The 230,686-nt window shown below is 36.2% G+C and carries 230 protein-coding genes, 2 tRNA genes, 1 other RNA gene, 1 riboswitch and 5 other annotated features (2 of these 239 only partly in view); of the genes, 194 read left to right on the top strand and 39 right to left on the bottom strand.

Annotated features, from left to right (window positions below):
* Both BLS02_RS07060 and BLS02_RS07065 read left to right on the top strand, forming a co-directional pair.
* Positions 1-481, top strand: partial view of an acetate kinase gene (locus tag BLS02_RS07060; RefSeq protein WP_092492307.1) — the end only. Its footprint begins 704 nt before the window's first position; only the last 481 of its 1,185 coding nucleotides appear in the window; its start codon lies off the left edge, out of view; its stop codon occupies positions 479-481.
* Between the two features lie 12 nt (positions 482-493).
* A complete protein-coding gene (locus tag BLS02_RS07065; RefSeq protein WP_092492308.1) occupies positions 494-1,030 on the top strand; it encodes a MogA/MoaB family molybdenum cofactor biosynthesis protein in 537 nt (178 codons plus the stop codon).
* A 13-nt stretch (positions 1,031-1,043) separates the two neighbouring features.
* Here BLS02_RS07065 and BLS02_RS07070 read toward each other — a convergent pair whose 3' ends face one another.
* On the bottom strand, positions 1,044-1,478 hold the full coding sequence (locus BLS02_RS07070) for a universal stress protein (protein WP_092492309.1): 435 nt from the start codon (positions 1,476-1,478) through the stop codon (positions 1,044-1,046).
* Positions 1,479-1,614: 136 nt separating this feature from the next.
* Here BLS02_RS07070 and BLS02_RS18930 point away from each other — a divergent pair, with 136 nt between their 5' ends.
* The 3 genes from BLS02_RS18930 (at position 1,615) to ald (ending at position 3,852) form a co-directional block, all read left to right on the top strand.
* Entirely contained in the window at positions 1,615-1,767 is a 153-nt protein-coding gene (locus BLS02_RS18930; RefSeq protein WP_175559457.1) for a hypothetical protein, read from the top strand.
* Positions 1,768-1,875: 108 nt separating this feature from the next.
* Positions 1,876-2,634: an SDR family oxidoreductase gene (locus tag BLS02_RS07075; protein WP_092492310.1), complete on the top strand. Its 759-nt coding sequence runs from the start codon at positions 1,876-1,878 to the stop codon at positions 2,632-2,634.
* A 99-nt stretch (positions 2,635-2,733) separates the two neighbouring features.
* Positions 2,734-3,852 (top strand): alanine dehydrogenase, encoded by a 1,119-nt coding sequence (gene ald, locus BLS02_RS07080; protein WP_092492311.1) that lies wholly within the window; start codon positions 2,734-2,736, stop codon positions 3,850-3,852.
* A 48-nt stretch (positions 3,853-3,900) separates the two neighbouring features.
* On the opposite strand, the gene BLS02_RS07085 is transcribed toward ald, so the two are convergent.
* Positions 3,901-4,998 (bottom strand): M24 family metallopeptidase, encoded by a 1,098-nt coding sequence (locus tag BLS02_RS07085; protein ID WP_092492312.1) that lies wholly within the window; start codon positions 4,996-4,998, stop codon positions 3,901-3,903.
* Between the two features lie 157 nt (positions 4,999-5,155).
* On the opposite strand from BLS02_RS07085, the gene BLS02_RS07090 reads away from it, so the two are divergent.
* The 6 genes from BLS02_RS07090 to BLS02_RS07115 all read left to right on the top strand — a co-directional run bounded on the left by BLS02_RS07090 (position 5,156) and on the right by BLS02_RS07115 (position 10,025).
* Complete coding sequence (locus BLS02_RS07090) at positions 5,156-5,668, top strand: DUF4178 domain-containing protein (protein WP_092492313.1); 513 nt, start codon at positions 5,156-5,158, stop codon at positions 5,666-5,668.
* A gap of 12 nt (positions 5,669-5,680) precedes the next feature.
* The gene (locus BLS02_RS07095) at positions 5,681-6,352 is read left to right on the top strand and encodes a PspA/IM30 family protein (protein WP_092492314.1); all 672 of its coding nucleotides are present in this window, start codon (positions 5,681-5,683) and stop codon (positions 6,350-6,352) included.
* 258 nt (positions 6,353-6,610) lie between these two features.
* On the top strand, positions 6,611-7,255 hold the full coding sequence (locus BLS02_RS07100) for a DUF4247 domain-containing protein (protein ID WP_245736056.1): 645 nt from the start codon (positions 6,611-6,613) through the stop codon (positions 7,253-7,255).
* Between the two features lie 15 nt (positions 7,256-7,270).
* Positions 7,271-7,666: a DUF350 domain-containing protein gene (locus BLS02_RS07105; protein WP_092492316.1), complete on the top strand. Its 396-nt coding sequence runs from the start codon at positions 7,271-7,273 to the stop codon at positions 7,664-7,666.
* A gap of 56 nt (positions 7,667-7,722) precedes the next feature.
* Positions 7,723-9,273, top strand: coding sequence for a polyamine aminopropyltransferase (locus BLS02_RS07110; RefSeq protein ID WP_092492317.1), 1,551 nt, complete (start codon positions 7,723-7,725; stop codon positions 9,271-9,273).
* Between the two features lie 71 nt (positions 9,274-9,344).
* The gene (locus BLS02_RS07115) at positions 9,345-10,025 is read left to right on the top strand and encodes a metal-dependent hydrolase (RefSeq protein ID WP_092492318.1); all 681 of its coding nucleotides are present in this window, start codon (positions 9,345-9,347) and stop codon (positions 10,023-10,025) included.
* Between the two features lie 97 nt (positions 10,026-10,122).
* On the opposite strand, the gene BLS02_RS07120 is transcribed toward BLS02_RS07115, so the two are convergent.
* Complete coding sequence (locus BLS02_RS07120) at positions 10,123-10,914, bottom strand: PulJ/GspJ family protein (protein ID WP_092492319.1); 792 nt, start codon at positions 10,912-10,914, stop codon at positions 10,123-10,125.
* A gap of 60 nt (positions 10,915-10,974) precedes the next feature.
* Between BLS02_RS07120 and BLS02_RS07125 the strand changes: the two genes are divergently transcribed.
* The 12 genes from BLS02_RS07125 (at position 10,975) to BLS02_RS07180 (ending at position 20,959) form a co-directional block, all read left to right on the top strand.
* Positions 10,975-11,397, top strand: coding sequence for a type II secretion system protein (locus BLS02_RS07125; protein ID WP_175559458.1), 423 nt, complete (start codon positions 10,975-10,977; stop codon positions 11,395-11,397).
* On the top strand, positions 11,394-11,828 hold the full coding sequence (locus tag BLS02_RS07130) for a hypothetical protein (RefSeq protein WP_092492321.1): 435 nt from the start codon (positions 11,394-11,396) through the stop codon (positions 11,826-11,828). Before BLS02_RS07125 ends, BLS02_RS07130 begins: the two co-directional genes overlap by 4 nt.
* On the top strand, positions 11,825-13,459 hold the full coding sequence (locus tag BLS02_RS07135; protein ID WP_175559459.1) for a GspE/PulE family protein: 1,635 nt from the start codon (positions 11,825-11,827) through the stop codon (positions 13,457-13,459). Before BLS02_RS07130 ends, BLS02_RS07135 begins: the two co-directional genes overlap by 4 nt.
* Positions 13,460-13,471: 12 nt before the next feature.
* A complete protein-coding gene (locus BLS02_RS07140) occupies positions 13,472-14,512 on the top strand; it encodes a type IV pilus twitching motility protein PilT (protein ID WP_092492323.1) in 1,041 nt (346 codons plus the stop codon).
* Between the two features lie 3 nt (positions 14,513-14,515).
* On the top strand, positions 14,516-15,712 hold the full coding sequence (locus BLS02_RS07145) for a type II secretion system F family protein (RefSeq protein ID WP_092492324.1): 1,197 nt from the start codon (positions 14,516-14,518) through the stop codon (positions 15,710-15,712).
* A 46-nt stretch (positions 15,713-15,758) separates the two neighbouring features.
* Positions 15,759-15,843, top strand: a riboswitch (cyclic di-GMP riboswitch).
* A gap of 44 nt (positions 15,844-15,887) precedes the next feature.
* Entirely contained in the window at positions 15,888-16,262 is a 375-nt protein-coding gene (locus BLS02_RS07150; protein ID WP_092492325.1) for a prepilin-type N-terminal cleavage/methylation domain-containing protein, read from the top strand.
* Positions 16,263-16,378: 116 nt separating this feature from the next.
* On the top strand, positions 16,379-17,134 hold the full coding sequence (locus tag BLS02_RS07155) for a prepilin peptidase (protein WP_092492326.1): 756 nt from the start codon (positions 16,379-16,381) through the stop codon (positions 17,132-17,134).
* Positions 17,135-17,155: 21 nt separating this feature from the next.
* Entirely contained in the window at positions 17,156-18,055 is a 900-nt protein-coding gene (gene pilM / locus BLS02_RS07160) for a type IV pilus biogenesis protein PilM (protein WP_254788760.1), read from the top strand.
* 9 nt (positions 18,056-18,064) lie between these two features.
* A complete protein-coding gene (locus BLS02_RS07165; protein ID WP_175559460.1) occupies positions 18,065-18,610 on the top strand; it encodes a hypothetical protein in 546 nt (181 codons plus the stop codon).
* Positions 18,603-19,136: a hypothetical protein gene (locus tag BLS02_RS07170; RefSeq protein ID WP_092492329.1), complete on the top strand. Its 534-nt coding sequence runs from the start codon at positions 18,603-18,605 to the stop codon at positions 19,134-19,136. The genes BLS02_RS07165 and BLS02_RS07170 overlap by 8 nt, the downstream gene beginning before the upstream one ends.
* Before the next feature lie 215 nt (positions 19,137-19,351).
* Complete coding sequence (locus BLS02_RS07175; RefSeq protein WP_092492330.1) at positions 19,352-19,579, top strand: hypothetical protein; 228 nt, start codon at positions 19,352-19,354, stop codon at positions 19,577-19,579.
* Positions 19,580-19,651: 72 nt separating this feature from the next.
* The gene (locus tag BLS02_RS07180) at positions 19,652-20,959 is read left to right on the top strand and encodes a DRTGG domain-containing protein (protein WP_092492331.1); all 1,308 of its coding nucleotides are present in this window, start codon (positions 19,652-19,654) and stop codon (positions 20,957-20,959) included.
* Positions 20,960-21,391: 432 nt separating this feature from the next.
* On the opposite strand, the gene BLS02_RS07185 is transcribed toward BLS02_RS07180, so the two are convergent.
* Positions 21,392-21,682, bottom strand: a complete 291-nt coding sequence (locus tag BLS02_RS07185) for a YtpI family protein (protein ID WP_092492332.1) — start codon at positions 21,680-21,682, stop codon at positions 21,392-21,394.
* Between the two features lie 194 nt (positions 21,683-21,876).
* Between BLS02_RS07185 and BLS02_RS07190 the strand changes: the two genes are divergently transcribed.
* Complete coding sequence (locus BLS02_RS07190; protein ID WP_092492333.1) at positions 21,877-22,824, top strand: DHH family phosphoesterase; 948 nt, start codon at positions 21,877-21,879, stop codon at positions 22,822-22,824.
* Positions 22,825-22,855: 31 nt separating this feature from the next.
* On the opposite strand, the gene BLS02_RS07195 is transcribed toward BLS02_RS07190, so the two are convergent.
* The 3 genes from BLS02_RS07195 to BLS02_RS07205 all read right to left on the bottom strand — a co-directional run bounded on the left by BLS02_RS07195 (position 22,856) and on the right by BLS02_RS07205 (position 24,025).
* Positions 22,856-23,044 carry a YtzJ family protein gene (locus tag BLS02_RS07195; protein WP_342728793.1) on the bottom strand — a complete coding sequence of 63 codons (189 nt, stop codon included), beginning with the start codon at positions 23,042-23,044 and terminating at the stop codon, positions 22,856-22,858.
* A gap of 145 nt (positions 23,045-23,189) precedes the next feature.
* The gene (gene ytrI / locus BLS02_RS07200; RefSeq protein ID WP_092492335.1) at positions 23,190-23,693 is read right to left on the bottom strand and encodes a sporulation membrane protein YtrI; all 504 of its coding nucleotides are present in this window, start codon (positions 23,691-23,693) and stop codon (positions 23,190-23,192) included.
* The gene (locus tag BLS02_RS07205) at positions 23,693-24,025 is read right to left on the bottom strand and encodes a sporulation membrane protein YtrH (protein ID WP_092492336.1); all 333 of its coding nucleotides are present in this window, start codon (positions 24,023-24,025) and stop codon (positions 23,693-23,695) included. The genes ytrI and BLS02_RS07205 overlap by 1 nt, the downstream gene beginning before the upstream one ends.
* Positions 24,026-24,168: 143 nt before the next feature.
* Here BLS02_RS07205 and dnaE point away from each other — a divergent pair, with 143 nt between their 5' ends.
* From dnaE to BLS02_RS07245, 8 genes are all read left to right on the top strand, one after another.
* The gene (gene dnaE, locus BLS02_RS07210; protein ID WP_092492337.1) at positions 24,169-27,540 is read left to right on the top strand and encodes a DNA polymerase III subunit alpha; all 3,372 of its coding nucleotides are present in this window, start codon (positions 24,169-24,171) and stop codon (positions 27,538-27,540) included.
* A gap of 137 nt (positions 27,541-27,677) precedes the next feature.
* On the top strand, positions 27,678-28,916 hold the full coding sequence (locus tag BLS02_RS07215) for an NADP-dependent malic enzyme (RefSeq protein ID WP_302846739.1): 1,239 nt from the start codon (positions 27,678-27,680) through the stop codon (positions 28,914-28,916).
* Positions 28,917-28,940: 24 nt separating this feature from the next.
* Positions 28,941-29,567 carry a FadR/GntR family transcriptional regulator gene (locus tag BLS02_RS07220; protein WP_245736057.1) on the top strand — a complete coding sequence of 209 codons (627 nt, stop codon included), beginning with the start codon at positions 28,941-28,943 and terminating at the stop codon, positions 29,565-29,567.
* Between the two features lie 120 nt (positions 29,568-29,687).
* On the top strand, positions 29,688-30,551 hold the full coding sequence (gene accD / locus BLS02_RS07225) for an acetyl-CoA carboxylase, carboxyltransferase subunit beta (RefSeq protein WP_092492338.1): 864 nt from the start codon (positions 29,688-29,690) through the stop codon (positions 30,549-30,551).
* The gene (accA, locus tag BLS02_RS07230) at positions 30,548-31,504 is read left to right on the top strand and encodes an acetyl-CoA carboxylase carboxyl transferase subunit alpha (RefSeq protein WP_092492339.1); all 957 of its coding nucleotides are present in this window, start codon (positions 30,548-30,550) and stop codon (positions 31,502-31,504) included. The genes accD and accA overlap by 4 nt, the downstream gene beginning before the upstream one ends.
* A gap of 627 nt (positions 31,505-32,131) precedes the next feature.
* On the top strand, positions 32,132-33,091 hold the full coding sequence (gene pfkA, locus BLS02_RS07235) for a 6-phosphofructokinase (protein ID WP_092492340.1): 960 nt from the start codon (positions 32,132-32,134) through the stop codon (positions 33,089-33,091).
* Between the two features lie 22 nt (positions 33,092-33,113).
* Positions 33,114-34,874: a pyruvate kinase gene (gene pyk, locus BLS02_RS07240; RefSeq protein WP_092492341.1), complete on the top strand. Its 1,761-nt coding sequence runs from the start codon at positions 33,114-33,116 to the stop codon at positions 34,872-34,874.
* Between the two features lie 375 nt (positions 34,875-35,249).
* Positions 35,250-35,639, top strand: a complete 390-nt coding sequence (locus BLS02_RS07245; protein WP_092492342.1) for an FxsA family protein — start codon at positions 35,250-35,252, stop codon at positions 35,637-35,639.
* Positions 35,640-35,645: 6 nt separating this feature from the next.
* Here the strand turns inward: BLS02_RS07245 and ytvI are convergent, their stop codons facing one another.
* Entirely contained in the window at positions 35,646-36,755 is a 1,110-nt protein-coding gene (gene ytvI / locus BLS02_RS07250) for a sporulation integral membrane protein YtvI (RefSeq protein WP_092492343.1), read from the bottom strand.
* Between the two features lie 299 nt (positions 36,756-37,054).
* Here ytvI and citZ point away from each other — a divergent pair, with 299 nt between their 5' ends.
* The 23 genes from citZ (at position 37,055) to BLS02_RS07360 (ending at position 59,735) form a co-directional block, all read left to right on the top strand.
* Positions 37,055-38,170 carry a citrate synthase gene (citZ, locus tag BLS02_RS07255; RefSeq protein ID WP_092492344.1) on the top strand — a complete coding sequence of 372 codons (1,116 nt, stop codon included), beginning with the start codon at positions 37,055-37,057 and terminating at the stop codon, positions 38,168-38,170.
* Positions 38,171-38,315: 145 nt separating this feature from the next.
* Entirely contained in the window at positions 38,316-39,587 is a 1,272-nt protein-coding gene (gene icd, locus BLS02_RS07260; protein ID WP_092492345.1) for an NADP-dependent isocitrate dehydrogenase, read from the top strand.
* A gap of 157 nt (positions 39,588-39,744) precedes the next feature.
* A complete protein-coding gene (gene mdh, locus BLS02_RS07265) occupies positions 39,745-40,683 on the top strand; it encodes a malate dehydrogenase (RefSeq protein WP_092492346.1) in 939 nt (312 codons plus the stop codon).
* A 259-nt stretch (positions 40,684-40,942) separates the two neighbouring features.
* Positions 40,943-41,419 (top strand): MaoC/PaaZ C-terminal domain-containing protein, encoded by a 477-nt coding sequence (locus BLS02_RS07270; RefSeq protein WP_092492347.1) that lies wholly within the window; start codon positions 40,943-40,945, stop codon positions 41,417-41,419.
* A gap of 380 nt (positions 41,420-41,799) precedes the next feature.
* Positions 41,800-42,492, top strand: a complete 693-nt coding sequence (locus tag BLS02_RS07275) for a response regulator transcription factor (RefSeq protein WP_092492348.1) — start codon at positions 41,800-41,802, stop codon at positions 42,490-42,492.
* A complete protein-coding gene (gene pnpS / locus BLS02_RS07280; RefSeq protein WP_092492349.1) occupies positions 42,492-43,856 on the top strand; it encodes a two-component system histidine kinase PnpS in 1,365 nt (454 codons plus the stop codon). The genes BLS02_RS07275 and pnpS overlap by 1 nt, the downstream gene beginning before the upstream one ends.
* A gap of 98 nt (positions 43,857-43,954) precedes the next feature.
* Entirely contained in the window at positions 43,955-44,080 is a 126-nt protein-coding gene (locus BLS02_RS19320; protein WP_281243667.1) for a hypothetical protein, read from the top strand.
* Positions 44,081-44,149: 69 nt separating this feature from the next.
* Positions 44,150-46,792 (top strand): DNA polymerase I, encoded by a 2,643-nt coding sequence (polA, locus tag BLS02_RS07285; RefSeq protein WP_092492350.1) that lies wholly within the window; start codon positions 44,150-44,152, stop codon positions 46,790-46,792.
* A gap of 14 nt (positions 46,793-46,806) precedes the next feature.
* Complete coding sequence (gene mutM / locus BLS02_RS07290; RefSeq protein ID WP_092492351.1) at positions 46,807-47,637, top strand: DNA-formamidopyrimidine glycosylase; 831 nt, start codon at positions 46,807-46,809, stop codon at positions 47,635-47,637.
* A 9-nt stretch (positions 47,638-47,646) separates the two neighbouring features.
* A complete protein-coding gene (gene coaE, locus BLS02_RS07295; RefSeq protein WP_092492352.1) occupies positions 47,647-48,261 on the top strand; it encodes a dephospho-CoA kinase in 615 nt (204 codons plus the stop codon).
* Between the two features lie 111 nt (positions 48,262-48,372).
* Complete coding sequence (locus tag BLS02_RS07300; protein WP_092492353.1) at positions 48,373-49,404, top strand: glyceraldehyde-3-phosphate dehydrogenase; 1,032 nt, start codon at positions 48,373-48,375, stop codon at positions 49,402-49,404.
* 162 nt (positions 49,405-49,566) lie between these two features.
* Positions 49,567-49,947 (top strand): adenosylmethionine decarboxylase, encoded by a 381-nt coding sequence (gene speD / locus BLS02_RS07305; RefSeq protein ID WP_092492354.1) that lies wholly within the window; start codon positions 49,567-49,569, stop codon positions 49,945-49,947.
* Between the two features lie 236 nt (positions 49,948-50,183).
* The gene (locus tag BLS02_RS07310) at positions 50,184-50,579 is read left to right on the top strand and encodes a cytosolic protein (protein ID WP_092492355.1); all 396 of its coding nucleotides are present in this window, start codon (positions 50,184-50,186) and stop codon (positions 50,577-50,579) included.
* Positions 50,580-50,603: 24 nt separating this feature from the next.
* Positions 50,604-51,071 (top strand): transcriptional regulator NrdR, encoded by a 468-nt coding sequence (gene nrdR, locus BLS02_RS07315; protein ID WP_092492356.1) that lies wholly within the window; start codon positions 50,604-50,606, stop codon positions 51,069-51,071.
* A gap of 46 nt (positions 51,072-51,117) precedes the next feature.
* The gene (locus BLS02_RS07320; RefSeq protein WP_092492357.1) at positions 51,118-52,458 is read left to right on the top strand and encodes a replication initiation and membrane attachment family protein; all 1,341 of its coding nucleotides are present in this window, start codon (positions 51,118-51,120) and stop codon (positions 52,456-52,458) included.
* A gap of 11 nt (positions 52,459-52,469) precedes the next feature.
* Positions 52,470-53,402 carry a primosomal protein DnaI gene (gene dnaI / locus BLS02_RS07325; protein WP_092492358.1) on the top strand — a complete coding sequence of 311 codons (933 nt, stop codon included), beginning with the start codon at positions 52,470-52,472 and terminating at the stop codon, positions 53,400-53,402.
* A gap of 493 nt (positions 53,403-53,895) precedes the next feature.
* Positions 53,896-54,744, top strand: a complete 849-nt coding sequence (ytxC, locus tag BLS02_RS07330; protein ID WP_092492359.1) for a putative sporulation protein YtxC — start codon at positions 53,896-53,898, stop codon at positions 54,742-54,744.
* A 582-nt stretch (positions 54,745-55,326) separates the two neighbouring features.
* Positions 55,327-57,273, top strand: a complete 1,947-nt coding sequence (gene thrS, locus BLS02_RS07335; RefSeq protein ID WP_092492360.1) for a threonine--tRNA ligase — start codon at positions 55,327-55,329, stop codon at positions 57,271-57,273.
* A 133-nt stretch (positions 57,274-57,406) separates the two neighbouring features.
* Positions 57,407-57,533 (top strand) — a sequence feature (ribosomal protein L20 leader region).
* Positions 57,534-57,596: 63 nt separating this feature from the next.
* A complete protein-coding gene (gene infC, locus BLS02_RS07340; protein WP_139180779.1) occupies positions 57,597-58,100 on the top strand; it encodes a translation initiation factor IF-3 in 504 nt (167 codons plus the stop codon).
* 21 nt (positions 58,101-58,121) lie between these two features.
* Complete coding sequence (rpmI, locus tag BLS02_RS07345; RefSeq protein ID WP_092492362.1) at positions 58,122-58,319, top strand: 50S ribosomal protein L35; 198 nt, start codon at positions 58,122-58,124, stop codon at positions 58,317-58,319.
* 66 nt (positions 58,320-58,385) lie between these two features.
* Positions 58,386-58,742, top strand: coding sequence for a 50S ribosomal protein L20 (gene rplT, locus BLS02_RS07350; protein WP_092492363.1), 357 nt, complete (start codon positions 58,386-58,388; stop codon positions 58,740-58,742).
* Positions 58,743-58,809: 67 nt separating this feature from the next.
* The gene (locus tag BLS02_RS07355; protein ID WP_092492364.1) at positions 58,810-59,079 is read left to right on the top strand and encodes a DUF1294 domain-containing protein; all 270 of its coding nucleotides are present in this window, start codon (positions 58,810-58,812) and stop codon (positions 59,077-59,079) included.
* 80 nt (positions 59,080-59,159) lie between these two features.
* A complete protein-coding gene (locus BLS02_RS07360; RefSeq protein ID WP_092492365.1) occupies positions 59,160-59,735 on the top strand; it encodes a TVP38/TMEM64 family protein in 576 nt (191 codons plus the stop codon).
* Between the two features lie 91 nt (positions 59,736-59,826).
* Here BLS02_RS07360 and BLS02_RS07365 read toward each other — a convergent pair whose 3' ends face one another.
* Together BLS02_RS07365 and BLS02_RS07370 are read right to left on the bottom strand one after the other, a co-directional pair.
* The gene (locus tag BLS02_RS07365) at positions 59,827-60,222 is read right to left on the bottom strand and encodes a TIGR02328 family protein (RefSeq protein ID WP_092492366.1); all 396 of its coding nucleotides are present in this window, start codon (positions 60,220-60,222) and stop codon (positions 59,827-59,829) included.
* Positions 60,223-60,238: 16 nt separating this feature from the next.
* Positions 60,239-60,631 carry a sigma-w pathway protein ysdB gene (locus tag BLS02_RS07370; RefSeq protein ID WP_092492367.1) on the bottom strand — a complete coding sequence of 131 codons (393 nt, stop codon included), beginning with the start codon at positions 60,629-60,631 and terminating at the stop codon, positions 60,239-60,241.
* A gap of 116 nt (positions 60,632-60,747) precedes the next feature.
* Between BLS02_RS07370 and BLS02_RS07375 the strand changes: the two genes are divergently transcribed.
* Both BLS02_RS07375 and BLS02_RS07380 read left to right on the top strand, forming a co-directional pair.
* Positions 60,748-61,233, top strand: a complete 486-nt coding sequence (locus BLS02_RS07375; protein WP_092492368.1) for a dUTP diphosphatase — start codon at positions 60,748-60,750, stop codon at positions 61,231-61,233.
* Between the two features lie 75 nt (positions 61,234-61,308).
* On the top strand, positions 61,309-62,394 hold the full coding sequence (locus BLS02_RS07380) for a M42 family metallopeptidase (RefSeq protein ID WP_092492369.1): 1,086 nt from the start codon (positions 61,309-61,311) through the stop codon (positions 62,392-62,394).
* Positions 62,395-62,514: 120 nt separating this feature from the next.
* Here BLS02_RS07380 and BLS02_RS07385 read toward each other — a convergent pair whose 3' ends face one another.
* From BLS02_RS07385 to sspI, 6 genes are all read right to left on the bottom strand, one after another.
* A complete protein-coding gene (locus BLS02_RS07385) occupies positions 62,515-63,129 on the bottom strand; it encodes a lytic transglycosylase domain-containing protein (protein ID WP_092492370.1) in 615 nt (204 codons plus the stop codon).
* A gap of 74 nt (positions 63,130-63,203) precedes the next feature.
* Entirely contained in the window at positions 63,204-63,875 is a 672-nt protein-coding gene (locus BLS02_RS07390) for an ABC transporter ATP-binding protein (protein WP_092492371.1), read from the bottom strand.
* On the bottom strand, positions 63,868-64,986 hold the full coding sequence (locus BLS02_RS07395; RefSeq protein ID WP_092492372.1) for an ABC transporter permease: 1,119 nt from the start codon (positions 64,984-64,986) through the stop codon (positions 63,868-63,870). Before BLS02_RS07395 ends, BLS02_RS07390 begins: the two co-directional genes overlap by 8 nt.
* Positions 64,983-66,203 carry an ABC transporter permease gene (locus BLS02_RS07400; protein WP_092492373.1) on the bottom strand — a complete coding sequence of 407 codons (1,221 nt, stop codon included), beginning with the start codon at positions 66,201-66,203 and terminating at the stop codon, positions 64,983-64,985. Before BLS02_RS07400 ends, BLS02_RS07395 begins: the two co-directional genes overlap by 4 nt.
* Positions 66,204-66,221: 18 nt before the next feature.
* Positions 66,222-67,799: a DUF6583 family protein gene (locus BLS02_RS07405; protein WP_092492374.1), complete on the bottom strand. Its 1,578-nt coding sequence runs from the start codon at positions 67,797-67,799 to the stop codon at positions 66,222-66,224.
* Between the two features lie 222 nt (positions 67,800-68,021).
* Complete coding sequence (sspI, locus tag BLS02_RS07410) at positions 68,022-68,243, bottom strand: small acid-soluble spore protein SspI (protein ID WP_092492375.1); 222 nt, start codon at positions 68,241-68,243, stop codon at positions 68,022-68,024.
* A gap of 103 nt (positions 68,244-68,346) precedes the next feature.
* On the opposite strand from sspI, the gene BLS02_RS07415 reads away from it, so the two are divergent.
* The 3 genes from BLS02_RS07415 to pheT all read left to right on the top strand — a co-directional run bounded on the left by BLS02_RS07415 (position 68,347) and on the right by pheT (position 72,892).
* Positions 68,347-69,084: a TrmH family RNA methyltransferase gene (locus BLS02_RS07415; RefSeq protein WP_092492376.1), complete on the top strand. Its 738-nt coding sequence runs from the start codon at positions 68,347-68,349 to the stop codon at positions 69,082-69,084.
* A gap of 332 nt (positions 69,085-69,416) precedes the next feature.
* Positions 69,417-70,466, top strand: a complete 1,050-nt coding sequence (pheS, locus tag BLS02_RS07420) for a phenylalanine--tRNA ligase subunit alpha (protein ID WP_092492377.1) — start codon at positions 69,417-69,419, stop codon at positions 70,464-70,466.
* Entirely contained in the window at positions 70,466-72,892 is a 2,427-nt protein-coding gene (gene pheT / locus BLS02_RS07425; RefSeq protein WP_092492378.1) for a phenylalanine--tRNA ligase subunit beta, read from the top strand. The genes pheS and pheT overlap by 1 nt, the downstream gene beginning before the upstream one ends.
* Positions 72,893-73,401: 509 nt before the next feature.
* Here pheT and rnhC read toward each other — a convergent pair.
* The gene (gene rnhC, locus BLS02_RS07430) at positions 73,402-74,325 is read right to left on the bottom strand and encodes a ribonuclease HIII (RefSeq protein ID WP_092492379.1); all 924 of its coding nucleotides are present in this window, start codon (positions 74,323-74,325) and stop codon (positions 73,402-73,404) included.
* Positions 74,326-74,471: 146 nt separating this feature from the next.
* On the opposite strand from rnhC, the gene zapA reads away from it, so the two are divergent.
* The 12 genes from zapA (at position 74,472) to uvrC (ending at position 87,953) form a co-directional block, all read left to right on the top strand.
* Positions 74,472-74,735: a cell division protein ZapA gene (zapA, locus tag BLS02_RS07435; RefSeq protein WP_092492380.1), complete on the top strand. Its 264-nt coding sequence runs from the start codon at positions 74,472-74,474 to the stop codon at positions 74,733-74,735.
* Positions 74,736-74,738: 3 nt separating this feature from the next.
* The gene (locus BLS02_RS07440) at positions 74,739-75,293 is read left to right on the top strand and encodes a CvpA family protein (protein WP_092492381.1); all 555 of its coding nucleotides are present in this window, start codon (positions 74,739-74,741) and stop codon (positions 75,291-75,293) included.
* Positions 75,294-75,409: 116 nt separating this feature from the next.
* The gene (gene polX / locus BLS02_RS07445; protein ID WP_092492382.1) at positions 75,410-77,128 is read left to right on the top strand and encodes a DNA polymerase/3'-5' exonuclease PolX; all 1,719 of its coding nucleotides are present in this window, start codon (positions 75,410-75,412) and stop codon (positions 77,126-77,128) included.
* A gap of 30 nt (positions 77,129-77,158) precedes the next feature.
* Positions 77,159-79,504 carry an endonuclease MutS2 gene (locus BLS02_RS07450; RefSeq protein ID WP_092492383.1) on the top strand — a complete coding sequence of 782 codons (2,346 nt, stop codon included), beginning with the start codon at positions 77,159-77,161 and terminating at the stop codon, positions 79,502-79,504.
* Positions 79,505-79,529: 25 nt separating this feature from the next.
* Positions 79,530-79,937: a DUF350 domain-containing protein gene (locus BLS02_RS07455; RefSeq protein ID WP_092492384.1), complete on the top strand. Its 408-nt coding sequence runs from the start codon at positions 79,530-79,532 to the stop codon at positions 79,935-79,937.
* Positions 79,938-80,118: 181 nt separating this feature from the next.
* The gene (locus BLS02_RS07460) at positions 80,119-81,813 is read left to right on the top strand and encodes a long-chain-fatty-acid--CoA ligase (protein ID WP_092492385.1); all 1,695 of its coding nucleotides are present in this window, start codon (positions 80,119-80,121) and stop codon (positions 81,811-81,813) included.
* Positions 81,814-81,944: 131 nt separating this feature from the next.
* Positions 81,945-82,547 carry a TetR/AcrR family transcriptional regulator gene (locus BLS02_RS07465; protein WP_092492386.1) on the top strand — a complete coding sequence of 201 codons (603 nt, stop codon included), beginning with the start codon at positions 81,945-81,947 and terminating at the stop codon, positions 82,545-82,547.
* Position 82,548: 1 nt separating this feature from the next.
* Positions 82,549-83,322, top strand: coding sequence for an enoyl-CoA hydratase (locus BLS02_RS07470; protein WP_092492387.1), 774 nt, complete (start codon positions 82,549-82,551; stop codon positions 83,320-83,322).
* 20 nt (positions 83,323-83,342) lie between these two features.
* Positions 83,343-84,116, top strand: a complete 774-nt coding sequence (locus tag BLS02_RS07475) for an electron transfer flavoprotein subunit beta/FixA family protein (protein ID WP_092492388.1) — start codon at positions 83,343-83,345, stop codon at positions 84,114-84,116.
* Between the two features lie 27 nt (positions 84,117-84,143).
* The gene (locus BLS02_RS07480) at positions 84,144-85,115 is read left to right on the top strand and encodes an electron transfer flavoprotein subunit alpha/FixB family protein (protein ID WP_092492389.1); all 972 of its coding nucleotides are present in this window, start codon (positions 84,144-84,146) and stop codon (positions 85,113-85,115) included.
* A gap of 569 nt (positions 85,116-85,684) precedes the next feature.
* A complete protein-coding gene (trxA, locus tag BLS02_RS07485) occupies positions 85,685-85,999 on the top strand; it encodes a thioredoxin (RefSeq protein ID WP_092492390.1) in 315 nt (104 codons plus the stop codon).
* A gap of 169 nt (positions 86,000-86,168) precedes the next feature.
* A complete protein-coding gene (gene uvrC / locus BLS02_RS07490; protein WP_092492391.1) occupies positions 86,169-87,953 on the top strand; it encodes an excinuclease ABC subunit UvrC in 1,785 nt (594 codons plus the stop codon).
* A 155-nt stretch (positions 87,954-88,108) separates the two neighbouring features.
* Here the strand turns inward: uvrC and BLS02_RS07495 are convergent, their stop codons facing one another.
* Positions 88,109-88,549: a DUF2507 domain-containing protein gene (locus BLS02_RS07495; protein WP_092492392.1), complete on the bottom strand. Its 441-nt coding sequence runs from the start codon at positions 88,547-88,549 to the stop codon at positions 88,109-88,111.
* A gap of 543 nt (positions 88,550-89,092) precedes the next feature.
* Between BLS02_RS07495 and BLS02_RS07500 the strand changes: the two genes are divergently transcribed.
* The 4 genes from BLS02_RS07500 to BLS02_RS07515 all read left to right on the top strand — a co-directional run bounded on the left by BLS02_RS07500 (position 89,093) and on the right by BLS02_RS07515 (position 92,900).
* Positions 89,093-89,713: a succinate dehydrogenase cytochrome b558 subunit gene (locus tag BLS02_RS07500; protein WP_092492393.1), complete on the top strand. Its 621-nt coding sequence runs from the start codon at positions 89,093-89,095 to the stop codon at positions 89,711-89,713.
* Between the two features lie 25 nt (positions 89,714-89,738).
* Positions 89,739-91,490, top strand: a complete 1,752-nt coding sequence (gene sdhA, locus BLS02_RS07505; RefSeq protein ID WP_092492394.1) for a succinate dehydrogenase flavoprotein subunit — start codon at positions 89,739-89,741, stop codon at positions 91,488-91,490.
* A 16-nt stretch (positions 91,491-91,506) separates the two neighbouring features.
* Entirely contained in the window at positions 91,507-92,271 is a 765-nt protein-coding gene (sdhB, locus tag BLS02_RS07510) for a succinate dehydrogenase iron-sulfur subunit (RefSeq protein ID WP_092492395.1), read from the top strand.
* Between the two features lie 170 nt (positions 92,272-92,441).
* Complete coding sequence (locus tag BLS02_RS07515; protein WP_092492396.1) at positions 92,442-92,900, top strand: acyl-CoA thioesterase; 459 nt, start codon at positions 92,442-92,444, stop codon at positions 92,898-92,900.
* 16 nt (positions 92,901-92,916) lie between these two features.
* On the opposite strand, the gene BLS02_RS07520 is transcribed toward BLS02_RS07515, so the two are convergent.
* The gene (locus BLS02_RS07520; protein ID WP_092492397.1) at positions 92,917-93,141 is read right to left on the bottom strand and encodes a helix-turn-helix domain-containing protein; all 225 of its coding nucleotides are present in this window, start codon (positions 93,139-93,141) and stop codon (positions 92,917-92,919) included.
* 339 nt (positions 93,142-93,480) lie between these two features.
* On the opposite strand from BLS02_RS07520, the gene BLS02_RS07525 reads away from it, so the two are divergent.
* The 17 genes from BLS02_RS07525 (at position 93,481) to BLS02_RS07605 (ending at position 110,574) form a co-directional block, all read left to right on the top strand.
* Entirely contained in the window at positions 93,481-94,962 is a 1,482-nt protein-coding gene (locus BLS02_RS07525; RefSeq protein ID WP_092492398.1) for a potassium/proton antiporter, read from the top strand.
* Between the two features lie 94 nt (positions 94,963-95,056).
* Positions 95,057-95,509, top strand: coding sequence for a MarR family winged helix-turn-helix transcriptional regulator (locus BLS02_RS07530; RefSeq protein ID WP_092492399.1), 453 nt, complete (start codon positions 95,057-95,059; stop codon positions 95,507-95,509).
* A gap of 23 nt (positions 95,510-95,532) precedes the next feature.
* On the top strand, positions 95,533-96,345 hold the full coding sequence (racE, locus tag BLS02_RS07535; RefSeq protein ID WP_092492400.1) for a glutamate racemase: 813 nt from the start codon (positions 95,533-95,535) through the stop codon (positions 96,343-96,345).
* 112 nt (positions 96,346-96,457) lie between these two features.
* A complete protein-coding gene (locus BLS02_RS07540; RefSeq protein WP_092492401.1) occupies positions 96,458-97,543 on the top strand; it encodes a GerMN domain-containing protein in 1,086 nt (361 codons plus the stop codon).
* 567 nt (positions 97,544-98,110) lie between these two features.
* Positions 98,111-98,875, top strand: a complete 765-nt coding sequence (rph, locus tag BLS02_RS07545) for a ribonuclease PH (protein ID WP_092493222.1) — start codon at positions 98,111-98,113, stop codon at positions 98,873-98,875.
* A complete protein-coding gene (locus tag BLS02_RS07550; protein ID WP_092492402.1) occupies positions 98,875-99,468 on the top strand; it encodes an XTP/dITP diphosphatase in 594 nt (197 codons plus the stop codon). The genes rph and BLS02_RS07550 overlap by 1 nt, the downstream gene beginning before the upstream one ends.
* 21 nt (positions 99,469-99,489) lie before the next feature.
* Positions 99,490-100,002 carry a YfcE family phosphodiesterase gene (locus BLS02_RS07555; RefSeq protein WP_092492403.1) on the top strand — a complete coding sequence of 171 codons (513 nt, stop codon included), beginning with the start codon at positions 99,490-99,492 and terminating at the stop codon, positions 100,000-100,002.
* Between the two features lie 254 nt (positions 100,003-100,256).
* Positions 100,257-100,330, top strand: a tRNA-Gly gene (locus BLS02_RS07560).
* Between the two features lie 3 nt (positions 100,331-100,333).
* Positions 100,334-100,407, top strand: a tRNA-Arg gene (locus tag BLS02_RS07565).
* A gap of 140 nt (positions 100,408-100,547) precedes the next feature.
* Positions 100,548-101,528 (top strand): DUF3196 family protein, encoded by a 981-nt coding sequence (locus BLS02_RS07570; protein ID WP_092492404.1) that lies wholly within the window; start codon positions 100,548-100,550, stop codon positions 101,526-101,528.
* 140 nt (positions 101,529-101,668) lie between these two features.
* A complete protein-coding gene (tig, locus tag BLS02_RS07575) occupies positions 101,669-102,955 on the top strand; it encodes a trigger factor (RefSeq protein WP_092492405.1) in 1,287 nt (428 codons plus the stop codon).
* A gap of 489 nt (positions 102,956-103,444) precedes the next feature.
* Entirely contained in the window at positions 103,445-104,722 is a 1,278-nt protein-coding gene (gene clpX / locus BLS02_RS07580) for an ATP-dependent protease ATP-binding subunit ClpX (protein ID WP_092492406.1), read from the top strand.
* A gap of 262 nt (positions 104,723-104,984) precedes the next feature.
* Entirely contained in the window at positions 104,985-107,315 is a 2,331-nt protein-coding gene (gene lon, locus BLS02_RS07585) for an endopeptidase La (protein ID WP_092492407.1), read from the top strand.
* A complete protein-coding gene (gene yihA / locus BLS02_RS07590; protein ID WP_092492408.1) occupies positions 107,302-107,889 on the top strand; it encodes a ribosome biogenesis GTP-binding protein YihA/YsxC in 588 nt (195 codons plus the stop codon). The genes lon and yihA overlap by 14 nt, the downstream gene beginning before the upstream one ends.
* Positions 107,890-108,279: 390 nt before the next feature.
* Positions 108,280-109,095, top strand: coding sequence for a transporter substrate-binding domain-containing protein (locus BLS02_RS07595; RefSeq protein ID WP_092492409.1), 816 nt, complete (start codon positions 108,280-108,282; stop codon positions 109,093-109,095).
* Between the two features lie 61 nt (positions 109,096-109,156).
* Entirely contained in the window at positions 109,157-109,819 is a 663-nt protein-coding gene (locus BLS02_RS07600; protein ID WP_092492410.1) for an amino acid ABC transporter permease, read from the top strand.
* Positions 109,820-109,833: 14 nt separating this feature from the next.
* Entirely contained in the window at positions 109,834-110,574 is a 741-nt protein-coding gene (locus BLS02_RS07605; protein WP_092492411.1) for an amino acid ABC transporter ATP-binding protein, read from the top strand.
* Between the two features lie 34 nt (positions 110,575-110,608).
* On the opposite strand, the gene BLS02_RS07610 is transcribed toward BLS02_RS07605, so the two are convergent.
* The gene (locus BLS02_RS07610) at positions 110,609-111,091 is read right to left on the bottom strand and encodes a LiaI-LiaF-like domain-containing protein (RefSeq protein WP_092492412.1); all 483 of its coding nucleotides are present in this window, start codon (positions 111,089-111,091) and stop codon (positions 110,609-110,611) included.
* Between the two features lie 212 nt (positions 111,092-111,303).
* Between BLS02_RS07610 and hemA the strand changes: the two genes are divergently transcribed.
* The 8 genes from hemA (at position 111,304) to BLS02_RS07650 (ending at position 120,122) form a co-directional block, all read left to right on the top strand.
* Positions 111,304-112,677, top strand: coding sequence for a glutamyl-tRNA reductase (gene hemA, locus BLS02_RS07615; RefSeq protein ID WP_092492413.1), 1,374 nt, complete (start codon positions 111,304-111,306; stop codon positions 112,675-112,677).
* Between the two features lie 18 nt (positions 112,678-112,695).
* Positions 112,696-113,514, top strand: a complete 819-nt coding sequence (locus BLS02_RS07620) for a cytochrome C assembly family protein (protein WP_092492414.1) — start codon at positions 112,696-112,698, stop codon at positions 113,512-113,514.
* 27 nt (positions 113,515-113,541) lie between these two features.
* The gene (gene hemC / locus BLS02_RS07625; protein WP_092492415.1) at positions 113,542-114,471 is read left to right on the top strand and encodes a hydroxymethylbilane synthase; all 930 of its coding nucleotides are present in this window, start codon (positions 113,542-113,544) and stop codon (positions 114,469-114,471) included.
* Positions 114,471-115,244 carry a uroporphyrinogen-III synthase gene (locus BLS02_RS07630; protein ID WP_092492416.1) on the top strand — a complete coding sequence of 258 codons (774 nt, stop codon included), beginning with the start codon at positions 114,471-114,473 and terminating at the stop codon, positions 115,242-115,244. The genes hemC and BLS02_RS07630 overlap by 1 nt, the downstream gene beginning before the upstream one ends.
* A 6-nt stretch (positions 115,245-115,250) precedes the next feature.
* Positions 115,251-116,231, top strand: coding sequence for a porphobilinogen synthase (gene hemB / locus BLS02_RS07635; protein WP_092492417.1), 981 nt, complete (start codon positions 115,251-115,253; stop codon positions 116,229-116,231).
* Positions 116,232-116,256: 25 nt separating this feature from the next.
* Positions 116,257-117,546: a glutamate-1-semialdehyde 2,1-aminomutase gene (gene hemL / locus BLS02_RS07640; RefSeq protein WP_092492418.1), complete on the top strand. Its 1,290-nt coding sequence runs from the start codon at positions 116,257-116,259 to the stop codon at positions 117,544-117,546.
* Between the two features lie 503 nt (positions 117,547-118,049).
* Positions 118,050-119,048 carry a LysM peptidoglycan-binding domain-containing protein gene (locus tag BLS02_RS07645; protein ID WP_092492419.1) on the top strand — a complete coding sequence of 333 codons (999 nt, stop codon included), beginning with the start codon at positions 118,050-118,052 and terminating at the stop codon, positions 119,046-119,048.
* A gap of 63 nt (positions 119,049-119,111) precedes the next feature.
* Positions 119,112-120,122, top strand: a complete 1,011-nt coding sequence (locus tag BLS02_RS07650) for a protein kinase family protein (protein WP_092492420.1) — start codon at positions 119,112-119,114, stop codon at positions 120,120-120,122.
* On the opposite strand, the gene BLS02_RS07655 is transcribed toward BLS02_RS07650, so the two are convergent.
* The gene (locus BLS02_RS07655) at positions 120,119-120,307 is read right to left on the bottom strand and encodes a hypothetical protein (protein ID WP_092492421.1); all 189 of its coding nucleotides are present in this window, start codon (positions 120,305-120,307) and stop codon (positions 120,119-120,121) included. The two genes, BLS02_RS07650 and BLS02_RS07655, sit on opposite strands and share 4 nt — an antisense overlap.
* Positions 120,308-120,424: 117 nt before the next feature.
* Positions 120,425-120,653: a binding site (T-box leader), on the top strand.
* Positions 120,654-120,710: 57 nt separating this feature from the next.
* On the opposite strand from BLS02_RS07655, the gene BLS02_RS07660 reads away from it, so the two are divergent.
* Complete coding sequence (locus BLS02_RS07660; protein WP_175559483.1) at positions 120,711-123,356, top strand: valine--tRNA ligase; 2,646 nt, start codon at positions 120,711-120,713, stop codon at positions 123,354-123,356.
* A gap of 16 nt (positions 123,357-123,372) precedes the next feature.
* Here BLS02_RS07660 and BLS02_RS07665 read toward each other — a convergent pair whose 3' ends face one another.
* Together BLS02_RS07665 and BLS02_RS07670 are read right to left on the bottom strand one after the other, a co-directional pair.
* Positions 123,373-124,239, bottom strand: coding sequence for an ATP-grasp domain-containing protein (locus BLS02_RS07665; protein ID WP_092492423.1), 867 nt, complete (start codon positions 124,237-124,239; stop codon positions 123,373-123,375).
* Positions 124,236-125,144, bottom strand: a complete 909-nt coding sequence (locus tag BLS02_RS07670; RefSeq protein WP_092492424.1) for an ATP-grasp domain-containing protein — start codon at positions 125,142-125,144, stop codon at positions 124,236-124,238. The genes BLS02_RS07665 and BLS02_RS07670 overlap by 4 nt, the downstream gene beginning before the upstream one ends.
* Positions 125,145-125,227: 83 nt before the next feature.
* On the opposite strand from BLS02_RS07670, the gene BLS02_RS07675 reads away from it, so the two are divergent.
* From BLS02_RS07675 to yajC, 28 genes are all read left to right on the top strand, one after another.
* Positions 125,228-126,511, top strand: coding sequence for a bifunctional folylpolyglutamate synthase/dihydrofolate synthase (locus BLS02_RS07675; protein WP_092492425.1), 1,284 nt, complete (start codon positions 125,228-125,230; stop codon positions 126,509-126,511).
* Positions 126,512-126,649: 138 nt separating this feature from the next.
* Positions 126,650-128,377 (top strand): sensor domain-containing diguanylate cyclase, encoded by a 1,728-nt coding sequence (locus tag BLS02_RS07680; protein ID WP_092492426.1) that lies wholly within the window; start codon positions 126,650-126,652, stop codon positions 128,375-128,377.
* A gap of 407 nt (positions 128,378-128,784) precedes the next feature.
* Positions 128,785-129,726, top strand: coding sequence for an SPOR domain-containing protein (locus BLS02_RS07685; protein WP_175559461.1), 942 nt, complete (start codon positions 128,785-128,787; stop codon positions 129,724-129,726).
* 197 nt (positions 129,727-129,923) lie between these two features.
* Positions 129,924-130,613 carry a RadC family protein gene (gene radC, locus BLS02_RS07690; protein ID WP_092492428.1) on the top strand — a complete coding sequence of 230 codons (690 nt, stop codon included), beginning with the start codon at positions 129,924-129,926 and terminating at the stop codon, positions 130,611-130,613.
* Positions 130,614-130,851: 238 nt separating this feature from the next.
* Positions 130,852-131,892, top strand: a complete 1,041-nt coding sequence (locus tag BLS02_RS07695) for a rod shape-determining protein (RefSeq protein WP_092492429.1) — start codon at positions 130,852-130,854, stop codon at positions 131,890-131,892.
* A 12-nt stretch (positions 131,893-131,904) separates the two neighbouring features.
* Positions 131,905-132,786 (top strand): rod shape-determining protein MreC, encoded by an 882-nt coding sequence (mreC, locus tag BLS02_RS07700; RefSeq protein WP_092492430.1) that lies wholly within the window; start codon positions 131,905-131,907, stop codon positions 132,784-132,786.
* Complete coding sequence (mreD, locus tag BLS02_RS07705; protein WP_092492431.1) at positions 132,786-133,325, top strand: rod shape-determining protein MreD; 540 nt, start codon at positions 132,786-132,788, stop codon at positions 133,323-133,325. Before mreC ends, mreD begins: the two co-directional genes overlap by 1 nt.
* A gap of 31 nt (positions 133,326-133,356) precedes the next feature.
* Entirely contained in the window at positions 133,357-134,043 is a 687-nt protein-coding gene (gene minC, locus BLS02_RS07710) for a septum site-determining protein MinC (protein ID WP_092492432.1), read from the top strand.
* On the top strand, positions 134,036-134,833 hold the full coding sequence (minD, locus tag BLS02_RS07715) for a septum site-determining protein MinD (protein ID WP_092492433.1): 798 nt from the start codon (positions 134,036-134,038) through the stop codon (positions 134,831-134,833). The genes minC and minD overlap by 8 nt, the downstream gene beginning before the upstream one ends.
* 207 nt (positions 134,834-135,040) lie before the next feature.
* The gene (locus tag BLS02_RS07720) at positions 135,041-135,808 is read left to right on the top strand and encodes a M23 family metallopeptidase (RefSeq protein WP_092492434.1); all 768 of its coding nucleotides are present in this window, start codon (positions 135,041-135,043) and stop codon (positions 135,806-135,808) included.
* A complete protein-coding gene (locus BLS02_RS07725; RefSeq protein ID WP_092492435.1) occupies positions 135,795-136,661 on the top strand; it encodes a site-2 protease family protein in 867 nt (288 codons plus the stop codon). The genes BLS02_RS07720 and BLS02_RS07725 overlap by 14 nt, the downstream gene beginning before the upstream one ends.
* 68 nt (positions 136,662-136,729) lie before the next feature.
* Positions 136,730-136,805 (top strand) — a sequence feature (ribosomal protein L21 leader region).
* Positions 136,806-136,819: 14 nt separating this feature from the next.
* Positions 136,820-137,128 (top strand): 50S ribosomal protein L21, encoded by a 309-nt coding sequence (gene rplU / locus BLS02_RS07730; protein ID WP_092492436.1) that lies wholly within the window; start codon positions 136,820-136,822, stop codon positions 137,126-137,128.
* Between the two features lie 12 nt (positions 137,129-137,140).
* Positions 137,141-137,470, top strand: coding sequence for a ribosomal-processing cysteine protease Prp (locus tag BLS02_RS07735; protein ID WP_092492437.1), 330 nt, complete (start codon positions 137,141-137,143; stop codon positions 137,468-137,470).
* A 14-nt stretch (positions 137,471-137,484) separates the two neighbouring features.
* Positions 137,485-137,775: a 50S ribosomal protein L27 gene (gene rpmA, locus BLS02_RS07740; protein ID WP_092492438.1), complete on the top strand. Its 291-nt coding sequence runs from the start codon at positions 137,485-137,487 to the stop codon at positions 137,773-137,775.
* A 163-nt stretch (positions 137,776-137,938) separates the two neighbouring features.
* Positions 137,939-138,466, top strand: a complete 528-nt coding sequence (locus BLS02_RS07745) for a Spo0B domain-containing protein (RefSeq protein ID WP_092492439.1) — start codon at positions 137,939-137,941, stop codon at positions 138,464-138,466.
* Between the two features lie 14 nt (positions 138,467-138,480).
* Positions 138,481-139,761 carry a GTPase ObgE gene (obgE, locus tag BLS02_RS07750; protein ID WP_092492440.1) on the top strand — a complete coding sequence of 427 codons (1,281 nt, stop codon included), beginning with the start codon at positions 138,481-138,483 and terminating at the stop codon, positions 139,759-139,761.
* A gap of 35 nt (positions 139,762-139,796) precedes the next feature.
* Positions 139,797-140,648: a prephenate dehydratase gene (gene pheA / locus BLS02_RS07755; RefSeq protein ID WP_092492441.1), complete on the top strand. Its 852-nt coding sequence runs from the start codon at positions 139,797-139,799 to the stop codon at positions 140,646-140,648.
* 626 nt (positions 140,649-141,274) lie between these two features.
* Entirely contained in the window at positions 141,275-142,381 is a 1,107-nt protein-coding gene (gene safA / locus BLS02_RS19395; protein WP_092492442.1) for a SafA/ExsA family spore coat assembly protein, read from the top strand.
* A gap of 19 nt (positions 142,382-142,400) precedes the next feature.
* Positions 142,401-143,336 carry a protein kinase family protein gene (locus BLS02_RS07765; protein WP_092492443.1) on the top strand — a complete coding sequence of 312 codons (936 nt, stop codon included), beginning with the start codon at positions 142,401-142,403 and terminating at the stop codon, positions 143,334-143,336.
* A gap of 34 nt (positions 143,337-143,370) precedes the next feature.
* Complete coding sequence (gene nadE / locus BLS02_RS07770) at positions 143,371-144,114, top strand: NAD(+) synthase (protein WP_092492444.1); 744 nt, start codon at positions 143,371-143,373, stop codon at positions 144,112-144,114.
* Positions 144,115-144,182: 68 nt separating this feature from the next.
* Positions 144,183-144,731 (top strand): YhcN/YlaJ family sporulation lipoprotein, encoded by a 549-nt coding sequence (locus tag BLS02_RS07775; RefSeq protein ID WP_092492445.1) that lies wholly within the window; start codon positions 144,183-144,185, stop codon positions 144,729-144,731.
* A gap of 645 nt (positions 144,732-145,376) precedes the next feature.
* Positions 145,377-146,108, top strand: coding sequence for a YebC/PmpR family DNA-binding transcriptional regulator (locus tag BLS02_RS07780; RefSeq protein WP_092492446.1), 732 nt, complete (start codon positions 145,377-145,379; stop codon positions 146,106-146,108).
* A 102-nt stretch (positions 146,109-146,210) separates the two neighbouring features.
* Positions 146,211-146,816 (top strand): Holliday junction branch migration protein RuvA, encoded by a 606-nt coding sequence (gene ruvA, locus BLS02_RS07785; protein ID WP_092492447.1) that lies wholly within the window; start codon positions 146,211-146,213, stop codon positions 146,814-146,816.
* Positions 146,817-146,831: 15 nt separating this feature from the next.
* On the top strand, positions 146,832-147,833 hold the full coding sequence (ruvB, locus tag BLS02_RS07790; RefSeq protein ID WP_092492448.1) for a Holliday junction branch migration DNA helicase RuvB: 1,002 nt from the start codon (positions 146,832-146,834) through the stop codon (positions 147,831-147,833).
* Positions 147,830-148,030: a DUF2905 domain-containing protein gene (locus BLS02_RS07795; protein ID WP_175559462.1), complete on the top strand. Its 201-nt coding sequence runs from the start codon at positions 147,830-147,832 to the stop codon at positions 148,028-148,030. The genes ruvB and BLS02_RS07795 overlap by 4 nt, the downstream gene beginning before the upstream one ends.
* Positions 148,031-148,049: 19 nt before the next feature.
* A complete protein-coding gene (gene queA, locus BLS02_RS07800) occupies positions 148,050-149,078 on the top strand; it encodes a tRNA preQ1(34) S-adenosylmethionine ribosyltransferase-isomerase QueA (RefSeq protein WP_092492449.1) in 1,029 nt (342 codons plus the stop codon).
* 15 nt (positions 149,079-149,093) lie between these two features.
* Positions 149,094-150,233 carry a tRNA guanosine(34) transglycosylase Tgt gene (gene tgt, locus BLS02_RS07805; protein ID WP_092492450.1) on the top strand — a complete coding sequence of 380 codons (1,140 nt, stop codon included), beginning with the start codon at positions 149,094-149,096 and terminating at the stop codon, positions 150,231-150,233.
* 18 nt (positions 150,234-150,251) lie between these two features.
* The gene (gene yajC, locus BLS02_RS07810; protein ID WP_092492451.1) at positions 150,252-150,515 is read left to right on the top strand and encodes a preprotein translocase subunit YajC; all 264 of its coding nucleotides are present in this window, start codon (positions 150,252-150,254) and stop codon (positions 150,513-150,515) included.
* A gap of 87 nt (positions 150,516-150,602) precedes the next feature.
* Here the strand turns inward: yajC and BLS02_RS07815 are convergent, their stop codons facing one another.
* Entirely contained in the window at positions 150,603-150,986 is a 384-nt protein-coding gene (locus tag BLS02_RS07815; RefSeq protein ID WP_092492452.1) for a TIGR04086 family membrane protein, read from the bottom strand.
* A 139-nt stretch (positions 150,987-151,125) separates the two neighbouring features.
* Between BLS02_RS07815 and BLS02_RS07820 the strand changes: the two genes are divergently transcribed.
* On the top strand, positions 151,126-152,427 hold the full coding sequence (locus BLS02_RS07820; protein ID WP_092492453.1) for an ArsB/NhaD family transporter: 1,302 nt from the start codon (positions 151,126-151,128) through the stop codon (positions 152,425-152,427).
* A gap of 325 nt (positions 152,428-152,752) precedes the next feature.
* Here BLS02_RS07820 and spoVB read toward each other — a convergent pair whose 3' ends face one another.
* Complete coding sequence (gene spoVB, locus BLS02_RS07825) at positions 152,753-154,306, bottom strand: stage V sporulation protein B (RefSeq protein ID WP_092492454.1); 1,554 nt, start codon at positions 154,304-154,306, stop codon at positions 152,753-152,755.
* Between the two features lie 122 nt (positions 154,307-154,428).
* On the opposite strand from spoVB, the gene BLS02_RS07830 reads away from it, so the two are divergent.
* The 7 genes from BLS02_RS07830 to dtd all read left to right on the top strand — a co-directional run bounded on the left by BLS02_RS07830 (position 154,429) and on the right by dtd (position 163,357).
* A complete protein-coding gene (locus BLS02_RS07830) occupies positions 154,429-154,731 on the top strand; it encodes a post-transcriptional regulator (protein ID WP_092492455.1) in 303 nt (100 codons plus the stop codon).
* A gap of 49 nt (positions 154,732-154,780) precedes the next feature.
* Entirely contained in the window at positions 154,781-157,057 is a 2,277-nt protein-coding gene (secDF, locus tag BLS02_RS07835) for a protein translocase subunit SecDF (RefSeq protein WP_092492456.1), read from the top strand.
* Between the two features lie 109 nt (positions 157,058-157,166).
* Positions 157,167-157,487, top strand: a complete 321-nt coding sequence (locus tag BLS02_RS07840; protein ID WP_092492457.1) for a LapA family protein — start codon at positions 157,167-157,169, stop codon at positions 157,485-157,487.
* Between the two features lie 57 nt (positions 157,488-157,544).
* Positions 157,545-159,875 carry a single-stranded-DNA-specific exonuclease RecJ gene (recJ, locus tag BLS02_RS07845; protein ID WP_092492458.1) on the top strand — a complete coding sequence of 777 codons (2,331 nt, stop codon included), beginning with the start codon at positions 157,545-157,547 and terminating at the stop codon, positions 159,873-159,875.
* Positions 159,865-160,377, top strand: a complete 513-nt coding sequence (locus BLS02_RS07850; RefSeq protein ID WP_092492459.1) for an adenine phosphoribosyltransferase — start codon at positions 159,865-159,867, stop codon at positions 160,375-160,377. The genes recJ and BLS02_RS07850 overlap by 11 nt, the downstream gene beginning before the upstream one ends.
* 193 nt (positions 160,378-160,570) lie before the next feature.
* Positions 160,571-162,772 carry a RelA/SpoT family protein gene (locus tag BLS02_RS07855; protein WP_092492460.1) on the top strand — a complete coding sequence of 734 codons (2,202 nt, stop codon included), beginning with the start codon at positions 160,571-160,573 and terminating at the stop codon, positions 162,770-162,772.
* A gap of 138 nt (positions 162,773-162,910) precedes the next feature.
* Positions 162,911-163,357, top strand: a complete 447-nt coding sequence (gene dtd, locus BLS02_RS07860) for a D-aminoacyl-tRNA deacylase (protein ID WP_092492461.1) — start codon at positions 162,911-162,913, stop codon at positions 163,355-163,357.
* A 444-nt stretch (positions 163,358-163,801) separates the two neighbouring features.
* Here the strand turns inward: dtd and BLS02_RS07865 are convergent, their stop codons facing one another.
* Positions 163,802-164,857: an N-acetylmuramoyl-L-alanine amidase family protein gene (locus tag BLS02_RS07865; RefSeq protein ID WP_092492462.1), complete on the bottom strand. Its 1,056-nt coding sequence runs from the start codon at positions 164,855-164,857 to the stop codon at positions 163,802-163,804.
* Positions 164,858-164,950: 93 nt separating this feature from the next.
* Between BLS02_RS07865 and BLS02_RS18935 the strand changes: the two genes are divergently transcribed.
* From BLS02_RS18935 to ssrS, 4 genes are all read left to right on the top strand, one after another.
* Entirely contained in the window at positions 164,951-165,124 is a 174-nt protein-coding gene (locus BLS02_RS18935; protein ID WP_175559463.1) for a hypothetical protein, read from the top strand.
* 65 nt (positions 165,125-165,189) lie between these two features.
* Positions 165,190-165,413 (top strand) — a binding site (T-box leader).
* Between the two features lie 514 nt (positions 165,414-165,927).
* A complete protein-coding gene (gene hisS / locus BLS02_RS07870) occupies positions 165,928-167,217 on the top strand; it encodes a histidine--tRNA ligase (protein WP_092492463.1) in 1,290 nt (429 codons plus the stop codon).
* Positions 167,210-168,976 (top strand): aspartate--tRNA ligase, encoded by a 1,767-nt coding sequence (gene aspS / locus BLS02_RS07875; RefSeq protein ID WP_092492464.1) that lies wholly within the window; start codon positions 167,210-167,212, stop codon positions 168,974-168,976. Before hisS ends, aspS begins: the two co-directional genes overlap by 8 nt.
* Before the next feature lie 121 nt (positions 168,977-169,097).
* Positions 169,098-169,283: non-coding RNA, 6S RNA (gene ssrS, locus BLS02_RS07880), on the top strand.
* A 141-nt stretch (positions 169,284-169,424) separates the two neighbouring features.
* Here ssrS and BLS02_RS07885 read toward each other — a convergent pair.
* Complete coding sequence (locus BLS02_RS07885; protein WP_092492465.1) at positions 169,425-170,075, bottom strand: RsfA family transcriptional regulator; 651 nt, start codon at positions 170,073-170,075, stop codon at positions 169,425-169,427.
* 212 nt (positions 170,076-170,287) lie between these two features.
* Entirely contained in the window at positions 170,288-171,556 is a 1,269-nt protein-coding gene (locus BLS02_RS07890; RefSeq protein ID WP_092492466.1) for a replication-associated recombination protein A, read from the bottom strand.
* Between the two features lie 168 nt (positions 171,557-171,724).
* On the opposite strand from BLS02_RS07890, the gene cymR reads away from it, so the two are divergent.
* The 18 genes from cymR to BLS02_RS07980 all read left to right on the top strand — a co-directional run bounded on the left by cymR (position 171,725) and on the right by BLS02_RS07980 (position 188,773).
* Positions 171,725-172,144, top strand: coding sequence for a cysteine metabolism transcriptional regulator CymR (gene cymR / locus BLS02_RS07895; protein WP_092492467.1), 420 nt, complete (start codon positions 171,725-171,727; stop codon positions 172,142-172,144).
* Positions 172,145-172,182: 38 nt separating this feature from the next.
* Complete coding sequence (locus tag BLS02_RS07900) at positions 172,183-173,328, top strand: cysteine desulfurase family protein (protein WP_092492468.1); 1,146 nt, start codon at positions 172,183-172,185, stop codon at positions 173,326-173,328.
* Between the two features lie 14 nt (positions 173,329-173,342).
* Entirely contained in the window at positions 173,343-174,452 is a 1,110-nt protein-coding gene (mnmA, locus tag BLS02_RS07905) for a tRNA 2-thiouridine(34) synthase MnmA (protein ID WP_092492469.1), read from the top strand.
* A gap of 127 nt (positions 174,453-174,579) precedes the next feature.
* The gene (locus tag BLS02_RS07910; RefSeq protein WP_092492470.1) at positions 174,580-175,248 is read left to right on the top strand and encodes a tetratricopeptide repeat protein; all 669 of its coding nucleotides are present in this window, start codon (positions 174,580-174,582) and stop codon (positions 175,246-175,248) included.
* An 18-nt stretch (positions 175,249-175,266) separates the two neighbouring features.
* On the top strand, positions 175,267-177,591 hold the full coding sequence (gene recD2, locus BLS02_RS07915) for an SF1B family DNA helicase RecD2 (RefSeq protein ID WP_092492471.1): 2,325 nt from the start codon (positions 175,267-175,269) through the stop codon (positions 177,589-177,591).
* Between the two features lie 154 nt (positions 177,592-177,745).
* A complete protein-coding gene (locus BLS02_RS07920) occupies positions 177,746-177,937 on the top strand; it encodes a hypothetical protein (RefSeq protein WP_092492472.1) in 192 nt (63 codons plus the stop codon).
* Between the two features lie 47 nt (positions 177,938-177,984).
* Complete coding sequence (locus BLS02_RS07925) at positions 177,985-179,052, top strand: AI-2E family transporter (RefSeq protein ID WP_092492473.1); 1,068 nt, start codon at positions 177,985-177,987, stop codon at positions 179,050-179,052.
* A gap of 64 nt (positions 179,053-179,116) precedes the next feature.
* Positions 179,117-179,323, top strand: a binding site (T-box leader).
* A gap of 196 nt (positions 179,324-179,519) precedes the next feature.
* Positions 179,520-182,159 carry an alanine--tRNA ligase gene (gene alaS / locus BLS02_RS07930; protein ID WP_092492474.1) on the top strand — a complete coding sequence of 880 codons (2,640 nt, stop codon included), beginning with the start codon at positions 179,520-179,522 and terminating at the stop codon, positions 182,157-182,159.
* A gap of 96 nt (positions 182,160-182,255) precedes the next feature.
* On the top strand, positions 182,256-182,525 hold the full coding sequence (locus BLS02_RS07935) for an IreB family regulatory phosphoprotein (protein WP_092492475.1): 270 nt from the start codon (positions 182,256-182,258) through the stop codon (positions 182,523-182,525).
* A complete protein-coding gene (ruvX, locus tag BLS02_RS07940) occupies positions 182,526-182,942 on the top strand; it encodes a Holliday junction resolvase RuvX (RefSeq protein WP_092492476.1) in 417 nt (138 codons plus the stop codon). It begins immediately after the preceding gene.
* 12 nt (positions 182,943-182,954) lie between these two features.
* Positions 182,955-183,242 carry a DUF1292 domain-containing protein gene (locus tag BLS02_RS07945; RefSeq protein ID WP_092492477.1) on the top strand — a complete coding sequence of 96 codons (288 nt, stop codon included), beginning with the start codon at positions 182,955-182,957 and terminating at the stop codon, positions 183,240-183,242.
* A 122-nt stretch (positions 183,243-183,364) separates the two neighbouring features.
* Positions 183,365-184,483: an endolytic transglycosylase MltG gene (mltG, locus tag BLS02_RS07950; protein WP_092492478.1), complete on the top strand. Its 1,119-nt coding sequence runs from the start codon at positions 183,365-183,367 to the stop codon at positions 184,481-184,483.
* Between the two features lie 205 nt (positions 184,484-184,688).
* A complete protein-coding gene (locus tag BLS02_RS07955) occupies positions 184,689-185,324 on the top strand; it encodes an O-methyltransferase (RefSeq protein WP_092492479.1) in 636 nt (211 codons plus the stop codon).
* Between the two features lie 21 nt (positions 185,325-185,345).
* Positions 185,346-185,984 (top strand): uridine kinase, encoded by a 639-nt coding sequence (udk, locus tag BLS02_RS07960; RefSeq protein ID WP_092492480.1) that lies wholly within the window; start codon positions 185,346-185,348, stop codon positions 185,982-185,984.
* A 144-nt stretch (positions 185,985-186,128) separates the two neighbouring features.
* Positions 186,129-186,605 (top strand): transcription elongation factor GreA, encoded by a 477-nt coding sequence (greA, locus tag BLS02_RS07965; protein ID WP_092492481.1) that lies wholly within the window; start codon positions 186,129-186,131, stop codon positions 186,603-186,605.
* A 456-nt stretch (positions 186,606-187,061) separates the two neighbouring features.
* Positions 187,062-187,745, top strand: coding sequence for a YrrS family protein (locus tag BLS02_RS07970; protein WP_092492482.1), 684 nt, complete (start codon positions 187,062-187,064; stop codon positions 187,743-187,745).
* A 26-nt stretch (positions 187,746-187,771) separates the two neighbouring features.
* Positions 187,772-188,461, top strand: coding sequence for a 5'-methylthioadenosine/S-adenosylhomocysteine nucleosidase (mtnN, locus tag BLS02_RS07975; protein ID WP_092492483.1), 690 nt, complete (start codon positions 187,772-187,774; stop codon positions 188,459-188,461).
* A gap of 72 nt (positions 188,462-188,533) precedes the next feature.
* Positions 188,534-188,773 carry a YrhC family protein gene (locus tag BLS02_RS07980; protein ID WP_092492484.1) on the top strand — a complete coding sequence of 80 codons (240 nt, stop codon included), beginning with the start codon at positions 188,534-188,536 and terminating at the stop codon, positions 188,771-188,773.
* A 153-nt stretch (positions 188,774-188,926) separates the two neighbouring features.
* On the opposite strand, the gene sigK is transcribed toward BLS02_RS07980, so the two are convergent.
* The 9 genes from sigK to BLS02_RS08025 form a co-directional block, all read right to left on the bottom strand.
* Positions 188,927-189,631: an RNA polymerase sporulation sigma factor SigK gene (gene sigK, locus BLS02_RS07985; RefSeq protein ID WP_092492485.1), complete on the bottom strand. Its 705-nt coding sequence runs from the start codon at positions 189,629-189,631 to the stop codon at positions 188,927-188,929.
* A 114-nt stretch (positions 189,632-189,745) separates the two neighbouring features.
* Entirely contained in the window at positions 189,746-191,233 is a 1,488-nt protein-coding gene (locus BLS02_RS07990) for a UDP-N-acetylmuramoyl-L-alanyl-D-glutamate--2,6-diaminopimelate ligase (RefSeq protein ID WP_092492486.1), read from the bottom strand.
* Positions 191,234-191,403: 170 nt separating this feature from the next.
* The gene (gene mnhG / locus BLS02_RS07995; RefSeq protein ID WP_092492487.1) at positions 191,404-191,775 is read right to left on the bottom strand and encodes a monovalent cation/H(+) antiporter subunit G; all 372 of its coding nucleotides are present in this window, start codon (positions 191,773-191,775) and stop codon (positions 191,404-191,406) included.
* On the bottom strand, positions 191,756-192,067 hold the full coding sequence (locus tag BLS02_RS08000; RefSeq protein WP_092492488.1) for a Na(+)/H(+) antiporter subunit F1: 312 nt from the start codon (positions 192,065-192,067) through the stop codon (positions 191,756-191,758). The genes mnhG and BLS02_RS08000 overlap by 20 nt, the downstream gene beginning before the upstream one ends.
* Complete coding sequence (locus tag BLS02_RS08005) at positions 192,064-192,540, bottom strand: Na+/H+ antiporter subunit E (protein WP_092492489.1); 477 nt, start codon at positions 192,538-192,540, stop codon at positions 192,064-192,066. The genes BLS02_RS08000 and BLS02_RS08005 overlap by 4 nt, the downstream gene beginning before the upstream one ends.
* Positions 192,541-192,546: 6 nt before the next feature.
* Positions 192,547-194,022: a Na+/H+ antiporter subunit D gene (locus BLS02_RS08010; RefSeq protein ID WP_092492490.1), complete on the bottom strand. Its 1,476-nt coding sequence runs from the start codon at positions 194,020-194,022 to the stop codon at positions 192,547-192,549.
* A complete protein-coding gene (locus tag BLS02_RS08015) occupies positions 194,015-194,353 on the bottom strand; it encodes a Na(+)/H(+) antiporter subunit C (RefSeq protein ID WP_092492491.1) in 339 nt (112 codons plus the stop codon). Before BLS02_RS08015 ends, BLS02_RS08010 begins: the two co-directional genes overlap by 8 nt.
* On the bottom strand, positions 194,353-196,689 hold the full coding sequence (locus BLS02_RS08020; RefSeq protein WP_092492492.1) for a Na+/H+ antiporter subunit A: 2,337 nt from the start codon (positions 196,687-196,689) through the stop codon (positions 194,353-194,355). The genes BLS02_RS08015 and BLS02_RS08020 overlap by 1 nt, the downstream gene beginning before the upstream one ends.
* 204 nt (positions 196,690-196,893) lie before the next feature.
* On the bottom strand, positions 196,894-197,034 hold the full coding sequence (locus tag BLS02_RS08025; protein WP_092492493.1) for a sporulation histidine kinase inhibitor Sda: 141 nt from the start codon (positions 197,032-197,034) through the stop codon (positions 196,894-196,896).
* Positions 197,035-197,522: 488 nt separating this feature from the next.
* On the opposite strand from BLS02_RS08025, the gene BLS02_RS08030 reads away from it, so the two are divergent.
* The 11 genes from BLS02_RS08030 (at position 197,523) to BLS02_RS08080 (ending at position 206,164) form a co-directional block, all read left to right on the top strand.
* The gene (locus BLS02_RS08030) at positions 197,523-198,038 is read left to right on the top strand and encodes a YqeG family HAD IIIA-type phosphatase (protein WP_092492494.1); all 516 of its coding nucleotides are present in this window, start codon (positions 197,523-197,525) and stop codon (positions 198,036-198,038) included.
* A gap of 2 nt (positions 198,039-198,040) precedes the next feature.
* A complete protein-coding gene (gene yqeH, locus BLS02_RS08035) occupies positions 198,041-199,141 on the top strand; it encodes a ribosome biogenesis GTPase YqeH (protein ID WP_092492495.1) in 1,101 nt (366 codons plus the stop codon).
* A 10-nt stretch (positions 199,142-199,151) separates the two neighbouring features.
* Positions 199,152-199,997 carry a shikimate dehydrogenase gene (gene aroE / locus BLS02_RS08040; protein WP_092492496.1) on the top strand — a complete coding sequence of 282 codons (846 nt, stop codon included), beginning with the start codon at positions 199,152-199,154 and terminating at the stop codon, positions 199,995-199,997.
* A 3-nt stretch (positions 199,998-200,000) separates the two neighbouring features.
* Entirely contained in the window at positions 200,001-200,291 is a 291-nt protein-coding gene (yhbY, locus tag BLS02_RS08045; RefSeq protein ID WP_092492497.1) for a ribosome assembly RNA-binding protein YhbY, read from the top strand.
* A gap of 11 nt (positions 200,292-200,302) precedes the next feature.
* Positions 200,303-200,881 carry a nicotinate-nucleotide adenylyltransferase gene (locus tag BLS02_RS08050; protein WP_092492498.1) on the top strand — a complete coding sequence of 193 codons (579 nt, stop codon included), beginning with the start codon at positions 200,303-200,305 and terminating at the stop codon, positions 200,879-200,881.
* Entirely contained in the window at positions 200,859-201,431 is a 573-nt protein-coding gene (gene yqeK, locus BLS02_RS08055) for a bis(5'-nucleosyl)-tetraphosphatase (symmetrical) YqeK (RefSeq protein WP_092492499.1), read from the top strand. The genes BLS02_RS08050 and yqeK overlap by 23 nt, the downstream gene beginning before the upstream one ends.
* A gap of 4 nt (positions 201,432-201,435) precedes the next feature.
* Positions 201,436-201,792 (top strand): ribosome silencing factor, encoded by a 357-nt coding sequence (gene rsfS, locus BLS02_RS08060; protein ID WP_092492500.1) that lies wholly within the window; start codon positions 201,436-201,438, stop codon positions 201,790-201,792.
* 19 nt (positions 201,793-201,811) lie between these two features.
* Complete coding sequence (locus BLS02_RS08065) at positions 201,812-202,552, top strand: class I SAM-dependent DNA methyltransferase (RefSeq protein ID WP_254788740.1); 741 nt, start codon at positions 201,812-201,814, stop codon at positions 202,550-202,552.
* 108 nt (positions 202,553-202,660) lie between these two features.
* On the top strand, positions 202,661-203,242 hold the full coding sequence (locus tag BLS02_RS08070) for a helix-hairpin-helix domain-containing protein (protein WP_092492502.1): 582 nt from the start codon (positions 202,661-202,663) through the stop codon (positions 203,240-203,242).
* 69 nt (positions 203,243-203,311) lie between these two features.
* Complete coding sequence (locus BLS02_RS08075; protein WP_092492503.1) at positions 203,312-203,875, top strand: ComE operon protein 2; 564 nt, start codon at positions 203,312-203,314, stop codon at positions 203,873-203,875.
* Positions 203,876-203,884: 9 nt separating this feature from the next.
* Positions 203,885-206,164: a DNA internalization-related competence protein ComEC/Rec2 gene (locus BLS02_RS08080; RefSeq protein WP_092492504.1), complete on the top strand. Its 2,280-nt coding sequence runs from the start codon at positions 203,885-203,887 to the stop codon at positions 206,162-206,164.
* Positions 206,165-206,309: 145 nt separating this feature from the next.
* Here BLS02_RS08080 and BLS02_RS08085 read toward each other — a convergent pair whose 3' ends face one another.
* Positions 206,310-206,444: a YqzM family protein gene (locus tag BLS02_RS08085; RefSeq protein WP_092492505.1), complete on the bottom strand. Its 135-nt coding sequence runs from the start codon at positions 206,442-206,444 to the stop codon at positions 206,310-206,312.
* A gap of 499 nt (positions 206,445-206,943) precedes the next feature.
* Between BLS02_RS08085 and holA the strand changes: the two genes are divergently transcribed.
* Positions 206,944-207,963 (top strand): DNA polymerase III subunit delta, encoded by a 1,020-nt coding sequence (gene holA, locus BLS02_RS08090; protein ID WP_092492506.1) that lies wholly within the window; start codon positions 206,944-206,946, stop codon positions 207,961-207,963.
* A gap of 66 nt (positions 207,964-208,029) precedes the next feature.
* Here the strand turns inward: holA and rpsT are convergent, their stop codons facing one another.
* Positions 208,030-208,296: a 30S ribosomal protein S20 gene (gene rpsT, locus BLS02_RS08095; RefSeq protein WP_092492507.1), complete on the bottom strand. Its 267-nt coding sequence runs from the start codon at positions 208,294-208,296 to the stop codon at positions 208,030-208,032.
* 257 nt (positions 208,297-208,553) lie between these two features.
* Between rpsT and gpr the strand changes: the two genes are divergently transcribed.
* The 22 genes from gpr to BLS02_RS08205 form a co-directional block, all read left to right on the top strand.
* Positions 208,554-209,648 carry a GPR endopeptidase gene (gpr, locus tag BLS02_RS08100; protein ID WP_092492508.1) on the top strand — a complete coding sequence of 365 codons (1,095 nt, stop codon included), beginning with the start codon at positions 208,554-208,556 and terminating at the stop codon, positions 209,646-209,648.
* Positions 209,649-209,759: 111 nt separating this feature from the next.
* Positions 209,760-210,950: a stage II sporulation protein P gene (gene spoIIP, locus BLS02_RS08105; protein WP_092492509.1), complete on the top strand. Its 1,191-nt coding sequence runs from the start codon at positions 209,760-209,762 to the stop codon at positions 210,948-210,950.
* Positions 210,951-210,962: 12 nt separating this feature from the next.
* A complete protein-coding gene (locus tag BLS02_RS08110; RefSeq protein WP_092492510.1) occupies positions 210,963-211,265 on the top strand; it encodes a hypothetical protein in 303 nt (100 codons plus the stop codon).
* 217 nt (positions 211,266-211,482) lie between these two features.
* On the top strand, positions 211,483-213,291 hold the full coding sequence (gene lepA, locus BLS02_RS08115; RefSeq protein WP_092492511.1) for a translation elongation factor 4: 1,809 nt from the start codon (positions 211,483-211,485) through the stop codon (positions 213,289-213,291).
* Positions 213,292-213,490: 199 nt separating this feature from the next.
* Positions 213,491-214,651: a radical SAM family heme chaperone HemW gene (gene hemW / locus BLS02_RS08120; RefSeq protein ID WP_092493224.1), complete on the top strand. Its 1,161-nt coding sequence runs from the start codon at positions 213,491-213,493 to the stop codon at positions 214,649-214,651.
* Positions 214,652-214,727: 76 nt separating this feature from the next.
* Positions 214,728-215,759: a heat-inducible transcriptional repressor HrcA gene (gene hrcA, locus BLS02_RS08125; RefSeq protein ID WP_092492512.1), complete on the top strand. Its 1,032-nt coding sequence runs from the start codon at positions 214,728-214,730 to the stop codon at positions 215,757-215,759.
* 128 nt (positions 215,760-215,887) lie between these two features.
* Complete coding sequence (gene grpE / locus BLS02_RS08130) at positions 215,888-216,466, top strand: nucleotide exchange factor GrpE (RefSeq protein WP_092492513.1); 579 nt, start codon at positions 215,888-215,890, stop codon at positions 216,464-216,466.
* A 30-nt stretch (positions 216,467-216,496) separates the two neighbouring features.
* The gene (gene dnaK / locus BLS02_RS08135; RefSeq protein ID WP_092492514.1) at positions 216,497-218,329 is read left to right on the top strand and encodes a molecular chaperone DnaK; all 1,833 of its coding nucleotides are present in this window, start codon (positions 216,497-216,499) and stop codon (positions 218,327-218,329) included.
* 143 nt (positions 218,330-218,472) lie between these two features.
* On the top strand, positions 218,473-219,597 hold the full coding sequence (gene dnaJ, locus BLS02_RS08140; protein ID WP_092492515.1) for a molecular chaperone DnaJ: 1,125 nt from the start codon (positions 218,473-218,475) through the stop codon (positions 219,595-219,597).
* Between the two features lie 438 nt (positions 219,598-220,035).
* Complete coding sequence (gene prmA / locus BLS02_RS08145; RefSeq protein ID WP_092492516.1) at positions 220,036-220,977, top strand: 50S ribosomal protein L11 methyltransferase; 942 nt, start codon at positions 220,036-220,038, stop codon at positions 220,975-220,977.
* 16 nt (positions 220,978-220,993) lie between these two features.
* Complete coding sequence (locus BLS02_RS08150) at positions 220,994-221,752, top strand: 16S rRNA (uracil(1498)-N(3))-methyltransferase (RefSeq protein WP_092492517.1); 759 nt, start codon at positions 220,994-220,996, stop codon at positions 221,750-221,752.
* Positions 221,752-223,104, top strand: coding sequence for a tRNA (N(6)-L-threonylcarbamoyladenosine(37)-C(2))-methylthiotransferase MtaB (gene mtaB, locus BLS02_RS08155; protein ID WP_092492518.1), 1,353 nt, complete (start codon positions 221,752-221,754; stop codon positions 223,102-223,104). Before BLS02_RS08150 ends, mtaB begins: the two co-directional genes overlap by 1 nt.
* A gap of 87 nt (positions 223,105-223,191) precedes the next feature.
* Positions 223,192-223,863 carry a deoxyribose-phosphate aldolase gene (gene deoC / locus BLS02_RS08160; protein ID WP_175476745.1) on the top strand — a complete coding sequence of 224 codons (672 nt, stop codon included), beginning with the start codon at positions 223,192-223,194 and terminating at the stop codon, positions 223,861-223,863.
* A 416-nt stretch (positions 223,864-224,279) separates the two neighbouring features.
* Positions 224,280-224,456 (top strand): 30S ribosomal protein S21, encoded by a 177-nt coding sequence (rpsU, locus tag BLS02_RS08165; RefSeq protein ID WP_092492519.1) that lies wholly within the window; start codon positions 224,280-224,282, stop codon positions 224,454-224,456.
* A gap of 15 nt (positions 224,457-224,471) precedes the next feature.
* Positions 224,472-224,918, top strand: a complete 447-nt coding sequence (locus BLS02_RS08170; RefSeq protein WP_092492520.1) for a GatB/YqeY domain-containing protein — start codon at positions 224,472-224,474, stop codon at positions 224,916-224,918.
* Positions 224,919-225,096: 178 nt separating this feature from the next.
* Positions 225,097-226,431, top strand: a complete 1,335-nt coding sequence (locus tag BLS02_RS08175) for an NfeD family protein (RefSeq protein ID WP_092492521.1) — start codon at positions 225,097-225,099, stop codon at positions 226,429-226,431.
* A 28-nt stretch (positions 226,432-226,459) separates the two neighbouring features.
* Positions 226,460-227,455 (top strand): flotillin-like protein FloA, encoded by a 996-nt coding sequence (gene floA / locus BLS02_RS08180; protein ID WP_092492522.1) that lies wholly within the window; start codon positions 226,460-226,462, stop codon positions 227,453-227,455.
* 27 nt (positions 227,456-227,482) lie between these two features.
* Entirely contained in the window at positions 227,483-227,956 is a 474-nt protein-coding gene (locus tag BLS02_RS08185) for a hypothetical protein (RefSeq protein WP_092492523.1), read from the top strand.
* A gap of 122 nt (positions 227,957-228,078) precedes the next feature.
* Positions 228,079-228,360: a sporulation protein YqfC gene (gene yqfC, locus BLS02_RS08190; RefSeq protein WP_092492524.1), complete on the top strand. Its 282-nt coding sequence runs from the start codon at positions 228,079-228,081 to the stop codon at positions 228,358-228,360.
* Positions 228,361-228,378: 18 nt separating this feature from the next.
* Positions 228,379-229,581 carry a sporulation protein YqfD gene (gene yqfD / locus BLS02_RS08195; RefSeq protein ID WP_092492525.1) on the top strand — a complete coding sequence of 401 codons (1,203 nt, stop codon included), beginning with the start codon at positions 228,379-228,381 and terminating at the stop codon, positions 229,579-229,581.
* Between the two features lie 2 nt (positions 229,582-229,583).
* A complete protein-coding gene (locus BLS02_RS08200) occupies positions 229,584-230,543 on the top strand; it encodes a PhoH family protein (RefSeq protein ID WP_092492526.1) in 960 nt (319 codons plus the stop codon).
* 105 nt (positions 230,544-230,648) lie between these two features.
* Positions 230,649-230,686 carry the 5' end (the start) of an HD family phosphohydrolase gene (locus BLS02_RS08205; RefSeq protein WP_092492527.1) on the top strand. Its footprint extends 2,107 nt past the window's final position, so the window shows 38 of its 2,145 coding nt (coding positions 1-38); the start codon lies at positions 230,649-230,651; the stop codon falls past the right edge of the window.

Here is a 230,686-nt window from a genome sequence, read left to right on the forward strand (position 1 = left end):
AATGGGTACGAGGTCCGGTAATATTGATCCTGCTCTAATCCCATATATTATGGAAAAAACAGGGAAATCTGCATTTGATGTGATTAATATTCTAAATAATAAGAGTGGAATGTTGGCGTTATCAGGGTTTTCCAGCGATTTACGAGATATTGAACTACAGGCAAACGAAAATGATCGTGCAGAACTTGCTTTGGAAGTATTTGCAGCTCGGATACATAAGTATTTGGGCTCGTATGCGGCTAGAATGTCAGGGGTAGACGCTATTATATTCACGGCTGGGGTGGGAGAAAATAGTGACACTATTCGTGAAAAGGTTTTAACAGGATTAGAGTTTATGGGTGTATATTGGGATCCTGCCTTAAATAAGATTCGTGGTAAGGAAGCATTTATAAACTATCCTCATTCTCCGGTGAAAGTTATCGTAATTCCTACTAACGAGGAAGTTATGATAGCCCGAGATACTGTTCGTCTTTCTCAATAGGAGGGAATTTGAGTGTCAGTTCATGAACACAAACAAAATAAACTATTTGTTAAATGTATGGTATTAACGATAAGTGATACAAGAACAGAGAGGACCGACAAAAGTGGTAAACTGATGGTCACTCTGTTGGAAGAGGCCGGACACCATATCGAAATAAAAGAAATTATTCAAGATGAAAGTACAGCTATTAAAGAAATTACTAGTTCCGGCCTTGAAAATCCTAATGTCGATATTATATTAATGAATGGTGGGACTGGTATTGCTTATCGTGATGTGACAATTGAAACCATTCAGCCTATGTTTGAAAAGGAAATAACAGGCTTTGGGGAACTTTTTCGAATGTTAAGTTTCCAGGAAGATATTGGGTCTTCGGCTATATTATCAAGAGCGATTGCGGGAGTAAGCAAGAATACAGCCATCTTTGCTATTCCAGGATCATCAGGTGCAGTGAAACTTGCAATGGAAAGACTAATTCTCCCTGAATTGTCACATATAGCACATGAAATTAAAAAAGATATTAAAGATAAAGATAATAACGCTCTCAAATGAATTGGGGCGTTATTTATCGTATAACAAGCACATCACAGTTGGCATATCTCGTAATACTTTCCGAGACACTGCCAATAAGGAAGCGTTCAACGGCACTCATACCTGTAGCGCCACAAATTATTAAATCAGCATTAAAATCAATAGCGATATCTTTAGCGATTTTTACTTTTGGAGATCCGTATTCAACACATCTGACTAAATTTGTTATGCCTGCATTTTTAGCGTTCTTAACATAACTATCTAGCAGTTCTCTTGCATATTCTTCTGCTCGTTCAGCTAATGTTCTGTCATAAGCCTCAGCTGTAGCAAAGGTTCTTGAATCAACAACATGTGCCAGAATAAGCCGCGCATCATTTCGCTTTGCTATATCCAATGATTTTTTAAATGCCTTTTCGGAAGCCTCAGAACCATCAACAGCAACTACAATATTTTTGTATTCGAAATCCATAAGAATCTCTCCCCTTCTTCTTATTAAGTATATACCCTCTTTACTACCTACTATAACTCTTTTTAAAACAGTTGGAAATAAAAATCTCCAGTAATGTGTCACCAAAGTGAACATACTAAAGATGGAGGTGATTTAATTGTCAAGTAAAGAAAAATTCTTAGAAGATAAAAAAGGTGTCTCAACTGTGAAAAATCAACTAATCGAAAGCTACCAAAGCGGGGTTATTGAAGACAAGGAAAAACTCTCCAACAACCGAGGAATTCACAAGTACAATAATCAAAAAAATTAGTGCTGTTTTCAATCCATCCCTTAAAAGGGATGGATTGCTTTAGTTCTTTCCAATAGTATATTATGATATAATTCCAATCATGATAAGTAGTTCAAGGAGGAACAAATGATGGGACATGCACTAATCACAGCAGGTACATCAGGATTAGGAAGAAAAGTGATCGAAGAATTTTTGAAAATGGGTCATTACGTTACAACAACATATCACAGCGGTTATGAGAAAGCACAAGAAGTTAGACAGGAACTGGTACAATATAATCATTTATTACATATTGAGCAAGCTGACGTAACCAGTAAAAAGAATATTGAAAGTCTTGTAGAAAAAGCTGTAACACGCTATGGTGGTATTGATTACCTTATTAACAATGCTGGTCCTTTTATTTTTGAGCGTAAAAAATTACTTGATTATACTGATGATGAATGGAATAAGATGATAAAAGGAAATCTTGATGCCGTTTTTAATTTATTAAAATTAACCGTCCCATATATGCGAGAACAACGCTTTGGCAGAATAATTAATTATGGCTTTCAAGGGGCTAACAGTGCATCAGGCTGGCCGTATCGCTCTGCTTTCTCAGCAGCTAAAAGTGGGTTAGTATCTTTGACTAAAACAGTTGCGTTTGAAGAAGCAGAATATCAAATCACCTCGAACATGGTCTGCCCAGGCAATATAGTTGGTGATATGAAAGAAGCAAGTATTGCAGAGAGCAGGCAGGTGCCCGATGACGCAACCCCTGTTGGCAGGTCAGGAACAGGTGAGGATATTGCACGTACAATCATGTATTTATGTGATGAAAATTCAGACATGATTACAGGGGCTATTTTCGATGTTACTGGAGGGCTTGATGTAATTCATCGATACCGTTAAAGTTGTAGTGCTTTTTTATATAGTATTTGTTACAATTAAAGTGTTTGCAATTACTATATTAATACATATTAAAGCAGTTTAATAAAGGAGGGTTTATCATTGAAAATAGGAGTACCTAGAGAACTGAAAAATAACGAGAACCGTGTAGCAATGACGCCAGCTGGAGTGTTGACGCTGGAGAAAGCTGGACATGTGGTTTATGTAGAAACAGAGGCAGGATTAGGTTCTGGTTTTACCGATGATCAATATGCTGAAGCTGGAGCGATTATTGTTCCCACGGCTAAAGAAGCTTGGGCACAGGAAATGGTCATGAAGGTGAAAGAACCCCTAGCTGAGGAATATGACTATTTTTATGAAGGTTTGATCTTGTTTACTTATTTACATTTAGCAGCCGAACCAGAATTAACAAAAGCATTAATTGATAATAAGGTTGTTGGAATTGCATATGAAACAGTACAATTGGAAAATAACTCATTGCCACTTCTAACACCGATGAGTGAAGTAGCTGGTCGAATGGCTTCGCAAATTGGTGCACAATTCTTAGAGAAATCAAAAGGTGGTAAAGGCATACTGCTAGCTGGTATTCCTGGTGTTAAACGTGGTAAAGTAACGGTGATTGGCGGTGGAGTAGTTGGAACAAATGCAGCAAAAATTGCGATGGGCTTAGGAGCTGACGTTACTATTATTGATTTAAGCCCAGAACGTTTACGCCAGTTGGATGACATTTTCGGATCATCTATAAATACGATGATGTCCAATCCATTAAATATCAGTGAGGCAATCGCAGAGTCTGACCTGGTTATTGGTGCTGTATTAATTCCTGGTGCAAAAGCGCCAAAATTAATTACAGATGGCATGGTACAGGCTATGTCAGAAGGCTCAGTTATTGTTGACGTTGCAATTGATCAAGGTGGAATTTTTGAAACAAGTGACCGTATCACAACGCATGATAACCCAACATACACAAAGCACGGCGTATTGCACTATTCTGTTGCGAATATGCCCGGAGCAGTACCTCGTACATCGACAATTGGGTTAACAAATGTTACTGTTCCATATGCACTTCAATTAGCAAAAAAAGGTTATCAAAAAGCTTGCTTAGATAACGAAGCATTATTAAAGGGAATTAATACATTAGAGGGGTATGTGACATATCAAGCTGTAGCTGAATCTCATGACCTGCACTATGATGACGTTCATACGTTATTGAACAAATAAAATGAAAAGAGGGTGCCCAATAGTTAAAGCAAGGGGCACCTTCTTATATTAGCCGATAATCTGTAATTCTTTTGGATATTTCGTTAACGTTTCAGGTCCTTTTTGGGTCATGAATATCATGTCCTCTATTCGAACGCCGCCTGTATTTGGAACATAAATTCCTGGTTCGACTGTATAACACATTCCTTCTTTTAATGGCAGCTGATTTTTACTATGCATGGAAGGATATTCATGTGTTTCAATTCCTAAACCATGACCGATTCTGTGTGTGAAATACGTGCCATATCCAGCTTGTTCAATGTGATTTCGTGCGACTAAATCAATTTCCCCAACAGATGTCCCAATTTTGGATGCTTCGATTGACTTTCTTTCAGCTTCTAACACCGTGTTATAGATTTTTTCTTGCTCTGGTGTAATTGATTTATATGCAACTGTTCGTGTTGTGTCAGAACAATAGCCTTCAAAAATAACACCAAGATCAAATAGAACCATATCTCCTTTTTCAATTTTCTTCATGGAGGGTGTTCCATGTGGTGACGCTGTTTTAGCGCCTGATAAGGCCATTGTTGAAAACGACATATGCTGAATTCCCTGTTTCTTTAACTCAAATTCTATCTTTGCAATAACTTCGAGCTCACCAGCTCCTTCGTTAATTGCTTTCACTCCTGTCTCTATTCCAAAGTCAGCCAGGGAAGCCGCTTGTTTTAAAAGTGAATATTCTTTCTTGCTTTTAATAACTCTCAAGTTTGCTAATATTTCCTGTCCATCTGAAACAACTGCTTCAGGAAGAACTTCCATTATTTGATGGTAACGATCCAAAGTAAGCTGATTATGCTCAAGACTAATTGAATGTGGAATACTATTATTTCGTTTTAGAAAATCATGAAATAGGCTCCAGGGATTTTCATGATCCTGATATCCGATTATTTCGTAACTCCAGCCAGCATTTTTTGCATCTTCTACTTCCATTGAGGGTACCATTAATAAGGGATCATGATATTGACTGACATAGACAGCAATAACACGTTCATGTGGTTCTGTATAATAGTTGCTTAAGTAGTAAAAGTTTGCCTTAGATGTGACAAGCATACTGTCAAGGTTATTCTTTTTTAGTTCATTTAATAATGTGTCTAATCTGTTCGTCATATAAGCACCTCATTTTAGTTAATACTTATATTATAACAAAAGTAAATACAGTTAAAACGTGTTACAATATAAATTAAGGTTTTTTGATGAAACTATTTTAAAATCGAATCGTATAACATAAAGAATAACCATTTTAGTTGGTATGTGAGGTGAAGCTATGGGTCTATTTTCAAAGCTTTTTTCAAAAAAGGAAAAACAACGTTCTGCACCTGAAGAGCGAACAACATTGTCCATTGCAGTCGGTGATATTGTGACATACGACTTAAGGGACTATGAAGTAGTGGGAAAAATCACTTATCGTGATGGAAGCTATGAATGGTATGGCTATCAATTATTGGAAGGAAGAGATACTCTTTGGCTTTCAGCGGAAATGGACGATGAATTAGAGTTGGGTATCTACAAAAAAATACAATATCCAATTTCTAAACCTTATCCTAAGGAATTAACCTACGATAATAAAACGTATTATCTTGAGGAAAAAGGAACTGCAAGCGTACAAGGTGAAGGGAGAAGTTCTAACCTTAAAGATACCGAAACAAATTACGCTGATTATAGTGCAGATGATGGATCCCATTTCTTAAGCTTTGAATCTTGGGGAACAGAAATTGAAGCTAGTTATGGTTATCCGATTGAATCATATGAATTAAAAATCTTAGCTGGAACAAAATAGAGGAGGATAAATATGTTTAAATTTTTTAAACGTGTAACAACTGTGGTTGGTTCGGAAATGAATGCAATGCTTGACAAAGCTGAAGATCCGGTGAAAATGCTGGAACAGTTTATGCGGGATATGGCTGAAGATATTCGAGAAGTCGAAACATCCGTTTCTAAACAAATTGCTAACGAGAAAATGCTGAAACGTAAAGCAGATGATGCTCAGGCAATGGTCGATAAGCGCCAAAAACAAGCAGAGCAAGCAATAGAATCAGGTAATGAAGACCTGGCTCGTCGTGCGCTTCAGGATAAAAGTGACCATGAAGGTCAGGCAACAATGCTTAATGAATCATGGGAACGTGCAAAAAGAGATTCTGATGCATTACGTGATAAATTAGATGAAATGAAAAAAGAATATCAAGAAATGAAATTGAAGAAAGATTCACTTAAAGCCCGTGCAGAGTCAGCCAAAACGAGAACCAAGATGAATCGGACAATGTCTTCAATTGGCAATGATGAATCCAAACAAGGATTTGAAAGAATGGAAGAGAAGGTCATGCAGTTTGAAGCGGAGGCTGAAACGAGTGAGGATCTATCTCAGGAAAGCCGTACATTGGATGATGAATTTGAAGAATTAGAAGATAAATCTAACGTTGATGACGAACTTGCAGCGCTTAAAAAGAAAATGAATAAAGAATAAATAAGAGTGGGAAAATGGGACAGACTCATTTTAGCAGTAAGAAAGTACAAATCCTTTCTTACTGCAGACGTACAACTAAAGCTTTCGCCATTAAACTTGGCGAAAAGCCAAGTTTAATAACAATAAGAGCTGTCCCAAAGATTTGTGAGCAGTTAAGAAAGTAAGTATAACTACTTCCTTACTGCATAAGTGCAACTAAGCTTTCGCCATTAAGACTTGGCGATAAGCTAAGTTTTCTAAGAAAGGGGTGAATACTTGTTGAAAAAGTGGCTCATATTTACAGGCCTAATACTAATCATGCTTATTATGACATCGTGTGCACAACTAGGGCCTTTTTCAGATAGAGGAATGCAAGAAGAAGTTATTATCACGAAAGATGATGTACCACAAGAGCCTGATAAGGAATCTATAGTTAATGAATTGAATTCGAATAAAGATAATGAAATAGATGATTTAATTGAGGCTAATTTTCCATTAATGGATGTCATATCAAATGAATCAAATAAAGCAGAGATATATGCAACTAATCAATTTGATTTAACAGAGTTATCATCTGTCTTGACCTCAGCCAAGAAACCTAAAAATGAGAGTGAAGTTAAAGATAATCAGCAAATATTGATATATGATGATTCATTTGTAACATTAAAGGAAAGTGAAGATGATAAAGATGTACTGCTTCTTGAAGTTGCAAGCGATGAATTCGTTAGACAAAATTATTCACCAAGTTTTTTAAGTACATTTTTTGCTATGAGTCTTTTAAACAACACCTTTGGTTCAAATAATTGGGGGTGTAGATCAGGAAATTGTTATGGGGGATATACTGGTAAAGGATACTACCCAAATGGTACACCAAACCGTGGAGGTTCAATTTTTCGTGGTGGTGGACCAGGTTCAGGAAAATAAAAGGAGTGTGTTAGAATGGGACCATTTATAGCAACGTTTGTCTATTTTGCAATCTCTATTGCAATTATATTGATTGGCTTAGTTCTATTTGCAAATATAACAAGAAAATATAAGGATATGGATCAGGTTAAAGAAGGTAACCAGGCGATAGCATTGTCCATTGCTGGAAAAATTATGGGTATTGGTATCATACTAGCATTTGCGATTTATAATAGTGATGTTATTTACGAAACAATAATTTGGGGTGCGTACGGTGTGGTACTTCAAATGGTTGCATATGTTTTATTTGAACTATTAACCCGTAAATTTTCAGTTGAGGATCAGCTGTTAAAAGATAACCGCGCAGTCGGTATTATCTCCATGGCTGTTTCAATAGGGCTAGGATTTGTAATTGGTGCATCCATTACATAGAATTTACTAAAGCGACCAGCATGAAGCTAGGTCGCTTTATATTTTGGGGTGGTTAAATGAACGAAAAATCCATTCGGCAAAGCAACTTTATTTACTGGGCATCTGGAATTGTATCCATTTGTGGCATAATTTTTGAGGTATTGTTTGGTGCGTTAGGGTCATACATATTGGGTGATGGTGTTAAACAATATACATTGACTATATCCTTATTCTTAACGGGTATGGGAATAGGTGCCAGTATTAGTGAAAGAGTAACGAAAAACCTAATCATATCTTTTGTCTATATCGAGTTCGGTGTAGCAATTATCGGAGGATTCTCCAGTTTTACGATGTTTGGTATTACAGCATTTGCTCCTGCGGGTACGGATGCTTTTTACTTATACTTTATTACATTGTTAGTTGGTGCATTAACGGGTGTTGAATTACCAATACTTATACGGAAGGCTAATGAGATAGGTGTTACGCTAAATAAAAGTACTGCGAGAGTATTATTTTCAGACTATGCCGGTGGTCTTGTTGGTGGTCTGTTATTTGTATTTTTGCTCCGTCCTCAATTTGGCATGGTTAAATCAGCATTTTTAGTTGGTTGTATCAATTTGGCAGTAGCTTTAATTGTATTATGGTTATTCCGTAAAGAGATACGACGTTTTGCTGTACATGCTGTTATCGGAGTGTTAATCGGTTTGTTGCTTGTTATCGGGTTGTTTTTTGGAGAAGCGATGGCGTTTAGTTTTGAACAAAAACTATACAAGGATCCCATAATATACATGGAAGAAAGCAGCTATCAAAAAATAATACTCACACAGGATCAGGGGGATACACGTTTATATTTGGATGGTTCATTACAATTTAGTTCAACTGATGAATATCGGTATCATGAAGTTCTGGTTCATCCTACTATGGAATATTTAAAAAATCCTGAAAAAGTATTAATTTTAGGTGGAGGAGATGGAATAGCCGCAAAAGAAGTGCTCAAATATGAAAGTGTTGAGGATGTTACACTTGTCGATCTTGATCCGGCAGTGACTAAGCTTGCTAATTCAAACCGGCAAATTCTTCGATTAAATGATGGCTCATTACGCAATGAAAAAGTGAATGTTATTCATGATGATGCTTTTAAATTCTTAGAGAACAATAAAGAATGGTATGACGCTATTATAGTCGACCTGCCGGATCCCAATAACGAAAGTCTGAATAAGCTTTACACAAAAGAATTCTATTCACTTATTCGCAATCATTTGCTCCCGGGTGGTGCAGCAATGATTCAGGGTACAAGCCCTGTCTTTGCAACAAAAGTATATTGGACTATTTCCAAAACTGTGGAATCAACTGGAATGGATATTGAAAATCTTCATGCTGATATCCCAAGTTTTGGAAACTGGGGATTTGTAATGGCAAGCAGAGAACCAATTAAGCTTGATACGATTACGATTAATAAATCTACGAGATTTCTGACAACTGATATGCTGACAAGTTTGGCTGAATTTGGTAAAGACGAAGACAGTCGGATAGTTGAAGAAGATGGGGAAACATTTGACTTGGAAATTAATACGTTAATTGATCCAAAATTAATTCAACTATATGAGAATGCATGGAAAAATTATTAATCGGGTAAAGGAATATGAAAAGCTCTATCGAATGTATAGGGTGTAGACTAAATGTAAAAGGAGCGATAATAGTGAAATTATCATATCATGGACATTCCGTTGTCCGAGTTGAAACAGAGGACCATACTATTTTAATTGACCCATTTATTTCGGGGAATGAAGCATGTGACTTAGAACCATCAACCGTTGAAGCAGATATTATTCTGTTGACACATGGGCACAATGATCACGTTGGTGACACGTTTGAAATTGCTAAGCGAAATGATGCATTAGTTGTCGCACCAAATGAACTGGCTGGATACCTCGGTTCTAAAGGTTTGAACACACACCCAATGCATATCGGTGGCGCCCATGTATTTGACTTTGGAAAAGTGAAATTCACTCAAGCCTTTCACGGATCATCCTATACAGAAGAGGATGGAACAATTATTTATACTGGAATGCCAGGTGGTATTTTACTTACCATCAACGGAAAAACAATCTACCATGTAGGCGATACTGGGTTATTTAGTGACCTGAAGCTGATTGGAGACATGAATGATATTGAAATTGCCTTCGTTCCAATTGGAGATAATTTTACAATGGGACCTGAAGATGCATTAATAGCAGCTGATTGGATTAATGCAAAGACGGTTGTACCGGTTCATTATAATACGTTCCCGGTAATAGAACAGGACCCAGATTCATTTGCTGCTAAAGTGAAGACAGGTAAAGGATTAGCAATGAAGATAGGAGATTCAATAAATCTGTAATGTTAAAAAACGTGAGCATTTGCTGCTAATGCTCACGTTTTTTTGTTTTCAAGAGTATAACATCTTAAATTTTTCTTTTAACCCTATTAGTCTTAGTCTAATTGCATTTAAAATCTATATCATAGTCACTTTCTGATTTGCCATCTGGAAAGTGTATTTCTCCTTTAACACAAAGATGTCCTGCTTTATCGTTTCCACCTTTCCCAACTATTCTAACGTTATCACTAATGTAAAGGTTCTTCTCTACCACTAATTTTGTTTTATTTTTCACTTCAATATCACCAGCTATCCATGCACTGCCATTAACTTTACAATCATCTATGAACATTACTTTCTTATAATCATCAGCATTTTTAAACCGAGTGTTTTGATTATAATCACAGTTAGCAAACTTTCCATCTTCAGTGAACTCGTATTTTTCATCTTCTTCATTTTTTAGCTCTATTACATATTCGTCATTATTTCTCCAAGATGTTTTAATTGTAAGGGTCTGATCAGCCTCATTTGCTGTTGTTATTTCTATCGGTAGAACTTCTTGCTTTGTTATTCCTATTATGCAATCGTTATTTACTTGTTTCGTTTGTTGTTTATCATCTAAAAAAGTAATGACTTGTTTTACATCTAATCCATCAATTTTCTGATAGCAAATATTAAATTTTTCTGCATCTTCAACTTCATCACTTTTTTCAGTATATTCGTTTCGTAATTCACTAACTAAAACATTAGTTTCCTGATTTAAAGAGATTTGTCTACTTGTATTATCTTCACTATTAATCATTTGAATAATAACAGTGGAAGAAAGGGCGATAAGAACTGCAAATAAACTAATTGAAGCTAATAGCTCAACTAAAGTCATACCCTTTTGAGTTGAAAATTGTCGAAGTTTCATGTCTACACATCCAATAAATGCTATAATAGGATAAAAGTCTCGAGTAAGGTGTGAATTCTATTGTATACTAGATTCAAAAAAATAAATAGTAGCGGATTTACCCTTGTTGAAATTATAGCATCAATTGCAATTTTAGGAATGGTTATTGCGGTTTTATTACCAATTTTCCCACAAATAATGAGCTGGACACAGAAGACGGATGAGGAATTAGTGGCTAGCAATCTATTAAGTGAAGTAGCTAACGAAACGGAAAAAGTAGAGGTTGCTAGTTTATTTGGTGAAAATATCATTGGATGTGAGAATGGTTCATCAGAAGATGTATTTTTAAAAGACTATCAATTAAATAGTGAAAATTACGAGGCAAGAATAAATATTTGTGAAGAATATGATGTGAGTTTATACCGTACTCATATTAAAATATACGCTAATGATGATAGATTGGTAAGTGAATCGTATACATATATTCTAGGGGACTTGAAATGATTAATTTTAAAAGTGAGAAAGGTGCGGCACTGATACTTACATTGGTGATCATTACTTTATTTCTTGTTTTCATCTTGACTCAATTTTACCAAATTACAAATACAACAAAACAAGTAACTACTATGGAAAAGCAAATTGATGCACGACTCATTGCCGAGATGGGGGTCGATTACTATAGGAGTTTTGTACAAAACTATATTGATGACGAAGGAATTACAGATCCAGGTGAAGTGTATATAACTGAAATTAATCTACCGCAAAATCCTGTGAAATTGGACTCAAAGGATCACAAGTTTTCTATTAATGATTCGCATATAGAAGAACGAACTGAAGAGAAAGTAACGATTAAATTTATTAGCATTGGAACTGCATTTAACAAAGAAAAAGAAATTAAGGATACCATAATCATTACATTTGAAAGTGAGGGATGACTTTGAAAACACGAAAGCGACTTGGGGACCTTTTACAAGAGGCTGGTCTTGTAACGGAAAATCATTTAAACCAGGCACTGGAAAACAAAAAAGAAGATCAAAAGCTTGGTGACGCTTTACTTGAACGAGGAGTAATTACGGAACGCCAACTGATCGAAGTTCTGGAATTTCAATTAGGTATTCCACATGTTTCGTTATATCAATACCCAATTGATCAATATGTACTAGGCTATGTATCAAAGGAAATGGCGCAGCAAAATTATATAATGCCTCTGAAAGTCCAGGACAATGCTTTGACAATAGCAATGAAGAATCCAATGGATTATTATATCATTGATGATTTAGAAATGGCAACAGGATTTAGTATATCACCAGTAATCGCAGCAAAAGACGACATTCTATTTGCCATTAATAAATATTATTTTAAAAATGACTCTAAGCTACCAATAGAGACTAATACCAAAAATGATGATGAGGCACCAGTTATTCAGCTACTTGATCAACTATTACATACAGGAATTCAGCTTAAAGCAAGTGACATCCATATAGACCCGCAAGAAAAGAATGTAAACATCCGTTATCGAATAGACGGCAGACTTCAGACCGAGAAAATAATACCACAACAAATGCAAAATGCTTTAATTGCAAGAATTAAAATATTGGCAAATCTAAATATAACGGAAACAAGGCTGCCACAGGATGGGAGGATTAAAACGAATGTTGGTGAAACGCCAGTAGATTTACGAATATCTTGCCTTCCTACAGTACATGGTGAAAAGATTGTGATTCGAATTCTAGACCTAAATAATGCGCTGATGCAATTAAGTGAGTTGAATTTTTCCGAAGATAATTATAAGAAATATAAGCAGTTAATTACACAACCATCAGGACTTGTTTTGTTAACAGGACCAACAGGATCAGGAAAAACCTCAACATTATATGCGTCAATCAATCAGCTGAATCAAGAGAATGTGAATATTATTACGGTTGAAGACCCTGTGGAGTACCAGCTGGATGGTATTAATCAAGTACAAGTTAAAAGTTCTATTGATCTTACCTTTGCAAATGGGTTGCGTTCGATATTAAGACAGGACCCGAATATTATCATGGTTGGTGAAATTCGGGATCAGGAAACAGCGGAGATTGCTATTAGGGCTTCCTTAACAGGTCATTTAGTATTCAGCACAGTCCATACAAATAGTGCAATTGACACGGTGCCACGATTAATCGATATGGGAATTGAACCGTATTTGGTAGTTTCATCCTTATCGGGTATAGTTGCACAGCGATTAGTTCGTAAAATTTGCCGGGATTGTATCACAGAACGCGAGCTGACTGAAATGGAGAAAGAGATTTTTAATCAAAATAATATGGAAGCAGATGTTGTTTATTATGGGAAAGGTTGCAGCAGCTGTCACCAGCAAGGCTATCGCAGCAGAATAGCAGTACAAGAAGTGCTAGTAGTTGATGAAAGAATTAAAAGTATGTTGCTGAATAATGAATCAATAGCAGAAATTCGTTCCTATGCCAAACAGCAAGGCATGAATTTTCTAATTCAGGATGGGTTAGAAAAAATTAAACAGGGATTGACTTCCATGGAAGAAATTATGCAAGTTTCAATCAATATATAGGGGGTTATTCGTATGAGTGAAAAATTTGAAAAATGGTTAACAGAAGCTTTTCACAGACAAGCATCCGATGTGCATTTAACGATTGGGAAAGCCCCTATATTTCGCATAAATGGTAACTTGATTGAGCAGAATGAGCCAAAGCTTAGGCCATCTGATACGCAACAAATTGTAAAGGCAATTATTCCAAATGATCTTTTGCAATGGCTGGAGGAGAAACGCGAGCTGGATTTCTCTTATGGAATTAGTGGAGTTTCAAGGTTTCGGATTAATGCATTTTATCAACGCAATCAGTTGTCATTGGCAATTCGAATTGTTCCAACTAGCATCCCATCAATTGAGGAACTACATCTCCCAAATATTACCAAGGAAATCATACACAAGCCACAGGGACTAGTGCTTGTAACAGGGCCAACCGGAAGTGGCAAGAGTACGACGCTTGCTTCCATGATTCATCATATAAACCAAACAATGCAAAAACATATTATTACTTTAGAAGATCCGATTGAATATATGCATACACACAACAAGTCAGTTATTGACCAACGAGAGATTGGTTTTGACACAAATAGCTTTGTTAATGGACTCAGAGCAAGCCTGCGACAAGATCCTGATGTAATATTAGTTGGGGAAATGCGTGACTTGGAAACAATCTCAACTGCGATTACTGCTGCAGAAACAGGGCATTTAGTTTTAGGTACCCTCCATACAACAGATGCAGTATCAACAATCGAAAGGATTATTGATGTATTTCCATCTGAGCAGCAAATGCAAATACGTATTCAATTATCATCAATTTTAAAAGCTATAATTTCTCAGCAGTTACTGGTAACAAGGGACAATACGGGGCGTCGTGCAGTAACGGAAGTTCTTATTAATACACCCGCTGTTAAAAACTTAATTCGCAATGAAAAACTTCATCAAGTTCAAAATGTACTGCAAACATCGAAAGAACAAGGGATGCATACGCTTGAAATGGATCTAAAAAGGTTACTTAAAGAAGACCAAATATCTTATGAAGCTGCGGCTCCTTTTATGCAGGAAGGGGGTTTTTAATTAATGAACTATCTATATAGCGGAAAACGCACATCTGGCCAAAAAGCAAAGGGAAAAATTGTGGCCGATTCAAAAAAAGATGCGCTATTATGGTTAGAGAAGGATGGTTTCATAGTAATTGAAATAGCTGAGACGAAATCATGGAATAAGGATTTATTTATTAATAAAAGAGTTAAAAATAAGGATTTTGTTATTTTTCTTAGGCAATATGCAACATTGATTCATGCAGGTATATCGATTTCAGAAGCCACGAAGACGATGTCCAGGCAAACTGACAATTATGCATTAAGACAAGCACTGACAGCTATTGATAAACATCTTGACCAGGGACAGGCACTTTCAAAAGCGGTTGAGCGTCACCCAAAAGTCTTTCCATCTCTACTCGTCAACATGATCCGCGCTGGGGAGGCCAGTGGCAAACTTGATGACATATTAAACCAGATGGCTGATTATTATGAGAAAGAATATCGCAATAAACAGAAGGTGGTTTCAGCTCTACTTTATCCTAGTGTTGTAGGAGTTATTACGCTTTTATTAAGTATGTTCTTACTCGTATTTATTGTTCCTCAATTTGTAGGTATGTTTAATTCTTTTGGTGAAGAGATTCCAGCGTATACCCAATTTATTTTAAACCTTAGTGATAAGGTTGTTGCTTTTTGGTGGGTGCTTATTGCCCTAGCTGTGTTAGGTATTGCTATTTATAAGTATCTGTTGAAGAATGATGCGTTTGTTTACCGTGTCGATAAGATTAAAATGAAGTTTCCTTTTTTAGGTGTGCTTGCTCATAAAGGTGTGTTGGTTCGTATGACACAAACGTTGAGTACTTTAGTTAATAGTTCTGTACCAATCTTACAATCGGTGGAAATTACCGAAAAAGTCGTTGGGAATCGTGTGATTCAAGATGTATTAAAGCAATCCCGGAAGTCGATGGAAGTAGGAGAATCGATCACTATTCCTATGAAGGGACACTGGGCATTTCCGGTTTTAGTCGTTCAAATGATCCAGATTGGTGAACAGACGGGGACTTTAGACAATATGCTGTCAAAAGCTGCAGCATTTTACGAAGAGGAAGTTGAACAATTGTCGAATCGAATCAAAACATTAATCGAGCCACTCATGATTATTGTCCTGACGGTAATTGTAGGTAGCATTATTACAGCAGTTATTATTCCAATGTTTTCTTTATTTGAAAATATCTAGTAAACGTGGTAGATTTTTGTCTGAAATTGAATTATAGTGTATATAGAAGGTAGTAGGATGCGATGATAAATTACCTGTATTTTGGGCACTTTGGTAGTTTGGAGTAAGTAGTGCAACCGGCCAGCAAAATTTAATAGACTTTATATCTTATATATTAAGAGGGGCGGGGATTTTTATGCTAGAACGCATGAAAAAATTGATAAATAAAGAAAAGGGGTTTACCCTTGTTGAACTGTTGGCGGTTATTGCAATTTTGGCAATTATTGTTGCTATAGCAGTGCCGACTATTGGGAATGTTATTGGTGAATCAGAGGAAAAGGCACATGAGGCAAATGTAGAATTGGTAAAAAACGCTGCTAAATTAGCACATATGAGTGGTGTAGATACAAATTCTAATGATAGATATACATTGGGAACTCTTGTAACTGAAGGGTTTCTTAATGAGGTGCCAGAAGATGTAGGTAATTACAGTTATACTAAAAAGCAAGTTATTACTGTTAGTGAAACTACAAATGGTGGCCTAACTATAGCTTATGATAAATTTGAATAAAGTTCATATACCCAGTATCTTAACTCTAATTTAAGTAGATTATATCGCCTTGCACATATTGCAGGGCGTTTTCTTCAATTAATGTGTTTTATAAACAACAATAAGGAGACGCACGAATGGATATTCTACTAATACTATTTTTCTTCCTCCTAGGCCTAATCTTTGGCTCATTTTTCAATGTAGTCGGGTTGCGTCTGCCAGAAAATATACCGTTCGCAAACGACCGTTCAATTTGCCCCCATTGTAAACATCAATTGTCATGGTTTGAGAATATACCGATTATTTCATTTGTTATCCAAGGGGCAAAATGTCGCCACTGTAAAAAAGAGATTTCGTTTATTTACCCTGTGATTGAATTGTTTACAGGTATTCTATTTGCATTAAGCTACTCTTTATTAGGATTAAATTTAGAAATAATCACAGCGATACTATTGATTTCAATGCTCATGATTATACTAGTGTCCGACATAACCTATATGTTAATCCCGAATAGAGTCCTCCTCTTCTTTCTGCCATTATTCATTATCATCCGTATTATCCAGCCGCTAAATCCATGGTGGTCATCCATTCTTGGTGTTATAATCGGAATTACAATCCTTGCATTGATTATAATAATAAGTCGTGGTGGAATGGGCGCGGGAGATATGAAACTTTTCGGTATCTTAGGTATTATTTTAGGAGTTGATAAGGTATTACTGGCGTTTTTCCTTTCCTGTATGATAGGTGCCATTATTGGAATGATGCTGCTTCTGTTCAGGGTAATTGAGCGAAATCAGCCAGTTCCTTTTGGTCCATATATTGTTGCAGCTACGCTCATTACATATTTTTACGGAGAACTTCTATTAAACTGGTATTTCAATTTATTCTTGTAAGCAGGTGATAGTTTGGGGATTATGAATATTGGAAGAGTAAATATTGTTATTACAAATCGTGTATTGCGTTATACATATCATAAAAGCACATCTATTGATGGGCTTGTAGAACATGGAGAAGTAGAGTTGCCAAAAGGTACAATTCAGGATGGGAAAATTAACAACAAGCCTGTTCTTTTGGGAATTATAAACCAACTTGTCCGTGAACACAATTGGAAACGTAAAAAGCTTAATTTTGCCGTTCCGGATGATACAGTTGTTATCCGCCAATTACAAATCCCAGCGTCACTAACCAAACAGGAGGCAATGGGGTATGTAGAAACGCAAATTGGTAATAGTTTCTATTTGCCATTTGCAAATCCTGCAATAGCAATTGAGTTCCTAGACGTTGATAAGGCAAATAGAAACATTCTGCTATTTGCTTATCCAAAAGAAAAATTAACATCATTTGAAGTGATTTTTGAAGAGGCGGGTCTAAAACCGACAGTTGCTGATCTTACTTCGCTGTCTGTTTATCGTTATTATTATTTGTCGAATTATAAAGAGAGAAAAGATCATGTTTTACATGTACACTGGAATCACGATGCACTTGTTTTAACTGTATTTCAAAATGACCAAGCAATCTTCACCAGGTATTTGAAAAAAGATGCTGTTGAAGAAGTAAACGAAGAATTAGCAGTGCAGATAATCAATGAGTATATTATAGAAGTTAATAGAATAATAGACTTTTATCATTATTCGATAACAAAAGGTGAGGCCCAGGTAGGTCAGATACTATTATCTGGCGATTTCCCTTTTCTATCAAAAGCATACACAAGTCTTTCTGCAGCAGTAACGATACCAATACATAGTTTTAAAGGTGAAGAGTTGCCGGTTAAATATATCGATGTTCTAGGTTTAGCGCTGAAACAAGATTCGTAAAGGGGAGTAATGATGAATACAGAAATAAACTTTCTTGAAAAACAACCTAAAAAATATATTGCTCCCCTAGTATTAGGCATTGTGTGTATTCTATTACTTGCTTGTGCAATTGCTGTATTTCTGGTTCAAAAAAATACCTATGAGAATCAAATAGAAGTTAAAAAAAATAAGGCATCGCAATTAGAAACACAATTACTTGAGCAACAAGATGAATTTGCAGAAGAACAAAAACTTCAAGAACTGCAGCAAGAAGTAGTTGCTTTAAAAGCTGAAAAGATTCCTAATGTAATTTTATATAAAGAGATGCTTGCCTTTTTGTCGTCATCTGAACAGTTACTTAGTTATGATTATACAAGCGTAAATCAGCTTATTATTGATGCGGAATTTGTAACCCTTAAAGAAGTCTCAATCTATGTGAACAAATTACTGAAACAGGATTATGTCAAAGGTACAGAATTAACTAGTGTGAGCAAAATGAAGACATCATATCAAGCAACCCTAACTATAAGTTTGGATAGTGAAATTTTAGTAAAGGAGCTTGGTGAAAATGATTAATCAATGGACAAAAAAATATACTTATACCCTAATTGGAGTTATAGTTGCTACTTTAATTATCTATGGTATTTCTTATTTTAGTATAATTAACCCGATGCAGGCAGAAATAGATACAATGGATATGAAAGTTTCCATGTATGAAAACCAAATTACAAAATCTGCAATTAGTGAAAACAAACCGAACGAAGAGTTTTCATCTGTTAGTTTACAAGTTCCAACAGAAAAATCACCAGATGATGTATTAGTAAACTTGGAGAACATTGCAAGCACTGCGAATGTAACAATTAATTATATTGGATCGAATATAAATGTATCGGAAATTCAGCAAGAGGATGAAGAAACGAAAAAACTTAGCGAAAATATTTATTCATTAGATGCTACCGCTGCAAATTTGGGTGATATTAATGTTTTTCTCTCTAAAGTGCTTGAAAGTGAGCGGTTAATGATGATAGATACAATCAATATACAGCAGGATGAAGACCAGGTGTTTTTAACAATATCATTTAAAACCTATTACACTGGATAGCCTTTTTTAAGGCTATTCTTTTCTTTCTTAGCATAAGCCTAAGGCACTCGTCATTAAGGCTTGCGCTCCAGATTATAGGGGGTTAATACAACTTCATAAGAGTCCCTTTAATGAATGCCAAGTTTTCTAACTTCCAGAACATTGTCGGACAAGTGGATTTGTAGCTGTTCTTAATAACCTAAAATTATCATAAGGTATTTTGAGGAGGGATATTTATGCGTCATTATGCGATATTACGATTATTATTAGCTGGTTTCTTTCTTTATTTTGCATGGCCTGCTATTCCAAGCGCAACATCACAGGTTGAGCTTGTTTTTTGGGGAGCGTGGTTGCTGTTTTTAGTTCTAGTGGTCGGAGCTAATTTTGCAACACTTTTACAAATTACTAAGCCACCAGTTATGGAACAGGAGAGATTAGGACATCGTCAAACGCTTAATCATTGAGGTTTTATTGTATCAACTGTATAATAATTAGTATAGTTATTGACTAGTACAGTTGAAAGTCGGTGAACGGAAATGACAACAAAACATGAACAGATTTTACAACATATATTATCATTGGAAATCGGACATAAAATCTCTGTGAGACAAATTGCCAAAACGTTGAATCTAAGTGAAGGTACAGCATATCGAGCGATAAAGGATGCTGAGAATCAAGGACTGGTTAGTACCATTGAACGTGTTGGCACAATTCGGATTGAGCGTAAGAAGAAGGAAAATATTGAACGGTTAACATTTGCTGAGGTAATCAATGTCGTTGACGGACAAGTCCTGGGTGGTCGGAAAGGGTTACACAAGACATTAAGTAAATTCGTTATTGGCGCAATGCAGCTTGATGCCATGATGCGCTATACTGAAGCAGGGTCACTATTAATAGTAGGGAACCGCGTGAAAGCGCATGAATTAGCATTAAGTGAAGGAGCGGCTGTATTAATAACTGGTGGATTTGATACGAATGATGATATCAAGCAATTAGCTGATGAAAAAGAATTGCCTATCATGTCTACTAGTTATGATACATTCACGGTTGCAGCGATGATCAACAGAGCAATTTATGATCAATTGATTAAAAAAGAAATAGTTTTCGTAGGTGATATATATACACCATCTAACCAATCCTATTATTTATATGCTAAAGATAAATTGAAGCGGTGGTATGAATTAAACGACAAGTCAACCCATACTAGATATCCAGTGGTTGATGAAAAAGAACGTGTAGCTGGAATGATAACGTCCAAAGATATAATTGGAAAGGATCAAAATATCTTAATTGAGAAAGTTATGACTAAAAATCCAATTGTCGTCCAGGACAAAACATCGCTAGCTTATGTTGCCCATATGATGGTTTGGGAAGGAATAGAAGTTGTCCCAGTTGTTGATGCATCCCAAAAACTTAAAGGTGTGGTGTCACGTCAGGATGTATTAAAGGCATTACAGCAAATTCAGCGTCAGCCACAAGTTGGCGAAACTATTGATGATGTAGTCTCAAGAAATTTACAGGCAATTGAGGGGGACGAGACAATTTTCCAGGCGCACGTCACCCCACAGATGACAAATCAACTTGGAACACTTTCAAATGGTGTTTTCACCGCATTAATGACAGAAGCGAGCAGCAGAGTGTTGCGACATATTAAAAAAGGTGACTTGGTTGTTGAGAATCTCACAGTATACTTCATTAAGCCAGTACAAATAGACAGTAATTTAATAATCAAACCTGAATTATTAGAAGCAGGTAGAATTTATGCTAAAATAGATGTAGAAGTTTATAATGGAAAGAAAATGGTTGGAAAAGGACTGTTAATGGCACAATTAATTGACCGTTAAAGAACAAAAGCGCAAGCTCGCGGTATGGACTGCGCCCACGCATCGCGGATGGGTCAACGTTGCCGCGCAAAGAGGCGATCTTAGTCGAACTTCCTTTTCCCTGAGATTAGATGAACTTGACTTATCGCCAATAATAGCGAAAGTCAAGATGAATTTTATGCTTGGAAAGCGAAAAGGGTACACGAAGAGCGTAAGCTGCCCCGCAGAACGTGTGGTAGTTCGAAGTTGCCATAGGATGTGTTGTTCTAGTCGAACTTCTTTTATTTCTTATTGTAGACACGGGGAGGGAAGTCCACTAGACGTTAGGCGCTGGCCGGTGAGTACGCCACAGGACGTGGCTGATTCGGAAATCCAGTTATCCACAGTACTTAAATTTTATAGTTTCCAAGACAATGTAAAAAGCTGACTAAGTCTTAGTCAGCTTCTCCATTATTATGCATTTATTCGTTTCCATTCTTTGCGGTAATGTTTTGTTTCTCTAAAACCTAGATTAAGCTGCAATCCGCCTAGTACTAGAAATACAATTCCGATAAACAATGAGATTTGTGTTTGATAGAATATGTATTGGTTAACACCAAAGAAGAATAGAAAACTCCCAAGACTTATACGCGATTTTGCGTTAAAATATGCTTGGGTTAACTTATCGCTAGTCTTCATTATAGCGACTTTGTAGTATACATAAAAAACAAGCGAGAGCACGATGATAATTGGAAAAATAATCATATAATCTACTCCTAATTTTAATGTCTTTATTTATTGTAGCTTGTTTTTAAGAGTTAAGAAAGTATAAACTTTCATATTTTATGTGATTAGAAAACTTGTCTTATCGCCAAGCTATAATGGCGAAAGCCTTAGTTGAACTTATGCAGTAAGAAAATAGTTATATTTTCTTAGCTGCCAAGATAGGAGCCAAATAAATGAGCCTGGAAAAAATTATTCAATCAATTAAAGAATTTGAGACAATCATCATTCATCGTCATGTGCGCCCAGACCCGGACGCATATGGTTCACAAGCAGGTTTAAAGGAAATAATTTTACAGGCATTTCCTGAGAAAGATGTTTTTATTGTTGGTGAAGAGGAGCCTTCATTAAACTTTTTGGTTAGAATGGATGGAATAAGTGATGAGACATATAATAACGCACTTGTAATTGTTTGTGATACTGCCAATGCAGCTCGTATATGTGATCAGCGATATGAACTCGGTTCAATGCTAATTAAAATTGATCATCACCCAAATGTGGATGAGTATGGAGATTTAATGTGGGTGGACACAACCTCCAGTTCCACTAGCGAAATGATCTATGATTTGTTTTTGTATGGGATAAATGAAGGACTTGAGTTAAATGATGAAGCTGCTCGTCTCTTATATGCTGGTATAGTTGGTGATACAGGAAGGTTTTTGTTTCCAAGTACATCGCAAAAAACATTTCAGCATGCAGCCGAACTAGTTACGTATAACTTTGATCGCTCAAGTCTTTATGATGGTCTCTATAGTATAAAAGACAATATTGCCAGACTGCGTGGGTATATCCTGCAACATTTTCAATTAACTTCTTCAGGTATGAGCACGATAAAACTGACAAGGGATATTCTCAATGAATTTCAAGTTGACCCCTCAGATACAGGTCAATTGGTAGGTGTTCTTGGTGAAATTGAAGGAATTAAAGCATGGGCATTTTTCATTGAAGAAACAGACCTTATTCGTGTTAGATTACGCTCAAAGGGTCCGATAATTAATGAGATTGCCGGAAAATATAATGGCGGGGGTCATCCTATGGCCGCAGGTGCATCTGTAAACAGTTGGGATGAAACGAAAAGTGTTATCGATGATTTGGAGAAAGCTTGCTTAGCTTATACAAAATAAAAACAAAAGTGCTGATATTAGCACTTTTGTTCTAACTGCTCTTACTTTCTGGCAATGGTATAAACCAGCACCCTATATTTGTTTGATCGTAATGTACATGAAGATTGTCTCGTTCAATAGAACGTTTCATTAGTCGAATAAGCTCATCAGATTCAGCATATGCAGTGCGTCCTTCTTTTAATTGGGCAATTTTCTCATCGCGAATGTGTCTAGGATTCATAATAAGCAATTTAATCCAGCTCCTTTCATTAAAGTAAGTTATTATATGAAAGTGGATTTTAAAATGACTTTACTTCTACTTTAATTGTATTTTGTTCCTGATGAAATTGCCACAAAATTTATGATATTTCATTAAATGTTCATAGTTAATTGGAAATTTTTGCCTCTACTGTTATTTTTACTGTCTGTGAAATAACTGTTTTCTGTACAACAAAATTATAAGTGAAATCATCTACTTTAAAATTCTTGTTTTGTATTGTTGCTTCTAATAGCTCGGAACTTTCGGAAACTATGGTTACGTCCTGTCCAATAATATCTTCAATCTCTTTCTTCATTAATTCTTCTAGGTCATGTATTATTAGTCTATCAAGACGAAGTTCTTCCTGGTTTGTTATATTAATTTCGATTGATTCAACTGTTAACGCTTCTTTTGATTTTTCATCCAGATCCTGTTTATCCTTTAATAAAGCTTCATTTTGATTTTCCAATTCGTTTACCTTTGATTTAAGTTCCCTGTTTTCACCTAGTAGCTGTTCATACATATACCCATGCATATAGACAAAAATAAAATAAGCGACAATTGCTCCAATGAATGTTCCGACGAGAAATCGCTGCCATCCTTTTCTTTTATGATATGGTGGAATATGCATTAGCCTACATCCTCCTGAATTAGCCATCCAATTAGAATCATAGCTGTTTTTACCCCGCCCATCGCAGATAAAATAAGTAAGACTTGTTTTACCATGTCTAGGGTGGATCCATCATAGATTCCTTTTTCAAAATTGGCGATTGCGTCGAATGTTCCGCCAATTGCGGCAACAACTGCCCAGATTCGCAAGCTTTTAGCAATACGGCTTATCGAGGTGAACGGAGCATCTCCTGTTGCAAACGAACCCATGCTACCAATAATTGCACCGCCGATAATTACGCCAAAGGCTATAAAAAAACAATGTATAAATTGAGCTATAAATCGTTCCTCCATTATTTACGCTCCTCATGAATTTACTCCTTTCATTGTATGATTGGTGTGGACAAGATATGTTATTATGCACGATGGGATACAATTGAAATTTGATGCAGATTCTGAATAGTTTAGCTATAATAATGGTAGAGAGGTGGGATAGTATGTCATTTACGCATTTACAGGTACGAAGTGGTTACAGCCTTATGAATAGTACCATAACAATTAGTAAACTGGTTGATAAAGCACGAGAACTGCAATTTGATGCACTAGCACTTACAGACGAGCATGTTTTATATGGCACTATCCCTTTTTATAAGACTTGTATAGCTAATGGAATTAAACCTATTATTGGAATGACGGTGGAAGTAGCTGCTGCCGAAGATGAAACAGAAACGTGCGTCCTTTTGGCTAAAAACAACCAAGGTTATAAGCACCTTACAAAAATTAGCACACATATACAGTTATCCAAGAAGGCAAGCATCGAAAAGTCTGATCTTGAATTATACAGCAGTAATTTGATTTGCATTTTACCAACTGTAAATAACAAGATGGAATCTCTTTTATTAACACAAACACATGATAAGGTTATGTCGTATTTAGAGGAAACTTGGAATATGTTTCACTCGGATGACTTTTATATTGGTATCCAAGACCATGGATTGGAAAAAGAAAGAAAGCTTAACAATTCACTTAAAGCTTTCCATGAAATTTACCATATTCCTGTCGTGTCCTGGAATGATGTTAGGTATTTGGATGAAAAAGATGATATTGCATATGATTGTTTACAAGCAATAAAAATGGATAGAGGATGGTCACTTCAAATAACCGACCCCACTATTAAACAACGCCATTTACGATCAGCCACTGAAATGGAACAACTTTTTAAATCGTTTTGGCCAGAAGTACTTACTACAACTGATTTAATTAAAGATAAGTGTAATGTTACGTTTGATTTCGAAAGAAGAATGTTACCATCTTATCCGGTTCCAGATCAGCTGGATACTCATACATATCTTGAGAAAATGTGTTGGATTAATGCCGAACAAAAATATGAATTTGTTACAGACAAAATTGCTGAACGTTTAAGATATGAATTAAATACTATTCAATCAATGCAGTTCAGTGATTACTTCTTAATTGTATGGGATTTTATTGCATATGCAAAAATGAATGACATTTTAGTAGGACCTGGGCGTGGATCAGCAGCTGGGTCTGTAGTTGCTTACGTACTTGGAATTACAGAAGTTGATCCAATTAAATATGATCTATTATTTGAACGGTTTCTAAACCCTGAACGTGTAACAATGCCTGATATTGATATCGACTTCTCTGATCATCGACGTGACGAAGTGATTGATTACGTGCGAAATAAATATGGTGAGGAACACGTTGCTCAGATTATAACATTTGGTACGTTTGCAGCCCGTTCATTGTTACGCGAACTGATTAAGACTATAGGAATTGACCAGCAGGATGCCTACTTTGTGTTAAAAGAAATTCCTGTTCAGGCCAAAAACACCATAGTAGAGTATGTAAAGGATTCACCTGATTTGCAGCAATACATAAAGCAATCAACTAAACTGAAGGCACTTTTTGCCATAGCAACAAAGTTGGAGGGCCTGCCAAGACATATTTCGACACATGCTGCTGGTGTCGTAATAAGCGACGAAGCATTAGTTGAAGATGTGCCGTTAACATTAGGGGCAAATGATACAAGTTTAACTCAATTTCCCATGAATGACTTGGAAGCAATTGGCCTATTAAAAATGGACTTTTTAGGGTTGCGTAATTTAACACTACTGGAACGGATCATTAAAACAATTAAATATACATCCAAGCAAACTATCCAGTTAACCGAAATACCGGATGAAGACCCTAGTACATATGCATTGTTGCAAAGAGGGAAAACGAATGGTGTCTTTCAGCTTGAATCACAGGGGATGAAGCAGGTTCTAACAAGACTTAGTCCAACATCATTTGAAGATATTGTAGCTGTAAATGCTTTATATCGACCTGGTCCAATGGAAAATATACCTGTTTACATTAATCGAAAACATGGACAGGAAAAGGTTGATTATCCACACCCCGACCTTGCTCCTATTTTAGAAAAAACGTATGGCGTATTAATTTATCAGGAGCAGATTATGCAAATCGCCCATCAGATTGCTGGGTTCTCATTAGGTAAGGCTGACATTTTACGTAGAGCTGTAAGTAAAAAACAACAAACAATTATGGAACAGCAAAGAGAGGCTTTTATTCAGGGATGTTTAAAGAATGGTTATACAGAAAATGTCGCTGATGAAATATTTAAGTGGATTGTAAAATTTTCAAATTATGGTTTTAACCGGAGCCATGCTGTTGCATATAGCAGGATTTCTTATCAGCTTGCTTATTTAAAAGCGCATTACCCTGAGAGTTTCTTTGCAGAGTTGTTAAGTTCTGTTGCCAGTCAACAGGATAAGTTACATCTATATATGAAGGAACTAAAAGAGATGGAGATAACTTTAGCACGACCTGCAATTAATAAAAGCTTTGGCAAATATGTTGTCGAGCAAGACAGTGTAAGAATGGGACTACATTCTATCAAAGGTATTGGAAATCAGGTTATTAAAGAAATTATTAGGGTTAGAAAAGAAGGGCCGTTCAAAAGTCTATTTGATTTTTGTTTACGTGTTTCTTTAAAGTTAATCAATAGAAAAACACTAGAAACGCTTATCATGGCAGGATCTTTTGATGAATTTCATTGGAATCGTGCAAGTCTCTTGGCGTCGATAGATCAGGCTATGGAGCAAGGAGAGTTATTTAAGGAATTTACTGACCAATCAAACCTATTCCAGGAAAAGCTTGACTTGGAAGCTGATTATGTCGATATAGAGGATTTTAGTTTAATGAAAAAACTGAGTGACGAAAAAGAATTGCTTGGTATTTATGTTTCCAGTCACCCTTTGAAAAAATACCGCAGTATTCTGACAGCATATGACCATGTATCTGTGACCAGGGCGCAAAAATTGGTTGGGAAGAAAAATCTGAAAAGTGTTGGTATTGTCCAGTCTATTAAAACTATCCGCACCAAACGTGGAGAATCGATGGCTTTTGTCACAATTGGTGATGAAACAGGTGATATGGAGGCGGTTATTTTTCCGGATTTATACCGAGATGTTCACCGTTGGCTTTCTGAAGAAGCAATCATTACATTTACTGGAAAAATTGAAAAAAGAAATGATAAGATACAATGTATTATATCCAGGATTGAAGCGTTTGACGAGGAAGCATGGGAACTAAATGAAAAACAAAGATTATTTATTAAACTAACTGAGCAAAATAGTGAGAATGCATTGACAACCATTAAAAAAATAGCAAATGAATACAAAGGGGGAACATCAATTATAGTCTATCATCAAATGAATAAATCAACGTATCAATTATCAAATGATTACTTGATTAATCCTAATAATCAATGTTTAGTATTGTTACGCAACCATTTTGGTGATGATAATGTAGTATTGGATGAACTGCAAGGGTATGACAGTTAACCGCGTTCTGATGGATGCTGTCACGTTTCTTTCTTCTTTACACAATTTTCCCATCTGTTATAATTAAATAGTTAAGTGGTCAGACCACCATATGAATAAACATACAACAATTTCTACTACATAAAGGAGTGATCCACGTGTCTAACTTAAGAGACGAAGCACTGCATATGCACAAAGTGAATAAAGGAAAAATATCCACGGAATCAAAGGTACCAGTTCGTAATGCAAGAGATTTAAGTTTAGCGTATTCACCAGGTGTTGCAGAGCCATGTAAAGAAATTTATGATCGTAAAGAAACAGTATACGATTATACCATGAAAGGCAATATGGTGGCTGTTGTAAGTGATGGTTCTGCTGTACTGGGTTTAGGTAACATAGGCCCAGAAGCAGCAATGCCGGTAATGGAAGGGAAGTCAGTACTTTTCAAAAGCTTTGCTGGTGTTGATTCTTTTCCAATTTGTTTGGCATCAAATAACGTAGAAGAAATTGTTCAAACTGTTAAACTAATGGAACCAACTTTCGGAGGAGTTAACTTAGAGGATATTGCTGCACCAAATTGTTTTATTATTGAAGAAAGATTAAAAAAAGAAATGAATATACCAATATTTCATGATGACCAGCATGGTACAGCGATAGTGACTGTTGCCGGTTTAATTAATGCACTTAAATTAATCGGCAAATCATTCTCTGAAATTAAAGTTGTAGCGAATGGTGCTGGAGCCGCAGGTATTGCTATTATAAAATTATTATACAACTTCGGCGTTCGTGATATGATTATGTGTGATTCCAAAGGTGCAATCTTTGAAGGTAGATCCTATGGAATGAATGATGTAAAAGATCAAGTTGCTAAAATGACTAATAAAGATAATAAAGAAGGTTCATTAGAAGAAATGTTAGAGGGTGCAGATGTCTTCATTGGTGTTTCTGTTGGTGGGTTGTTATCGCAGGACATGATTAAAAAGATGAACGATGATCCAATTATTTTTGCAATGGCGAATCCTGATCCTGAAATCATGCCCAATGAAGCAAAAGAAGCAGGTGCGAAAGTAATTGGGACAGGACGTTCCGACTTTCCAAATCAGGTAAATAATGTGCTTGCATTCCCAGGAATATTTCGTGGGGCATTAGATGTCAGAGCAACCCGCATTAATGAAAAAATGAAAGTTGCAGCTGCAGAAGCGATTGCATCTTTAATAACTGAAGAAGAGTTAAATGCTGATTATGTCATTCCAGCTCCATTTGATTCGAGGGTGGCACCTCTTGTAGCGTCCAGTGTGGCACGTGCTGCAATGGAGTCTGGTGTTGCCAGAATTCATGTTGATCCAGAAAGCGTGGCCGAAAAGACAAGAAAGCTGACACACATTAATACGAAATAATTCACATGCTTAAGGGAGTGGTTCATGGCTGTGTCCATGTCACCTAAACAAAAAGTATATCAAGGCGTTTTACAGGAAATTCGTAAGTATATTGACAGTAACGATTTAGAGCCTGGGAATAAACTCCCATCTGAACGTGAACTAACGGATAAATTACAGGCAGGTAGGTCTTCCGTTCGAGAAGCATTAAGAGCAATGGAGCTTTTAGGATTAATTGAAACGAGGCGTGGTGAAGGCACTTATTTAAGCACATATCGCCCATATCAAACAGTTGAATTGCTATCATCATTTATCTTAAAGGAGAACAACACGAAAAAGGATCTGCTGGTTGCAAAAAAGGTAATGGAAAAAGAAGTAGCCAAGATTGCATATCATCGTATTAATAACAATGATATACATCAATTACACACTTTTATTCATGATAGCGAATTAGAGCCTATTGAGAAGCATGTTTCATTTTTTAACTATTTATTTGAGAAAGCAGATAATTTGTTGCTTGCAAAGGTGTGGCAATTAATGGATGAGTTTTCTTATACTATTGCTAAACTATCTTATGAAGAAGCATTTTACCTGGAGCTTATTCAACTCTATAAAACAAGGAATTATGAGATGATAGAGGAGTTATTTGATAAATTGTCAATGAGAAAATAATTATTTTATCGACGATTTATGACACCTTTTTTAGATGTTATTCGTTATAGTATATGAAAACGACATGAAGGTTTTACTTCCTGCTTGTTGTCTGGGTTTGTTAGAAAAGGAGGAATTACCTTGCTTAAGGATTTTTTTGGTAAGAAGAAAAAAAAATACGCTTCTATCCCGAGTGAACAGGGTAAACTCGAGGTACCAGAAGGACTAATGAAGAAATGCAGTGGATGTCATAAAATATATTATCGAAAAGAAATGCAAAAAAACGTAAATGTCTGTCCTAATTGTGATTATCATCAATCATTAACAGCCTGGGAACGTATCGGAAGTCTATTTGATGAGGGTACTTTTGAAGAATGGGACAAACAATTGACAACCACTAACCCGTTAGAATTTCCAGGGTATGAGGAAAAAATAGAAAAAGACCGTATTAAAACAGGGCTTAATGAAGGTGTGGTAACTGGTAAAGGCTCAATTAACGGACAACCTACAGCTTTCAGCGTCATGGACGCTAGTTTTCGAATGGGTAGTATGGGGTCAGTAATGGGTGAAAAAATCGCTCGTGCAATTGAGAATGCTAAAGATGAGTCATTGCCTTTAATTATATTTACTGCTTCTGGTGGTGCTAGGATGCAGGAAGGTGTTCTAAGCCTTATGCAAATGACAAAAACTTCTATAGCAATTAAGCGATTTTCCGAAGCAGGAGGTTTAATGATTTCGGTAATGACACATCCAACTACTGGTGGTGTCTCCGCGAGTTTTGCTTCATTGGGTGACTATAATTTCGCAGAACCGGGAGCTTTAATAGGATTTGCCGGTCGACGAATTATTGAACAAACGATTCGTGAAAAACTTCCAGATGATTTTCAAACGGCTGAATTTTTATTAAAGCATGGCCAGCTTGATAAAGTTGTTCATCGTCATGAAGTGAAATCCCTCCTAACCACATTACTTATAATGCATGGAAAGGGTGGAGAAACCTCATGAAACAAGTGCTTGATTTTGAAAAGCCAATCGTTAATCTCAAAGAGAAGATTGCTGAGTTAAAAGGGTTTACAGAAGATAGTGAAATGGATTTAACGGAAGAAATAACTACACTTGAGAAACGCCTGGAGATATTGGAAGATGATATTTATGGTAATCTGCAGCCATGGGATCGTGTACAAATGGCAAGGCATCAGGAACGGCCAACAACGTTGGATTATATTGAAGAAATATTTACAGACTTCATAGAATTCCATGGCGATCGCTTATATGGTGATGATGCTGCCATTGTCTCTGGAATAGCACTTTATCAAGGTAATCCTGTGACCGTAATTGGTCATCAGCGTGGAAAGGGTACAAAAGAAAATATTCATCGAAATTTTGGCATGCCCCACCCTGAAGGATATCGAAAAGCGTTAAGACATATGCGTCAGGCGGAAAAGTTTAACCGTCCGATTATTAGTTTTATCGATACAAAAGGAGCATATCCTGGTAAAGCAGCGGAAGAACGTGGACAGAGTGAAGCGATTGCTCACAATTTAATGGAAATGGCTGGACTTACTGTTCCGATTGTCTGCATTGTCATTGGTGAAGGTGGAAGTGGTGGAGCGTTGGGATTAGGTGTTGGAGATCATATCCATATGCTTGAGAACTCAACATATTCGGTTATTTCACCAGAAGGAGCAGCGGCTTTATTGTGGAAGGATTCCGGTCTTGCGAAGAAAGCAGCAGAAACGATGAAAATTACTTCCTATGATTTGAAGAAACTTGGTGTTATTGATCAAATAATTGACGAGCCAAAGGGTGGTGCACATCGTGATGTGAAGCTCCAGGCTGAAAATATCAATCATGTATTAGAGAAATCCCTTAAAGAATTAAGAGTACTGCAGTCGGATGAATTACTTGAGAAGAGATGGGAAAAATATAAACAAATTGGTGAATATAAAGAGATATAGACGATTAATGAGGTTGACAATTGTCAACCTTTTAGTCATTGTTTAGGAAACTATAAAATTTAAGTGCTGTGGATAACTGGACTCCCGAATCAGCCACGTCCAGCTTCGAAGTACAGGATGTACTATTGCGGTTGACGACACAGGACGTGGCGTTCTCACTGGCCAGCGCATAGCGCCTAGTGGACTTCCCTCCCCGTGTCTACGATAAGAAATAAAGGGTGTTCGACTAAAACCACCACATCCTGTGGCAACGTCGAACTACCCCACGTCCTGTGGGGCAGCTTACGCTCTTCATGTATCCTTTTCGCTTTCCAAGCATAAGATTCATCTTGACTTTCGCCATCATTGGCGATCAGTCAAGTTCATCTAATCTCGGGGAAAGGAAGATAGACTAAGACCGCCGCTTTGCGCGCCAACGTCGAACTACCCGCAGCGCTGAGCAGGCGCTTGCGCTTTTGTTTTAATATGGCTTAAATAATTGATATTTTTCTATTTCCAATTATCTTTGGCAGATAAGAAAGTTTAAATACATTCTTACTGCATAAAGCGCAACTAAGGCACTCGCCATTATTGCTTGGCGAATACCAGGTTTTCTAAAAATAAACAAATAATATATGAGGTGAAAGAATGAAGAAAATTGGTGTATTAACGAGCGGTGGTGACGCACCTGGAATGAATGCTGCAATTCGTGCTGTTGTAAGAAAATCTATTTTTCATGATATGGAAATATACGGAGTTAAAAACGGCTTTCAAGGTCTAATAGACGGTAATATTGATAAAATGGATGTTGGATCTGTGGGAGATATAATTCAACGTGGAGGAACTGTATTGCGTTCTGCACGTTGTGAGGAGTTTAAAACTGATGAAGGCCAGCAAAAAGGTATTGAACAGCTGAGGAAGCATGATATCGAAGGGTTGATTGTAATTGGTGGTGACGGCAGTTTTCGAGGTGCTCAAAAGCTCAGTGAGAAAGGATACCCTTGTATAGGTGTTCCAGGTACAATCGATAATGATATTCCTGGAACGGATTTTACGATTGGATTTGACACGGCATTGAATACAATTATTGAAGCAATTGATAAAATACGTGATACTGCAACTTCACATGAACGTACATATGTTATTGAAGTCATGGGCAGGGATGCAGGAGATCTGGCATTATGGGCTGGACTTGCAGATGGTGCCGAAAGTATTCTTATTCCTGAAAAATCAGATGACTTTCAAGATGTAATCTTACGGCTTAATCGTGGGCATGAACGAGGGAAAAAACACAGTATCATCATATTAGCTGAAGGTGTTGGCAGCGGCTTTGCATATGGAGAACGTATCCAAGAGGAAACAAATCTGGAAACAAGAGTAACTGTTTTAGGCCATATTCAGCGTGGCGGATCCCCAACAGCCTCTGATCGAGTTTTGGCTAGCCGACTTGGTGCAATGGCAGTGGACTTACTACTATCTGGTAAAGGTGGGAGAATGGTCGGGATTCAAAACAATCAGATTGTCGATCATGATATTGTAGGAGTATTATCAGAAAAACATACAATTAATAATGATATGTACCAATTATCGAAAGAATTATCGATATAACGACAGTGAAGGAGGAAACAGAATGCGAAAAACAAAAATTGTTTGTACGATTGGACCAGCTTCTGAGTCGACAGAAATACTTGAACAATTGATAGAATCAGGAATGAACGTTGCGCGTCTGAATTTTTCCCATGGTGACTACGAAGAACATGGGCATCGTATTAGAAGTGTTAAAGAGACATCGGAAAAGCTAGGGAAAACAACTGCTGTTCTTTTAGATACAAAAGGACCGGAGATCAGAACAGGTTCTTTTGAAAATGGAGAAGCAGAGTTAATTGAGGATAAACCTGTTTATGTATCAATGGATGAAATAGTGGGTAATTCAGAGCGTTTTTCAGTTACGTACCAAGGTCTAATTGATGATGTGCATGTTGGGTCAAAAATACTTTTGGATGATGGATTAATTGAGTTGGAAGTACTCGGAATTGACTACTCAAATAAGGAAATTAAAACTAAACCATTGAATTCAGGTACGATAAAAAATAAAAAAGGTGTTAATGTTCCAAATGTAAAGGTGAACCTCCCTGGTATAACAGAAAAAGATGCAAAGGATATTGAATTTGGAATTGAGCAGGGTGTAGATTTTATTGCGGCATCATTTGTTCGTCGTCCGTCAGATATTCTAGAAATAAGAGAGTTATTGGAAAAGCATAATGCTACACAGATTCAAATAATTCCTAAAATAGAAAATCAAGAGGGTGTAGATAATATAGAATCAATCCTTGAAGTAAGTGATGGATTAATGGTTGCTCGTGGAGACTTGGGTGTGGAAATACCGCCTGAGGATGTTCCTTTAGTACAAAAGGATTTAATAAGGAAATGTAACACAGCAGGTAAACCGGTAATAACTGCTACACAAATGCTTGATTCGATGGAGCGTAATCCTAGACCTACTCGTGCGGAGGCATCTGATGTGGCCAATGCAATTTTTGATGGAACTGACGCAATCATGTTGTCTGGGGAAACTGCTGCAGGAAATTACCCAGTAGAATCTGTTCAAACAATGAGTAACATCGCTTTAAAGGCTGAGTCAGGCCTGGATCATAAAATGATACTAACTAATCGTTCAAAATCCGTTGATATGACAATAACAGATGCGATTAGTCAGTCGGTCACACACACAGCTATGAATTTGTCTGTTGGTGCAATTATTACCCCAACTGAAAGCGGCCACACTGCTCGAATGATATCAAAGTATCGTCCAAAGTCACCTATAGTTGCAGTAACTTTTTCAGAATCAGTTAACTGTCAACTTGCCTTGGTTTGGGGTGTTCATTCAATCATGGGACAAAAAGCACGCTCCACTGATGAAATGCTGGACATTGCAGTTGATAGAGGATTAAGTACTAACCTCTTTGAGCGTGGTAGCAGAGTTCTTATTACAGCAGGTGTTCCAGTTGGTGAAAGTGGCACAACTAACTTAATGAAAGTGCATGTGATAGGTGATGTTATGGCTAAAGGACAAGGAATAGGCCGTGGTAACGCATATGGTAAAGCAATAGTCGCCAAAAATTCTAAGGATGCCATAGAAAGACTGGGTGAAAATGACATACTTGTAACTTATGGAACTGACCGTGACATGATGGAAGCAATTGAAAAAGCAAGTGGAATTGTGACGCAGGAAGGTGGTTTGACTTCTCATGCTGCTGTTGTCGGGTTAAGTCTTGGAATTCCGGTAATTGTCGGTGTTAAAGATGTATTCAATCTAATTGAAGATAGTGAAGATATTACGATCGACGGCGCAAAAGGCGATATATACAAAGGACATGCAAGTGTACTGTAGTCTCAAAAGCTGAAGAGGTGAAGCGATATATGGACTGCGCCCGATCCTCGACATTGCCACGCAAAGTGGCAGTTTTAGTCGATCTCCTTTAAATCCGTATGAGACAAAGGATATGTGAGGAGCGAAATCGATTCGACGTTGAATTATCGTAAAAATTAAGAAGGAAGTCCATCAGTTGCTGTGAATCGTGAAAACGCTACGTCTTGTGGCGCAATCGGAACTAGTACGTTATGTACGTTGAAGCTGAATGGGGTTTTAATGGTTGATAATTATTTCACAGGTCTTATATATTATAGTTACATGAAATAGAGTGTAGAAAAAGAAGGGGTTACCCCTTCTTTTTCTACACATAGGATGTAAGAAAGGGTGAAATCTATGCGTTGGTTGTTACTGGCACTTCTAATCTTACCTGCGATGGAAATTGGAGTGTTTATTTGGATTGGCGGCATTATTGGTCCTTGGTGGGTTGTTGGCTTAATTTTACTTACCGGTGTTGTAGGAGTGACAATTGCTAAGAATCAAGGAATTGATACTTGGAATCGCGCACAGCAGTCAATGAGCTATGGTCAGGTACCGGCTCATGAAATAGTAGATGGTATTTGTATTTTTGTCGGAGCTGTTTTTTTATTCTCACCTGGCTTTATAACAGATGCTGTTGGATTTACGCTGGTTCTTCCGTTTACAAGAGGACCTTTTAAGTTAATGCTTCAACGATTCTTCAAGGATCGGATAAACAAAGGAAAAATCATCTACCGAAAATGGTAGAATAATTTATGGACCTTTTATAAACTGTCCTATCTGATTAAAAACGCCCGCTTGGTAAAAAGCGTTGCCAATAATTAATAGAATGGGTCCGATAAATAACCCTGAAACACCCCAAATTTGTATGCCTGCAAACAAAGCTACAAGTGCTGCAAGTGGATTTAAATCTATATTACTGGATAATATTTTTGGTTCGAAAAGTTGCCGTTGAACTACCACAATCATATATAAAATTGTTATTGAAATAGTGAGTGAGTAGTTTGCTGTTAAAAATAAATAGAGAATCCATGGAATAAATATGATTCCAGTACCAACGAGTGGGAGAATATCAGCAAGTGCAGCTATCAATGTAATTGTTAATGCATATTCAACCTTCAGAATAATCAGCCCAACAAAAATGATGAAGGCTGATATCGAGATGAGTAATAATTGTGCTTTTAAAAAACCAAACATGGCTTTTTGCAAATGATTCCAAATGTTCATGCTAGTTTCATGTACAGTTTCGGGTATCATTTTTTTAAATGATTGAACAAGATTATTCCAATCGTTTGTGATGATAAAAGTTGCAATTATAGTAAATATAAATAAAGTAAGGGATCCAGGCAATAAAGTTAATGTGACTGGAATCTGTAATAATATATTCTGCAGGAAATTTGTTCCTAATGAAGCAAGTTGATTAATAATCTGTTTCAAATTAGTACTAATGGTTTCCTGCTGGGTGGGATTTAATGTATGAAAAAATGAAGTAAGTTTATGATATAAAGGTAAGAGGTATTCATTTATTAAATCCTCCATAATAAATATAAATGTGCGAAAGTGAGTTGGAATATTCTCTGCTAAGTATGTTGTTCCTTGAATTAATTCCGTAATAATAAAAATTAGGAGTCCAATCAAAATTAAAAAGGCAACAACCATTACCATAAGAGTAGCAATTACACGTGGTATCCTTATTCTTTCTTCCAAAAATGTAACGAACGGATTCATAAATAATGATAGTACGATCGCAAGAAGGAATGGATAAAAAGATGGAACTGTTAATTGGAGGATAAAATATATAGCTACAAAGGTAAAAATCACTATGGAGAACCTTAATAACTGATAAAGTTTATGCTTGTACAATTCAAACCCTCCATATACATCATTTCATACGTTTACTATGTTACATATGATAAAGAATGGAAAAATAGACATAGAACAGTTAATTAAGGTAGTAAAACAGAATAAGGAGCTGATGTTATAGTTTGCTTATATAAAATTATTGGCGAATTTAATCGGTTTCAATTCACATTGAGTTCATAATACTTTATAATTGTTCATGGGGATGACAATGTTATATTGTAAGAATATTGTCAAATGTAATTAATAGTTAATTTATTCTAATTCAGTGAATAATTAATAGAAAAAGGAGAGGGTTTGTTATGACAACCACTAAAGGGCTTGAAGGAGTTGTCGCAACTCAGTCGTCGGTTAGTTCTATTATCGATGATCAACTAACATATGTTGGTTATAGAATTGACGATTTAGCAGAGAATTCAAGTTTTGAAGAGGTAGTTTATTTATTATGGAATCTAAAACTACCTACAAAATCAGAGCTTGATACTTTTAAAGCTGACTTAGCATCCAATATGGAGTTACCTGAAGCTGTTATCGATCATTTGCGTTCCTATGATTTGTCAACAGTTCATCCAATGGCTGCACTGCGTTCTGCAGTATCAATACTTGGATTATATGATGAAGAGTCAGATGTGATGGAGGAAGCAGCAAATAAGCGAAAAGCACTGCGTCTGCAAGCTAAAATCGCTACCATCGTTACTGCGTTTGCTCGTATCCGCCAAGGAAAAGAACCAGTTAAACCCAAAAAAGAATTAGGCTTTGCGGCTAACTTCTTGTACATGTTAAATGGTGAAGAAGCAAAAGATGTTGAAGTTGAAGCAATTAATAAAGCTTTAGTACTTCATGCTGATCATGAACTAAATGCTTCTACATTTACAGCAAGAGTATGTGTAGCAACATTATCAGATATTTATTCTGGTGTAACAGCTGCAATTGGCGCATTAAAAGGACCATTACATGGTGGTGCCAATGAGCGAGTTATGAAAATGTTAACTGATATTGGCGACGAGGAAAATGCAATTCCGCATATTAAAGAAAAAATAGCAAACAAAGAGAAAATTATGGGAATGGGACATCGAGTATATAAGAATGGTGACCCAAGAGCGAAACACTTGAAACGTATGTCAAAAGAATTAACCAAAACAAGTGGACAATCAAAATGGTATAACATGTCTGTGAAAATTGAAGACTTTATTAAAGAAGAAAAAGGTCTCCCGGCAAATGTTGATTTTTATTCAGCTTCTGTTTATCATAGCCTAGGGATTGACCATGATTTATTCACACCAATTTTTGCTACAAGCCGTGTTTCCGGATGGTTAGCTCATATTCTTGAACAGTATGATAACAACCGTTTAATTCGCCCAAGAGCTGAATATATTGGTCCAAAAACACAAGATTACAAACCGATTGAAGATCGCTAGAACTTGATAGAGATAAGGGCCTGTACGTGAACGCCCTAAGTCAGGTCTGAATCATACAGGTCGCTACTCTAATCGGCTGTTACCAAGACATAGTGTATTTATGATAAAATAATCATGTATGAAGATGACTAGGAGGTATTTTTTTATGACACAAGGAGAAAAAATTACAGTTGAGAACGGAAAGATGAGTGTTCCGAACCGTCCGATAGTTCCATTTATCGAGGGTGACGGTACTGGACCAGATATCTGGGCTGCAGCACGAAAAGTAATCGAAGCATCCGTTAAGAAGGCGTATAACGGTGAAAAAGAAATTGAGTGGACTGAAGTTTACGCTGGTCAAAAAGCTTATGATAAAACTGGTGAGTGGCTTCCACAAGACACACTTGACATGATTGATAAATATAAAATTGCAATCAAAGGCCCACTAACAACACCAATCGGCGGCGGTATTCGTTCGTTAAACGTTGCTTTGCGTCAGGAATTGGATTTATTCACTTGTTTACGTCCCGTGCGCTATTTTGACGGTGTTCCATCACCAGTTAAACGTCCTGAAGATGTTGACATGGTCATTTTCCGTGAAAATACAGAGGATATTTATGCAGGGATAGAGTGGCAAAAAGGGTCTGCAGAAGCGAAAAAAGTAATTAACTTTTTGAAAAATGAGATGGATGTTAACAATATCCGCTTTCCAGAAACTTCAGGAATTGGTGTGAAACCAGTATCTGAAGAGGGAACAAAACGTTTAGTTCGTTCAAGCATCGAGTATGCGCTAAATGAGGGACGTAAAAGTGTTACTCTAGTACATAAAGGTAACATCATGAAATATACGGAAGGTGCATTTAAGGCTTGGGGATATGAAGTTGCTGAACAAGAGTATGGTGATAAAGTATTTACTTGGGCAGAATATGACCGTATAGTTGAAAAAGATGGTAAAGATGCAGCAAACAAGGCACAGGATGAAGCCGTAGCTGCAGGAAGATTGCTTGTAAAAGATGCAATTGCTGACATTTTTCTTCAACAAATCCTAACTCGTCCTAAAGAATTTGATGTTGTTGCTACAATGAATCTTAATGGTGACTACATTTCTGATGCTTTAGCAGCACAAGTTGGCGGAATTGGAATTGCTCCAGGAGCGAATATCAACTATGATACTGGTCATGCAATTTTTGAAGCAACACATGGTACTGCACCTAAATATGCAGGAATGGATAAGGTTAATCCATCTTCAGTAATTCTTTCAGCTGTATTAATGCTTGAACATCTTGAATGGAGAGAAGCTGCAGATCTTATTACAAAAGCAATGGATAAAACAATTGGTTCTAAAGTTGTAACATATGATTTCGCCAGAATGATGGATGGTGCAAAAGAAGTTAAAACATCTGAATTCGGTGATGAACTAATCAAAAATATGGATTAATAACAATAGTTGAAGTACCCGGTCAGATATTTATTGACCGGGTACGGCTATTGTATTGTTCGCAGTTTATAGATTTTGGCAGTTGTAAAGGTAAAACTGCTGTCATACTGTATAAGTGTAACTATATTGTAAATTTCTTATTGGAAGGGGAATAACAATGGCTATCAAACGTAAAAAGATTTCTGTTATCGGCTCTGGTTTTACTGGAGCTACTACTGCTTTGATGATGGCGCAAAAGGAACTAGGGGACGTAGTATTGGTTGATATTCCGGATATGGAAGATCCAACAAAGGGTAAAGCATTGGATATGCTTGAAGCTAGTCCTGTACAGGGCTTTGATGCAAAGGTTACCGGAACTGCAAATTATGAAGAAACAAAAGACTCGGACCTTGTAATCATTACAGCAGGTATCGCCCGTAAACCTGGTATGAGCCGTGATGATTTAGTAAATACAAATGCTAAAATTATGAAATCTGTTGCCGGCGATATTGCAAAATATGCTCCAGATTCTATTATTGTTGTACTGTCAAACCCTGTAGATGCGATGACATATACGGCATTTAAAGAATCTGGTTTCCCTAAAGAACGTGTTATTGGTCAATCAGGTGTACTTGATACAGGTCGTTTTCGTACATTTGTTGCCGAGGAGCTAAACATTTCTGTAAAAGATATAACAGGGTTTGTTCTTGGTGGCCACGGAGATGACATGGTTCCATTAATCCGCTATTCCTATGCAGGCGGAATTCCATTAGAAAAATTAATTCCAAAAGAGCGTCTTGATGAAATAGTTGCACGTACTCGTAAAGGCGGCGGGGAGATTGTTGGCCTACTGGGTAATGGCAGTGCATATTATGCACCAGCTGCTTCTTTAACTGTAATGGCTGAAGCAATCCTCAAAGATCAACGTCGTGTACTCCCATCAATAGCATATTTAGAAGGTGAATATGGCTATAAAGATATTTATCTTGGCGTTCCAACGATATTAGGTGGTAGAGGAATTGAAGATATCATCGAGTTAGACCTAACAGAAGAGGAAAAATCTGCATTGAATAAATCAGCAGAATCAGTTAAAAATGTTCTTAATGTATTAGAGTAATCTCTGGTAAAAGCTTCTTTTTACGCATATATAAAGGTAAAAAGAAGTTTTTTTAGCAGTTAAGTAAGCTATAAATCCTTTCTTACTCATAAGCGCAACTAGACTTTTCGCCATTATAGCTTGGCGAGAAGCCAAGTTTTTAAGCAATTAAGGAAAGTGAAATACGCTTTTATAAATACCATGTTAAACTATAATAGTATGGCGTTAACTTCTTTTTTTTGGTATAATAGTAAACGCTTACATATATGGGGGTGATGACGTGATTGGTAAAAAGAGAAAGCTTGGCAAGAAAATTAACGATTTACAAATTGGTGATTCCTACACAGCATCACATATTATAGAAGATAGAGATTTGTTATTATATTTAGGATTAACAAATGATGCAAATCCATTATACATTCAACATGATTATGCATCACAAACAGCTTATCAACAGCCGATCGTACCATCAGTTATGTTATTTGGAGCAGTATCTTCCATTGTGTCAATGCATTTACCTGGGCCTGGGAGTCATATTACACAGCATGAAATGACATTTCCAAAACCTGTTTTTCATTACTCGGAAGTAAAAATTACGCTGGAAATAATTGCAATTGATCAGGAAAACCATCAAATAACATTATCTGTAGTCGGATATGATACTGAAGGTGATAAAATTTTACATGGCAAGCTTCATGTATGTCCGGCATACGAGCCTGAATCCATAACAGGTGCTTCTCTTGAAAACTTCTTTTAAACAGGTGAATACTATCACTATTGTAGTGGTAGTATTTTTTTGCAGTTAAAAAAGTATAAATTCTTTCTTATTGCATAAGTGCCCCCGTTTAGGCTTACACTCCAAAGTATAAGGGCTGTTCTAATAAAGCAAAATACACTTTCATAAAGAACCCATTAACAATGCTAAGTTTTCTAATTGGCTAATCTTTTCAACATGAAAAGGATTTATCAGCCAAAAAGAAACTTAATAGAGCTCCTATCCAGAAAATCAAATAGAATAACGAACCTAATGAAATACAGCTCTTTGTAAATTATTCTTTACATGCTAACATATTCACATTGTTGTCAGTTCAATGTATGATTAATTTATTATACGTTTTATAGAAATGGGGACTATTGATGAGGAAAAAAATTCTTATTGTCGATGACGAAGCATCAATCGTTACGCTTTTAAAATTTAATGTGGAACAAGCAGGCTTTGAAGTAGATGAAGCATATGATGGACTGCAGGCTATTCAAAAAGCGAAGGAATCTAGTTATGACCTCATTCTGCTGGACTTGATGCTTCCGGAAATGGACGGAATGGACGTCTGCAGACATTTACGTAATAATAAAATCGATACACCTATTCTAATGCTAACGGCAAAGGATGACGAATTTGACAAGGTTTTAGGTTTAGAATTAGGTGCAGATGATTACCTTACAAAACCATTCAGTCCTAAAGAAGTTGTAGCTCGTATCAAGGCTATCTTGAGACGATCACAAAAATCCGAAGAAACTGATTTTACTTCAATACGAATTGGAGAATTATTTATATATCCTGATCGTTATGAGGCAGAAATGAATGATACCACGTTAACATTTACCAGGAAAGAATTTGAACTTTTGTATTATCTTGCTGCACATAAAGATAAAGTTTTATCAAGAGATCAGCTGCTAAGTGCGGTGTGGAACTATGATTTTGTTGGAGATACGCGGATTGTCGATGTTCATGTAAGTCATTTACGTGAAAAGATTGAACCAGACACGAAAAAACCAGCATATATTAAAACAGTTCGGGGGCTGGGATACAAATTGGAGGAACCGAAGTAATGAAAGTTATATTTTCAAGACCTTTATTTGCATACATTATGGGGCTTCTAATACTTGTTTTTGTTTCGGGAGCTGTTTTAAGTCAACTTACAAATGAATATATTATTCTTGGTTCTATCTTAACAGTGGAATATATTATCCTATTGTTGATTATGCTTCATGTTTACGACAAATATATGAAACCAATAAAAAAGGCATCCAATACGATTGATGAACTCGTAAAAGGGAATTATCGTGCACGTATTCACCATACTTCAAGTGGAAGTGTAGCAGAACTCAGTAATAAGATTAATATATTAGCAAGAAACCTGAGTGAATTTGCCATTCAGGAGCAAATGCAGGAAAAACAATTATCCACTGTAATTGATAATACACAAAGTGGACTAGTATTACTTGATGAAAAAGGGTATATACACTTAGTTAATAGGAAATTCCTATCGATGTTCGGCGGAGTTCCCCATGATTATAATGGATTCCTGTATTATGAAGTGCTGGATAACGAAAAAATCCATCAAACCGTACAGCAAACTTTTTTGTATGAAAAAAACGTAAAGGAATCGTTTACGCAAGTAATTGAAGTAGATAAAAAATACATAGAAATTGTAGGTGCCCCGATATTTAATGAACGTAACATGTTAAAAGGTGCTGTTCTAGTGTTATATGATATAACACATTTGAAAAAGCTTGAATTGATGCGAAAAGATTTTGTTGCAAATGTATCACATGAACTTAAAACACCAATTACCTCAATTAAGGGGTTTGCTGAAACATTACTGGATGGTGCGATGAATGATAGTGAAACTCTAAAAAATTTCTTAATTATCATTAACGATGAAAGTACAAGATTGCAGGGTTTAATAGAAGACTTATTAACTTTATCACGGCTGGAAAAAGATGAATTTAAGTTAGTTAGAAGAACACTCAATATGAATGATTTAGTTGATGAAGTATTACCTATTATAAAACAATCTGCTGAACAAAAGGGTATTTCGTTAACGGCCGAAGTAGGCGATAGTATCTCACTACAGGCTGATAAAGAAAGGATTAAGCAGATAGTAATCAACCTGCTTACAAATGCTATAAGTTACACGTCAGAAGAGGGCGAAGTAAAGCTAACGGTTACAGATACGGAAGATGAAGTCCATATTCAGGTATCAGATACAGGTATTGGAATTAATCAGGAAGCTATTCCAAGGATATTCGAGCGCTTTTATCGTGTTGACAAAGCACGAAGCAGAAATACTGGTGGAACTGGATTAGGGCTTGCGATCGTTAAGCATATTGTAGAAGTGCATGAGGGGAAGATTTCGGTAGATAGTGAACCGAACAATGGTTCAACGTTTCATGTATATTTGCCAAAGTAACAGCAGTTTGAGCCTTCCTGTAAAAGTTATTTAAAGAACAATCGTGTCCCTTTTTGTTATACTATTATCATAAAGTGATTCGTGAAGGAGAATGATAATTGGACATAAGTAATATTGGCGTAATCATTATAATAGTTATTGCATACTTGCCTGTTATATATAATATGCAGAAGCGAATTCGGAAATTGGAAGATGAATTGAATGAAATGAGAAAACGGATGTAAATTTTTCATTTAAGCTTGTACCATGATAAAATGTGTTTAGTGATTTCACGGTATGATTGGAGGATTACTATGTCAAATAAACTAGTCTTAATTGATGGAAATAGCATTATATATCGTGCCTTTTTTGCATTACCATTATTAAATAATGATAAAGGTGTCTATACAAATGCTGTTTATGGATTTACAACAATGTTGCTAAAAATTCTTGAGGATGAGAAGCCAACACATATGTTAGTTGCGTTTGATGCAGGAAAGACAACGTTTCGTCATGAAACATATAAAGAATATAAAGGTGGCCGGCAAAAGACTCCACCTGAGTTATCAGAACAGTTTCCTGTATTAAAAGAAGTGTTGGATGCTTTTCAGATTCCACATTATCAGTTGGACCAATATGAAGCGGACGACATTATCGGAACACTTTCAAAACAGGGTAAGAACAATAATTGGGATGTAACGGTTATTTCCGGTGATAAGGATTTGTTACAGCTAGTATCAGATGAAGTTACTGTTAACCTTACGAAAAAGGGGCTAAGTGACGTTGAATCTTATACACCATCGTTCATGAAAGAAAAGATGGAAATAGACCCAGATCAAATTATAGATCTTAAAGCATTAATGGGTGATAGTTCAGATAATATTCCAGGTGTTCCGGGTGTTGGTCAAAAGACAGCGACAAAATTAATAAAGCAATACCACACACTTGAAAATGTTTACGAACACGTGGATGAAGTAAGTGGAAAGAAGTTAAAAGAAAAACTAGTCGACCATAAATCTGAAGCATTTATGAGTAAACAGCTCGTTACAATCAATTGTGATTCTCCGATAAAAATTTCAACGGATGATCTTACATACGAAGGGTATCAGCAATCAGATGTAAGTGCCATTTTTAAAGATTTGGGATTCCTTTCTTTGTTAACTAGACTTACTGGTGATCCTACCGAAGAAAATGATATTACCCAAGGTCTTAGTGAAATTAACTATACCATTCTTAACGAGGTAACTGAAGAGATTTTTACTGAGAAAAATGCAGCATTGGTAGTGGAAATGCTTAAGGAGAACTATCACCAAGCTCCAATTGAAGGATTTGGTCTAGTTGATGGTTCAAATGCCTATTTTATACCAACAACTGTAGCGTTAAACTCAAATGCGTTTAAAAAATGGGCGGAGGATATAACAAAATCCAAAATAGTCTTTGATGCTAAGAAAACTTTGGTTGCTTTACTGAACGAAGGTGTACATATTCAGGGGATTTCCTTTGATATGCTTTTGACATCATACTTACTCAATCCATCTGAAAATAACCATGATATCCCTGCTATTGGACATCGGACTGGTGAAACGGATGTCTCATTTGATGAAGAAGTATACGGAAAAGGTGCAAAAATGAAAGTGCCGGAACAGGATGTATTGGCAGAGCATGTTGTCCGCAAAACAAATTTACTATTTAATGTAAAAGATAAAATGGAAGAACAATTGAAAGCGAACGAGCAATTTGAACTACTTAAAGAATTAGAAATGCCGCTAGCACTAATTTTAGGTGAGATGGAGCATACTGGTGTTCAGGTTGATATAGAAAGACTTGAGGCAATGGGAGTTTCGCTTAAGGAGCGCTTGAAGAATATTGAGAATGAAGTTTATGAACTTGCGGGCGAAGAATTTAATTTAAATTCTCCTAAACAATTAGGACCTATACTATTTGAAAAACTGGAACTCCCAGTAATCAAAAAGACTAAGACTGGTTATTCTACTGCTGCAGATGTCCTGGAGCAATTGGAATCGGAACATGAAATTATCCCAAAGCTTCTTTTATATAGGCAGCTTGGTAAACTTCAATCAACCTATATTGAAGGGTTATTAAAAGTGGTGGATCGTAACAGTAATAAAATTCATACCCGGTTCAATCAAGCATTAACACAAACTGGAAGGTTGAGCTCAATTGATCCAAATCTGCAAAACATTCCGATCCGGTTGGAGGAAGGACGTAAAATTCGCCAGGCATTTATACCTGCAAAAGAGGACTGGATAATGTTTGCAGCTGACTACTCGCAAATTGAGCTACGTGTGCTTGCACATATTGCAAAAGATGAAAAGTTAGTTGCTGCATTTAAAAACGATATCGATATCCATACTCAAACTGCGATGGATGTTTTTCATGTGGAAAAGGATGACGTGACATCAAATATGCGCAGACAAGCTAAAGCAGTTAACTTTGGTATTGTCTATGGGATAAGTGATTATGGACTTTCTCAGAGTTTGGGCATTACACGTAAGGAAGCGAAACAGTTTATTGAGCGCTATTTTGAAAGTTATCCAGGTGTAAGAAAGTATATGGATGAAATTGTTCAGGAAGCAAAGCATCAGGGTTATGTTACAACATTCATGATGCGCAGAAGATATTTGCCAGAAATAACGAGCAGAAATTTTAATTTGCGATCTTTCGCTGAAAGGACGGCAATGAACACACCCATCCAGGGCAGTGCGGCGGATATTATTAAGAAAGCAATGATTGATTTACATCAAAAGCTAATGGACGAGAAATTGGAAGCACGTATAATATTACAAGTACATGATGAGTTAATTATAGAAGCACCAAAGAGCGAAATTGAAAAACTAAAAGAAATAGTCCCAGCTATAATGGAGAATACTATAGAATTGTCTGTCCCGCTGAAGGTAGATTATGAATATGGTGATAGCTGGTTTGATGCAAAATAAGGAGAATCAGGAACATGCCAGAATTACCAGAAGTCGAAACAATAAAAAAAACATTAAAACGATTTGTTATCAATAAAACCATTGCAGATGTTTCTGTTCTATGGCCAAATATTATAAAAAGACCTGATGATGCAGAACAATTCAAGCATTTATTAACTGGACAAACAATCTATGATATAAAACGTAAAGGAAAATTTTTGTTATTTCAGCTTGATGAATCTGTGCTTATCTCTCATTTACGTATGGAAGGAAAGTACAGTGTCCACTCATCTGAAGAACCAATGAAAAAGCATACACACGTTATTTTTAGCTTTACTGATGGGGAAGAGCTTCGTTACAATGATGTGCGTAAATTTGGAACTATGCATGTTTTTAATAAAGGTGACGAATTCAATCATAAACCACTGAATCAATTAGGACCTGACCCCTTTGATGAAGAATTTACACTTGATTATTTTTATAAAAAACTCAAAAAAACTGAACGCGTTATTAAAGCGGTATTATTGGACCAAAATATTGTTGCTGGCTTAGGGAATATTTATGTTGATGAAACACTGTTCAGAGCAAATATTCACCCATTGAAAAAAGCAAGCAGGTTAACGAAAAGAGAAGTGAAAGTAATACAAGAACAAGCAATAATCACACTTAGTGATGCAGTTGGCCAAGGTGGAACAACAATTCGCTCCTATGTTAATGGACAAGGCCAAATGGGAATGTTTCAACAAGAACTATTTGTTTATGGACAAGAAAATCAACCATGTAAAAATTGCGGAAAGCCAATTGTAAAAATGAAAATCGGTGGACGTGGTACACACGTTTGTATATCCTGCCAAAAATTTAAGTGAGGTATAGCAATGGCACTAGTACTCGGTTTAACGGGAAGTATAGCAAGCGGGAAAAGCACCATATCATTAATGTTCGATGATTTTAATATTCCAGTAGTTGATGCGGATAAACTATCACGTGAAGTTGTAATGCCAGGGGAGAAGGCCTATGAGCAAATCGTAGAGACATTTGGCCAAGAAATATTGCGTGATGATAAGGCACTAGATAGAAAAAAATTAGGAAATATTATCTTTAATGATGAATCAAAACGTAAACAATTAAATGGTATTGTACATCCTGCAGTCAGAGAAAAGATGCTGGTAAGAAGAGATGGCTATGTAGAATCTGGAACGGAATGTGTTGTTCTTGATATTCCATTGCTATTTGAAAGCAAATTAACTGATTTTGTCGACAAAACAGTTGTTGTATACGTGGATGAGGACGTTCAAGTGCAACGGCTAATGGAACGTGATGAATATTCAGAGGAAGAGGCATATCAACGAATTAATGCTCAGATCTCTGTTAAAGAGAAAGCAAACCTTGCCGATGCTGTTATTGACAACAATGGAACAAAGCAAGAGTCATATCGGCAGCTGGAAGACCTGCTAAAAAAATGGAATGTAAATGAAGCTAAAGAAGCCTAGGAATAATTTTTCCTAGGCTTTTATCAACTTTTGAGCACATTTTCATATAATTATGTTATACTATTTATGATAAAAAACTAAAAGAGTATAACATATATAGGAGGACTACAAATGAGTAAAACCCGAATTGCAATTAACGGATTTGGACGAATTGGACGCATGGTCTTTCGTCAAGCTATTAAAGATAATCAGATAGAGGTTGTCGCAGTAAATGCAAGTTATCCTCCAGAAACACTTGCACATTTGATAAAGTATGATAGTGTTCATGGTATTTTTGACAGAGAAGTGAAAGCGCTTCATGGAAGTTTGGAAGTTGATGGGAAGAAAATTTCTTTAACAAGTGCACGTGAACCCGAGAAATTACCGTGGAAAGAATATGATATCGATGTAGTTGTAGAAGCAACAGGAAAATTTAAAACACAAGAAGATGCTGGTTTACATTTACAGGCAGGAGCCAAGAAGGTTGTCATAACGGCACCTGGAAAACATGTTGACAAAACAATTGTAATGGGTGTGAATGAGACCACATATAATCAAGAACAGGATAACGTGATCTCCAATGCCTCATGCACGACTAATTGTCTTGCACCAGTAGTGAAGGTATTAGATGATAACTTTTCAATTATAAACGGCTTAATGACAACTGTTCATGCGTTTACGAATGATCAACAGAATTTAGATAATCCGCACAAAGATTTACGACGGGCTAGAGGTTGTACACAATCAATTATTCCTACCTCAACAGGAGCTGCTAAGGCTTTAGGTGAAGTAATACCTAACATGAATGGTAAGCTGCATGGTATGGCCCTGCGAGTACCAACACCTAATGTTTCATTAATAGACTTGGTTATTGATGTAAAAGAGTCCGTATCAATTGAAGAGGTTAATAGCGTATTCAAAAAAGCTGCTGAGAATGAGCTTGCAGGAATTATAAAATATAGTGATGAACCACTTGTTTCAATTGATTACACGTCATCGGAGTATTCTGCAATTATAGATGGACTATCAACGATGGTTATGGAAGATAACAAGATTAAGGTGTTGGCTTGGTATGATAATGAATGGGGTTACTCAAAACGAGTCATAGATCTCACCAAATATGTTGGGAATAATATCAATAAACTAGAAATGAAAATTTCTTAAAATATTGCAAGTACATTAAAATAAGTTTATAATTTCTCATGACTTCTATATTAAATGATACCTGCTTAAAGGGTTAGAATCTTATTGGACTAACTTCCCTCAGTAGCGGAATTATAGCTGCAGATAGAAGATACTCAACTTATATTAAGGTGGAATCTTTAAATGGATACAATGGGAAGACATGTTATTGCTGAATTATGGGAGTGTAGTATAGATATTTTAAATAATATTAGTCAAATCAAGCAAATTTTTGTTGATGCAGCTTTAGAGGCTGGAGCAGAAATACGCGAAGTAGCTTTCCATAAATTTTCACCACATGGGGTTAGTGGGGTAGTTATAATTGCAGAATCACATTTAACAGTCCACAGCTTTCCTGAGCATGGCTATGCAAGTATTGATGTTTATACATGCAGTAATACAATTGATCCAAATGTAGCTGTTGAATATATTATAAAGGCATTAGAGGCAAAAACATTTGAACAGGTTGAAGTTAAACGAGGTAAGGGACCTGTTAAGGTAAAACCATTTCAAAAAATGTTATAAATAGTATGGACAGAAGGGGTTGACCAGAATAATTGGTTAATCCTTTTTTCGTGGTTAAGATACTATAAATACTTTCTTAATGCATAAGTGCAACTAAGGTTTTCACCATTAAGGCTAGACGATAAGCCAAGTTTTCTATAATTAGTCGATTTACAAAAAACATGTTAAAATAAATAGATATATAGTGTACGATAAGAAGTTATACATATGTATTATTTTCGGATGGGGTGTACGAAATGTCGTTCAGACAAAAAACTGCGAAATATTTTAGTAATCATGCTGAAACTAGTGAGAATCATATTGATCCGACGCTCCAAACACATTACTATAAAACAACAAGAGACAAAGGGTTAAGTTTGTTGGAAAATCATTTTAATAATAACGAAAGCTATCACATCAATGCTATTTCCAAAGGTCACGGTGAAATTAGTGCCACTATTATCAAAGGAAAAAAAGCCTTTGTTGTTGCAACTGTGATAATGGTTAGACCTTATCAGACAGCTATTGATTTCTCAGTTACAACAGAGTCAGTATTACCGTTTGATTTAGGTTATAGTACAAAAATTATCCAGCAACTATATCAACAGGTAAATAAAGAGCTACCTATAATTAATAATACGAATAGGCGGTAGCAGAAATGAATGGGGTTGAACGACATGAGATGTTCAAATTGCCACTATAAAAGTACAAAAGTCTTGGATTCACGGCCAATTGAAGAGGCTCGTTCGATCCGCAGACGCAGAGAATGTGAAGAGTGCGGATTTCGTTTCACAACATTTGAACGGATTGAAGAGGTCCCGTTAATTGTTGTGAAGAAAGATGGTACAAGACAGGAATATAGCCGAGAAAAATTAATACGAGGATTAATAAAAGCATGTGAAAAACGTCCAGTTCCTCTTGAAAAAATTGAAGAACTTGCCATCGATGTTGAAAAGGAATTGCGTAATACTGGTGTATCAGAAATTGATAGTAAAGAAATAGGTGAAATGGTTATGGATCGACTTTCAGAAGTTGATGAAGTAGCTTATGTTCGATTTGCATCAGTTTATCGACAGTTTAAGGATTTAACTGTATTTTTGGATGAATTAAAAGACTTAATTAAAACAGATAAGAATAATACTTGAAAAACCAATTCAGTATCATGTTTGGAACAAAGAAAGGGTTAGAGTAATGAATCATATAGGAAAAATTTTGCCAGTCGAAGGCTATCGTGTTTTGTTTAAAGGAAATTTGCCAGTTGATTATGCAAAGTCGTTAACTCACTTGTACCAACCTTTAATTGGTATTCAAGCATATTCATTATATCAAACCCTAATGAACGAACTTGAATTTCAGCATGGATCATTAGTCCAAACACACCATACAATAATGAACTATATGAATTTACCATTAGATGATATTTATCGGGCAAGGTTAAAACTTGAGGGCATTGGACTGCTTAAAACATATAAGAATCAAATAGATGAACAAATTTCATATATATATGAGTTACAAAGTCCGTTTTCACCAGCAAATTTTTTTACGGATGAAATGCTGGCTCAATTACTATATCATCATATTGGTGAAAATAAATTTGAATTACTGAAGGAACACTATACCCAACATGAAAAAAGAGAAGGAGCTAACATAACTGCCTCCTTCAGTGAAGTCTTCAAAACGTTTCAACCCTATCTAGAAGGGATGGAAGTGGCTGAAGATCAACATGAATCGGTTACAGATACTGCTGCAATTGATTTCACCTGGATGGAACAAATGCTGAAACAGCGTATGATTCCAGCAAATAGAGTGTTGACTCCGGCAAACAGGAAATTAATTTCCCAAATGATGACTTTATATGATTTAGCAACATATGAAGTAGAAAAATCTGTGTTATGGGCGTTGACTGATGAAAATTCACTTAATCGTAATGAGTTTAAAGAAGCTTGTCATGACTTATTTAAGAACAAACACAATCAAATAAATATTAAGCTTACTGAAAAAGAAGCACATCCAATAAATGAACCGGTTAGTAATCCAACTACGAAAGAAGAGCAGCTTATCATCGAATTGGAAAAAATATCACCAAAACAGCTACTTGAAGATTTATCAAGTGGTGGTCAGGCATCTGCCCAGGATATGAAGGTGATTCGTGAAGTTATGACAACCCAAGGACTGCCTTCTCCAGTGATGAATGTACTTATCCACTATGTTTTGCTGCAATCAAATATGAAGCTATCAAGAGCGTATCTAGAAAAGATAGCAAGTCATTGGTCACGTGCTAATCTGAAGACAGCAAAAGAAGCTATGGCATTCGCAAAGAGTGAGAAGGACCGATATCAAAAAGGAAAAGCAAATAAACCAAACTATAAAAAGCCTCAGTCTAATGAGGTTGTTCCTGAATGGTTTAAAGAACGGAAAAAGAAGAAGCAGCAGGCAAATTCAACTCAAGATAATACAGATTCACAACAAGAATGGGAAGAAACAGCAACACTATTGCGAAAATACTCTAAAAAGAAGAATAATCATTTATAAGGATGATAAAAATGAAGCCGGTACAATCGGAATTAAAAAAATGGATGCAAGAAAATAAAAATTTTAAAGAAAACTATATACGAATCAAACAGGAAGTTTTAAATGACCCTGAAATAAAAGAATTTTTGTCATATCATCCAACATTGCCGGAAAAAGAAGTTGAAAAAAATCTGATAAAGCTATATGAATATAAATCCCAATCTAAGCAGTGTGATAAATGTAAATCCTTTGAACAATGTCAAAATATGCTACAAGGATATTCACCTGTATTACATGTTAAAGATAATGAGATTCATCTATCATATGAAAAGTGTCACCTTCGACTGGATCATGAAAAACAACAGCAACAGCAGCAGTTAATCGAGAGTTTGTATATGCCAAAGGAAATATTAAATGCAGCTATAGACGATATCGATCATGATACTGAAAGAGGTAGTGGGATTAGGCAGTTACTCCTCTTTTTAGAACAAACGAAATCAGGGCTCCCTTCAAAAGGTATTTACTTTTACGGACCGTTTGGTGTTGGAAAAACATACCTGCTTGGGGCGCTGGCAAACGCATTAAAAGAATATAATATATCATCCATGTTAATTTATATGCCAGAATTTGTTCGTGAAATAAAAAGTTCAATTAAAGATGATTCGATAAATGAAAAGATAAATTACTTTAAAAAAGCGGATGTGCTAATGCTGGATGATATTGGTGCTGAAACACAATCAGCCTGGTTTCGAGACGAGATACTAGGGTCTATTTTACAATATCGCATGATGGAAAAGCTGCCAGTGTTTTTCACATCTAATTACAGTCTGGAACATTTGGAAGAGCAGCTTGGCAGATCCAATCGTGGCGGTGTTGAAACAGTAAAAGCAGGGCGAATTATTGAGCGTATTAAACAAGTAAGTAAAGAAATTCCGCTGTCAGGAGAAAACCGCCGGGATGTTTAGAATATCATTAAACTAGCATGAAAGATTATGTTCTTTTACGCTAGTTTTTTTATTGTCTAGCGTACTATAAAATTTAGGTGCTACAGATAACTGGACTTCACCCATCAGCGCCTAGTGAACTCCCCCTCCCTGTGTCGTACCACATGACCTTCAGTGCGGCAGCAGCTTACGAATTTCTTCCTTTTCGCTTTCTGAGCATAAGATTCACTTTGACTCTCGCTATTAAGGATTGGCATTAAGCCATTTTTCTAATGAGTACTTCTTATAACCACTATCGAATCTAGACGGGCATGTGGTGTCATTAAAATAAAATATATTTTTTATAACACTTTTTAAGTTTTAGATTCGATTATAATAGTGAAGAAGAAAGGATATATTTCAGGTACTTGCTTCCAGTTGTTTACTAACTTTACTAGTTTCATGGGTTTATACATTTTTTCACATGTATGTCCATATAATGTAACAGTTTGGTTCTTGGGTGAGGGTGATGTATTTGCTGGAAGTTTATTTTGAATCGGATAAAGAAGTGATTAGTTTTTGTGAGCATTTATTTCAGTATAATAAGCAGATTGAATTGCATTGGAAAACAAGTGAGGAATGGGGGAATCATTTAATACTTGATTATCAGGTACCTGGTAATGAGACAATGGAATCCATAGCGAAATCTATGGTTGAGGTATTTGTAACACATCGACTTACAAACATGATAAACGGAATAATTAAAGACTATTATTACTATACAAACATGGATGAAATAGAACGCATATTAGATATAACTCACTGGATATTCTCAGGTGATGATGCTGACAGTGTTAATGTTAGGAAAAACAAAGATCCAAGTCAATTATTGCAGTCGTTATTTATAGCCAATATTAAAAACACTGAAACAATTCATTTTGATTCAGTTGTTAAATTTCAGTTCAAGGTATTTAAAGACCAGCTTATATACTTTGTTGGGTTGGCAATAGATGAGTTTAAACGAGAAGAAGATCATCAAGCGTTTGTTGATATGCTGCGGGAATACATTGTTAAAAGGGAACCGTCCTACAATACAGTCCATATAATGCAGGGCAACCAATTTTCTTTTTATAAAACGAACGGAAAAAGGTTTACAAAGCTCGAACTAAGAATGCTCATGCAAAAAGAGCCACTTTATATTGTGGGATTGGATGCTGACGAGTTGAATTTAGCACCATTAATAGCGATGGCACCGAAGAAAATAAAAATTTATGGCGACCATCCTTCTGAACCAAAAACATTAACTGTAATTAATGTTTTTCAGGAAAGAGTTGAATTTCAGCCAGTTAGCAGCTTCCCATTTCAATATTATTTAAAAAAATAATTATTAAAGCTTGATTTTATTGTCAGCAGAAGCTATAATACGACTTATATATAATTTTAACGAATCTAAAAGTAATGATAAGGACAAGATCATTTGGTTTTTGGATAGATAAGAGAAGGGAGTCACCGGCTGAAAACTTCCGTACCCATGCAAATGATTACCACCTTTAAACTCTGCTATTGAACTTAAGTAAATAGTGGCGTACAATCTGCGTTAAAGATTTATGAGCCGCAGAAACTGCGGGAAATAGGGTGGAACCACGATGTTACCAACGCTCGTCCCTTTGCTTAAATGCAGAGGGATGGGCGTTTTTAATTTTGGCTATTTTCTAAGAGTTTGTTGTTGATTTGAAAACTTGGCATCCACCAGGACTCCTCGCCTGTTCCAGTTGTGTGTCAGAGAAACTCACTAACTGTTACTAATTCAGCGGAGTGTATTTACAGAGCGATATCCTAGCACTTAAGCATTTTTTACATTACGTCGTATTTTATATCGAACTGCGAAGCTAAGAGCAACAAAACTTATTAAAAGAGCCTTATTTTTAGAGATATTCAAATAGAAAACACAGAAGGAGTGTTACTAATGGCTGAGATTACAATAACTTTCCCAGATGGTGCAAACAAACAATTTCCCCAAGGGACAACTGGCGAAGAAATTGCGAGTTCTATTTCGTCAGGATTAAAAAAACAAGCACTGGCGATTAAATTGGATGGAGAATTATATGATCTGCGACGTAAGCTTCAACAAGGCGGTGTGATTGAGGTTGTTACATATAAGAGTGATGATGGGATAGACATCATGCGTCACTCAACAGCACATTTATTGGCACAAGCTGTTACACGGTTATATGAAAATGTCAATTTTGGGGTAGGTCCTGTAATTGAAGAAGGGTTTTATTATGATATAGATATGGAACAATCCTTAACTCCTGAGGACCTTACAAAGATCGAAAAAGAAATGAAGCGAATTGTTGATGAAAACCTTGAAATAGAACGAGTTGAAGTTTCAAGGGATGAAGCAAAGCGAATGTTTAAGGAAATTGGCGACGACCTTAAACTTGAGTTAATTGATGCTATCCCTGAGGATGAACAAGTAACAATATACAAGCAGGGAGAGTTTTTTGATTTATGCCGAGGAATTCATGTACCATCAACAAGTAAAATAAAAGCATTTAAACTACTAAGCATCTCTGGAGCATACTGGCGCGGTGATAGCAATAATCAGCAGCTGCAGCGCATTTATGGAACAGCTTTTGAAAAGCAAGGACAGCTTGACGAGCATTTACGTATTCTGGAAGAAAGAAAAGAGCGTGACCATCGTAAACTTGGCAAAGAACTTGAAATCTTTACGGTGTCCCAAAAAGTTGGACAAGGGCTGCCATTATGGCTGCCAAAAGGAGCAACAATTCGCCGTATTATTGAGCGTTATATTGTTGATTTAGAAGAACGTTTAGGTTATGACCATGTGTATACACCAGTACTCGGAAGTGTTGATTTATATAAAACAAGCGGGCACTGGGATCACTACCAAGATGATATGTTTCCAACAATGGAAATGGACAATGAAGATTTAGTTTTGCGTCCAATGAACTGTCCACATCATATGATGGTTTATAAAAATCAATTATACAGCTATCGTAATCTGCCAGTCAGAATTGCTGAACTGGGTACGATGCACCGTCATGAAATGTCTGGTGCATTGGCCGGGCTACAGCGGGTTCGTGCAATGACACTGAATGATGCACATATCTTTGCTCGTCCAGACCAGTTAAAGGCTGAATTTATTCGTGTTGTAGAGCTTGTGCAAAAAGTATACGAAGATTTTGGAATTAATGATTATTACTTCCGCCTTTCTTACCGCGACCCTGAGGATAAAGAGAAATACATTGACAATGATGAAATGTGGGAAAAAGCACAGGCGATGCTCAAAGAAACTATGGAAGAAATGAATGTTGATTATGTTGAAGCGGAAGGAGAAGCTGCATTCTATGGTCCGAAGCTTGATGTGCAAGTAAAAACAGCTTTAGGAAAAGATGAAACACTGTCCACTGTTCAGCTTGATTATCAGTTACCTGAACGGTTCGATTTGACATATATAGGTGAGGATGGAAATGAACATCGCCCAGTTGTTATTCACCGTGGTGTTGTATCAACAATGGAAAGATTTGTTGCTTTCCTAATAGAAGAATATAAAGGAGCGTTTCCAACTTGGCTTGCACCAGTACAAGTGAAAGTCATTCCGGTCTCACCTCAGGTCCACATGGATTATGCAAAAAAAGTGGAAGAAAAGTTACGGTTCCAAGGTATCCGTGTTTCAGTTGATGAACGTGATGAAAAAATAGGCTACAAAATAAGAGAAGCACAAACACAGAAAATTCCCTTTGCCTTAGTTCTTGGAGATAATGAAATTGATGAAAATGCAGTTAATTTTCGTCGTTATGGTGAGAAACAGTCTGAGACTATTGCTTATGATAAATTTGAAATATTAATTAACGATGAAATAGCAAGCAAAGAACTGCGCAGAAAATAAGTTAATTTCCGGATACACCTAAGTATAGTAAAATTATGATAAATTATATTTAAGCTTGTAATTTCTATATTATCGATTTGACAGAGAAGAAAATACATGCTATTCTATTAAAGTTGAATAAAATTAAATGATCTGAGACAAGTAGAAGCACCCGCTTCTCACCTGTTTGACGCATTCGTGCAGTTGACTGGTTTTGAACTCTTTTAATAGACTAATGGAGACGTGTGGGTGCAATATTGTACCTACACGTTTTTTAATTCACTTGTCAATAACGGATCTGCAACACTACAATAATTTGGAGGTGGCTGGCTATTAGCAAAGATATGAACGTTAATGAAAAAATTCGTGCTAGAGAAGTACGACTTATCGACTCAAACGGTGATCAGCTTGGAGTGAAATCACGTAATGAAGCATTAGATATCGCTCAAACAAGGAATCTTGATTTGGTTCTTGTTGCACCAAATGCAAAACCACCCGTTTGTCGAATCATGGATTTTGGTAAATATCGTTTTGAACAGCAAAAGAAAGAAAAAGAAGCACGTAAAAAGCAAAAAGTTATCAATGTAAAAGAAGTGCGCTTTACACCAGGGATTGGAGAGCATGATTTTAATACAAAATTAAAAAATGCTAGAAAATTCCTTGATAAAGGCGATAAGGTAAAAGCATCCGTTCGTTTCCGCGGACGTGCGATTACACACAAGGAGCTTGGTCGGGAAGTTCTTGACCGCTTTGCAGAAGAAGTAAAAGATATTGCGACAATCGAATCCAAACCGAAAATGGAAGGTCGTAGCATGTTCATGATGCTTGCTCCAGTAACTGAAAAATAACAACTCAAGGAGGAACTCAATATGCCTAAAATGAAAACCCATAAAGGTTCTCAAAAACGTTTCAGCAAAACTGGTTCAGGAAAGCTAAAACGTTCACACGCTTATACAAGTCATATGTTCGCCCATAAATCCCAAAAGCAAAAACGTAAACTACGTAAATCTACAGTTGTTTCTGCTGGTGATTTCAGACGAATTAAAACAATGCTTCCGTACAAATAAGCATTGAGGCATCGGATCGCAAAAAGACATTACACTATTTTTTATTTGTATTAGGAGGGAATTAATATGCCACGTGTAAAAGGTGGAACAGTTACGCGCAGACGTCGTAAACGCGTACTAAAGTTAGCTAAAGGTTATTATGGTTCAAAGAGAGCTTTATTTAAAACAGCAAAACAACAAGTTATGAAATCAGGTCAATATGCATATCGTGATCGCAGACAGAAGAAACGTGACTTCCGTAAACTATGGATTACTCGTATTAATGCTGCTGCACGTATGAATGATATCTCATACAGCAAATTAATGCATGGATTGAAATTAGCTGGAATTGATGTTAACCGTAAAATGCTGTCAGATATTGCAATCAATGACGAAAAAGGTTTTGCAGAATTAGCTGAAAAAGCTAAATCAGCTACTAAGTAGCAGATAATCATAAACGCCAAATCTAGACGAACTGGATTTGGCGTTTTTATATATTAGAGGTGAAAAGATGAATGAATTAAATCTCATTATCCTATTTCTTATTGGTGTAAATGCGATGGCTTTTATTTTAATGGGAATAGATAAGCAGAAGGCAATCAGACATAAATATCGGATACCTGAACGTACGTTTTGGGGACTAGCGATTTTAGGTGGAGCAGTTGGGGCGTTTTTAGGGATGAAGCGTTATCGGCATAAAACGAAGCATCGCTTATTTACCTTAGGAATGCCATCGTTAATTGTCATTCACATTATTCTAATAGTGTATTTAACATATTAGATGTCATAAAGGCTCGTCTCTTGTCATATACATGTACTAATATGATTACCAAGTGCATGCTCTCATGAAGGAGGTTGGGTATGGAGCTGTTTGGCAATTATTTACTAGCATTCATTGAAACAGGTGGATTGTTTGCCCCTTTTTTATTTATAAGTTGCCATTTATTAAGGCCATTATTTTTTCTTCCTGTTGTATTTATATGTATATCGGGTGGAATTCTTTTTGGAGCTGTTGCAGGAACGCTTTATTCAGTTATTGGCATTACGTTGTCCAGTATCATTTTTTACGGAGTAATTCGCTGGATGCCAAAAACATTTAACAAGCTAGTAAACCTGAAACGAAAAATAATTGGCAGTAACTCCAAGTTCACTACATCCCAAATTGCCATACTACGACTCGTGCCGTTCATCCATTTTCATTTGTTATCATTATGCTTAATAGAAATATCCGCAAATTTTAAGGATTACACCAAATCATCATTATTATCAAACATTCCATTAGCATTCGTATATACATCTGTTGGCAAATGGATATCAAATTTATCCCCAATGTATATCCTCGTATTCTTAGTAACATTACTGCCACTACTCTACATTTTAAGAAGAAAAGAAATTATTATAAAATGGAACGATTTTTTTCAAGTAAGTACACAATGAGAATTATGAAATCGTTCAAGAGTTTGGTCTGTCACAGGCCAAATTAAATATAAAATAGCTCACCATTTGCAGATACTGCTACATTTGTGAGCTATTTTACATTTAATTTAATATTGATTCCTTTTTTTTGCAGATTATCAAGACATTCATTAAGATATTCTTCATTGTGTTCTGGGTATATTTTTCCTTTATCGGTTTGATCATCTTTAAATGTTATAGATTTAAGGTTAGGATGTCTCTCAGCGGATTTTCCGCGATAAGTTGGTTCTTCCCAGAGCGGCTGAACATTATACCCTCTGTGTTTCATCTCATGAATTATTTTTAAATGATATTGAAATAGCTTATATGGCGAATATTTAAAAATGTAGTTAACTGTAGAGTGTGGCTTTCCCCAGCCATTCCCTCTTAGTGCACAACATTCACGATGCTGCCCGAGTAATTGTTGACTAGGAAGGAGTGGGATGAGTTTTTCATGCCATAATCGCATAAGAATTATACACCTTCTATTCAATAATTGTTAAAAGCAATTTATTTATAGGATGCTTCCATTCAATTTTTGCATGTGGATATCGAATTAATAATTCTTTTTCAATGAAATAGAGGTCATCTCTCGTAATCCCACCTAATTCACCGGGATCACGTGCAAACACGCTAATATTCACAACTTCAAATGAATCCTCTGTTGTGCCAAGATATTTTTCGCCTTCAAATAAGCAGTTTTTATAGACAAACTGAATATTTTTCTTACTATTAGTCGGTTCATCTACAATATAGAAATCGTCCTTAGCTTTGGCAATTTGCATCTTTCGTTCCGGATTACGATAATATTGATATACCGTATAGACGAGGAGAGCGAGTGCTATGAGGATAAGTATTCGAAACAAAATAACGATCATATCAAACCGTCTCCCTATTAATTGATAGTATCTTGTACGTTTTGAGATAGTATCAGGTTTCACTATTTATAATAATTTCATGTTACAATCGACAAAAAGAGAAAAGAGGAATAGACATGGACTGGTCAGAATTATACACGATGCAAAAACAATTGGACAACTATATTGAATCACAGCATGATTTAACAGGCAAGGATATTTTTGAAGAAAAACACTTGGCTTTACTTGTTGAATTAGGAGAACTTGCCAATGAAACACGATGCTTTAAATTCTGGAGTAAAAAACCAAGAAACGAAGATGCTATAATCTTGGAAGAATACGTTGATGGAATACATTTTATTTTATCACTAGGTTTGGAAAAAGGGTATGAGTATACATCAACAAGAACTGGAAATTCCTCTGGGAGTGAAACAGAACAATTTAATCATGTTTTTAATGCATGTGTTTTATTTAAACAACAGCCTACACAAGCAAACTATGAAGTTCTTTTTGAAAAATACTTGCAGCTAGGGGAGTTACTAGGTTTTGATGAAAAAGCAGTGCAGAACGCATATTTTAAAAAGAATGAAATTAATTATGAGCGGCAGAACCAGGGTTATTAGGTTGGAATCATTTTGTTATTTCTGAAATTACAGTTATAATGAAATAGGATAACAATGAAGGAGGATTCTTTACATATGGCGAAATTAGATGAAACAAATACAATGTTAAAAGATTTAACAGATGCAAAAGGAATTCCAGGTAATGAAAAAGAAGCAAGAGAAGTGATGGAGAAGTATATTACACCATATGCTGATAAAGTTTATACTGATAATTTAGGCAGCTTGATTGCGGAGAAAACTGGTGATTCGAACGGTCCTAAAATCATGGTTGCTGGTCATTTAGACGAAGTTGGATTTATGGTTACCCGTATTGATGATAATGGCTTTGTATATTTTCAAACAGTTGGTGGCTGGTGGAGCCAGGTTATGCTTGCGCAACGTGTGACCCTTATGACATCAAAAGGTGATGTAACAGGAGTAATTGGTTCAAAGCCACCACATATCCTTTCGGCTGAAGCACGTAAGAAGCCAATTGAAATTAAGGACATGTTTATCGATATTGGAGCATCAAGTAAAGAAGAGGCGCAGAAATTTGGTGTACGTCCTGGTGATTCAGTTGTACCTTATTTCGAATTTACGCAGTTAAAAAATGATAAGATGCTGTTAGCAAAAGCATGGGATAATAGAATTGGCTGTGCAATTGCAATTGAGGTATTAAAACAATTAAAAGATGAAAAGCATCCTAATGTTGTTTATGGGGTAGGAACAATCCAGGAAGAAGTTGGTTTACGTGGTGCGCGTACATCTGCACATGCTATAAAACCGGATATTGGTTTTGGTGTCGACGTTGGTATTGCTGGGGATACACCTGGTGTTTCTGACAAAGATGCGGACAGCAAGCTTGGAGAAGGACCACAGATTCTTTTATATGATGCATCGATGATTTCTCATAAAGGTGTACGTGAATTTGTCGTTGATACAGCGGATGAAAACAACATTCCGTACCAATTTGCAACAATCGCTGGTGGGGGGACCGATTCTGGCTCTATACATTTAACAGCTAATGGAGTTCCATCCCTATCGATTACGGTGGCAACACGCTACATTCATTCACACGCTGCTATCCTACATCGTGATGATTTTGAAAATGCAGTAAAATTAATTGTTGAAACAATTAAAAAATTAGACAACGATAAAGTGAAGGAAATAGTTTTAGGTTAAGGCTGTTTTCTAGTAAACGTGGCTGTTAAAATCTACCCATGAAGATGGAAAAACAAGAAACTTTACTAAAAGAACCTGGTATACAGGAAAAAGCTGAGGAGAGACCACTCCTCAGCTTTTTTATACAATGTAGGAATTCATTACTTTTTTTACATAGTTTTGTGTTTCGTCAAACGGTGGAATACCTTGGTGTTTATCTACATTCCCCGGTCCTGCATTATAGGCGGCAAGAGCCACTTCGATATTTCCGTTGTATCGGTCAAGCATCTGACTTAAATATTTCGTTCCACCTTCGATATTCTGTTTGGGGTCATATGGATTGGTGACGCCCAGCCCTCTTGCAGTAGCGGGCATTAATTGCATTAAACCTTGCGCACCAGCACCACTTTTGGCATTTGCATTATAATTTGATTCGGCTTTTATGACGGAGTGAATCAGTTTTGGATCTATTCCATATTTTTCGGCAGTCCTGGAAATATACGAATCAAATATTACAGGTGAAGTAGCATTCTTTACTGTTAATGGGGAAGTGTTTTTAGGTGGCATTAATGGCTGAGTCTGCATGTTCCCCTGCATAAAGTTATTGTTATTGGTGGTTCCATTATTTATTTGCTGCTGCAACAACTGTTTAAACGCTAGGTCAATCATAGGGGAGTTAGTTGAGCCGTTCCTGGAAGACGTTAATACTGACATAGCCTGTTGTTGAATTAATGATTGCAAACTTCGAATATCCATAATTATATTCCCCCCAAATTAATTACATTAAGTGTACAACTTTATCCAAATTATCACAATAACACAATACCCCTTTATAACATTATCGGCTCTTTCCCATAATCCTGTAATACTTGATGATAAAAAGGGTCGTTTCCAATACAATATATTCGTTCACATAAGCTATTGATCTCGTCCATGTCATGCGATGTATAAATAATCATTTTACCGTGATTCTTTGCAAGCTCATATAAGTATGAACCGATTTCTTTGCGTGATTTCAGATCAATTCCTACGGTAGGCTCATCTAAAAGTAATAGCATTGGTTCATGTATTAAACTTATCGCTAAATTTAATTTCCGTTTCATTCCGCCTGAAAGAGTCTTAACGGCTTCATCCCATTTTTCGAGTTTCATATCTCTGCAAAGCTGTCTCAGCTCACCTTTACTTTTATTTTTCCATGATAGTTTCTCGAAGAAAACCATATTTTCTTTAACCGTGAATTCTTCCCATAATGCAATATCCTGTGCAACAAAACCGATTTTTTTACGAAGCTGCTTTTTGTTTTTGTGATAGGCTTCATTATATAATGAAATAGAACCCGAAGTTGGCTGGGATAACGTTGCCAGGATTTGCAGCATGGTTGATTTGCCTGCACCATTTTCACCTACAAGTCCAATAATTTCTCCTGGTTTAGCAGTGAATGTAACCGAATTTAGTATTTGTTTTTTTCCATATACCTTTGATAGGGACTGGACATTAAGCATTGTATTTCTCCTTTCTAACAAGCCAGACAATCGCAAAGAGAATTACCACAAGAGACCATAGACTTATAAATTCTCCGTTCAGTAACGGTAGAATTGGATTAAACAAATCGAACCCCGCCCAATTCGCGATTACTCCTGAGGGGAGAACTGCACCACTGCTAATAGTGACAAAAAGTGTTATTCCAAATGACATAGAATAATATAAAAATGTCGTTTTAAAAAGATGTGCAAGTAAAAAAGCAGCCAGACTAATTAAAATCCGGTAAATAATTAAATTAAGAATGCTAATCCACTCTCCAAATGCAAAATACAGCGTAATAACGGTGAGAAGATCGACAATAAAAAACAGGACACTATAAAGGATAAAATTCTGTAATAGATATGATTTTAATGTCCAACGAGTGAATGCAAAGCGTATTCTCGTGTTCGATTGTTTTTCTTTAATTACCCAGTCAAACAGTAGCAGCGTTGAAAGCATACTGCATATCGCCCATAATCCCCATATGGATAACAATGCTGTATCTTTACTTGTTTTTACGGGTGCCGCATTGAATGAAAAAGATGTTGTGAGAAGGTTCTCGTCCTGCTCAATTTGGTTACTTCTAGTAACAATCTCTTCATAACTCCATTCTTGCTTCCCTCCGTGCTGCTGTATAAGCTCTTTAACAACGAATGCAGCTTTTGATTTTCCGGTTTCCTGCTGTACATAGGATAAAACTATTTCCTTAACTGGTGAATAGGCAAACGACAGGTCGGACTGATAGCTGGTGATTAATTGATTACGACTATTTTCAAGAATTTTTTCCTCAAAGCCATGATGAATAATAAATACACTATCTAATTCATGCTTTCTTAATTGATAAAGTGCCTCATCTTCAGACAGTTCCTTTATTCTGGCAAAAGGTATTGTTTTAATCTCCTGTACCAATTCATTAGATGCATTTGTTTCTTCCTCCAGGACGATACCAACTGGAACTTTCGAATCTTCCTGTAAAACATCAGTAACTGTTATGATACCTATTGTTGCTACAAGTGGGAATAAAAGCCAAAATACCAGGCTTGTAAATTGTTTTTTCCAATGCATGAAGCGTGTCGCCAGGATACTGCTCATGGATTAACACGCTCCTTCCACATCGATATCCCTAACATTAGAAGCGCACTTGCTGCCGTCAGAAGTGTAAGTGGTACATAATCAGCGTAAGATCTGCCGTTTATAATTACTTCCTGAAGCCAGTGAAAGCTTTCACCGGAGAAACTGTATGGTAAAAGTGCTTGTACATATAATGGAAAGTAGAGAGTGGGTATAATTGCTCCGCTTACTAATAATGATAAAAATGAAAATAATGATTGTGTAAGCAAACGTACTTTTTGGCCACTGATTACCGTTTCCAGAATAGCTAACCCGAATAGGAATGCAATGTTATAAAGGCTTATTATGATCGATATGCGTAAATAATCTTCACCGAATAAAGTGATTTCCATTAAATTAGTCAATATGAACAATGTGATACCCGCACAGATGAATGTTACTATGAAAGTGGATAATATTTTTGCAAATACCTGTCTTATTTGAGTTACCCCATATAGTCGCATCCGATCCATAATGCGATATTCTTCATCTTTTGTGAAAAATGAGTAAAATGCCAGCAGCCAGATTGTGATAATCGTAAACCAGCCTGCAAGCCCATAATAGTGAACGGGTGAATTGGTTGCGTTATTAGTAATTTTTTCCTCATCTATGATCTTATCTTTACCTACTGTATATACTAAAAAGTTAGTAAATTGGTTAAATAGCATATCCTGGCGTGTTTCATCGTCAATGGATAACTGTTTGGCATAGTAGTTTATTGTTAGTATATTTGCCTGTGATGCACGAATGTGCCGTGCAATACTATCAAGCAATTCTTTCACAACATAACTCTCTGTTCGTTTATTTGGATTACCTGTGATATTTAATGATACTTGATTTCCATTATATAAACTTTCAGTAAAGCCTTCAGGGAAGGTTACATAGGCACTTAAGTGATTCTCAATTTGATCGGTTGCCTGCTTTTTTGTCATCTTCTTAATTTGTATGTAACTTCCTAATTGTGATGATTCATCAATCATGTCTAAAACCATTTCAGTTTCTTCTGATTTATCCAAATCGACTAATCCTACATTAATGGGTTTCTGTTCCTCAGGTGTAACAATGGAAACTGCTATGACAGCAATTAGCGATACGAGAATTATAGGAAACAGTAAAAGCAGAGGAAGTGTTAACCACTTCCTCTGCAATTGCTTAATATTATAATTGGTAAATAAAAATAGATGTTTTATGAAATACATACATCCACTTCCATTTCATTAAAAGCCATTTAGATTCCCGCCAGTTCCCATTAATCCGAAGATCCATTGCTGGAATTGAGGCGTAACTTCCATTTCGATGTATTGATCTAATTCATCCATACTCATGTTCCCGATGTTCTTAACTTCCTTTTCGCTATCTAATTCAACCGAATTAATTAGCTTTGCACTTTTTTCGATGTGGAGACCAATCATATCCGGCCCAATATTTGGCGCTTCAACCGAAAAGTCGTGTTCAGATGACATTTGATCATTGTTATAGGAAGCGTTGCCAGACCATGTTAGACTACCACTATCTCTGGCGTCACTATACGAAAATACCCGTTCAAATTCTCTGTTGCCATCTTGTAATGTTCCGGTACCATCATATGATAGTTCTGTTTCACCAAATGAAAGTTTAATAGAATCAGAAACCTTATCGCTAGTTGTCTCCAAATCTCCTGCAAGTATCATGTTGTGACTACCATCCTGATCAGTTGCTTCAAATTCGTAATCGAAGGTTTGGTTTTGGTCCTGGAGTAGTTGCGTTCCATTTACAGATAAAGTGACCAGTTCCTCGTTTGTTGGACCAAGTTTTATAGAGAAATCCCGTTTTACAATTAGTTTGTCTTTCACCCATATCGTCGATTGAATACCATCTGGAATTTTAAATTCATTTAAATTTTCCTGAGCATCCTTTATAGCTGTTTCAAACTCTCCAATAAATTGATCAATTTGTTTTTGAACAGCAGGTGTAAAGCTTGATGATGTTATACCTGCACCAAACTGTTGAACACCAATCTGCTCACTGATAATTTCTTTTAGTCTTTCATCATTTTCCATTTTTTTAAGTACTGTATTCAAAAGTTCTTTTGTTTGTTTTTCGGAAAGATGCATGGTGATTTTCTGCGTATCCATAGCATTCGAGTTAACGTTAACTGTTTCATCTGTTACTTCAAATGCCTTATCAGGCAAATTGTCATAAACCATCTCCAAGTATTCTTCCTGGATATATTTCTGGTCTTCTTTGCTAAGAACCCCAGCTGATCCTTCAAAAAAAGCATTGAAATCAAGTTTCTCGTCTCCAGTATACGTGTTTGGATCAACTTCTTTTAATAACTTACCAAAGTCATCACCATTTAACTGAACTAATTCTTCGAGAAACGGCAAACCTAACATGATCTGATCCTCTGTCAGATAAAAATTAATATCTCCAACTTCAAGTGCTCCCATGTTTGCTTTTATGTCGGATGCCATATGCTTCTTATTTTTATCAATGGCAGTAGTTATGGTAAGAGTTGCATTGTTAATAAATTGGGCTGGACCCATACCACCGAAACCACTCATTGTATTTGGATCATTATATTCACCGGAAAACTCCAGTGTTGTCTCTGTGGGATTTTCCTCACTTTGTTCATACCAGCTTAATTCCGGCTGATAACGTGCTTCTGCTTCATCTGCAAGAAATTCTGCTGAATCTTTCTCAGCTAGAAAATATTGCTGTTTGGCAGACAAATCAAGCAAAACATAAGCTGCAATACTTCCGCCAACTAAAAGAACAGCGACAATTGAAATTACTATAACTTTTTTTGAGCTCATTTATATTCTCCTCTCCCCCTATGTACAGCCTCTATTAATATATGTATTATTTTTAGCAGATAAGAATGTATAAATTCTTTCTAACTGCATAAGTGCAACTAAGGCTTATCTATATTAAGGCTTAGCGACAAGCCAAGTTTTCTAATATAAGTTTACCATAAAAACAGATAAATGTAGTTATTAACCATAAAAAAACGGATGCTTGTTTGCATCCGTTTTGATTTAACTTGTAGTTGCTTGTTGTACTCCTTGTTCGAGTGCGTCAATCATTTCTTGCTTATCTTCTTCATTCGATTGATTCCAAATCAATTCAAAAATAACCCCTAAACCTGGCAGCATTTTTTCTTCACCATCTTGAATTGCATCAACGATGGTTGCTTCTAATTGTTCTTGATTATTTGATGCAATATTGGATAATATGGCTTTTCTTAAATTCAAATCCATAGAAAACACCTCTCACAATTATTTTAACTATAGATAGTTTGACCAGTATAGTATAAAATATGTATGATAATACAGAAATATATTGGAGTGGAATTAAAAATTTATGATTACTTCGGTACAAAATGAAAAAGTAAAACAATGGAATAAATTGCATAAACGTAAAGGTCGTACTAAATCAGGAACTTTTTTTATTGAAGGGTTTCATTTGGTTGAAGAAGCCCACAAGAGTGAATGGGAAATTGTCGAGATTATCGTTCAAAAAGATACACACTATCCAGATTGGTTCGATGATTATATGGTTACCGTAGTAGGTGAAAAGGTCCTTCAGTATATTGCTCGTACGGAGACACCTCAGGGAGTATCTGCAATTATAAAAATGAAAGAACCGAAAGCAATAATGGGGAATTCTATCTTATTAATCGATTCGATTCAGGATCCAGGTAATTTAGGTACGGTAATCAGAACAGCGGATGCAGCAGGGTTCGATGCTGTGATGCTGGGTGATAATACGGTTGATATGTATAATGATAAGGTTATCCGTTCTACACAGGGTTCACTATTTCACTTGTCAATTTCACAGGTGAATATAAAAGAAAAAATACCACAGTTAAAGACAGAGGGATTTAGTGTATGGGCTTCCGCATTATCGAATGCACGCCAATTTAATAAACTTGAAGTGCCAGAAAAAACTGCCCTCATTATTGGAAATGAAGGTGCAGGAATTCAAAGTGAAATTGTTGATTTAGCTGACATCGTTGTAAAAATTCCAATATATGGAGAAGCGGAATCACTTAATGTAAGTGTTGCAGCAGGCATATTAATGTATTATATTAAGATGTAGAAGTTGCATATTTATCAGATGTTCATTATAATTAAATAAATTTTACAATAAAGCTAAGAAAGAGATCGTAATAGTTAGGAAGCAGTGAAAGGGAAGAGATGTCCTGGACTGAAAACATTTCTACTGTGGTAATTGTTACACTTCACTCTGGAGCTGGCACTCGGGACCTTGATTAATCAAGTAAAGGTGTACCGGATTAAAAATCCGTTATCAAGATTAAGTTGGATGCATTAAGTGTGTCAACAAGGGTGGTACCGCGAATCTATAGCCTCGTCCCTTTTTTAGGGATGGGGCTTTTTTGTATTTTAAGAAGTGTTAAAGGAGGAGTAAGTATGAAAGAGCAATTGGAGGCTATTCAAGCTGAAGCGTTGGATAATGTGAAAAAGGCAAATAATTTAAAAGAACTCCAGGATATTAAAGTAACTTATCTAGGTAAAAAAGGGTCTTTAACGTCTGTACTGCGTGGTATGGGAAAACTTTCTAAAGAAGAACGACCGGTTGTTGGCGAAATTGCCAACAAAGTCCGTGAAGCTATTACTAATGAAATTGAGCAAAAAAGTGAGATTCTGGAACAAGCAGCATTAGATGAAAAACTTCAGCATGAAGCAATTGATGTGACCTTACCTGGTCGACCAGTTCAAGTTGGTGGACCACACTTATTAACACAGATTGTAGAAGAGATTGAGGATTTATTTATTGGAATGGGTTTTGAGGTAAGAGAAGGACCGGAAGTTGAAACAGATTATTATAATTTCGAAGCGCTGAACCTTCCTAAAGGTCACCCAGCACGTGATATGCAGGATACCTTTTATATCACTAATGAATTATTGCTTCGAACACATACATCGCCTGTGCAAGCTCGAACAATGCGACAGTTCAACGGCAATCAAACTGTGAAAATGATTTGTCCAGGAAAAGTGTATCGTCGTGATACGGATGATGCAACTCACTCACACCAGTTCACCCAAATTGAAGGACTGTATGTGGATAAGAATGTTCGTATGAGTGATTTGAAGGGAATTTTAGATAAATTTGCTAAGAAAATGTTCGGCGATGATCGGAAAACTCGGCTGCGTCCAAGCTTCTTCCCGTTTACTGAACCATCTGTTGAAATGGATATTTCATGTAAAGTCTGTAACGGATCTGGCTGTTCTGTTTGTAAAAAGTCAGGCTGGATTGAGATTTTAGGCGGCGGCATGGTTCATCCTAGAGTGCTTGAAATGGCCGGTTATGATTCTAAAGAATATACAGGTTTCGCATTTGGAATGGGGCCAGAAAGAATAGCTATGCTGAAATATGGCGTTGATGATATCCGTAATTTCTATACAAATGATGTACGGTTTCTAAAACAATATCATCATGCAAAAGGAGGTACCTTGTAATGCTAGTATCATTAAACTGGTTAAAGAATTATGTGGATATAGAAAATATCTCACCTGAAGAACTTGCTGAAAAAATTACGAAAACTGGTATTGAAGTAGATGGTATTGAATATATTGCGGAAAAAAATCAAGGTGTAGTAGTTGGTAATGTTGAATCATGTGAAAAACATCCCAATGCTGATAAATTGAATCTTTGTCAGGTCGATGTAGGTGATGAGAAATTACAGATTATTTGCGGGGCACCAAATGTTGCGCAAGGTCAAAAAGTTGCAGTAGCTAAGCCTGGTGCAGTTCTGCCTGGAAACTTTAAAATTAAAAAGGTTAAACTTCGTGGAGTAGAATCAAATGGAATGATTTGTTCACTTCAGGAGCTTGGTATTGAGGAAAAATATGTGCCAAAAGATATTGCTGAAGGTATTTTTGTTTTTCCAAATGATGTATCGATAGGTGAAAGTGTTGATCCACTATTAAACTTAAATGATGCAGTATTAGAATTTGATTTAACACCCAACCGCGCTGATTGCCTGAGTATGTTAGGGGTTGCTTATGAGGTTGCAGCGATCCTGGACAAAGAAGTATCGTTACCAAGTGAAGAGGTTAAAACAAGTGAAGAAAAGGCGAAGGATTATGTTTCAGTTGAAGTGGCTGATCCTGAGTTAAATCCATATTACGGGGCATTTGTTGTTAAGGATGTAAAAATAGAACCATCCCCGTTATGGATGCGTAACGCGTTAATGGCAGCGGGTATTCGCCCTATTAATAACGTTGTGGATATTACCAACTATGTATTACTTGAATATGGACAGCCACTGCATGCATTTGATTATGATTTATTGAATTCCGGAAAAATTGTTGTAAGACGTGCGGAACAGAATGAAAAGCTTACTACACTAGATAAGGAAGAAAGAAGCTTATCAGATGACCACTTGGTTATTACAGATGGAAAAGATCCTGTTGCGATGGCTGGTGTCATGGGTGGAGCTAGTACAGAAATTAATAATGAAACTACAACTATTTTGCTGGAAGCAGCATATTTCGCACCTGGTTCTGTTCGAAAAGCAGTGAAAGATACAGGATTACGCAGTGATTCAAGCACCCGTTTTGAAAAGGGAGTAGACCCTAATCGAGTAAAAGAAGCAGGTCTTCGTGCATGTCATTTACTGGAGAAGTACGCTGGTGCAACGGTTCTGGATGATGTTGTTTCTTTTGATGAATTGGACCGTTCTGAGAAGGTTGTTGAAGTTAGTACGGCAGAGATCAATAAACGCCTTGGAACTCAAATTAGTACAAAAGAAATTGGTGTGATTTTAAGCAAGTTACAATTTCCATTCAAACTGGATAATGATCAACTGATTGTGACCATTCCAACCCGTCGTGGAGATATTTCGATTTTTGAAGATATGCTTGAGGAAGTTGCTCGTATTTACGCATATGATAACCTACCATTTACGTTACCAGAAGGTTCATCACAGGCAGGTGGTTTAACTAACAGACAGCAAATAAAGCGAGATGTTAAAAGTTACTTGCAGAGTGCAGGGTTGATGGAGACGATAACATATTCCTTAACAAGTGATGATCAAGTGTATAAGTTATTAGATCCGGTGCAGCAGGAACAGAATCTTACCCCTGTTCAGTTGGCGATGCCAATGAGTGAGGATCATAGATATTTAAGACTAAGTATATTGCCAGGGTTGCTTCAGACATTAGCGCACAATCATGCACGAAATCAAATGAATCTGGCGTATTTTGAATTAGGAAATGTTTTTATTTCAAATGAAGCAACACCTACAAAGCAACCAGACGAAAAGCTGCGGGTTGCAGGAGCAGTTACAGGGTTATGGCTGTCTCATCAATGGCAGCAAGAGAAGAAGCAGGCAGATTTCTATCTTGTAAAAGGAATTGTGGAAGGTCTGTTTGACTTTTTAAATATACAAGTTACCTTCGAACAGGTTAAACTCCAAGACATGCACCCAGGTCGGTGTGCAACGATTCAGGTTGATAATCATGTCGTTGGATTTATCGGTCAAGTGCATCCGAAGCTTGAGAAGTCAATGGATTTAAAAGAGACATATGTTTTTGATGTTGATATGGAATCAGTATTAGCTGTTTATAAAAACATACCAGGGTATAGTCAAATTCCAAAGTATCCATCTGTTTCCAGAGATATTGCGTTTATTGTCGATGAGAACATTCGAGCAGGTGATATCCAACAAACGATAGAAGAAACTGGCGGGCCAGTGGTTAAGAATGTTCAAGTGTTTGATGTTTACAAGGGTGAGCATTTACCAGAAGGAAAAAAATCAATTGCATACAGCCTGCTTTATCAGGATCCGGATAAAACATTGAAAGACGATGAAGTCGAACAATCCTATCAGGAAATAGTCCGTACGGTTAATAATAAATTTAATGCTTACGTAAGGTCATAAGGGCGAGAGCAAAATATCAAATCTTAAGTGGTTCAGTTTTGGAGTACAAAAACACAATTTGTACCCTTAACTGAACTGCTTTTTTACTAAGGATTTTACCACCCTAACATGGGAGGTTATGATATTATGACGCAGTTTATAGATTTATTGGCAGCTATGAAAGTATCCCATATAATGCTGGCCTCTTCATCATACCCCAATTGGTTGATATCCAGAATTTCCGGTTGATATCCCGAAATTGTGGTTGATATCCAGTGTTTCCAGTCGTATATTATATCCGTGGTCAGGGCGTTAAGTGAGCATCATCTAAATTGCTTAGCGGCATTGGCGTTGTTAATGGTAATTTGTGAGAATCCTGGATCGATGGTTCGCCAAGTCGTGTTAGACAACAGGGAGTAAGCGCTTCCTATTAAAATAAACAATACAACCTTTTCCATCAACATAAAAAGAGCATCAAATTGCTCTGCAATTTAATGCTCAATCGGTGCTGCATTCTCACTTACCTGGTGTTAGAGATAATTTTTTGCCTTTTTAGTATTGGCAAAGTGTGTTTTTGCGTATGAGTTCAATGCTTTTTCACCCTTGGATTTAATAATACTTGCGATGGTTTGATCAACTTTTTTGGAAGCTCCTTTTGGAAGTGCTATTCCAGTTTTGGCTGACAGTTTATCCATTTCACTTAGAAAGCTGGTTCGGGCAATAATTGACCCTGCAGCAACTGCGATCGAATAACTCTCGGCTTTTGTCATGAAATACGTATTATCAGCAAGTTTCTGCTGTTCCGTTGCTATATGTTTTTTATAAACAGCCGGTTCACAAAATTGATCAATCAGAATGCCATCTGCTGAGTTTGTACCTATCTTATTAAGCAGATTATTAATGGCGTGATGATGAAGCATAGCCTTCATTTTTCCCTGTGTCCATCCCTGCTTTTGCAGTTTATTGTATTTTTCATTATGTAATATTAACAAAGAATAGGGTAAATCGAGATTCATAATATCTTTGGATACTTTCCGAATCGTTGAATCTGTCAAATTTTTAGAATCCTTCACACCTAATTCTTTGAGCAGTTCAATTTGCTCTTTTTTAACAAATGCTGCTGCTACAGTGATTGGCCCAAAATAATCCCCTGTTCCTGCCTCATCCGAACCAATATGGTTGCTCGTGAATAGAGTATCTGGTGGAGAAAAAGCATTTGTTTTTTGAGCTGCCTTCTTTGTTTCTTTTGTATTTTCGTTTATCCATTTTTTGGCTTCAGCAGCTGGAGCGTTTCCTTGGAACATTACTTTACCCGATTTATATGCAGTTATGACTGCATTTGAAGTTTTGGCACGAAAAATAGCGCCTTGTGGTGTTGATTGTAGTGCATTAGCATAAAAGCGTCTCATTTCTTCTATTGTATTCTGTGGTATAACGTATACATTTTGTGGCATAGGATCCTCCAATTATATTATCTATATAACTATAGCAAATGTTGGGTATAAATGAAAAGAATGATTTCGTATGGTCAACAGTTTCCTCAATGGCAAACTTTGTGTTAATATAAAGTGGACTATTTTTGAATTAGGGGGGTATTCGTGTGACCCAAGATGACAAAACACGTATAACAGTTGAAATACATAATAAATCTTATACAGTTGTTGGCAAGGAAAATGCTGACCACGTTCGTCTAGTTGCAAGTCTAGTAGATCAAAAAATGCGTGATATTCATGGGCTAAACCAACAGCTCACCACTTCGGAACTAGCCGTTCTTACAGCTGTAAATACGATGAATGATTATATGAAATTAAAAGAAGACTACGCAACATTACTAGGGACAAAAAACAAGGAAGAGGATAAATAGCATATGGTTGATATTATCTTAATTGCACTATTAATATTTGGATTTTTTATTGGATTAAAGAGAGGTTTTATATTACAAGCATTTCATCTAATAGGATTTATTGCAGCATTTATACTGGCAGCCTTATACTATGACCAGCTGGCACCGCGACTTGCATTATGGATTCCATACCCCGAATTAGAAAATAATAGTGCATGGGCCGACTTTTTAGAGGCATTACCCATTGAAGGTGCTTTTTATAACGCAATAGCTTTTGCAATTATCTTTTTTGCTGCTAAGATAATTATGCAAATAATAGCATCGATGCTTGATTTTGTAGCAGACTTGCCAATATTAAACTCTGTAAACAAATTACTGGGTGCAGTATTGGGATTTGTTGAGATATACCTGCTGATTTTCGTGGTATTATATGTTCTGGCATTAACACCATTAACAGAAATACAATCTTGGATAAACAGCTCTTCTGTAGCATTATTTATTATTGAACACACACCAGTTTTATCAGAACAGATTAAGACATTATGGTTTGACCACGTTGATGATTTACTTAAATTTTAATTGAATAATCGAGACTGATTCAACGTATTAGGGTAGTCCTTGTATGTCATGTACAATAGATATAACCTTTCAATGAATCAGTCTTTTTTCATAGTAAAAATAGAAGGTGATATACAATGACAATTAATAAAAAAGATGTAATTAAATTACTCGAAAAAGTGGCTATATATTTAGAACTTAAAGGAGAAAACCCTTTTAAAATCTCTGCCTATCGAAAAGCAGCACAGGCTCTTGAGCGTGACGACCGCTCATTGACAGATATCGAAGACTTCAAGAAGATTAAGGGTATTGGAAAAGGGACAAGCGCGGTAATTGATGAATATATTGAAAATGAATCATCTGAAACGCTAAAACAATTAGAAAAAGAAGTACCAAACGGATTAATACCGTTACTGAACCTTCCTGGTCTTGGTGGGAAAAAGCTGGCTAAGTTTTACCAGGAGCTAGGAGTGACTGATGCGGATTCGCTTAAGGAAGCTTGTAAAAGTGGAAAAGTGGAAAGTCTGGAAGGCTTCGGAAAAAAATCAGCCGACAAAATACTTGCTGCTCTGGAGGATGCAAATACCCGTCCTGAACGTCTGCCAATAGCATTTATGCTGCCAATAGCAGAAAGAATTGAAACGTATCTAAAAGAAATCCAAGTTATACATGACTATTCTCGTGCTGGAAGTTTACGGAGAATGCGGGAAACCGTTAAAGATATAGATTTTATTATTGCATCGGAAAGTCCAGAAATTGTTCGTGATGCATTACTTGAATTGGAGAATATAAAAGAAGTTATTGCTAAAGGCGAGACAAAGGTATCCATTACCTTGGATGATGTATATGATGTGAATGTTGATTTTCGGATAGTAGCACCAAACGAATTTGCTTCAACTTTACACCATTTTACTGGGTCAAAGGATCATAATGTTGCAATGCGACAACTGGCTAAATCTAATGGTGAAAAGATAAACGAATATGGAGTTGACATTGAGGAAACAGGGGAAACCATAACATTCCAGGATGAGAAGCAATTTTTCGAGCATTTTGGATTACAGTTTATTCCACCAGAAGTACGAGAAAACACCGGCGAAGTGGAAGCGTTTCGGGAACACGTGTCATTAATTAATCTAGAGGATATCCGTGGAGACTTACACATGCATACGACATGGAGTGACGGTGCACAATCTTTAGAAGAGATGGTTAACCGTGCTCGTGAAAAAAATTATGAATATATCACAATAACGGATCACTCTAAGTTTCTGCAGGTTGCTAATGGATTAAATGAAACAAGATTGCGCAAACAGAGAGAAGAAATAAATAGGTTGAACGAAAAGTATGATGATATCCACATATTTGCAGGTGTCGAGATGGATATTTTACCTGATGGTTCATTAAATTTTGATGATACATTTTTGCAGGAAATGGACTTCGTAATCGGAGCTATTCACTCAAGTTTTAATCAGTCGCAGGAGAAAATTATGAATAGGTTATATGCGGCACTTGATAACCCTTATGTATCATTAATTGCACATCCTACGGGAAGACTTATTGGTCGTCGTACGGGATATAACGTTGATGTTGATAAGTTAATTCAACGTGCAAAAGAAACTGGAACAGCACTGGAAATCAATGCTAATCCAAACCGCTTGGATCTCTCAGCTGAATGGGCTCGAAAAGTCCAAAGTGCTGGAGTCAAAATCGCTATTAGCACGGATGCTCACAACTATAATATGCTTGATCATATGACATATGGTGTACGCACAGCACGTAAAGGTTGGATTAAAAAGGAAACCGTATTAAATACCTGGTCAAAAGAGAAACTAATAGACTTCATGAATCGTACTAAATAAATGGGAAGAAAGTAAAAGGAGCAAGTCTTTATGAATGAGCGTATTCTACACGTACTTGAATTTAATAAAATTACCGATCAATTAAGTAAACAGGCAGCAACTTCGATAGGGAAGGACTTTTGTTCCAGTTTAAAACCCTCTATAAATATAGACGAAGTAAAAGAATTGCAGGCAGAGACGGATGAAGCTAGCCAAATTTTAAGGTTAAATGCAACAATTCCATTAGGAGGAATATTTGATATACGCGCCAGTATTAAACGAAGTGTCATCGGTGGTGTTCTGCGTCCTGAAGAGTGTCTGGAAGTAGCAAACACCCTTTATGCGGGTCGCCAGGTTAAAAGCTTTATGGAAAAAATAGAAGAAGATATGCCTATTCTAAAAGATCTAGGAACAAAGATTATTTCGTTACGTGATTTGGAAACTCATATTAATAGCTGTATCGATGATAACGGACATATGATGGACAGCGCTTCGGTTAAATTACGTAGTGTACGTTCTTCCATTAGGACGTATGAAAGCAGATTACGTGATAAACTGGATGGCTACACAAAGTCGAAAAGTAATATGTTGTCAGATGCAATCATAACGATTCGAAATGATCGATATGTTTTGCCAGTAAAACAGGAGTACCGAGGGTCTGTTGGCGGAATTGTCCACGATCAATCAGCTTCAGGTGCGACATTATTTATGGAACCAAAAGCTGTAGTTGATCTCAATAACCAATTGCAGGAAGCAAAGGTTAAGGAAAAACAGGAGATCGACAGAATTTTGCGTGAGTTAAGTGATCATATCGCAAGTAATGAGGATTCTTTATATGAAAATGTAACTGTTTTAGCAAAAATTGATTTTATGGTTGCCAGGGCAAAATTAGGAATGCAAATGAAAGCAGCAATGCCAAAAATGAACGATAATGGAATTATTAAAATGAAACAAGCACGCCATCCGCTTATCTCAATGGATGAAGTTGTTGCTAATGATGTGGAATTGGGAGAAGACTATACATCAATTGTTATCACGGGACCAAATACGGGCGGTAAAACGGTAATATTGAAAATGATCGGCTTATGCACATTAATGGCTCAATCAGGACTTAGAATCCCGGCCTTTGATGGCTGTGAAATGGCTATATTTGAGGATGTTTTTGCGGATATCGGTGATGAGCAATCAATTGAGCAAAGTCTAAGTACTTTTTCTTCACACATGACCAATATTGTTTCAATTCTGAAGCATGTCAATCACAAATCATTAGTGCTATTTGATGAACTTGGTGCTGGCACAGACCCGCAGGAAGGTGCGGCATTGGCAATGTCCATATTGGATGAAGTGATTTCGCGTGGCTCACGTATCGTTGCAACAACACATTACCCGGAGTTAAAAGCATATGGGTACAACCGGGAAAATGTTGTTAATGCATCCGTGGAATTTGATGTACAAACATTAAAACCAACTTATCGATTGTTGATAGGTGTGCCAGGACGCAGTAATGCATTCGAAATTTCCAAACGACTAGGTCTCGAGGAAAGTGTTATCAATCATGCTAAGAGTCATATCGGTATTGATTCCAAAAGTGTTGAGAACATGATAGCCTCTCTTGAGAAATCACAGCGCCAAGCAGAATCAGACTATCAAGAGGCGCACGATACCTTACTTGCTAGTGAACAATTACGAAAAGATATAGAAAAAGAATGGAAACAATTTGAGGAAAAGCGTGAATCGTTGTATAAAAAAGCAGAGGAAAAAGCAGAAAAGTCGTTACAGAAAGCAAGAGAAGAAGCGGAAATGATTGTAGAAGAGTTGCGTAACATGAAATCCGCTACACAATTAAAAGAGCACGAGTGGATTGAAGCCAAAAAAATGTTTGAAGAGGCACAGCCTAATCTTTCCAGCAAAAAGGATGATGAGCTAACTAAAGAACCAATCGCAGCAAAACAGGGGTTGCAAGCCGGTGATGAAATCAAGTTATTATCGGTGAACCAGCAAGGAACCGTTCTTGAGAAAGTAAACGATAATGAATATCTCGTTCAGGTTGGAATTATGAAGGTTAAAGTGAAACGCAATGAATTACAGCTGGTAAACAAGAAAAACTCTGTTGTTGAAAGACCTATGGCCACAGTAAAGGGAGCCAGTTATCATGTGAAAACTGAGCTTGATTTACGTGGTCAGCGATTTGAGGATGCATTAGTAAGCCTGGAAAAATATATTGATGATGCGATTCTTGCTGGCTACCCCAAGGTATCAATTATCCATGGGAAAGGAACCGGTGCTCTTCGAAAGGGAGTAAAAGAATTTACTCAAAGACACCCTAGTATAACTGCTGCTAGGCCAGGGTCACAAGGTGAAGGTGGAAGCGGTGTGACAATTTTGGAGCTGAAGTAATAGGAAGAGGGGAGGAGCAATACTAGTGACTGACTTTTGGGAAATTATTTTTGTGGAAACAGCTGCCAGATACAGCGTGGTTATTCTATGTACTATCGTATTCTTAGCAGTATTTGAAATTGTAACCTCGTATCGTAATTGGGTGGAAATTAAGCGCGGAAATTTTGCTGTAGCTATGGCAACTGGTGGGAAAATATTTGGTATAGCTACAATTTTCCGCTATTCAATTGAACACAATGATACTCTTATGGAGAGTATTGGTTGGGGTATTTTTGGATTTATATTATTATTAATAGGTTATTTTATTTTTGAATTTTTAACACCGACAATCAATATAGATGAAGAAATCGGAAAAGGGAACAACTCAGTCGGATTTATCTCGATGATGATTTCTATTGGATTAGCGTTTGTCATCGGTGCAAGTATTGGATAAGGGGAGAGAACATTGGAAACACTAGCCAAAATATTAGCTGTAATTTCAGTTATTTTTGTTGTTATTGGAATCATATACTTAATTTAAGTAAGAAATTTTTGCGAAATTAATAAATAAAATTTCAAAAAATACTAATTAATCGGTATAATGAAATTAATAGATAAAAAGGAGGAGTAATATTATGGAGAATAAACGTTGGCATGACCACTATCCAGAAGAGATTCCTACCACAATAGAATACGATCAGAAGCCATTACATTCATTCCTGGCAGCAACAGCTGAATTATACCCAGAAAAGAAAGCGCTTCATTTTATGGGGAAGGAAATAACATTTGCCGAAGTTTTTTCACAAGCAAAAAAAATGGCGAAATACATGCAGTCTCTTGGTCTTGAAAAAGGTGATCGTGTTGCAGTCATGCTGCCAAATTGCCCACAAGCAGTAATAAGTTATTATGGGGCGTTAATGGCTGGAGCTGTGGTTGTTCAGACAAACCCTTTATATAAGGAGAGGGAGCTTGAATACCAACTAAACGATTCCGGTGCAACATTTATTGTTTGTCTGGACATTTTATTGCCACGCGTTACAAATGTACGGGGAAACACATCGCTTAAACATACAATTGTAACTGGTATTAAGGATTATTTACCATTTCCAAAGAATCTGATTTATCCTTTTATCCAGAAGAAGCAATATAATATGGTCGTAAAAGTCGAACAATCAGAAGACACTCATGTTTGGCAATCAATTATTGAAAATGGAGATGAGGATTACAATCCCATAGAAGTCAATCCAATAGAGGACCTTGCACTACTTCAATATACTGGTGGCACAACAGGACATCCAAAGGGAGTTATGCTCTCTCATTACAATTTGGTAGCCAATGTACAAATGAGCCAAGCCTGGCTATATAAAGCTAAGCCAGGAAAGGAAACGGTCTTAGGCGTTTTACCATTTTTTCATGTATACGGGATGACCACTGTGATGAATATGGCTATTATGTTTGGTTCTAAAATGGTGCTTCTGCCTAAATTTGATGCTGAAGAAGTACTTAAAACAATCCATAAACAAAAGCCAACTATGTTTCCGGGAGCGCCAACCATTTACGTTGGATTATTAAATCATCCCAACTTAAAAAAGTATGATTTATCATCGATTGAAGCTTGTATTAGCGGATCTGCACCATTACCAACAGAAGTACAGGAACAATTTGAAAAGGTAACCGGCGGTCGGTTAGTGGAAGGATATGGATTAACCGAATCATCCCCTGTTACACATGCTAATTTTGTCTGGGATAATCGTGTTAACGGTAGTATTGGGGTACCATGGCCTGATACAGATGCAAAGATATTTAAAGTGGAAACTATGGAAGAAGCAGATGTAGGAGAAGTTGGAGAAGTTGCTGTTAAAGGGCCACAGATTATGAAAGGGTATTGGAACAATCAGGAAGAAACAGACAATGTTTTAAAAGATGGCTGGTTGTTTACTGGTGATTTGGGCTATATGAATGAAGAAGGGTATTTCTATATAGTTGACCGCAAAAAAGATATGATAATTGCTGGTGGCTATAATATCTATCCTAGAGAAGTAGAGGAAATATTATACGAGCACGAAGCTGTCCAAGAAGCAGTTGTAGCTGGAATTCCTGATCCATATCGCGGAGAAACGGTTAAAGCATATGTCGTCCAAAAGTCCGGTTATGAAATAGAGGAAGAAGAATTGAATGCACATTGTAGGAAACACTTAGCAGCCTTTAAAGTACCAAGAATTTATGAGTTTCGTGATGAACTGCCAAAAACCGCAGTAGGTAAAATACTACGGAGGAAGTTAGTAGATGAAGAAAAAGAAAAGTTGCAGGAAAAAAGTAATACAATTTGAGCATAATGCTCTCTTTTCGTATAATAATAGTACAAGCTTTATATTGACATTATAAATGAGACTTTGTACAATTAACATGAATGACCATTCATTCAGTTTGTGAGCAAGAGGTATATGCTAAGGAGATTATCATGAGAAAAAACAGACCGAAGTACAAACAAATTATCGAGGCAGCTGTTGAGACAATTGCAGATAATGGTTATCATGCTTCACAAGTATCAAAAATTGCCAAAAAAGCAGGAGTAGCTGATGGAACAATCTATCTTTATTTTAAAAATAAGGAAGATATTCTTGTGTCTGTTTTTGAAGAGAAAATGGGACAGTTTATCGAACAGATTGCTTCCAGTATCAATGATAAACAAAATGCAGATGAAAAACTGCGAACGCTAATTGAAATGCATTTTTTGCAGCTTGCAAATGATCATCACTTAGCTATTGTTACGCAATTGGAATTGAGACAGTCAAATTCAGCTTTACGGATGAAGATAAATGAAGTATTAAAGCCGTATTTAGTTGTAATTGATGATATAATTGAAGAAGGGACCGAAGAAAAAATATTTCGGGACGATTTAAATATTCCTCTTGTTCGGCAAATGATTTTTGGTACCCTGGATGAAATAGTTACAAACTGGGTAATGAAAGAACAAAGGTATGATTTAGTTAAACAGACTTCGGATGTCCATACATTAATTATAAATGGACTATCCGTTAAAGAAATAGTAAAGGAGGATTGAATTGGGGACACTAGCGTATGAAACAAAGAAGAACGTTGCTATCTTAACTATTCAAAGCCCACCAGCCAACGCATTATCTAGCAATCTATTAAACGATTTGGATGAAAAGCTGGACGAAATTGAAAACGATAACAATATAAAAGCGATAATTTTACATGGAGAAGGAAAATTCTTCTCTGCAGGTGCAGATATTAAGGAATTCACATCCTTACAAAACGCGTCAGATTATCAAGCTTTGGCGGAAAAAGGCCAAGCGTTGTTTAATCGAATTGAACATTTTTCAATACCAGTGATTGCTGCAATACATGGTGCAGCATTAGGTGGAGGATTGGAACTTTCGATGGCCTGCCATATTCGAATAGTTTCAGAGAATGCAAAGCTAGGCTTACCTGAATTAACACTGGGTATTATTCCAGGGTTTGCTGGTACTCAGCGCTTGCCGCATTATGTTGGAACAGCGAAAGCATATGAAATGATTTTGAGTGGCCAACCTATTAGCGGGACAGAAGCTAAAGCGTTTGGTCTTGCGAATCAGGCAGTAAAAGAAGAAGAAGTCTTTGATACAGCGACTAAGCTTGCCGAAACAATTGCAGCAAAAAGCAAACCAACAATCAATAATATAATGCATTTGATTCCTTATTCAAAAACGGAACATTTTACACAAGGGGTTCATGAGGAAGCTCAAGCATTTGGTAAGATTTTTGGATCTGAGGATGCAAAAGAAGGTGTGCAGGCTTTTATAGAAAAGCGCAAACCTAACTTCCAAGATAAATAGTTTAAAGGAGGATATCACAAATGAACATATATGTGTTGTTAAAAAAGACATTTGATACAGAAGAAAAAATTGCTGTTTCAAATGGACGAATTGAAGATGATGGTGCTGAATTTATAATTAATCCATATGATGAATATGCAGTGGAAGAAGCAATTAAACAAAGAGATGCTCACGGTGGCGAAGTGACGGTTGTTACGGTAGGCGATGAAGACTCTGAAAAGCAATTACGTACTGCATTAGCTATGGGTGCAGACAAAGCAGTACTAATTAATACTGAGGATGATCTTGAAGATGGAGATCAGTTTACAACAGCGAAAATCTTACAAACTTACTTTGAAGATAAGGAAGCAGACTTAATCCTAGCTGGTAATGTTGCCATTGACGAAGCAAGTGGTCAAGTTGGACCAAGGCTTGCAGAAAGTCTGGGAATTCCTTACATTACTACGATTACTGCATTGGAAATCGATGGCGAAACAGTAAAAATCGATAAAGATGTAGAAGGTGACGTGGAGAAAATCGAGACAAGTCTTCCCGTTCTTGTAACATGTCAGCAAGGTCTAAATGACCCAAGATATCCTTCACTTCCTGGAATTATGAAAGCCAAGAAGAAGCCATTGGAAGAATTAGAAATTGATGACCTTGACTTGGAAGAAGACGATGTTGAAGCAAAAACTAATACAGTTGATATATTCATGCCACCAGAAAAAGAAGCTGGAAGAGTTCTTGAAGGTGAATTAGATGATCAAATTCAGGAACTGGTTTCCTTATTAAAAAATGACGCAAAAGTACTGTAAACCTTTACTACAGAAAGGAGAAAAGACATGAGTGATAAATTACTAGTTATTGGCGAAGCAAGAGACGGCGTGTTACGTAATGTAACATTTGAAGCAATCGCAGCAGCGAAAAAAATAAATTCCGATGGGGATATTGTTGGAGTACTGTGTGGTAATGATGACTTGAATGCCCAAGCGCAGGAAATGATTTATTATGGTGCAGATCGTGTTGTAACGGTTCAGCATGATGAATTAAAGACATATACATCGGAGGGATATGGTCAGGCAATCCTTCCAGTTATTGATGATGAGTCACCAGATGGAATAATAATGGGCCATACAGCAATTGGAAAAGATCTAACACCAAAGTTAGCAAGTAAATTAGAAAGTGGCTTAATTTCAGATGCGACGGAAATAGAGGTAGAAGGTGATAAAGCAGTATTTATTCGACCAATTTATTCTGGTAAAGCATTTGAAAAGAAAACTATCTCAAGTGGTTTAACATTTGCTACAATCCGCCCTAATAATATTCCTGCATTAGAGCGTGATGAATCCCGTTCTGGTGACGTAAGTTCAAAAGAAGTGGATATCGCTAATATTCGTACTGTAATAAAAGAGGTTATTCGCAAAGCTTCAGAAGGCGTTGACCTATCAGAAGCAAACGTTATTATTGCAGGTGGTCGTGGTGTGAAAAGTGAGGAAGGCTTTAAACCATTATATGAATTAGCTGATGTTTTAGGTGGAGCTGTTGGAGCTTCACGTGGTGCATGTGATGCGGAATATTGTGATTACGCACTTCAAATTGGTCAAACAGGGAAAGTTGTTACACCAGACTTATATATTGCTGTAGGTATTTCTGGTGCTATACAGCATTTGGCTGGTATGTCTAACTCAAAAGTAATTGTAGCTATTAATAAAGATCCTGAAGCAAATATCTTTAATGTTGCTGACTACGGTATTGTTGGAGACTTATTCGATGTAGTACCAACACTAATTGAAGAAGTTAAGAAATTAAAATAGATTGTTTAAAGACCTGATCAAAACTTGATCAGGTCTTTAACTTCGCTTACGAAGGAAGCTTTTTAATGTATGGCTGTTTTCTAAAAGATTGCTGTTTTTTCCAAACAATGAATTTAAGACACAGTTGATAGAAACTGCGACACAGTGAAAATTTTCTTTTGCACCACTCCGGTACCAATGCAACATCTGCACAAGCTAGCACTTTCGCAGTCTTACTAGTCATGGGCTCACTCATCAGGGTTATAAGAACCCGGACACTATTCAAATAGCGTGAAACGTGTCTTCATCAGGGCTATGAGAGCACAAACGCTGTTCAAATAGCGTGAAACGTGTCTTCATCAGGGTTATGAGAACCCGAACTCTGTTTAAATAGTGAGAAACGGTCACTCATATCGAAGTTATGAGCCCCGGTTGAGTATTTTTCCATGTTACTTCGCAGTTTATAGGAAAAACGAAGGTTAATAATCAGCAAATTGTACAAAAGAATATAGTGTGTATAAGCAAACTATTCGCAAGTAAATACTAACGATGATATACTTTATTTAAAGCTTGATTGAGGAGGAATGAAAATGGCAATTGTTCATGTTACAGATCAGAATTTTACTAAAGAGACATCAGAAGGCCTAGTTTTAGCTGACTTTTGGGCTCCATGGTGTGGACCTTGTAAAATGATTGCACCAGTATTGGAAGAAATTGATGGTGAAATGGAAGATAAAGTATCAATTGTAAAACTAGATGTGGACGAAAATCAAGAAACAGCTGGTAAATACGGTGTTATGAGTATCCCAACATTATTACTATTTAAAGATGGCAATGTAGTTGACCAGGTTGTTGGTTTTCAACCTAAGGAAGCACTTGTAGAACTAGTTAACAAACATGCATAAATAAATGTTAAATAGTATAATAAACAGTACTGTGAATCCCTTGTTGCTTTTTTGTAACAGGGGGTTTCTTTATAGTAAGAAATACATATATTTTAACTATCTAATTTTTAAATAAAAGCAGATGTTCAAAACGCCATTTGAACACATTTTATAAGGGATGAATTTGATTATGAATCAACAAATAAGCGAAAAGTTGGCTGTTCTTCCGTCGCAGCCTGGATGTTACTTAATGAAGGACAAGAATGATACGATTATATATGTTGGAAAATCTAAATTATTACGTAATAGAGTTAGGTCTTATTTTACTGGAGCAAATGATAAGAAGACGCAACGTCTAGTTCTTGAAATAGTGGATTTTGAGTACATCGTTACTACTTCTGAAATTGAAGCATTAATTTTAGAAATGAATCTAATAAAAAAGTATGACCCAAAATATAACGTATTATTGAAAGATGATAAATCATATCCATACTTAAAGATTACCGCTGAAAGGCACCCAAGGCTGCTAATTGTACGTAAAGTTAAAAAAGATAAAGGTAAGTATTTCGGGCCATATCCAAACGTACTTGCTGCCCGAGAAACCAAAAAACTTCTCGATCGATTATACCCATTGCGCAAATGTAATAATCCCCCGGGTCGTGTTTGCTTGTATTATCATATGGGGCAGTGCCTTGCATGTAGCGAAAGTCCAGCATCAGAGGATACTTATAAAGAAATAACTCAGAGTATAAGTACTTTTCTGCACGGGGGTCATAAAGAAATAAAAAGAGATTTGAAGACCAAAATGCACGAGGCAAGCGAAAAGCAAAACTTTGAAAGGGCTAAAGAGTTACGCGATCAGATTCAGCATATTGAAGTTGTGATGGAACAGCAAAGAATGACATTAAATGATCAAGTTGATCGCGATATTTTCGGATATAGTTATGATAAAGGATGGATGTGTATCCAAGTGTTTTTTGTGAGACAGGGGAAATTAATTGAACGAGATGTTTCGATATTCCCGTTTTTTGATGATCCGTCTGATACTTTTATTAGCTTTATAGGTAGGTTTTATTTGCATCAGCAGCATCTGAAGCCAAAACAATTATTAGTGCCAATTGGAACGGATACTACATTATTAAGTGAACTATTAGACATTGATGTACACACACCGTTTCGAGGGAGAAAGAAAGAGCTTGTTGAATTAGCCATGAAAAACGCAACGATCGCGTTAGAGGAAAAATTCTCAATCATTGAACGGAATGAAGAAAGAACCATATTAGCAGTAGAGAAATTAGGTGAAGCTCTTCAGATTGAGATGCCCCACCGTATTGAAGCATTTGATAACTCCAATATACAAGGGACGGATCCTGTTTCGGCAATGGTTGTTTTTACTGATGGTCGTCCAAACAAAAAAGAGTATCGTAAATATAAGATTAAAGATGTAAAAGGACCTGATGACTATGAAACGATGCGGGAAGTCGTTCGTCGTCGCTACAAAAGAGTCCTAAAAGAAAACCTTCCATTACCAGATTTAATTATTGTTGATGGTGGCAAAGGACAAATGAGTGCTGCACTTGATGTTTTGGAAAATGAACTCGGATTGGATATACCTTTATGTGGTTTGGCGAAAGATGACAAACATAAGACAAGTGAATTACTGTATGGTTTCCCACCGGCAGTAATACCATTGTCCAGACAGTCTCAAGAGTTTTACCTTGTACAGCGCATACAGGATGAAGTGCATCGATTTGCAATTTCTTTTCATAGACAGCTTCGTGGAAAGGGGTTATTTCAATCTGAACTTGATAAGATTCCAGGAGTGGGTGAAAAAAGAAGAAGGTTACTGTTAACGCATTTTAAATCAGTAACTGAAATTAGAAATGCTTCATTACCGGAATTAACAAAATTAGGTATACCAGCAAATATTGCTGAAATCATATTACACCATCTAAAAACGGAAAGTGAAAACTAAGAAGCGAAACAATCTATTATTGTTTCGCTTCAATTCTTGTTATAGAAATCTATTTAATTTATGTGATATGGTTACTGAACTGCCGAGTACGTCATATCCAGATCCATCACCCAAGGAAGATTGCCTAAAACTGCCGGTTTATTGATCTTTTGTCATTAAAAATCTGTATAAACGACTGAGAATTCCACTTGGTGGATTTTTTTATGTACTTCTTCTGTACATTCACATGGTACCTGTTTGATAATTTGGATTGCTTCAGCTAAAAAACCAGCTTCCAAACGAAAATCTGTCTCGAATGGTGCATTTAATCGGTATACTACAGAGTCAGACATTAGGTGGAAAATAAGTTCTTTCTTTTTTTCCTTAACAAGTTCCAATTTTCCCCAACCTAATTTATCAAACGCAAAAATGATATCAGTTATGGACTGTATTTCTAGTTTTCTAGCAATATTTTTACCCATGAAGTAGAGAAGCGTACCTGATTCAGTCCCTAATAACTCAGGTAAACCTATATACCTGAGTACGTCATACCCGGCACCAGATGTATGGAGTTCATCCAGAAGTGAAACAGACATGGCTTTGTGTTTTTTTGACATTGATGTCATCCTTTCCTATCAGTAACCAACTCACAAATACTCTGGTCACGATGTTCGAGATTATCTTGTAGTTTACTAGTTTTATTATCTATATAAATTGGTTATAGTGCAAGCATCCCAATAAAAATTCAAGGATGTTTTATAAAAGTTTTATTGCTATTAAAATAAACTGCGTTATATTGCTGAAAAATAATTTGTAACACCGTTCTGGATCTAATCTAAGCACTCAACCATCATTAGAACAAGAGAAGGTATCACAAAAGAAAATTATGATTGTGTCGCAGTTTATATCAACTACTTGTTAAGTCATTGTTCGGAAAAAATAATAATCTTTAAAAAAACTGCTAAATCTAATGTATTAATACTCAAAAAAATGAGATATATCACATATTAAAATAAAGTGCCTCCTTTTCTTGACGCTTTATACAGTTAGAAGTACAATAAATATGTCATAAATTGTACATTTTTGGACAATAAAAAAATATTGTCATAAAATCTTGTGCATTACTAAGAATATAACATAATAACTGAGGGGGGTAACACATGGCAGAACATCGTGAGTTTTTTTATCGTAGACTCCATTCCCTGTTAGGGGTAATACCAATTGGAATTTTCTTGGTTCAACACTTGGTTGTAAACCATTTTGCTGTATATGGTGAAGAAAGTTTTAATAAGGCAGCAGGATTTATGCATGACCTACCATTTAGGTTAGTATTGGAAACTTTTATTATATTCCTTCCAATTTTGTTCCATGCAATCTTAGGGGTTTATATTGTTTTTGTTACGAAAAGTAATACAAAACGATATGGTTTTTTCCGTAACTGGATGTTTTACCTGCAACGTGTAACAGGCGTAATTACATTCGTTTTTATCGCATGGCATGTGTGGGAAACACGCGTACAAATTGGTATGGGCAATGAAGAATTGAACTACAGTCTAATGGAAAATATTCTATCTAATCCTGTAATGTTTTGGTTTTACATTTTAGGAGTAATCTCTACTACATTCCATTTTGCTAATGGACTATGGAGCTTTATGGTATCATGGGGCATCGCACAGTCACCGAGGTCACAAAAGATTGTTACATATGCAACACTACTTATCTTTTTAGCTGTCAGCTACATCGGTGTCAGAGCGTTAATTCAATTTGCTTATGGAGCTTAATATAAAAGAGGAGAGAGTAATTATTATGAGTAATCGTAAAGTTGTTGTTGTAGGCGGCGGTTTGGCTGGTCTTATGGCAACTATTAAAGCAGCTGAAGCAGGTGCCAGTGTAGACCTGTTTTCTATTGTGCCTGTTAAACGTTCTCACTCAGTATGTGCCCAAGGCGGTATAAACGGTGCAGTAAATACTAAAGGTGAGGGAGACTCTCCTTGGAAACACCTTGATGATACAGTATATGGTGGAGACTTTCTTGCAAATCAGCCACCTGTAAAAGCAATGTGTGATGCAGCACCGGGTATAATAAATTTACTAGATCGTATGGGGGTAATGTTCAATCGGACTCCTGAAGGTCTTCTTGATTTCCGACGTTTTGGTGGTACAAGTGTTCACCGTACAGCATATGCTGGTGCGACAACAGGCCAACAATTATTATACGCACTGGACGAGCAGGTTCGTCGATATGAGGTTGAGGGATTAGTAAATAAATATGAAAATTGGGAGTTCCTTGGAGCTATTCTGGATGAAGATGGAGTAGGAAAAGGGATTGTCGGACAAGACATTAAGACACATGAAATAAAATCCTTCCCGTCGGATGCAACTATAATGGCTACTGGTGGTCCTGGAATAATCTTTGGTAAATCAACAAATTCAATGATAAATACAGGTTCTGCAGCGAGTACTTTATACCAGCAGGGTGCAAAGTATGCTAATGGGGAATTTATTCAAATTCATCCCACTGCGATTCCAGGAGATGATAAATTACGTTTAATGAGTGAGTCAGCACGTGGTGAAGGTGGCCGTATTTGGACATATAAAGACGGTGAACCATGGTACTTCCTGGAGGAAAAATATCCTGCCTATGGAAATCTTGTTACTCGTGACATCGCAACACGTGAGATATTTGATGTTTGTGTTAATCAAAAGCTAGGAATTAACGGAGAAAATATGGTGTACCTTGACTTATCTCATAAAGATCCGAAAGAGTTGGATGTCAAACTCGGAGGAATCATTGAAATTTATGAGAAATTTGTCGGCGAGGATCCTCGAAAAGTTCCAATGAAGATATTCCCAGCAGTACATTACTCAATGGGAGGACTTTGGGTAGATTATGATCAAATGACGAGCATCCCTGGTATTTTTGCTGCCGGAGAATGTGATTATTCACAGCATGGCGGGAACCGTTTGGGCGCTAACTCATTACTATCAGCAATTTATGGTGGCTCTGTAGCTGGACCGAATGCAATCAAGTATACTGAGGAACTTGAAACACATGTTGAAGATATGTCACCTGAGTTATTTGAGAATAAAGAAAAAGAAGAACAAGAAAAGTTTGAAAAGCTTATGAAAATGGAAGGCGAAGAAAATGCTTATCAGCTTCATAAAGAGCTTGGAGAACTAATGACAGATAACGTTACAGTTGTCCGTCATAATGAAAAGTTAAAGAATACGATTGAAAAAATCAAAGATCTCCAGAAACGATGGGAAAACATTAACATGGATGATACATCTCGTTGGAGTAACCAAGGTGTCATGTTTACTCGACAATTAAAAAATATGCTCCATTTAGCATATGTAATTGCGCTTGGTGCCTATAATCGTAATGAAAGCCGCGGAGCACATTATAAACCGGAATTCCCTGAAAGAAACGATGAAGAGTGGTTGAAAACGACGATCGCAACATTTGATGAAGCAGAAAATGCTCCGGTTATAACATATGAAGAAGTGGATACTTCTCTAATAGAACCGAGATTAAGGGACTATTCGAAAAAAAATTGAGGGGAGAAAGATACGCATGGCTGAACAAAGTACAGTTACTTTTATCATAACTCGGCAAGACAGCCCGGATTCACCTTCATATCAAGAGACATTCAATGTTCCATATAAAAAAAACATGAATGTCATTTCGGGATTAATGGAGATTCGCCAAAATCCCGTTAATGCAAATGGAGAAAAAACAGCACCAGTTTACTGGGATATGAATTGTCTTGAAGAGGTTTGTGGAGCCTGTTCTATGGTGATAAACGGGACAGCACGTCAATCATGTGCTGCATTGGTAGACAAATTGGAGCAGCCAATTCGCTTGGAGCCAATGAGCACGTTTCCAATTGTTCGGGATTTAATTGTAGATCGTGAGCAAATGTTTGATGCATTGAAACAGGTTAAGGCATGGGTTCCTATTGACGGAACCTATGATCTTGGTCCTGGACCTCGTATGCCCGAGAAGAAACGTCAGTGGGCATATGAACTTTCAAAATGTATGACTTGTGGTGTTTGCTTGGAGGCATGTCCCAATGTTAACGACAAATCCGATTTCATTGGACCGGCAGCACTTTCACAAGCAAGATTGTTTAATGCTCATCCAACGGGTGAAATGAATTCTAGTGAACGTTTAGAAGGATTAATGGAAGATGGGGGCGTATCGGGATGTGGAAACGCACAAAACTGTGTGCAGGTTTGTCCTAAGGGTATTCCGTTGACTACATCAATTGCTGCAATGAATCGCGAAACAAACATTCAATCTTTCAAAAATTTCTTTGGTAGTGACAACGCCCATTAAAATTCTATTAATCTATGAAAATACCTTGACCCTTACCTATCAATGGTAAGGGTCATTTTTCAGCAGTTTAGAAAGTATAAAAACTTTCTTACTACACAAGTGCAACAAGACTTTTGCCATTAAGTCCTGGTAATAAGTCAAGCTTTCTAAGCAGGAAGGAGAAGTTTTATTTGAAAACTGTTTCATATATAGACGATTTAACAAGATGGCAATCTGAGTTTTCATTTTACATCCCAATTAAAATCCGATTCTCGGAAACTGACATGTTTGGTCATGTCAACAACGTATCAGCATTTATATACTTTGAAGAGGCGCGTATTGAATTTTTAAAGTCAGTTGGCTTATTTCAAAATGAAGGAAGCGATGATGAAGGGGTGCCTATTGTTGCCGATTTACAATGCGATTATCATACACAAATGTATTTTAACGAGAAATTGTGGCAGTATGTAAAAGTGAATCATATCGGAAACACATCCCTTGATATTCATTACATGGCTTTAAATGATAAAGGCGAGATGTGTTTGACGGGCAGGGGAAGATTAGTGTACATAAATCCTGAATCGGGCAAACCAATTTCGATTGCGAATTCCATGAAAGAAAAATTATTAACAAAAACCGACTTCCAATAAAGAAAGTCGGTTTTTTTTAGAGCTTTAATTCCCCCATACGAAGGAGCTCTACTACAGCCTGTGATCGCCCCTTGACTCCTAGCTTTTGCATAGCATTTGAAATGTGGTTTCGGACAGTTTTTTCTGATATAAACAATTCCTGGGCAATTTCCTTTGTTGTTTTGTCTTGTACTAAGTGTTCGAATACCTCTTTTTCGCGTTTGGTTAATAATTGCTTCGGTTTGTACTCGTTGTCCTTCAAATGTTAACCCCTCCTTGCTGTCATAGAGCTGCAGGTTGAGAGGAAATTATTTAGTCACTATAGCTTATGAAACTAAGTGTAAACGGTGAGTACAATTATTTAGATTTTTATCTTAATACAATCGTCTCCCTTAGGATACTAATTCGTGGTAAGCATAGTATATATCCAAAGCGGATAATATGTCGCAGTCATATCAACTAAGAGGGTTAAAGATCAACAAAGTTTACTAAAAAATCCATATATAACCCATTATTTTGTTATAATATAAATTGACGTACGATACCCCCATAACTTTTCCTCATCAACTTTCATTCTTTTATAATTACACGGAGGCTTTCCATGTTAAATGAAATTTTAGAATCAAACCAATTCATATTACTAATGGCATTATTACTAATCATTAGTGTTCTTGTAACGAAGTTCTCTACACGATTAGGTGTACCTTCCCTTGTTCTTTTTATAGGTGTTGGTATGTTAGTGGGTAGTGATGGATTAAATATTATATACTTTGATAATGCTACAATAGCGCAATTAATAGGTATAATTGCACTTGTTGTAATTTTATTCGAAGGTGGTTTACAGACACAATGGACTAAGATTAAACCAGTCTTGCCATCAGCACTAACTATGGCAACGTCAGGTGTACTAGTTACTACAGGGATTGTTGCGGTTGCTTCTAAATACATGCTTGGTATTTCCTGGCTGGAGGGATTATTATTAGGATCTATTGTTGGATCTACTGATGCTGCTGCAGTATTTGCTGTATTGAAGGATAAAAATATCAAGGGCAATATTAAATCGATGCTTGAGGCTGAATCGGGATCAAACGATCCAATGGCAATGTTTTTAACGCTTTCTTTTATTCAGTTAATTACACAGGACCAAGCAGGAATAGGTTCATTAATTTGGTCTTTTTTCTGGCAGATGGGAATTGGGTTATTATGTGGGCTGATAATTGGAAAAGTTGGCAGTTTATCAATTAACCGTATTAACTTAGATTCCAGTGGGCTGTATCCCTTATTTGGACTTGCATTCGCATTTTCTGCCTACAGTATAACCGCATTGATGGATGCTAGCGGATTACTTGCAGTCTACACAGCTGCATTAGTTATCGGCAATTCGGAATTAACGTATCGTCATTCAATTGTTCGATTTAATGAAGGATTTGCTTGGATGGCACAGATTGTTATGTTTGTTATTCTCGGTTTATTTGTTTTTCCAGCAGAACTGTTTCAATGGAATTATTTAATCAATGGGTTGTTAGTTTCGACTGTTTTAATATTTATAGCACGGCCACTAGCAGTTTATTTGAACCTGTTAAAATCACAATATAATAATAAGGAGAAATTGTTCTTATCATGGGCTGGCTTACGTGGAGCTGTTCCGATCGTATTATCAATATTTCCTATGCTAGCTGGGGTAGAAGGTAGCCAAGTTATGTTTAATGTTGTCTTTTTCGTTGTGTTAACATCAACACTTGTTCAAGGTTCAACTATTACATTTATGTCTTCCAAATTAGGATTAGAAGGTGAAGCCAAAGAAAGATCGATGCACTCCTTAGAACTGATTTCAATTGGAAAAACCAATGTGGAGATGATTGAATATGATGTTACTAGCAAAAATAAAATCATTGGTGAAACCCTTGAGTGTATTACATTGCCAGATAATGCATTAATCAATGCAATTATACGAGATAATGAAATCATCACACCAAATGGGCAAACAGTAATTAAAGAGCATGATACACTGTACATATTGGTATCCCGAAAGAGTAAGCAAAAATTAATAAAAGTATTAGAAAAAGATACCGATACACTATAAGAAATTTGTATTTTATATTATGAAAAAATAAAAATATACTCGAATTATGTTAAAATGTTCATAGAATAAGGAAATATACTGGGGGGTTACCCATTTGGAAGATGATGTATCAACAGAAGCAATAGCTGATGTAGAGAAAAGACTTCGTTATATATCAGGTATTATCAAACAGAATGGTCGAAAAATATTAAATAATTACCCAATTACATCACCACAATTTATCGCGCTACAATGGTTGATTGAGGAAGGTGATTTAACAATTGGTGAGCTATCCAATAAAAACGGGTTAGCATTTAGTACCACAACCGATTTAGTAGACCGCATGGAGAAAAATGAGCTGGTCGAAAGAATTAGAGATATCGATGATCGTCGTGTTGTGAGAATCCACGTATTAGAAAAAGGAAATTCCATTATCCAAGAAGTAATTCGAAAACGTCAAGAATATTTGGGAGAGGTTTTAACAAACTTTTCAATAGAACAAACGGATACGTTGAACGATTTACTTTCGTTTTTATATGAACAGATGCGGTGTGTCAATGAAAAATAAACAGCATAGAAGAGGCGATTTTTTTGAATCAGGCAATTGGGGTTATTGATTCTGGAGTGGGCGGTTTAACAGTTGCAAATGAACTTATGAGGCAACTGCCAAGAGAAAATCTTATATATTTAGGTGATACATTAAGATGCCCATATGGTCCCAGGTCAAAAGAAGAAATAAGAATGTTTACGTGGGAAATGGTTGATTTCCTGCTTCAAAAAGAGATTAAAATGCTTGTCATAGCATGTAATACTGCAACAGCTTTTACGCTTACTGAACTCCAGAGTGAATTGGACATTCCAGTTATTGGTGTGATCCAGCCTGGTGCTAGAGCCGCAATTAAATTCACACATAATAGTCATGTAGGTGTAGTTGGTACAGAAGGAACAATTAGGAGTAATGCGTATACGGAGGCGTTGCAGAGCATAAAAGCAGATATCCATGTGAATGCTCTGGCATGTCCGTTGTTTGTTCCAATGGTTGAACAAGGAATTATATCTGGTACACACGCAGAACAAGTGGTGGAGGAATCGTTATACCCAATGAAAATGAATAATCATATAGATACATTGATCTTGGGGTGTACGCATTATCCGTTAATTAAAGAAACGATTCAATCTATTATAGGTGATCACGTTACCATTATATCTTCCAGTGAGGAAACAGCTCGTGAAGCAAGTACGATCTTAGAATTTCATAATCAGTTAAATAAAGATAATCATATACCGGATCATAAATTTTACTCGACCGGTGAATTGGAAATGTTCACGAAAATAGCTGAAAGTATTTTTATGAAATCAATTGATAAATTCCACTCCGTTACGATACAAAAAGCATTTATATAAAAATCAGAATCCTATTTTTTATAGGTATTCTGATTTTTTTCTGCATAGGTTGGTCTAATTTTATAATGTGCTCGTATATATAATAGTACAAACCATCGTAGGAGGGAATAACATGCAGAAGCGCAGTACATTACTTTTAATTATAACGGTGTGTCTTTCTATTATATTGACTGGATGTTTCCAAGGAGAACAATCAATTGATAATGAAGAAATGGATCCACCTAAAGACGCTGAGGCTGTAAATGATTTGGATAATGTATCAGATGAATCGGAATCAGAGGGTGTTGATGAAGAGTCTGATGGAGAAGCGGAACCAAAGACAGTTGGAAGACAATTATATTTAATTGATTCAGATGGAATGGTGGCCTCACAAACATTGCAATTACCACAGATTGAATCCAAGGAGGTAGCAATACAAGCACTCCAACACTTGGTAAAAGGAGGACCTGTAACATCCTTATTACCAAATGGATTTCAGGCAGTTTTACCAGCAGGAACACAAGTTAATAGCTTAAGTCTTGAGGAAAATGGGACGTTAATTGTAGATGTGTCTGAGGAGTTTAAAAATTATGAGGAACAAAATGAGTTAAAGGTGCTTCAGGCAATGACATATACATTAACACAATTTGAAAGCGTGGATAATATCAAACTGCGGATTAACGGAGAAGCACAAACTGAGATGCCCGTAAGTGGAACTCCTATTGGTGAGGGTTATTCGAGAGTGAACGGTATTAATCTAATTCATTCTGATAGTGTTGACCTCATGGCCAGCAAGCCTGTTACGTTGTACTATCCATCTGTACATGATGAAAATCAGTATTTTGTACCGGTAACACAGTACATTAATATTGAGAACCAGGATCTATATGGTTCAGTAATTGAAGCATTACTGGATGGCCCCGGTGTTCAGGCGAATGTACAGCATGTTTTCAACAATCAGACAGAACTTACAAGTAACCCAAGTTTAAGAGATGGTGTGCTTGAATTGGTATTCAGTGAGGAAGTGCTTCAGGACGGAGAAAAAGCCGTGATTTCTGATGAAGTAATGGAAACATTAGTACGCACCTTAACAGAAGATCCATCTGTGGAGGCTGTGCAAGTGAAAGTTGAAAATGTCGAGACGCTCTTTAATGAAAATGGAGAACCATATACGACTCCTGTTACAACACAAACATTTTCAAAAACTGAAAAATTATAATTAAAAGGCTGTGATATGCAGCCTTTTTTTTGCAGTTAAGATAGTATAAAAAACTTTCTTACTGCAATTGTACACTAAGATATTCACCATTAAGGCTTGCACTCTAGAGTATAAGGTAATCTAAAGAAAGCAAAATACGCATTCATAAGAATCCCGGTAACGAATGCCAGTTTTCTAATTGCTTAGGACACTATAAAATATAATGGATCCCGCCGAGTCTACGATAACAGTTCGAGATCGCCGAATTTCCTAAATCGCTAACACTCCTCAGTATTTTTTCGCTTTCCAGGCAATAGATTTATTTTGACTTTTGGAATTACTGGAGATAAGTCAAGATTGTATAATCTCAATGTAAAAGGAAGATCGAATAAAACCGCCGCTTTGTGCGGACCCACCCGAGCGATGCGCGCGCATTCCATACTGCGCAGAGCAGGTGCTTTCGCTTTTGTTCTCAGTCTTAGATAGTATAAGGTTTTCTACCTATCGTGTATTATCGTGTTTCTTTCGTAAAAAATATGTTAGGATAATCCTATCGTAAGTGTAGTAATAAGGAGGAATATGTTTAAAGTGAGAAATGATCAAAGAGATAATAATGAATTACGTTCAATAACAATTATACCAGATTTTGTTAAACATCCTGAGGGTTCTGTACTTATACAGGCTGGAGGCACTAAAGTTATTTGTAATGCAAGTATCGAGGACAAAGTGCCGCCGTTTATGCGGGGCCAAAAAAAAGGATGGATTACAGCTGAATATGCCATGCTCCCCCGTGCAACTAATCAACGGAACATAAGAGAGTCATCTAAAGGTAAAGTAAGTGGAAGAACGATGGAAATACAGCGATTAATTGGACGAGCATTACGCTCTGTAGTTGATTTGGATCAAATTGGTGAGCGTACAGTCTGGGTGGATTGTGATGTAATTCAGGCTGACGGCGGAACAAGAACTGCTTCTATTACAGGTGCATTTGTTGCTGTAGTACTAGCTTTTGGTAAATTAATAGCAGATAATAAAATTGAAAAAATGCCTGTGAGCGATTTTCTATCAGCAATATCTGTTGGAGTTTTATCCGATGGTACGGAAGTGTTAGACCTGAACTATGGTGAAGATTCAGAAGCACATGTTGATATGAACGTGGTAATGACAGGTGCTGGAGAATTTGTTGAAATACAAGGTACTGGAGAAGAGGCGACATTCACAAACAGCCAATTACAAGCGATGCTTGGACTGGCTAATGAAGGAATGCTGAAGATCAATACGATACAAAAAGAAATACTGGGTGAATTAGCTGATAAAATAGGAGAAACCAAAATAAGTAGGGAAGATTTATAATGAAAGAAATAATCATAGCAACTAAAAATCCTGGGAAAGCAGAGGAGTTTAAAACGTTCTTTGCAAAATTTAATATTAAAGCAGTATCCTTACTAGACTTATCTCAGTCAATTCAAGATATTGAAGAGACAGGGGTCACGTTCGAAGAAAATGCGGCATTAAAAGCAGAACAGATAGCAAAGTTATTGAATACTCCCGTATTAGCTGATGATTCTGGTTTAACAATAGATGCATTGGATGGCAGACCTGGTATATTTTCTGCCAGATATGCCGGTGAACCTAAAGATGACAAGGCAAATATCGAAAAAGTCTTAGCTGAGTTGAAGAATGCTAAGGTAACTGACCGTACAGCTCGTTTTGTATGTGTATTGGCAGTAGCCACACCAGACGCGAATACAATTTTTAAAAAAGGATATTGTGAAGGGAGAATTTCCGTTACTTCAAAAGGTTCTAATGGATTTGGTTATGATCCCATTTTTATACCAAAGAACTATACAAGAACAATGGCAGAGTTATCTTCTGATGAAAAAAATAGTATCAGTCACCGAAGTAATGCTATTAAGCAACTCGAAGATTGGCTAGAAAATTTATAGGTGATAATGTGAGGTGTTATTATGCCGAGTGTTTTAATTGTAAGTGATAGTCATGGTTCTACAAATGAACTAAAAGAAATTAAAGAACGCCATGCTTTAAAGTATATGATACATTGTGGAGATTCGGAATTGGATATGGACGCGCCAGAGATGACAGGCTTCATAAAAGTTGCCGGAAATTGTGATTTTGATTCAAGGTATCCATTAGAGCAAACAAGCTTAATCGAGGGTCTTCGCTTTTATATTGCACATGGTCACCACCATCATGTGAAATCCAATCTAATGACAATAGCCTATCGTGCTGAGGAAGAAGATGCTCAAGTAGTTTGTTATGGCCATACACACATTGCTATGGCTGAAAAGGTTGGAAATCAACTTGTGATCAATCCAGGTAGTATTTTACTTCCTAGGGTAAGGGCAGATAAAACATACGCTATCTTGAAATGGGATGATTTAGATGCAGTCCAGGTAAATTACTATACAGTGAAAGGTGACTTTATTGAAGATCTTTCTATAGATATTACTTTTACGTAACATTCTTCGCTTTTCATTGAGGAGTATAAGTCAACTTAATGAAAAGCATTTATTTTATTATACTATTGACAAATATTTTCAAAATGCATATAATGATTCTTGTTCGTTCAAATATGCGGATGTTGTGTAGTGTGGAATTATAAGTTGCGAGTAAAGATTCAACCGAATAAACTGAGAGTTGCCTCGAAGGTGATACAGCCTTAAATCAGCTTGGAGATACAGGAATGGATTGTTAAAAATTAAATACATAATATGCGGGTGTAGTTTAGTGGTAAAACTTCAGCCTTCCAAGCTGATATCGTGGGTTCGATTCCCATCACCCGCTCCATGTGTCCCAGTAGCTCAGTAGGATAGAGCAACAGCCTTCTAAGCTGTGGGTCGCAGGTTCGAATCCTGCCTGGGACATCATCCGGAGAAACCTATCAACAAATTTATAGGTTTCTCTTTTATTATCTTAATAAGGTTTATTTTTCAATTAACCGGGTATGTATATTTATTACGGGAAAAACAAAAATAAACTTGAGAAGGGAGTGAATAAATAAAAGATGCAGAGCGATAAAGAAAACGTAATTCTATTTCCAAAGTGGCGAACAACTTTAGAAGAAGAAAGTTTGAAGGCTATTAAAGAAAAAAGATATGAGGAAGCATTAACAAAACTGGATCAGTTATTAAGCTACCATATCGATAATCATGAAATTGTAATAGGCAAGCTAATTTGCCTGATGGAAATGGATCGTTATGAAGAAGCGCAAGATTTATGTGAAGCGGTATTGAAATATAAAGATGAAAATTATTATCATTACTTACATATTTACTTAACAATATTATTCCAGACTAGCCAATATGAGTTATTGATGGAACAAGTAGAATTTGAATTTGAATCAGAGGTTGTTCCTGATGTGATTCACGAACAGTTTCAGCAACTTTATGATATGAGTAAGAATATGAAAAATGAAATTAGAAATGAAAAGTCTTCCGAATACATAGATGAATTGCTAAAGGCTGTTAAACAGGAAAATCATGTGCAACAGTGGCGTTTAGTAGAACAAATGCGTAAAATAAATGCTAATCCGACAGATTCTATTAAGAATTTATTGATAGAAAATAATGTACATCCGGTTACTAAAACAGCAGTTTTTAAATGGCTGCAAGAGAGAAGTATTTCAGATGAAGTTACCGTAAGTAAACTTAATAAACAACTGACCATACCCCCGGTAAATGTACCTGAAATTAGTTCACATAAAACAATGAAGCAGACACTTTTACTAATTAATGAGCTGGAACAAAAGAATCCATCACTGTTTCAATTAGTCGAAAGGCTTTTATATCGATACGTATATGTAAGGTATCCAATCATGCCAAATGATAGAGATATCATTCATATAGCTGAAGCGTTATCGAAGATTGGTGAAGAATATTTGGATATACATATAGAAGATAGTAAACATTTGGATGAGTCTGTTAAAAAATATGTAGAAGAAATTAAAATGTGCGAAGCTTTATACTTAACAATCATTGAAGCATAGTCTTTAGAGTAGCCGTAATGCTTGAAAGCACTAGTAATTATGTTATAATGAGATGGTTGTAAACTTGATCATTATATATATTTATTTATATTGATGAACGTGAAATTTAAAAGGAATATTAGATTTTGGAGGGAATTTTTATGTCAGCAAAATGGGAAAAACAGGAAGGTAATCAAGGAGTACTAACAATAGAAGTAAGTCCAGAGGAATTTGATCGTGGTTTGGATCAAGCATTCAAAAAAGTTGTAAAAGATGTACAAATTCCAGGATTCCGTAAAGGTAAAGTACCGCGTAAAATATTTGAAAATCGCTTCGGAGTAGAATCATTATATCAGGATGCGGTTGATATTATTTTACCAGATGCTTATATGAAAGCTGTTGAAGAGACTGGTATTGAACCAATCGAACAACCTGAAGTTGATATCGAAGAAATTGAACAAGGAAAAGAACTTATTTTCACTGCAAAAGTTACAGTTAAGCCAGAAGCAACTTTAGGTGAATATAAAGGCCTGGAAGTTGAAGAACAATCAGTTGACGTTACAGATGAAGATGTAAATCATGAAATTGAACATCAGCGTGAACATCAAGCAGAACTTATTATCAAAGAAGAAGGTACAGTAGAAGAAGGCGACACGGTAGTTATGGACTTTGAAGGTTTCTTGGATGGAGAAGCATTTGAAGGTGGAAAAGGTGAAGATCATTCATTGGAAATCGGATCAGGACAGTTCATCCCTGGATTTGAGGAACAATTAGTTGGTAAAAAATCAGGTGAAGAAACAGAAATTGAAATAACATTCCCTGAAGATTATCATGCAGAACAATTAGCTGGTCAAAAAGCTGTATTTAAAGTAAAAATTCATGACGTTAAAACAAAAGAATTACCAGAACTTGATGATGAATTTGCAAAAGATGTTGACGAAGAAGTAGAAACATTAGAAGAGCTAAAAACAAAGAAAAAAGAAGAGTTGGAAGCACAAAAGAAACAAGATGCTGACAATCAGATGCGTGAATCACTAATTGAACAAGCTTCAGATAACACAGAGGTAGAGATTCCAGAATCAATGGTAAATACTGAACTTGACCGTATGCTCAAAGAGTTTGAACAACGTTTGCAACAGCAAGGTATGACAATGGATATGTATTTCCAATTTTCCGGACAGGATGAGGATGCATTGAAAGAACAAATGAAAGAAGATGCTCAAAAACGTGTGAAAACTAACTTAACATTAGAAGCTATTTTCAATGCGGAAAACCTTGAAGTAACGGATGAAGATGTGGATGCTGAGCTTACTAATATGGCTTCTATGTATGGAGCTGAAGTTGAGCAATTGAAGCAAATGTTAGGCGGAAACGCTGACGCTATTAAAGAGGATCTGAAGTTCAGAAAGGCTCTTGATTTCTTAGTTGAAAATAGTAAAACTGTATAATCACTTTGCTTATGACTAAAATGAAAATGATTATTTAGCAGATAAGATATTAAAATTACTTTCTTACTGCATAAATACAAACAAGGTTGGCGATTTGCCAAGTTTTCTAAACAAGGTGCGAATAATTCGCACCTTGTTTTAACTTTGCGATAAACACAATTTGTATCTAACGCATTGCTACGAAAAAAGTATATTTTTTATTTTTTGAAAGTCGATAAATTTTGTTATCTATCGTATTTGACTAACATACGATAAATAAGGACTGGATAATATGGTTATTATTAATTATCGATTTTAGCTAACTATGAAACATAGAGCATAAGTAGTATCATTTGACTTTTTTATAAAATTCTCCATAATAAAATGATAAATAAAGAAGAGGTTATTGTTTTGTTTTCTTATTTTGATTTGATATGATGACAGTGAAAGTTAAATTATATAAAGATGAAGTTTGAGACGAAGATTTAAACTTTTAGGAGTGAAAATGCAATGTTTAAATTTAATGAAGAAAAAGGACAATTAAAATGTTCGTTTTGTGGGAAAGGTCAAGATCAAGTTCGCAAGCTCGTTGCCGGACCTGGTGTTTATATATGTGATGAATGTATAGAACTTTGCACAGAAATAGTTGAGGAAGAACTTGGTACGGAAGAAGAAACCGAGTTTAAGGAAGTACCTAAACCAAAGGAAATTTGTGAAATTCTCAATGATTATGTTATCGGGCAGGAAAAAGCAAAAAAGAATTTATCTGTAGCGGTATATAACCATTACAAACGAATTAACACACCTAAAAATTCAGATGACGTAGAACTTGCAAAAAGTAATATCGCTATGCTTGGTCCAACAGGAAGTGGTAAAACATTGCTTGCACAGACATTGGCAAGAATTTTAAATGTTCCATTTGCTATGGCTGATGCAACATCATTAACTGAAGCTGGTTATGTTGGTGAAGATGTTGAAAATATCTTATTGAAACTCATCCAATCTGCTGATTATGATGTAGAAAAGGCTGAGAAAGGTATTATTTACATCGATGAAATTGATAAAGTTGCACGTAAATCAGAGAACCCGTCAATTACTCGTGACGTGTCTGGTGAAGGTGTGCAACAGGCACTATTAAAGATTCTTGAGGGAACTGTTGCAAGTGTTCCACCACAAGGCGGACGGAAACATCCTCATCAGGAATTCATTCAAATTGACACAACTAATGTATTATTTATAGTTGGTGGAGCTTTTGATGGGATTGATCAAATAATTAAACGTCGACTTGGTAAGACAGTTATTGGATTTGGTTCAAACGAAGAACAACAAGATCTTGAAATGGGTGAACTTCTACAAAAAGTATTGCCAGAAGACCTGTTACGTTATGGTCTTATACCAGAGTTCATCGGAAGAATTCCGGTTGTAGGAAGTCTTGAACCATTAGATGAAGATGCGTTAGTTGAAATTTTAACAAAACCTAAAAACGCACTGGTAAAACAATATGTTAAGCTATTCCAGATAGATGATGTTGAACTTGAGTTTGAAGAGGAAGCTCTAGTTGAAATAGCCAAAAGGGCGATAGAGCGGAAAACTGGAGCAAGAGGTTTACGTTCCATCATTGAGAGTATTATGCTGGACGTAATGTTTGAACTACCATCACGCGAGGACATTGAGAAGTGTATTATTACGAAAGATACTGTTCTCCAGGAAAATGGTCATCCAAAGCTAGTACTTGTTGATGGAACTGTAAAAGAAGGAAATGAAAAGCTTCCTAAAGAAAGTGCATAAACCATTTGGTAATTAAATAATATGAGACTGACTTGGCTTATGATTTCCTTCAATAATCATTTATTGAGGTTCGAACATTAGCCCAATGTCAGTCTCTTTCTTGTTAGATTTCGTGTTTAGTATTTCAACATCAGGTAATACTAATCACAGTTATCTTTCCGGGGATTTTTCGTTTACAAATGGGAAAGTTTTCTATAAACTTTAAACAATAAATAAACAAAAGTACATAATTATTTCAGTACATATTACGGAGGTACATACTATGACAAAAGATACAATTCAGCTTCCCCTCCTGCCATTACGCGGATTGCTCGTTTTCCCATCAATGGTATTACATTTAGATGTCGGACGTGATAAATCCGTTACAGCATTAGAAAAGGCAATGATGGGTGATCAAACCATCTTTTTAGCTGCTCAGAAAAAGGTGAGTTTAGATGATCCAGAGCCAAAAGACATATATAGAATTGGAACAATAGCAAAAGTAAATCAAATGTTGAAACTACCGAACGGAACAATGCGTGTGCTAGTAGAGGGGCTTCGTCGCGGAGAAATTATTCAATTTAACGAGGAAAGCGAAGAATTTAATGTTGAAATCAAAGAGATTGAGGAACAACATGATGAGAAGAACGAAGAAGAAGCTCTTATGCGTTCATTATTAGGGCAATTTGAACAATACATAAAAGTCTCACAAAAAATTACAAAAGAAACCTTAGAAACGGTTTCAGATATTGATGAACCAAGCAGGTTCGCAGACATTATTACGTCACATTTATCCTTAAAAATTAAAGATAAACAGGAGTTACTTGAAACAGTAAATGTAAAAGAACGATTACAGCAATTAATAAAATTAATTACAAATGAAAAAAAAGTACTTGATTTAGAAAAGAAAATCGGACAGCGTGTTAAAACATCCATGGAAAAAACGCAAAAGGAATATTATTTGCGTGAACAAATGAAGGCGATACAGAAGGAACTTGGTGAAAAAGATGGTAAGTCTGGTGAGGTAGGAAAGTTAAGAGAAAAGGTTGAGGAATCGGACATGCCTGAACGCATCGTTGAAGTTGCTATGAAGGAACTGGATCGTTTCGAAAAAGTACCACAGAGTTCTGCCGAAAGTTCAGTTATCCGAAATTATGTTGAATGGCTTATAGCCTTACCATGGACGGAAAAAACCAAAGATACAATTGAGATTGATAATGCACATAAAATATTAGATAGAGATCATTATGGATTGGAAAAGGTAAAAGAACGAATTCTTGAATATTTAGCCGTACAAAAACTAACTCAGTCTATCAAAGGGCCAATTCTTTGTCTTGTAGGTCCACCAGGGGTGGGGAAAACTTCATTAGCTAAATCCATTGCACGTTCGATAAATCGAAATTTTGTTCGTGCTTCATTAGGTGGCATTAGAGATGATGCTGAAATACGTGGCCATCGACGTACCTATATTGGTGCTATGCCAGGAAGAATAATTCAGGGAATGAAAAAAGCTAAAACAGTCAATCCTGTATTTTTATTAGATGAAATTGATAAAATGTCCAATGATTTTCGTGGAGACCCATCTGCAGCAATGCTGGAAGTGTTAGACCCAGAACAAAATAGTAATTTCAGTGATCATTTTATTGAAGAAACATACGACTTATCGAATGTTCTTTTTGTTGCGACTGCCAACTATGTTAACAACATCCCGGGTCCATTATTGGATCGTATGGAGCTTATTTCTATTTCTGGATATACTGAAGTTGAAAAGTTACATATTGCTAAAGAACACTTATTATCAAAGCAACTTAAGGAAAACGGTCTGACAAAAAATAATTTGCAAATACGGGATGATGCCTTATTGAAACTAATCCGTACATATACACGAGAAGCAGGTGTAAGAGGATTGGAACGTCAACTGGCAACTCTATGCCGAAAAGCAGCAAAAATTATTATTTCTAAAGAGAAAAAACGAGTAGTCGTAACGGAGAAAAGTATTGAGGAATTACTTGGAAAACCTGTTTTCCGTTATGGTGTAATGGAACAGGAAAATCAGGTTGGAGCTGCTACAGGGCTTGCATATACAGCAGCTGGTGGGGATACTCTGTCAATTGAGGTTTCTCATTACCCAGGTAAGGGAAAACTTACACTTACAGGCAAACTAGGAGATGTTATGCAGGAATCAGCACAAGCTGCCTTTAGTTATATTCGATCACGTGCGAAAGAACTAAGTATTAATCCTGATTTTTATGAAACATATGATATTCATATTCATGTTCCTGAAGGTGCGACACCAAAAGATGGTCCTTCTGCTGGTATTACAATGGCAACAGCCCTTGTTTCCGCATTGACAGGTCGAGCAGTTAAAAAAGAAGTTGGGATGACCGGAGAAATCACTTTGCGTGGTCGCGTTTTACCAATAGGTGGTTTAAAGGAAAAATCCTTAAGTGCGCATAGAGCAGGGATAACAACTATTATTATTCCTGAAGATAACGAAAAGGATATAGAGGATATTCCAGAAAGTGTACGGAGTGGTCTTACATTTATTAAGGTAAACCATCTAGATCAAGTATTAAAACATGCACTTGTGGAGGAGAAAAATGAAAGTAAGTAATGCAGAAATTGTAATTAGTGCAGTTAGTCAAAAACAATATCCAGGCGATCAGCTTCCTGAAGTTGCACTTGCTGGTCGCTCAAATGTTGGAAAGTCATCATTTATCAATAAGCTTATCCATCGTAAAAATTTAGCCCGTACTTCATCAAAACCAGGAAAAACACAAACATTGAACTTCTATAAAATAAATGAAGCATTCTATTTTGTAGATGTACCTGGGTATGGTTATGCTAAAGTCTCCAAAAAGGAAAGAAAAAAATGGGGAAGTATGATGGAAGAGTATTTTGAAACAAGGGATACCCTAAAGGCTGTATTACTAATTACAGACATTCGTCACGAACCAACTAAGGACGACGTGCAGATGTACGCTTTTTTAAAGCATTTTGATCTACCAGTAATTGTGATTGCCACAAAACTGGACAAAGTACCTAAAGGAAAACATGCTAAACATTTAAAGCGCACAAAAGAAACGTTACAAGTGGACCCAGAAGATACTGTGATTCCTTTCTCTACAGAAACTGGTCAAGGAAAAGATGAATCGTGGAGTGCCATAAGAAGCTATATTAACAATTGATTTATTAAACTGCAGTATTAAAAAACTCTTTCCTCCAGTGAGTAGGAAGAGTTTTTTTGGTAGTTACGAAAGTATAACTACTTTCTTACTGCGTAAGTGTAACAAGGCCATCGACATTAAGGCTTGGTGATAAGCAAGTTTTCTAAAGCTTATATTTTCAGAAAATTTGAAAGAATGTAAGAGTATTTAAAAGGATTATACCGTATACATAAGTATTAAAGAGATATAATTCCTATAGTATTTTAAATGTTAATATTGTTGAATATATGGAGCTTTTTGCCATTCGTTCAATTATCACAATGTTGATATAATTTATCTATCAGTATGCTTCTAATATTGATATGGGTTGATTAGTGTGAATAAAAATAGAGATGGAAGGATGTATAGTCAATGAAAAAACTGAAAATTACAGTATTTTTCGCTTTACTATTTATGCTCCTAGCCGCATGTGGTGGAGGGGATGATGGAGCTAATGGTGGTGATTCTTCTTCGGGTGAAGGTAGTGGATATAATTTGATTGAAGAAGGAAAACTTAATTTCGCTTCATCAGGTGAATTTAAACCTTTTAGTTATATGGAAGGTGGAGAGATGACCGGATATGATGTTGCAGTTGCTAATGCAATTGCTGAAAAATTAGGATTAGAAGCGGTCCCAAACAAATCAAAATTTGCTGGTATTGTCACAGGTGTTAAACAAGGACGTCACGATATTGCAGTTGCAAGTCATACGATTACTGAAGACCGATTGAAAGAAATCGATTTTTCAGAAGCTTATTATTACTCAGGTCCAGTAATTTATACTAGACCTGATAGTGATATACAGTCAGCTGATGATCTTGATGGAAAGGAAATTTCCGTTTCCAGAGGCTCAACTTACGTTGAAATGGCACAGGAATATACTGATAATATTCCACAAGTTGATAGTGATGTTGTAGCTCTTCAATCATTAGCTAAAGGACATCACGACGCTGTAATAACTGATGCAATTACGGGAAGTACAGCAATTGAAAATGGATTAGAAATAGAGGAAAAGGAACAATTAGGTGTAAGTGAGCAAGCGGTAGGCGTTGCAAAAGAAAATGATAAATTACTTGAAGATATCAATAAAGCATTAAAGGAATTGAAAGAGAGCGGAAAACTTGCAGAATTATCTAAAGAGTATATTGGAGCTGATATTACACAGGAACCAGAGAGTTTAAGTGAATAATAGAATGCAAATGTGCGCATAATCTTGCGCACATTTGTGCCTTACAAAGGAGTTGAATTTCTTGTCAGCAATTACCCATTTCTTTGAAGTTTTTACAGGTAGTTATGATTTATTTTTAAAGGGGCTTTGGCTAACATTTGAATTATCAGCAGCTTCATTACTTATTGCATTTGTGATTGGTTTATTTTTTGCAATACTTAAAATTTCAAACATAAAGATTCTACAATGGATAGCTGATGCGTATATTTGGGTTGTTCGGGGGACACCACTTATTGTACAAATCTTCGTTCTTTATTATGGTCTGGCAGAAATATTCCTGATTCCAATGTTTTGGGCTGGTGCAGCAGGACTTGCTTTTCATAGTGGTGCATATATTGCTGAAATTATCCGTGGTGCTATACAATCCATAGACAAAGGACAAAGGGAAGCTGGACGAACGCTTGGAATGACTAGTGGTCTGACAATGCGAAGAATCATATTACCTCAGGCTTTTCGTCGGGCTGTACCATCACTTGGTAATCAATTTATTATTGGTATAAAAGATTCCTCACTCGTCTCATTTATTGGTATGCAGGAATTATTTGGGGTTGCCAGTACGATGGGGTCGAACAACTTTGATTATCTTCCGTACTATCTAACCGTAGCAATATATTATTTATTCATTGTACTGATTCTAACATTGCTGGTGAATATGCTAGAGAAAAAACTGGCTCAAAGTGATTAAGCAGGAGGAGTAATATGAGTGAAAAACAAGAAATGATTAGAGTTGAAAAGTTAAATAAATCTTTCGGAGAATTACAAGTTTTAAAGGATATAGATTTAACTGTTAAAGAAAGTGATGTTGTAGTACTAATTGGTGCAAGTGGATCAGGGAAAAGTACACTGTTACGCTGTCTAAACTTTTTAGAAATGAAAAACAGTGGAATAATAACAATTGAAGGAGAGCAAATAGAAGAGAGTACACATGATTTGAACAAAGTGCGTGAACGGGTTGGTATGGTGTTTCAGCATTTCAATCTTTTCCCTCACAAGACAGTAATTGGAAATGTTATTGAGGCTCCGACTCAAGTGAAAGGAATGAAAAAGGAGCAAGCCATAAAAGAAGGAAAAGAGATGTTGGATAAAGTTGGATTAGGGGACAAATACAATGTATACCCGTCAACACTATCAGGTGGTCAGAAACAGCGTGTTGCAATAGCACGAGCATTGGCAATGAGACCAGACGTTATGCTGTTTGATGAACCAACATCAGCACTCGATCCAGAATTAGTTGGTGAAGTGTTATCGACAATTAAGGAGCTTGCTGATGAAGGAATGACTATGGTCGTTGTTACACACGAGATGGGTTTTGCGCGTGAAGTTGGTGATTGGGTGTTCTATATGCATGATGGTAAGATTGTAGAATACGGTCCACCAAATGAATTATTTGATAACCCGAAAGAAGAACGGACACAAGCATTTCTGAGTTCAATTTTATAAGTAACGAAAAAATAATCTTCCACAAAAAGGAGGATTATTTTTTCTTTTTCAGCCAATAAATACCTATGCCAATTAGTATTACTGGCCAGAACTTCTCAAGAAATGCTGTAACATCATATATCCAATTAAATGTTGGTGGTAATTTTACAGAAAACATAAAGAGAATTGACGTACCAGTAAATATTAGACCGGTTAGGAAGCCTTTTTTAGTTCTAAGGGATCGAATTATAAAAGCTATCCCAACAATCATTGGGTATACAGCCCAATGATCTATCCAGAACGCGTAGTGTTCTATTCCGTGAAAGTGGATACCCAGACCCAATACAATTGTTCCGCTGAATAAGTGCTGATAATCTTTAGATGTGTAACTATGTATAAGTAATGCGAGCCCAATTATAATAAGAAATGTTGGCCATGAGTAAAAATCAGTTATAATGGGAATTCTAAGTTCTCTTAGCAAAAAGTAAACTCCTATTCCAATTAATATATATGCTACAAACGAATTTTGTCGTTTCATTGTAGAACACCTCTTCCAGGATACGATTAAATATGCAAAATTCTTGCTTCTAATGTACTCGTATGATAGAGTACACACGAGTTATATAACAATATACGAATATCCTAACATATAGTTTCAAATTCTGTTCACATTTATCAAAAATGTGAAGAATTACCTATGTTATAATTGTAATAATTGAGAAATGTTTTAAGCTCTTGGGGGTAGTTATCGTGCACATACTTAAAGTTGGATTTAATTACAAATCAACCCCTGTCGAAACTAGGGAAAGATTAACCTTTTCTGAAGATAATATCGATCAGGCCATGCTTCTTTTAAAAGAGCAAAAAAGTATTTTGGAAAATGTAATTGTTTCCACTTGTAATCGTACCGAAATTTATGCGGTTGTTGATCAGCTTCATACAGGACGTTACTATATCAAACAATTCCTTGCTGATTGGTTTCAAATAGATAAGGAAGAATTTTCTTCTTACTTGCGGATATCAGAAAGTGATGGAGCAATAGAGCATCTATTACGTGTTTCTGCAGGACTTGATTCCATGGTTTTAGGCGAGACACAAATACTCGGGCAGGTTAAACAAGCGTTCTCAACTGCTCAGAATATGCATACTACTGGAACCGTATTTAATGAATTATTTAAACAGGTAATTACGTTTGCGAAACGGGCCCATAAGGATACAGCGATAGGACAGTATGCTGTGTCTGTTAGCTATGCAGCTGTTGAATTGGCCAAGAAAATATTTGGTGATTTAGAACAGAAGCATGTAGTTATCTTAGGTGCCGGAAAAATGGGTGAACTAGCTGCCAAAAACCTTCACGGATCTGGTGCAACAAAGATTACTGTAGTAAATCGAACCTATGAAAAAGCTGAAGCATTAGCTGAAAAGTTTCAGGCCAAGGCAGCACATACAGACCATTTACATGACCTTATTAATGATGCTGATATTTTAATCAGTTCAACAGGCTCAGATTCTGTTGTATTAACAAAAGAAGTTATTGAACCAATCCAGAAGAAACGTAAAGGCAGACCACTATTTCTAGTGGATATTGCCGTTCCAAGAGATTTAGATCCTGGAATTGGTGAATTAAATAGTGTGTTCTTATATGATATAGATGATTTACAGGGGATAGTTGATAAAAACTTAGCTGCTAGAGAAAAAGCCGCAGAGAGTATAGAAATTATGCTTGAATCTGAAATCGTTGCTTTCAAAGAGTGGTTGCAAACACTAGGCGTTGTTCCAGTAATTTCTGCGCTTCGTCAAAAGGCGTTGTCCATTCAAGCAGAAACAATGAAAAGTATTGAACGGAAAATGCCCGACTTAACCGCACGGGAGAGAAAGGTGCTTAATAAGCATACAAAGAGTATTATTAATCAGCTCCTGAAGGAACCTGTAACACAAGCAAAAGAATTGGCGGCTGATAAAAACAGAGACGAGTCTTTGGAACTTTTTGTAAATATATTTGGGATTGAAGAGGAAGTTCAAAAGGAACTATCGAAACAAACAAAAAAAAATGAAAGTTCAACAAAAATAAAACAAAATGAAGAAGTATCCTTTCCTGTTTTAGAAAGAACGTCACCACAGTAAGATGAAAGGATTTCCAATATGTTCGAAATGAAATGGCTTTATGAAATTATCCTTATTATTTACGGACTTAGTTTAATTGGGTACTTTATTGATTTTATACAACATAACCGGAGGGCAAACAGAATAGCCTTCTGGTTACTTAGTATGGTTTGGATTATTCAAACCGCTTTTTTATTCAATCAAGTTTTTATCGAAAAAAGTTTTCCAGTGTTCACATTGTATGATGGATTATACTTTTATGCATGGGTTCTCGTTTCTTTTTCACTAATCATAAATAAACTTTTTCAAATTCATTTTATTTTATTCTTCACCAATTTATTAGGTTTCTTTATATTACTGTTATACATTTCAACAAGGGCGCAGGAACATATGCAAGGTAGAGGAATTCAGCTCGTAAATGAAATACTGATTACACATGTAACACTTGCTATAGTCTCCTATGGGTTTTTTACCATCTCTTTTCTCTTTTCTATAATGTATATCACGCAGTATCGGTTTTTAAAAGAAAAGAAAGGATTGCGATGGATGTGGAGATTTGGGGATTTAAATCGGCTGGATTCTTATTCTTTTAAAGCAGTAACACTAGGAGTTCCATTATTAACAATTGCGATTATTCTTGGTGTTGTGTGGGCATATGTATCGAATGCCGAATTTTATTGGTTTGATTTGAAAACGATTGGTTCCATACTGGTTTTAGTTGTTTATGTCATTTATTTAGTGTTGCGTCTTGTAAAAGGATATCAAGGAAAAGCTATATCAATTTATAACACAGCAGCATTTCTGATTTTATTAATTAATTTCTTTTTGTTTAACATATTATCGAATTTTCATTTCTAATCGTAATATATTTAGGAGGGCGTTTAAATGCGAAAAATTGTTGTTGGGTCTAGGAAAAGTAATCTAGCATTAACCCAAACTGAATGGGTGATAGACCAATTAAAAAAAGCTGGGATCAAAAATGAATTTGAGGTAAAGAAGATTGTAACAAAAGGTGATCGAATACTTGATGTAACATTGTCAAAAGTCGGTGGAAAAGGTCTTTTTGTTAAAGAAATTGAACAAGCTATGTATGATAAAGAAATTGACCTGGCTGTACATAGCATGAAAGATATGCCTTCACAGATGCCTGAAGGACTTACAATTACTTCTGTGCCAGAAAGAGAAGACCATCGTGATGCCTATATTGCAAAAGACAATGTAGCATTAAATGATCTACCCGAAGGTGCTATTGTAGGAACGAGCAGTTTACGCAGATCTGCACAAGTTCTTGCCGAACGGCCAGACGTTGAAGTTAAATGGATTCGCGGAAATATTGAAACAAGAATTCGTAAATTGGATGAAGAAGATTATGATGCTATTATTCTTGCAGTTTCAGGACTAAAACGTGTTGGTTTAAGTGAAGAACTTATCACAGAATATTTAGAGCCTGAAGTTTGTGTACCTGCAGTTGGACAAGGTGCTTTAGCAATTGAATGCCGTGAAGATGATGATGAACTAAGAGAATTATTAGATAAAATTAATGATGAATATACAACAAAAACGGTTACTGCTGAAAGAACATTTCTGCATCTACTTGAAGGTGGCTGTCAAATTCCAATCGGAGGTTATGCTTATCTACAAGGAGATGAAATGGTCTTAACTGCATTGGTCGGAACACCTGACGGCAAAACAATTTTGAAAGAGGTTGTTCGTGGAACAGATCCTGTAGCAGTTGGCAAAGAAGCAGCCGAAAAACTGATAAACCAAGGTGCAAAGGAGATTGTCGATCAAGTAAAAGAGGAGCTTGACGACTAATGTCAATACCTTTACATGAAAAAAGAATTTTAATTACCCGTGAGGAAAATCAAGCAAAGGAATTTTCCGAAAAAGTTATACAGCATGGCGGAAAACCAATTGAAATACCTCTTTTGAAAATTTCATGTAAGGATATACCTGAAAATAAGCAACAGCTACAAAACATACATCACTATAAATGGATTTTTTTCACTAGTTCTAACGGTGTAGCCTGCTTTTTTCAACTTGCTAATCAATATAAATGGATGAGTAATGTATTCGACAAGATTAAATTTGCGACCGTTGGCCATAAGACTGCACAAACTTTGGAAGCATACGGATGCAAGTCAGATTTTATTCCTTCAATCTATAATGCTGATGCGATGGCAACTGAGTTTACTGCGAGATATACTGTAATAGATGAGCCTCTGCTTATTGTCCGGGGAAACAAATCCAGAGAAGTTCTGCCTGATTGGTTTACAAAACATAAAATCCGTTTTGACACTATAGAAGTATATGAAACAACGTATAACTTTCGTGTGAAAGACGAGTTAAATCAATTGTTAAATCAGAATAAACTGGATTTCATAACATTTACTAGTCCCTCTGCAGTAGAAGCTTTTAGTGAAATGAAAGACGGTCAAATACGTAAGAATCAAGTATTTGTTTGCATAGGAACCACTACCAAAAAACGTGCATTGGAATTAGGAATAACAAACACTTTAACACCTGAGCAATTCACGATTGATGGAATGCTCGAGCAAATCATTGACTATATAGCTAGGAAGGGGTAGATTTTGATGGTAAAAGCTTTGAATTTCAAACGACATCGTCGGTTACGTTCTTCATCCGCAATGCGATCATTGGTAAGTGAAAATCATCTGAGAATGGATGACTTTATTTATCCGCTTTTTATTGTTGAAGGAGAAAATATTAAAAATGAAGTATCCTCCATGCCAGGTGTGTTTCAGATTTCGCTAGATTTTGTAAAAGATGAGATGGAAGAATTACGTTCCCTTGGGATAAAGGCTGTTATGATGTTTGGTGTACCGAATGAAAAAGACGAACAGGGCACGGGGGCATTTATTGAAACTGGGATCGTACAGGAGGCAACTCGACGCATAAAAAAGGAAGTTCCGGAAATGCTGGTAGTTGCTGACACATGCTTGTGTGAATACACATCTCACGGACATTGTGGTGTCATCCATAACCAGGATGTTGATAATGATGAATCACTAAAACTTTTAGCTAAAACAGCTGTATCACAGGCAGAAGCAGGTGCTGATATAATAGCCCCATCCAACATGATGGATGGCTTTGTTATTGTTATCCGCCAGGCACTTGATGAGGCTGGATACACAAATATTCCTATTATGTCTTATGCAGTTAAATATTCATCTGCCTTTTATGGTCCGTTCCGTGATGCTGCTGATAGTACACCACAATTTGGAGATCGTAAATCTTATCAGATGGATCCGGCAAATCGACTTGAAGCATTACGTGAAGCAGAGTCAGATGTAGAAGAAGGTGCAGATTTCCTAATTGTTAAACCAGCATTATCATACTTGGATATTGTTCGCGATGTTAAAAATACTGTTAACACACCGGTTGTTGCCTATAATGTGAGTGGTGAGTATGCAATGGTTAAAGCAGCAGCTAAGAATGGCTGGGTTGATGAAAGAGAATTGGTACTTGAAAAGATGACTGCAATGAAACGTGCAGGAGCAGATTTGATTATATCCTATTTTGCGAAAGACGTAGCAAAATGGCTTAATGAATAAAATTTTAAAGTTGAGGTGATTAATTGTGGTTAACTTTGATAATTCGGTAGATGCATATAAAGAAGCAGTGGATCTAATGCCAGGTGGAGTAAATTCACCTGTTCGAGCATTCAAATCAGTTGGTATGTCACCGATATTTATGGAACAAGGAAAAGGTTCTAAAATAACGGATATCGATCAAAACGAGTATATTGATTATGTGTTAAGCTGGGGTCCGTTAATTTTGGGACATGCTGATGATCGGGTGGTTTCCAAATTAAAAGAGATCACAGAAAAAGGCACAAGTTTTGGTGCACCAACTATAATAGAGAACAAACTTGCACAATTGGTAATTGACCGTGTACCGTCAATTGAAATGGTACGTATGGTGAATTCAGGCACAGAAGCTACTATGAGTGCTTTGCGTATTGCAAGAGGATATACAGGTCGGGATAAAATCCTGAAATTTGAAGGGAATTATCATGGTCATGGTGATTCACTCCTAATCAAAGCCGGATCTGGTGTTGCTACACTTGGCTTGCCAGATAGTCCTGGTGTACCTGAATCGATTGCTCAAAATACAATTACAGTGCCTTATAATGATGTAGAAAGTGTGCGCTATGCATTTGAAACATTTGGTGATGAGATTGCCGCTGTTATCGTTGAGCCAGTTTCGGGTAATATGGGTGTTGTACCACCACAAGCTAGCTTTTTGCAGGAATTGAGAAGAGTAACTGACGAAAATGGCTCTGTACTCATATTTGATGAGGTTATGACAGGTTTCCGTGTCGGATACAATTGTGCACAAGGTTACTTTGGGGTCACACCTGATATGACTTGCTTGGGTAAAGTAATTGGCGGAGGACTTCCTGTTGGGGCATATGGTGGTAAACGTGAAATTATGGAAAGCGTAGCACCTACAGGGTCTATTTATCAAGCTGGCACATTATCAGGTAACCCACTTGCTATGACAGCTGGTTATGAGACACTAAGTGCTTTAGATAAATCATCCTATGATGAAATAAATGAAAAAGTGGACAAATTGGTCGAAGGTTATAAACAAGCTTCAATCGATTTTAAGATCCCACTTCAGATTAATCGCGCTGGATCAATGGTTGGCTTTTTCTTTACGTACGAACCAGTATTTAATTATGAAACAGCTCAAAATTCCAATCTTGATTATTTTGCACAATATTACCGGGCAATGATTGAAGAAGGAATCTTTTTGCCACCATCACAGTTTGAAGGATTGTTTCTATCGACTGCCCATACAGATGAAGATATCGATAAGACATTACAAGCTGTACGCAACGCTTTCTCAAAGATTGAAAAGTAAAAAGATCAACAGCACAAGCTCCTGTCTATCGATGCAAGGATTGCGCTGCACATCACTGGTGGGTCGACGTTTCCGCGCAAAGTGGCGGTTTCGTCGATTTTCTTTTTTCTGCGCGAAGTGTATTTCCGGAGCGGCATAATAGCACTCAAACTTTTTAAAAAGTATTTCGCAGTTTATATCTAATCAAAAAAATAAATCCGGACTAATTCGAATTCTATTTCAAGAATTTTGAATTATAGTTCGGATTTTACTTTGACTTAAACGCTTTTGTCCCGACCTCTTTTTTTAGCACTTAATAAATACTTTCTTATTGCATAAGTAACTTAAGCTTGCACTCCAAAGTGTAAGAGGGTTCTAAGAATGAAATTTACCCTTTATTAAAATCCTCCTTTTTCGATAAGGCAAGTTTTCTAATAGGTATAAGCATATCCTCTGTTTATATTTCATATAGTTGAAATAAGACATATAAGCATATGGAATATATGTTGAAGGGAGGAAGTCATTTGTCAAATAATCGGGAAGTATTCAGCTTTGATTTAAATGAATCGCTTTATTTTGAAGAAGGACAGGAAGTTGCAGAAATGCTGGGAATTTCATTGGACCCGGAAATTTCTATCCAGCCATTTAACGATTTTATTTCGATTCGAGGAGTAATTGAACTTCAAGGTTCATATCAAAAGGAAGTATTTTCAAACGTAGAGGCTGAAGATACATTAGATTTTGATGATTACCATTCTAGACGTTATGTTGAGAAAGTGGTAGAACTGGATAACGGCCAGTCAGAGTTTACTCACCGTTTCCCAGTTGAAATTTCTGTTCCAACATATCGTGTTGCAGACTTAAACGATGTGACGGTGAACATTGAATCCTTTGATTATGAAATACCAAATCAGAGTCAACTTAAATTAAGCTCAAGAATTGAAATACATGGGATTAGCGATCAAACCGAGGTTGCACCTGGAAAAGTAATAGAAACTGGTAATGAATTTTTACCACCACGGGAAGAGGAAACGTTTGAGTTTGATATTAAAGCAGAAAATGAAGCTTCTGAACCAGATAGCCAGTTTACACCGGAGAATGCGCCTACGTTATCCCCGGAAGTAGAAGAGAGTGTATCACCAGAAAAAGAACGCTGGAAAAGCAAGAAGTCACAGTCACTTGCTGAATTTTTCAAGAAGGAACCGGTAGAAAGTTCACCTGAAGATGAAAGTTCACAGGAATCCTCAACATTAAACTATACTGAATCTGATTATATGGAAGAAAGCTATGAAAGTCGATCAAGTGAAACCAAAGATGTTAGCTATTTAGCAGATATGTTCAGAAGCGATGATGATGATCGATATGCTAAGATGCGGTTGTGTATTGTACAGAATACAGACACGGTAGAATCAATTGCTAAACGTTATCAGATACCAGCACTTCAATTAGTGAAACAAAATAATCTAAGTGATGATAGTCTTGAAGAAGGTCAATTATTGTACATTCCTTTTAAGAAAAATTAACAGCTAATACCCCTTGCTTCGTTAAGTAAGGGGTATATATTTGAAAGGGTGGTGAAATGTAGTGTGAAAGAAGTAATTCATAAAATAGCCGAAAAATACGGGATCCATCCATATAAAATTGAACAGATATCGAAAAGGCTATTTCGTATCAGTGATGGAAAGCATTATTATGCGTTAAAGCAAAGCAATCTTACTGAAAGTAATTTGGAGGTATGGGAATATGTTTATCACCAAGCATATACACAAAACATCCAAAGTATATTGCCTGTCTATTTAACAAAGCAATCAAAATTATATGAAGTAAATAATCAATCGTTTTATTATTTAACACCTTGGTTATCATCTTATAAACTTGATCATCAGCAATTAATTAAAAATTTATATAATGCAATTGGGGAAATACATGTTAAGACAAAGCGAACACAATTTATTCAGACCGACACATTAATCAGCAAATTCACCGATTACCAGAAGTACGTCGCGGAACTATATAAAAGAGAGTTGTACTTTGTTGAGTTGTTTGAAAAATATAAATTTATGTCACCATTTGAATTATTAGTTTGTACGCATTTTCGGATTATGGACAACGTTCTCACGGTGTTAAATAATTGCATTGACTTATTTATAAGTCAAATGCAGAATGATAAAGAGTGGAATTATAGCCTATGTCATGGGAATTTAAACCTAGAGCATATACTTCATCACAATGATACGTATATACTAAATTGGGAAAAAGCAAATTATGATAATGCTATTGTGGATTTGTCGATTTTACTAAAACAACTTGTGCGCAACTATGACCAATCGTCGTCACAATTAACTGATTCATTTTCAGCATATACCAACAACAATATACTGAAAAAAAGCGAACTGTATTTACTCGCGATTTATTTATTGAATCCATACCCTTACATAAAGAAAATTCAAGATTATATTGACAATCCATCGAACGATACGATGATTAATCAAGTAAAGGAGCTGCAGTATACTTCCCGCCAGCTGTCGTTTGGCTTGAAATGGTTCGAGTTTGTGGAAAAGGAAACATCAGTTAAAGATAATAATAAAGAAATTTAAATCCATTCCAGATAGAATGCGATAAATATTCCAACTAATATGCCAAGTAGAAATACGTCAAATGAAGTTGGAAATAACATTGTCCGGATTAATTGAAATATTAGAATCGGTAAAGTTACTCGTTCAATAACAATAATGCTGTTTCTCGCCCATGGGGGCAGTTTGTATCGGTAATATCTCGCCACTCTTATCACCTCATATGTGTTTTTTTAATATAATATGTATATATAGTGTTGTTTTGTGCAATTCATATAATAATAGTTGATTTTATTTTCAGTAACCGATAAAATGAATAATAATATGTAAATGTGATGATAGGGAAGAGTACGAGATAATTACCTAATAGAGAGGGAATGTATGGTGAAAAATTCCCAGGAATATTATTTTGGAAGGTCGCCCTTGATGCAGCTTCTTTGAAATAATGCAGTAGAAGAGAGCCGGTTGTTAGCCGTTATCAACGAATCAAGTGCACAAGTTTAACTGCTTGTGAACGAAGGTGGTACCACGGAATATATCCTTTTCGTCCTTTATTGGATGGAGAGGATTTTTTTGTTTTATTTTACTAAATAAAAGAGGGAGGATTTAATGATGAGTGAAGAGGGTAAAACAACGATGTCATCGAAGTACAATCCACAGGAAATTGAAAAAGACCGGTATCATTTTTGGGTGAATGGTAAGTTCTTTGAAGCAACTGGGGATGAAGATAAGGAACCATTTACAATTGTTATTCCGCCGCCTAACGTAACTGGTAAGCTACATTTAGGTCATGCATGGGATACGACGATGCAGGATACAATTTCAAGAATGAAGCGGATGCAGGGCTTTGATGTACTATGGCTTCCAGGAATGGACCATGCAGGTATTGCAACACAGGCGAAGGTTGAGGCTAAATTGAAAGAACAGGGTAAAAATCGCTATGATTTAGGCCGCGAAAAGTTTCTTGATACTGTTTGGGATTGGAAAGAGGAATATGCTGACTTCATCCGTGCCCAATGGGAAAAGTTAGGCTTGGGACTTGATTATTCACGCGAGCGATTTACAATGGATGAAGGCTTATCAGACGCAGTACGTGAAGTGTTTGTAACGTTGTATAAAAAAAATCTTATCTATCGTGGCGAATATATTATCAATTGGGATCCTAATACCAAAACAGCACTTTCTGATATTGAAGTTATCTATGAAGAAGTTCAGGGGAAATTTTATCATATGCGTTATCCAATTAAGGATAGTGCTGAAACGATTGAAATTGCAACAACTCGACCAGAAACAATGCTTGGGGATACAGCAATAGCCGTACATCCAAGTGACAATCGATACAGTCATTTAATCGGTAAGAAGGTAGTATTGCCAATAGTTGGACGTGAAATAGAAATTGTGGCTGACGAATATGTTGACATGGAGTTAGGTTCAGGTGCTGTCAAAATAACACCTGCACATGATCCAAACGATTTTGAAATTGGGAATCGTCATGATTTAGAACGGGTACTCGTGATGCATGAAGACGGCTCAATGAATGAAAATGCTGGTAAATATGAAGGACTTGATCGCTTTGAATGTCGTAAACAAATCGTTAAAGACTTACAGGACCAGGGTGTGCTTTTTAATATTGAGGAACGCATACACCAGGTAGGCCATTCAGAACGAAGCGGCGCAGTTGTTGAACCATATTTATCAACACAATGGTTCGTAAATATGCAGCCATTGGCGGACGAAGCAATTGAACTGCAACAACGTGATGAAAAAGTTAACTTTGTTCCAAATCGATTTGAACGCACCTATCTGCACTGGATGGAGAACATTCGTGATTGGTGTATTTCGAGACAATTATGGTGGGGACATCGAATTCCTGCATGGTACCATAAGGAAACAAATGAACTGTATGTTGGAAAAGAGGCACCTGCTGATATCGAAAATTGGGAGCAGGACAATGATGTCCTTGATACGTGGTTTTCCTCAGCATTATGGCCGTTTTCAACAATGGGCTGGCCTGATCTGGATGCAGAAGATTTTAAGCGCCACTTTCCGACAGATGTATTGGTGACTGGTTATGATATTATTTTCTTCTGGGTTGCACGTATGATATTCCAATCGAAAGAATTTACAGATCAAAGACCATTTAAAGATGTACTGATTCATGGTTTGATTCGTGATGCCGATGGTCTCAAAATGAGTAAATCACTTGGCAATGGTGTAGATCCAATGGACGTTATTGAACAATATGGTGCAGATTCACTGCGTTATTTTCTGTTGACTGGTTCAACACCTGGCCAGGATTTACGATTCCATTGGGAAAAAGTTGAGGCAACATGGAATTTTGCAAACAAAGTATGGAACGCATCACGATTTTCGCTTATGAATATGGAAGGTTTCACATATGAGGATGTTGATTTAAATGGTGAAAAGTCATTAGCAGATAAATGGATATTAACTCGGTTAAACGAAACGATCGAACAAGTTACCAAAAATACAAATAAATATGAGTTTGGTGAAGCCGGACGTCATTTATACAATTTCATCTGGGATGAGCTTTGTGATTGGTATATTGAAATGGCTAAACTGCCGCTGTACGGTGATGACGAGAGTGAGAAACGAATGACTCAATCTGTTCTTGCGTATGTATTAGATCAGACGATGCGCATGCTTCATCCGTATATGCCATTTATAACAGAAGAAATTTGGCAGCAACTTCCACATCAGGGAGACTCAATTACAGTTGCTGCATGGCCAGAAGCGAAATCGGAATTTCATAATGAAACAGCATCGAAGGAAATGAAAAGACTCGTTTCAATAATTAAGTCCGTTCGTAACATTCGGGCAGAAGTTGATACACCAATGTCCAAACAAATTAAATTGTTAATCCAGGCGGAAAATGAAGCAACTGTTTCAGAACTGGAAAACAACCGTAATTACTTGGAACGTTTTTGTAATCCAAGTGAATTAAAAATCAGTACAAAGGTTGATGTTCCGGAAAAAGCAATGTCAGCTGTTGTAACAGGTGCAGAGCTGTTTCTTCCACTGGAAGGGTTGATTGACTTTGATAAAGAAATTAAACGTTTGGAGAAAGAACTGGATAAGTGGACGAAAGAAGTAGTAAGGGTTCAGAAAAAACTTTCGAATGAAGGATTTCTAAATAAAGCTCCACAAGCTGTTGTAGATGAGGAAAAACAAAAAGAGCAGGATTATTTGGAAAAACAAGCAAAAGTCAAAGCACGTTTAAATGAGTTAAATTCATAAATAATTTGGAGCGGAATCATGAATTTCCGCTCTCTTTAATATGGGTTATATATTTATTTAGTATGTTTATATCAGAGACAGAACTGAGTGTTCTGGAGCCAACAACATCCTCAATTTCATTTAAAAGGAGTTTGCCATTCGTATCAAGTAAGAAATCAATTCCAACCATTCCAAAATCAAAGGAATCAAGTATCTTGTTTAGTACGGTTATCTCATGTCGATCCAATGAATACCATTTAGCCGATCCGCCTAATTTATAGTTTGACCTAAAATCACTGTTACTTTCCCGCATAACAGATCCAACAATTTGATTACCGACAACAAACACCCTTACATCTTTACCTAACTGCACATTTTTAGTTGATTGAATAATGAGTTCAGGTGCAGAAATATCGTCAGCAATACATCTCTCCCATTGTTGCTCATCCTCGATCAAATGTACTTGCCTGCCACCTCTGCCGTTTACCCCCTTAACAACAAATGGAAATGGAATGATTGGCAATTGTACGCAGTTCTTTTTCTTAATAAAAATAGTATCGACCATTGGGATATTTAATTTGGCCATATGGTAATGTGTTAATGCTTTATTATTGCATATAGTCGATATTCGGGAGGAGTTAAAAACATTGATTCCCATCGATTCGAGTACTTTGTTTAGTAATGGTTCAATTATTCGTACTACAGCAAAATTCGGCAATTGAACTTCCTGATTATTACAAAGGACCGTTTGTTTATTTTGGAATACACCAATTGTTAATTCCTCTCGCAATATTAATTTAAGTGTTATTCCCTGTATTGCTGCCTCATCAATAAACCACTTAATATATTCTTTATTTTGTTTCGAATCTTGTTTGCTATAGATTAGCCACCCAGTTAAGTTCATTTGGTATCCTCAATTTTTAAAGTGTCTTTTATATAATCAATCATATATTCAGCAACATTGATTCCAGTACAATCAAACATATTTCGTATATGGGCATTGGAGTTTATTTCACAAATAATCGGCTTATTATCGGGACCAAATAGTAAGTCTACACCAGCAAAATCAGCACCGATAGCTTTTGTTGCAGCTACTGCAGTTGCCTTCTCTTCACGGGAAGGTTGATATTTATTCATTGTTCCTCCAGCAGTAATATTTGCTCGAAAATCATTAGATGCATGCCTTGTCATTGCTGCAACTACTTCATCACCAACTACTTGCAGGCGTATATCTTTTCCGTGACTTGAAGAAATAAATTCCTGAAGCATAAACGGTATTCCGTGAAGCTCAAATAGTTTTTCTAATGCCTCTTCCATTGAGTGGACTAAGTAAACCTGTTCACCAAATGAACCGAACGCCTCTTTAAGAATCAATGGAAAACCCAAAGAGTTGATAGAATCTCGAAAGTCTTTAGGGTTGAACAATTCTGACTTAACAAAAGCCTTTGGCGCAACAATTGTTTTGGGGATAGGTAAATGATTTGCAGCTAATGTTTGATATGTCGATATTTTGTCGTCACTTTTCTCAATCGATACAGCACTGTTAAATACCCGAATACCCATTAGTTCGAGTTGCTTTGCTAAATAGATGTCCTTATCTGTGAACATCACGAAATCAGGAAGACTTTCTTTGTTTTCACTAATTAAATCAAGGGAATCAGTCGATAAAAATGTAAACAATTCATTATTTTTATATATATCAGTATAAATATTCTGTTTGAGCGCAGCATCTTGAATCCACTCAGCAAAATCAAGAAACTTGTTTCCAGGTAAGTATCCGTTATAAATTATCCATCCGTGTAAGTTCAATTCATGATTTCCTTTCTCATGGCTTATTATTATTGATATACTAACTTTATTGACTATGAAAATAAAGAAAAGCGGTGTACATAATGTTTGAACAGTTTCAGCAGGTAGAAAATTTTTTTCAAAGCAGAAATGAGTATGGGATGAAACCGGGATTAGACCGAATACATAAACTATTGGAATTACTCGGCAACCCACAGGAAAAGGTCAAAGCAATTCATGTTGCTGGGACAAATGGAAAAGGCTCAACTGTACAGTATATTAACAATGCATTAATTTCTAATGGTATATACGCTGGAGTCTTTACCTCACCAAGTCTTAATGGACTAACTGGTCATATTTACAAAGGTAATAACATGATTAGTGAAATAGTGCTCACAGAAATAATTAATGAGGTTCATCCATTTGTTCAACAGCTGGATGCTGAAAATAACCATCCAACGGAATTTGAAATTATGACAGCAGCAGCTTTTCTGTATTTCGAAAAAAATGTTGATATTGCATTAATTGAAACAGGAATGGGCGGGAAAGACGACACAACTAATTGTTTTAAACCCATTTTGTCCATTATAACAAATGTGGAACAAGATCATATTGCATTTTTAGGTGAATCGCTCGAATCAATTGCTTCTCATAAAGCAGGGATAATTAAAGAAAATAGACCGGTAGTGATAGGAGAAATGTCAGATGATGCGAAGTCCGTTATAATGAAGGAGGCTTCATTGAAGCATGCTCCGTTATATCAACTAACTAAAACATTTAACTATTCAATTCTCCATGAAGAGTCAACTTATCAAGCATTTCAATGGGTTTTGAGCCAAGGTCAAAAGCAAAAACTTAAAGTTTCGATCCAGACAAAAGGCGAACACCAAGTGAAGAATACGTCTTTGGCGCTTATGGCGCTAAAACTTCTGGAGTCTAACGGATTTTCTTTAAATGTAGAAAAAAGCCTTAATGGACTCTATGAAACACAAGTACCGGGCAGGTTTGAGCTGCTCCAAACAAATCCAGTTGTAATATTGGATGGAGCTCACAACCCTGCAAGTGTGCGAGCTTTTACAAAGACGATAGAGTCAATATACAAAAACAAGAAAAAGCATCTGATTTTTGCTGCCTTTCGAGATAAGGATCTTAAGTATATGCTTGATCATTTAAGTAATCATTTTTTGTCTATAACTTTGACAACATTTAAACATCCTAGAGCTGCTTCTGTAGAAGAACTTCAATCAATAATAAACCATCCAGACGTTCGGACTAATCACGACTGGAAGAAGGTTATAGAGGGGATTCCTGATCAGGATAATGAGGTATGTTACTTTGTTACGGGTTCTCTGCATTTTATTGGTAATGTAAGAAATATTTTGAAATAAACTTAATAATATAGTAACATGTAATTATCAGAAAGTTTTTAATCTATGAGTCTTTAGTATGATTTGAATAGATTTAGAAATAGAATAAAAAGTATCATTTGTTAAAAAATTAACAATGATAGGAGATGTAAAATACTAATGGTATCTAAAGGTAAAATGAAGCTAACATGGATACTGTGGTTTATTTTATGGCCAGCAATATTATGGCTTTCATATAACTACTATTACGTAAGTATGGAAGATCAGATAATTGATATACTGCTATTTGCTTTGTTTATGTGTATTGTTGCCTGGTTTCCTTTAACTATAAATGACAATCCAGTTTTCTTTGTTAATGGGATTAGCATAGCAGTTTTTCTTACATTTGGTCTATTTGTCGAGATTATATTAACTCAAATAGCAATAGTCACTGTTTTAGCCAAAACTCGCGTTGGAAAGAAAGATAATTATCGTTATCCATTAAATATGATAATGTTCTCACTTGTATCTGTAATTGGTGCAGGTGTATTTGTTCAACTAGGGGGTAATCATCAAACGATTTTCACCCAAAGCGAGGAGCAAGTATGGGCAATATTTGGATATGCAATTACTATCTTTATCGCAAATCAGTTTTTCAACAAATTAATAGATAAAGCATTTTATAAAAGAAAGGTTAAAATTTTTGATGAAGGTTTAAGGTGGGAAGTTATCTCATCATTATTAATTATACCAGTGGGGTTTGTATTATTTGTACTCTATAGTGAAATTGGGCGTGCAGGTATCTTCTATTTAGGAATACCATTTGTATTTATCTCAGTAATATTAATGCTTTTATATTCCTACAAAGAAATTAATCGGTACCTCGAAAAAACAGGAGAAATTGGTCACCAATTAACAAACCGGATGGAATTAAGTTCAGTATATAACGTTTTTATTAATGAAATTAGTGATTTACTGCCAATCGATTATGCCTATATTTATATAGTAGAAGATAATAAATTAAAATTGGAACAATTCTATGACTTAGAGAATAATACAGAAGCATCTTTTAGCTCACTGAAACGAAATGAAGCATTTAGCGGTAAAGTTTGGGCAACAGGGAAATCCCTTTTGTATAAACGAGCTTCAGATTGGGCAACTGTGAAAAGCAGAAAAATACCTTCAGATACTGAAAGTGTATTATCACAAGCAGTTGAGTATGGTGAAGATATTATTGGTGTTGTAACAATCGAATCTAAACAGAAAAAAGCATTTGAGAAACTGCATTTTCAAATAATGGACATTTTAACTAATTATTTAGGAGTTGCGTTAGAAAATGCAAAAAACTATGAACTTACTAAATCACAAAGTGAGCGAGACGGGCTAACTCAATTATATAATTTCAGGTACATGGAAAACTTGCTGGAAGATTACTGTGATAATTTAATTGAAAACAATAGTAATGAAAACTTTTCATTACTATTGTTAGACATAGACCATTTTAAGAAGGTCAATGATATTTATGGTCATGAAGCTGGGAATGAAATATTGTGTCAGATTGCGGAGAGTCTTAAGAGCTTTATCGGTGAAAGAGGTGTAATTGCACGCTATGGCGGTGAAGAGTTTATTGTATTTCTTCCGTACAGTGGTTTAAGCGAATCCACCCAAATTGCTGAAAACATACGAAGTTTAATTGCTGACAGCCCATTCACAGTTCATAAGCATATTATTAATAATACGGGTCCATTAAACGTTTCTATTACAACCAGTATTGGAATTTCTGTGTTTCCAATTCATTGCGAAACACCAAGTGAATTAATTCGTCATGCAGATCGTGCTATGTATATAGGAGCAAAAAGAAAGGGCAGAAACCGGGTTGCCGCTTATGAAGATCTCAAATCTTCCTGATCGTGTATTATGCGATGAACTTAATCAAATGCATGTTTTCTAAAAGATTATTGCTTTTTCCAAGCAATAATCTTAGACATAGTTGATAAAAACTGTGACATAATGTTGGAAAATACTTGAGCAGATTCCGACTTTATGCCCGGAGCGGTGAAAGAGAGTATATTCTAGCTGTGAGGTAAGAGAGCCCCAATAAATACTACAAATCGGTTACCGTTAGTCTGTGTCGCTGTTTATAGGAATAGAAATAAACGTTTAGAATACCAGTCTAATATCAAAAGGTCCCCATTTTTTCTGTAGAAAATAATCAGTTTATGTTGAACGTTTTTTTGAAAGAGTGACAACAATCGCCTTACTTTTTACTAGTCATGTGCTAGAGTGAAACAAACTCGGACATGGAGGGGAAATGGTTGGTAAAAGATAATAAAATTACAGTATGGATGGGTGGAAAGAAGACAACGTTAAAACGAGATGATCATCCAGATGAAAGATACTCCATCAAGGAATTTAATAAAGACTATTCTGCTGCCACGCTGGAAGAAGCTAATGGTGATGAAGTACCTACATTTGTTAGGAGACATAGCGAAGATAGTAATAATGAACATTACTTCGGTCGAAAATCCAGATTCAGCTCTTTTAAGCCAATAATCCTTGCCTCGATTTCCGCTATCATAATTGGGTCTGTGTTAGGTTTCTTTATGTTGAACATGTTTGTTGATATTGATAAAGGTCTTAGTCAGCAAAATTACACTATACCTACCACAGTAGAAGATGATGAGGAGGCAACCAAGGAAGATGATGATAAGGAAACGGCTTCGGACGAAGTTATCTCAGCAGCCGAAATTCAATCAATGAATGCATTTGTATTACAGGCAGGGAAATTTGGAGATGAAGCAAATGCTAATGAAATGAAAGATAAGTTCAATCAAGCTGGTTTTTCTGCAATGATCTGGCTAGAAGGTAATTTTTACTACGTTTTAGCAGGAATCGCGAACTCAAAGAATAAGGCAAATCAACTAGCTAATGAGCTCAGCGAAAATCAATTAGAGGTTTTTGTGAAGAACTGGGGTACAGAATCAAGTGAAATTAAACTAACTGAAGATGAAATCAGCTGGCTCAAGGCTTATAATAAACAATGGACTGAATCATTGGCTTCAGTGAACAAGAATGAAAACTTATCAGAAGATGGGTGGGCAAATATTGTAAATACTATACCCGATGATTCAAAAAACATTAGTGAATTTACCACTTTTCTAAAAAAAGAGATTTCTGAACTGGTTAAAGCAAACAAATGGCAAGAACAGCGTTTGTTGTTAAATTTATGGTATCAATTTAATCTTTTAGTGAATTAACTATACAGGGATTCAAAAAATAAGACAAATAGTCGGTTTTGCATTTTAGCATGATTTCTTAAGTGTAAAGATAAATTTTCTTGTAGTATAATTTGAAAAATAGGCGATGAAATGAGTCCGAAAATGGTTTTTTGTTAAGTTGTTCAAATTTGAATAAATAGATAATATGAATTTATCTTAACAAAGGAGGACTGTTGATGACTTCATCGACTATTATGATTAAGGATGTACCTAAGGAAGATCGTCCACGTGAACGACTGCTTAAATTAGGTTCAAGTCATTTGTCTAACCAGGAGCTACTCGCAATATTGCTTGGAAGTGGGACAAAAGACGAATCAGTAATGACATTATCCAATCGTGTCTTAATGCACTTTGAGGGGTTAAACCTGCTTAAAGACGCTACGATTGAGGAACTGACAGCGATTAAAGGTATCGGAGAAGCTAAAGGCGTATTACTGCTTTCAGCAATGGAGTTAGGGAGACGAATGAACCAATATAAGCCGAATGAACGATATATTATTCGGTCTCCAGAAGATGGAGCAGATTATGTCATGGAAGAGATGAGAAACCTGAATCAGGAACATTTTGTTGTATTATTTTTAAATACTAAAAACCAAATCATTCATCGTCAAACTATTTTTATCGGAAGTTTGAATGCTTCGATCGTACATCCGCGTGAAGTGTATAGAGAAGCCGTCAAACGCTCTGCAGCTTCAATTATTTGTGCTCACAATCATCCCTCCGGAGATCCAGCCCCATCCCAGGAAGATATACATGTTACTAGACGATTAGTTGAATCAGGAAAGATGATAGGTATAGAACTTCTCGACCATTTGGTTATTGGTGATCGTAAATTTGTCTCTTTAAAAGAAAAAGGATACTTATAACACTATCTATTTTTTAATTTTTTTCGTATAATTGTATAGAAGTAAAAGTTGGCGCCAGTTTCCGGATTTTTATTGAAATTGGCGCTTATTATAATTATCTTAATGGATAAAGATGTTTACTTTAAGTTATAAAAATGTTTAAAATTATGAGTTGAAGTTATATTGCAACACTAAAGCTAAATAGATATAGTAAAGCTACATACAACTAACGAATTTGTTATTTGAAAGGGAGATTTCTTTGGGAGGATTTAGTTTTTCACAGGATTTAGGAATAGATTTAGGTACTGCAAATACACTTGTATTCGTAAAAGGAAAAGGTGTTGTTGTTCGCGAACCAACAGTAGTTGCGAAGAATATTCAAACAGGTGAAATCGAAGCTGTGGGAAGTGCAGCAAGAAATATGATTGGACGGACTCCTGGAAATATTTCTGTTGTTCGACCAATGAAAGATGGTGTAATTGCGGACTACGACACTACTGCAGTAATGATGAAGTATTATATAAAAAAAGCCATGCGAAATAGGTCCATGTTTGCTAGAAAGCCAAATGTAATGATCTGTGTGCCATCTGGTATAACAATGGTTGAAGAACGCGCAGTTATTGATGCGACAAAACAAGCTGGTGCGAAGGATGCTTACCCTATTGCTGAGCCATTTGCAGCAGCTATAGGTGCAGGATTACCTGTATGGGAACCAACAGGCAGTATGATTGTTGATATTGGTGGAGGTACTACTGAAGTTGCTGTTATTTCACTTGGTGGAATTGTGACGAGTCGATCGATTCGAACAGCAGGTGATGACATGGATGAGTCAATCACCAATTATATTCGCAAACATTATAATTTGATGATAGGTGAGCGCTCTGCAGAATCGATTAAAATGGATATTGGAACTGCAGGAGAAATTACCGAAGATATCGAAATGGATATAAGAGGTCGTGATTTATTAACAGGTCTACCGAAGACAATCTCGATAACAGCAAAAGAAATAGCTGTTTCCCTAAATGATACAGTTCAGGCCATTATTGATGCAGTCAAAAACACATTGGAGAAAACACCTCCTGAATTAGCTGCAGATATAATGGATCGCGGAATTGTTTTATCTGGCGGAGGATCTCTTTTAAGAAACTTAGACAAAATAATTAGTGATGAGACAAAAATGCCTGTTTTTGTTACAGAAGACCCTCTGGATAGTGTAGCAATTGGGACAGGTAAATCATTGGAATACATTCAACACTTTCGATCCCATCCGAATGTATCATCTCGTCCTACTATTGAGTAAGTAGGTGTTTTCATGCCAATTTTTCAAAAAAAAAGATTGTTCATTCTATTAATTGGAATTATTATTCTTGTTGCAATGATAGGTTTTTCCTTAAGGGATAGAGATAATCTTTCGACACCAGAGCAGTTTATAAAAGATACGGTAGGATGGGCGCAAAATATAATACACACTCCAGTAAACTATGTAACGACTATTTTTACAAATATTGATGACATTAAGAATACGTATAATGAGAATCAGCTATTACGAGAAAAATTAGCTCAATATAAAAGTTTGGTTTATGAAGTGCAGGAAATAAAAGAAGACAATGACGAACTACGTGAAACACTTAATAAAACAAAATCTATTCAAGATTACAATCCGATTCAGGCAACTGTAATGTCCAGATCTCCTGAACAGTGGATTGAACAAGTAACGATTAACAAAGGAATACAAGATGGCGTAAAAGAAAATATGGCAGTCATTACAGCAGAAGGTATGGTTGGTAAAATACAGACTGTTTCGCAATTTACATCAACTGTTAAATTGCTTTCGGGCTTTGATCAATTTAACCGGATATCAGCAACTATTTCTCAAGAAGAAAGCAATGATATTTTTGGGCTGATTGAAGAATATGATGATGAATCGAATAATTTATTATTTAAAATTATCGAGGAGTCTAATAAAGATATTGAAAAAGGAGAATTAGTTGTTTCTTCTGGTATGGGCGGAGTATTTCCGGCTGGATTGCCAATAGGAACAGTTAAAGAGGTTAAGCCTGACCAATATGGTTTAACACGAACTGCTCTAATCGAACCAGCAGCAGACATGTATGAGATTAATAATGTGATTGTTGTTAATCGTGCTCTCGCTGAAGATGAAACATCCAAAGATACCGAGGAGGATAATGAGTAATGAAGCGAATAATTATTCCCCTTATCCTCTTTTTATTTCTTGTATTAGAAGGTGTTGCACTGGAATTATTACCTGTTTCGCTAGCGAATAGTGACTTGGTAATAGTGCCCCATTGGGTCTTTGTATTTCTGTTGTTTCTAACTATTTTCTATGATAGAGAAAACACATATTTTTCCGTTTTGTATGGATTATTATTTGGTTTGTTAATTGATATTGTCTACACAGGAGTTTTAGGTGTCTATATGTTCTCCTATGCCTTGGTAATATACATTATTCACGGACTTACGAAAATGCTTCATGCTAATTTCTTTGTAAGCCTACTACTTGGAATGATAGGGTTGATATTGTGTGAAGTTTTTATTAATGCTATCTATACTGTAGTTGGAATATCAGATATGATATGGAAGGATTATCTAATTTATCGAATGGCACCAACAGTAATTGCCAATATCGTGTTTTTAGCCGCATTATATCCGATTATGTTAAAAAAACTTAGCAGCTGGAGAAATGAACAATTATCTACAAATACTACATTTTAATGTCTAGGTAAATTATTGAGGTGAGCTTATTGTGATTGATAAGAAACAAATGATAATCATTAAGGGTACAAAGGACGGACTAACATTATTCATTGAGGATCAAGCGTCGTTTGAAGAGGTTATGGATGAACTAAGTGATAAACTTGCAGAGAATAATCCCAGCCATGATGAACCAGTGGTATCTGTAACAGTGAAGTTAGGGAACAGATACCTTAATGATAAGCAAAAAAAACAGTTAAGTGATTTGATAGGTAATAAAAACCGTTTCTCTATACAATCCTTTGATTCAGAAGTCATTCGCAGGGATGAGGCAATAACTTGGAAAGAGGATAGTGAAATCAAATCAATTAATAGAATAGTAAGGTCGGGCCAGGTTTTAGAAGTGGTTGGAGACCTGCTGCTGATAGGTGATGTGAATCCTGGTGGTAAAGTAGTTACAACAGGCAATATTTTCATTATGGGCAGTCTTAGAGGAATCGCGCATGCTGGACTAAATGGTGATCGTGATGCAGTAATTGCTGCATCATATATGAAACCTAGTCAACTTCGTATAGCAGATTATATTAGCCGAGCTCCAGATTATGAATCTGAGGGAGTTTATATGGAATGTGGTCTGATTGATGAGAAACAGGATAAGATTGTTATTGACCGACTTCAAGTTCTTTCACATAAACGAAAAGAGATAAGCGGGTTTGAAAGGAGAATGCAGAATGGGTGAATCAATAGTAATAACTTCTGGTAAAGGAGGAGTTGGTAAAACAACCACAACTGCAAATATCGGTACTGCTTTGGCTTTAATGGAGAACAAGGTTTGTCTTATTGATACAGATATTGGTTTGAGAAACCTTGACGTTGTAATGGGACTCGAAAATCGTATAATCTTTGATATTGTTGACGTTATTGAGGAACGCTGTAAACTTAAACAAGCATTAATAAAGGATAAGCGATTCGATCATTTAACACTTCTACCTGCAGCACAAACTAGTGATAAGACAGCAGTAACAACTGAAGGAATGCAGAAAATTGTTGAAGAATTAAAACAGGAATATGATTACATTATTATTGATTGCCCGGCTGGGATAGAGCAAGGATTCCAAAATGCAATTGCTGGAGCAGATAAAGCGATTGTTGTAACTACCCCTGAGAAATCGAGTGTTAGAGATGCAGACAGGATTGTAGGATTATTGGAAAAAGAGGATATAGAATCTCCAAAACTAGTAATAAACCGTATTCGTAATCATATGATGAAAAGCGGAGATATGTTAGATATAGATGATATTATTCAAATTTTATCTATCGACTTAATAGGTATTGTGATTGATGATGATGAAGTTATTAAAGCGTCAAATCACGGTGAACCTGTTGCTTTTCAGCCAAATTCAAAGGCATCAATTGCATATCGAAATATTGCTCGGCGAATATTAGGTGAGACTGTTCCACTACAGTCACTTGAAGTTGAAAAAGGCGTGTTTCAAAAGGTTAAAAGTTTCTTCGGAATGCGCTCATAATATAAAATTTTTACATGTGAAAAGCCACATATAGGTTTTTTGCATGTTTTTTTATCTAAAAGATAGGAAATTAATTTTAAATGGTTTCCCTATCAAGATTGTCACATCATTCTAATCCCGTTCGAAGAATTCTACTATTATTCTTAACATATCCTTAACCTTTTGCACATAGACTTGTACAAAAGCATGATGAGGGTTGTGAGGATAATGAATAAAGGGATTAAAAAAGTAAGAAAATCAATTAATCAACGGAAAAAAATGCGAGGATTGAATCCAAAAGATAAACATTCAAAGCAATTCTTGCCATCTTTTCCACAGGAAGAAGAGAAACATGGCTATTTCCCTATTTTCACCGACAACACCAGTACGTCAAAAAATACTAGTCAGCGTGTTTCTGGATTTGCTGTCAAGGGAATTCTTTCAGTAATGCTTTTCTTTGGTACAGCCCTGTTGTTCCAAACTGATGCAGAATTATTAATAGGGCCCAAAAAGTGGACAGGCAATGCCTTAACTGAAGAATTTCCTTTTGCTAGCGTCAATCAATGGTATCAGGAAACATTTGGAGCGCCAATGGCATTGGCACCAAATCAGAATCAAAATGCAGATGAAGGACAATCACTTGCTTTACCTGTTTCGGGAAGTGTGTCAGAATCATTTCAAGCAAACGGTACTGGAATTCTGATAGCACCTGAAAAAGCGTCGAATATATCATCTTTACGTGAAGGCGTGGTTATATTTGCGGGAAATGATAAAGAGACTGATAAGACAGTAATTGTCCAGCATGCAGATAACAGCAAAACGATTTATGGATATTTAAGTGCCGTTGATGTTCACTTGTATCAGTTTGTGAATAAAAATGAAGATCTAGGAAAATTCACACCATCTGCAGACAATGAAATGGTTTATTTCGCAATTGAAAAAGATAATGAATATGTGGATCCTGTACAGGTGATTAAAGTTGATGACTCTCCGTAGATTTATTCCTGCAATACACATTCATCCGATATTATTAATATTTATTATCGTTTCATTTCTGACTGGTACATTCATAGAATTAATGATTATATTAGGAATTGTATTATTCCATGAATTTGGTCATTTCATAATGGCTAAAGTGTTTAAGTGGCGTATTAGAGGAATTATGTTATGGGTTTTTGGTGGTGTAATGGATACCGACGAGAATGGGACAAGCCCCTTGTCTGAGGAAATAATGGTTACCATTGCAGGGCCATTTCAACATTTATTCATCTATGTGCTGCTATTATTTTTGTCTGCAAATAGTATAGTACCATCTTCGATTATCGAGTTGGCATTCTTTTATAATAGTGCAATACTATTATTTAATTTACTGCCGCTTTGGCCTTTGGATGGTGGTAAGCTATTATTCCAGATTCTTTCAGCATTATTACCGTATCGTAAGGCGTACGATTATGTTATTATTTTTTCAATATGTACTTGTATTATATTCTTAGTCGTACAATTACTTTTCATCCCGTTCACACTTAGTGCTTTTATGCTATTTCTATTTTTACTTGTTGAAAATAGGTCAGACTGGAAACAGCGTTATTATGTTTTCATTCGCTTTTTGTTGCGACGATATCACGGTGAGTCTTATATAAAGGGGGATCGCCCCATAGAAGTATCACATCATATTTTTTTGATGGATGTATTCAGTAATTTTTATCGAGAAAAGAGACATTCTATATATGTTACATTTCCTGGAAATATTCGGGAATCTATTGATGAGATGGATTGTTTGCACAGTTATTTTCATGAGAGAAATTACAGTAAGCAAATTGGTGAAATTACAAGTCATCTTTCAGGGTGATTTTCTATGCGGTAGCTTGACAAATGTTTCCCAAACGTGGTAACATCAATACGTTAAACATCGTAGCGCCAGTGCTACAACCGCGCAGAGCAGGTTATAAACTCGAAATGTCGGGTACCTGTAATGGCGAGTCTTAGTTGATTAGGGAGGTGCAAGATATGTACGCAATTATTGAAACAGGCGGTAAGCAAGTGAAAGTTGAAGAAGGACAAGAAATCTACGTTGAAAAAGTAGAAGCAGATGCAAATGAAGCTGTTACTTTTGAAAATGTTCTTTTCGTAGGTGGAGATGATGTTAAAGTAGGTGCGCCATATGTAAGTGGTGCAACAGTAACGGCAAAAGTTGAGAAACAGGGTCGTAAGAAAAAGATAACTGTTTTCAAATATAAGCCAAAGAAAAACTATCACCGTAAACAAGGTCATCGTCAGCCATACACAAAATTAGTTATTGATAAAATTAACGCATAAAGGTTTTGGCTTATGATTAATGTAACTGTATATCGAAATAATAATCAAATTACCATGTTTGAATTATCCGGACATGCAGACAGTGGTCCGTATGGCTATGATTTAGTTTGTGCAGGAGTTTCGGCTGTATCATTTGGTGCAGTAAATGCAGTTATGGAACTGTCTGAAGCAGAGCTTGAGATCGAACAGGGAGATGAAGGTGGATATCTTTGTGTAACTGTTCCTGATCAGTTGGATAAGGCTGTTTCGGATAAAGTTCAACTTTTGTTCGAAGGTATGTTTATTTCATTAGAAACCATAGAACGTGAGTATAGCAAGTTTGTTACTATTCAAAGTAAATAAGGAGGTGCAACAACATGCTACGTCTAGATTTACAGTTTTTCTCTCAGAAAAAAGGTGCAGGTAGTACTAAGAACGGTCGTGATTCAGAATCGAAACGTCTTGGTGCAAAACGTGCGGATGGCCAGGTTGTTACTGGTGGATCTATTTTATTCCGTCAACGCGGGACAAAAATTTATCCTGGTGTTAACGTAGGCCGCGGTGGAGATGACACATTATTTGCAAAAATCGATGGTATCGTTAAATTCGAACGCTATGGTCGTGATCGCAAAAAAGTGAGTGTATATCCTGTTGCCCAGGAAGCTTAATAGGTATTTAAAAACTCCAGCCAATTTCATGGTTGGAGTTTTTTTTAGCAGTTAAGAAAGTATAAATACTTCCATGCTGCATAAGTGCAATTAAGGTTTACGTCACTTGGCGACAATCCAAGTTTTTTAATGGTATACTTTCTTTACTATCGGGGGGAGAAATATGGAGGAAAAGGATGTTATAGAGATTCTGCGCCATTATCGCCATGATTTACTGAACCACCTACAGATTATCCAAGGTTATTCAAGTATGGGTAAGACAGACAAGGTAAACGCGAAAATTGCAGAATATCTGCAGCTCTTGGATGAAGAACGGAAACTAGTTAATTTAAATGTGCCATTGTTTGCATTATCATTAATTCAATTCGATTCCCTACATACCAATTTTCTTTTGACATATCATATACATACAGAGAATAAAGACTTAAAGCATATAGATGAAGCGTTGGTAAGTAGCACTAGTCAGCTTATGAACGAGATTAAAGATATGGCTGATGAAACAGAATTATATGAAGTGTGTTTACAAATGTGTGAAGTGTCTTCATCATCTATGATAGAATTAAAACTTAATGTTAATGGCAATTTACCTAATATTGAAAAGTTAATGAAAAATATAGAAAGTATGGAACTGGTTATAGAGACACATCAGGATTCAGATGGAATCGTGTGTTTAGTTAATATCCCATACTAATGAGGTGAGCAATAATGTTTGTAGATCAGGTTAGTGTATATGTTAAAGCAGGGGATGGCGGAAATGGCCTTGTGGCATATCGTAGAGAAAAGTATGTCCCTTTAGGTGGACCTGCAGGTGGTGATGGAGGCAATGGCGGCAATGTTGTTTTTAAAGTTGATGAAGGACTTAACACATTAATGGACTTCCGATATAACCGTCATTTTAAAGCAAAGCGCGGTGAGAATGGGATGAGTCAAAATCAGCACGGTAAAAATGCAAACCCATTAATTATAGCTGTACCGCCTGGCACAACGGTAGTTGATGAGGAATCAAAAGAAGTGATTGCAGATTTAACCACACATGGTCAAGAAGCTGTGATCGCTAATGGAGGCCGTGGAGGACGTGGGAATTCTCGTTTTGCTACTCCAAGGAATCCTGCACCAGAGATAGCAGAAAACGGTGAGCCTGGTCAGGAACGTAATATTAAAGTGGAATTAAAATTACTTGCAGATGTGGGATTAGTCGGTTTTCCAAGCGTTGGAAAGTCTACATTATTATCAGTAGTTAGTGCTGCAAAACCTAAGATAGCTGACTATCACTTTACAACGTTAGCGCCAAACCTTGGAGTCGTTGATACAGCAGATAATCGGAGTTTTGTGATGGCTGATTTACCAGGTTTAATTGAAGGTGCCCATGAGGGGATTGGATTGGGTCATCAATTCTTACGTCATGTTGAGCGTACTCGAGTAATTTTACATGTGGTTGATATGTCTAGTTTTGAAGGCAGAGATCCATACGATGATTTTGTGAAGATTAATCAGGAGTTAGAAGAATATGATAAACAGTTGATGGAAAGACCACAAATTATTGCAGCTAATAAGATGGACATGCCTGGTGCTGAGGAAAACTTACAGGAATTTAAAGCGAAATTAACAGATGAATATCCCGTCCATTCTATCTCTGCATTAACGAAAGATGGATTGCGAGACATTTTGTTTGAAATTGCAGACACATTGGATAAGATACCTAAGCATTCTAATGTGATAGAAGATGTTGATGAAAAGGTTGTCTATCGGTATAAAAAAGAAGAAACTCCATTTACGATTACGCGAGATTCTGATGGTGCATATGTGTTGTCAGGTACTAAAATAGAAAAATTATTTAAAATGACTGATTTTGCCAAAGATGAAGCGGTACAGCGTTTTTCTAGGCAAATACGCGGAATGGGTGTTGACGACGCTCTACGGAAACGTGGAGCTAAAGACGGTGACACCATTCGAATTATGGATTTTGAGTTCGAATTTATTGAGTAGGCATAGTAGGTATTTGCGATAAGGGGGACTAGGATATGGTGAAAATAGGTTATTTAGGGCCACGTGGCACATTCACAAAATTAGCTGTAGATACTGCATTTAACGGGGAAGACAAACACAGCTTCGATACGATTCCGGAATGTATAGATGCTGTTGAAGAAAATCGAATTGATATTGGTGTAGTTCCACTTGAAAATGCAATTGAGGGAACAGTACAGTTAACAGTTGATTATCTTGTACATCAAGTGAGGTTACCAATTATTGCTGAAATCGTTGTACCAATACAACAGCATTTACTTGTAGACTCAATTTTCTCAGGTGATTTATCAAACTTGGAAGAAATTCATTCGCATAGTCATGCAATTGCACAGTGTCATCAATTTATTCATAAATATATGCCTGATGCAGCAATAAATTTTACGTCTTCTACTGGAAAGGCAGCTGAGGTAGTTAGCAAAAGTGACAAGAATATTGCTGCTATTGGCAATAAGCTGGCAGCCGAAGAATACGGGTTAAGGATTTATCAGGAAAATATTCATGATTACCCAAATAACCATACAAGATTTGCAGTGTTGGCAAAAAATGAAGACATTGTTAAGATAAAACACGATAAACAAGCTGAAAAGACCAGCTTATTAATAACGTTGCCGAGTGATTATGCTGGTGCACTTCATCAGGTGCTTTCTGCGTTTGCTTGGCGTAAAATGAATCTGTCAAAAATAGAGTCAAGACCCATGAAAACTGGGTTAGGAAATTATTTTTTTATAGTAGATGTCAATCAACCATACGATGGTGTACTTTTTCCAAGTGTTCAGGCTGAATTGGAGGCACTGGGATGCAAGGTAACAGTCTTAGGTACTTATCCCGTTTACCAAATGAATATCTAAAATTAGCCGTTTACCTTTTAAATAGGGTGAACGGTTTTTGATTTTTGGCTCTTTCGTAAGTTTTGTTGCTTTTTAATCGTCATAGTTGATATAAACTGCGAACTAACTGCTAGAATAATCTCTATAAACTCTCGTCCCGCTGTCCGGGGTCGCTACGGGCGGATGCGCACCTTAGGGCACGGCCTCAGCCTCCTCGAGAAAACCACTCTGCGGGGTCTTCGGACACGTGCTATTCCCGCAGGAGTCACCGCCCTCCGCTCACCCGGACTAGTGTAGCTGTCACACATTTATTCTATAGCGATTCCTACTCCAGTCAACAGCGAAGTGTATTTCCGGAGCGGCATAATAGCACTCAAACTTTTTGAAAAGTACTTCGCAGTTTATATCAACTAGGTATTGATTTTATTTACAAAGCAATAATCTTTTAGAAAAGCCTTAATTTTTTGCGGATAGGAAAGTGAAATTTTTGGTAACCAGTATAAGTGTAACTAAGACTTTTGCTATTACACCCTGGTAATAACCAAGTCTTGTAAAAAAATTATTTCAACTTTTACAATTTCTTTGCATATGTTGTTAATGAGTGATTTGCCTAGTTTTAAATTGAAACGAAAGGAGTATGGTTTGATTTGAAAATTCACATTGTACAAAAGGGCGATACATTATGGGAGATAGCTAAAAATTATGGAGTAGATTTCGAACAAGTAAAACAGTTAAACCCGCAATTATCTAGCCCGGATATGATAATGCCTGGCATGAAAATTAAAATACCCAGTACATCAAAGCCAGTTAAGAAGGAAACAATGCAGATGAAAGAAACTCAAAAGCCGACCACACAGCAACCGTACAAAGACACCTCTCCAAAGCCTATACCAGTAGTTAAAGAAGATGATGAGAAAAAGCCAAAAAGCTTACAACCGAAAACGCCTATGCAGCCGAAAATGCAACCAAAAATGCCTATGCAACCTATGATGCAAATGCCAATGATGGAACAAGAAATGAATAACTATACCACTATAAACTTGCCTGAGATGCCTCAATATCCAATTCAAGAGGAAGAGCCAGAAAAGATGCAACAAATGCCTATGCAACAGCCAATGATTCCAATCTATTGTTTCTGCCCTCCACCTCCGATGCACCACGCTGTTCCAAATGCAATGGGGAAGAAAGATTGTGGATGCGGCGGATCACAACCAATGGTGAGCCCAATGCCTAATCAGCACCCAAATCAATACCCAGATCTGAGTCAAATGCCAATGCAGTACCCAAACCAGTACGCAGGTCAGAGTCAAATGCCAATGCAGTACCCAAATCAGTACGCAGGTCAGAGCCAAATGCCGATGCAGTACCCAAATCAGTACGCAGGTCAGAGCCAAATGCCGATGCAGTACCCAAATCAGTACGCAGGTCAGAGCCAAATGCCGATGAATAATAATCCGTACCATTATGGAAACATGATGGAATCAATTGAGTCTTCGCCTAGTATGGAGATGCCTGTGAAACCAACACAGAGCCCTCAGTTGAATAATTTCAGTCCATTTAATGCACAGGTTCCACCGCAGACAATGGGAGCACAGCAAGGATTTCATTCACCAAATATGCCACCACAATCATACCCACATTTCGCAAATGCCGCTAATAATAATATGCCATATCCATCACCACCAGGTTTTGATGATAATTCAATGTTTGATTTCCGCGAAGATGAAGATGAGGACGATTCGAAAGGTGAGTAGCTTTATTCAAGGAGACGAGATGAATTATGATCGTCTCTCTTCTTTTTTATATAAAAATGGAATGCTTGATACACGAGACATGAATAGTATCAATCGTAATGTTTTTTATATAAAAACTTTTAATGACAAATCCTTTATTTTAAAAAAGCATCGTAATAAAACACGAATGGAACAACAATGGAGTTTTTTTGAACAGATAAAATCTCCTGATATAATCCCGTTTGAACACTTTCCAAATCAGAAGAAATTTATTTATGACAAATCATACTATTGGACAATATCTCCTTATATTCGTGGAAAAAAATTAAATTATCTAGTTGACAAAGATAGAATAGAAAGTCTGGAAACGTTAAAGAAATTTCACGGGCAAGCTTCAGGAATTAATGTGTTAAATCGTTTAAAAAAAGATATATTTTACCTTCGTTGGTATAAAAGATTACAAACATTTAAAAAGACATATTATATTTTTGAGGATTATCATTTTAAATCATTGTTTGAGGATATAGTACAAACGACAGAAAAACAGTTGCAGATTGTTTCTGAAATTCCGTGGAACAGGTTGGAGCAAAAAGCTAAAATAAATGGCAATTGGGTACATGGAGATGTCGCTTCTCATAATTTTATTCGTAATCAAAAAAGAATATTTATAATCGACTTTGATCTTCTTTTATGTGCACCACAATTATACGATTATATTCAGCTGGGACAGCGCTTTTTACCGTATATAAACTGGAACCTAAATAGATTGCTTTCTTACAATATGGTTGAGGAGAGATATTTAAAGGCATGGTTATTAGCTATATTGATACCAAGTGACGTACTAAGGGAATGGATACACTTTTTGTATAATACCTCAAATAATTCAATTCATAATTATTTATCCAAAATGGAAGCGGACTGGTTGAAAAGGCAATCATTTTTAAATAGTGCTAAATTAATGCTAAAATCAATATAGAAATCGTTAATTTAGATAAGGGAGCGGAAACATTATGGAAAAAGTAGTAGATGAGATTGTGCAATGGTTGCAGGAACGCGTAAAAGAAGCTGGGGTAAACGGATTGATGGTAGGTGTAAGTGGTGGTCTTGATTCTGCGGTTGTAGCACACTTGATTCAGCGAGCATTTCCTGAAAATTCCCTAGGTGTTATGATGCCTTTGGATAGCAATCCAAACGATATGGTTCACGCAAAAAAAGTAATTGAAAGCTCCAGGATACATGAACTTACTATAGATCTTACAGAAACACATCATGTAATGTATGAAAATATTAAGAAACAACTAAAACAAAAAAATGAATTCAAAGAGAAAAATGATCAGCTGGCAGGAGCTAATCTTAGAGCAAGATTACGCATGAGTTCGTTATATACTGTTGCAACTAATTACAATTACCTGGTTGTCGGAACAGACAATGCAGCAGAGTGGTACACGGGCTATTTCACAAAATATGGCGATGGCGGAGTAGATATTTTACCAATTGTAGAATTTACGAAACAAGAAGTAAGAGAAATGGCTAGTTATTTAGGCGTTCCAGATGAAATTGTTCATAAGGATCCAAGTGCAGGACTTTGGGAAGGACAAACAGATGAAGCTGAGATGGGTACAACTTATGATAAAATTGATGCCTATTTAAAAGGTGAGGAAATTCCGGAAAAAGATAAAGAGGTTATTGAAAGAATGCATAGTCGTACTGCACATAAGCGAAATCCTGTAAAACAATTCAATTTATCGAAATGATAATTCCCTTTATTTAACTGTTTAAAAAAATCTCTCTTATACAATCTAATGGTAAGGGAGGTTTTTTTATGTCGATAAAAATTCTAACAATAATTTCAGTCATTATTTTTGCTTTGGTTGGATGTGGAACAGAGGAAGGAAAGCAAGATAACACTGAAAATATGAATTCACAGCCGATTAATTACGAAACGAAAGAAGAACAAAAAGAACGAACTGGTAATAAAGAACCAAATCTTGGTGAAAAAGGCGGGTATCCTCAAAGCGAGCAAACTGAGATGAACGATGGTGACGCTAGCGGTCAAAGTGATTTATATACCAATCAAACTTCCATTTTAATAAGTAAGAAATTAAAAGAACGAAGGGAAGTTATTCAAGCCCAAGTTGCTGTAACTGATGATAAAGCAATTGTTGGAGTGATAATAAGCCCTAGTTCACCTCCAAACATGAGAAAAATCCTAAAACAAGAGGTTCATGAAATGGTACCAAACCGAGAAGTTGAAGTATATACAGATGACATTTACTGGGATCGTATGCGAAATAAGGATGCAAAGCTGGACCAACTAAATGGTGATATGAATGAGTTTCTCAATGAATTTTTTAATACTACGAGGGATTAAAGTCTTTGCGATGCAAAGGCTTTTTATTCTTTAAGAAACTGGAACTAAAAAAAAATTTAAGTGCTGAGGATAGATGGACTTCGGAATCAGCCACGTCCAGATCCGGCATACTGACAGAAGTACTAGTGCCCGGACACCACAGGACGTGGCGTTCTCACCGGCTAACGCCTAGTAAACTTCCTTCTCTACGATAAGATATAAAGGATGTTCGATTAACATTACCACATCGTGTGGCAACGTCGAACTCTTCCACGTCCTGTGGGACAACTTACACTCTTCGTATATCCTTTTCGCTTTCCAAGCATAAGATTCACTTTGACTTTCCCCATCATTGGCGATAAGCCTGGTTTATCTAATCTTAGGGGAAAGGAAGATCGACTAATCCGGCCGGCTTCGACCCACCTGCAGCGCTGCGAACATACCATACGGCGCTGAACATGCCCTTGCTCTTTTGTTCTTTACTTATCTTTTTATTAGTATCGTTTCTCATCCTGTTTAGGTGGTGTTGTTTTAGAAAATATTTTTAAGTTTTAAATGACACTTTTTTTATCTGGGATTCGATTGTAGTAGTAGAACCATCACTTTAATGATTCAGCTATTTTTGGTATAGTTAAAAAGGGAAATATACAGAGAGGAGAATGTCCTATGGCTGGTCATTCTAAATGGAAGAATATTCAAAAGAGAAAGAATGCACAAGATGCAAAAAAAGGAAAAGTATTTATGCACCATGCTAAAGAAATCTATACGTCAGCCAAGCAAGGTGGAGGAGATCCGGAAATGAATGCCTCCCTTAGATTAGCAGTTGACAAGGCTAAGGCTGATAACATGCCGAACGAAAATATTGATCGAGCAATTAAGAAAGCAACAGGAGCACTGGATGGTGCTAGCTTTGAGGAATTAACTTACGAAGGCTATGGTCCAGGTGGTGTTGCTGTTATTGTCAATATTTTAACAGATAATAAAAATAGAACTGCTGCTGAAATTAGGCATGCCTTTAAGAAGAATAATGGAAACCTAGGCGAAAATGGAAGTGTATCCTTTATGTTTGACCGAAAAGGATATATTGTTATTACAAATGAGGACGGAGCAATTGATGAAGAAGAAATCACACTGGGGGCCATTGAAGCAGGTGCAGAAGATATAGTCATAGAAGAGGGCGCATATGAAATAATTACAGCACCAGAGGATTTTAATGCAGTGTGTGAATATTTACGTGAAAGTGGTTATCCATTGGAGAGTTCAGAGATCACCTTCATTCCACAAACATATAGTTCTCCTTCTGAAGATGATGAGAAAAATATGCTGAATCTGATTGAGATGCTTGAAGACAATGAAGATGTTCAAGATATCCACCACAATTTAGAGGAGTCAGAATAAGGCAACAAAACTTCTATTCTTGCGATATGAGAATGGGAGTTTTTATTCCTTATGTGTATAGTTATGTTAGAATAGGTGCAGGAATGTAAAGGAGAAGGTCGGATGATTGCATACATAAAGGGGACATTATCAACTATTCAGGAAGATGCAGTAATTGTGGATGTACAAGGAGTTGGGTATGAAATTGTTTGTGCTAATCCTTTTTTATTTCAGTCTGAATTAAATAATGAGATAACAATAAATACGTACCATTATGTGCGGGAAGATACACAGGTACTATATGGCTTTAAAAATGAAGATGAAAAATATCTGTTCACAAAGCTTATTTCCGTCTCAGGAATTGGGCCAAAAGGTGCGTTAGCAGTTTTAGGAAGTGTTGACGTAACAGGTTTTGTTGAAGCTATTGAGCGAGAAGATGATAAATTTTTGACAAGTTTTCCTGGGGTAGGTAAAAAAACAGCCAGACAAATTATTCTAGACTTAAAAGGTAAGCTAACCTCTATGGTTTCTGTTTCCGGTGAACAGGAAATAGTAGATACAAGTAACCCGAAGACAAGTGATAGTATAAGTGAAGCTCAGGAGGCTTTGAAATCGTTAGGCTACACAGAACGTGAAATTAAAGCAGTCGTTCCACAGCTGCAATCAGAAAATAATAGTAATACGGATGAGATTATTCGAAAAGCACTTGCATTACTAATGAAAAATTAACAAGGGGGGGATAATATGGATGAGCGAATGGTCACAGGTGAATTACAAAATGAGGATTCTACTGTTGAGCTTAGTCTCCGCCCTGTAAATCTAAATCAGTATATCGGTCAACAAAAAGTTAAAGAGAACTTAAGTATTTTTATTCAGGCAGCAAGAATGCGTGAAGAACCACTTGATCATGTACTGTTATATGGACCACCAGGTCTTGGCAAGACAACACTGGCAGCAATTATTGCGAATGAAATGGGTGTACAGTTCCGATCTACTTCTGGTCCTGCGATTGAACGAGCCGGGGATTTGGCAGCTATTCTGTCATCACTTGAACCAGGTGATGTACTGTTTATCGATGAGGTGCATCGGCTTCCACGGGCTGTTGAAGAAGTGCTGTACCCTGCAATGGAGGACTTTTTCCTTGATATTGTAATTGGTACAGGTCCCAGCGCGAGATCAGTTCGGATCGATTTACCTCCATTCACGCTTGTTGGTGCAACAACACGCGCCGGTTTACTGTCAGCCCCATTACGAGATAGATTTGGTGTACTTAGCCGGCTGGAATTTTACGAAGCTAAAGATCTATGTTCAATTGTAGAACGGACTGCAGATATATTTGAAACGACAATTACCAAAGAAGCAGCCGGTGAAATTGCGCGGAGATCAAGAGGAACCCCACGAATTGCCAACCGTTTACTAAAGCGAATTCGTGATATCTCTCAAGTGAAGGGTGAAAAAGAAATCAGTTTAAAAACCACTGACCTTGCACTGGAAATGCTGCAGGTAGATGATGCTGGATTAGATCATATTGATCACAAGCTGTTAAAAGGTATTATAGATGGTTTTCAAGGTGGACCAGTTGGTTTGGATACGATTGCAGCAACAGTTGGAGAAGAGTCTCAAACGATTGAAGATGTATATGAGCCATATTTATTACAAATTGGGTTTATCCAGCGTACACCAAGGGGTAGGCTAGTAACCCCGAAAGCTTACCAACATTTTGGAATATCAGGGAACGATACATGATGAACGCAGGGAAATTATTTATACTCCTAGGTATTATATTTGTAGTGATTGGTTTGATTTGGACATTTATTGGCAGGCTTCCTGGTGATATTAGTTTTAAAAAAGGAAATTTTTCATTTCACTTTCCAATCATGACTTCCATTGTTGTAAGTATTATTTTGACACTTGTGTTTTATATCCTGGGTAAATTTCGGTAAATATAGTAAGGAGAGCATCATGAACATAGAGGATTTTGATTTTGAATTACCAGAAGAATTAATTGCTCAAACACCACTAAAGGAGCGTGCTTCATCTCGTTTATTAGTATTAAATCGAGACACGAAGGAAGTTGCACACAAGTATTTTACGGATATTAAGCAGTACCTTAAAAAGGGTGATTGTCTTGTATTAAACAATACGAGAGTTTTACCAGCAAGGCTGTATGGCGTAAAAGAAGATACAAGTGCTAAAATAGAAGTACTGCTTCTTCACCAGCAAGATGAGGATGAATGGGAAGTACTGGCAAAACCAGCCAAGAAAGTTAAAGTAGGGACAACGCTCGTATTCGGTGAAGGTAAAATTCGTGCAACATGCACGGCGCTTAAGGCTCATGGCGGCCGAATTTTTGATTTTTCATATGAAGGCATTTTTTACGAAGTTCTTGATGAGTTAGGTGAAATGCCATTGCCTCCATATATAAAGAAACAACTATCTGAAAAGGAACGCTATCAAACTGTATATGCAAAAGAAGAAGGGTCAGCAGCCGCCCCTACTGCCGGATTACACTTTACAAATTCACTATTGGATGAGTTAAAGAGCATGGGTGTAACTATTGCATTTATTACGTTACATGTCGGGTTGGGCACATTTCGCCCGGTCAGTGTAGATAATATTGATGACCACACGATGCATGCTGAATTTTATCATATGACCAAAGAGACTGCTAATACATTATCACAAGTTAAACAAGCAGGTGGAAGAATTATTTCAGTTGGTACCACTTCTACAAGAACACTAGAAACTATTGCCAGAGATAATAATGGACAATTTGCAGAATCGAGTGGTTGGACTGATATATTTATTTATCCTCCATATCAATTTCAAGCAATTGACGGGCTAATCACCAATTTTCATTTGCCTAAATCAACATTGATTATGTTAGTAAGTGCACTCGCTGATCGGGAGAGTATTTTAAATGCATATAATGAAGCTGTTAAAGAAAAGTATCGATTTTTCAGTTTTGGTGATGCGATGTTAATCTTATAAAAAGGAACGAATATAATGACAGCAATTACGTATGAACACATTAAAACTTGTAAACAGACAGGTGCAAGACTTGGGAAAGTACACACGCCACACGGCTCATTTGACACACCCACATTTATGCCTGTTGGCACATTGGCTACAGTTAAAACCATGAGTCCAGAAGAACTCCAGCAAATGAATGCAAATATTATTCTATCTAATACATACCATCTTTGGCTAAGACCTGGTGAGGACATTATTAGAGAAGCTGGTGGTCTTCATAAATTCATGAATTGGGATGGAGCAATATTAACCGATTCTGGCGGATTTCAGGTTTTTAGCTTAAGTAAAATGCGTGACATTAAAGAGGAAGGCGTGCATTTTCGGAGTCATTTGAGTGGAGAGAAGCTTTTTCTATCACCAGAAAAGGCAATGGAGATTCAGAATGCATTGGGCTCAGATATTATGATGGCATTTGATGAATGTCCGCCATACCCTGCAACACATAATTATATGAAAGCTTCTGTGGAACGAACGTCACGCTGGGCTGAACGCTGTTTGAATTCTCACCAGCGCCCCTCTGACCAAGGTTTATTTGGAATTATCCAAGGCGGAGAGTATGAAGAGTTGCGTAAACAAAGTGCAGCTGATTTAACGTCAATGGATTTTCCTGGATATGCAATAGGGGGTCTTTCTGTTGGTGAACCAAAGGATGTTATGAATCGTGTTCTGGAATTTACTACACCATTATTGCCGAGCAATAAGCCGCGGTATTTAATGGGGGTAGGATCACCTGACTCGTTAATTGATGGAGCTATTAGAGGAATTGATATGTTTGATTGTGTACTACCGACACGTATTGCCCGCAATGGTACATGCATGACATCCAATGGCAGACTAGTCGTCAGAAATGCGAAATATGCACGAGACTTTAGTCCAATTGATGAGAATTGTGATTGTCATGTATGCAAAAATTACTCCCGTGCTTATATCCGACACTTAGTCAAATGTAATGAAACATTTGGATTCAGACTTACTACTTACCATAATCTCTTTTTTCTGTTAAAATTAATGGAACAAGTACGAGCAGCTATTAATGATGATCGACTTGGCGATTTTAAAGAAGCATTCTTTGAACAATATGGTCTTAACCAACCGAATGCAAAAAACTTTTAGGAAAGGAGGGAATTATTAATGGATATGCTAATATCTCTAGCACCGATTATTCTAATGTTTGTTATTTTTTATTTCTTGCTTATTCGTCCGCAACAGAAAAAACAAAAGCAGGTTAAACAAATGCAGTCTGATCTTCAAAAAGGAGATGAAGTAATAACAATCGGCGGCTTTCATGGTGTTGTTCATGCAATTGACGAGAGCACTGTTATTATTCAATCCGGTGATGGTGTTAAACTTACGTATGATCGTACAGCCATCCGCGAAGTAAAAAGCAACCAATAATAAATAAAAGCACTAATACTTTATGATTATACATAAAGGAAACAAAAGAAGCTGGTACATTGTGTACTAGCTTCTTTTCTATATGATTTAATTATTATTTTCTGTTGCTACAAAATTAACTCCGATGACTCCACCTATAATTGCTGCTAAGATAAACCCAATATGATGGAGTGACTGTTCTATCGAAAAAGCCTGCTGATAACCAAGGTACTGTACTAGGAAAGTAAAAAATGTAAATCCGATCCCCGTCATAGAGCCGATGATCCAACCTTTTTGCTTACTCTTGACTCCTGCAACAAGCCCTCCTATAAATAAGCAAATTAAACCTATTGCTAATGTTAGCCATGATAAAGTGGTTTCTTCCATTGTTGTAAATCGAAGTAAGAAGGCCAGAATAATACTAGTTAAAAGAATTAAACCGAGAATTATAATCCAACCATACATCAGGGCAGTAAATTGCTGTTTTTGCATGATGCTAATCCCCCTTTCCATTGTTTGTCCATGTACTTTCATTCTATTCAGGTAAATAAAAAATAGACTGAAAATATTTTGCATATCTCAGCATATATTTGTAAGAAGAGATTATTTTTATCATGAAAGAGGATGCTGCATGGAAGTAATATTAGCAACTGTTATTTTTATAATTAGTTACATTTTTATTATGACTGAGAAAATAAATCGCGCTGTTGTTGCACTTTCTGGCGGGGCCTTATTGTTGTTAACTGGGGTTTATAGTGCCAATGAAATGTTCATGCACTATATTGATTGGAATACTATTGCTTTATTATTCTCCATGATGCTACTTATATCGATAACGGAAAAGACAGGGCTTTTTTCCTTTATTGCTATTCGATTTGCACAGAGAGTTCGTGGTTCACCTATTCCATTGTTTATTGGAGTAAGTATATTGACTGCTATTGGATCAGCGTTACTTGATAATGTTACAACGGTCTTGATATTTGTACCAATTATTCTTAAAGTTACGAAACAATTAAGTCTTCCTGCATTTCCATATCTGCTAATTATTATTTTTAGTTCTAATATTGGAGGTACTGCCACACTTATAGGTGATCCACCAAACATAATGATTGGACAAGCTGTTGACCATCTTACCTTTCTATCGTTCGTTAATCATCTGGCACCACTGGCTATAATTATTTTTATAATAATGCTGGCATTAATGGTGCTGTTGTTCAGAGGCACATTAACTGCTCAGAAAACGAACATACACGAATTAATGGCAATGGATGCATCATCATTTCTGGTAAAATCACCTATGTTATATCAATCTGTTTTTGTGTTAGTTCTTACATTATCAGGCTTTATGCTTCATTCAATTTTGCATATTGAACTGACGATAATAGCGCTAAGTGGAGCGATACTACTTTTGCTGTTAACAGAGAAAGAAATTGAAACAGAGCATATCTTTGCAAAAGTTGAATGGGTTACATTGTTTTTTTTCATTGGATTATTTACCTTAGTAGGTGGGCTTGAAGAAGTTGGGATTATTGATGAAATGGCCAGAGCGATTGTTCGTTCAACAGAAGGTGATTTTTCAAAAACTGCTATACTTATACTATGGATTTCGGGACTATTTTCAGGAATCGTCGATAACATACCATTTGTTGCAGCAATGATTCCAGTAATAGAAGAATTTGAGAGTTATGGAATGGTTTATTTGGATCCCATATGGTGGTCATTAGCATTAGGAGCATGTTTAGGAGGAAATGCAACATTGGTTGGGGCCTCTGCAAATGTCGTGGTTGCAGGATTAGCTGAGGGTTCAAATCAAAAGATACCATTTATTCGATTTATGTTGTATGGAATACCATTTGTACTGTTTTCGCTTATTATATCAACTATTTATGTTTACGTTCGCTATCTAATTCCGTATATGTCACAAGGACTATAAGCAACATAACGCTTAAGAAAAGCGTTATGTTGTTTTTGTTTTGTTATTTTCTGAAATAGTAAGCGAAATCCAGCGTAGGATATACACGGAGACCCCAGTAGGCACCAGCTAAAAGCGGTCACGTCCTGTGACCAATGCCGGTACTAGATCGTCCTGTCCGTCGTAGCAACAGCTGAAGATCCCGCAGAAAATGGAAGCCTTGCCCTATAAGTCGCGAAGTCTATTTCCGGAGCGGTGGCATAGCATTCAAATTTTTTTCCACATTATGTCTCAATATATATCAACTACTTGTTTAGGTTTATTGTTTGGAGAAAGCAAGAATTTTTTAATGTACCCATTTCTGGAGAATTGGTATTTGTCTTAACTCTTCTTTTGTAATGAATTTTAAAATGAAGAGCAGTGCAATGTATACTATCGTTAAAAATAGGATGACTATGATAAATAGGAAAGGATTTGAATCAAATCCGGAATAGATACCCTTAAAGAAGTTCCCAGCCATATATGTTAGTGATAATAATAAACCCATCTTCATTAAATCTTTAAAAGGTATCGAAAAGCCTATTTGTTTATACAGACTGCCCAGATGCAATAATGTTACTAGAACCACGCCAACGGACATTGCAATTGCAACTCCCATGATTCCAAATTCAGCATTGGATGCCAATAGAAATAGTACAATAAACTTACATGCAGCACCGAATAAACTATTCCACATTGCAGGTTTTGCTAAATCTAACGCTTGTAATGCCGCTTGTAATGGAGCTTGAATATAGAGTAAAATAAAAAAAGGTGCCATTAATACTAGAAATCTGCTAGCATTTCCTGTTCCGTACATATACGTTAGTATTGGCACGGCAAACAACGAAAGGACAATGGTTGCTATCGCACCTGATGCAAATGAAATCCTGATAGACTGATGAATTCGGTAATGAATTAGTTTCTTGTTGTTAGTTGCTTCAGCTTCTGAAATTGATGGGACTAAAGCGATGGACAGGGATTGTGTAATAAATGTTGGTAAAAATAGTAATGGTAATACATACCCGGTTAGCTCGCCATACTGTTTTGTTGCCATGGAACTTGATACTCCAGCGATAAGTAAGCTTTGCGCTACGATTATTGGTTCAAGGAAGTAAGAAAAGGACCCAATTAACCGACTGCCTGTGCTTGGTAACGCAATTGAAAATAGTTCTACTAATGTGTTTTTACTTGATTTTACGTATTTAAAAAAGCGGTGCCGAATACTTACTATTTTCTTTCGTTTAAATAAGTGAATCATAAATAACAGTGATGCAAGTTCACCAAGAATTACACTGAACATTGCTCCAGCTGCAGCAAATTCGACTCCAAATGGTAGTAATAATTTAATGAAGAATGCCACACACGTAATCCGGACGATTTGTTCAATTACTAATGCATAACTTTGTGGTTTCATATTTTGCCGGCCTTGGAAGTAGCCTTTTAGTACTGAAGAAATTGCTATAATAGGAACGATTGGACTTATCGCAATTAGTGGGTACATTGTACGTTCATCAGTAAGTAAGGTTGTGGCAATAAATGGTGCGGCAGCGATCATGCCAATTGTAAAAATGACACTTGATATACCTGTTACGAGTAATGATACGACAAGAATTTTTTTAATTTTATGTGTATCATTTCTGGCTTCGGCTTCTGATACCCGTTTGGAAATTGCGACAGGAAGGCCGAGCTGTGTTAATGTAATCACAAGGAAAAGAGTTGGTAGAGCCATCATATAAAGACCAACACCTTCTTCGCCCATAAATCTAGCTATAACCAGTCGGTTGATGAAGCCTAATAAACGTGTGATCATACCTGCTATTATTAAAATTAGTGTACCTTGTAAAAATGTTTGTTTGGTCAATATTGCCGACCTACCTTCTCAAAAAATAAATTTTCATATACAATGATATATATGCAAAGAAGTGGGCCAAGCATGACAAGCATTATTATATAGATTGGATTGTCTAGAGGGAGGGGAATCACTTGGAAGTTATAAAAAATGTCAGAGAGTGGAAACCTGATGTATTGTTAGCTTTAGAGAGTAAAGTAAACGAATTCAAGTTAATGGGTTATGCACAGGCATCAAATGAAAATATATGGAAATGTTTAGAAGAAAAGGTATGGAAAGGCAATCCACCGAAACGTTTATTTGAGGTGACTCAGGATATTCTCCATCTTTCATCAAACATTTACATGAGTTACTTAACCGTTAATGCATACCAGGATAATGATTTAATGGCTTCAATAAATGCTCTAACCAAAGGAAATTTGGAAGAGTCTGAATAGATTTTACATAATGTTTTACCCAAGAGATATAAAGGGAGGCAATTGGAAGATGAAAAACAGAGGCAAGATCGTTGCCTTTTTTCTAATCGTACTAATATTTGCGGGGACGATTGGGTCAACGATAACAGGAATTGCGAAAGACGTTAATCTAGGATTGGATCTTCAAGGCGGGTTTGAGGTTTTATATCAAATTGAACCTGTTGATGAAGGAGAAGAGACAGATAGAGAGTTACTTGAATCCACTGTACGAATACTCAATGAACGTGTGAATCGCTTGGGGATTAGCGAAGCAAATATTAATATTGAAGGTGAAGATCGAATTCGTGTACAGCTTGCTGGGGTGGAAAATCAAGGTGAAGCAAGAGAGCTGCTATCCACATCAGCACGCCTTACATTGCGGAATGTTGAGGATGAAGTACTTCTTGACGGGTCAGACATACAAGAAGGTAGTGCGAAACAAGATTTTAACCAGAAAACGAACCAGCCTATTGTCACCTTACAATTAAAAGATGCATCAAAATTTGGGGAAATAACAAGTAATCTTGCTGCCAAAGAAGACCCGATGGTTCCATATCCTCAAAAAAAGAACTTGCTCGTGATCTGGATGGACTATCAAGAAGGGGATTCATTTGCTGAGGAAGTGAAGAAGGAAGATCCGAAATATGTATCAGCCCCTAAAGTTGATGAAACATTAAACACAACAAATGTTATGATTAATGGTGACTTCACAGTGGAATCTGCTCAACGACTGGCTGATATCATTAATGCAGGCTCACTTCCTGTGAATATGACAGAATTGTATTCAAATACGGTAGGTGCACAGTTTGGTGAAGAGGCGCTTAATAAGACCGTATTTGCAGGGGTTATTGGTATAAGTCTAATCTTTATATTTATGATTGCATTTTATCGTTTCCCAGGATTAATAGCTGTAATCAATTTAAGTATTTATATATATTTAATTCTATTAGTTTTTGAACTGATGAATGGTGTGCTAACGCTGCCAGGAATAGCCGCGCTAATACTTGGTGTTGGTATGGCTGTTGATGCGAATGTCATTACATTTGAGCGGATTAAAGAGGAAATTCGCGAAGGTAAATCATTACTCGCATCGTTTAAAGCAGGAACGGCAAATTCATTACGGGCTATTGTTGATGCCAATATTACAACGATGCTTGCTGCTGCTGTTTTATTCATATTTGGTACAAGCTCGATTAAAGGGTTTGCGACGATGTTGATTGTTAGCATCCTAGTAAGCTTCATAACAGCTGTTTATGGTTCAAGGCTATTATTACGATTATGGATTAAAGCAAAATTTCTTAAAAATCGACCAGCATGGTTTGGGGTTAAGAAGAAGGACATTAAGGATATCGCCGATGTAAGTGAAGTAGAACCTAAAATCTTTAATCGGAAGGTTAATGTTGTTCAACATAGAAAAAAATTCTTTATTGCATCAGCGTCAATGGTTATTCTTGGTGGTATTTCACTAGGTATTTTTCAATTAAACCCTGGAATTGATTTTACCAGTGGGTCAAGAATTCAACTTGCTGCAGAAGATACATTAGACACAGAGGCAATTAAAAACAGTCTGGAAGAGCTGGATTTAGAGGCAAAATCTGTTGTTCCTGCAGGTGATAATGGCGAGAATGTAATTCTTCGTTATGAAGAGGTAATTGATGAAGACAGAATATCAGAAGTACAGACGTATTTTCAGGAGAATTACAATGCAAATTCCAGTGTGAGTGTCGTTTCACCAGTTGTTGGTGAAGAACTAGTTAAAAACGCCCTTTATGCACTGGCCATTGCATCAATTGGTATGGTTATATATGTCACACTTCGATTTGAACTATTCTTTGGTTTAACAGCAATAATTGCTTTAATCCATGATGTTTTCTTCGTGTTAGCAATATTTAGCCTTACCAGAATTGAATTTGATGTTACAATAGTTGCTGCGATTCTAACCGTCATAGGTTATTCAATAAATGATACGATAGTTACCTTTGACCGAATTAGGGAAAATCTACGCAAAAAGAAACGCGTCAAATCATTTAAGGAACTTGCTGGCATCGTCAACAAGAGTTTGGTACAAACCTTTACACGTAGTATAAATACAACACTTACTACAATGATTGCTGTATTGGCATTCTTATTCCTTGGAGCACAGCCAATTACTGGTTTTGCAATTGCGCTAGCTGTAGGATTGTTAATAGGTACGTATTCATCCTTGTTCCTTGCTTCACAACTATGGTTAGTATGGCGCGGAAAAAATATTAAGGATAAACCTGTTGTATTTGCTAAGAAGAAAAAAACAGAAGGACCACAAGTGTAATACAGATAAGACCCCTGTTGTTGTAACTACAGGGGTCTTGTATATGGTTAATAATAAGGAAAAAAGGGTACTTTAGTAGAAGCACTATTTTTAGAAGGAGGAATTGGAATTGAGAGGGCAATCATATGTTATTCTAGCAATTATATTCGTTATTATTGTTGCAGTGTTTGCAATAATAAATGTTGATCCGGTTGAAGTTAATTACTTATTTGGAAGTGGTGAGGCACCATTAATATTAGTAATACTGTTCTCCGTTTTGATGGGTGGAATTATTACAGCTTCTGTTGGTTTAATGAAAATAATTCACTTGCAGCGTGAGCGGAAATCTCTTATAGCTGAGAATAATCAGTTAAAAGAATCGGTAGAGGAAAACCATACAACAGATGTTGAAAACGAAGAAAATCTAGATTCGGAAAAGAACAATCTATAAACGTTAATTGCGACCCTTGGCTTACTCTAGTATAATGGATTAGTCAGGGGTGAACTTATGTTACAGAGTAAGACAAATTGGAAATTTTCAAGTGCGCAAACAGAATCACTAGATTGGGATTTAAATGGAATCTCTCCACTTATTAAAGAACTTTTAATACAGAGAGGTATTACTTCAGCGGAATCGGCAAAAGAATTTTTGTCACCTGATTTAGAAAATTTATATAATCCACAAGGCTTTTCAGATATATCAAAAGCAACGGAACGTGTACATAAAGCAATAGCTAATAAAGAAAAAATTCTTGTATTTGGTGACTATGATGCAGATGGAGTCAGTTCAACAACGGTTTTGTTAAAAACGTTACAGGAACTTGGTGCAGATTGTGATTATTATATACCAAACCGATTCACAGAAGGTTATGGTCCAAATGAAGAAGCATTTAAAACTGCTTCTGACAATGGTTTTAGCCTAATCATAACTGTTGATACGGGAATAGCATCAATCCATGAGGCAACTGTTGCAAAACAACTTGGAATTGATTTAGTGATAACGGATCACCATGAACCACAGGAACAGTTACCTGAGGCGTTTGCGATTATTCACCCAAAATGCTCACCCGATTATACGTTTAAAGAATTGGCAGGTGTGGGTGTTGCCTTTAAATTTGCTGAAAGCTTATTAGGCTATTTTCCAAAGCATTTACTTGATTTAGTTGCTATAGGTACGATTGCTGATCTTGTACCATTAAAAAGTGAAAACCGTATTCTGGCATTCTATGGTTTAAAAACGTTATCAGCGACTAATAGACCAGGGTTGATAGCTTTGAAAAAGGTATGCAATATCAACGGGGATGTCAGTGAAGAGGATGTTGGATTCTTGATTGGCCCAAGGCTTAATGCGGTCGGCAGATTACAAGATGCAAATCTTGCTGTACAGCTCCTTATGTCTGATGATCAGGAAGAGGCAGAACACATAGCAGAAATGGTACAATCCATTAATCAGGAACGTCAAAAAATAGTTAGTGACATTGTAAAAGAAGCAGATCAAATGGTAGGCTCACTTGAAGAACAAGGAGTAATTGTTGTAGCAAAAGAAGGCTGGAATCAAGGTGTGCTGGGCATTGTCGCATCAAATCTTGTCCGAAAATATGACAGACCAGCAATCGTGCTGACAATTCTACCAGAAAAAGAACAAGTAAAAGGTTCTGCCAGAAGTATCCCTGCCTTTGATTTATTTTCCAACTGTATGAAAATCAGAGACACGTTTACTCATTTCGGTGGGCATTCACAAGCAGCAGGTATGACCTTACCATTAGAGAATCTTCAGTTGTTGCAAACAGAACTAAACAAAATCATTAATCAGCAGCTTACAAAAGAAGACTTTTCTCAGGAAATTGAAGTAAGTAAAACAATTGCCATTCCAGAAATTAATGAAGAGCTGGTAAATGAAATTAGCCAGCTGGCACCATTTGGTATGGCTAATCCAAAGCCGATCTTTCATCTGAATGATATCCCTTCTGATATACGGCAGATTGGGAATATGAAAAAACACTTAAAAATGCAATTTAAGCATGAGAATCAGTTGCTTGATGGAATAGGGTTTAGCTTAGGTGGTTTATATGACCATATTTCTCCACAAACACCATTATCTGTTGTTGGCGAGTTAGGTATTAATGAGTGGAATGGTAATAAAAAGGTGCAAATAGTTATTCGGGATATGAAAATTGAAGAGAGACAAGTCTTTGATCATCGAGGGAAAAAACGTTTTGATATCACACCTTATGTTAATAATAATACTAGTCATTTAGCAGTACATAATACACTCCTAAATGAAAGCAGAATTGTTCCTGATGAGATAACTTGTATTAGGTATGACGCAGACATTAGCCTGCTTGATGAAGTCAATACACTCTACCTTTTTGAAATGCCGACAAATCTGAACACTCTTCAGGATTTGGTATGTAAAACAAATCCGTCAAATATCCATGTTTGTTTTCAATTGGAAGATAGTGTGTTTATGAAGGCTTTTCCTTCACGCGAGGATTTTAAATGGCTATATGCTTTTGTAGCTAAACGAAAACAAGTTAATTTGCAAAAAGAGCTGCCGATGATCATGGATGCAAAAGCATGGACGAAGGATAGAATCTTATTTATGTCCAACGTGTTTTTTGAATTAGAGTTTGTTAAAATAGAAAATGGTATTATTCAATTAAATGCAGATCCTATGAAAAAGGATTTATCAGATTCGCCATCATATCAAGAACGACTGGATCAGGCTGAGGTTGAAAAGATTCTGTACTATTCAACCTATGAAGATTTAAGAATGTGGTTTTCAGATTGCATAAAAGATGGGGAAATGCCCAAGGAGGAAGTAACACATGGACTATAAAAAATACATTAAAATTGTTCAGGACTGGCCAAAAGAAGGGGTCCAGTTTAAAGATATTACACCACTTATGGATAATGGCAAAGCATTTAAATCAGCTGTCGATGAGATTGTTGATTTTGCCAGACAGAAAAATATTGACCTTGTGGTGGGGCCGGAAGCGCGTGGCTTTATTATAGGCTGCCCAGTTTCTTATGCATTGGAAACCGGTTTTGCTCCAGTTAGAAAAGAAGGAAAATTACCAAGAGAAGTTATTAAGGTTGATTATGGGCTGGAATATGGTAAAAATGTCCTGACCATTCATAAAGATGCGATTAAGCCAGGTCAGCGCGTATTAATTACTGATGATTTACTTGCGACAGGTGGTACAATAGAGGCAACAATCAAATTGGTAGAAGATTTGGGTGGAATTGTAGTAGGCTGTGCATTTCTGATTGAACTTTCATACCTTAATGGACTTGAGAAACTTGAAGGCTATGATGTATTAACATTAATGAACTATTAATATTCTCGCAATAAGTTTTTAGGTCTGATTGAACTTATGTACTGTTCGTCAGACCTGTTATTATCCCTTTTTTTTAATTGTGTAATAAAGTAACAGAATTATTCCAATGATATTGACGGTTTTTTCTTTACATTTACACAAAAATTTTCGATACTATTAGAAAGTATTCTCTAACGCGAATTTAGGTGATTATATGGCAAAAGAAGAAATATTGACAATAGAAGATGTAATCAAAGAGGCTCGCCGGTATCTTACTGAAGAGGATGCTCTGTTCCTTCGTCGTGCATATGAGTTTGCAGAAGATGCACACAAGGAGCAATATCGAAAATCTGGTGAGCCTTACATTATACACCCAGTTCAGGTAGCTGGAATTTTAGTTGAACTAGAAATGGATCCAGAGACAATTGCTGGGGGTTTTTTACATGATGTATTAGAGGATACAGACATTACACTTGAAGAAATGAAGAAACACTTCAGTACTGAAGTTGTAATGCTTGTTGATGGTGTTACAAAGCTTGGGAAAATTAAATATAAATCAAAAGAAGCTCTGCAAGCAGAAAACCATCGCAAAATGTTTGTGGCAATGGCCAAAGATATTCGGGTAATTCTAATTAAACTTGCTGACCGATTGCATAACATGCGGACACTTAAACATTTACCTCCTGAAAAACAACGGAGAATTTCAAATGAAACTTTGGAGATATTTGCACCTTTAGCGCATCGTTTGGGTATTTCTACAATCAAATGGGAGTTGGAAGATACAGCCTTACGTTATTTAAATCCACAGCAATACTATCGAATTGTTCAGTTGATGAAACAAAAACGTGATCAGCGTGAAACCTATATAGATGATGTTATGAATGAGGTCACAAGCCAACTGAAAGATGTAAATATTGAAGCAGATATTTCAGGAAGACCAAAGCATTTATATAGTATATATACAAAAATGGTGAAGCAAAACAAACAATTTAATGAAATATATGATTTATTAGCAGTACGTATAATTGTTGATAGTATTAAAGATTGTTACGCAGTCTTAGGAATTATTCATACATGCTGGAAACCAATGCCTGGGAGATTCAAGGATTATATTGCAATGCCAAAGCCAAATTTATATCAGTCATTGCATACAACCGTAATTGGGCCTAAAGGAGATCCGCTTGAAGTACAAATTCGAACGAAAGAGATGCATGAAATAGCTGAATTTGGTATTGCGGCTCATTGGGCATATAAAGAAGGACGTCAGTTAGCACGTGATAAAAAGTCCTTTGAAGAAAAGCTCACTTGGTTTAGGGAAATACTTGATTGGCAAAATGAAACACACGATGCAGAGGAGTTTATGGAGTCACTGAAGGTCGATTTATTCTCTGACATGGTCTATGTATTTACTCCAAAAGGAGATGTCATAGAACTGCCTTCAGGGTCTGTACCACTTGATTTTGCATATAAAGTTCATACAGAAATAGGTAATCAAACGATTGGTTCTAAAATAAACGGAAAAATGGAACCACTCGACTATGAACTTAAAAATGGGGACATTATTGAGGTAATGACTTCAAAGCACTCCTATGGACCATCACAGGATTGGTTAAAAATTACACAGACATCTCAAGCGAAAAATAAGATTAAGCAGTTCTTTAAGAAACAGCGGCGGGAAGAAAATATTAGTAAGGGCAAAGAGGCTGTTGATAAGGAAATACGTGCATTGGGAATAGACCCTAAAGAAGCACTAACTCAAGAAAATTTGAAACGTGTTTATGAACGGTTTAATTTTATAAATGAAGAAGAAATGTATGCTGCTGTAGGTTACCAGGGAATCACTGCTGCACTAATAGCTACTCGGCTTACGGAAAAGATTAGACGGACAAAGTTAAAAGAACAAAACTTGGAAGAGACACTTGAAGAAGTGAAGAATGAAACACCAAGTAAAAAAGTACAAAAACGTGATTCAGGTGTTCAGGTGGAAGGTGTCGATAATTTACTAGTACGGTTATCGAAATGCTGTAATCCGGTTCCTGGTGATAATATTATTGGATATATTACAAAGGGAAGAGGGGTATCAGTTCATCGTTCAGATTGTCCTAATGTCCAAACAGAAGAGGCGAAGCAGCGTTATCTCCATGTTGAATGGGAAGGAACACAAACAGATAAAAAACAGTATCATGTGGACCTTGAGATATCAGGATATGACCGTCGAGGCTTGTTGAATGAAGTATTACAAGCGGTAAATGAGACAAAAACAAATATAACACAAGTAAATGGTCGATCCGATCGAAATAAAATGGCTGTTATTCATATAACAATTCTAATTCATAATACGAATCATCTAAGAAGAATTGTGGAACGGATAAAGCAAATAAAAGATGTTTATACAGTAACAAGAACAATACAATAGTCTGTTCAATAGGTTATTTACGTAAGATTCCTCGGAGTGGACATAAACCTTGACACAGTATCGCGGTATAAAGATTTTGTGCCGAAAACAATAATCTTTTATAAAATAGCCTTGTGATAGAAAAAGGAGTATGAAATTATGAAAGCAGTCATTCAACGTGCAAACAATGCCAGTGTGACCGTAAAAGATGATGTTGTTGGGAAAATTGATAATGGGTTTGTTGTCTTACTTGGTGTAACACATGAAGATTCTGAAAAGGATGCAGTCTATTTGGTGAGCAAACTTGTAAATCTTCGTGTTTTTGAAGATGAAAATGAAAAGATGAATCTTTCATTAAAAGATGTATCGGGTCAGGTACTGTCTATTTCACAATTCACATTATTCGCTGACACCCGAAAAGGCAGACGGCCTAATTTTCTTGACGCAGCAAAACCGGATCACGCGAATAAATTATATCAGCATTTCAATCAATTAATTGAACAACAGGGAGTTCGTGTTGAGACAGGTGAGTTTGGTGAAATGATGAACGTACAACTAACAAATCAAGGCCCGGTTACAATTATTTTGGATAGCAATGATAAATAATAAGCATGAATAACATTATAGTAAGCAGTTCAAATTAGAAAAGCAAAAACGTAATTTGCATTTTTAATTGAACTGCTTTTTTTATATATGAACTGGAGCAGGAAAGTGTTTGCTTTCTGCGTCTTAGGTCTTACACGATGTGAGGTCGTTGATGCTGGCACAAATATGAGTAATTGCAGTCTCAGGATGTACCGTATTTAATCGAACTTCCCTATTTGTATTCCGCAAGCTTCCTCACTCGTTACGTTATTTGCTAGTCTTGCTCTGGAGTCGCACATAGGGGTGAACTGAAATTCTTAATTTAAAAAATGTTGTTCGAATCAACAAGAAGAAGGAACTGCCAAAAACTATAGCGGACACGAAACACCTTATTTTGTAGAAATAGCCCCATTATACAAATAAGGGACCTCATGTCCGCTAGCTACGATTAAGCGAACAGGTATCTTATTGGTTTTTAAAGTATTTGTTCAATCCGTTTACAATCCCTGTCACCAACTTTTTTTGGTATGCGTTAGTTTGAAGAAGTTGTTCTTTTTCCGGATTGGAAATGAATCCTAATTCAACTAGTATTGATGGTTTGAAATTTTGCCTGATAACGTGAAAGTCCCCGAATGTGGCACCGCGGTTTCTTGCACCGGTTTCTTTTGCTATTCCCTGTAGAACATCCTTAGCTATCTTTTGATTTTGATCATGATAATAATATGCTCCGATCCCAGTTACATTAGGCATTTCAGGAAAACTGTTGTAATGAATGCTTATAAAAGCATCTGTATCGAGAATGTTGGGCAGGCTTATCCTGCTGCCTAATGAAATGAATTCATCATTTTCTCTTGTTAAAACTACGTTCGCCCCAAGCGCAGTAAGTTCCTGTTTAAGTTCCTGTGTTGTTTTAAAAGCAAAATCTTTTTCATGTGTTCCGCTCGCGCCAATTGCACCTACATCTCTTCCACCATGTCCTGCGTCGATAACGATTGTTTTGTTTTTCATGCCGCTAAAAGATGTTGTATCTTCTTTTTCGACCAATTGTTTTAAAACATAGCCGGTGTAATTATCGTTTGTAATTTCGTACCATTCATTGTTTTGGGAAAGTACCTTAAATTTTATACCTTTATTGGCAAATTCGGTAATTTCAAAACTGGTTGAAGGTCCATCACGTAACTGGGTATTATCATGCTGAATTGTAATTATTTTTTCAGTGGTTGTTTCCATATTGCTTTCCTTGGTGTCCTCAGAATCCGTGTTGCCTGAAATGCTGATATACTCATTAGTAACCCAGCCGGTACCTTGAGTCAACTGAATTTCTACCCATCCATCTTGTTGCTGTAAAATTGGATAAACTTCATCAGTATGTACTTGACCGATCTTCTCGAAATTGGTGCCAGGTCCTGTTCTGACGTTTAGATTATCTGTATTAATTACTGCTTCGTTGGCACTTACTAATGTTGCGAAGGCCAGAAACAATATGCTAAAGAATAACAATGTTGTTTTCTTTATATGCAATGAAGTTCCTCCTTAGAATAATGTATTAACTCTATTTTAATAAAAAGTTTCTATTTAGGCAAAACTAGAATAAAATAGGGAGGGATTTTAGTTATGCGAATTCAAGAAAAACATTGGAATTCAAACATGAGTAAGGATATTTATGGAGCCAATTTCCATCGGTTCATAGAAATTGAAGATCAATTTAATCATATGGAAATAGCAGAGGAGTTAGGTATTACTCTTGGTGAGGTTAAAAAGTTGAAGAAAAAGATAACTCGTACTTGACAATGCGTTAGGGAAACATTAATATAATAGTCATTCATAATTAATTAAATTAATGATAGATGTATAAAAAGCCAGTGATGGAAAAAGTAATGAGAAGTATGTGGAAAGAGAGAAAATGTCATAGGCTGAGAACATTTTCACATGATGCTCTGATGAAAGACATTCCTTAGGCTCTATATCGAATACATAGTACGTAGATATAGACGTTTTGCAGGCGTTAACTGTGAAGAGCGGGTGCTTTAAAAAGCATCAACTAGGGTGGCAACGCGGGTTAACTCTCGTCCCTTATTTTTATAAGGGTCGGGAGTTTTTTATATTTTTTTATATAAGTCTCTTTCCGTAAGTTTTGTTGTTTTAACCTGCAGTTGATATAAACTGCGAAGTACTTTTTAAAAATTTTGAGTGCTATTATGCCGCTCCGGAAATACACTTCGCGCACTTAGGGCGGCTGATGAGCCTCAGCTCCCACAGGAGTCTACGTGTATTTCCTCAGCTGTTGACTCGAGTAGGACCCCCTATAGAATAAGTGTGACAGCACTACACTAGTCCGGGTGAGCAGAGGGCAGTGACTCCTGCGGGAATAGCACGTGTCCGAAGACCCCGCAGAGTAGTGTTCTCGAGGAGGCTGTGGCCGTGCCCGCGGAAAGCATCCGCCCATAGCGACCCCCGGACGGGGGACGAGAGTTTATAGTGATTATTCCAGCAGTCAGTTCGCAGTTTATATCAACTACGATATGATTTCATTACTTTAATAAAGCAACAATCTTTTAGAAAATAGCAAAAATAATGAGGGGGTATTACAAATGAGCATGAAAGCTCCGCGAGGTACAGTCGATATTTTACCACAAGAGGCAAAGAAATGGCAGTTTGTTGAAGATCGATTAAAAGATGTGTGTGGCAGGTTTCATTTTGATGAAATCCGCACACCACTGTTTGAGCATACAGAATTATTCCAGCGAGGTGTAGGTGATTCAACCGATATTGTCCAAAAAGAAATGTATACTTTCGAGGATCGTGGAGGGAGAAGTCTGACACTACGCCCTGAAGGTACTGCTTCAGTTGCACGATCATTCGTTGAGAATAAAATGTTTGGTAATCCCAGCCAGCCAGTTAAACTTTATTATTTTGCTCAAATGTTTCGTTATGAAAGACCGCAGAAAGGAAGAATGCGTCAATTAAACCAATTTGGTGTGGAAGTATTAGGAAGTGCCGATCCAGCAGTAGATGCTGAAGTTATTGATTTGGCAATGACGTGCTATCAGGAGTTAGGGTTAACATCATTGAAATTAGTTATTAACTCATTAGGTGATAATGAAAGCCGAACTAGTCACCGCCAGGCTTTGGTCGATCACTTTTCGCCACATAAGGATGAGCTGTGCAATGATTGTCAAATTCGCTTAGACCAAAACCCTTTACGTATTCTGGATTGTAAAGTGGATCGTGATCATCCAGCAATGCAGAATGCACCATCGATATTAGATTATTTAAATGAAGAATCAAGAAGTTACTTCGATCAGGTTCAGAACTATTTAACGAGGATGGGGATTGAGTACGAGGTCGATAAAAACTTAGTACGTGGACTTGATTATTATAACCATACAGCTTTTGAGATTATGAGTGAAGCTGATGGATTCGGTGCCATTGCAACGTTGGCAGGTGGCGGAAGATATAATGGACTAATTGAAGAGTTAGGGGGACCAAGTACACCAGGTATTGGTTTTGGTATGGGAATGGAGCGATTATTAATGGCTCTTGATGCTGAAAGTAAAGAGATACTAATTGATGATCAATTGGATTGTTTCGTGGTTGCTGTAGGAGACGAAGCTGAAAAAGAAGCAGTTCATCTATTACATGAATTACGTAAAGATGGCATCCAGGCTGACAAAGATTATCAAGGTCGAAAAATGAAAGCCCAATTTAAAGCAGCAGATCGTTTTAAAGCAAAATATGTGTTAATACTTGGAGAAGATGAAATACAAAGAGAAATTGTTAACGTTAAAGAACTGGAAACAGGCGAACAGTTGGAAGTACCTTTGTCACAACTAGTTGAAAAGATGCATGAAATGCTTCTAGGAGGAATTGAAAATGAGTGAACGGATATTAGCAGGAACATTACGTGAAAAGGATATTGATCAACTAGTATTATTAAAAGGTTGGGTACAAAAACGTCGAGATTTAGGTGGATTAATTTTTATCGATTTACGCGATAAATCTGGTATTGTACAAGTAGTTTTTAATCCGGATAATTCCAAAGAAGCTTTAGAAGTTGCCGAAACAGTTAGAAGTGAATATGTCATTCAAGTCGAAGGAAAAGTTGTTATTCGTGATGAAGGTACAATCAACCCAGTGATGGGTACAGGAAAGATTGAAGTAATGGCAACAGATATAAGCATTTTGAATAAAGCGAAGACACCACCATTTCTTATCGAGGATGAATCTGATGTATCGGAAGATCTTCGTTTAAAATATCGCTATTTGGATTTACGCAGAAGTGCTTTACAGGATACTTTTAAATTACGTCATCAAACAACACAGGTTGTTCGTAATTTTTTAAATGATGACGGATTTCTTGAAATGGAAACCCCAATTTTAACCAAAAGTACCCCGGAAGGTGCGAGGGACTATTTAGTACCTAGTCGCGTGCATAATGGTGAGTTCTATGCATTGCCACAGTCACCTCAGCTTTTCAAACAAATGATTATGATGGGTGGATTCGAGAAATATTATCAAATTGCTCGTTGTTTCCGTGATGAAGACTTACGGGCTGATCGTCAACCAGAATTCACACAAATTGATATTGAAACATCTTTTATGACTAGTGATGAAATAATGGCAATGACTGAGAAAATGATGAAAAACGTGATGAAGGATGTTAAAAATATCGACATCTCGTTGCCATTGCAACGGTTGCCTTATAATGAAGCAATGGAACGTTATGGATCAGATAAACCAGACACGAGGTTTGACATGGAGTTAATCCATGTAACGGATATTCTTGCTGATTCTAGTTTTAAAGTATTTCAAAGTGCAATTGAATCAGGAGGAAAAGTTTGCTTGTTAAATGTAAAAGGACAAGCAGCTAATTACTCACGAAAAGATATTGATAAGCTAACTGATTTTGTGAAAGTATATGGTGCCAAAGGTTTAGCTTGGCTTAAGATAGAAGGCGACGAACTAAAAGGGCCAATTGCTAAATTTCTAACAGATGAAGAGAAGACAGGGCTGGTTGGTCAAGCAAGCGCTGAAGATGGTGATTTATTATTGTTTAGTTCGGATAAAACATCAGTTGTCTATGACAGTTTGGGAGCTTTAAGGCTGAAACTCGGAAAAGATTTGCAGCTTATTGATAAGAGTAAGTTTAATTTCCTTTGGGTAACTGATTGGCCGTTATTGGAATATGATGAAGGTCTGGAGCGTTATTTTGCTGCTCATCATCCATTTACAATGCCTGTTGAGGAGGATCTTGATAAACTGAGTACAGACCCTGGAAGTGCTCGGGCAAATGCATATGATCTTGTATTAAACGGGTATGAATTAGGTGGAGGATCCTTACGTATTCATAAGAAGGAACAACAAGATAAGATGTTTGAAGTATTGGGGTTCACCAAAGAAGAAGCATCTGAACAGTTTGGTTTTTTACTTGATGCATTAGAATATGGTGCACCACCTCATGGGGGTATCGCGTTAGGGCTGGATCGAATCGTTATGTTATTAGCGGAAAGATCGAACCTTAGGGATACAATTCTATTTCCTAAGACCGCTTCTGCATCAGATTTACTAACCGATGCACCAGATGAAGTAAGTGAAGAACAATTGGATGAACTGTCTATTCAAGTTAAAAAGAAATTATGATTTAATAAGAAAATTGTAGTGAAGATGTAACAAGTGTAATAATTTCTTCATACTAATGAATATTGAAAATAGTATTTCTGTATGGTAAAATAATTTTACAATCACAAAACATAATTAAATATCAATCCTGATGTGTACGTCTTATATAAATGTTTTGACCGAACATCTATATAATTGGGAGCTTGTATCGTTTCCATGTTGCATGCATGCCTCGCTTAATTGAGGACGCATAAAAGATATGGAACAGAGCACCCACCTGCTGAAAGCGGGATCAAAACTAGAAATAGACGGCACGATTGGGATTGATAGAATACATATAGCCAATCGTTTAAGGGGTTCTATGAAAGCCAAAACGCTTTCGTAAAAATTCTAATATTTTGGAATACAAGCCTTAACTGCGAACAAAAAAGTCGCATGGAATTCTTACTAGAATTCCATGCGACTTTTATTATTGGTTTGATCCATTTGCAACCTGTTGAAGGTTACCATTTTTGTCCATTCTGAATGCAGGTGATTGTATAGATCCTTGGTCATCCAGAACAGTCATTTTTCTTGCCCGATCCATAATTTGCATAAAAACTTGATAGTCTTCTTGTACTGTGGCAAATTGTTTCTCAGTACTTTCCAATTTCTTTTCTAAATTACTTACATGCTCTTTTAACATAGCGTTCTCTTTTTGCATTTGTTCCAATGATAGTTTTGATTGATTGGAAGCATAGTAATCTTTTTTTACTCGTTTTAAGTAACGAATAACTGAATCCATTGTGATTGATGGCTCTTCCGTTGTTGATGATGATAAATCTTCCTCGGCATCTTGGAGAATGGGTTCTACCGGCTGACTTACCTTAGTAGTTTTTACTGCATTTGCACGCTTTTTCTCTTTTCGCTGCCGCTTTGCAAGATCAATAGCATTATCATATTTTTCTCTTACTTCGGCATTCCAGCGAAATCCACAAGCTGCGGATGTACGATTTAATTTATCGCCAACCTCTTCAAACGCATTTAATTGAGTACTTCCTTCTCTGATATGACGCAGAACTGTTTCTGCCAACAATAGGTCATCTTCATGTGACCAAGCATCTTGTCTAACTTTAACCAATTTGTTCAACTCCTTTTTCAAATACAGCCGTTATATATTACATAGATTATTATCTTTATTGTCTATTGTGACCGATTGAAAAAGGAATTATACTTCTATTATACATATTATCTAGTATTATTTTTGGCAGTAAAGAAAAGTATAGATACTTTCATACTGCATAAGTAGAATAAAGGCTCTCACCATTAAAGACTGTTGATAAGCCAAGTTCTCTAATCAGATTGAATTTTTTCATATACTTGCATTAAGGTCTGTTCAAACTTACCAGTATCTTTAGGTTGATAGTAATCTTTATTTTTTATAGAATCAGGTAAATATTGTTGCCTGATCCACCCATTTTCATAATTGTGCGGATATTTATAATCCATCCCTCGTCCCATCTTCTTTGCCCCTTGATAATGTGAGTCTTTTAAATGTGCAGGGATATCACCACTTTTACCACTGCGTATATCTGCGAGTGCCTTGTCAAGCGCTACATATGCAGTGTTTGACTTAGGAGACAAAGCAAGTTCTACAATTGCTACTGATAATGGTATCCGTGCTTCTGGAAATCCGAGTCTTTCAGCCGCCTGAACTGCTGCAATCGCTCGTGGACCTGCCTGTGGGTTTGCTAGACCGATGTCTTCATACGCACAAACAATCATGCGCCGTGCAATACTTTCAAGATCACCTGCTTCAATCAATCTTCCCAAATAGTGAAGTGCTGCATTCGCATCACTGCCACGTATGGATTTTTGGAATGCAGATAATACATCATAATGCGCATCACCATCCTTATCGTGGGAAAAGCTTTTCTTCTGCATACACTCTTCAGCTATATTAAGTGTAATAGAAATCTGGCCCTCGTTATTTTCAGGAGTAGATGACACAGCTAGCTCAAGTCCATTTAATGCAGAGCGCATATCACCATTTGCAGCAAAAGAAAAATGCTCTAGTGCTTCATCCGTTACTGTTACTGACTGAGAACCTAATCCATTGGTATCATCTTCAACAGCTCTTTGGATTGCTATTTTCATGTCCTCTACTGTTAAAGGATGTAATTCAAATAAGTGGCATCTGCTTCTAATAGCAGGATTAATAGAATGATAAGGGTTACTTGTTGTACAGCCGATTAATGTCACGATGTTGCTTTCGATGTGAGGAAGTAAAAAGTCCTGTTTTGCTTTATCGAGTCTATGTACTTCATCAAGTACTAATACGACGTGCCCAGTCATTTTAGCCTCTTCAACAACAATTTCCATATCTTTTTTCTTGTCAACAACTGCATTTAGCATCTTAACAGGTAAATTTAAGCTTTTTGCGAGTGCTACCGCCATTGAAGTCTTTCCTGTTCCAGGCGGACCGAATAAGATCATGGATGCTAACTGTTCAGCCTGAATCATTCTGTTTAGTATTTTTCCATCGCCAACAAGATGTTCCTGTCCGATAATTTCATGTATATGAGTTGGTCTCATTCGATAAGCAAGTGGTTTGTGTTTCATTTTAATCGTCCTTTTTATAGAATAATTGGTCGTGTATTAAAGCGTAATTCCAATAGTGTTAAAATGCAAGAATCATACTATTCATGCTATAATATCATGTATTACAAATTATAAGTAATCAATAATATAAATCAATAGCTTTTTCGAAGAGAATTTAGAGGTGCTAAAATGAAAATTTCAACAAAAGGCCGTTATGGTCTAACAATTATGATTGAACTTGCACGTAAGCATGGGGAAGGTCCCACATCACTAAAAGCGATTGCGCGTGAAAAGGAATTATCTGAACATTATTTGGAGCAATTGGCGTCACCGCTTAGAAATGCTGGTTTGATTAAGAGTATCCGCGGAGCATATGGTGGATATATTTTGGCAAAGGAGCCTAGTGAAATAAAGGCTGGCGACATTATTCGTGTACTGGAGGGACCAATATCCCCAGTAGAAGGAATTGAAGATGAAGAGCCAGCAAAACAGGCTCTGTGGATTCGAATCAGAGATGCAGTCAAAGACGTACTGGATACAACAACATTAGAAGATTTAAAACATCATCAGGATGACCATCAACAGGATGCATATATGTTTTATATCTAACGTAACAGATAGTTTAAGATAGGAAGGGTTTGTGAAGTATGAAAGATATTTACATGGATCATGCAGCTACAACACCGATGGATAAACAAGTTGTCAGCGCTATGAATCCTGTGTTTGAAGATGTTTTTGGTAATCCATCAAGTATCCACTCGTTTGGGAGGAAAGCAAGAAAGTATCTTGATGAAGCAAGACGAACTATGGCCAAAAGCATTCATGCAAATGAAAAAGATATTATAATAACCAGTGGAGGAACAGAAGCAGATAACCTGGCTTTGATTGGTACTGCATTTGCTAATAAAGATAGAGGGCGTCATATCATAACAACTGTTCAGGAACATCATGCTACACTTCATACTGCAGAACACCTTGAAAACCAAGGATTTCATGTGACATATTTACCGGTCGGTGAAAATGGGTTAGTATCAGTAGATGACTTAAAAAATGCTTTAACTGATGAAACAATTTTGGTTTCTATTATGTATGTGAATAATGAAACTGGAATGATTCAGCCTATTAGGGAAATCGGTAATGTTTTAAAAGATTATCAGGAGATTTATTTTCATACGGATGCAGTACAGGCATATGGTTTATTGGATATTGATGTAAAAGAATATGGTATTGATATGCTGACCGTTTCATCCCATAAAATAAATGGGCCTAAAGGTATTGGCTTTTTGTATGCCGCAAATAATGTAAAAATAGAAGCCCTTCAGTTTGGGGGCGAACAAGAGCGAAAACGTCGGCCCGGTACAGAGAATGTTGCTGGAGCTGTTGGTTTTCAAAAAGCAGTAGACTTAGCAATCAATAACAAAACGGACAGAAATACGTCCTATCAGGGTTTTAAGGATCAATTTATTTCGCACTTATCGGATAGTGGGATCAATTTTGAGATAAATGGTGATGAAAAAAAATCTATTGCGTCGATTGTAAATATTAGTTTCCCAGGTACGAATGTGGAGTCGCTCCTTACTAATTTTGATTTAGATGGTATTGCTGCTTCAAGCGGGAGTGCATGTACTGCCGGGTCAGTTGAGCCATCACATGTCCTAGCAGCAATGTATGGTGAGAATGATGAACGGACAACCAATTCAATACGCTTTAGTTTTGGTATTTTTAATACAACAGAGAATATAGAGGAAGCTGCAAATAGAGTAGTGAAAATCGTTAAACGATTAACAACTTGAAGGTGGTGAAAGTAATGAGTAGCAATAAAGATATAAGAGTAGTTGTTGGAATGAGTGGAGGTGTTGATTCTTCCGTAGCCGCATTACTGCTGAAGGAGCAAGGTTATGATGTTGTTGGTATCTTTATGAAAAATTGGGATGATACTGATGAAAATGGTGTTTGTACTGCAACCGACGATTATGATGATGTAGTAGGGGTTTGTAATCAGCTGGATATTCCTTACTTTGCCGTGAATTTTGAAAAACAATATTGGGATAAAGTATTTACTTACTTTTTAGATGAATATAAAGCAGGAAGAACGCCAAATCCTGATGTAATGTGTAATAAAGAGATTAAGTTTAAAGCATTTCTTGAACATGCTACATCCTTAGGTGCAGACTATCTTGCAACAGGTCATTATGCACAAGTTAGAAAAACAGATGGTGAATACGAGATGTTGCGTGGTGTTGATGATAATAAAGATCAGACATACTTTTTGAATCAACTGACAGAGAATGTATTGGAGAAAGTTATGTTTCCTTTGGGGCATATGAATAAGAAAGAGGTACGTGAGATTGCCATGGAGCATAATCTTGTTACGGCAACCAAGAAAGACAGTACTGGTATTTGCTTCATTGGCGAACGAAACTTCAAAGAGTTCTTAAGTGAGTATTTACCTGCACAACCTGGTCTGATGAAGACGTTAACGGGTGTTGAAAAAGGAAAGCATGATGGTCTTATGTATTACACAATAGGCCAGCGTCAAGGTCTTGGTATAGGTGGTTCAGGTGATCCGTGGTTTGTTGTAGGGAAAAACCTGGAAGAAAATGTTTTATATGTGGAGCAAGGTTTTGATAATGAAAAACTATACTCAGACGGATTGATAGCAGCTGATGTAAATTGGATAAAAACTCCTAGAGAGAATTCCATCACATGTACAGCTAAATTCCGATATCGCCAAAAAGATAGCACGGTTACAGTTCACAAATTGGATGATAATCAAGTACATGTTGAATTTCATGAAAAGCAACGGGCTATTACACCCGGGCAAGCAGTTGTATTTTATGATGGAGAGGTATGTTTAGGTGGAGGTACGATTGATGAAGTTATAAAAGATGAAACTTATTTGGACTACGTAGGGTAATTTAGAGGGATCATGTAGATGGTCCCATCTATTTTATTTTTTTGTTACTGAAAAAGCACAACTAAGGCTTATCTATATTAAAGCCTGACGATGAGCCAAGTTTTTAATTATTGGAGGTTTAAAAAAGATGGATCGAAATCAGGAAGCAATTAATCTAATGAAGGAACAGAAATACGAAGAAGCTGCAGAAATCTTCAATAAAGTCATCGATGAAAACCCAAAAGACCCCCTTGGTTATATTAATTTTGGAAACTTACTCCTTCATGTGAATGACCTTGAACGTGCACAGCGATTCTTTGAGAAGGCAATAGAACTTGATGAGCATGCCGCTACTGCATATTATGGGCTGGGTAATGTTTATTATGAAGAGTCTGTTTATCCGAAAGCACAAGAAAACTTTCAGAAGGCTATAGATATCGGTCTTGTTGAAGCAGATGTTTATTTCATGCTAGGAATGACCTTTTATCATGAGGAGCATTTCAAACTTGCATTACCATATTTATTAAGGGCAACCGAGCTTGACCCGGATGATGAGGAAGTATTATTCCAGTACGGCCTGACGTTGGCGCAGAGTGATCATATTAAAGATGCTAAGACGGTTTTTGAAAATGTTCTGAAATTGGAGGAGCAGCATAGTGACGCACATTATAATTTAGGTGTAATTGCGATATATGATGAGAATCTTTCAGATGCGTTAGACCATTTTGATAAAGCGCTGGAAATCCAGCCAGAACACACACTTGCCGCAAATGGAAAAAGCCAGATTGAAGAGTTGCTGAATAACACGGACATGTAGAATTGTGAGGTTGTTTAAATGATACTGGATGAGCAATCTAATACAGAACAAGGCTTTATAAAAGGTGAACTTTTGTATATGATTTTTCAAAATAAAAGTGAGCACTTTTCGATAGCCAAAATAAAGGTTCATGATACGAATGAAAATTATAAAGACAAGGAAATAGTTGTGAAAGGGTATTTTGCTAATCTGCAGGATGCAACTGTTTATTGTTTTTATGGTGATTTTGAAAAGCATGCTAAGTTTGGGATGCAATATCAAGTTAAATCCTATGAGACATATATTCCAGATACAAAAGACGGGTTGATTGCTTATTTATCCAGTGATTTATTTTTTGGTATAGGTGAAAAGACTGCTACGAAGGTAGTTGATGTGTTAGGAGATAGTGCAATCTCCAAAATTTTAAGTAACGATGAAGTGTTAAATGACATCCCTGGATTAAAAAAAGAAAAAGTTGAACTACTGAGCAAAACATTACAAGAAAATCAGGGTTTTGAACACATAGTTGTGTATGTATCCAATTATGGTATTGGATTAAAAATGGCTCAAAAGATATACCAGGAATATAAAGATGAGGCTATTGATGTATTGCAAAACGACCCATATCAATACGTATTTGATATTGAAGGTTTCGGCTTTAGAACAGCCGATCAGATCGCCCAGCAAAATGGTTTATCGCTAACTCATCCAAACAGAATTGGTGCTGGGTGTATTTATGTTTTACAAAAAAATATTCAGGACGGGCATGTTTATTTACCTATCGATAATTGTATTAAACAGGTGCTGGACTTGCTGTTAAACCCTGAACAGTCGTTGACAGCCGATATGGTTTCAAACCGTCTGGAAGATTTAAATAAGGATAAAGCAGTTATTATGAAGGATGGAAACGTTTATCTGCCTTCACTTTATTACGCAGAAGATGGTTTTGCTTCTAATATTAAACGTCTGATGATAAAACCTATTGAACAGGATACATCAATGGCCGAATTGATGAAAATTATTGGAGATATTGAGGAATCAGAAGTATTAAGTTATGGTAAAGAGCAATTTAATGCAATAAACCATTCATTAAAGTCAAAATTAATGATTGTTACTGGGGGGCCTGGAACTGGAAAGACTACTGTTATTAAAGGAATCTTGAAAGCATATGCAGCAATACATAATATTTCGACTGATCCAACTGATTATGATTCTGAGTCAGATTATCCGTTTATATTAACAGCACCTACTGGAAGAGCATCTAAGCGCTTAACAGAATCAACAGGCCTTCCTGCAGTGACTATTCATCGTTTGTTAGGCTGGGACGGAAGAGATGGTTTTGAAAAAAATGAAAATGAGCAGTTGTCTGGAAAGTTTTTAATCATAGATGAATTTTCTATGGTTGATATATGGCTGGCAAATAGTCTATTTAAGGCAATTCCAGATGATATGCAAGTATTGCTTGTTGGTGATGAAGACCAACTTCCATCGGTTGGACCCGGCCAAGTATTAGCCGATTTGTTAGGAAGTGAGTTAATTCCTATCGTAAGTCTTAATGAGGTCTACAGGCAAAAAGAAGGTTCAAAAATAATCCAATTGGCACATTTGATTAAACATGATACATGTACCGAGGACTCCCTTATTAATGATAAGGATTTCAGTTTTATCCCTTGTACGGAGCATCAAATGATTGATGTCATTACAAAGGTGTTTCATAAAGCGAGAGATAAAGGTGTTGAATTAAGAGATATTCAAGTATTAGCACCGATGTATCGCTCACAAGCTGGAATCACAATCATTAATCAACAGTTACAAACACTGGTTAATCCTAAATCGTCGACGAAGCGTGAAGTTAAAACGAATGATGTTGTATACCGAACAGGTGATAAAGTACTCCAGCTTGTTAATAAACCGGAAAATGGTGTTTTTAACGGTGATATTGGGGAAGTTGTAGCTATATTTGAAGAAGATGAAAACGTAGATCATGTAGAACAGTTGGTGATTGACTTTGAGGGCAAAGAGGTAGTCTATGAACGGAAAGATTATGTGAATATCATGCATGCTTACTGTATTTCAATTCATAAATCCCAGGGGAGCGAATTTCCGATTGTGATCATGCCAGTAGTATCTTCGTATAATAGGATGCTGCGTAAAAATCTACTATATACTGCCATAACTAGAAGTAAAAAGTCATTAATTATTTGCGGACAGCAGAATGCATTTATACGTGGCGTAAGTACACTGGATACAAATAGGCGTTATACCACATTGCCAGAACAATTGAATGATAGGTTACAGGATATTCCAATAGATATGTATGAGGATGAGGATGAAAAAGAAATCTCGCCATATGATTTCATGTAATTTAGTAGTATATTTTTTAATATTTGGGCAAGCATAAGAAAAAAGTTTAGAAAACTTGGCTTATTGCCATACTTTTAATGGTGAAAGCCTTAGTTCATTTAAGCAGTAAGAAAATAATTATACTTTCTTATATGCCAAAAAAGGAGCTTTGATTATGTTCGTGTGCCCAAATTGCAATGGTAAAGATATAGGGAAAATAGGTTCTCAGCAATATTATTGCTGGACTTGTTTTATCGAGCTGTCAGTGTTTGGAAATGAATTAACTATCCATCAGGTTGAAGCAGACGGATCTTTAAGTTCACTTGATGACCTGTTTTCTGAAGATGAACGGAAAATTCAATGGTAACCCTCAGTAGTAAATGAAAGCTATATTTCTGCTAGGGAGTGTAAGGTATGTTCAAAGGTATAAAACCGTTAGATTTGCTGTATTGGGCCATTACCGGAATTGTTGTTTTTCTGTTTATATTTCTATTTGTAAAACTTTCCCCTATTTTTGGAGATTTCTTTTCATTTCTTTGGTATTTGCTTTCTCCTTTTCTAATTGCTATTCTAATTGCTTATCTCGTCTATCCCGTCATCAAAAAGATGCATCATTTTAATATACCTAAAAGTATTGCTATCTTAATAATCTATCTCTTATTTTTTGGTGGCACCGCTTATTTAATTTATCGGGTTTACCCTGCTATCATTCATCAGCTAAGTGATTTAAATAAGCAATTACCGCACTTAATTGAAATGTACCGCAATTTTGTGTACAGCTTATACGAGTACACTGCCTTTTTGCCGGAAACAGTTCATGACAAGATGGATGAGCTGATTTACGATATAGAATCTTTTATTGAGAATCTTCTAACCAACCTTGTAAGAGGATTTACGAAAGTATTCGATTTGATCGTGTTCCTCACTGTAATACCTGTATTAGTTTTTTATTTTCTGAAGGATTTTGTCAAAATAAAAAACTATTTTAAAAAATGGGTTCCATCGAAGTATCAAACTCAAGTTGGTGATTTAGTTCAAGCAGTAGATAAAAGCTTAGGAAAGTATATTCGTGGGCAATTACTTGTTTGTCTATTTGTAGCATTTACAACATTTGCAGCTTTTTATATCCTGGACGTTAAATATGCATTGTTGTTAGCAATAATCATCGGGTTAACAAATATCATACCATATTTCGGACCGATTATCGGTGCGGTTCCTGCAGTAGCTATAACTGCTGCGGCTTCTGGCAAATTGGTACTAATGGTATTATTAACCATTTTTATCATACAGTTAATTGAAGGAAACTTATTATCTCCTTATATCGTTGGAAAAAGTATCAATATACATCCAATTGCCATCATTTTTGCCTTATTGTTAGGTGGACAATTAAGTGGTGTGCTCGGAATGATATTGGCAGTACCAGTATTAACAATAATGAATGTAGTCACAACACACTTAATTGCAATTAAACGATATAATTGACATTTCTGCTTTAGTTTTCTATAATATCGCTTAACTAGTAAATTATTATTTATAATAATTATATGAGAATACATTGAAGGTTCTAAGTACATGATACTCTAATTTAAGAGAGGGATTTCCTTTGGGCTGTAAGAAATCCTAATGTAGGGGCATGGAAAGCTAAACTGGAGTACGGTTAATCCCCGTCGGTCTCATACCGTTACTATGACAAAGTGATGGACGAACATTTCGTTCATAATTAGGGTGGTACCGCGAATATCTCGTCCCTGCATAAATGCAGAGAGGGGATTTTTTTAATTGTTGGAAGAAGTTAAAGTGATGTGGATAATTGGACTTCAGCATCAGCTACTCCCAACCCCGACGTACAGGTATGCGTTTTCATAAGAATTCCTTTAATGAATGCTAACTTTTCTTTTTCTAATTGTAAAAGTAGTGCTTAAAATAAAATCAAAAATGGAGGAAAAAGTATGAAACAGTTAACTTCAGCACAGGTACGACAAATGTTTTTAGATTTCTTTAACGAAAAAGGACACCGTATAGAACCAAGTGAATCATTAGTACCAAAAGAGGATCCAACTTTGTTATGGATTAATAGTGGTGTCGCTACATTAAAAAAGTATTTTGATGGACGGGTTATCCCAGATAATCCGAGAATGGTTAATGCACAAAAATCAATTCGGACAAATGATATTGAAAACGTAGGATTTACAGCAAGACATCATACCTTTTTTGAAATGCTTGGCAATTTCTCTATTGGTGATTATTTTAAGAAAGAAGCAATTGAATGGGGATGGGAGTTTTTAACCAGTAATAAGTGGATTGGTTTTGATCCTGATCTATTAGCTGTCACTGTCCATCCTGAAGATGATGAAGCATATGATATTTGGCTGCATGATGTTAAAATCCCGGAAGAACGTATTATTCGTCTTGAAGAGAACTTTTGGGACATAGGTGAGGGACCTAGTGGACCAAATACAGAGATTTTCTATGACCGTGGTGAGAAATATGGAAGTGATCAAAATGATCCCGAACTATATCCGGGTGGTGAAAATGATCGATATCTGGAGATATGGAATTTAGTATTTTCTCAATTTAATCATAACCCGGACGATACCTATTCACCATTACCTAAGAAAAATATAGATACCGGTATGGGGCTAGAACGAATGGTTTCCGTTATTCAAGATGTTCCGACTAATTTTGAAACAGACCTGTTCATGCCAATAATAAAGAAAACTGAGGAATTATCCGGGAGTGTATATGGAAAAAACACTGCACATGATACAGCATTTAAAGTCATTGCAGATCATATCAGAACAGTAACATTTGCAATAGGTGATAATGCACTTCCCTCAAACGAGGGCAGAGGATATGTGTTAAGAAGGCTATTGCGTCGTGCGATTCGTTTTGCTAAGCAAATTGGTATTGATAAGCCATTTATGTATCAGTTGGTCCCAACAGTTGGTCAAATTATGAAAGACTTTTACCCTGAAGTAGTTAAACAACAAGAGCATATTGAAAATATTGTTAAAGTCGAGGAACAACGCTTCCATGAAACGTTAAATGATGGCTTGGATATTCTAACATCCATTATGGAAAAAGAAAAAAATAAAGGAAGCGATGTTTTTCCTGGCAGTGAAGTGTTTAGACTGTATGATACGTATGGGTTTCCGAAAGAATTAACCGAAGAATATGTGGCGGAACAACGATTCACCATCGATGAGAAGGGTTTTAAAGAAGAGATGGAAAAACAGCGTGAGCGAGCTAGAAATGCACGTCAAAAAGTTGACTCTATGCAAGTACAGGATGGTATATTAAGTGAGATAGAAGCAGATAGTACGTTTATTGGGTATAATCAATTAGAAACAGATACTGCGATTACAGCAATCGTCAATGGAAGTGATATGGCTGAATCAGCCAAAGCTGGAGAGGAAGTAATGCTATTCTTACAGGAAACACCTTTCTATGCCGAGAGTGGTGGTCAGATTGCAGATAATGGCTGGATTTACACGGATACTGCCTCAGCATATGTTGAAGATGTACAAAAAGCTCCAAAAGGTCAGCATATTCATCGGGTGCGTGTGAAAGATGGTGAACTGCATACTGGAAACAGTGTAAAAGCAATAGTTGATAAAGGATTCCGAACAGCTATTATCAAGAATCATACCGCAACACATTTGTTGCATCAGGCTTTAAAAGATGTGCTTGGTGACCATGTCAATCAAGCTGGTTCTATGGTGACTCCAGATCGATTACGATTTGATTTTTCACATTTCGGATCTGTAAAAGAAGAAGAATTACAGCATATTGAACAAATCGTTAATGAGAAAATATGGGCTTCATTACCATTAGAAATTGATATTAAGAAAATAGACGAAGCTAAAGAAATGGGAGCAATGGCTTTATTTGGTGAAAAATATGGGGACATTGTTCGTGTTGTTCAAATAGGAGATTATAGTATTGAATTATGTGGTGGATGTCATGTTCAAAATACAGCTGAAATTGGCTTATTTAAACTGGTGTCTGAAACTGGTATAGGTGCTGGCACAAGGAGAATTGAAGCAATTTCGAGTAAACAGGCATATGAGTATGTAAATAAAAAGCTTAACGTGTTACAATCAACAGCACAGCTTCTAAAAACAAATGAAGAAAAGACTCCAGAAAGAGTGGAGGTATTGTTCCAGGAAATAAAGTCACTGCAGAAAACCAATGAATCGTTGAATGCAAAGCTATCAAATGCAGAAGCATCATCTGTACTGGAACAAGTAGAAACGGTTAAGGGTGTTAACGTACTAACACAACAAGTGAATGTTAAGGACATGAATCAGCTACGAAATATGGTTGATGATCTAAAACAAAAATTAGATTCAGGCGTAATACTACTGGCAGCAGAGAATAACCAAAAAGTACAGCTGGCATCCGGTGTATCAAAAGATTTAATTGAAAAAGGGTTACATGCTGGTAACTTAATAAAAGAAGCCGCTGAACTATGTGGCGGTGGAGGTGGCGGTCGCCCTGATATGGCTCAGGCCGGTGGTAAAGATTCAAGTAAAATTAACGAAGCATTAAAGCTTGCCAAGCAATATGTTAAAGAAAAAATTAACTAAAAAATAGCTTGTATTCTATCTAACAAAAAAAGATATAATAATAAGAGTAAACATGTTAGAATATGAATAAGGCAAAACATGGAATGAGGTGTCACTATGAGCTCTATTGATAAAACAATGAAATTTAATTTTTCGGAGGAACCTTTTGATCAGGACATAAAGGAAATTCTGTTTACTGTCCATGGTGCGCTTAAGGAAAAAGGTTATAATCCGATCAATCAAATTGTGGGTTATTTATTATCTGGTGACCCTGCATATATACCAAGGTATAATGATGCACGGAACTTAATTCGTAAAATTGAGCGTGACGAGGTAATTGAGGAATTAGTTAAATTTTATTTAGAAGAACAGCAAAAGGATAGATAAATGAAAATAATTGGATTAGATGTTGGCTCCAAAACAATCGGTATTGCGGTAAGTGACGCTTTTGGCTGGACCGCACAAGGTTTGACCACGATAAAGTGGGATGAACAGGAATTACATTCCGCCGATGAACAGCTAGAAAAAATTTTGAAAGAGCATGAAATTGAAAAAGCTGTAATAGGATTGCCCAAAAATATGAACAATACTATAGGTGAACGTGGAAAGGCATCTCAAAAATATGCAAAACATATTGAAGAGACACACAAGATCCCCACAATTCTATGGGATGAAAGACTTACTACTATTGCTGCTGAACGTGTCCTTCTGCAGGCGGATGTTAGTAGAAAGAAAAGAAAGAAAGTAATAGACAAGATGGCAGCTGTAATGATTTTACAAGGATATCTTGATCAACAGAATTAAAGGAGTGTAGTAATGGCCCTAGAGGAAAAAGAACGTATTATCATACCAGATGAAAATGGTGAAGAACATTTATTTGAAGTATTATTTACCTTCGATGTAGATCAAACTGAACAATCTTACATTGCAGTTGTACCAGTTGAACAAAAAGACGACGAAGAAGTTGAAGTTTATGCATTTCGTTATGAAGAAAAGGAAAAAGATGACAATGATCTTTCTCTCTTCCCGATTGAATCAGAACAGGAATGGGAAATTGTTGAGGAAATGCTGAATACACTAGCTAATGAAGAAGAGAACGAATAAGTATTAAAGGCAACAAATAATAGATTATTTAGCTGATGTCAAATAATGATATCAGCTTTTCTTTTATCATAGCTAAATTTTATTTTTTTTAGTATAATGTACCGGGTGAGGGGGATAAAAGAATGTTCAAGAAGAAAAAGTCAGGTGGTTATAAGGACAATTTAATAAAGCGCAACGACGATGCTAGAACGGTTAGAAAAATTGTTGCCATTATTATTATCTCATTAATCCTTATACTTGTCGTAGGTGGAATATCTGGATACACATATATCAAATCTGCCTTACAGCCTGTCAATCCTGATAGTGAAAAAGAAGTAAAGGTTGAAATTCCAATGGGTTCTTCAACGTCTAGCATCGCAAATGTTCTTGAAGAAAACGGGATTATTAAAGACAGCCGTGTTTTCAGGTTTTACATAAAATTTAAAAATGAGTCTAATTTTCAAGCAGGAGAATATACATTTACACCATCGATGAAAATAGATGAAATAATTACGGCTTTAAAAAATGGTAGAGTTTTGGAAGAACCGGTATATACAATTACTATCCCTGAAGGAAAGACCATTGATGAGATAGCTGGAATATACGCTGGAAAACTTCCTTTTAGTAAAGATGATTTCCTGGATGCAGTAAATGATCCAGAGTATATTGAAATACTTATAAATACTTACCCGGATATATTAACGAACAATATATTGAATCCTGATATTCGTACACCGTTAGAAGGGTATTTATTTGCAGCAACATACAATTTTTATGAAGAGGAACCTAGTGTACAATTCGTAGTTGAACAAATGCTCGACAAGACAGTGGAGGTTGTTACACCTTATCTGGATGAAATTTCTGCACGCGATTTTACTGTACATGAAGCTTTAACAATGGCATCGCTGGTTGAAAAAGAATCAAGCTCTGAAGATCAACGAGATAATATCGCAAGCGTATTTTATAATCGACTCGATGAAGGTATGGCGCTGCAAACAGATCCAACTGTTTTATACGCACTTGGTAAGCATAAAGAAAAAGTATTATCAAAAGACTTGGAAATACAATCACCATATAATACGTATCAAGTCAAATCTTTACCTGTAGGACCGATATCAAATTTCGCTAAAAATTCTTTGCACGCCGCTCTAAATCCAGCGGAATCTGAATATAAGTATTTCTTACATGATGGTGAAGGAAATGTGTATTTTTCAGAAACGCATGACCAGCATCTAGAATATAAAGCACAGTATATAGATTAATGTCAAAAGGGAGTGTGGATTAGAAATTCACATTTCCTATTTTTGGGCAGTAAAGAAATTACTTTCTTACTGCATAAGTATAGCTAAGGCATATCTATGTTAAGGCTTGCACTCCAAAATATAAAGGTTCCTATGAAAGCAAAATACGTTTTCATAAGACTTCCTTTAACGATTGCCAAGTTTTCTAATAAAAGAGGTTATTGTAATGGATGAAAAGTTAAGAAGTTATTTAACTCGATCTTTACCTCCTACAGACGATTGGGTAGAGGAACTTGAGCGAATTGCAGAAGATGAAAATGTACCAATTATGGATCCAATAGGCATAAACTTTGTAATGCAATTAATACGCTTAAAGAGGCCTAATAGAATATTAGAGGTAGGTTCTGCTATTGGATATTCAGCACTAAGAATGCTGGAAGCAAATCCGAATGCTACTATTGTGACAGTCGAACGGGATGAGCAAAGGTACAATCAAGCAGTTCAAAACGTTTGGAAATTAGGTGTTCAGGATAATATACAAATCATTTTCGGAGATGCTATAGAAATACTGAGTGAACTTAAAGAGGATAACAAATTTGATTTAGTGTTTATTGATGCAGCCAAAGGACAGTATAAACGTTTTTTTGAGCTCTCCAGTCCACTTTTATCCGAAAATGGATTTATCCTTTCAGATAATGTTTTATTCAAAGGCTTTATAGCTGATCCAGAGAAAGAACATCCCAGATTTCAGAAATTAGCTAGGAAAATTAGAGAGTACAACGAATGGCTAATTCAACACCCCGATTATGTAACAACAATTGTTCCAATTGGAGATGGAGTAGCTATAAGTAATAAAAAGTAGAAGAAGGGAGAACCTATTCTCATGCCTGAAAAACCAGTTGTTATAGGTGTTGCTGGAGGTAGCGGGAGCGGTAAAACGACCGTAACCCGTTCCATCTGTCAACGTTTCCAAGATAAAACAATTCTTGTAATAGAACAAGATTATTATTATAAAGATCAGAGTCATTTACCGTTTGAAGAGAGACTGAATACTAATTACGACCATCCATTAGCCTTTGATAATGATTTATTAAAAGAACATTTGCATGATCTTATGAATGGTAAAACAATCGAGAAGCCGGTATATGATTACAAGGTTCATACACGCTCTACAGAAGTGATTCCAGTTGAACCTAAAGAGGTTATAATTCTGGAGGGTATTCTAATTTTGGAAGATCCTCGTTTAGTTGATTTAATGGATATAAAGGTGTTTGTTGATACAGACTCGGATGTACGTATTATTCGCCGACTTTTAAGAGATATTAAGGAGCGCGGGAGAACTTTGGATTCTGTTATTGATCAATATACTAATAATGTTCGACCGATGCATCTGCAATTTGTGGAACCGACTAAAAGATATGCAGATATCATAATTCCAGAGGGTGGTCAAAATCATGTGGCTATTGATATTATGGCCACTAAAATTGAGAAAATATTATCTAAAAATCGACAAAATAATTAATGTAAAAGTATTGAAAATTTAAATTAAATCTGCCATAGTAGTGTTTAGTATAACTATTCACAGGATATTAAAGACATAAATGCAGTAATATCATATTGTTTTATGATTTTATTTGAACTGTTAGATAGAAGGAGTGTATTTTAAATGGCAATAGAGAAAAGTTTTTATATGACCCAAGAGGGGAAAGAGAAGTTAGAAAATGAACTGCATTACTTGAAAACGGAGAGAAGGCAAGAGGTAGTTGAACGAATAAAAGAAGCACGCGGATTTGGTGATTTATCTGAGAACTCCGAGTACGATGCAGCTAAAGATGAACAGGCATTTGTTGAATCACGTATTAGCCATGTCGAAACAATGATTCGCAATGCAGTGATAATAGAAAATGATAATGATAATCCAGACATAGTATCATTAGGGAAAACTGTGACGTTCAAAGAGTACCCTGATGGAGAAGAAGAATCCTATACCATTGTAGGCAGCGCTGAGGCCGATCCATTTGAGGGAAAGATTTCGAATGACTCCCCAATGGCCAAAAGTTTACTTGGCCATGAAATTGGTACTGAAGTATCAGTGGCCACACCTGGTGGAGATATCCAGGTACAAATCGTAAAAATTGATTAATTTCTAAGAAAAAGCGGATGAGTATTCATTCCGCTTTTTTTAATGGCTGTTAGTTTAAATACATTAGAGAGAAGAACTTCCGACAGGTTTCGACTTGCAGGATATACGAGTCCCATGTGGGCTATTATTCCTGTTTTCTAAATGTTTATCGCTATCGATATAGAATGCGATACAGATTAAGAGTAACCGATTACGTTGTTTTTGCTTCCGAGGAAGCTGACGTTGCCGGCGGAAATCGTAGTGTATTCCCGGAGCGATGTCATAGCAATTAAGTTTATCTTTCAACATTACGTCGCATTAGTTAATATGATTCCGTTGCTTGGAAAAAAGCAGAATTCGTTTAGAAAACAGACTTCCATAATAATATAGTCAAAAATATCTATTCTAAATATGACATATATCTTCTCTGGCAAAATATGATATTATAGTAGTGTATAGTATGGGAGGGTATAGGCAATGTCTGATTTCAACGATTATTCACGTGTGGATAAATTTGAAAAGCGAAGAAAGAATACTAAATCATTATCGGTTTTTCTAGTATTGGGTAGTATACTTATTATTGTATTACTTGGAGTAATTATTTTTGGAGGTGATGATGAGGCTGATCAATCTGCTGAAAATCAATCAAATGCAGCACCAGATGAGTCAGAACAACCTGAAGATGAAGATGAGTCAACTCCTAAAGAGGACGAGCAATCGGTTACAGAAGAAAATGAATCAGAGAATAGCAACAGTACGTCAGATAGTTCGAATGATACCGGTACAGAAGAAGAAAATAATAATGATGTAGAAACAGAGCAGGCTGAACCCTCTGATGACAACGTTACAGAGGCATATACTGGAAATTGGGAACCTGTTGGGACAGAACAGACTGGCCAGCATACAATAAATTATACTGAGAATTCCCAGGATAGAAAAGAAATGCGAAAAGCTGTTGCGTTAGCGACTGATTTAAATGAAGATAGTTTTACTATGTGGTGGATTGAACGTAATGGAAATCAGAAGGTTAAAACGACAACATCAAATCCGAGTGAATCAAAAATTTACCGAGTATATCTAACTTGGGTTGAAGGTCAAGGATGGAAACCAACTAAAGTAGAGAAACTAAAAGAAAATGACCAAAAATATCGATTTGAATAGGCATATTTCATAATGGAGGCACTGCTATGACGATTGGAATAATAGGAGCAATGGATGAAGAAATAGCTTTGTTAATGGATGAGATGACAAACAAAAAAGAAACTACTATTGCTAATTGCTTGTATGTGCATGGCGAATTACTTGGTCAGGATGTAGTCTTACTTAAATCAGGTATTGGAAAAGTAAATGCTGCAATGGCAACGACGATTATGCATGAAAGATATGCACCATCTAAGGTGATTAACACAGGCTCCGCTGGTGGTTTTTCAAATGATTTAGAGGTTGGCGACATTGTTATTTCAACACAGGTTGTCCATCATGATGTAGATGTTACAGCTTTTGATTATGCATATGGTCAGGTTCCTGATATGCCGGCAATGTATGCTGCGGATACAGAATTAATTGCAAAAACTACACAAGCAATAAAAGACTTGGATATTAATTTTAACGAAGGTGTTATTGCAACAGGCGATTCTTTTATGAATGATCCGGAAAGAGTAGCGTTTGTACACAAAAAGTTTCCTACGATGCTTGCAGCGGAAATGGAAGCAGCAGCAGTTGCACAAGTTTGCTATCAATACGATAAACCATTTGTCATAATCCGAGCATTATCTGACATAGCTGGAAAACAGTCGTCTAGCTCATTTGATGCTTTCCTTGAAGATGCAGCTAAGAATGCAGCTAACTTAATAATGAAAATGATTAAAACGATTTAATGCATCCAAGAATTACCTTCCTATAGTAATAGTTTCATATGTTATGATTCTTATATAGGAAGGGGAGATACTATGAAGTTGAATATAGAACAATTAGAATTAAAATTAAAGGACTATCGCCGTTTTACAGCAACATTGTTAATATTGGCTTCATATCTATATATGGGTGCAATTATTAATACGTATATTCGTCAATCCCCAGATGGGAGTTCACTAACACTACTGGCTTTTGCAACAACATTCGTTGCTGGATGGCTAATCTATCATTCTCATCGTCTGAAAATAAAAATACAGGAAAATGAGCGCGTATGATTTTTTGTCATCGCGCTTTTTTGTTCGCATTTCTTACTGCATATGTGCAACTAAAGGCTTATCTATATTAAAACTTGCACTCAAATGTATATAGTGTAATAAGAAAGCGAAGTACGCTTTCATAAGAATACTTTGACGAATGCCATATTTTATTTAAGCTCTTTTTTCTTTCCGATAGTATTCATGAAAAACTTTCATCAACGCTCTTTTCTCGATACGGGATACATAACTTCGGGAAATATTTAATTTGTCAGCAATTTCCCGCTGGGTCATCTCTTTTTGCTTTCCTAACCCATATCGGTAAATGATAACTTCTCTTTCCCTGCTGTCAAGGATAGATAGATAGTGTTTCAGTTTATCGATTTCCATGTTTAGCTGAATATATTCAATAATGTTTTCATTTTCAGCTTCTAAGATATCAATTAGACTTATTTCATTTCCTTCTTTATCTTGGCCGATTGGATCGTGAAGGGAGACGTCTTTCTTCACCTTCTTTAATGCACGTAAATGCATCAGTATCTCATTTTCTATACACCGAGCCGCGTATGTGGCTAATTTAGTTCCTTTGTCTGTAGAGTAACTCTCAATTCCTTTAATTAACCCAATCGTCCCAATAGAAATTAAGTCCTCCATATCCTCTCCAGTATTTTCAAACTTCTTGACGATGTGCGCAACCAGCCGTAAGTTGTGTTCAATTAATTTATTTCGAGCGGTCTCATCACCATTTTGCATTGCCTGAATATACCTTGCTTCATCTTCTGGTGGTAATGGTTGTGGGAACGCGTGGTTTTTTACGTAGGAGACAAAAAAGAGCGCTTCTTTGATCAGCAATGCAAGAACACTTAATATTCCAGACAAACACAAGCACCTCCTTCAATTACTGGCTGGGCTATTGCCTATATAACATCTTTATGAAGGAAGGGATGGTTTTGTGTCTGTCCGGATAAATTTTAGCCTGGATTATTAACTTTTTTATTCAGGGTGGGGTATACACTTTTTATATTTTCTATATGATACCTCTTTAATAATACTAGTATCGCTATATGGTTGTTTTGTGTTCTCAATAATTTGGTAATTTTCTTGCCCCTTACCAGCAAATATTAATATATCACCTGGTTCAGAAATTTCTATTGCATATGTAATTGCTTCCTTGCGATCTGCAATTAAGAAATAATTATCATGCTGCATGCCTTTCTCCATATTTCTAAGTATCTTCTCAGTATTTTCATATCTGGGATCATTAATAGTTAAAATAACATAATCTGCTTTTGATGCCTTTTCTGCCATAAGTGGCCTCTTAGCATCATCTCTATCACCTCCAGTACCAGCAAGGTAAATAAGTCTATTTGTTTTGAAAGGTAATACAGCTTGTATCGAACTTTCTATTGCATTTGGTGTATGGGCATAGTCAAGATACAAGGTTACTGGAGCATTTATATCTAATTTTTCTAATCTTCCACTGATTGGTGATATTGATTGCAAAATAGTTACGAGTCTTTCAACAGATGATCCATTTGCATACAAGGAAGCAATTGCGGCCATCGCGTTATATATATTAAAGGTACCTAACAAACGCATTTTTGCATGATATGTACCCTCGGGTGTATGCAAGGTGAATTCAGTAAAATCTTCGTGGAAAGTAATCTTGTTAGCGTAAAAGTCTGACTGCTCCTGCAGACCATATGAAATGACCTCATGGGCAGATAAGTTTTTATACGTTTCAAACCATGGATCATCGTAATTTAACACGATATATTTAGACTTGGTTAGATCATTTCCCAATTGGGCAAAAAGGATGCCTTTTGTGTACCCATATTGCTCCATTGTACCGTGAAAATCCAAATGATCATGTGAAAGGTTTGTGAACGTAACAATATCAAAATCAATTCCGTTTAGTCTTCCTTGTGCAATACCATGGGAGGACACTTCCATTATCATATGGCTAATGCCATTATTTAGTTCACTCTTTAACATTCGCTGATTTGTTATCGTGTCACAAGTCGTATTTTCAGTTGATTTTAATTCATCGTTTATTGTTATTCCGTTTGTTCCCGATAATCCAGCCTGAATTTTCTCTTCTCGCAGCATAGAATAAATTAGATTGGTTACAGTAGTTTTACCATTTGTTCCGGTCACACCGAATGTAGTCATCTTTGTAGAAGGGTAGTCGAAAAACCTATTTGCGAGTATTGCCATTGCTTTTTTTGAATCGCTGACAATGACTAACGCGGACTTTTCAAGGTCCATATCCAGGTATTTCTCTGAAACAATTATAGATGCTCCATTTTCCAATGCCTCTTTATAAAAGTCGTGCCCATCAAAGGTAAATCCTGTTGTACATATAAATATACATCCAGTTACTGCCTGGCGTGAATCTTGTTCAATAGCAATTACTTCATTAGGTATAGTTCCATATACTTGTTTTACTTTTAAAGCGGATAATAAAAATTGTGTATTCATTTTAGAACCTCTCATCTATAAAATCTCTTCTTACTATGTCCAAATTCATATTAAATATATTTTTATAATATGTTTTATACCCAATCATTCAAAGTTTTAATCTAATTCAAAATTCCCAAATTACTTTATTATGGTACAAAAAAAGTAACTTTTATATAAAAAGTTACTTTTTAATGTTGGGTATGCTTTTGAATAGCTTCTTCATATTCGTCTGTTCTATTTTTAGTAACGGGCTTTACTCCGTTCCGATGGGCTGCCCTTGATATCATATGACCTGAGACAGGGGCGGTTAACAGAGTAAATACAATAGCTAATAGTAATTTTCCGCTAACTATACTGTCTGATACGTATAAAAATAGAAATGCACCAATTAATATACCTGCAATACCAAGTGTTGAAGCTTTGGTAGCTGCATGTAGTCGTGTATAAACATCAGGAAAACGAACAATTCCAATGGAACTTGATAGAATGAAAAATGTTCCTGATAGTAAAAAGAAGGCGATTATTAAATTAAAAATGATATTAATCCAAATTTCTATCAATTATAACACCCTTTTCCAAGTATTTTGCAATTGCTATCGTCCCAATGAATAATAGGATTCCAATAAGTAAGATAACATCATTCAACATGGTTGTTGAAATAATAATTGCAACCAAAGCTGCCAGGCCCATTAGATTGATACCTATTGCATCGAGTGCCACAGCTCGATCGGCATTTGTTGGCCCATCAATGATTCTATATAATAGCAGCAGTAGTGATATGGAAATACCTATTACACATACTTTTGTAACAATCTCAAGTATGGTTCCAGTTATTGATAGTAATTCTGTCATCGTGTCACCTCAGAAATAGCTTTTTCAAATGTGTTTTTGATAGAGTAAATTTCATCTTCAATATCATCAATATGCATGGCATGGATATAAATATGGGTGTTGTCACTGGAAATAGCCACGGATAGCGTACCAGGTGTTAAAGAAATTAAGTTTGCAAGTAAAGTGATCTCCCAATTACTTTTTAATTCGGTAGGCATTGCAAAAATTCCTGGTTCAAACTCAAGCTTAGGTTTATAAACAAGTTTAACGATATCGAAGTTTGATGATATCAATTCTTTTATAAATAAAAACATTAAATAAATAATTTTATATACGCGTCTTAAATAAAAGGCATCCGGAATAAAACGATTTAACACAAGCAACAAAAGTATTCCCAGTATATATCCGGCAATAAAGCTTGCTCCGGAATAGCTTTCACTTAAAAACATCCACATAATCGCGATTATTAAGTTAATAACTACTTGAAAGGTCATAATACACTACTCCTTTAAAACAGAATCAATATATACTTCTGGATTTAACAAATATGCAGAAATAGATTCGATAGATGGATAAACAAATTCAGCTCCTATTCCTAGCATAACAGATAAAGATAATAGAAATACGATTGGAGCAATTAGTCCTTTTGTGGATTTATGTTCAAGCGATTCATCCTTTTCTCCCCAGAATCCTTTAATAAATATTTTCATAATGGAATAAAGAATTAGTAAGCTTGACAGTAAACCTATAATAACAATAGCGATCTCACCACTTGATAAGGCTCCTTTTAGTAATAGTAATTTACCAATAAATCCACTGAATGGGGGAATACCGGCTAAAACAAATGCAGCAACAAACAGTAGCCAGCCTAATAAAGGATAATAGTGAATTAGTCCACTGAATTTCCGCAAATCAGATGTGCCAGCAACATAGGTTATCGTTCCTACGATTAAGAATAGTGTTGTCTTGATAAGCATGTCATGAATTAAGTAATAAACAGATCCACTCATGGAATCTTCGTTAAAAATACCAATCCCCATAAGAATAAAACCAATTGCAGGTATAATGTTGTACGCAACAATTAATTTGATATTATTGGTTGATAGAGCTCCGATTATTCCAAAAATCATGGACAATCCAGCAATCCATATAAACATTTCATGCGTTAAGTCAATCTTATATACAAAAATTAACGAAAATACACGAATTATAGAGTAGATGCCGACTTTAGTAAGTAATGCCCCAAATAGAGCTGAAATAACAGGGTTCGGTACAAAATATGACTTAGGCATCCAGTAATATAGAGGAAATAATGCAGCCTTTGTTGCGAACACAAAGAATAAAAGTATTCCAATAGTTGTTAAGATGCCTTGCTGTTCAACATCTTGTACACGTTGGGCAATCTGTGCCATGTTAACAGTTCCTACAACAGAATATAAAAATGCAATAGCAGTTACAAACAGGATGGATGAAAATAAGTTTATTAATACATATTTAATCGATTCTTGAAGCTGTACTTTTTCGCCACCCAAAACGATCAGTGCATAGGAAGCCATTAATAATACTTCAAAGAAAACGAATAAGTTGAATAAATCACCTGTAAGAAAGGCACCTGAAACCCCAGATATTAAGAAGAAAAAGAACGAATAGAAATAATATTGTTCTTTTCGATTAGTTAATGAATATGGAGCGTAAAAAGCACAAGCTACTGCAAGAATGTTTGTTGTAAAAACTAGCAGTATTGCCAGTGAGTCAGCAACCAGAACAATTCCAAATGGAGCGTCCCATCCACCTGTTTCCATTATGATGGATCCACTAGTAAAGACTGTCCAGGTTATATAGCTAACTGTAACTAGATTTATAATAGAAAAAACTTTTGTTAAAAATCTGATCAAAACTAATTTTTTTGGAAAAAAAGCTAGGATTATTCCAGCAATTAACGGAATAATGATTGGTAAAACTGCTAAATTACTCATGTTCGTTACCCCTTAACTGTTCCATATTATCTGTATTATTTTCGTTTACTGTACGATAGGCAAGCACTAGCAGTAAGCTGGTTATACCAAAACTAATAACAATAGAAGTTAGTATCAGCGCCTGTGGTAATGGGTCTGTATATTCGTTAACACCTTCTATTAGAATTGGTGGGGCACCTGTTTTTAATTTCCCCATTGTTAATATAAATAAGTGTGCACCATGTGAAAGTAGTACTGTGCCAATTATAATCCGCAACAATTGCTTTTGTAATAGATTATAAATTCCCGTGGCAAATAGTGTACCTGCTAGGATTGAGATAATAATTTCCATTATTTCTCCTCCTTATTGTTTCTTAGGTTAATCATGCTATAGATGGCGAGTGCTGCAATACCTAGAACGGCAATTTCAAATAATGTATCCAATCCGCGCATATCTACTAAAATAACGTTAACCACATTATCACCGCCACCCAGTGAATGGGAGGTTTCAATAAAGTAATCTGAAATTTTATTGAAACTGTTGGTGCTATGGGAAGCTATTGCAATCAATGTTAACAATGTACCAAAGCCAACCGAAATAAATATATTTATTGTTTTGGTACTTAAAGTTTCATCATTTTTTTCAAGTTTAGGCAAGTGATAGAAACAAAGCAGAAATAATGCGACAGAAACTGTTTCTATTACCAATTGTGTTAATGCCAAATCTGGGGCACGGTAGATGACGAACAGGATTGCTACACCATAGCCAACAACTCCCACAGTTAAAATAGCGGCTACATTATGCTTGGTAAAGATTGTGCCAATTGCAGCTGCAATCATAAGCAGAACAACTGCTATTTCAACAATTGTTACCTCAGCCAACTCATTAAATTGAATCGTGAAACCATTGGTCACAAACATGAATGTGAATGTAACTACTAATGTTGTAGCAAGAATTGCAGCGAAGTAGAACCTGATGGATCCCGTCATATAAGAACGTGTGATTCGATTTGAATACACATCCAACATGCTGATTAACCAATCGTATGCTTTATTAAAACTCAATTTTCCTGGGAGTAACTTATAAACTCCATTCCATTTTTTTCGTGTTGAAACAAGAATTGTACCAATCCCTACTACAACAAGTGACATTTGGAATGCAGTCGAATCAATGCCGTGCCAGAATTTAAGTTCTTTAACAACCTCACTTCCATACACTGATTCTGCAGCATGGGCAATAAATGTTCCATTGACTAAATTAGGGAACAGTCCAATTAAGATAACACCTAAGACAAGCACGATTGGAGATATCAGCATACCAAACGGTGCTTCATGTGGTTTTTTAGGTAACTGGTTTAGTTGTGTTTTTCCTCTAAAGACACCGAAGAAGAAATACAGCGAGTAGACAAATGTGAAAATGCTACCTAATACTGCCAGGTAAGGGATCACCTGTATCAGAAAACTTGCTGTACCGCTTACTCCCTCTGTTAAATGAATAGCGGAATCAAAAAATAGTTCTTTACTGTAAAACCCATTAAGAAATGGTAATGGAACACCTGCCATCGAAAACGTGCCAAATAACGCTAGCGTAGCTGTCATTGGCATGAAGGTTAATAGTCCACCGAGTTTTCGTATGTCCCGTGTGCCTGTTTCATGGTCTACAATACCTGCGACCATAAATAAACTTCCTTTGAAAGTAGCATGGTTTAAGATGTGGAATAATGCAGCAAAGATAGCAATTTTTGTTCCAAACCCAAGCATAGCCATAATCATCCCCAACTGACTGATTGTTGAGAACGCGAGGATAGCTTTTAAATCTGTTTGGCGGACGGCCATATAAGACCCCCAGCATAACGTAACAATTCCAGCTATACTTACGATAATAAAAAACCACTCATAACCAGAAAAAATAGGAGAAAAACGTGCAACCAGGAAGAGTCCTGCCTTAACCATTGTTGCAGAATGGAGGTAGGCACTTACAGGTGTAGGTGCTTCCATTGCATCTGGCAGCCAGATATGGAAAGGGAATTGTGCTGATTTAGTAAATGCCCCTAGAAGTATAAATCCTAAAATAAGTGGTAAGTATTTGCTGTCTAAAATAATATCAGCTTGTGCAATCATCGCTTGAATACTGGTAGTCCCAGTGATGACAGATAATAATATAAATCCGCCAAACATACTTAAACCACCGAAAATAGTAATTAACATTGACTTCATTGCACCGTATCTAGACCGTTCGTTGAAATGCCAATATCCAATTAGTAAAAACGATGAAATTGATGTTAATTCCCAAAATGTATAAAGAACAAAGATGTTATCGGATAAAACTACACCAAGCATTGCGGCCATGAACATGATTAAGTAAACGTAAAAATGACCTAAACGCTCTGAATTATCAAGGTAATAAATAGAATAAAGAACAACAAGTGCACCGATTCCACTTATCAGTAATACAAACAGGAGGCTGAGACCATCTAAATAAAAATTGAAATTAATATCAAGAGATGGGATCCATTTATATGTTTGATGAATTGGTGAAAATTCGTTCCCAATGAAACGAATAAAGTATAGAAATATTGTAAAGGGAATAATGAATACAAAAATACCAGTATGTATCTTGTCTTTAAACTTACTTATAAATGGAATAAAACAAGCAAGCAAAAGCGGGATTAATACTATGTAAATCATTTGATTGTAGTCCTCCTTATTGAATACGGGTAGGTAAGTATGAACGAAACGGGGAATCCATTTAGTTAATTTACGTGACTAGCTTTATTTTTATTATTATACCAAGATAGCTTATCATAATTTGATACTGGATAAAATAAAAAACCCCTATCATTTAATTGATAGGGATGAGTATAGTCACGATTATTCTATTGGTAAACTGATTCAACTTGAACATTTGATTTTGTGTGTTAATGATCTTTTCCTGATTTCTTTTTCAATAAGATATACAAAGTCGGGGCTCAAATTTAATTCATTTGCTTTATGGTATGATTCTAATAACAGTTCGTCTGACAAATGTTCCATAAAATCAGCCCTCCCCTAACTTTTTAAGCAATTAAGAAAATAAAAATCCTTTACTGCATAAGTGCATCTAAGGCTTAGCGAGAAGCCATGTTTTTCTAATATCTAGTATCTCCTTTTGTTATATAATAATTTACCACGAATTGATAGGTAGAACAAGGTTATAGTTATCTACAATCACTTGTAGATAACTTGTGTATAAAAGGTAAAAATCCGTCGAAAATGTTGATTTTTCACTGTGGATTTTGTTGACAGAGTTATCCACAACTCGAAATTTGAAAGAAATTGTCGAACGGTTTTTGGCATAAATGAGATGATTATTAATAAAAATAACACTTCTGGATTGGATTATTTCTTTATTAATGTAGAAAGTTATTATAGGATTAAGTTATAATATTTACTTGCACCTGTATCTATAGAAATAATATCCTGGGCACGAAATATTACTTAGAAAACAATGCATTTTCAGCATAAATGAAGAGGTGTAACTATTGTTAAAAAAATTTTTGCCAAATGAACATGTGAAGACCATTTTTGATATACATCCAGCTTTGCTGAAAAAAAAAGGAATTAATGGAATTATTACTGATTTGGATAATACACTTGTGGCTTGGGATGTAAAGGATGCTACTCCAGAAGTCATCCAGTGGTTTGAACAGATGAAAGAACAAGATATTAAAGTAACAATTATTTCGAATAATAAACAGGAACGCGTTAAAATATTTTCGGAACCACTTGATACACCATTTGTGTTTAGTGCAAGGAAGCCATTAAGCCAAGCTTTTAAGAGTGCGGCTAAAGAAATGAGGCTGAAAAAGGATGAAATAGTAGTAATCGGTGATCAGCTTTTAACGGACGTGCTGGGTGGTAATTTCGCAGGATTTCACACGATACTAGTTGTACCTATTGTTCAAACTGATGGAAAAATCACCCGTATTAATCGAAAAATTGAACGGAGAATACTTAGTTACATGAATAAAAAAGGTAAGATAAGCTGGGAGGAATGAGAATGGAGAAAATATACTGTCAAGGTTGTGGAGCCCTAATACAATCAACTAATCCTGATGAAGTCGGATACACACCAAAATCGACACTTGATAAGGATACTGTTCTATGTAAACGTTGTTTTCGCTTGAAGCATTATAACGAAATACAGGATGTTGCCATGACAGATGATGACTTCTTGACAATGGTAAGCCAGATTCGGGATACTGATGGACTTGTTGTTCACTTAATAGATATATTCGATGTTAATGGAAGTATGATAAAAAGTCTTCCCCGAATTATCGGCAATAAATCAGTTCTATTGGTTGGCAATAAGATTGATTTGTTACCCAAATCCACTAATAAGCGTAAATTAACACAATGGCTCCAAACAGCTGCTAATGAAGCTGGAATAAAAGTGGAAGGTATATACCTTATTTCATCAGTAAAAGGATATGGCTTAGCAGAATTGACTGAGGCTATTGAAAAGTATCGAAACAAAAATGATGTTTATATTGTTGGTACAACAAATGTTGGGAAATCCACTTTCATAAATCGGCTGATACAGCAATCAAATGGCGTAAATGATGTGATAACTACTTCCTATTTTCCTGGCACAACTTTAGGATTTATAGAGATACCTTTGGATAGAGATACGTCAATAATTGATACACCTGGTATCGTAAATAAACAGCAAATAGCACATTATATATCAGATAATGATCTCAAGCTAATAACACCAAACAAAGAAATCAAGCCCAGGGTATACCAATTGAATGATCAACAAACGCTCTATTTTGGAGGTTTAGCACGTTTGGACTTCGTTAAAGGTGAGAGGCAGTCGTTTGTATGTTATTTTTCTAATGACTTATCGATCCATCGGACAAAGTTAGAAAAGGCTGATCAGCTATTAAGTGAACATAAAGGTGGCCTTTTATCTCCGCCAGATGATAAATCTATTGAAACTTTACCTAGGTTGACCGAAAGTACGTATCGAATTACAGATAAACAAACAGACATTGTTTTCCCCGGACTGGGTTGGGTCACTATTCCAACTGGAAATGTAACAGTTGCTGCGCACAGTCCTAAGGATGTTAATGTTTCAATCCGAAGGTCATTTTTATAGGAGGACTAGTATGCAATTGAAGCTGGGGCTTATTGGTTTCCCCATAAAACACTCTCTGTCTCCTTGGATTCATAATCAATTTTTGGATAAATCTGGAATAAAAGGCACATATTCAATTATGGAAATCAGTCCAGATGATTCGTTTGAGCAAGAATTGGAGCGAATAAAAGAAAATGGAATTGATGGGTTTAATGTTACCGTTCCATATAAAAAGCAAATAATAAATTATCTGGATGATTTGGATAAAAATGCTGAAATAATTGGGGCGGTGAACACAGTAGTTTGCAAAAATGGTAAATGGGTAGGCTATAATACCGATGGAATTGGGTATGTTATCGCCCTAAGAAATAAATTTCCGGAAATTTTTCGCGATAAGACAAATAGAATTCTAATTATCGGTGCCGGTGGTGCTGCTTATGGAATTTATTACGGGTTGAAATCAGAAGGGTTTACGCAGATTGATATAGCAAACCGTACACATTCAAGTGCGAAAGCAATTGCAATTCTTGGAGATAATAATGTTGAGACATCAATATTGACACTGGATGAAGCACATGAATCGATTAATAGCTATAATTTAATTATTCAAACGACATCAGTTGGGATGAAACCAAATACTGAAGATACAATAATACCAATCAAATCACTTAATCAAAAGAGTGTTGTCAGTGATATTATTTACCAGCCGTTAAACACTAAGTTTTTGATGGATGCAAAGAAGACAGGGGCGTCTATTCATTATGGTCATACGATGTTATTGTATCAAGCACAGTATGCATTTGAACTTTGGACAAACAAGAAAATGCCTATTGATAATATGGATCAGCAGCTTAAAACTATTTTGGAAGGAAGATAAAGTATGCTAACAGGAAAACAAAAACGATTTTTGCGTTCAAAAGCAAACCAATTAAAGCCTATATTTCAAGTAGGTAAAACAGGTGTTAATGAGAATATGATTGAGCAGATTAGTGAAGCACTTGAAAAGAGAGAATTAATTAAGGTTAGTATCTTACAGAACTGTATGGAAGACAAAAACACAGTTGCTGAAAAGTTATCGGCTGGGGCGGAAGCGGAAGTAGCTCAGATTATAGGCAATAATATTGTACTTTACAAAGAGTCCCAGGAAAATAAACATATTCAGTTACCTTAAAGGAGTATGGAATGAAATATATAGGTATATTGGGCGGTACATTCGATCCGCCACATCTTGGTCATTTGATAATAGCTGAAGAAGTGCGTGTTGCATTAAAGCTTGATGAAGTCTGGTTTATTCCTTCACAAGAGCCGCCACACAAAAAAAAGGCTTTCATTGGGGCAACGCATCGGGTTGAAATGGTGAAAAGAGCAATTGATAGTAACCCAAATTTTAAATTAAACACGATTGAAGTAGATCGTTTAGGCAAGTCTTTTACGTTTGATACAATGAAATTATTGACTAAAGATAATCCCAACGTTGTATTTCATTTTATTATTGGCGCGGATATGGTAGAGTATTTACCAAATTGGAAAAATATTGATGAATTATTAAACATGGTTAAATTTGTTGGTGTCAAACGCCAGGGATATAAATTAAACAGTGAATATCCAATTATTGAAGTGGATGTCCCACTCATAGAGATATCTTCAACTAAAATAAAAGAGCGATTAACCAATAATAAATCAGTTAGATATAGGCTTCCTGGTTCGGTTGAAGACTATATAAAGGAGAAGCAGTTGTATGAAAAAAGAGGATGCGATTAGTCTTGTGAAACCTTACCTGAAAACGGAGAGGTTTGAACACACATTACGTGTAGCTGAAACTGCGGTGAAACTAGCGAATATGTACAGCGAACCTGTCGATAAGGTGGAACTTGCTGCCATTTTTCATGATTATGCCAAATATTTTTCATTGGAATATATGAAACAGGTGATTAAAGAAGGTGAGTTGCCACAGGATTTACTCGACCATCATCATGAATTATGGCATGGACCAGTAGCTTCAATAATAATAGATCGTGAATTTGGTATATCCGATACTGGTATACAAAGTGCAATTCACTATCATACAACAGGTAAAGCAGATATGAGTCAGATGGATATGATCATCTTTACAGCTGATTATATTGAGCCTGGACGATCATTTCCAGGTGTTGAAGAGGTTCGGGAAATGGCTGAAGTAGACCTGTATCGTGCTACTTGGATGGCGTTACGGAATACAATTCAATTCCTGGTTAGTAAACATGTTCCTGTTTATCCTGACACCTTTTATGCATATAATGACTTAACAAGACGTTTAAACGGAGGTAATTAAATTAATGGATAACAAAGAAATTATACAACTAATTGCAAATGCATGTGATGATAAACGAGCGGAAGATATTGTTGCATTGGATATGCAGGATGTATCGTTAATGACGGACTACTTTCTAATCTGTCATGGAAGTAATGAACGTCAAGTCCAAGCAATTGCGAGGTCGATAAAAGATTCTATGGAAGAAGAGGGTATTATAATTAAGCGGCTAGAAGGCTATGAACAGGCTCGCTGGATTTTAGTCGATTTAGGCGATATTGTATGTCATGTTTTCCATAAGGAAGAGCGCTCATATTATAATTTAGAACGATTATGGGGCGACGCATCAAAAGTTGAAATAAGTGTTGGACACAATGGATAGTCCTAGGAGTTATCAACAAATGTCAACTATATACGATCGATTAATGAATGACGCTCCATATGACCAGTGGCAATCATTTACAATTAATATTATCAGCCAATTAGGGAAAACAGTTGAGACAATAGTTGATTTAGGATGTGGCACAGGCCAGATTACTACAAGGTTGGCTCGCAAAGGATATCATATGACAGGTGTTGATTACTCTAGTGATATGCTGAGCTATGCTGAACAGCGTGCAAGCATGGAAAGGCTTCCTGTACAGTGGATTCATCAGGATTTAAATAATTTAAATGGAATTATAAATCAGGATGTAGCAGTAAGTTACTGTGATGTAATGAATTATGTAACGCAAGAGGACGAGCTGCGAACTGTTTTTCAAAATGTAGCGGATTCATTGAAAATAGGTGGACTGTTTATTTTTGATGTTCACTCCCTTTTTCACGTTGAGCATAACATGGTAAATCAGACGTTTGGGGAAGTAAATGATGATGTTTCATATATCTGGTTTTGTTCGGAGGGTGAAGAACAAGGAGAAATGTATCACGACTTAACATTCTTTGTATCTGACCAGGAGAAGTATTCCCGGTTTGATGAATTTCACCATCAACGTACATATTCAATTGATTTTTATGCAAGGTTATTAAACGACGCAGGATTTGAAATAAAGCATCTATCTGGTGATTTTTCGTTAAAAAATGAAAATATTAATGCAGAATCCGAAAGAATGTTTATAGTAGCTGAAAAACGGTCGGACAAATAATTTCCGATCGTTTCATTTTGAAAGAGGATTATTAAAAAGAATGTCGAATAGATAATTATAGACCCTTCAAATATCCCCTAAATATACCTCAAAGGAAGTGACTTCAAATTGCTTGAACTCCTCAAAAAAAATATATTTTTGATTGTCATTGTTATAGCTATTAGTGGTTTTTTGTTATTTAATAATGATGATATTGATGAAAAAGCACCCCAATTAAATTCTGCATCTACCTCTACCGAGATATTGAAAGAAGAAATTCCAGACCAGCCTTCAACAGTTATTGTTGATGTAAAAGGCGAAGTTCTGCAGCCAGGAGTTTATGAAATAGATTCACAATTTCGTGTTGATGACGTAATTCAGTTAGCTGGTGGCTTTACCAAAAGTGCAGATCAGACAATGGTTAATCTTGCTCAAAAAGTTCAAGATGAAATGATCATAGTTATTCCAAAAACAGGGGAAACTTCAACAGCTAACGAACAGAATGTGAGTGGAAACGGCAAGGTAAGGATAAATTATGCTACTAAAGCAGAAATCGAGGGTTTAAATGGAATAGGACCATCGAAGGCACAGGCCATCTTGCAGTATCGCGAAGAAAATGGATTTTTTAAAACAATTGATGACCTGCTACTGGTTTCAGGGATTGGTCAGAAGACGCTTGAAAATCTGAAGGATGATGTACAAATTCCATAGGATTGTTGACCAAAATAATAGAGTAATTGTAAACTGAAAAAATAATATTATATAAAGGTGGTTTTTATGATGGAAAGGATAACATGGGATCAATATTATATGGCACAAAGTCATTTATTGGCACTTAGAAGTACATGTACTAGGCTTATGGTTGGTGCAACAATTGTACGGGAAAAGCGAATTATAGCAGGTGGATACAATGGAAGTGTTTCCGGAAGTGTTCATTGTATTGATGAAGGCTGTTATGTTATAGATGGCCATTGTGTACGTACAGTACATGCAGAGGCCAATGCTTTATTACAATGTGCCAAATTTGGAGTTCCAACAGAAGGTGCTGAGATGTACGTAACACACTTCCCGTGCTTGCAGTGCTGCAAACAGATTATCCAGAGCGGGATTAAAACCATATATTATGCTGAAGATTATAAAAACCATCCATATGCTATTGAGCTATTTGAGGATGCTGGGGTGCAAACCAAAAAGGTTGAATTGACATATTTAGCAGTGGATACGCAATATCAGGAAAAAGAAGCATACATAAATAATCTGCTTCAGGAACTTAGATCACAAACGAATAACAAGCCAAAATATGATGCGTTAAAAATAGAAGCCCATAATTTATTTGATTTATAAGGAGCTGACATGAAAGGGTATTGGTATGTTCCGGCATTAGGAATTGTCAGCAGTGCGTTATCCATCATCTACCATAGCAATTGGTTTATACTGGTATTTTTTATCTGGCTGCTTGTTTTGTACTATGATAAACGGCTAGGGAAGTTAATTACTCTTACTTCTATAGCCCTTTCCATCTTTTTCTACTTTTATATCCCCAATTTAGAAACAATCCTCCATAAAGAAGTAACTAATACATCTTATGAAACTGACGTAGCAGGACGGATAGCTAGTCCCATTAATGAATCATCTTCAAAAATTGATTTTGAATTGGAAGAGTATACTTCAAACAAAAAATTACTTATTGTTTACTATAAAAATAAGCAGGAGATAAAACATAATTTGAAATTTGGAGCCACTTGTAATATTGAGGGTACTCCAGAATTACCTAGTCAAAGAAGAAATCCAGGTCAATTTGATTATCAGCATTTTTTGTTGTCAAAAGGGATTACACATGAAGTGGTAATTAACTCATTAGATAGTATTAATTGCAGCGGTTCATCAACTCTAAATAAAATTCATACTATTCGATCAAGCGTAATAAGTTATACATCGGATAAGCTTAGTCCACAGACGTCAATATGGTTAAATGCACTTGTATTAGGAGATGATTCTCAACTACCTGAAGAGACTATTGAATTATTTCAGCGTTGGAATTTGTCACATTTGTTAGCCATATCCGGACTTCACGTTGGATTGATAGTTGGATTACTATATTTCCTGCTTATTAAGCTTAATATCCTAACAAAGGAAAAAGCACAGTGGGTGATAATCTTCTTTTTACCATTGTACGCTTTAATCGCTGGTGGAGAGCCGTCGGTTTGGCGGGCAAGTTCAATGGTATTACTATTTCTGTTAATAAATAAAGTGCGGTATAAATTCAGCGTAACTGATGTACTCAGTATTGTGTTTATCCTGCAGATTTTAATGGATAAATATATTATCTACAGCATTGGATTTCAATTATCCTTTAGTGTCACTATGGGGCTGCTTTTGTCAAAAAGGTGGTTAGCGCAAACAAATGTATCCATCTTCTCGATTCTTAAAATAAGTTTTCTTGCCCAGATGGTAATATTACCACTTCAGTTATTATACTTTTCCACTTTTCAGCCACTTTCCATTTTATTAAATGTCATAGTTGTCCCTTATTTCTCGTTCTTTGTAATTCCAATTATGTTCCTACTGCTACCACTGTCTTTATTTGCGGGAATTCTATTACCGTCCATTGAGATACTTTTTAACCGTATCCATGAACATTTCATATCGTTTATATATTTTGTGGATCAATTTGCATACTATCCATGGGTTATAGGATCGTTTTCGCTTGGTAGTACAATAGTTTATTACTCGATTTTGCTTATATTTCTGAAAAAACTGGAACTTGCAAAGTTAAAACAGTCTTTTTTATATGGATGTTTTCTGAGTCTGGTAATCATGGCTATTGCTCTAAGGCCGTATTTTTCTCCAGTTGGATCTGTAACGATGCTTGACATTGGCCAGGGAGATGCAATGGTTGTTGAACTTCCCTACCGAAAAGGTATTATTTTAATCGATGCAGGAGCAAGAGTGTCTTTTGAAGATGGCCAGACTACACCAGGTGTTTATAAGCAAATTTTAAAACCATACTTATTTTCCAGGGGCATTCGGGAGATAGATGCACTGTTCATTTCACATGAAGATAGTGACCATATGGGGAGCTTACCGTTTATGTTAGATAATGTTGACGTTAATAAGGTAATTGTTAGTGAGTACTATGAATTTGACGATCAATTAACCCGTCTATTAGTTAAAACAGAAACACAAGTTGAACGATTTAAAACAGATAATGAAATAGTGGTTGGGGAACAGGATTTTTACGTGATTTCGCCAAATCAGGATAAACAAAACACAAATGAAAATTCACTCGTACTATATACAGCTCTTGGAGGAAAGTCCTGGCTTTTTACGGGTGACATTGGAAGGGAAACAGAAAAAGAAATTATTGCTTTATATCCTAACTTAAAAGTTGACGTATTAAAGGTCGCGCATCATGGCAGTAATTCCTCAACAGATAAGGATTTTCTTAAACAAATTAAGCCTACATATGCACTAATATCTGTAGGCTTAAATAATAGTTATGGGCATCCGCACAACGAAGTAATTAAAACGCTTGAAGAGAAGAACTTGGTAATATTCAGAACCGATAAGCACGGTGCAATACAGTATTATTTTAAAGACGATGATGGAACATTTTTTACGCATTTCCCATAGGCTGTAAATGTACACAAAAAGAGACTGCATAATGTCAGTCTCTTTCTTAGCAGTTAATACTTTCTTACTGCATAAGTGCAACTAAGGCTTTCGCCATTAAGGCTTGGCGAAAAGTCAAGTTTTCTAAGCATTCATTTAATTACTATTAAGAACCAGCTACACTAATTACTGCACCTATGGTAAAAATTAGGACAAAGAAAAGAAATGAGAATCCAAAACCTTTAATTGAATCTACAACATCATTATTTTTTGACTGTACGTCCTTTTCAAATTCGTTCACATCTACCCCTCCTATACAGACTCAAGTATAAAATAAATACATAAAAAAATCTACTTTTGACCTAAAAATTTCACACAAAAATAAAAGTCACCATATTTAGTAAGAGTTAACATCTATACTTTTGATTTTAAAGGTAATTCTATAACTAAACAAACATCGTTTAAAATACAGTTTCTAGGGCTGAATTTTAAGCGTTTATATAGATTGCGGAGGGGAATTATTTTTGATTCCCCTCTTTCCTTTTCATCTTGGATTTATTTGTATGGTTTGTTGCTTTTTAATCTTCGCGGTAATATATTGCGTCACTGAAGAACCGTGTATTTCGAAGTGGTATGTTAAGGTATTGTTTATAGATTTATGGCATTCACTACAAGACCGAGCAAGTGCCAAGTTTTTTAATCAACAGCGACAATCAAATAGAAACAGCCTTCTTAAAAAAATCCTTGCTATTCCGTGGGATACGTTTTACGATTATTTATATCGTATTGGAGTGATTAGTATGGCATACTCGGAGGTATTACAGCAAGTAAAAAAAAAGCAAATAAAGCCAGTATATTTATTATATGGAACAGAATCTTATTTCATACAAAATATTACAAAGTACATAACAAAAGCAGTATTACCAGATGAAAGCAATGATAACTTATCCACATATGATCTGGAAGAGACATCAATCCAAGAAGTAATCGCTGACGCTGAAACCTATCCATTTTTTGGAGAAAAAAAGCTAATAATCGCCAGTAACGCTACATTTTTGAAAGCTAAGCCAGATAAGTTGTCTTTTGAACATGATCTGGAAGTATTAAGTCATTACTTAACAAATCCTGTAGAATATTCAGTAATCGTATTAATAGCACCGTATGAAAAGATTGACGAACGAAAAAAAGTAAGTAAAGCACTTAAGAAAAATGGAGTTATTGCAGCTTGTAACCCAATAAAGGATTATGAACTGAAGAGTTGGATTACAAATCTTGCAGGAAGCTTGAAAATAACAATTGAAGAAGATGCATATGAAATGCTCGAGACAGAGCTCTCAACTGACCTGCATTTGTTACGAAATGAATTAACCAAACTCGCATTGTATGTTGGAGAAGGCGGGGTCGTTACCAAAGAAATCGCTGTAAATCTAATATCACATACCGCGAGCAACTCTTCTTTGCTTCTGGTAGATGCCGTAATTGAACAAAACTTATTTAAAGCTATTTCCATTTACAAAGATTTAGAAAAGATGAAAGAAGAACCAATTGGGTTGATTGCTTTACTGGCCTTTCAATTTCGGACCATATTACGAGTTAAACTTTTAAAGCAAAAAGGGTACAGTCAGGCACAAATGCAAAAACAGCTTTCTACTCATCCATATGTAATAAAAATCGCAATGAGCAGGGAAAGTAAGTTTACTGTTGGCAGATTACAGGATATCATTGTGAAATTAACAGAAGCTGATGCAAATATAAAGCAAGGGAAAATGGAGAAAGAACTTGCTTTTGAGCTACTATTACATGATTTAGTACAGCCATAAAGACGAGATATATCACTAAAATAAACAAAAAAACGATCCTTTAAAAGGGATCGTTTTGTTTGTTTATTATGCGCTTAGCTCATTTACCTTTTTACTTAAGCGAGATTTTTGGCGATCACCGTTATTTTGATGAATTACACCTTTTTGTACAGCTTTATCAATTTTCTTGATTGTAGTTTCTAATGCAGTTTTTGCACTTTCAACATCTTTATTCTCAACCAATTTTTCAACACGTTTAATTTGTGAACGCATATCTGATTTATATTGCAAGTTTTGTTCATGTTTTGTTTTATTTGTTTCTACACGTTTAACTGCAGATTTAATATTAGCCATTGTTTCACCTCCTAATTAAACACCATATCGTTACATTATTAGAAAACTTGGCATACGCCAAGCCTTAATGGCGAGTGCCTTAGTTGCACTTATGCAGTAAGAAAGGATTTATACTTTCTTAACTGCTAACAAATGACATTCTACCAAACGAACTTAACCTTTTCAATAGGTTTATTTCGCTCTCGTATGTTTTTTATTGAAATAGTTAAGCCTATATATAGGGAAATAGCCTAAAAAATTAAAAAGGGGTTTCGGTAATGAAAGATATTGAAAAGGAATATCAAGTAAGAACAGATCTTGCTGTAGAAGCAAAGGATATGTATGTGGATAAAGAGGATGAACAAAAGCAGTTAAAAGGAGTTACGGTTAAAGAACGACAAGAAGATAATATAACTATATCCTATGTCGAGGTAGATGCTGAAGGCGAAAAGCTGATTGGCAAAAAACCAGGATCATATGTCACAATCTATGCTGATGGCGTTAAGAAGCAGGATACGAAGCGACAGGAGTCAGCTGCAAAGATATTTGCAGGCGAGTTAGAACAATTGCTCAAGAAAAATGAAGTTCCGCTGGATGGCAACGGTCTAATAGTAGGACTAGGAAATTGGAATGTAACTCCAGATGCACTTGGGCCAATGACGGTTGATAAAATTATGGTAACAAGCCATTTGTTTCAATTGGAACATGAATCAGTATCGGAAGGTTATCGACCTGTTGCAGCAGTCACTCCTGGTGTAATGGGAGTAACTGGAATGGAAACAAGTGATATCATTTTTGGTATTGTAGAGAAATTTAATCCTGACTTTGTTATTGCAGTTGATGCATTAGCATCAAGGTCGATTGAACGTGTGAATGAAACAATCCAACTTTCTGATACAGGAATTCACCCAGGGTCTGGTGTAGGAAATAAACGGAAAGAGCTTAGTCAGGAAACATTGGGAATTCCCGTTTTTGCAGTAGGAGTTCCAACAGTTGTTGATGCAGTGACGATTACGAGTGATACTATCGATTTTATCTTAAAGCACTTTGGAAGGGAATGGAAAGAAAAGGACAACCCTTCCAAATCGTTAGCGCCTGCTTCATTGTCTTTTGGGAACAAAGAATTTACAGAAGAAGACTTACCAGATGAAGAAAAACGTGAAACCTTTCTTGGAATAGTAGGTAATTTAACAGAAGAAGAAAAGAAGTCATTAATTAAAGAAGTGCTTACACCAATAGGTCATAATCTAATGGTAACTCCTAAAGAAGTAGATGGATTTATGAAGGATATGGCAACTTTAATTGCAACTGGCTTAAACGCAGCTCTTCATGAAAAAATAACTGTAGAAAACTTCGCTTCTTATACAAGATAATGACTCTTGTATATCTCTATCATTTTTAAAAATTTTAAAAGAATTTGTTCTATCTCCTGAAGTTATTTCATAGATTTTACCATTGAGGATTACTTCAGAAGGGGTGGAACCATGTATCTTGGGAACAAACAAAATAATGGGAAGAAAAAAGTATTTAATCATTTCTATAAAAAAAGCGGCGTTTACTTTATATGTTTGATTGTTTTATTCGTTGTTATAGGATTTTTAACTACAGTAGCGCCAGCATATCGTTTCTCTTCCCATACTATTACAACTTGGACTAGTGACCTTGATAGTTCCACCTTTCTCTATCTTATGGGAATGGAGAATAGAGCATTTAAAGAAGCATATCCAGAAGATAAGGCTTTACCAAACTTATCAAGCGTCGTATTTCAAATGGCTACAAGTATAAAACCAAATGATACACGAAGTTTACTCGGGCAGGAGTTACCAGGGTTCTCTACCTTTGAAAACGAAATAATTATTGCTGGTGAAGGAACCAATTACACCAACTTACCAGTCGAATCCGCACCACCTCTTGATGAAATTTTGAAAGATAGAGAAGCAGTTGTTGATGATTCAACTGAATCTGAAGAACCAAAAAAAGAACCAGATACAGATACAGATAAAGAGCAGTTAGACACCGGCGATAAGGATGTAGTATTTATTTACAATACACATAATAGAGAATCTTTTTTGCCACATTTGCCTGATGTTAATGACCCTGATTTAGCACAACATGGTGAAGTGAATATTACCAAGGTCAGCGAGAGGCTTTCTAAGTCGTTAGAAACAGATGGAATAGGTACGACCGTTGATGATACAGATATTATGGAAATATTAAACAATAATGGATGGAAGTATGGTCAATCTTATACGGCGTCAAGAAAAATTGTACAAGAAGCCTTTACATCTAATGATGATATACAATATGTCTTTGATTTACATCGTGACTCTCAAAGAAGGGATAAAACAACAAAAGTCATAAATGGAAAACCATATGCGAAAATTGCCTTTGTTGTTGGGGCAGAACATGCATCTCATGAAAAAAATCTAGCTTTTGCAACGAAACTTCACAATTTGATTGAAGAAAAATACCCCGGACTCAGCAGGGGGGTAATTAAGAAAAAAGGTCCTAGAAGTAATGGTATATATAACCAGGATCTATCTCAAAATTCGCTTGTAGTAGAATTCGGAGGGGTCGACAATAATCTAGATGAATTATATCGTACAGCAGATGCCGTTGCGGAGGTATTTAGCGAGTTATACTGGAATGCTGAAAAGGTAAATAAAAATCAATAGGAGGAAATTATTATGCGCTCTCTAGTTGTTTTGTTATTACTCGCACTATTCTTTCTAGTTGGTATAGTAGTAGGATTAGATCGTGGAGAAAGTGCAACTGACCCAATCCAAAGTACTGAAAATACGGTGAGAACGGAAGAAGTGGAAGAAAAACAGGTTGTGGTAGTAGAACAAACAACTAGTGAAAATATAATGACAGCAGAAGCTCCAGTGCAATTCACTCAGAAGATAGCCAAATTTTTGGAAGCTAGTGTACAAGGATTTTATGAAATAATTGTCGAAGTCATTTATCAAATCGTTCAAGTATTTTTTTAAGTAGTTAAGGTACTTCCATACTGTATAAGTGCAACTAAGTCTTTCACCATTAAGGCTTAGTGATAAGCTATGTTTTTTTATATGATTTTTATTGCTCACTCCTTTAGTCCTTGAATGTATGCAATGCAGTTGCTATAATCAATGCTAGTAATTGACGTCTTAAATTTGCGCTTTTATTGGTAAAACGGTAAAAGTCAAGTAGGAGTGAGCATCACTTATGGTGAAGAAACAAGATAATGTACGTAATTTTTCGATTATAGCACATATTGATCACGGAAAATCAACGTTGGCTGATCGGATTCTAGAAAATACAAAAGCACTTACGCAGCGGGAAATGAAAGAACAATTTCTTGATGCGATGGACTTAGAAAGGGAACGTGGTATAACAATAAAATTAAACGCTGTGCAGCTTCATTATGAAAATAAAACTGGTGAAGATTACACATTTCATTTAATAGATACGCCTGGACATGTCGATTTTACATATGAAGTATCGAGAAGTCTCGCGGCATGTGAAGGTGCAATATTGGTAGTTGATGCTGCACAGGGAATCGAAGCCCAGACATTAGCGAATGTGTACCTTGCGTTGGATAACGAATTGGAAATTATACCCGTTATTAATAAAATAGATCTTCCAAATGCTGATCCTGAACGTGTTGCACAAGAACTGGAAGATGTTATCGGTATTGATAAAGACGATGTTATTTTAGCTTCTGCGAAAGATAATATTGGAGTTGATGAAATCCTGAATCGGATTGTTACAGATATACCTGCTCCTTCCGGTGATCCAGACTCCCCTTTAAAGGCACTTATTTTTGATTCGCTGTATGATCCTTATCGCGGTGTTATCGCTTATGTATGTATTAAAGATGGTTCCGTAAAGATTGGCGACAAAATTAAAATGATGGCAACTGAAAAGGAGTTTGAAGTTAATGAAATTGGTGTCTTTACACCAAAACCAGTAGCAAAAGATGAATTAACTGTTGGTGATGTAGGGTTTCTTACTGCGTCGATTAAAAATGTGGGTGATACGCAGGTTGGTGATACTGTAACACATTCCAATAACCAGGCTGAAACACCACTACCTGGGTACCGCAGGTTAAATCCTATGGTATTTTGCGGATTATTCCCGATCGATTCTAATAAATATAATGATTTACGTGAAGCCCTAGAACGATTAGAGTTAAATGACTCATCATTACAATATGAAGCAGAAACATCACAGGCACTAGGATTTGGATTTCGTTGTGGATTTCTTGGTTTGTTACATATGGAAATCATTCAGGAAAGGATCGAACGTGAGTTTAATATCGATCTAATTACAACAGCACCAAGTGTAATATACGAGGTAGAGCAGACTGATGACACTACAATTGTAGTGGATAACCCATCCATTATGCCAGACCCTCAAATTGTTAAAGAAATTCATGAACCATTCGTAAAGGCGACTATCATGGTTCCGAATGATTATGTTGGGCCTGTGATGGAAATCGCCCAAAAAAAGCGTGGACAGTTTATCGATATGGAATATTTGGATGATGTACGTGTGAACGTTGTTTATCAAATTCCTCTTTCTGAAATTGTGTACGACTTCTTTGATCAATTAAAATCTCACACAAAAGGTTATGCCTCTTTTGATTATGATTTAATTGGCTACCGTCCATCAAACCTTGTTAAGATGGATATATGGTTAAATGGCGAAACGATTGACGCATTATCGTTTATCGTTCATCGTGATTTTGCTTATGAACGAGGGAAACTGATTGTTGATAAATTGAAGGACCTTATTCCAAGACAGCAATTTGAAGTGCCTGTCCAGGCGGCAATCGGAAATAAAATTGTCGCACGTTCCACTATTAAAGCAATGCGCAAAAACGTTTTGTCCAAATGTTATGGCGGAGACATAACACGTAAACGTAAATTATTGGAAAAACAAAAAGAAGGAAAAAAACGTATGAAAATGGTAGGATCGGTTGAAGTTCCGCAAGAAGCGTTTATGGCTGTTTTACAAATGGATGATGATTAATTAATTTATTAAGGGAGAACTTAAGGCATTCCTGCTTGTAGTTCATCCCTTTTCTTAGCAGTTAAGAAAGTAAGTGCAACTTAGGCTTTCGCCATTATAGCTTGCACTCCAAACTATGAGGGGTTCTAAAAAAGCAAAATACGCTTTTGTAAGAATCCCTTTTATGAGTAACCAAGTTTTCTAAGCATTGGAGAGGATAATTGTGGTTAAATCCGTTTATATTCATATACCATTTTGTCAGCAGATTTGTCATTATTGTGATTTCACAAAGTTTTTCTACAATGAGAAATTAGCTACAGAATATATAGAGGCACTTTCAAATGAAATAAACACAAATATTAATGGTACGAAGAACAAGGTAAATACAATATTTATTGGTGGAGGCACCCCTACTTCATTAAACATGGAACAGTTGCGTTCTTTAATGCAAATTATTGATAATAAGTTTGACGTTGAAAATTGTAAAGAATTTACGATTGAATCAAATCCTGGTGATTTTGACAAAGAGAAAATTAAACTGTTAAGGAGCTATGGTGTTAACAGGATTTCTTTAGGTGTGCAAGTATTTGACGATGCGATGCTGGAAGAATTAGGGCGACTGCATACGGTGAAAGACGTATATAGTACCATTAATCAATTACAGCAACACGGTTTTTATAATATTAGTATTGATCTTATATACGCACTGCCGAATCAGACAGTTGAACAATTTAAACAGTCTTTGGATGAAGCAGTATCATTCGGGTTACCTCATTACTCAACATACGCATTACAAATTGAACCCAAAACTGTCTTTTATCAGCGGCATAAAAAAGGCAAACTGCACCGTCCTCCGGAAGAGTCGGAAGTACAAATGTATGAAATTTTGAAAAATACAATGCACCAAGAAGGTGTAAATCACTATGAAATAAGTAACTTTGCAAAAACCGGTTACGAAAGTCAACACAATCTCACCTATTGGAATAATGAATATTATTACGGGTTTGGAGCTGGAGCTCATGGATATCTCGCTGGTAAACGGACAGGAAATATCAGACCTTTACCCGCTTATGTAAAAGAAGCTATGAAAACAGGGAAGCCGATATTGAATACGGAAGAAATTAGTATTAAAGAAATGGTTGAAGAAGAAATGTTCCTTGGCTTACGTAAAACGAAAGGTATTAATAAGAATCATTTTCATAAGAAATTTGGCTTTTCATATGAGACAATCTACAAGCATGCAGTTTCTTCCTTAATCCAAAAAGGATGGCTTGCTGAGAATGCTAGTAACATTTATCTAACCGACCAAGGTATGTTATTTGGTAATGAGGTATTCGAGCAATTTTTATTAGAAGAAAAAGATTTAATGCATGTACGTTGACAAAAAAATAAGGATTTGATAATTTATTATTAGCATTAGCACTCGAGTGGGTGGAGTGCTAACAGAGGTGATCATCATGTTAACAGAAAGACAATTACTGATATTACAAGTCATAATTGATGATTTCATTGAGTCAGCACAACCAATAGGTTCACGTGCTATATCTAAAAAAGGTGATATAGCTATTAGTTCCGCCACCATTCGGAATGTAATGGCTGATTTGGAAGAGATGGGGTTTTTGGAAAAAACGCACTCATCCTCTGGTCGTATTCCTTCTGAAAAGGGGTATCGTTACTATGTCGACCACCTCGTCTCACCACAAGTAACAGAAGGTGATAAAAAGCTAATTAATAACGTTATACAAGATGGTTTTTTCGAATTTGAACAGATTGTTCAAAAGTCTGCTCAAATACTTTCTGATATTACTAATTACACATCAATAATATTAGGACCAGAAGTATTTGAGACAAAATTAAAACAATTGCAGATTGTCACATTATCATCGCAAACTGCTGTTGCAATCTTAGTTACTAATACGGGACACGTGGAACATCGTTCATTTTCTATTCCAAAGGAAATAAGCACGTCAGATTTGGAAAAAATGGTTAATATTCTCAATGACCGGTTGTATGGTGTGCCAATTGTAAGGTTACCTGAAAAGTTAAATACTGAAATTGTACATCTTATGAATAAGTACATTACAGATTTTGAAAAATCGTATGATTATTTGAAAGCTGCCTTTTTTAATGAAAATCCTGTTAAATTATATTTTGGTGGCAAAACAAACATTTTAATGCAGCCCGAGTTTAAGGATATTGATAAAATTCGGTCTTTTTATTCCATGATGGAAAAGGAAGATGAAATAGCCAACCTGCTAAAAGATACTACGAATGGTATCAAAGTGAGTATAGGCCATGAGAACAAAGTGGATGCTATCAAAGATCTAAGCCTAATCACGGCTACGTATCAATTAAATGAAGATCAAATGGGTACAATAGCTCTACTAGGTCCTACCCGCATGGAGTATAAGCGGGTTGTTAATCTACTGAACACTTTATCACATGAAATGTCAGATGCATTATACATGTGGTACAAAAATAACGAGTGAAGTAAGACTCTGCAGGGATACCGAATTTATAGAAGACTTTTCCCATTTCTTTATGTATATTTGTTTATTTATAAAGCTATTCGTGATATATTCTAACATGGCAATTTTATAAGAGGAGGTGGCAGTAAATGGAAGAACAGAATAGGGATACAACGCAAACAACTGAGAAAGATGAGGAAAATATTACTGAAGTAATCGACAATACTGAACAAGATGGAGAGCAGCAAATGGGCTCTGATGAAAGCAAGATGGAAAGCCTAAAAGCAGAAGTAGACCAACTCAAACAGGAGAAAGATGAACTTCATCAGCGAGTGCTTCGAACACAAGCAGAATTTGATAACTTCAAAAAACGTTCGCAAAAAGAAAAAGAAGCAGAACGTAAATATAAAGCCGAAGACATCGTAAATGAATTACTTCCGGCAATTGACAATTTTGAGCGAGCATTACAGGCAGATGTAAATGATGCTAGTGAAGGATTTGTTGATGGTATATCGATGGTTTACCGACAATTAAAAGACGCATTAAAAGCACATGGTGTTGAAGAAATAGAATGTGTAGGCGAAACATTTGACCCAACTGTACATCATGCCGTTATGCAAGTAGAAGAAGAAGATACAGAATCTAATACAGTTACGGAAGAGTTGCAAAAAGGTTATATGTTAAAAGATAAAGTTATTCGACCAGCAATGGTTAAAGTAAATAAGTAAATGGATAAGTAGTGAAGGAGGAAGTTTATCATGAGTAAAATAATTGGAATTGATTTAGGTACAACAAATTCATGTGTATCAGTAATGGAAGGTGGAGAAGCGGTAGTTATTCCGAATCCGGAAGGTAACCGTACTACACCATCAGTAGTAGCATTTAAAAATGGCGAACGTCAAGTTGGGGAAGTAGCAAAACGTCAAGCAATTACAAACCCTAATACAATTCAATCAATTAAACGTCATATGGGTACAGATTATAAAGTGAAAATTGAAGATAAAGAGTATACACCACAGGAAGTTTCAGCAATTATCTTGCAGCACATCAAATCCTATGCAGAAGATTACTTAGGTGAAGAAGTAGAAAAAGCTGTTATCACTGTTCCTGCATACTTTAATGATGCAGAACGCCAAGCAACAAAAGATGCTGGTAAAATCGCTGGTTTGGAAGTTGAACGTATTATCAACGAACCTACAGCTGCAGCATTAGCATACGGAATTGACAAAGAAGATCAGGATCAAACAATTCTTGTATATGACTTAGGTGGAGGAACATTTGACGTGTCCATCCTAGATATTGGTGATGGTACTTTTGAAGTTGTTTCAACAGCTGGCGATAATCGCTTAGGCGGGGATGACTTTGACGAAGTTATCATTGACCACATGGTTAAAGAATTCAAAAAAGAGAATGGTATTGACCTTTCACAGGATAAAATGGCTAGACAACGCTTGAAAGATGCAGCAGAAAAAGCCAAAAAAGACTTATCAGGCGTATCACAAACTCAAATTTCACTTCCATTTATCACTGCAGGTGATGCTGGTCCATTGCATATGGAAATGAACTTGACTCGTGCTAAATTCGATGAACTGTCCTCTGATTTGGTTGAGCGTACAATGAAACCAACTCGTAAAGCATTGAAAGACGCTGATTTATCAGCTGGTAAGATTAATAAAGTAATTCTTGTTGGTGGGTCAACACGGATTCCAGCAGTACAGGATGCAATTAAGCGTGAAATTGGTAGTGAACCTTCTAAAGGTGTAAACCCTGATGAAGTTGTTGCACTAGGTGCTGCAATTCAAGGTGGCGTGCTTCAAGGTGATGTAAAAGATGTTGTATTGTTGGACGTTACACCTCTTTCACTTGGTATTGAAACAATGGGCTCAGTAACTACTAAGCTAATTGAGCGAAATACAACAATTCCAACAAGTGAGTCACAAGTATTCTCAACCGCTGCAGACAATCAAACAGCTGTAGATATTCATGTGCTTCAAGGTGAACGTGAAATGGCAGCAGATAATAAAACATTAGGACGTTTCCAATTAACAGATATTCCACCAGCACCAAGAGGTGTACCTCAAATCGAAGTGTCATTTGATATTGATGCTAATGGAATTGTAAATGTTCGTGCGAAAGACAAGGGAACAAACAAAGAGCAGTCCATTACAATTAAATCTTCTTCAGGTTTATCAGATGAAGAGGTTGAACAAATGGTTAAAGATGCAGAAGAGAATGCAGAGGAAGATAAGAAACGTCGTGAAGAAATAGAATTGCGTAATGAAGCAGAACAGCTTATCTTTACCACTGATAAAACAATTAAGGACCTTGGTGAAAAAGTATCTGACGAAGAAAAACAAAATGCTGAAGATGCTAAGGAAGAACTGCAAAAAGCAATTGATGCAGATGATATTGAACAAATAAAAGAAAAGAAAGAAACATTACAAGAACAAGTACAACAGCTTTCTGTTAAGTTATATGAACAAATGCAGCAAGATGCGGAAGCAGAACAGGGTCAGGAAGAAGGACAAGGTTCTGAAGATGTAGAAGATGCTGATTACAAAGAAGTTGACGACGAAGAAAATAACAAATAATTAAGCTGAATCAATTGATTAAAGTCAAAGTCAGGAGTCTCTTGGCTTTGACTTTTTACTCTTTTAATAGTTTATTTGCTATAAAGGAGTAATTGATGATAAGATAAAATTTATGCAATAGTGTCCGGGAGAGTGATTTACAAGTGAGTAAGCGAGATTATTATGAAATACTTGGAGTCGAAAAAGGTGCTTCAAAAGATGAAATAAAAAAGGCATATCGTAAAATGGCAAGACAGTACCATCCAGATGTGAATAGTGAAGAAGATTCTGCAGAAAAGTTTAAAGAAGCAAAAGAGGCATATGAAGTATTAAGTAATGACCAAAAACGTCAACAATATGATCAATTTGGTCATGCAGGCGCACAAGGCCAAGGATTTGGTGGCTTTGGAGGCGGAGCACAGGACTTCGGTGGCTTTGGTGATATTTTCGATATGTTCTTTGGCGGTGGCGGTCGCAGACGTGATCCAAATGCCCCGCAACAAGGTGCTGATTTACAGTATTCTATGATTTTAGAATTTGAAGAAGCTATCTTTGGTAAGGAAACAGATGTAAGTATACCAAAGGAAGAAGAGTGTGAAACGTGTGACGGATCAGGTGCTAAGCCTGGTACAAAGACAAAAACATGTTCACATTGTGAGGGATCGGGCCAATTAAATACGGAACAAAATACTCCATTTGGCCGTGTTGTTAACCGTCGTGTGTGTCATCATTGTAATGGTACAGGGAGGATTATTCCTGAAAAATGTAATACATGTGGCGGAACAGGGAAGGAAAGAAAGCAAGATAAAATCCATATCTCAATCCCTGCAGGAATTGATGAAGGACAGCAAATTCGTGTCTCTGGCAAAGGTGAAGCAGGTGTTAACGGTGGACCACCAGGGGATTTGTATGTTGTGATTCAGGTGAAATCACACGATTTCTTTGAGCGTGAAGGTGATCATATATTTTGTGAGTTACCTGTAACCTTCGTTCAAGCAGCACTTGGTGATGAAATAGAAGTACCAACCGTACATGGTAATGTTATGCTGAAAATAACTGCCGGAACACAAACAGGCAAAGTCTTTCGACTGAAGGGCAAAGGAGCCCCAAATGTTCGTGGAACTGGTCACGGTGATCAACATGTACAGGTACGAGTAATTACACCAAATAAATTAACAGATCGTCAAAAGGAACTGTTGCGTGAATTTAATGATATTAGTGGAAACGAAGCAACGGATGAACAAGAAAGTTCCTTTTTCCAACGGTTTAAGAACGCATTTAAAAGCTAGACTATTTCTAAATGATTGTTGAACTTTTTCTAAAAACTGCGACATAGTGAAAATTTTTTTAGACTTTTCTCTAGTTCTAAAGATGGTAGAGTGCTTCGACTCGTTCCGGCAGAATACTTAGCTTTCCATGGGCACGACCTCAGCCTCCTTGTGACGCTAAAAACGCTTCTTCCGGGGTCTTCCGAACGTGCTGTTCCCATAGGAGTCTACGTATTCTGCCTCCACCGATTAAGATTTTTGATTAGAGGCTGAAATGTTTCACATGGCTAAGAAGTCACTGTGAAGGCAAGTATTTTTCCACATTATGTCGCAGTTTATATCAACTTCGAATATTTTAAAGAAACAAAACTTATGAAAAGAGTCAAGAATTAAGAGCGGTGTTACAGCAACACCGCTTACATAAAAGATTTAACTTTTTAAAGAAATGAGTGGATTGATTTGAAATGGTCAGAAATATGCATTCATACGACTAATGAAGCTATTGAACCAATTTCTAATATTCTACATGAAACCGGATCCAGTGGTGTTGTTATTGAAGACCCGCTTGATTTGACTGCTGAACGTGATGATTTTTTTGGTGAGATATATGAATTAAATGTGGATGAATACCCAGAAGAGGGCGTCTATATAAAAGCATACTTACCAGTAAATAGTTTTTTGGGTGAAACAGTTAATGAAATTAAGCAGGCTATTAACAATTTAATGCTTTACGATATTAATTTAGGCAGAAACCAAATAACCTTAAGCGAAATACATGAAGAAGAATGGGCAACAGCATGGAAAAAATACTATAAACCAGTTAAAATCTCAAAAAAGATTACGATTATTCCAACTTGGGAAGACTATGAGGCTGTATCGAGTGATGAAGTGATTATCGAGCTTGATCCAGGTATGGCGTTTGGTACTGGAACACATCCAACAACAGTTTTAAGTATTCAAGGTATAGAACGGTATATAGAAGAAAATGATAATGTAATAGATGTGGGCTGTGGTTCTGGAGTATTAAGTATTGCTGCAGGCTTATTGGGCGCCAAGGAAGTTTATGCATTTGATTTGGATGAAATAGCAGTGAAGAGCACCAAATTGAATGCTAAGCTGAATAAGGTAGATAAAAAAATTGTCACGAAACAGAATAACCTTCTTGATCGTGTGAGTATGAAAGCAGATATGATTGTTTCCAATATTTTAGCTGAGATAATCGTCAGGTTTGTGGAGGATGCATGGCATAATCTGAAAACGAACGGTATATTTATTACATCCGGCATTATCCAAGCAAAGAAACAAATGGTGGTTGATAAATTGAACCAACAGGGTTTTCGAATTTTGGAAATAAATGAAATGGAAGATTGGGTTTCTATAATAGCTAGAAAGAATCAATAGAAAAGTGGTGCTTAGCTTGCAACGCTATTTTGTTCCTGAAACTAATTGGGGAAAAGATGAAGTTATTATTAATGCAGATGATGCACATCATATAAATCGAGTGATGAGATTACAGGCCGGAGACAAAATTATATGTAATCACCCAGATGGTATAGCAGCAATATGTGAAATCACTTCATCAGGTAATGATGGTGTCCAGTTGGTTATAATGGAATGGTTGGAAGAGTCGTCTGAACTACCAATTGAAGTTACAATCGCTCAAGGATTACCTAAAAGTGATAAGTTTGAATTGGTATTACAAAAAGGTACAGAACTTGGTGCAACTGCATTCACACCGATACAAGCAGAACGTTCTATAGTAGTTTGGGATGATAAAAAAGCCGAAAAGAAATTTAAACGATATTCAAAAATTGTCAAAGAAGCAAGTGAACAAAGTCACCGAACCAAAATACCACAAATTAATGATGTAACAACCATAGAAAAGTTAATTGAAGAAAGTTCTAATTATGATAAAAAATTGTTTGCATATGAAGAAGAAGCAAAAACTTCAGAATTTCAATCATTTGGAACGATAATAAGTGAAATGGATTCTGGGAATCGAGTGTTAGTTTGTATCGGCCCAGAAGGTGGTTTCTCAGAAAAAGAGGCAGATCAATTAAAGCAGCATGGTTTTACTTCCGTTCGGTTAGGCCCACGTATATTACGGACTGAAACTGCTTCTCTATATGTGTTAGCGAGTATTTCTTACCAATTTGAAGAATTGAGGTGCAGATAATGCCGACAGTAGCATTTCACACTTTAGGATGCAAAGTGAATCATTATGAGACTGAAGGAATTTGGAACATGTTTAAAGATAACGGTTATGAACGTGTCGATTTTAATCATCAGTCTGATGTATATGTAATAAATACATGTACAGTAACAAACACAGGGGATAAAAAAAGCAGACAAGTAATCAGAAGAGCTGTCCGCAAAAACCCTGAAGCAGTTATTTGTGTAACAGGCTGCTATGCCCAAACCTCTCCAGGTGAGATAATGGAGATACCGGGTGTTGACGTTATTGTCGGGACACAAAACAGAAAACAAATGATTAACTACATTGAAGAACACCAAAAAACACGCGAACCGATTAATGGTGTAACAAATATAATGAAAAACCGTGTATTTGAGGAGATGGATGTACCTGAATTTACTGATCGTACACGCGCTTCACTAAAAATTCAAGAAGGATGCAACAATTTCTGTACGTTCTGTATTATTCCTTGGTCAAGAGGATTGTTACGGTCCAGAGACCCTGGAAATGTAGTATCACAAGCTCAGAATTTAGTTGACGCAGGGTATAAGGAAATTGTTTTAACCGGTATCCATACTGCAGGATATGGGGAAGATATGAATGATTATAACTTTGCAAAACTACTTCATGAATTAGAAACGAATGTTGAGGGACTGAAACGGATTCGTATCTCATCTATCGAGGCAAGCCAAATTACAGATGAAGTAATCGATGTACTTGATAAATCAACTAAAATTGTACGCCATTTGCACATTCCATTGCAATCAGGGTCTGATACTGTATTAAATCGTATGCGGAGAAAGTATTCTAGCGCATTTTATAAACAGAAGGTAGACAAGATTCGAAATGCTCTACCTGGCTTGGCAATCACATCAGATGTAATCGTTGGCTTTCCGGGGGAAACGGATGAAGAGTTTATGGAAACTTACAACTTTATTAAAGATGTTGGCTATTCAGAACTGCACGTCTTTCCGTTTTCGAGACGGACGGGTACACCTGCGGCACGCATGAAAGATCAAGTTGATGAGGACGTAAAAAATGATCGTGTACATCAAATGATTGAACTTTCAAACCAATTAGCAAAAGAGTATGCTTCAGACTATGAAAATGAAGTGCTGGAAGTTATACCGGAAGAACGTGTATCTGAAGAAAATACAGACTATTTGGTTGGCTATACAGATAATTATTTAAAAGTGCGTTTCAAAGGTACACAGGATTTAATTGGAAAAATCGTTCGTATAAAGATAAATAAATCCGGCTATCCGTATAACGAAGGTACATTTGTCCGTGTTATGGAGAGTGCCACAAACTCAAATATTAAAGCCACTTCTTAAATCGAACACCCATGTTTTATAAATCATTATGCAAGATAAATAGGATTTAATTTAGTAGGTACAACCATATATGAAAGGAAGAGATACATGAATATGGATTTAGCAAAATATATTGATCACACCCAATTAAAGCCAGATACAAAAAAAGAGAAGATTGCCCAGATTGTAAAAGAAGCAAGTGAAAACGGTTTTGCTTCGGTTTGTGTTAATCCGTATTGGGTACCTTTTTGTTACGAGAATTTAAAGAATACTGAAGTTAAAGTGTGTACTGTTATTGGCTTCCCATTAGGAGCTACATCTACAGAAACAAAAGTGTTTGAAACAAAGCAAGCTATTAAAGATGGGGCAACAGAAGTGGATATGGTTATTAACGTTGGGGAATTAAAGTCGAACAATGATGAAGCAGTTAAAAATGATATTAAATCTGTAGTTGAAGCTGCAGAAGGGAATGCGCTAACAAAGGTTATTATTGAGACTTCATTGTTGACCGATGATGAAAAAGTACGAGCTTGCCAATTTGCTAAACAGGCTGGAGCAGATTTTGTGAAAACTTCCACAGGATTTTCTGGTGGTGGTGCATCTGCTCATGATATTAAGCTTATGCGTGAAGCAGTTGGAAGCGAAATGGGCGTTAAGGCGTCAGGCGGTATTCGTGATCTTGAATCCACAAAAGCCATGATCGATGCGGGTGCCACTAGGATTGGTGCTAGTGCAGGTGTTGATATAATTGCTGGAAATAAAGGGGCAGATAATTATTAGAAAACGTAGCATATCGATAAAGTTTTTTTTATGAAAGCGTATTTTGCTTTATTAGAACTCTATCTACTTTGTAGTACAGCTTAATGGTGCAAGCCTTAGTTTCACTTAGGCTGTAAGAAAGTATTTTATTTTTTTGTAAAAAAAGACATTTTTAAACAGCTATGAAGTTAATTGGGATATCTAATGTAATATCACTTATTCAGGTTAATTTTCAGTCTGCTTTTTTTTCATAGTAGATGGTGGCGCGGACTCGGCTGCCATGTTGGTTTCTTAACTGTTTATTATAAGTTTATATGTATATAAGTACTATTTTTAAGTTGACCTGTAAGTGGGGTTATATTATAATTGGCAGAGACATGAGATATTATCCATGTCTGTACATTTTTGTTTTTTGCTTCGGAGGGAGGGAAATTAGCATGTCAAATACAACTCGCATTCGTAAAAACGAGAACCTTGAGGATGCTCTTCGTCGCTTTAAGCGTAGTGTGTCAAAAAGTGGTACACTACAGGAATATCGTAAGCGTGAACACTATGAAAAGCCTAGCGTTAAACGCAAGAAGAAGTCTGAAGCTGCTAGAAAGCGTAAATTCTAAAGAGGGTGCAAGAGCATGACAATATTAGAACAGCTAAACCAAGATATGAAGCAAGCCATGAAAAAGAAGGATAAAGACACCCTTGGTGTTGTTCGAATGGTTAAAGCTTCACTACAAAATGAATCGATAAAACTTGGTAATAAAGAACTTTCTGAAGACGAAGAATTAACTGTTCTATCCAAAGAGTTAAAACAAAGGAAAGATTCCCTCCAAGAGTTTAAATCAGCTGGACGCGATGATCTTGTTAAAAAACTTGAAATTGAAATCAATATTTTACAAGAATATATGCCAGAACAGATATCAGAAGATGAGTTAGAGGCATTAGTTCAGTCTACGATTCAGGAAGTAAATGCAACTTCCAAAAAAGATATGGGGAAAGTTATGAGTGCAATCATGCCTAAAGTTAAGGGTCAGGCTGATGGTGCACAAATTAACAGGCTTGTTCAAAAAAATTTAAATTAATTAGTAATATAAAAGGCCTTGTCAGATTTGACGAGGCTTTTTCATTTAACTTTTTTAGAAATATACCATCTTTTGACCTAATTGTGATACTATTTAACTAATATGGCTGAAATGAAACCATTTACATTTATGAATCGTATGTAAAAATGAAGGTAAAATAGAAAGGGGGGGATGCTGTGTGCCTGTTAATAGACTTAAGCAATACATAATTTTAGTGCTTGTATTTTTTATATCAGCGTCACTGTTTAGCGCGATTTCAGTAATTAAAGCACAAAACAATGGTAGCGGAAAGGTAGTCTATGTTATTCCGATAGAAAATGAAGTGGAACGTGGACTTGAAGCCTTTCTTTCACGAACTACAAAAGAGGCGGAAGCAAAAGGTGCGGATCATATAATATTTGAAATCGATACACCTGGGGGAAGAGTGGATTCTGCAAGACAAATTGCAGAACTGCTACAGGATCTTGAGCTACCTACTACTTCCTTTGTTATTAATCAGGCATTGTCAGCAGGTTCTTATATTGCATTAAACACAGATAATATCTATATGAAACCACAAGCAAACATGGGAGCTAGTGGAGTGATTAATCAGGATGGAACTGCGGCAGATAAAAAGGCAGAATCCGCATGGCTAAGTGCAATGAAAAGTGCAGCTGAGTCAAAAGGAAGGGATAAGTTATATGCGGCTGCAATGGCAGATCCGAGTATAGATCTCCCGGAATATGGTGCTGAGAAAGGTAAGTATCTTACACTGGATCCTGACTCAGCTGTTAAGGTTGGTTATTCAAAAGCCACTGTTCAAGATCGGACAGAAATGTTGAACGACTTAGGGCTGAGCAATGCAACTATTATTGAGAAAGAACCCACAATATCTGAAAATATAGCTAGATTCATAACTAACCCGGTTGTAGTCCCTATATTATTGTCCATAGCAAGTCTTGGGTTGATTGTGGAGTTGTATTCACCTGGTTTTGGTATACCAGGTATAATGGGATTGCTATCGTTAATTTTGTTCTTCTATGGACATGTAGTTGCAGGTCTGGCAGGAATGGAAGCCATTATTTTATTAATCTTAGGCTTAGTATTGATAATTGCAGAGTTCTTTGTTCCTGGAGGAATTGCAGGATTGCTTGGTGTTGCTTCTGTAGTTGGTTCATTGATTATATCAGGACAGGATATTGGTCATATGTCAATGAGCATTGGTATTGCATTTATAGTAGCTATAATTGCTTCTATTATATTGTTTAAAACGATGGGAATGGAAAAAGGGTTTTTTCGCCATATTATATTAAAGGACCAGACATCAACAGAGCTTGGGTATGTTTCCACAGTAAATAGGTTGGAATTAATTGGGTTGGAAGGTGTAACGGTAACTCAGTTACGTCCATCAGGTACAGCTAAATTTGATGATGAACGCTTAGATGTTGTATCAGAAGGAGGGTTTATTCAGAGTAATAGGCCAGTAAAGGTGGTTAAGGTAGAAGGAGTTCGAGTGGTAGTTAGAGAAGTATAATATAAAAAGATTTATAGGAGGAATTTAAATGGAATTACAAGAACTTATGCCGGTAATAATAATTGCGGTAATATTAATTGTTGTTGCAGTATTATTTACATTTATTCCAGTAATGCTATGGATTAGTGCCTTAGCTGCTGGTGTTAAAGTAGGTATCTTCACACTTGTTGGTATGCGATTACGTCGGGTTGTACCTTCAAGAGTAATCAATCCGTTAATTAAGGCACATAAAGCAGGATTAGAATTAACTACAAATCAGCTGGAAAGTCATTACTTAGCAGGTGGTAATGTAGATAGAGTAGTAAACGCACTTATCGCTGCACATAGAGCAAATATTGAACTATCCTTCGAAAGAGGAGCAGCAATTGATTTAGCAGGTCGTGATGTACTAGAAGCTGTTCAAATGAGTGTTAATCCAAAGGTAATTGAAACGCCATTTATTGCAGGTATCGCGATGGATGGTATTGAAGTGAAAGCAAAAGCTCGTATTACGGTACGTGCAAATATTGACCGCCTTGTCGGTGGTGCTGGAGAAGAAACAGTAATTGCCCGTGTAGGTGAAGGCGTTGTAAGTACAATTGGTAGTTCAGAAGCACATACAAAAGTGCTGGAAAACCCTGATTCAATCTCACAAAATGTTCTAAGCAAAGGATTGGATGCAGGAACAGCATTTGAAATTTTATCAATTGATATTGCTGATGTTGATATCGGCAAGAATATCGGAGCTATTCTGCAAACAGATCAAGCTGAAGCGGATAAAAATATTGCTCAGGCTAAAGCGGAAGAAAGAAGAGCGATGGCTGTTGCACAAGAGCAGGAAATGGTTGCTCGAGTTGAAGAGATGCGTGCAAAAGTTGTTGAAGCAGAGGCGGATGTTCCACTTGCGCTTGCGGAAGCACTACGGTCCGGAAATCTTGGTGTAATGGATTATATGAACTATAAAAATATTGATGCTGATACAGATATGCGCGGTACAATTGGAAAATTGTCTGATAATGAAAAAGAAGACAATGACAATAAATAATGTATTAGAGGATACAGGAGGGTTATTATGGATGTCATTCTTATAATCCTTGCAATTATTGGGGGACTTGCAGGTTTTTTAAAAGATAAGTCTGATACTAATTCCAATAAACAAAAACGAACAGCTAGTTCACCTAGACCTTCACCGGCTCCTTTCGGTGGGGCCGGTGAAACAGTCAGTAATAATCAGCCACAAAGTACAGTAGCCAAAACGTCAATTGAAGAACAACAGCAAGAACAACGCGAACGCTTGGCTGACCGTATGAATACAGATACACAAAAAGCACTGGATGAACGTAAACATGATGCAATTATTACTGACAATAGTGAGAATAGGGAACCTGACAGAGAATTATCTGCTGAACAAAAAAGATTTAAAAGACGGATAAAAAATAACTTGAATCAAAAAGGTTTAGTAAACGGCGTTATTATGGCAGAGGTTTTAGGCTCTCCTAGAGCGACCAAGCCATATCAAAGTGTTGTAAAGCAACGAAGAAAATGACTAACTTAAATAAAGAACCACTATCTAATGAGCTATAGATGCTTATGCCGGTAGTGGTTCTTTTTTTTGTTCTTATCCTGTCGGTGATTTCATAAATATGTATGTGAGAGGGGGCCACATCAGTGAAGAAATGGCAACAACGAATTGGTCCATGGTTAATGAATCATCTTGCGCTTCCAACTGATGTCATGTTGGAGCTGCCGCGGATAACAATGATTGGTCAAATTCATGTTTATATTGAGAATCATAAAGGACTTATTGTTTACTCAGATACCGAATTGAAGCTTAAAACCAATAAGGGTTATATACAGATTTCAGGATCATCTTTTGTATTGAAAATGATGCTGCCTGAAGAAATATTACTGGAAGGATTGATAACTGAAGTCAAATTTATTCCAGATTAAAATATTAAGGAGGAGGACATGAAACATATTCAAGGTTCATTTATTACTGGATACATGACTATTTTAATCAAGGGAAGAAATCCAGAACTTTTCTTTCAATTTTGTATCGATCAAGGTATTACAGTTTGGAATATTAAAAAAGTATCCGAGAATGCATGTAAAGGTAACGTCAAATTAAGTGATATTGATATATTGAAGGATATTAAACGTCGGACAAGTTATAAACTAACTTTTATAAACAAAAGAGGTTTACCATTTTTATTTAAACAATATACTCGTAAAAAAGAAGTTATGGTTGGGTTGTTGTTAAGTATCATGCTTATATTCTTTCTATCTAATATAATTTGGGAAGTTAAGATAATAGGTGTACCAAAAGATATAGAGGAAAAAATAAGTGAACAACTGACTGAATACGGAATTCATCAGGGTGCATGGACTTTTACACTGGATCCACCTAGTGAAGTGCAACAACAATTAGTAAATGATGTACCTGAATTACTGTGGGTTGGAGTGCACCAAAAAGGGACATCCTATGTTCTTGAAGGTGTAGAAAAAACGATAGTAAAAGAAGAGGAAGTACAAGGTCCTCGAAATTTAGTAGCTACAAAAAAAGGCGTAATTCAAAAAATGTATGTATCTAAAGGACTCCCAAAAGTTCAAGTCAATGACTATGTTGAACCTGGACAGGTACTTGTTTCAGGAAAGCTTAATTTTGACGATAGCAAAGAGGACAAAAAATATGATTTAGTAGCTGCTGAAGGAGAAATAATTGCGAAGACATGGTATGAAACAGAAGTGACCATTCCGTTAGAAGCTAATCATGAACTATTGACAGGAAATCGTGAGAGTAAATATCATTTAAGTATCAATGAATTCGAGCTACCTGTATGGGGATTCAGTTCACCTGATTTTAATGATATTCATCGAGAAAGAAATGAAAGAGACCTTTATTTTTTGAAGTGGAAGCTTCCTGTTAAAATAATTGAAACTATTTTAAGTGAAAAAAGGTATAATAAAATAGAGAGAAGTAAAAATGAAGCGATTGATATTGGAATTCAACAAGCAAAAAACGAGTTACAGTTGCAACTGGGACCTGATGCGAGAATTGTTTCTGAAAAAGTTTTGCATGAAACAATTGAGAATGGTAAAGTAAAACTAATCTTATATATGGCTGTGGAAGAAAATATTGTAAAAGAGGAATCAATAGATCAAGGAGATTGATTATGTCAGAAAACTTGAAAACAATTGAGTTACAATTAACCAATACTAATGAAGCATTAGCTTTGTTTGGTACAAATGATAAATATTTAAAGCAGATAGAAGAACAATTAAATGTATCCATTGTTACAAGAGGAGAGCAAGTAGGTGTTTCTGGCACTAAAGAAGAGATTGAACTTGTTGAGGAGATTTTATCAACTCTTCTTACAATTGTACGAAAAGGATTGAATATAACAGAGCGAGATGTAGTATATTCAGTGGATCTCGCAAAAAAAGGTAAAATTAATCAATTTGAAACACTTTTTGAAGATGAGATAACCAAAAATGTTAAGGGGAAATCAATTAGAGTAAAAACATTAGGACAAAAGAGTTATGTATCAGCAATTAAAACTCATGACCTTGTGTTTGGTATTGGTCCCGCTGGTACTGGAAAAACGTATCTGGCTGTCGTAATGGCTGTCCATGCATTAAAAAATGGTGAAGTGAAAAGAATTGTTTTAACACGCCCTGCAGTTGAAGCTGGGGAAAGCCTCGGATTTTTGCCTGGTGATCTGAAGGAAAAGGTTGATCCCTATTTAAGGCCATTATACGATGCATTACACGATGTGCTGGGGACTGAACATACAATGCGTTTAATCGAGAGGGATACCATTGAAATTGCCCCATTAGCCTATATGCGTGGACGAACACTTGATGATGCATTTGTTATATTAGATGAAGCGCAGAATACTACACCTGAACAAATGAAGATGTTTTTGACACGCTTAGGCTTTGGCTCTAAAATGATAATTACTGGAGACATCACCCAAATCGACTTACCCAAAGGTGTTAAATCAGGGTTACAGGTAGCAAACCAGTTATTGTCATCTGTAAATGGAATTTCAATTATTCATTTAAACCAAACTGATGTTGTAAGGCATCCGTTAGTACAAAAAATTATTGATGTATATGAAAAAACGAACTAGTCGAAGAAATAGTGTAAGACCCCCAATAGTGGGTCTTATTTCTATATATACATAGTTAATTGTAATGCCTGCGTTTTTGATTTGATCAGTTACGAGGTGAAAATTATGGGGAAAATGTTGCGAAACTTTGTAAAGGCACTATT

It is taken from the genome of Virgibacillus salinus (assembly GCF_900102415.1).
In the GTDB taxonomy this organism is placed as follows: Bacteria; Bacillota; Bacilli; order Bacillales; family Amphibacillaceae; genus Lentibacillus; species Lentibacillus subterraneus.

Excerpts from the sequence above, each read along its gene's own strand:
- BLS02_RS07070 (WP_092492309.1), bottom strand. The coding sequence starts at position 1,478 with ATGGATTTCGAATACAAAAATATTGTAGTTGCTGTTGATGGTTCTGAG.
- BLS02_RS07075 (WP_092492310.1), top strand. The coding sequence starts at position 1,876 with ATGGGACATGCACTAATCACAGCAGGTACATCAGGATTAGGAAGAAAA.
- BLS02_RS07085 (WP_092492312.1), bottom strand. The coding sequence starts at position 4,998 with ATGACGAACAGATTAGACACATTATTAAATGAACTAAAAAAGAATAAC.
- BLS02_RS07090 (WP_092492313.1), top strand. The coding sequence starts at position 5,156 with ATGGGTCTATTTTCAAAGCTTTTTTCAAAAAAGGAAAAACAACGTTCT.
- BLS02_RS07095 (WP_092492314.1), top strand. The coding sequence starts at position 5,681 with ATGTTTAAATTTTTTAAACGTGTAACAACTGTGGTTGGTTCGGAAATG.
- BLS02_RS07105 (WP_092492316.1), top strand. The coding sequence starts at position 7,271 with ATGGGACCATTTATAGCAACGTTTGTCTATTTTGCAATCTCTATTGCA.
- BLS02_RS07110 (WP_092492317.1), top strand. The coding sequence starts at position 7,723 with ATGAACGAAAAATCCATTCGGCAAAGCAACTTTATTTACTGGGCATCT.
- BLS02_RS07120 (WP_092492319.1), bottom strand. The coding sequence starts at position 10,914 with ATGAAACTTCGACAATTTTCAACTCAAAAGGGTATGACTTTAGTTGAG.
- BLS02_RS07130 (WP_092492321.1), top strand. The coding sequence starts at position 11,394 with ATGATTAATTTTAAAAGTGAGAAAGGTGCGGCACTGATACTTACATTG.
- BLS02_RS07135 (WP_175559459.1), top strand. The coding sequence starts at position 11,825 with ATGACTTTGAAAACACGAAAGCGACTTGGGGACCTTTTACAAGAGGCT.
- BLS02_RS07140 (WP_092492323.1), top strand. The coding sequence starts at position 13,472 with ATGAGTGAAAAATTTGAAAAATGGTTAACAGAAGCTTTTCACAGACAA.
- BLS02_RS07145 (WP_092492324.1), top strand. The coding sequence starts at position 14,516 with ATGAACTATCTATATAGCGGAAAACGCACATCTGGCCAAAAAGCAAAG.
- BLS02_RS07150 (WP_092492325.1), top strand. The coding sequence starts at position 15,888 with ATGCTAGAACGCATGAAAAAATTGATAAATAAAGAAAAGGGGTTTACC.
- BLS02_RS07155 (WP_092492326.1), top strand. The coding sequence starts at position 16,379 with ATGGATATTCTACTAATACTATTTTTCTTCCTCCTAGGCCTAATCTTT.
- pilM (WP_254788760.1), top strand. The coding sequence starts at position 17,156 with ATGAATATTGGAAGAGTAAATATTGTTATTACAAATCGTGTATTGCGT.
- BLS02_RS07165 (WP_175559460.1), top strand. The coding sequence starts at position 18,065 with ATGATGAATACAGAAATAAACTTTCTTGAAAAACAACCTAAAAAATAT.
- BLS02_RS07170 (WP_092492329.1), top strand. The coding sequence starts at position 18,603 with ATGATTAATCAATGGACAAAAAAATATACTTATACCCTAATTGGAGTT.
- BLS02_RS07175 (WP_092492330.1), top strand. The coding sequence starts at position 19,352 with ATGCGTCATTATGCGATATTACGATTATTATTAGCTGGTTTCTTTCTT.
- BLS02_RS07180 (WP_092492331.1), top strand. The coding sequence starts at position 19,652 with ATGACAACAAAACATGAACAGATTTTACAACATATATTATCATTGGAA.
- BLS02_RS07185 (WP_092492332.1), bottom strand. The coding sequence starts at position 21,682 with ATGATTATTTTTCCAATTATCATCGTGCTCTCGCTTGTTTTTTATGTA.
- BLS02_RS07190 (WP_092492333.1), top strand. The coding sequence starts at position 21,877 with ATGAGCCTGGAAAAAATTATTCAATCAATTAAAGAATTTGAGACAATC.
- BLS02_RS07195 (WP_342728793.1), bottom strand. The coding sequence starts at position 23,044 with ATGAATCCTAGACACATTCGCGATGAGAAAATTGCCCAATTAAAAGAA.
- ytrI (WP_092492335.1), bottom strand. The coding sequence starts at position 23,693 with ATGCATATTCCACCATATCATAAAAGAAAAGGATGGCAGCGATTTCTC.
- BLS02_RS07205 (WP_092492336.1), bottom strand. The coding sequence starts at position 24,025 with ATGGAGGAACGATTTATAGCTCAATTTATACATTGTTTTTTTATAGCC.
- dnaE (WP_092492337.1), top strand. The coding sequence starts at position 24,169 with ATGTCATTTACGCATTTACAGGTACGAAGTGGTTACAGCCTTATGAAT.
- BLS02_RS07220 (WP_245736057.1), top strand. The coding sequence starts at position 28,941 with ATGGCTGTGTCCATGTCACCTAAACAAAAAGTATATCAAGGCGTTTTA.
- accA (WP_092492339.1), top strand. The coding sequence starts at position 30,548 with ATGAAACAAGTGCTTGATTTTGAAAAGCCAATCGTTAATCTCAAAGAG.
- pfkA (WP_092492340.1), top strand. The coding sequence starts at position 32,132 with ATGAAGAAAATTGGTGTATTAACGAGCGGTGGTGACGCACCTGGAATG.
- pyk (WP_092492341.1), top strand. The coding sequence starts at position 33,114 with ATGCGAAAAACAAAAATTGTTTGTACGATTGGACCAGCTTCTGAGTCG.
- BLS02_RS07245 (WP_092492342.1), top strand. The coding sequence starts at position 35,250 with ATGCGTTGGTTGTTACTGGCACTTCTAATCTTACCTGCGATGGAAATT.
- citZ (WP_092492344.1), top strand. The coding sequence starts at position 37,055 with ATGACAACCACTAAAGGGCTTGAAGGAGTTGTCGCAACTCAGTCGTCG.
- icd (WP_092492345.1), top strand. The coding sequence starts at position 38,316 with ATGACACAAGGAGAAAAAATTACAGTTGAGAACGGAAAGATGAGTGTT.
- mdh (WP_092492346.1), top strand. The coding sequence starts at position 39,745 with ATGGCTATCAAACGTAAAAAGATTTCTGTTATCGGCTCTGGTTTTACT.
- BLS02_RS07275 (WP_092492348.1), top strand. The coding sequence starts at position 41,800 with ATGAGGAAAAAAATTCTTATTGTCGATGACGAAGCATCAATCGTTACG.
- pnpS (WP_092492349.1), top strand. The coding sequence starts at position 42,492 with ATGAAAGTTATATTTTCAAGACCTTTATTTGCATACATTATGGGGCTT.
- polA (WP_092492350.1), top strand. The coding sequence starts at position 44,150 with ATGTCAAATAAACTAGTCTTAATTGATGGAAATAGCATTATATATCGT.
- mutM (WP_092492351.1), top strand. The coding sequence starts at position 46,807 with ATGCCAGAATTACCAGAAGTCGAAACAATAAAAAAAACATTAAAACGA.
- coaE (WP_092492352.1), top strand. The coding sequence starts at position 47,647 with ATGGCACTAGTACTCGGTTTAACGGGAAGTATAGCAAGCGGGAAAAGC.
- BLS02_RS07300 (WP_092492353.1), top strand. The coding sequence starts at position 48,373 with ATGAGTAAAACCCGAATTGCAATTAACGGATTTGGACGAATTGGACGC.
- speD (WP_092492354.1), top strand. The coding sequence starts at position 49,567 with ATGGATACAATGGGAAGACATGTTATTGCTGAATTATGGGAGTGTAGT.
- BLS02_RS07310 (WP_092492355.1), top strand. The coding sequence starts at position 50,184 with ATGTCGTTCAGACAAAAAACTGCGAAATATTTTAGTAATCATGCTGAA.
- nrdR (WP_092492356.1), top strand. The coding sequence starts at position 50,604 with ATGAGATGTTCAAATTGCCACTATAAAAGTACAAAAGTCTTGGATTCA.
- BLS02_RS07320 (WP_092492357.1), top strand. The coding sequence starts at position 51,118 with ATGAATCATATAGGAAAAATTTTGCCAGTCGAAGGCTATCGTGTTTTG.
- dnaI (WP_092492358.1), top strand. The coding sequence starts at position 52,470 with ATGAAGCCGGTACAATCGGAATTAAAAAAATGGATGCAAGAAAATAAA.
- thrS (WP_092492360.1), top strand. The coding sequence starts at position 55,327 with ATGGCTGAGATTACAATAACTTTCCCAGATGGTGCAAACAAACAATTT.
- infC (WP_139180779.1), top strand. The coding sequence starts at position 57,597 with ATGAACGTTAATGAAAAAATTCGTGCTAGAGAAGTACGACTTATCGAC.
- rpmI (WP_092492362.1), top strand. The coding sequence starts at position 58,122 with ATGCCTAAAATGAAAACCCATAAAGGTTCTCAAAAACGTTTCAGCAAA.
- rplT (WP_092492363.1), top strand. The coding sequence starts at position 58,386 with ATGCCACGTGTAAAAGGTGGAACAGTTACGCGCAGACGTCGTAAACGC.
- BLS02_RS07355 (WP_092492364.1), top strand. The coding sequence starts at position 58,810 with ATGAATGAATTAAATCTCATTATCCTATTTCTTATTGGTGTAAATGCG.
- BLS02_RS07360 (WP_092492365.1), top strand. The coding sequence starts at position 59,160 with ATGGAGCTGTTTGGCAATTATTTACTAGCATTCATTGAAACAGGTGGA.
- BLS02_RS07365 (WP_092492366.1), bottom strand. The coding sequence starts at position 60,222 with ATGCGATTATGGCATGAAAAACTCATCCCACTCCTTCCTAGTCAACAA.
- BLS02_RS07370 (WP_092492367.1), bottom strand. The coding sequence starts at position 60,631 with ATGATCGTTATTTTGTTTCGAATACTTATCCTCATAGCACTCGCTCTC.
- BLS02_RS07375 (WP_092492368.1), top strand. The coding sequence starts at position 60,748 with ATGGACTGGTCAGAATTATACACGATGCAAAAACAATTGGACAACTAT.
- BLS02_RS07380 (WP_092492369.1), top strand. The coding sequence starts at position 61,309 with ATGGCGAAATTAGATGAAACAAATACAATGTTAAAAGATTTAACAGAT.
- BLS02_RS07385 (WP_092492370.1), bottom strand. The coding sequence starts at position 63,129 with ATGGATATTCGAAGTTTGCAATCATTAATTCAACAACAGGCTATGTCA.
- BLS02_RS07390 (WP_092492371.1), bottom strand. The coding sequence starts at position 63,875 with ATGCTTAATGTCCAGTCCCTATCAAAGGTATATGGAAAAAAACAAATA.
- BLS02_RS07395 (WP_092492372.1), bottom strand. The coding sequence starts at position 64,986 with ATGAGCAGTATCCTGGCGACACGCTTCATGCATTGGAAAAAACAATTT.
- BLS02_RS07400 (WP_092492373.1), bottom strand. The coding sequence starts at position 66,203 with ATGTATTTCATAAAACATCTATTTTTATTTACCAATTATAATATTAAG.
- BLS02_RS07405 (WP_092492374.1), bottom strand. The coding sequence starts at position 67,799 with ATGAGCTCAAAAAAAGTTATAGTAATTTCAATTGTCGCTGTTCTTTTA.
- sspI (WP_092492375.1), bottom strand. The coding sequence starts at position 68,243 with ATGGATTTGAATTTAAGAAAAGCCATATTATCCAATATTGCATCAAAT.
- BLS02_RS07415 (WP_092492376.1), top strand. The coding sequence starts at position 68,347 with ATGATTACTTCGGTACAAAATGAAAAAGTAAAACAATGGAATAAATTG.
- pheS (WP_092492377.1), top strand. The coding sequence starts at position 69,417 with ATGAAAGAGCAATTGGAGGCTATTCAAGCTGAAGCGTTGGATAATGTG.
- pheT (WP_092492378.1), top strand. The coding sequence starts at position 70,466 with ATGCTAGTATCATTAAACTGGTTAAAGAATTATGTGGATATAGAAAAT.
- rnhC (WP_092492379.1), bottom strand. The coding sequence starts at position 74,325 with ATGCCACAAAATGTATACGTTATACCACAGAATACAATAGAAGAAATG.
- BLS02_RS07440 (WP_092492381.1), top strand. The coding sequence starts at position 74,739 with ATGGTTGATATTATCTTAATTGCACTATTAATATTTGGATTTTTTATT.
- polX (WP_092492382.1), top strand. The coding sequence starts at position 75,410 with ATGACAATTAATAAAAAAGATGTAATTAAATTACTCGAAAAAGTGGCT.
- BLS02_RS07450 (WP_092492383.1), top strand. The coding sequence starts at position 77,159 with ATGAATGAGCGTATTCTACACGTACTTGAATTTAATAAAATTACCGAT.
- BLS02_RS07460 (WP_092492385.1), top strand. The coding sequence starts at position 80,119 with ATGGAGAATAAACGTTGGCATGACCACTATCCAGAAGAGATTCCTACC.
- BLS02_RS07465 (WP_092492386.1), top strand. The coding sequence starts at position 81,945 with ATGAGAAAAAACAGACCGAAGTACAAACAAATTATCGAGGCAGCTGTT.
- BLS02_RS07475 (WP_092492388.1), top strand. The coding sequence starts at position 83,343 with ATGAACATATATGTGTTGTTAAAAAAGACATTTGATACAGAAGAAAAA.
- BLS02_RS07480 (WP_092492389.1), top strand. The coding sequence starts at position 84,144 with ATGAGTGATAAATTACTAGTTATTGGCGAAGCAAGAGACGGCGTGTTA.
- trxA (WP_092492390.1), top strand. The coding sequence starts at position 85,685 with ATGGCAATTGTTCATGTTACAGATCAGAATTTTACTAAAGAGACATCA.
- uvrC (WP_092492391.1), top strand. The coding sequence starts at position 86,169 with ATGAATCAACAAATAAGCGAAAAGTTGGCTGTTCTTCCGTCGCAGCCT.
- BLS02_RS07495 (WP_092492392.1), bottom strand. The coding sequence starts at position 88,549 with ATGTCAAAAAAACACAAAGCCATGTCTGTTTCACTTCTGGATGAACTC.
- BLS02_RS07500 (WP_092492393.1), top strand. The coding sequence starts at position 89,093 with ATGGCAGAACATCGTGAGTTTTTTTATCGTAGACTCCATTCCCTGTTA.
- sdhA (WP_092492394.1), top strand. The coding sequence starts at position 89,739 with ATGAGTAATCGTAAAGTTGTTGTTGTAGGCGGCGGTTTGGCTGGTCTT.
- sdhB (WP_092492395.1), top strand. The coding sequence starts at position 91,507 with ATGGCTGAACAAAGTACAGTTACTTTTATCATAACTCGGCAAGACAGC.
- BLS02_RS07525 (WP_092492398.1), top strand. The coding sequence starts at position 93,481 with ATGTTAAATGAAATTTTAGAATCAAACCAATTCATATTACTAATGGCA.
- BLS02_RS07540 (WP_092492401.1), top strand. The coding sequence starts at position 96,458 with ATGCAGAAGCGCAGTACATTACTTTTAATTATAACGGTGTGTCTTTCT.
- BLS02_RS07550 (WP_092492402.1), top strand. The coding sequence starts at position 98,875 with ATGAAAGAAATAATCATAGCAACTAAAAATCCTGGGAAAGCAGAGGAG.
- BLS02_RS07555 (WP_092492403.1), top strand. The coding sequence starts at position 99,490 with ATGCCGAGTGTTTTAATTGTAAGTGATAGTCATGGTTCTACAAATGAA.
- BLS02_RS07570 (WP_092492404.1), top strand. The coding sequence starts at position 100,548 with ATGCAGAGCGATAAAGAAAACGTAATTCTATTTCCAAAGTGGCGAACA.
- tig (WP_092492405.1), top strand. The coding sequence starts at position 101,669 with ATGTCAGCAAAATGGGAAAAACAGGAAGGTAATCAAGGAGTACTAACA.
- clpX (WP_092492406.1), top strand. The coding sequence starts at position 103,445 with ATGTTTAAATTTAATGAAGAAAAAGGACAATTAAAATGTTCGTTTTGT.
- lon (WP_092492407.1), top strand. The coding sequence starts at position 104,985 with ATGACAAAAGATACAATTCAGCTTCCCCTCCTGCCATTACGCGGATTG.
- yihA (WP_092492408.1), top strand. The coding sequence starts at position 107,302 with ATGAAAGTAAGTAATGCAGAAATTGTAATTAGTGCAGTTAGTCAAAAA.
- BLS02_RS07595 (WP_092492409.1), top strand. The coding sequence starts at position 108,280 with ATGAAAAAACTGAAAATTACAGTATTTTTCGCTTTACTATTTATGCTC.
- BLS02_RS07605 (WP_092492411.1), top strand. The coding sequence starts at position 109,834 with ATGAGTGAAAAACAAGAAATGATTAGAGTTGAAAAGTTAAATAAATCT.
- BLS02_RS07610 (WP_092492412.1), bottom strand. The coding sequence starts at position 111,091 with ATGAAACGACAAAATTCGTTTGTAGCATATATATTAATTGGAATAGGA.
- BLS02_RS07620 (WP_092492414.1), top strand. The coding sequence starts at position 112,696 with ATGTTCGAAATGAAATGGCTTTATGAAATTATCCTTATTATTTACGGA.
- hemC (WP_092492415.1), top strand. The coding sequence starts at position 113,542 with ATGCGAAAAATTGTTGTTGGGTCTAGGAAAAGTAATCTAGCATTAACC.
- BLS02_RS07630 (WP_092492416.1), top strand. The coding sequence starts at position 114,471 with ATGTCAATACCTTTACATGAAAAAAGAATTTTAATTACCCGTGAGGAA.
- hemB (WP_092492417.1), top strand. The coding sequence starts at position 115,251 with ATGGTAAAAGCTTTGAATTTCAAACGACATCGTCGGTTACGTTCTTCA.
- BLS02_RS07660 (WP_175559483.1), top strand. The coding sequence starts at position 120,711 with ATGAGTGAAGAGGGTAAAACAACGATGTCATCGAAGTACAATCCACAG.
- BLS02_RS07665 (WP_092492423.1), bottom strand. The coding sequence starts at position 124,239 with ATGAACTTAACTGGGTGGCTAATCTATAGCAAACAAGATTCGAAACAA.
- BLS02_RS07675 (WP_092492425.1), top strand. The coding sequence starts at position 125,228 with ATGTTTGAACAGTTTCAGCAGGTAGAAAATTTTTTTCAAAGCAGAAAT.
- BLS02_RS07680 (WP_092492426.1), top strand. The coding sequence starts at position 126,650 with ATGGTATCTAAAGGTAAAATGAAGCTAACATGGATACTGTGGTTTATT.
- radC (WP_092492428.1), top strand. The coding sequence starts at position 129,924 with ATGACTTCATCGACTATTATGATTAAGGATGTACCTAAGGAAGATCGT.
- mreC (WP_092492430.1), top strand. The coding sequence starts at position 131,905 with ATGCCAATTTTTCAAAAAAAAAGATTGTTCATTCTATTAATTGGAATT.
- mreD (WP_092492431.1), top strand. The coding sequence starts at position 132,786 with ATGAAGCGAATAATTATTCCCCTTATCCTCTTTTTATTTCTTGTATTA.
- minD (WP_092492433.1), top strand. The coding sequence starts at position 134,036 with ATGGGTGAATCAATAGTAATAACTTCTGGTAAAGGAGGAGTTGGTAAA.
- BLS02_RS07720 (WP_092492434.1), top strand. The coding sequence starts at position 135,041 with ATGAATAAAGGGATTAAAAAAGTAAGAAAATCAATTAATCAACGGAAA.
- BLS02_RS07725 (WP_092492435.1), top strand. The coding sequence starts at position 135,795 with ATGACTCTCCGTAGATTTATTCCTGCAATACACATTCATCCGATATTA.
- rplU (WP_092492436.1), top strand. The coding sequence starts at position 136,820 with ATGTACGCAATTATTGAAACAGGCGGTAAGCAAGTGAAAGTTGAAGAA.
- BLS02_RS07735 (WP_092492437.1), top strand. The coding sequence starts at position 137,141 with ATGATTAATGTAACTGTATATCGAAATAATAATCAAATTACCATGTTT.
- rpmA (WP_092492438.1), top strand. The coding sequence starts at position 137,485 with ATGCTACGTCTAGATTTACAGTTTTTCTCTCAGAAAAAAGGTGCAGGT.
- BLS02_RS07745 (WP_092492439.1), top strand. The coding sequence starts at position 137,939 with ATGGAGGAAAAGGATGTTATAGAGATTCTGCGCCATTATCGCCATGAT.
- obgE (WP_092492440.1), top strand. The coding sequence starts at position 138,481 with ATGTTTGTAGATCAGGTTAGTGTATATGTTAAAGCAGGGGATGGCGGA.
- pheA (WP_092492441.1), top strand. The coding sequence starts at position 139,797 with ATGGTGAAAATAGGTTATTTAGGGCCACGTGGCACATTCACAAAATTA.
- BLS02_RS07765 (WP_092492443.1), top strand. The coding sequence starts at position 142,401 with ATGAATTATGATCGTCTCTCTTCTTTTTTATATAAAAATGGAATGCTT.
- nadE (WP_092492444.1), top strand. The coding sequence starts at position 143,371 with ATGGAAAAAGTAGTAGATGAGATTGTGCAATGGTTGCAGGAACGCGTA.
- BLS02_RS07775 (WP_092492445.1), top strand. The coding sequence starts at position 144,183 with ATGTCGATAAAAATTCTAACAATAATTTCAGTCATTATTTTTGCTTTG.
- BLS02_RS07780 (WP_092492446.1), top strand. The coding sequence starts at position 145,377 with ATGGCTGGTCATTCTAAATGGAAGAATATTCAAAAGAGAAAGAATGCA.
- ruvA (WP_092492447.1), top strand. The coding sequence starts at position 146,211 with ATGATTGCATACATAAAGGGGACATTATCAACTATTCAGGAAGATGCA.
- ruvB (WP_092492448.1), top strand. The coding sequence starts at position 146,832 with ATGGATGAGCGAATGGTCACAGGTGAATTACAAAATGAGGATTCTACT.
- BLS02_RS07795 (WP_175559462.1), top strand. The coding sequence starts at position 147,830 with ATGATGAACGCAGGGAAATTATTTATACTCCTAGGTATTATATTTGTA.
- queA (WP_092492449.1), top strand. The coding sequence starts at position 148,050 with ATGAACATAGAGGATTTTGATTTTGAATTACCAGAAGAATTAATTGCT.
- tgt (WP_092492450.1), top strand. The coding sequence starts at position 149,094 with ATGACAGCAATTACGTATGAACACATTAAAACTTGTAAACAGACAGGT.
- yajC (WP_092492451.1), top strand. The coding sequence starts at position 150,252 with ATGGATATGCTAATATCTCTAGCACCGATTATTCTAATGTTTGTTATT.
- BLS02_RS07815 (WP_092492452.1), bottom strand. The coding sequence starts at position 150,986 with ATGCAAAAACAGCAATTTACTGCCCTGATGTATGGTTGGATTATAATT.
- BLS02_RS07820 (WP_092492453.1), top strand. The coding sequence starts at position 151,126 with ATGGAAGTAATATTAGCAACTGTTATTTTTATAATTAGTTACATTTTT.
- secDF (WP_092492456.1), top strand. The coding sequence starts at position 154,781 with ATGAAAAACAGAGGCAAGATCGTTGCCTTTTTTCTAATCGTACTAATA.
- recJ (WP_092492458.1), top strand. The coding sequence starts at position 157,545 with ATGTTACAGAGTAAGACAAATTGGAAATTTTCAAGTGCGCAAACAGAA.
- BLS02_RS07850 (WP_092492459.1), top strand. The coding sequence starts at position 159,865 with ATGGACTATAAAAAATACATTAAAATTGTTCAGGACTGGCCAAAAGAA.
- BLS02_RS07855 (WP_092492460.1), top strand. The coding sequence starts at position 160,571 with ATGGCAAAAGAAGAAATATTGACAATAGAAGATGTAATCAAAGAGGCT.
- dtd (WP_092492461.1), top strand. The coding sequence starts at position 162,911 with ATGAAAGCAGTCATTCAACGTGCAAACAATGCCAGTGTGACCGTAAAA.
- BLS02_RS18935 (WP_175559463.1), top strand. The coding sequence starts at position 164,951 with ATGCGAATTCAAGAAAAACATTGGAATTCAAACATGAGTAAGGATATT.
- hisS (WP_092492463.1), top strand. The coding sequence starts at position 165,928 with ATGAGCATGAAAGCTCCGCGAGGTACAGTCGATATTTTACCACAAGAG.
- aspS (WP_092492464.1), top strand. The coding sequence starts at position 167,210 with ATGAGTGAACGGATATTAGCAGGAACATTACGTGAAAAGGATATTGAT.
- BLS02_RS07890 (WP_092492466.1), bottom strand. The coding sequence starts at position 171,556 with ATGAAACACAAACCACTTGCTTATCGAATGAGACCAACTCATATACAT.
- cymR (WP_092492467.1), top strand. The coding sequence starts at position 171,725 with ATGAAAATTTCAACAAAAGGCCGTTATGGTCTAACAATTATGATTGAA.
- BLS02_RS07900 (WP_092492468.1), top strand. The coding sequence starts at position 172,183 with ATGAAAGATATTTACATGGATCATGCAGCTACAACACCGATGGATAAA.
- mnmA (WP_092492469.1), top strand. The coding sequence starts at position 173,343 with ATGAGTAGCAATAAAGATATAAGAGTAGTTGTTGGAATGAGTGGAGGT.
- BLS02_RS07910 (WP_092492470.1), top strand. The coding sequence starts at position 174,580 with ATGGATCGAAATCAGGAAGCAATTAATCTAATGAAGGAACAGAAATAC.
- recD2 (WP_092492471.1), top strand. The coding sequence starts at position 175,267 with ATGATACTGGATGAGCAATCTAATACAGAACAAGGCTTTATAAAAGGT.
- BLS02_RS07920 (WP_092492472.1), top strand. The coding sequence starts at position 177,746 with ATGTTCGTGTGCCCAAATTGCAATGGTAAAGATATAGGGAAAATAGGT.
- BLS02_RS07925 (WP_092492473.1), top strand. The coding sequence starts at position 177,985 with ATGTTCAAAGGTATAAAACCGTTAGATTTGCTGTATTGGGCCATTACC.
- alaS (WP_092492474.1), top strand. The coding sequence starts at position 179,520 with ATGAAACAGTTAACTTCAGCACAGGTACGACAAATGTTTTTAGATTTC.
- BLS02_RS07935 (WP_092492475.1), top strand. The coding sequence starts at position 182,256 with ATGAGCTCTATTGATAAAACAATGAAATTTAATTTTTCGGAGGAACCT.
- ruvX (WP_092492476.1), top strand. The coding sequence starts at position 182,526 with ATGAAAATAATTGGATTAGATGTTGGCTCCAAAACAATCGGTATTGCG.
- BLS02_RS07945 (WP_092492477.1), top strand. The coding sequence starts at position 182,955 with ATGGCCCTAGAGGAAAAAGAACGTATTATCATACCAGATGAAAATGGT.
- mltG (WP_092492478.1), top strand. The coding sequence starts at position 183,365 with ATGTTCAAGAAGAAAAAGTCAGGTGGTTATAAGGACAATTTAATAAAG.
- BLS02_RS07955 (WP_092492479.1), top strand. The coding sequence starts at position 184,689 with ATGGATGAAAAGTTAAGAAGTTATTTAACTCGATCTTTACCTCCTACA.
- udk (WP_092492480.1), top strand. The coding sequence starts at position 185,346 with ATGCCTGAAAAACCAGTTGTTATAGGTGTTGCTGGAGGTAGCGGGAGC.
- greA (WP_092492481.1), top strand. The coding sequence starts at position 186,129 with ATGGCAATAGAGAAAAGTTTTTATATGACCCAAGAGGGGAAAGAGAAG.
- BLS02_RS07970 (WP_092492482.1), top strand. The coding sequence starts at position 187,062 with ATGTCTGATTTCAACGATTATTCACGTGTGGATAAATTTGAAAAGCGA.
- mtnN (WP_092492483.1), top strand. The coding sequence starts at position 187,772 with ATGACGATTGGAATAATAGGAGCAATGGATGAAGAAATAGCTTTGTTA.
- BLS02_RS07980 (WP_092492484.1), top strand. The coding sequence starts at position 188,534 with ATGAAGTTGAATATAGAACAATTAGAATTAAAATTAAAGGACTATCGC.
- BLS02_RS07990 (WP_092492486.1), bottom strand. The coding sequence starts at position 191,233 with ATGAATACACAATTTTTATTATCCGCTTTAAAAGTAAAACAAGTATAT.
- BLS02_RS08000 (WP_092492488.1), bottom strand. The coding sequence starts at position 192,067 with ATGACAGAATTACTATCAATAACTGGAACCATACTTGAGATTGTTACA.
- BLS02_RS08005 (WP_092492489.1), bottom strand. The coding sequence starts at position 192,540 with ATGACCTTTCAAGTAGTTATTAACTTAATAATCGCGATTATGTGGATG.
- BLS02_RS08010 (WP_092492490.1), bottom strand. The coding sequence starts at position 194,022 with ATGAGTAATTTAGCAGTTTTACCAATCATTATTCCGTTAATTGCTGGA.
- BLS02_RS08015 (WP_092492491.1), bottom strand. The coding sequence starts at position 194,353 with ATGGAAATTATTATCTCAATCCTAGCAGGTACACTATTTGCCACGGGA.
- BLS02_RS08020 (WP_092492492.1), bottom strand. The coding sequence starts at position 196,689 with ATGATTTACATAGTATTAATCCCGCTTTTGCTTGCTTGTTTTATTCCA.
- BLS02_RS08025 (WP_092492493.1), bottom strand. The coding sequence starts at position 197,034 with ATGGAACATTTGTCAGACGAACTGTTATTAGAATCATACCATAAAGCA.
- yqeH (WP_092492495.1), top strand. The coding sequence starts at position 198,041 with ATGGAGAAAATATACTGTCAAGGTTGTGGAGCCCTAATACAATCAACT.
- aroE (WP_092492496.1), top strand. The coding sequence starts at position 199,152 with ATGCAATTGAAGCTGGGGCTTATTGGTTTCCCCATAAAACACTCTCTG.
- yhbY (WP_092492497.1), top strand. The coding sequence starts at position 200,001 with ATGCTAACAGGAAAACAAAAACGATTTTTGCGTTCAAAAGCAAACCAA.
- BLS02_RS08050 (WP_092492498.1), top strand. The coding sequence starts at position 200,303 with ATGAAATATATAGGTATATTGGGCGGTACATTCGATCCGCCACATCTT.
- yqeK (WP_092492499.1), top strand. The coding sequence starts at position 200,859 with ATGAAAAAAGAGGATGCGATTAGTCTTGTGAAACCTTACCTGAAAACG.
- rsfS (WP_092492500.1), top strand. The coding sequence starts at position 201,436 with ATGGATAACAAAGAAATTATACAACTAATTGCAAATGCATGTGATGAT.
- BLS02_RS08065 (WP_254788740.1), top strand. The coding sequence starts at position 201,812 with ATGTCAACTATATACGATCGATTAATGAATGACGCTCCATATGACCAG.
- BLS02_RS08075 (WP_092492503.1), top strand. The coding sequence starts at position 203,312 with ATGGAAAGGATAACATGGGATCAATATTATATGGCACAAAGTCATTTA.
- BLS02_RS08080 (WP_092492504.1), top strand. The coding sequence starts at position 203,885 with ATGAAAGGGTATTGGTATGTTCCGGCATTAGGAATTGTCAGCAGTGCG.
- holA (WP_092492506.1), top strand. The coding sequence starts at position 206,944 with ATGGCATACTCGGAGGTATTACAGCAAGTAAAAAAAAAGCAAATAAAG.
- rpsT (WP_092492507.1), bottom strand. The coding sequence starts at position 208,296 with ATGGCTAATATTAAATCTGCAGTTAAACGTGTAGAAACAAATAAAACA.
- gpr (WP_092492508.1), top strand. The coding sequence starts at position 208,554 with ATGAAAGATATTGAAAAGGAATATCAAGTAAGAACAGATCTTGCTGTA.
- spoIIP (WP_092492509.1), top strand. The coding sequence starts at position 209,760 with ATGTATCTTGGGAACAAACAAAATAATGGGAAGAAAAAAGTATTTAAT.
- BLS02_RS08110 (WP_092492510.1), top strand. The coding sequence starts at position 210,963 with ATGCGCTCTCTAGTTGTTTTGTTATTACTCGCACTATTCTTTCTAGTT.
- lepA (WP_092492511.1), top strand. The coding sequence starts at position 211,483 with ATGGTGAAGAAACAAGATAATGTACGTAATTTTTCGATTATAGCACAT.
- hrcA (WP_092492512.1), top strand. The coding sequence starts at position 214,728 with ATGTTAACAGAAAGACAATTACTGATATTACAAGTCATAATTGATGAT.
- grpE (WP_092492513.1), top strand. The coding sequence starts at position 215,888 with ATGGAAGAACAGAATAGGGATACAACGCAAACAACTGAGAAAGATGAG.
- dnaK (WP_092492514.1), top strand. The coding sequence starts at position 216,497 with ATGAGTAAAATAATTGGAATTGATTTAGGTACAACAAATTCATGTGTA.
- mtaB (WP_092492518.1), top strand. The coding sequence starts at position 221,752 with ATGCCGACAGTAGCATTTCACACTTTAGGATGCAAAGTGAATCATTAT.
- deoC (WP_175476745.1), top strand. The coding sequence starts at position 223,192 with ATGAATATGGATTTAGCAAAATATATTGATCACACCCAATTAAAGCCA.
- rpsU (WP_092492519.1), top strand. The coding sequence starts at position 224,280 with ATGTCAAATACAACTCGCATTCGTAAAAACGAGAACCTTGAGGATGCT.
- BLS02_RS08170 (WP_092492520.1), top strand. The coding sequence starts at position 224,472 with ATGACAATATTAGAACAGCTAAACCAAGATATGAAGCAAGCCATGAAA.
- floA (WP_092492522.1), top strand. The coding sequence starts at position 226,460 with ATGGAATTACAAGAACTTATGCCGGTAATAATAATTGCGGTAATATTA.
- BLS02_RS08185 (WP_092492523.1), top strand. The coding sequence starts at position 227,483 with ATGGATGTCATTCTTATAATCCTTGCAATTATTGGGGGACTTGCAGGT.
- yqfD (WP_092492525.1), top strand. The coding sequence starts at position 228,379 with ATGAAACATATTCAAGGTTCATTTATTACTGGATACATGACTATTTTA.
- BLS02_RS08200 (WP_092492526.1), top strand. The coding sequence starts at position 229,584 with ATGTCAGAAAACTTGAAAACAATTGAGTTACAATTAACCAATACTAAT.